199 protein-coding genes, 9 tRNA genes, 2 other RNA genes and 3 pseudogenes are annotated in these 230,686 nt (G+C 25.9%); 127 read left to right on the forward strand and 86 right to left on the reverse strand.

Going from position 1 to position 230,686, the window contains the following annotated elements; genetic code table 11:
* From mnmG to IX46_RS00045, 9 genes are all read left to right on the forward strand, one after another.
* Complete coding sequence (mnmG, locus tag IX46_RS00005; RefSeq protein WP_053939998.1) at positions 1–1,896, forward strand: tRNA uridine-5-carboxymethylaminomethyl(34) synthesis enzyme MnmG; 1,896 nt, start codon at positions 1–3, stop codon at positions 1,894–1,896.
* Between the two features lie 130 nt (positions 1,897–2,026).
* Positions 2,027–2,845: a F0F1 ATP synthase subunit A gene (gene atpB / locus IX46_RS00010; protein WP_053939999.1), complete on the forward strand. Its 819-nt coding sequence runs from the start codon at positions 2,027–2,029 to the stop codon at positions 2,843–2,845.
* A gap of 42 nt (positions 2,846–2,887) precedes the next feature.
* Positions 2,888–3,127, forward strand: a complete 240-nt coding sequence (gene atpE, locus IX46_RS00015) for a F0F1 ATP synthase subunit C (RefSeq protein ID WP_053940000.1) — start codon at positions 2,888–2,890, stop codon at positions 3,125–3,127.
* A gap of 94 nt (positions 3,128–3,221) precedes the next feature.
* Positions 3,222–3,713 (forward strand): F0F1 ATP synthase subunit B, encoded by a 492-nt coding sequence (locus IX46_RS00020; RefSeq protein ID WP_053940001.1) that lies wholly within the window; start codon positions 3,222–3,224, stop codon positions 3,711–3,713.
* 11 nt (positions 3,714–3,724) lie between these two features.
* Positions 3,725–4,255 carry an ATP synthase F1 subunit delta gene (gene atpH / locus IX46_RS00025; protein ID WP_053940002.1) on the forward strand — a complete coding sequence of 177 codons (531 nt, stop codon included), beginning with the start codon at positions 3,725–3,727 and terminating at the stop codon, positions 4,253–4,255.
* 11 nt (positions 4,256–4,266) lie between these two features.
* Entirely contained in the window at positions 4,267–5,799 is a 1,533-nt protein-coding gene (atpA, locus tag IX46_RS00030; RefSeq protein ID WP_053940003.1) for a F0F1 ATP synthase subunit alpha, read from the forward strand.
* Between the two features lie 43 nt (positions 5,800–5,842).
* Positions 5,843–6,715 (forward strand): F0F1 ATP synthase subunit gamma, encoded by an 873-nt coding sequence (gene atpG, locus IX46_RS00035; protein ID WP_053940004.1) that lies wholly within the window; start codon positions 5,843–5,845, stop codon positions 6,713–6,715.
* Between the two features lie 27 nt (positions 6,716–6,742).
* A complete protein-coding gene (gene atpD, locus IX46_RS00040) occupies positions 6,743–8,140 on the forward strand; it encodes a F0F1 ATP synthase subunit beta (RefSeq protein ID WP_053940514.1) in 1,398 nt (465 codons plus the stop codon).
* A gap of 24 nt (positions 8,141–8,164) precedes the next feature.
* Entirely contained in the window at positions 8,165–8,584 is a 420-nt protein-coding gene (locus IX46_RS00045; protein ID WP_053940515.1) for a F0F1 ATP synthase subunit epsilon, read from the forward strand.
* Between the two features lie 82 nt (positions 8,585–8,666).
* Here IX46_RS00045 and gyrB read toward each other — a convergent pair whose 3' ends face one another.
* The 3 genes from gyrB to dnaA form a co-directional block, all read right to left on the reverse strand.
* Positions 8,667–11,078 carry a DNA topoisomerase (ATP-hydrolyzing) subunit B gene (gene gyrB / locus IX46_RS00050; RefSeq protein WP_053940005.1) on the reverse strand — a complete coding sequence of 804 codons (2,412 nt, stop codon included), beginning with the start codon at positions 11,076–11,078 and terminating at the stop codon, positions 8,667–8,669.
* 79 nt (positions 11,079–11,157) lie between these two features.
* Positions 11,158–12,258 (reverse strand): DNA polymerase III subunit beta, encoded by a 1,101-nt coding sequence (dnaN, locus tag IX46_RS00055; protein WP_053940006.1) that lies wholly within the window; start codon positions 12,256–12,258, stop codon positions 11,158–11,160.
* Positions 12,259–12,262: 4 nt separating this feature from the next.
* On the reverse strand, positions 12,263–13,627 hold the full coding sequence (dnaA, locus tag IX46_RS00060) for a chromosomal replication initiator protein DnaA (protein WP_053940007.1): 1,365 nt from the start codon (positions 13,625–13,627) through the stop codon (positions 12,263–12,265).
* 380 nt (positions 13,628–14,007) lie between these two features.
* On the opposite strand from dnaA, the gene rpmH reads away from it, so the two are divergent.
* Genes rpmH through mnmE form a run of 5 tightly spaced genes read left to right on the forward strand, consistent with a single transcriptional unit; the run spans position 14,008 to position 17,770 of the window.
* A complete protein-coding gene (gene rpmH / locus IX46_RS00065) occupies positions 14,008–14,151 on the forward strand; it encodes a 50S ribosomal protein L34 (RefSeq protein WP_053940008.1) in 144 nt (47 codons plus the stop codon).
* 13 nt (positions 14,152–14,164) lie between these two features.
* The gene (gene rnpA, locus IX46_RS00070) at positions 14,165–14,506 is read left to right on the forward strand and encodes a ribonuclease P protein component (RefSeq protein ID WP_053940009.1); all 342 of its coding nucleotides are present in this window, start codon (positions 14,165–14,167) and stop codon (positions 14,504–14,506) included.
* Positions 14,488–14,745: a membrane protein insertion efficiency factor YidD gene (gene yidD, locus IX46_RS00075; protein ID WP_071880103.1), complete on the forward strand. Its 258-nt coding sequence runs from the start codon at positions 14,488–14,490 to the stop codon at positions 14,743–14,745. Before rnpA ends, yidD begins: the two co-directional genes overlap by 19 nt.
* Positions 14,746–14,747: 2 nt before the next feature.
* On the forward strand, positions 14,748–16,346 hold the full coding sequence (gene yidC, locus IX46_RS00080) for a membrane protein insertase YidC (protein WP_053940010.1): 1,599 nt from the start codon (positions 14,748–14,750) through the stop codon (positions 16,344–16,346).
* Between the two features lie 56 nt (positions 16,347–16,402).
* Complete coding sequence (gene mnmE, locus IX46_RS00085; protein WP_053940011.1) at positions 16,403–17,770, forward strand: tRNA uridine-5-carboxymethylaminomethyl(34) synthesis GTPase MnmE; 1,368 nt, start codon at positions 16,403–16,405, stop codon at positions 17,768–17,770.
* An 18-nt stretch (positions 17,771–17,788) separates the two neighbouring features.
* Here mnmE and IX46_RS00090 read toward each other — a convergent pair.
* Positions 17,789–17,861 (reverse strand) — tRNA-Phe (locus tag IX46_RS00090).
* A gap of 244 nt (positions 17,862–18,105) precedes the next feature.
* Between IX46_RS00090 and IX46_RS00095 the strand changes: the two genes are divergently transcribed.
* The 3 genes from IX46_RS00095 to efp all read left to right on the forward strand — a co-directional run bounded on the left by IX46_RS00095 (position 18,106) and on the right by efp (position 20,925).
* Entirely contained in the window at positions 18,106–18,396 is a 291-nt protein-coding gene (locus IX46_RS00095) for a co-chaperone GroES (RefSeq protein ID WP_053940012.1), read from the forward strand.
* Positions 18,397–18,454: 58 nt separating this feature from the next.
* Positions 18,455–20,101: a chaperonin GroEL gene (gene groL / locus IX46_RS00100; RefSeq protein ID WP_053940013.1), complete on the forward strand. Its 1,647-nt coding sequence runs from the start codon at positions 18,455–18,457 to the stop codon at positions 20,099–20,101.
* 257 nt (positions 20,102–20,358) lie between these two features.
* Positions 20,359–20,925 (forward strand): elongation factor P, encoded by a 567-nt coding sequence (gene efp, locus IX46_RS00105; RefSeq protein ID WP_053940014.1) that lies wholly within the window; start codon positions 20,359–20,361, stop codon positions 20,923–20,925.
* Between the two features lie 21 nt (positions 20,926–20,946).
* Here efp and dnaC read toward each other — a convergent pair whose 3' ends face one another.
* Genes dnaC through rsmD form a run of 3 tightly spaced genes read right to left on the reverse strand, consistent with a single transcriptional unit; the run spans position 20,947 to position 22,795 of the window.
* Complete coding sequence (gene dnaC / locus IX46_RS00110; RefSeq protein ID WP_053940015.1) at positions 20,947–21,687, reverse strand: DNA replication protein DnaC; 741 nt, start codon at positions 21,685–21,687, stop codon at positions 20,947–20,949.
* Positions 21,687–22,181 carry a DnaT-like ssDNA-binding domain-containing protein gene (locus tag IX46_RS00115; protein WP_053940016.1) on the reverse strand — a complete coding sequence of 165 codons (495 nt, stop codon included), beginning with the start codon at positions 22,179–22,181 and terminating at the stop codon, positions 21,687–21,689. The genes dnaC and IX46_RS00115 overlap by 1 nt, the downstream gene beginning before the upstream one ends.
* 32 nt (positions 22,182–22,213) lie before the next feature.
* Complete coding sequence (rsmD, locus tag IX46_RS00120) at positions 22,214–22,795, reverse strand: 16S rRNA (guanine(966)-N(2))-methyltransferase RsmD (RefSeq protein WP_053940017.1); 582 nt, start codon at positions 22,793–22,795, stop codon at positions 22,214–22,216.
* Between the two features lie 128 nt (positions 22,796–22,923).
* On the opposite strand from rsmD, the gene ftsY reads away from it, so the two are divergent.
* A complete protein-coding gene (gene ftsY, locus IX46_RS00125) occupies positions 22,924–23,988 on the forward strand; it encodes a signal recognition particle-docking protein FtsY (RefSeq protein WP_053940018.1) in 1,065 nt (354 codons plus the stop codon).
* Between the two features lie 161 nt (positions 23,989–24,149).
* Positions 24,150–25,010: an RNA polymerase sigma factor RpoH gene (rpoH, locus tag IX46_RS00130; protein ID WP_053940019.1), complete on the forward strand. Its 861-nt coding sequence runs from the start codon at positions 24,150–24,152 to the stop codon at positions 25,008–25,010.
* Positions 25,011–25,112: 102 nt separating this feature from the next.
* Here rpoH and glmS read toward each other — a convergent pair whose 3' ends face one another.
* Together glmS and glmU are read right to left on the reverse strand one after the other, a co-directional pair.
* On the reverse strand, positions 25,113–26,942 hold the full coding sequence (glmS, locus tag IX46_RS00135) for a glutamine--fructose-6-phosphate transaminase (isomerizing) (protein ID WP_053940020.1): 1,830 nt from the start codon (positions 26,940–26,942) through the stop codon (positions 25,113–25,115).
* 52 nt (positions 26,943–26,994) lie between these two features.
* Positions 26,995–28,362 carry a bifunctional UDP-N-acetylglucosamine diphosphorylase/glucosamine-1-phosphate N-acetyltransferase GlmU gene (gene glmU, locus IX46_RS00140; protein WP_053940021.1) on the reverse strand — a complete coding sequence of 456 codons (1,368 nt, stop codon included), beginning with the start codon at positions 28,360–28,362 and terminating at the stop codon, positions 26,995–26,997.
* Between the two features lie 158 nt (positions 28,363–28,520).
* Between glmU and IX46_RS00145 the strand changes: the two genes are divergently transcribed.
* Positions 28,521–29,321 carry a Cof-type HAD-IIB family hydrolase gene (locus tag IX46_RS00145; protein ID WP_053940022.1) on the forward strand — a complete coding sequence of 267 codons (801 nt, stop codon included), beginning with the start codon at positions 28,521–28,523 and terminating at the stop codon, positions 29,319–29,321.
* On the opposite strand, the gene metR is transcribed toward IX46_RS00145, so the two are convergent.
* Positions 29,314–30,246, reverse strand: coding sequence for an HTH-type transcriptional regulator MetR (gene metR / locus IX46_RS00150; RefSeq protein WP_053940023.1), 933 nt, complete (start codon positions 30,244–30,246; stop codon positions 29,314–29,316). The genes IX46_RS00145 and metR overlap by 8 nt on opposite strands.
* A gap of 136 nt (positions 30,247–30,382) precedes the next feature.
* Here metR and metE point away from each other — a divergent pair, with 136 nt between their 5' ends.
* Positions 30,383–32,644, forward strand: a complete 2,262-nt coding sequence (gene metE, locus IX46_RS00155; protein WP_053940024.1) for a 5-methyltetrahydropteroyltriglutamate--homocysteine S-methyltransferase — start codon at positions 30,383–30,385, stop codon at positions 32,642–32,644.
* Between the two features lie 172 nt (positions 32,645–32,816).
* Here the strand turns inward: metE and purH are convergent, their stop codons facing one another.
* The 15 genes from purH to murB all read right to left on the reverse strand — a co-directional run bounded on the left by purH (position 32,817) and on the right by murB (position 48,707).
* Positions 32,817–34,394 carry a bifunctional phosphoribosylaminoimidazolecarboxamide formyltransferase/IMP cyclohydrolase gene (gene purH, locus IX46_RS00160; RefSeq protein WP_053940025.1) on the reverse strand — a complete coding sequence of 526 codons (1,578 nt, stop codon included), beginning with the start codon at positions 34,392–34,394 and terminating at the stop codon, positions 32,817–32,819.
* 112 nt (positions 34,395–34,506) lie between these two features.
* Positions 34,507–34,779 carry an HU family DNA-binding protein gene (locus IX46_RS00165; protein WP_053940026.1) on the reverse strand — a complete coding sequence of 91 codons (273 nt, stop codon included), beginning with the start codon at positions 34,777–34,779 and terminating at the stop codon, positions 34,507–34,509.
* Positions 34,780–35,184: 405 nt separating this feature from the next.
* A complete protein-coding gene (rpoC, locus tag IX46_RS00170; protein ID WP_053940027.1) occupies positions 35,185–39,414 on the reverse strand; it encodes a DNA-directed RNA polymerase subunit beta' in 4,230 nt (1,409 codons plus the stop codon).
* Between the two features lie 74 nt (positions 39,415–39,488).
* Complete coding sequence (gene rpoB / locus IX46_RS00175) at positions 39,489–43,517, reverse strand: DNA-directed RNA polymerase subunit beta (protein WP_053940028.1); 4,029 nt, start codon at positions 43,515–43,517, stop codon at positions 39,489–39,491.
* A 200-nt stretch (positions 43,518–43,717) separates the two neighbouring features.
* Positions 43,718–44,086 carry a 50S ribosomal protein L7/L12 gene (gene rplL / locus IX46_RS00180; RefSeq protein ID WP_053940029.1) on the reverse strand — a complete coding sequence of 123 codons (369 nt, stop codon included), beginning with the start codon at positions 44,084–44,086 and terminating at the stop codon, positions 43,718–43,720.
* 73 nt (positions 44,087–44,159) lie between these two features.
* A complete protein-coding gene (rplJ, locus tag IX46_RS00185; RefSeq protein ID WP_053940030.1) occupies positions 44,160–44,657 on the reverse strand; it encodes a 50S ribosomal protein L10 in 498 nt (165 codons plus the stop codon).
* A 193-nt stretch (positions 44,658–44,850) separates the two neighbouring features.
* A complete protein-coding gene (gene rplA / locus IX46_RS00190) occupies positions 44,851–45,546 on the reverse strand; it encodes a 50S ribosomal protein L1 (RefSeq protein ID WP_053940031.1) in 696 nt (231 codons plus the stop codon).
* Between the two features lie 2 nt (positions 45,547–45,548).
* Positions 45,549–45,977 carry a 50S ribosomal protein L11 gene (gene rplK / locus IX46_RS00195; protein WP_053940517.1) on the reverse strand — a complete coding sequence of 143 codons (429 nt, stop codon included), beginning with the start codon at positions 45,975–45,977 and terminating at the stop codon, positions 45,549–45,551.
* A gap of 28 nt (positions 45,978–46,005) precedes the next feature.
* Positions 46,006–46,551 carry a transcription termination/antitermination protein NusG gene (nusG, locus tag IX46_RS00200; protein ID WP_053940032.1) on the reverse strand — a complete coding sequence of 182 codons (546 nt, stop codon included), beginning with the start codon at positions 46,549–46,551 and terminating at the stop codon, positions 46,006–46,008.
* Positions 46,552–46,572: 21 nt separating this feature from the next.
* The gene (secE, locus tag IX46_RS00205) at positions 46,573–46,950 is read right to left on the reverse strand and encodes a preprotein translocase subunit SecE (RefSeq protein WP_053940033.1); all 378 of its coding nucleotides are present in this window, start codon (positions 46,948–46,950) and stop codon (positions 46,573–46,575) included.
* A gap of 213 nt (positions 46,951–47,163) precedes the next feature.
* Positions 47,164–47,236 (reverse strand) — tRNA-Thr (locus tag IX46_RS00210).
* Between the two features lie 12 nt (positions 47,237–47,248).
* A tRNA-Gly gene (locus IX46_RS00215) sits at positions 47,249–47,320 on the reverse strand.
* A 14-nt stretch (positions 47,321–47,334) separates the two neighbouring features.
* Positions 47,335–47,416, reverse strand: a tRNA-Tyr gene (locus IX46_RS00220).
* A gap of 11 nt (positions 47,417–47,427) precedes the next feature.
* Positions 47,428–47,500 (reverse strand) — tRNA-Thr (locus tag IX46_RS00225).
* Positions 47,501–47,660: 160 nt separating this feature from the next.
* Positions 47,661–48,707 carry a UDP-N-acetylmuramate dehydrogenase gene (murB, locus tag IX46_RS00230; protein ID WP_053940034.1) on the reverse strand — a complete coding sequence of 349 codons (1,047 nt, stop codon included), beginning with the start codon at positions 48,705–48,707 and terminating at the stop codon, positions 47,661–47,663.
* A gap of 116 nt (positions 48,708–48,823) precedes the next feature.
* Between murB and metF the strand changes: the two genes are divergently transcribed.
* Positions 48,824–49,714, forward strand: coding sequence for a methylenetetrahydrofolate reductase (gene metF / locus IX46_RS00235; RefSeq protein WP_053940518.1), 891 nt, complete (start codon positions 48,824–48,826; stop codon positions 49,712–49,714).
* A gap of 11 nt (positions 49,715–49,725) precedes the next feature.
* Here the strand turns inward: metF and argE are convergent, their stop codons facing one another.
* The gene (gene argE, locus IX46_RS00240; RefSeq protein WP_053940035.1) at positions 49,726–50,871 is read right to left on the reverse strand and encodes an acetylornithine deacetylase; all 1,146 of its coding nucleotides are present in this window, start codon (positions 50,869–50,871) and stop codon (positions 49,726–49,728) included.
* Positions 50,872–51,030: 159 nt separating this feature from the next.
* On the opposite strand from argE, the gene argC reads away from it, so the two are divergent.
* From argC to cysE, 7 genes are all read left to right on the forward strand, one after another.
* Positions 51,031–52,035, forward strand: coding sequence for an N-acetyl-gamma-glutamyl-phosphate reductase (argC, locus tag IX46_RS00245; protein WP_053940036.1), 1,005 nt, complete (start codon positions 51,031–51,033; stop codon positions 52,033–52,035).
* A gap of 14 nt (positions 52,036–52,049) precedes the next feature.
* A complete protein-coding gene (gene argB, locus IX46_RS00250; protein WP_053940519.1) occupies positions 52,050–52,823 on the forward strand; it encodes an acetylglutamate kinase in 774 nt (257 codons plus the stop codon).
* 26 nt (positions 52,824–52,849) lie between these two features.
* Positions 52,850–54,055: an argininosuccinate synthase gene (locus tag IX46_RS00255; protein WP_053940037.1), complete on the forward strand. Its 1,206-nt coding sequence runs from the start codon at positions 52,850–52,852 to the stop codon at positions 54,053–54,055.
* A 49-nt stretch (positions 54,056–54,104) separates the two neighbouring features.
* Entirely contained in the window at positions 54,105–55,484 is a 1,380-nt protein-coding gene (gene argH / locus IX46_RS00260; RefSeq protein WP_053940038.1) for an argininosuccinate lyase, read from the forward strand.
* Positions 55,485–55,577: 93 nt separating this feature from the next.
* Entirely contained in the window at positions 55,578–56,021 is a 444-nt protein-coding gene (locus IX46_RS00265; protein ID WP_053940039.1) for a rhodanese-like domain-containing protein, read from the forward strand.
* A 50-nt stretch (positions 56,022–56,071) separates the two neighbouring features.
* Positions 56,072–56,527: a protein-export chaperone SecB gene (secB, locus tag IX46_RS00270; protein WP_053940040.1), complete on the forward strand. Its 456-nt coding sequence runs from the start codon at positions 56,072–56,074 to the stop codon at positions 56,525–56,527.
* Between the two features lie 57 nt (positions 56,528–56,584).
* On the forward strand, positions 56,585–57,412 hold the full coding sequence (cysE, locus tag IX46_RS00275) for a serine O-acetyltransferase (RefSeq protein ID WP_053940041.1): 828 nt from the start codon (positions 56,585–56,587) through the stop codon (positions 57,410–57,412).
* 102 nt (positions 57,413–57,514) lie between these two features.
* Here the strand turns inward: cysE and rpoD are convergent, their stop codons facing one another.
* From rpoD to rpsU, 3 genes are all read right to left on the reverse strand, one after another.
* Positions 57,515–59,377: an RNA polymerase sigma factor RpoD gene (gene rpoD, locus IX46_RS00280; protein WP_053940042.1), complete on the reverse strand. Its 1,863-nt coding sequence runs from the start codon at positions 59,375–59,377 to the stop codon at positions 57,515–57,517.
* A gap of 124 nt (positions 59,378–59,501) precedes the next feature.
* Positions 59,502–61,241, reverse strand: a complete 1,740-nt coding sequence (dnaG, locus tag IX46_RS00285; protein ID WP_053940043.1) for a DNA primase — start codon at positions 61,239–61,241, stop codon at positions 59,502–59,504.
* Between the two features lie 72 nt (positions 61,242–61,313).
* Positions 61,314–61,529 carry a 30S ribosomal protein S21 gene (gene rpsU, locus IX46_RS00290; RefSeq protein ID WP_053940044.1) on the reverse strand — a complete coding sequence of 72 codons (216 nt, stop codon included), beginning with the start codon at positions 61,527–61,529 and terminating at the stop codon, positions 61,314–61,316.
* A gap of 239 nt (positions 61,530–61,768) precedes the next feature.
* Between rpsU and tsaD the strand changes: the two genes are divergently transcribed.
* Positions 61,769–62,785, forward strand: a complete 1,017-nt coding sequence (gene tsaD, locus IX46_RS00295) for a tRNA (adenosine(37)-N6)-threonylcarbamoyltransferase complex transferase subunit TsaD (protein WP_053940045.1) — start codon at positions 61,769–61,771, stop codon at positions 62,783–62,785.
* On the opposite strand, the gene ribB is transcribed toward tsaD, so the two are convergent.
* Together ribB and rfaE1 are read right to left on the reverse strand one after the other, a co-directional pair.
* Positions 62,780–63,445 (reverse strand): 3,4-dihydroxy-2-butanone-4-phosphate synthase, encoded by a 666-nt coding sequence (ribB, locus tag IX46_RS00300; RefSeq protein WP_053940046.1) that lies wholly within the window; start codon positions 63,443–63,445, stop codon positions 62,780–62,782. The two genes, tsaD and ribB, sit on opposite strands and share 6 nt — an antisense overlap.
* 187 nt (positions 63,446–63,632) lie before the next feature.
* On the reverse strand, positions 63,633–64,577 hold the full coding sequence (rfaE1, locus tag IX46_RS00305; RefSeq protein WP_053940047.1) for a D-glycero-beta-D-manno-heptose-7-phosphate kinase: 945 nt from the start codon (positions 64,575–64,577) through the stop codon (positions 63,633–63,635).
* Between the two features lie 160 nt (positions 64,578–64,737).
* Between rfaE1 and IX46_RS00310 the strand changes: the two genes are divergently transcribed.
* Positions 64,738–65,988 (forward strand): tRNA CCA-pyrophosphorylase, encoded by a 1,251-nt coding sequence (locus IX46_RS00310; RefSeq protein ID WP_053940048.1) that lies wholly within the window; start codon positions 64,738–64,740, stop codon positions 65,986–65,988.
* A gap of 7 nt (positions 65,989–65,995) precedes the next feature.
* On the opposite strand, the gene IX46_RS00315 is transcribed toward IX46_RS00310, so the two are convergent.
* The 5 genes from IX46_RS00315 to cysK form a co-directional block, all read right to left on the reverse strand.
* Positions 65,996–66,787 carry an undecaprenyl-diphosphate phosphatase gene (locus IX46_RS00315; RefSeq protein WP_053940049.1) on the reverse strand — a complete coding sequence of 264 codons (792 nt, stop codon included), beginning with the start codon at positions 66,785–66,787 and terminating at the stop codon, positions 65,996–65,998.
* Positions 66,788–66,849: 62 nt separating this feature from the next.
* A complete protein-coding gene (gene crr / locus IX46_RS00320) occupies positions 66,850–67,353 on the reverse strand; it encodes a PTS glucose transporter subunit IIA (protein ID WP_053940050.1) in 504 nt (167 codons plus the stop codon).
* Between the two features lie 58 nt (positions 67,354–67,411).
* Complete coding sequence (gene ptsI, locus IX46_RS00325) at positions 67,412–69,121, reverse strand: phosphoenolpyruvate-protein phosphotransferase PtsI (RefSeq protein ID WP_053940051.1); 1,710 nt, start codon at positions 69,119–69,121, stop codon at positions 67,412–67,414.
* 148 nt (positions 69,122–69,269) lie between these two features.
* Positions 69,270–69,527 (reverse strand): HPr family phosphocarrier protein, encoded by a 258-nt coding sequence (locus IX46_RS00330; RefSeq protein WP_053940052.1) that lies wholly within the window; start codon positions 69,525–69,527, stop codon positions 69,270–69,272.
* Positions 69,528–69,634: 107 nt separating this feature from the next.
* Entirely contained in the window at positions 69,635–70,603 is a 969-nt protein-coding gene (cysK, locus tag IX46_RS00335; RefSeq protein ID WP_053940053.1) for a cysteine synthase A, read from the reverse strand.
* A gap of 419 nt (positions 70,604–71,022) precedes the next feature.
* Between cysK and ligA the strand changes: the two genes are divergently transcribed.
* Positions 71,023–73,035, forward strand: a complete 2,013-nt coding sequence (gene ligA, locus IX46_RS00340; RefSeq protein WP_053940054.1) for an NAD-dependent DNA ligase LigA — start codon at positions 71,023–71,025, stop codon at positions 73,033–73,035.
* A gap of 9 nt (positions 73,036–73,044) precedes the next feature.
* Here ligA and IX46_RS00345 read toward each other — a convergent pair.
* Both IX46_RS00345 and IX46_RS00350 read right to left on the reverse strand, forming a co-directional pair.
* Positions 73,045–73,117, reverse strand: a tRNA-Lys gene (locus IX46_RS00345).
* A gap of 10 nt (positions 73,118–73,127) precedes the next feature.
* A tRNA-Val gene (locus IX46_RS00350) sits at positions 73,128–73,200 on the reverse strand.
* Between the two features lie 170 nt (positions 73,201–73,370).
* Between IX46_RS00350 and gltX the strand changes: the two genes are divergently transcribed.
* Both gltX and IX46_RS00360 read left to right on the forward strand, forming a co-directional pair.
* Positions 73,371–74,786 (forward strand): glutamate--tRNA ligase, encoded by a 1,416-nt coding sequence (gltX, locus tag IX46_RS00355; RefSeq protein WP_053940055.1) that lies wholly within the window; start codon positions 73,371–73,373, stop codon positions 74,784–74,786.
* 100 nt (positions 74,787–74,886) lie between these two features.
* Positions 74,887–74,959: transfer RNA gene (locus IX46_RS00360), tRNA-Ala, on the forward strand.
* Positions 74,960–75,064: 105 nt separating this feature from the next.
* Here the strand turns inward: IX46_RS00360 and fliE are convergent.
* Entirely contained in the window at positions 75,065–75,382 is a 318-nt protein-coding gene (gene fliE, locus IX46_RS00365) for a flagellar hook-basal body complex protein FliE (protein WP_053940056.1), read from the reverse strand.
* A 165-nt stretch (positions 75,383–75,547) separates the two neighbouring features.
* On the opposite strand from fliE, the gene fliF reads away from it, so the two are divergent.
* The 11 genes from fliF to fliR all read left to right on the forward strand — a co-directional run bounded on the left by fliF (position 75,548) and on the right by fliR (position 85,483).
* Positions 75,548–77,215 carry a flagellar basal-body MS-ring/collar protein FliF gene (fliF, locus tag IX46_RS00370; protein ID WP_053940057.1) on the forward strand — a complete coding sequence of 556 codons (1,668 nt, stop codon included), beginning with the start codon at positions 75,548–75,550 and terminating at the stop codon, positions 77,213–77,215.
* Positions 77,212–78,207: a flagellar motor switch protein FliG gene (locus tag IX46_RS00375; protein WP_053940058.1), complete on the forward strand. Its 996-nt coding sequence runs from the start codon at positions 77,212–77,214 to the stop codon at positions 78,205–78,207. The genes fliF and IX46_RS00375 overlap by 4 nt, the downstream gene beginning before the upstream one ends.
* Entirely contained in the window at positions 78,200–78,871 is a 672-nt protein-coding gene (locus IX46_RS00380) for a FliH/SctL family protein (protein ID WP_053940059.1), read from the forward strand. Before IX46_RS00375 ends, IX46_RS00380 begins: the two co-directional genes overlap by 8 nt.
* Positions 78,871–80,229 (forward strand): FliI/YscN family ATPase, encoded by a 1,359-nt coding sequence (locus IX46_RS00385; RefSeq protein WP_053940060.1) that lies wholly within the window; start codon positions 78,871–78,873, stop codon positions 80,227–80,229. Before IX46_RS00380 ends, IX46_RS00385 begins: the two co-directional genes overlap by 1 nt.
* 51 nt (positions 80,230–80,280) lie before the next feature.
* A complete protein-coding gene (locus IX46_RS00390; protein ID WP_053940061.1) occupies positions 80,281–80,751 on the forward strand; it encodes a flagellar export protein FliJ in 471 nt (156 codons plus the stop codon).
* A complete protein-coding gene (locus tag IX46_RS00395) occupies positions 80,729–81,853 on the forward strand; it encodes a flagellar hook-length control protein FliK (RefSeq protein ID WP_053940062.1) in 1,125 nt (374 codons plus the stop codon). Before IX46_RS00390 ends, IX46_RS00395 begins: the two co-directional genes overlap by 23 nt.
* Before the next feature lie 102 nt (positions 81,854–81,955).
* Positions 81,956–82,858: a hypothetical protein gene (locus IX46_RS00400; protein WP_053940063.1), complete on the forward strand. Its 903-nt coding sequence runs from the start codon at positions 81,956–81,958 to the stop codon at positions 82,856–82,858.
* Positions 82,859–82,886: 28 nt separating this feature from the next.
* Positions 82,887–83,249 (forward strand): flagellar motor switch protein FliN, encoded by a 363-nt coding sequence (fliN, locus tag IX46_RS00405; protein ID WP_053940064.1) that lies wholly within the window; start codon positions 82,887–82,889, stop codon positions 83,247–83,249.
* Between the two features lie 29 nt (positions 83,250–83,278).
* Positions 83,279–84,415, forward strand: a complete 1,137-nt coding sequence (fliP, locus tag IX46_RS03250) for a flagellar type III secretion system pore protein FliP (RefSeq protein WP_071880105.1) — start codon at positions 83,279–83,281, stop codon at positions 84,413–84,415.
* Positions 84,416–84,434: 19 nt separating this feature from the next.
* Positions 84,435–84,704, forward strand: a complete 270-nt coding sequence (gene fliQ / locus IX46_RS00415) for a flagellar biosynthesis protein FliQ (RefSeq protein WP_053940065.1) — start codon at positions 84,435–84,437, stop codon at positions 84,702–84,704.
* The gene (gene fliR, locus IX46_RS00420) at positions 84,704–85,483 is read left to right on the forward strand and encodes a flagellar biosynthetic protein FliR (RefSeq protein WP_053940521.1); all 780 of its coding nucleotides are present in this window, start codon (positions 84,704–84,706) and stop codon (positions 85,481–85,483) included. Before fliQ ends, fliR begins: the two co-directional genes overlap by 1 nt.
* A 101-nt stretch (positions 85,484–85,584) precedes the next feature.
* On the opposite strand, the gene rpmG is transcribed toward fliR, so the two are convergent.
* Positions 85,585–85,752: a 50S ribosomal protein L33 gene (gene rpmG, locus IX46_RS00425; RefSeq protein ID WP_053940066.1), complete on the reverse strand. Its 168-nt coding sequence runs from the start codon at positions 85,750–85,752 to the stop codon at positions 85,585–85,587.
* Between the two features lie 9 nt (positions 85,753–85,761).
* Positions 85,762–85,989, reverse strand: coding sequence for a 50S ribosomal protein L28 (gene rpmB / locus IX46_RS00430; RefSeq protein WP_053940067.1), 228 nt, complete (start codon positions 85,987–85,989; stop codon positions 85,762–85,764).
* Positions 85,990–86,214: 225 nt separating this feature from the next.
* Between rpmB and IX46_RS00435 the strand changes: the two genes are divergently transcribed.
* On the forward strand, positions 86,215–88,899 hold the full coding sequence (locus IX46_RS00435; RefSeq protein WP_053940068.1) for a hypothetical protein: 2,685 nt from the start codon (positions 86,215–86,217) through the stop codon (positions 88,897–88,899).
* Positions 88,900–88,912: 13 nt separating this feature from the next.
* Here IX46_RS00435 and ppa read toward each other — a convergent pair whose 3' ends face one another.
* Positions 88,913–89,452 carry an inorganic diphosphatase gene (gene ppa / locus IX46_RS00440; RefSeq protein ID WP_053940069.1) on the reverse strand — a complete coding sequence of 180 codons (540 nt, stop codon included), beginning with the start codon at positions 89,450–89,452 and terminating at the stop codon, positions 88,913–88,915.
* A 195-nt stretch (positions 89,453–89,647) separates the two neighbouring features.
* Here ppa and pmbA point away from each other — a divergent pair, with 195 nt between their 5' ends.
* Positions 89,648–90,991, forward strand: a complete 1,344-nt coding sequence (gene pmbA, locus IX46_RS00445) for a metalloprotease PmbA (protein ID WP_053940070.1) — start codon at positions 89,648–89,650, stop codon at positions 90,989–90,991.
* Between the two features lie 71 nt (positions 90,992–91,062).
* Here the strand turns inward: pmbA and rnpB are convergent.
* Together rnpB and rsmI are read right to left on the reverse strand one after the other, a co-directional pair.
* Positions 91,063–91,447: RNase P RNA component class A (rnpB, locus tag IX46_RS03040), an RNA gene on the reverse strand.
* A 35-nt stretch (positions 91,448–91,482) separates the two neighbouring features.
* Positions 91,483–92,337, reverse strand: a complete 855-nt coding sequence (gene rsmI, locus IX46_RS00455) for a 16S rRNA (cytidine(1402)-2'-O)-methyltransferase (protein ID WP_082249196.1) — start codon at positions 92,335–92,337, stop codon at positions 91,483–91,485.
* Between the two features lie 127 nt (positions 92,338–92,464).
* Here rsmI and IX46_RS00460 point away from each other — a divergent pair, with 127 nt between their 5' ends.
* From IX46_RS00460 to dapE, 4 genes are all read left to right on the forward strand, one after another.
* Positions 92,465–93,682 carry a beta-ketoacyl synthase N-terminal-like domain-containing protein gene (locus IX46_RS00460; protein ID WP_053940072.1) on the forward strand — a complete coding sequence of 406 codons (1,218 nt, stop codon included), beginning with the start codon at positions 92,465–92,467 and terminating at the stop codon, positions 93,680–93,682.
* 115 nt (positions 93,683–93,797) lie between these two features.
* Positions 93,798–94,748, forward strand: coding sequence for a transaldolase (gene tal / locus IX46_RS00465; RefSeq protein ID WP_053940073.1), 951 nt, complete (start codon positions 93,798–93,800; stop codon positions 94,746–94,748).
* Positions 94,749–94,800: 52 nt separating this feature from the next.
* On the forward strand, positions 94,801–96,798 hold the full coding sequence (gene tkt, locus IX46_RS00470) for a transketolase (protein WP_053940074.1): 1,998 nt from the start codon (positions 94,801–94,803) through the stop codon (positions 96,796–96,798).
* A 97-nt stretch (positions 96,799–96,895) separates the two neighbouring features.
* Complete coding sequence (gene dapE / locus IX46_RS00475; protein ID WP_053940075.1) at positions 96,896–98,023, forward strand: succinyl-diaminopimelate desuccinylase; 1,128 nt, start codon at positions 96,896–96,898, stop codon at positions 98,021–98,023.
* A gap of 124 nt (positions 98,024–98,147) precedes the next feature.
* Here dapE and IX46_RS00480 read toward each other — a convergent pair whose 3' ends face one another.
* The 3 genes from IX46_RS00480 to aroC form a co-directional block, all read right to left on the reverse strand.
* A complete protein-coding gene (locus IX46_RS00480) occupies positions 98,148–98,414 on the reverse strand; it encodes a hypothetical protein (protein WP_053940076.1) in 267 nt (88 codons plus the stop codon).
* A complete protein-coding gene (gene dapA, locus IX46_RS00485; RefSeq protein ID WP_053940077.1) occupies positions 98,401–99,276 on the reverse strand; it encodes a 4-hydroxy-tetrahydrodipicolinate synthase in 876 nt (291 codons plus the stop codon). The genes IX46_RS00480 and dapA overlap by 14 nt, the downstream gene beginning before the upstream one ends.
* 482 nt (positions 99,277–99,758) lie before the next feature.
* Positions 99,759–100,823, reverse strand: coding sequence for a chorismate synthase (gene aroC, locus IX46_RS00490; RefSeq protein WP_053940078.1), 1,065 nt, complete (start codon positions 100,821–100,823; stop codon positions 99,759–99,761).
* Positions 100,824–101,040: 217 nt separating this feature from the next.
* On the opposite strand from aroC, the gene smrB reads away from it, so the two are divergent.
* The 12 genes from smrB to metG all read left to right on the forward strand — a co-directional run bounded on the left by smrB (position 101,041) and on the right by metG (position 113,167).
* A complete protein-coding gene (gene smrB, locus IX46_RS00495) occupies positions 101,041–101,577 on the forward strand; it encodes an endonuclease SmrB (protein ID WP_053940522.1) in 537 nt (178 codons plus the stop codon).
* A gap of 241 nt (positions 101,578–101,818) precedes the next feature.
* On the forward strand, positions 101,819–102,718 hold the full coding sequence (hisG, locus tag IX46_RS00500; protein ID WP_053940079.1) for an ATP phosphoribosyltransferase: 900 nt from the start codon (positions 101,819–101,821) through the stop codon (positions 102,716–102,718).
* 5 nt (positions 102,719–102,723) lie between these two features.
* Positions 102,724–104,037, forward strand: a complete 1,314-nt coding sequence (gene hisD / locus IX46_RS00505) for a histidinol dehydrogenase (RefSeq protein WP_053940080.1) — start codon at positions 102,724–102,726, stop codon at positions 104,035–104,037.
* Complete coding sequence (gene hisC, locus IX46_RS00510) at positions 104,027–105,100, forward strand: histidinol-phosphate transaminase (RefSeq protein WP_053940081.1); 1,074 nt, start codon at positions 104,027–104,029, stop codon at positions 105,098–105,100. The genes hisD and hisC overlap by 11 nt, the downstream gene beginning before the upstream one ends.
* Before the next feature lie 24 nt (positions 105,101–105,124).
* Positions 105,125–106,186, forward strand: coding sequence for a bifunctional histidinol-phosphatase/imidazoleglycerol-phosphate dehydratase HisB (gene hisB, locus IX46_RS00515; protein ID WP_053940082.1), 1,062 nt, complete (start codon positions 105,125–105,127; stop codon positions 106,184–106,186).
* Positions 106,186–106,779, forward strand: a complete 594-nt coding sequence (gene hisH / locus IX46_RS00520) for an imidazole glycerol phosphate synthase subunit HisH (protein WP_053940083.1) — start codon at positions 106,186–106,188, stop codon at positions 106,777–106,779. The genes hisB and hisH overlap by 1 nt, the downstream gene beginning before the upstream one ends.
* A gap of 4 nt (positions 106,780–106,783) precedes the next feature.
* On the forward strand, positions 106,784–107,518 hold the full coding sequence (gene hisA / locus IX46_RS00525) for a 1-(5-phosphoribosyl)-5-[(5-phosphoribosylamino)methylideneamino]imidazole-4-carboxamide isomerase (RefSeq protein ID WP_053940084.1): 735 nt from the start codon (positions 106,784–106,786) through the stop codon (positions 107,516–107,518).
* Positions 107,500–108,276 carry an imidazole glycerol phosphate synthase subunit HisF gene (gene hisF / locus IX46_RS00530; protein ID WP_053940085.1) on the forward strand — a complete coding sequence of 259 codons (777 nt, stop codon included), beginning with the start codon at positions 107,500–107,502 and terminating at the stop codon, positions 108,274–108,276. The genes hisA and hisF overlap by 19 nt, the downstream gene beginning before the upstream one ends.
* Positions 108,270–108,881: a bifunctional phosphoribosyl-AMP cyclohydrolase/phosphoribosyl-ATP diphosphatase HisIE gene (hisIE, locus tag IX46_RS00535; protein ID WP_053940086.1), complete on the forward strand. Its 612-nt coding sequence runs from the start codon at positions 108,270–108,272 to the stop codon at positions 108,879–108,881. The genes hisF and hisIE overlap by 7 nt, the downstream gene beginning before the upstream one ends.
* A 366-nt stretch (positions 108,882–109,247) precedes the next feature.
* Complete coding sequence (gene gndA, locus IX46_RS00540) at positions 109,248–110,663, forward strand: NADP-dependent phosphogluconate dehydrogenase (RefSeq protein WP_053940087.1); 1,416 nt, start codon at positions 109,248–109,250, stop codon at positions 110,661–110,663.
* 163 nt (positions 110,664–110,826) lie between these two features.
* The gene (gene dcd, locus IX46_RS00545) at positions 110,827–111,408 is read left to right on the forward strand and encodes a dCTP deaminase (protein WP_053940088.1); all 582 of its coding nucleotides are present in this window, start codon (positions 110,827–110,829) and stop codon (positions 111,406–111,408) included.
* Between the two features lie 115 nt (positions 111,409–111,523).
* On the forward strand, positions 111,524–113,167 hold the full coding sequence (metG, locus tag IX46_RS00550) for a methionine--tRNA ligase (RefSeq protein ID WP_053940089.1): 1,644 nt from the start codon (positions 111,524–111,526) through the stop codon (positions 113,165–113,167).
* A 20-nt stretch (positions 113,168–113,187) separates the two neighbouring features.
* Here the strand turns inward: metG and tilS are convergent, their stop codons facing one another.
* Positions 113,188–114,528, reverse strand: coding sequence for a tRNA lysidine(34) synthetase TilS (tilS, locus tag IX46_RS00555; RefSeq protein WP_053940090.1), 1,341 nt, complete (start codon positions 114,526–114,528; stop codon positions 113,188–113,190).
* Positions 114,529–114,577: 49 nt separating this feature from the next.
* Positions 114,578–114,651 (reverse strand) — tRNA-Val (locus tag IX46_RS00560).
* 129 nt (positions 114,652–114,780) lie between these two features.
* Here IX46_RS00560 and IX46_RS00565 point away from each other — a divergent pair.
* The 10 genes and pseudogenes from IX46_RS00565 to tyrS all read left to right on the forward strand — a co-directional run bounded on the left by IX46_RS00565 (position 114,781) and on the right by tyrS (position 124,563).
* The gene (locus IX46_RS00565) at positions 114,781–115,407 is read left to right on the forward strand and encodes a riboflavin synthase (RefSeq protein WP_053940091.1); all 627 of its coding nucleotides are present in this window, start codon (positions 114,781–114,783) and stop codon (positions 115,405–115,407) included.
* A gap of 59 nt (positions 115,408–115,466) precedes the next feature.
* Positions 115,467–116,048 carry an electron transport complex subunit RsxA gene (gene rsxA, locus IX46_RS00570; RefSeq protein ID WP_053940092.1) on the forward strand — a complete coding sequence of 194 codons (582 nt, stop codon included), beginning with the start codon at positions 115,467–115,469 and terminating at the stop codon, positions 116,046–116,048.
* Positions 116,049–116,059: 11 nt separating this feature from the next.
* The gene (locus IX46_RS00575; RefSeq protein WP_053940523.1) at positions 116,060–116,551 is read left to right on the forward strand and encodes an RnfABCDGE type electron transport complex subunit B; all 492 of its coding nucleotides are present in this window, start codon (positions 116,060–116,062) and stop codon (positions 116,549–116,551) included.
* A 104-nt stretch (positions 116,552–116,655) separates the two neighbouring features.
* A pseudogene (gene rsxC, locus IX46_RS00580) lies at positions 116,656–118,188 on the forward strand (electron transport complex subunit RsxC); the annotation flags it as partial.
* Between the two features lie 33 nt (positions 118,189–118,221).
* Positions 118,222–119,262, forward strand: a complete 1,041-nt coding sequence (locus tag IX46_RS00585) for an RnfABCDGE type electron transport complex subunit D (protein ID WP_071880107.1) — start codon at positions 118,222–118,224, stop codon at positions 119,260–119,262.
* Positions 119,249–119,863, forward strand: coding sequence for an electron transport complex subunit RsxG (rsxG, locus tag IX46_RS00590; protein ID WP_071880108.1), 615 nt, complete (start codon positions 119,249–119,251; stop codon positions 119,861–119,863). Before IX46_RS00585 ends, rsxG begins: the two co-directional genes overlap by 14 nt.
* A gap of 5 nt (positions 119,864–119,868) precedes the next feature.
* Entirely contained in the window at positions 119,869–120,504 is a 636-nt protein-coding gene (locus tag IX46_RS00595) for an electron transport complex subunit E (protein WP_053940093.1), read from the forward strand.
* A gap of 34 nt (positions 120,505–120,538) precedes the next feature.
* Complete coding sequence (nth, locus tag IX46_RS00600; protein WP_053940094.1) at positions 120,539–121,174, forward strand: endonuclease III; 636 nt, start codon at positions 120,539–120,541, stop codon at positions 121,172–121,174.
* A 19-nt stretch (positions 121,175–121,193) separates the two neighbouring features.
* Positions 121,194–123,188, forward strand: coding sequence for a replication restart helicase PriA (priA, locus tag IX46_RS00605; protein WP_238967841.1), 1,995 nt, complete (start codon positions 121,194–121,196; stop codon positions 123,186–123,188).
* A 100-nt stretch (positions 123,189–123,288) separates the two neighbouring features.
* Entirely contained in the window at positions 123,289–124,563 is a 1,275-nt protein-coding gene (gene tyrS / locus IX46_RS00610; protein ID WP_053940096.1) for a tyrosine--tRNA ligase, read from the forward strand.
* A 40-nt stretch (positions 124,564–124,603) separates the two neighbouring features.
* Here tyrS and IX46_RS00615 read toward each other — a convergent pair whose 3' ends face one another.
* Entirely contained in the window at positions 124,604–124,990 is a 387-nt protein-coding gene (locus tag IX46_RS00615) for an iron-sulfur cluster assembly accessory protein (protein WP_053940097.1), read from the reverse strand.
* A gap of 211 nt (positions 124,991–125,201) precedes the next feature.
* Here IX46_RS00615 and ydiK point away from each other — a divergent pair, with 211 nt between their 5' ends.
* The 12 genes from ydiK to yajC all read left to right on the forward strand — a co-directional run bounded on the left by ydiK (position 125,202) and on the right by yajC (position 137,561).
* A complete protein-coding gene (gene ydiK, locus IX46_RS00620; RefSeq protein WP_053940098.1) occupies positions 125,202–126,296 on the forward strand; it encodes an AI-2E family transporter YdiK in 1,095 nt (364 codons plus the stop codon).
* A gap of 394 nt (positions 126,297–126,690) precedes the next feature.
* Positions 126,691–127,737 (forward strand): 3-deoxy-7-phosphoheptulonate synthase, encoded by a 1,047-nt coding sequence (locus IX46_RS00625; protein WP_053940099.1) that lies wholly within the window; start codon positions 126,691–126,693, stop codon positions 127,735–127,737.
* 115 nt (positions 127,738–127,852) lie between these two features.
* Positions 127,853–129,781 carry a threonine--tRNA ligase gene (thrS, locus tag IX46_RS00630; RefSeq protein WP_053940100.1) on the forward strand — a complete coding sequence of 643 codons (1,929 nt, stop codon included), beginning with the start codon at positions 127,853–127,855 and terminating at the stop codon, positions 129,779–129,781.
* Positions 129,782–129,784: 3 nt separating this feature from the next.
* On the forward strand, positions 129,785–130,327 hold the full coding sequence (gene infC, locus IX46_RS00635; RefSeq protein WP_053940101.1) for a translation initiation factor IF-3: 543 nt from the start codon (positions 129,785–129,787) through the stop codon (positions 130,325–130,327).
* A gap of 66 nt (positions 130,328–130,393) precedes the next feature.
* A complete protein-coding gene (gene rpmI, locus IX46_RS00640) occupies positions 130,394–130,591 on the forward strand; it encodes a 50S ribosomal protein L35 (RefSeq protein ID WP_053940102.1) in 198 nt (65 codons plus the stop codon).
* Positions 130,592–130,634: 43 nt separating this feature from the next.
* Positions 130,635–130,991 carry a 50S ribosomal protein L20 gene (gene rplT / locus IX46_RS00645; protein ID WP_053940103.1) on the forward strand — a complete coding sequence of 119 codons (357 nt, stop codon included), beginning with the start codon at positions 130,635–130,637 and terminating at the stop codon, positions 130,989–130,991.
* 223 nt (positions 130,992–131,214) lie between these two features.
* On the forward strand, positions 131,215–132,204 hold the full coding sequence (gene pheS, locus IX46_RS00650) for a phenylalanine--tRNA ligase subunit alpha (protein WP_053940104.1): 990 nt from the start codon (positions 131,215–131,217) through the stop codon (positions 132,202–132,204).
* Positions 132,205–132,213: 9 nt separating this feature from the next.
* Positions 132,214–134,622: a phenylalanine--tRNA ligase subunit beta gene (pheT, locus tag IX46_RS00655; RefSeq protein ID WP_053940105.1), complete on the forward strand. Its 2,409-nt coding sequence runs from the start codon at positions 132,214–132,216 to the stop codon at positions 134,620–134,622.
* A gap of 4 nt (positions 134,623–134,626) precedes the next feature.
* Complete coding sequence (locus IX46_RS00660) at positions 134,627–134,929, forward strand: integration host factor subunit alpha (RefSeq protein ID WP_053940106.1); 303 nt, start codon at positions 134,627–134,629, stop codon at positions 134,927–134,929.
* A 30-nt stretch (positions 134,930–134,959) separates the two neighbouring features.
* A complete protein-coding gene (gene queA / locus IX46_RS00665) occupies positions 134,960–136,027 on the forward strand; it encodes a tRNA preQ1(34) S-adenosylmethionine ribosyltransferase-isomerase QueA (RefSeq protein WP_053940107.1) in 1,068 nt (355 codons plus the stop codon).
* 46 nt (positions 136,028–136,073) lie between these two features.
* Complete coding sequence (tgt, locus tag IX46_RS00670) at positions 136,074–137,177, forward strand: tRNA guanosine(34) transglycosylase Tgt (protein WP_053940108.1); 1,104 nt, start codon at positions 136,074–136,076, stop codon at positions 137,175–137,177.
* A 36-nt stretch (positions 137,178–137,213) separates the two neighbouring features.
* Positions 137,214–137,561, forward strand: a complete 348-nt coding sequence (gene yajC, locus IX46_RS00675; protein WP_053940109.1) for a preprotein translocase subunit YajC — start codon at positions 137,214–137,216, stop codon at positions 137,559–137,561.
* Positions 137,562–137,579: 18 nt separating this feature from the next.
* Here the strand turns inward: yajC and glyS are convergent, their stop codons facing one another.
* Entirely contained in the window at positions 137,580–139,646 is a 2,067-nt protein-coding gene (gene glyS / locus IX46_RS00680) for a glycine--tRNA ligase subunit beta (RefSeq protein ID WP_053940110.1), read from the reverse strand.
* Between the two features lie 32 nt (positions 139,647–139,678).
* Positions 139,679–140,554 (reverse strand): glycine--tRNA ligase subunit alpha, encoded by an 876-nt coding sequence (gene glyQ / locus IX46_RS00685; RefSeq protein ID WP_053940111.1) that lies wholly within the window; start codon positions 140,552–140,554, stop codon positions 139,679–139,681.
* A gap of 121 nt (positions 140,555–140,675) precedes the next feature.
* Between glyQ and folE the strand changes: the two genes are divergently transcribed.
* The 3 genes from folE to rplY all read left to right on the forward strand — a co-directional run bounded on the left by folE (position 140,676) and on the right by rplY (position 142,658).
* Positions 140,676–141,338 (forward strand): GTP cyclohydrolase I FolE, encoded by a 663-nt coding sequence (gene folE, locus IX46_RS00690; RefSeq protein WP_053940112.1) that lies wholly within the window; start codon positions 140,676–140,678, stop codon positions 141,336–141,338.
* A 147-nt stretch (positions 141,339–141,485) separates the two neighbouring features.
* On the forward strand, positions 141,486–142,328 hold the full coding sequence (gene nfo / locus IX46_RS00695) for a deoxyribonuclease IV (RefSeq protein WP_053940113.1): 843 nt from the start codon (positions 141,486–141,488) through the stop codon (positions 142,326–142,328).
* A gap of 45 nt (positions 142,329–142,373) precedes the next feature.
* Positions 142,374–142,658 (forward strand): 50S ribosomal protein L25, encoded by a 285-nt coding sequence (rplY, locus tag IX46_RS00700; RefSeq protein WP_053940114.1) that lies wholly within the window; start codon positions 142,374–142,376, stop codon positions 142,656–142,658.
* A 19-nt stretch (positions 142,659–142,677) separates the two neighbouring features.
* Here the strand turns inward: rplY and IX46_RS00705 are convergent, their stop codons facing one another.
* Positions 142,678–143,436 (reverse strand): DedA family protein, encoded by a 759-nt coding sequence (locus IX46_RS00705; protein ID WP_053940115.1) that lies wholly within the window; start codon positions 143,434–143,436, stop codon positions 142,678–142,680.
* 178 nt (positions 143,437–143,614) lie between these two features.
* Between IX46_RS00705 and IX46_RS00710 the strand changes: the two genes are divergently transcribed.
* The 3 genes from IX46_RS00710 (at position 143,615) to IX46_RS00720 (ending at position 146,662) form a co-directional block, all read left to right on the forward strand.
* Complete coding sequence (locus IX46_RS00710; RefSeq protein WP_053940116.1) at positions 143,615–144,913, forward strand: peptidylprolyl isomerase; 1,299 nt, start codon at positions 143,615–143,617, stop codon at positions 144,911–144,913.
* Between the two features lie 88 nt (positions 144,914–145,001).
* Entirely contained in the window at positions 145,002–145,817 is an 816-nt protein-coding gene (gene rsmA / locus IX46_RS00715; RefSeq protein WP_053940117.1) for a 16S rRNA (adenine(1518)-N(6)/adenine(1519)-N(6))-dimethyltransferase RsmA, read from the forward strand.
* Positions 145,818–145,849: 32 nt separating this feature from the next.
* Complete coding sequence (locus tag IX46_RS00720) at positions 145,850–146,662, forward strand: symmetrical bis(5'-nucleosyl)-tetraphosphatase (RefSeq protein ID WP_053940118.1); 813 nt, start codon at positions 145,850–145,852, stop codon at positions 146,660–146,662.
* Positions 146,663–146,719: 57 nt separating this feature from the next.
* Here IX46_RS00720 and folA read toward each other — a convergent pair whose 3' ends face one another.
* The 8 genes from folA to ribF all read right to left on the reverse strand — a co-directional run bounded on the left by folA (position 146,720) and on the right by ribF (position 157,947).
* Positions 146,720–147,217 (reverse strand): type 3 dihydrofolate reductase, encoded by a 498-nt coding sequence (gene folA / locus IX46_RS00725; RefSeq protein ID WP_053940119.1) that lies wholly within the window; start codon positions 147,215–147,217, stop codon positions 146,720–146,722.
* Between the two features lie 76 nt (positions 147,218–147,293).
* A complete protein-coding gene (gene carB, locus IX46_RS00730; RefSeq protein ID WP_053940120.1) occupies positions 147,294–150,524 on the reverse strand; it encodes a carbamoyl-phosphate synthase large subunit in 3,231 nt (1,076 codons plus the stop codon).
* A 13-nt stretch (positions 150,525–150,537) separates the two neighbouring features.
* The gene (gene carA / locus IX46_RS00735; protein WP_053940121.1) at positions 150,538–151,677 is read right to left on the reverse strand and encodes a glutamine-hydrolyzing carbamoyl-phosphate synthase small subunit; all 1,140 of its coding nucleotides are present in this window, start codon (positions 151,675–151,677) and stop codon (positions 150,538–150,540) included.
* Positions 151,678–151,855: 178 nt separating this feature from the next.
* Positions 151,856–152,683, reverse strand: coding sequence for a 4-hydroxy-tetrahydrodipicolinate reductase (gene dapB / locus IX46_RS00740; protein WP_053940122.1), 828 nt, complete (start codon positions 152,681–152,683; stop codon positions 151,856–151,858).
* A 7-nt stretch (positions 152,684–152,690) separates the two neighbouring features.
* Positions 152,691–153,635 (reverse strand): 4-hydroxy-3-methylbut-2-enyl diphosphate reductase, encoded by a 945-nt coding sequence (gene ispH, locus IX46_RS00745; protein WP_053940123.1) that lies wholly within the window; start codon positions 153,633–153,635, stop codon positions 152,691–152,693.
* Between the two features lie 82 nt (positions 153,636–153,717).
* Positions 153,718–154,182, reverse strand: coding sequence for a signal peptidase II (gene lspA, locus IX46_RS00750; RefSeq protein ID WP_053940124.1), 465 nt, complete (start codon positions 154,180–154,182; stop codon positions 153,718–153,720).
* Positions 154,179–156,989 (reverse strand): isoleucine--tRNA ligase, encoded by a 2,811-nt coding sequence (gene ileS / locus IX46_RS00755; RefSeq protein WP_053940125.1) that lies wholly within the window; start codon positions 156,987–156,989, stop codon positions 154,179–154,181. Before ileS ends, lspA begins: the two co-directional genes overlap by 4 nt.
* Before the next feature lie 22 nt (positions 156,990–157,011).
* Entirely contained in the window at positions 157,012–157,947 is a 936-nt protein-coding gene (gene ribF, locus IX46_RS00760) for a bifunctional riboflavin kinase/FAD synthetase (protein WP_053940126.1), read from the reverse strand.
* A gap of 188 nt (positions 157,948–158,135) precedes the next feature.
* Between ribF and rpsT the strand changes: the two genes are divergently transcribed.
* Entirely contained in the window at positions 158,136–158,399 is a 264-nt protein-coding gene (gene rpsT, locus IX46_RS00765; protein WP_053940127.1) for a 30S ribosomal protein S20, read from the forward strand.
* A gap of 62 nt (positions 158,400–158,461) precedes the next feature.
* Here the strand turns inward: rpsT and dnaJ are convergent, their stop codons facing one another.
* The gene (gene dnaJ, locus IX46_RS00770; protein ID WP_053940128.1) at positions 158,462–159,598 is read right to left on the reverse strand and encodes a molecular chaperone DnaJ; all 1,137 of its coding nucleotides are present in this window, start codon (positions 159,596–159,598) and stop codon (positions 158,462–158,464) included.
* 80 nt (positions 159,599–159,678) lie between these two features.
* Positions 159,679–161,595 (reverse strand): molecular chaperone DnaK, encoded by a 1,917-nt coding sequence (gene dnaK / locus IX46_RS00775; RefSeq protein WP_053940129.1) that lies wholly within the window; start codon positions 161,593–161,595, stop codon positions 159,679–159,681.
* Between the two features lie 296 nt (positions 161,596–161,891).
* Here dnaK and ndhC point away from each other — a divergent pair, with 296 nt between their 5' ends.
* The 15 genes from ndhC (at position 161,892) to folC (ending at position 179,113) form a co-directional block, all read left to right on the forward strand.
* Positions 161,892–162,251: an NADH-quinone oxidoreductase subunit A gene (gene ndhC / locus IX46_RS00780; RefSeq protein WP_428991870.1), complete on the forward strand. Its 360-nt coding sequence runs from the start codon at positions 161,892–161,894 to the stop codon at positions 162,249–162,251.
* Positions 162,252–162,287: 36 nt separating this feature from the next.
* Positions 162,288–162,974 carry a NuoB/complex I 20 kDa subunit family protein gene (locus IX46_RS00785; RefSeq protein ID WP_053940131.1) on the forward strand — a complete coding sequence of 229 codons (687 nt, stop codon included), beginning with the start codon at positions 162,288–162,290 and terminating at the stop codon, positions 162,972–162,974.
* Positions 162,975–163,064: 90 nt separating this feature from the next.
* Complete coding sequence (nuoC, locus tag IX46_RS00790) at positions 163,065–164,867, forward strand: NADH-quinone oxidoreductase subunit C/D (protein ID WP_144417486.1); 1,803 nt, start codon at positions 163,065–163,067, stop codon at positions 164,865–164,867.
* A gap of 31 nt (positions 164,868–164,898) precedes the next feature.
* Positions 164,899–165,378 (forward strand): NADH-quinone oxidoreductase subunit NuoE, encoded by a 480-nt coding sequence (nuoE, locus tag IX46_RS00795; RefSeq protein WP_053940132.1) that lies wholly within the window; start codon positions 164,899–164,901, stop codon positions 165,376–165,378.
* Positions 165,375–166,673, forward strand: coding sequence for an NADH-quinone oxidoreductase subunit NuoF (nuoF, locus tag IX46_RS00800; RefSeq protein ID WP_053940133.1), 1,299 nt, complete (start codon positions 165,375–165,377; stop codon positions 166,671–166,673). Before nuoE ends, nuoF begins: the two co-directional genes overlap by 4 nt.
* Positions 166,674–166,772: 99 nt before the next feature.
* Positions 166,773–169,496, forward strand: coding sequence for an NADH-quinone oxidoreductase subunit NuoG (nuoG, locus tag IX46_RS00805; RefSeq protein WP_053940134.1), 2,724 nt, complete (start codon positions 166,773–166,775; stop codon positions 169,494–169,496).
* On the forward strand, positions 169,493–170,461 hold the full coding sequence (nuoH, locus tag IX46_RS00810) for an NADH-quinone oxidoreductase subunit NuoH (protein WP_053940135.1): 969 nt from the start codon (positions 169,493–169,495) through the stop codon (positions 170,459–170,461). The genes nuoG and nuoH overlap by 4 nt, the downstream gene beginning before the upstream one ends.
* A 25-nt stretch (positions 170,462–170,486) precedes the next feature.
* Positions 170,487–171,029 carry an NADH-quinone oxidoreductase subunit NuoI gene (gene nuoI, locus IX46_RS00815; RefSeq protein WP_053940136.1) on the forward strand — a complete coding sequence of 181 codons (543 nt, stop codon included), beginning with the start codon at positions 170,487–170,489 and terminating at the stop codon, positions 171,027–171,029.
* A gap of 15 nt (positions 171,030–171,044) precedes the next feature.
* Positions 171,045–171,548, forward strand: coding sequence for an NADH-quinone oxidoreductase subunit J (gene nuoJ, locus IX46_RS00820; protein WP_053940137.1), 504 nt, complete (start codon positions 171,045–171,047; stop codon positions 171,546–171,548).
* A 34-nt stretch (positions 171,549–171,582) separates the two neighbouring features.
* A complete protein-coding gene (gene nuoK, locus IX46_RS00825; protein ID WP_053940138.1) occupies positions 171,583–171,885 on the forward strand; it encodes an NADH-quinone oxidoreductase subunit NuoK in 303 nt (100 codons plus the stop codon).
* Positions 171,882–173,714, forward strand: a complete 1,833-nt coding sequence (gene nuoL / locus IX46_RS00830; protein ID WP_053940139.1) for an NADH-quinone oxidoreductase subunit L — start codon at positions 171,882–171,884, stop codon at positions 173,712–173,714. Before nuoK ends, nuoL begins: the two co-directional genes overlap by 4 nt.
* Before the next feature lie 56 nt (positions 173,715–173,770).
* Positions 173,771–175,309 carry a complex I subunit 4 family protein gene (locus IX46_RS00835; RefSeq protein ID WP_053940140.1) on the forward strand — a complete coding sequence of 513 codons (1,539 nt, stop codon included), beginning with the start codon at positions 173,771–173,773 and terminating at the stop codon, positions 175,307–175,309.
* Complete coding sequence (locus tag IX46_RS00840) at positions 175,306–176,775, forward strand: NADH-quinone oxidoreductase subunit N (RefSeq protein WP_053940141.1); 1,470 nt, start codon at positions 175,306–175,308, stop codon at positions 176,773–176,775. Before IX46_RS00835 ends, IX46_RS00840 begins: the two co-directional genes overlap by 4 nt.
* 84 nt (positions 176,776–176,859) lie before the next feature.
* A complete protein-coding gene (locus tag IX46_RS00845) occupies positions 176,860–177,795 on the forward strand; it encodes a TerC family protein (protein WP_053940142.1) in 936 nt (311 codons plus the stop codon).
* 70 nt (positions 177,796–177,865) lie between these two features.
* Entirely contained in the window at positions 177,866–179,113 is a 1,248-nt protein-coding gene (gene folC / locus IX46_RS00850) for a bifunctional tetrahydrofolate synthase/dihydrofolate synthase (protein ID WP_053940143.1), read from the forward strand.
* A 544-nt stretch (positions 179,114–179,657) separates the two neighbouring features.
* On the opposite strand, the gene IX46_RS00860 is transcribed toward folC, so the two are convergent.
* Positions 179,658–180,605 (reverse strand): ribose-phosphate pyrophosphokinase, encoded by a 948-nt coding sequence (locus tag IX46_RS00860; protein ID WP_144417487.1) that lies wholly within the window; start codon positions 180,603–180,605, stop codon positions 179,658–179,660.
* A 38-nt stretch (positions 180,606–180,643) separates the two neighbouring features.
* Positions 180,644–181,522: a 4-(cytidine 5'-diphospho)-2-C-methyl-D-erythritol kinase gene (gene ispE, locus IX46_RS00865; RefSeq protein ID WP_053940145.1), complete on the reverse strand. Its 879-nt coding sequence runs from the start codon at positions 181,520–181,522 to the stop codon at positions 180,644–180,646.
* A gap of 193 nt (positions 181,523–181,715) precedes the next feature.
* On the opposite strand from ispE, the gene prfA reads away from it, so the two are divergent.
* From prfA to sirB1, 3 genes are all read left to right on the forward strand, one after another.
* Positions 181,716–182,801, forward strand: coding sequence for a peptide chain release factor 1 (prfA, locus tag IX46_RS00870; protein WP_053940146.1), 1,086 nt, complete (start codon positions 181,716–181,718; stop codon positions 182,799–182,801).
* The gene (gene prmC / locus IX46_RS00875) at positions 182,798–183,625 is read left to right on the forward strand and encodes a peptide chain release factor N(5)-glutamine methyltransferase (protein WP_053940147.1); all 828 of its coding nucleotides are present in this window, start codon (positions 182,798–182,800) and stop codon (positions 183,623–183,625) included. Before prfA ends, prmC begins: the two co-directional genes overlap by 4 nt.
* Before the next feature lie 124 nt (positions 183,626–183,749).
* Positions 183,750–184,559 (forward strand): invasion regulator SirB1, encoded by an 810-nt coding sequence (gene sirB1, locus IX46_RS00880; RefSeq protein WP_053940148.1) that lies wholly within the window; start codon positions 183,750–183,752, stop codon positions 184,557–184,559.
* A gap of 10 nt (positions 184,560–184,569) precedes the next feature.
* On the opposite strand, the gene nadE is transcribed toward sirB1, so the two are convergent.
* The gene (gene nadE, locus IX46_RS00885; protein WP_053940149.1) at positions 184,570–185,376 is read right to left on the reverse strand and encodes an ammonia-dependent NAD(+) synthetase; all 807 of its coding nucleotides are present in this window, start codon (positions 185,374–185,376) and stop codon (positions 184,570–184,572) included.
* A gap of 165 nt (positions 185,377–185,541) precedes the next feature.
* Here nadE and IX46_RS00890 point away from each other — a divergent pair, with 165 nt between their 5' ends.
* Together IX46_RS00890 and pta are read left to right on the forward strand one after the other, a co-directional pair.
* The gene (locus IX46_RS00890) at positions 185,542–186,750 is read left to right on the forward strand and encodes an acetate kinase (protein ID WP_053940150.1); all 1,209 of its coding nucleotides are present in this window, start codon (positions 185,542–185,544) and stop codon (positions 186,748–186,750) included.
* Positions 186,751–186,789: 39 nt separating this feature from the next.
* Positions 186,790–188,919 carry a phosphate acetyltransferase gene (pta, locus tag IX46_RS00895; protein ID WP_053940151.1) on the forward strand — a complete coding sequence of 710 codons (2,130 nt, stop codon included), beginning with the start codon at positions 186,790–186,792 and terminating at the stop codon, positions 188,917–188,919.
* A gap of 11 nt (positions 188,920–188,930) precedes the next feature.
* Here pta and yfaE read toward each other — a convergent pair whose 3' ends face one another.
* The 4 genes from yfaE to gyrA all read right to left on the reverse strand — a co-directional run bounded on the left by yfaE (position 188,931) and on the right by gyrA (position 195,287).
* The gene (gene yfaE, locus IX46_RS00900) at positions 188,931–189,191 is read right to left on the reverse strand and encodes a class I ribonucleotide reductase maintenance protein YfaE (protein ID WP_053940529.1); all 261 of its coding nucleotides are present in this window, start codon (positions 189,189–189,191) and stop codon (positions 188,931–188,933) included.
* A 1-nt stretch (position 189,192) separates the two neighbouring features.
* Positions 189,193–190,323, reverse strand: a complete 1,131-nt coding sequence (nrdB, locus tag IX46_RS00905) for a class Ia ribonucleoside-diphosphate reductase subunit beta (protein ID WP_053940152.1) — start codon at positions 190,321–190,323, stop codon at positions 189,193–189,195.
* A 42-nt stretch (positions 190,324–190,365) separates the two neighbouring features.
* On the reverse strand, positions 190,366–192,654 hold the full coding sequence (gene nrdA / locus IX46_RS00910; RefSeq protein ID WP_053940153.1) for a class 1a ribonucleoside-diphosphate reductase subunit alpha: 2,289 nt from the start codon (positions 192,652–192,654) through the stop codon (positions 190,366–190,368).
* A gap of 122 nt (positions 192,655–192,776) precedes the next feature.
* Positions 192,777–195,287 (reverse strand): DNA topoisomerase (ATP-hydrolyzing) subunit A, encoded by a 2,511-nt coding sequence (gene gyrA, locus IX46_RS00915; protein WP_053940154.1) that lies wholly within the window; start codon positions 195,285–195,287, stop codon positions 192,777–192,779.
* A gap of 253 nt (positions 195,288–195,540) precedes the next feature.
* Here gyrA and IX46_RS00920 point away from each other — a divergent pair, with 253 nt between their 5' ends.
* The gene (locus IX46_RS00920; protein ID WP_053940155.1) at positions 195,541–196,275 is read left to right on the forward strand and encodes a DUF2076 domain-containing protein; all 735 of its coding nucleotides are present in this window, start codon (positions 195,541–195,543) and stop codon (positions 196,273–196,275) included.
* Between the two features lie 92 nt (positions 196,276–196,367).
* Here IX46_RS00920 and IX46_RS00925 read toward each other — a convergent pair whose 3' ends face one another.
* Positions 196,368–196,964: a peroxiredoxin gene (locus IX46_RS00925; protein ID WP_053940156.1), complete on the reverse strand. Its 597-nt coding sequence runs from the start codon at positions 196,962–196,964 to the stop codon at positions 196,368–196,370.
* An 87-nt stretch (positions 196,965–197,051) separates the two neighbouring features.
* On the opposite strand from IX46_RS00925, the pseudogene ung reads away from it, so the two are divergent.
* Positions 197,052–197,716 (forward strand): annotated as a pseudogene (gene ung, locus IX46_RS00930) (uracil-DNA glycosylase).
* Between the two features lie 91 nt (positions 197,717–197,807).
* On the opposite strand, the gene grpE reads toward ung, so the two are convergent.
* Complete coding sequence (gene grpE / locus IX46_RS00935; protein WP_053940157.1) at positions 197,808–198,383, reverse strand: nucleotide exchange factor GrpE; 576 nt, start codon at positions 198,381–198,383, stop codon at positions 197,808–197,810.
* A 108-nt stretch (positions 198,384–198,491) separates the two neighbouring features.
* Between grpE and nadK the strand changes: the two genes are divergently transcribed.
* Positions 198,492–199,370, forward strand: coding sequence for an NAD(+) kinase (gene nadK / locus IX46_RS00940; RefSeq protein ID WP_053940158.1), 879 nt, complete (start codon positions 198,492–198,494; stop codon positions 199,368–199,370).
* A gap of 157 nt (positions 199,371–199,527) precedes the next feature.
* Complete coding sequence (locus IX46_RS00945) at positions 199,528–199,854, forward strand: outer membrane protein assembly factor BamE (RefSeq protein ID WP_053940159.1); 327 nt, start codon at positions 199,528–199,530, stop codon at positions 199,852–199,854.
* Between the two features lie 17 nt (positions 199,855–199,871).
* On the opposite strand, the gene ssrA is transcribed toward IX46_RS00945, so the two are convergent.
* Positions 199,872–200,246, reverse strand: a transfer-messenger RNA (tmRNA) gene (ssrA, locus tag IX46_RS03095).
* 164 nt (positions 200,247–200,410) lie between these two features.
* On the opposite strand from ssrA, the gene grxD reads away from it, so the two are divergent.
* Positions 200,411–200,743 (forward strand): Grx4 family monothiol glutaredoxin, encoded by a 333-nt coding sequence (grxD, locus tag IX46_RS00950; RefSeq protein WP_053940160.1) that lies wholly within the window; start codon positions 200,411–200,413, stop codon positions 200,741–200,743.
* Positions 200,744–200,837: 94 nt separating this feature from the next.
* Here grxD and rnt read toward each other — a convergent pair whose 3' ends face one another.
* Positions 200,838–201,488 (reverse strand): ribonuclease T, encoded by a 651-nt coding sequence (gene rnt / locus IX46_RS00955; protein ID WP_053940161.1) that lies wholly within the window; start codon positions 201,486–201,488, stop codon positions 200,838–200,840.
* A gap of 198 nt (positions 201,489–201,686) precedes the next feature.
* Between rnt and IX46_RS00960 the strand changes: the two genes are divergently transcribed.
* From IX46_RS00960 to ychF, 3 genes are all read left to right on the forward strand, one after another.
* A complete protein-coding gene (locus tag IX46_RS00960) occupies positions 201,687–202,298 on the forward strand; it encodes a Fe-Mn family superoxide dismutase (protein WP_053940162.1) in 612 nt (203 codons plus the stop codon).
* Between the two features lie 120 nt (positions 202,299–202,418).
* The gene (gene pth, locus IX46_RS00965; protein ID WP_082249203.1) at positions 202,419–202,955 is read left to right on the forward strand and encodes an aminoacyl-tRNA hydrolase; all 537 of its coding nucleotides are present in this window, start codon (positions 202,419–202,421) and stop codon (positions 202,953–202,955) included.
* A 54-nt stretch (positions 202,956–203,009) separates the two neighbouring features.
* Complete coding sequence (gene ychF / locus IX46_RS00970) at positions 203,010–204,098, forward strand: redox-regulated ATPase YchF (RefSeq protein WP_053940164.1); 1,089 nt, start codon at positions 203,010–203,012, stop codon at positions 204,096–204,098.
* An 83-nt stretch (positions 204,099–204,181) separates the two neighbouring features.
* Here ychF and thrC read toward each other — a convergent pair whose 3' ends face one another.
* Genes thrC through thrA form a run of 3 tightly spaced genes read right to left on the reverse strand, consistent with a single transcriptional unit; the run spans position 204,182 to position 208,870 of the window.
* Positions 204,182–205,471: a threonine synthase gene (gene thrC / locus IX46_RS00975; RefSeq protein WP_053940165.1), complete on the reverse strand. Its 1,290-nt coding sequence runs from the start codon at positions 205,469–205,471 to the stop codon at positions 204,182–204,184.
* Positions 205,472–205,474: 3 nt separating this feature from the next.
* Positions 205,475–206,404, reverse strand: a complete 930-nt coding sequence (gene thrB / locus IX46_RS00980) for a homoserine kinase (RefSeq protein ID WP_053940166.1) — start codon at positions 206,402–206,404, stop codon at positions 205,475–205,477.
* A gap of 21 nt (positions 206,405–206,425) precedes the next feature.
* Positions 206,426–208,870: a bifunctional aspartate kinase/homoserine dehydrogenase I gene (gene thrA / locus IX46_RS00985; protein ID WP_053940167.1), complete on the reverse strand. Its 2,445-nt coding sequence runs from the start codon at positions 208,868–208,870 to the stop codon at positions 206,426–206,428.
* A gap of 594 nt (positions 208,871–209,464) precedes the next feature.
* Between thrA and hpt the strand changes: the two genes are divergently transcribed.
* A complete protein-coding gene (gene hpt / locus IX46_RS00990; RefSeq protein WP_053940168.1) occupies positions 209,465–209,998 on the forward strand; it encodes a hypoxanthine phosphoribosyltransferase in 534 nt (177 codons plus the stop codon).
* 9 nt (positions 209,999–210,007) lie between these two features.
* Here hpt and panC read toward each other — a convergent pair whose 3' ends face one another.
* The 3 genes from panC to dksA all read right to left on the reverse strand — a co-directional run bounded on the left by panC (position 210,008) and on the right by dksA (position 212,241).
* Positions 210,008–210,865: a pantoate--beta-alanine ligase gene (panC, locus tag IX46_RS00995; protein WP_053940169.1), complete on the reverse strand. Its 858-nt coding sequence runs from the start codon at positions 210,863–210,865 to the stop codon at positions 210,008–210,010.
* Positions 210,866–210,896: 31 nt separating this feature from the next.
* On the reverse strand, positions 210,897–211,688 hold the full coding sequence (gene panB / locus IX46_RS01000; protein WP_053940170.1) for a 3-methyl-2-oxobutanoate hydroxymethyltransferase: 792 nt from the start codon (positions 211,686–211,688) through the stop codon (positions 210,897–210,899).
* Between the two features lie 97 nt (positions 211,689–211,785).
* A complete protein-coding gene (gene dksA / locus IX46_RS01005) occupies positions 211,786–212,241 on the reverse strand; it encodes an RNA polymerase-binding protein DksA (protein ID WP_053940171.1) in 456 nt (151 codons plus the stop codon).
* Positions 212,242–212,508: 267 nt separating this feature from the next.
* Between dksA and truA the strand changes: the two are divergent.
* Both truA and secA read left to right on the forward strand, forming a co-directional pair.
* Positions 212,509–213,320: pseudogene (gene truA / locus IX46_RS01010) on the forward strand (tRNA pseudouridine(38-40) synthase TruA).
* 2,451 nt (positions 213,321–215,771) lie between these two features.
* A complete protein-coding gene (gene secA / locus IX46_RS01015; RefSeq protein WP_053940172.1) occupies positions 215,772–218,390 on the forward strand; it encodes a preprotein translocase subunit SecA in 2,619 nt (872 codons plus the stop codon).
* Positions 218,391–218,819: 429 nt separating this feature from the next.
* Here secA and coaE read toward each other — a convergent pair whose 3' ends face one another.
* On the reverse strand, positions 218,820–219,482 hold the full coding sequence (gene coaE, locus IX46_RS01020) for a dephospho-CoA kinase (RefSeq protein ID WP_053940173.1): 663 nt from the start codon (positions 219,480–219,482) through the stop codon (positions 218,820–218,822).
* A gap of 142 nt (positions 219,483–219,624) precedes the next feature.
* Here coaE and IX46_RS01025 point away from each other — a divergent pair, with 142 nt between their 5' ends.
* From IX46_RS01025 to lpdA, 4 genes are all read left to right on the forward strand, one after another.
* Entirely contained in the window at positions 219,625–220,674 is a 1,050-nt protein-coding gene (locus IX46_RS01025; RefSeq protein ID WP_053940174.1) for a GMP reductase, read from the forward strand.
* A 217-nt stretch (positions 220,675–220,891) separates the two neighbouring features.
* On the forward strand, positions 220,892–223,555 hold the full coding sequence (gene aceE / locus IX46_RS01030; RefSeq protein ID WP_053940175.1) for a pyruvate dehydrogenase (acetyl-transferring), homodimeric type: 2,664 nt from the start codon (positions 220,892–220,894) through the stop codon (positions 223,553–223,555).
* A gap of 31 nt (positions 223,556–223,586) precedes the next feature.
* A complete protein-coding gene (locus tag IX46_RS01035) occupies positions 223,587–224,726 on the forward strand; it encodes a 2-oxo acid dehydrogenase subunit E2 (protein WP_053940531.1) in 1,140 nt (379 codons plus the stop codon).
* Between the two features lie 53 nt (positions 224,727–224,779).
* Positions 224,780–226,204, forward strand: a complete 1,425-nt coding sequence (lpdA, locus tag IX46_RS01040; RefSeq protein WP_053940176.1) for a dihydrolipoyl dehydrogenase — start codon at positions 224,780–224,782, stop codon at positions 226,202–226,204.
* 123 nt (positions 226,205–226,327) lie between these two features.
* Here the strand turns inward: lpdA and speD are convergent, their stop codons facing one another.
* The 5 genes from speD to ftsZ form a co-directional block, all read right to left on the reverse strand.
* Entirely contained in the window at positions 226,328–227,134 is an 807-nt protein-coding gene (gene speD, locus IX46_RS01045; protein ID WP_053940177.1) for an adenosylmethionine decarboxylase, read from the reverse strand.
* 27 nt (positions 227,135–227,161) lie between these two features.
* Complete coding sequence (speE, locus tag IX46_RS01050) at positions 227,162–228,022, reverse strand: polyamine aminopropyltransferase (RefSeq protein ID WP_053940178.1); 861 nt, start codon at positions 228,020–228,022, stop codon at positions 227,162–227,164.
* A gap of 189 nt (positions 228,023–228,211) precedes the next feature.
* A complete protein-coding gene (locus tag IX46_RS01055; protein ID WP_053940532.1) occupies positions 228,212–228,922 on the reverse strand; it encodes a 5'-methylthioadenosine/adenosylhomocysteine nucleosidase in 711 nt (236 codons plus the stop codon).
* 30 nt (positions 228,923–228,952) lie between these two features.
* A complete protein-coding gene (gene erpA, locus IX46_RS01060; RefSeq protein WP_053940179.1) occupies positions 228,953–229,297 on the reverse strand; it encodes an iron-sulfur cluster insertion protein ErpA in 345 nt (114 codons plus the stop codon).
* Between the two features lie 230 nt (positions 229,298–229,527).
* Positions 229,528–230,682 carry a cell division protein FtsZ gene (gene ftsZ / locus IX46_RS01065; RefSeq protein WP_053940180.1) on the reverse strand — a complete coding sequence of 385 codons (1,155 nt, stop codon included), beginning with the start codon at positions 230,680–230,682 and terminating at the stop codon, positions 229,528–229,530.
* Between the last annotated feature and the right edge of the window lie 4 nt (positions 230,683–230,686).

Below are 230,686 nucleotides of genomic sequence, written 5' to 3' on the forward strand. Positions count from 1 at the left end.
ATGTTGCAGTCAAGTTTAAAAATTTTTGATGTCATTATTATTGGCGGAGGCCATGCAGGAACTGAAGCTGCATCAGTTTCTGCAAGATTAGGATGTAAAACATTATTGTTAACTAAGAGTATAAAAGATATTGGTGTTTTATCTTGTAATCCAGCAATTGGTGGAATTGGAAAAAGTCATTTAGTCAAAGAAGTAGATGCTTTGGGTGGTGTTATGGCTCGAGCAATTGATCGTTCAGGTATTCAATTCAGAACTTTAAATAGTAAAAAAGGTCCTGCTGTACGATCTACTCGAGCGCAAGCTGATAGATCGCTTTATGCTCAAAATGTAAAAAAATTATTATATCAAGAAAATCATTTGTTAATTTTAGAAGAAGAAATAAAAGATTTAATTATCGAAAATTATCAAGTTATTGGTGTATTAACAACAAATGAAATAAGTTTTTATGCTAAATCAGTTGTTTTGTCTACAGGAACTTTTTTAGGAGGGAAAATATATGTCGGTGAAAACAGTTATTTTGCGGGAAGAAAAGATGCAAAAGCTTCGTTAGATTTAGCGCGTCGTTTAAGAGAATTGCCTTTACGAGTTAATCGATTAAAAACAGGCACTCCACCTAGGATTGATATAAACACTATTGATTTTAATAATTTATTTATACAGCATGGAGATATTCCTGTTCCAGTTTTTTCTTTTATAGGAAAAGCTTCGGATCATCCTGAGCAAGTGCCATGTTATCTTACACACACGAATGAAAAAACTCATCAAATAATACGCGATAATTTAGATAAAAGCCCAATGTACCAGGGTTTAATAAAAGGTGTAGGACCTCGATATTGCCCTTCTATTGAAGATAAAATTGTGCGCTTTCCTAATAAAGTATCACATCAAATTTTTTTAGAACCAGAGGGTTTATCCAGTTATAAGATATATCCTAACGGAATTTCGACTAGTTTGCCATTGAATATTCAAGAAAAAATAGTTCAATCCATAAAAGGTTTAGAGACAGCTAAAATTATTGACCCAGGATATGCAATAGAATATGATTTTTTTGATCCTAAAGATTTAAATTTAACTTTGGAAAGTAAATGGATTAAAAGACTTTTTTTAGCAGGTCAAATTAACGGTACCACTGGATATGAAGAAGCTGCTGCTCAGGGTATTTTAGCAGGTTTAAATGCTGGATTATATGCGCTAGATCGAAAACCATGGTTTCCTAGACGTGATCAAGCTTACTTAGGTGTTCTTATTGATGATCTTACTACACAAGGTGCTAATGAACCATACCGAATGTTTACTTCGCGTGCTGAATATCGATTAATTTTGAGAGAGGATAATGCTGATATACGTCTTACTGAAATTGGTCGTAAATTTGGACTGATTGATGATGCAAGATGGTCTTTTTATAATAGTAAATTATTAAATATTAATTCTGAAATAAAATATTTAAAAGAAACAAAAATATATCCTGAGTCTTCTCATGCTAAAATTTTAAATAATTGTTTTAATATTTTACTAACTAAAAAAACAAATATCTTTAATTTATTCAAACGCCCAGAAATAACCTACAAAAGTTTATCTGATTTGAATATTTTTTGTTCAAAAATTTCTGATTTATCAGTTATTAATCACATAGAAAATGAAATAAAATATACAGGTTATATTAAACGACAATTAGAAGAGATTAATAAACATTTAAAAAATGAAAATACTTTTTTACCAGTTCCATATGATTATAAGAAAGTAAAAGGTTTATCACATGAAGCAATTGTTAAATTAAATGATTATAAACCAGTTTCTATTGGTCAGGCATCTCGTATTTCTGGTATTACACCTGCCTCTATATCTGTTTTATTAATTCATTTAAAAAAAGAAGCTTGTAAAAAACTTATTTCGTAAAAGATTCACTGTCTCATTTAAAATATAATATAATTATTTTAACATATAGATATGCAATAACGTTTAAGTAAAATTTTTAAATATTTGTGTTTTTATATTAAATTTAATATAAAATAGATGAGAAAAAATTATGTTTTTAGAGCAAATATCGAATCCTAAAAAATATATCAGTCATCATTTACATCATTTACAATTAGATCTATCTAATTTAAAAATCGTCAGATCTGAAATTATTTCTTCCCGTTTTTGGATATTAAATATTGATTCAATAATATTTTCTTTTATATTAGGATGTATTTTTATTAGTATTTTTTATATAGCCGCAAAAAAAGTTACGACTAGTGTACCAAACAAATTACAAGCTGGTATTGAAATAATTTTTGAATTTATATTATTAAATGTAAAAGGTATGTTTCAAGGAAAAAATTTACTTATAGCGCCTTTATCGTTAACGATTTTTATGTGGGTTTTTTTAATGAATTTAATGGATTTGATACCAATTGATTTTTTGCCATGTTTTTTTGAAACTGTATTTCAATTACCAGCTATGCGCATTGTTCCATCTGCTGATGTAAATATTACTTTATCCATGTCGTTAGCAGTGTTTGCTTTGATCATATTTTATAGTATAAAGATTAAAGGATATATTGGTTTTTTTAAAGAACTAACTTTGCAACCCTTTACACATCCTGTATTTTTTATTTTTAATTTTTTATTAGAATTTATCTCTTTATTATCTAAACCTATTTCTTTGGGGTTAAGACTCTTTGGTAATATGTATTCTGGTGAGATGATTTTTATCTTAATTGCAAGTTTACTTCCATGGTGGTCGCAGTGTTTTTTAAATGTTCCATGGGCTATTTTTCATATTTTAATCATTTTTTTGCAAGCTTTTATTTTTATGGTATTGACAATTGTTTATTTATCAATAGCTTCGCAATCTCATTAAGATAAAATTTGACTATAATCCTATTAAAAACCGGGGTTTATAATGAATCATTTAAATGTTGATATGTTATATATAGCAGTAGCTATTATGATTGGATTAGCTGCAATTGGCGCTGCAATTGGTATTGGTATTTTAGGTGGTAAATTCTTAGAAGGAGCAGCAAGACAGCCTGATTTAATTCCTTTATTAAGAACACAGTTTTTTGTTGTTATGGGATTAGTCGATGCGATCCCTATGATTGCTGTAGGTTTAGGTTTATATATGCTTTTTGCTATTTCTTAAGTTTTTAAAAGAATAGTTTTTGTTTTAAAATAATTGACAAAATCTTTACGTTTTTGAATGGCGTAAAGATTCATTTAACATAAGGCGTTCAATTGTGAATCTTAATGCAACAATTTTTGGACAAGCAATTTCATTTGTTTTATTTGTTTGGTTTTGTATGAGATATATATGGCCTCCTATTATTTTAGCTATAGAAACAAGACAAAAAAAAATTGAAGATACTTTGCTTTCTTCAAAAAAAATTGAACAAGAATACCTTGTTACACAAAACAAAATAAACCAAATGATTAAAGATAGTGAAAACAAAGCTTCTTTTATTTTAAATAAAGCAAATCAACAAAAATTGTTAATTATAGAAGAAGCAAGAAATATAGCTATTCAAGAAACTAAAAAAATTTTTTTAGATAGTAAGTTGGAAATTGACATGCAAGTGGAACATGCTCGTCAAAAATTAAAAAACGAAATCATAGATTTGTCTATTTTAATGGCTGAAAAAATAATTAAAACCAACGTCCAAGAAGATAAAAATCAACTTTTTATTAACAATGTAGTGACTTCTTTGTCAGAAATAAAAAAATCAATGTAAGGTAATATTTCATGTCATTTGATACTATTGCTAGACCTTATGCTGAAGCTATTTTTTCAATAGCAATACAGAATAATTCAATAATGAAATGGAAAAAAATATTAACTTTAATCAAGCAAATTGTTGCATGTAAAAACATTCAAAAATTTTTATCTGGATCTGTATCTTCAAATTATTTATCATTCTTCTTTATATCTGTTCTTGATGAACATCTGGATAAATATTCAAAAAATTTAATAAAATTATTAGCTTATAATCAACGATTTAAAGTGATTGGTGATATATTAAAACAATTTCTTAAGTTCGAAGCTTCTTATCAAAAAATTATCATTGTTCAATTAACATCAGCATATATTTTGAAAACAGAACAAGTTATTAAAATACGCATCCTTTTAGAAGAAATATTATCTTCTAAAATTAAATTTATATATAAAATCAATAGTCGCATACTTGATGGTATAATTATAAAAATAGATGATCAAATTTTTGATTTTTCTATAGGGAATCATTTAAAACAATTATCTTTAGCGTTAAATTTTTAAGAGAATAATATATGCAATTAAATTCCACAGAAATCAGTCAATTGATTAGAGAAAGAATTGCTCAATTTGAGGTATTTAATCAGTCTTATAATGAAGGAACTATTATTTCTGTTAGCGATGGTATTATAAAAATATGTGGGCTTTCTGAAGTGATGTTAGGCGAAATGATTTCACTACCTAATAATGAATATGCTATCGCGCTTAATATAGAAAGAGATACTGTGTCAGCTGTAATTATGGGATCTTATGTTCATATTAGTGAAGGTATGAAAGTAAGATGTACAGGGAAAATTTTAGAGGTGCCTGTAGGAATAAATTTTTTAGGTCGCGTCGTCAATGCATTAGGTTATCCTATTGATGGAAAAGGTGTTATAAAATATGATAGTTTTTTGCCAGTAGAACGTCATGCTCCAGGGGTTATTGATCGTCAATCCATTAATCAGCCAATACAAACGGGTTATAAAGCAATTGATGCTATGATTCCCATTGGTCGTGGACAACGGGAATTGATTATTGGAGATCGTCAAACAGGTAAAACTGCTCTTGCAATAGATACTATTATAAATCAAAAAAAATTTGACATTCCATGTATTTATGTTGCTATAGGGCAAAAACTTTCTACTATTATTAATGTTGTAAAAAAATTAGAAGAATATGATGCTTTATTGAATACTGTTATTGTTTCTGCTTCTGCTTCTGAATCCGCTTCTTTGCAATATCTAGCGCCGTATGCAGGATGTGCTATGGGAGAATTTTTCCGTGATCAAGGAAAAGATGCTTTAATTGTTTATGATGACCTTTCCAAACATGCAGTTGCTTACCGTCAGATTTCTTTATTATTACGTCGACCTCCTGGTAGAGAAGCTTTTCCTGGAGATATATTTTATCTGCATTCTCGTTTATTAGAAAGAGCATCGCGTGTTTCTGAAGAATATATAAAAAATGTTACTCGAGGGAAAATTCTTGGAAAAACGGGATCACTGACGGCTTTTCCAATTATTGAAACACAATCTGGTGATGTTTCTGCGTTTGTTCCAACTAATGTTATTTCTATTACCGATGGTCAAATATTTTTAGAATCTAATTTATTTAATTCAGGTATTCGACCCGCTGTAAATGCTGGTATTTCTGTTTCTCGCGTTGGAAGTGCTGCCCAAACGAAGATTATTAAAAAACTATCTTCTGGTATTCGAACAGCATTGGCTCAATATCATGAACTTGCAGCATTTTCACAATTCGCATCGGACTTAGATCCGGCAACTCAAAAACAACTTATTTATGGTCAAAAAATCACAGAAATGCTTAAACAAAAACAATACAATCCATTAAGTATAGCTGAACAAGCATTAATGTTTTTTATTTCTGAAAATCATTTTTTTGATGATATTTCTATTGAAACAATTTCGAAATTTGAACGAGATATTTTAGTATATGCACACAATAATTATTTAAATTTAATGGAAGAAATAAATCAAAATGGCGATTATAATAACACAATAAAAAAACAATTTATCCAGTTGATAGAAAACTTTAAAAAATCTTAGTTTCATTTTTATTTTCATATAAAATTATTATAAAAAAGAGACAATACTAGTGGGTAAGAAAGAAATACAAAATCAAATAACTAGTGTGACAAATACAAAAAAAATTACTAAAGCTATGGAAATGGTTGCGATTTCTAAAATGAGAAAAACAGAAGAACGAATGCGTTTAGGGCGACCTTATTGTGAAATTATTACAAAAGTCATTCGTCATATTCTCAAAGGTAGCGTAGAATATAAACATAGTTATTTAGAAAATAGAGACGCTAAGAAAATTGGAATGATTATTATTTCAACTGATCGCGGTTTGTGTGGAAGTTTAAATACCAATCTTTTTAAACAAGTATTATTAAAAATAAGAGAATTTATGTATATCAATGTTCCTTGTGATTTAATATTATTTGGTTTAAAAAGTTTATCTGTTTTTAAGTTGTATGGAAGTTCTATTCTTGCTCAAATAACCAATATTGGAGAAAATCCAGATTTATCAAAATTTATTGGGTCTATACAAATTATTTTGGAAAAATATCAAAATTATGAAATTGATAAAATATTTATTGCATATAATAAGTTCCATAATAAAATGTTGCAATACCCAATAGTTACACAACTTTTACCTTTATCTCCTGAAAAAAATATATTAAATAAAGAGAAATGGGATTATTTATATGAGCCAGAATCTAAACTAATTTTAGATATATTATTTAATCGATATATTGAATCTCAAATTTATCAAAGTATTTTAGAAAATATTGCGAGCGAACAAGCAGCTCGTATGGTAGCTATGAAAACTGCAACAGATAATAGTAGCAGTCGTATCAAAGAACTACAATTGATTTATAATAAAGTTCGTCAAGCTAACATTACTCAAGAATTAAATGAGATTATTGCTGGAGCATCAGCAGTATCAGTAGATTAAAATTAGTTAGAGGTAATTTATTCAATGATAGCTACTGGGAAAATTATTCAAATTATTGGTGCTGTAGTTGACGTAGAATTTAATCAAAGTGTAGTACCAAAAATATATCATGCATTAGAAGTAAAAAATCAACAAGAACAACTCATTTTAGAAGTTCAGCAACAATTAGGATCAGGTATTGTTAGAACAATCGCGATGGGATCTACAAATGGTTTAAAAAGAGGTTTGGTTGTTTCTAATCTTGGTTGCTATATTAAAGTACCAGTAGGAGAAGCTACGTTAGGTCGTATAGTCAATGTTTTGGGTCAAACGATAGATAATAAAGGACCATTAAAAAATAAAGATAATACTGAACTAGAATACTGGGAAATTCACAGATCTCCTCCTAGCTATGAAGAACAATCTAGCTCAAAAGAGATTTTAGAAACAGGCATAAAAGTGATTGATTTAATTTGCCCATTTGCAAAAGGTGGAAAAGTTGGTTTGTTTGGAGGAGCTGGTGTAGGAAAAACAGTAAATATGATGGAATTAATTAGAAATATTGCAATTGAACATTCTGGTTATTCAGTGTTTACTGGAGTAGGTGAGCGAACTCGAGAAGGAAATGATTTTTACTATGAAATGAAAGATTCAAAGGTCTTGGATAAAGTTTCTTTAGTATATGGACAAATGAATGAACCCCCAGGAAATCGATTACGCGTTGCTTTTACAGGATTAACTATTGCGGAAAAATTTCGTGATGAAGGGAAAGATGTCTTATTGTTTATTGATAATATATATCGCTATACTTTGGCAGGAACAGAAGTATCAGCATTACTCGGAAGAATGCCTTCCGCTGTAGGATATCAACCAACTTTATCTGAAGAAATGGGTCTATTACAAGAACGAATTACTTCAACCAAGAAAGGTTCAATCACTTCTGTACAAGCTGTTTATGTACCTGCGGATGATTTAACAGACCCATCACCTGCTACAACCTTTGCTCATTTAGATTCTACAGTCACATTAAGTCGACAAATTGCATCTTTAGGTATTTATCCAGCTATTGATCCGTTAAACTCTACAAGTCGTCAATTAGATCCTTATATTGTGGGAGAAGAACATTATAATACAGCACGAGGGGTACAATCGATATTACAAAGATATCAAGAACTTAAAGATATTATTGCAATATTAGGTATGGATGAACTTTCAGAAGAAGATAAAAAGTTAGTTTCGAGAGCACGTAAAATACAGAGATTTTTATCGCAACCGTTTTTTGTTGCAGAAGTATTCACTGGTTTTCCAGGTAAATATGTTTCTTTAAAAGATAACATTCGCGCATTTAAAGGAATCATAGAAGGTGAATTTGATGAGATACCAGAACAAGCGTTTTATATGGTAGGTTCAATTGAAGAAGTGCAAAAAAAATTAACAACATTATAAATGATAACAAATATTTTTTCGGATATCTCCATGCATTTTTATTTAGATATTGTTAGTGTTGAAAAACGTATATTTTCCGGATTAGTTAATAAAATACAGGTTTCCGGAAGTGAAGGAGAAATGGGTATTTATCCAGGTCATACTCAATTATTAAGTATAATCAAGCCAGGAAGAATATATATATCACATAAAAATACAACAGAAGAATTCCTTTATATATCAGGAGGAATTTTAGAAATTCAACCTTCTGTTGTTTCTATTCTAGCGGATATTGCAATTCGTGGTGTAGATTTAGATCGAGCGCGTATTTTAGAGGCGAAAAAGCAAGCAGAAGAGCGCTTTAAAAATCAAGATAAAAAAATTAAAAAAAACGATCTTTTGAGGCAGATATCTCAAGAAATTGCAAAACTTCGTGTTCTTGAGATAATGAATAAACTTAAGTAAATAAAAATATGTTCGCGGCTGGTTTTTCCTGCCGCAATTAATTTTAAAAATATATTAATATATAAAATTATATTAAAATTTTTTAAATATCTATGTTTTCAGCGTTTAAAGCATTATTTTCTATAAATTTTCGTCTTGGCTCAACTGTATCTCCCATTAAAATATTAAATAAATTATTTGCTGAAATTGCATCATGAATAGTGACTTGTAACATATTTCTTGTTTCAGGATTCATGGTAGTTTTCCATAATTGATCTGGATTCATTTCTCCCAGTCCTTTATAACGTTGCACAAAAAAATTGCTTTTAGATTCTCTTACTAACCATTCTATAGTATTTTTAATATCATCCATTACATATTTTTTATCTCCTTTTTCTATAAAGTTATTATTTTTTTGAAATTTTTTGAATTTTTCTCCTAATTTAACAATCGATACATATTCTTTGCTTTTTAAAAACTTTTGTGTCAATTCATATTGATTATAATATTCATATCTAGATGAAATTATAATCGGTATAAATATATTTAAACTTTCTTTTTTCTGAATTTTAAATTGATAAAACGTATTATTTTGATCTTTTTTATTTAATTGTTTTATTAAGTTTTCCATCCATATAATGACTCTTTCTTTGCAGCTTAAATCGTTTAAATATGGTTGGTAAATGAGTTCGTTTAATATTATTTCAGAAAAATAGTTTTTATTTTTCTTTATATTAATTTGAATTTTATTAAATTCAGAGATTATTTGTTTGAATAATTTTGTTTGATTTTCAATATTTTTATATGTTTTATTTTTTATGATAAGATCTTTTACAGCTATTTTTATTTGATACTTTTTCATTTCTTCGTCATTTTTAATATATTTTTCTTTTTTTCCTACTTTAATTTTATATAAAGGAGGTTGGGCAATATAAATATATCCTTTTTCAATTAGTTCAGGTAATTGACGATAAAAAAATGTTAGTAATAATGTACGAATATGTGCTCCATCAACATCTGCATCGGTCATTATAATAATATGATTATATCTTAATTTTTCTAAATTATATTCGTTGTCTCCAATTCCACATCCTAAAGCTGTAATGAGAGCTGCTAATTCTTGAGATAAAATAATTTTATTAAATTTTGATTTTTGCACGTTTAATATTTTACCTTTAAGTGGTAAAATTGCTTGATTTTTTCTATTTCTACCTTGTTTGGCCGATCCTCCTGCTGAATCTCCTTCTACTAAATAAATTTCTGATATTGTAGGATCATTTTCTTGGCAATCAGATAATTTTCCAGGCAATCCTCCTAAATCTAATATGGCTTTTTTTTTATTTATTTCTCTAGCGCGTCTTGCAGCTTCTCTTGTTTTTGCTGTATTTATAATTTTTTGAATTATAGATTTTGCATCAACGGGATTTTCTAAAAGATATTCAATAAGATGCTCGTTAATTAACGATTCTATTACTGATTTTGCTTCAGATGAAACTAATTTATCTTTTGTTTGTGAAGAAAATTTTGGATCAGGTAATTTAATTGATATAATTGCTGTTAGTCCTTCTCGTGTATCTTCTCCTGTAATAATAGTTTTATTTTTTTTATTGTATCCTTCGCGTTCAATGTGTAGATTTAATGTTCGTGTAACCCCAGAACGAAAACCAGCTAAATGCGTTCCACCGTCTTTTTGAGGTATATTATTTGTAAAGCAATATATATTTTCTTTATGTGTTTCATTCCATTGAATAGCTACTTCTAATTCAATATTGTTTTTAATAGATTTGAAATAAAATATATTTGAATTAATTATTAATTTATTTTTATTTAAAAACTTAATAAAAGCTTTAATACCACCTTTATAATGATAATGGTTTTCTGTGGCATTTCTATTGTCTTTTAAACTGATAGAAATGTTAGAATTAAGAAAAGATAATTCACGTAAACGTTTAGATAAAATTTCATATTGAAATGTTCTTTTGTTTGTAAAAGTTTTATAACTAGGCCAAAATCTAATATATGTTCCTGTTTTGTTTGTTTTTCCGATTTTTAATAGAGGTGATTCTGGGATGCCATTTTTATATATTTGTCTATATTGTTTCTGGTTTTTATATATTATTAATTCTAGTTTTTCTGATAAAGCATTTACAACTGAAACACCTACGCCATGTAATCCACCAGATATTTTATATGAAGAATTATCAAACTTTCCTCCTGAATGTAATACAGTCATAATGACTTCTGCTGCTGACACTTTCTCTTCGTGATGTATATCTGTTGGAATGCCCCTTCCATCATCTTGTATTGATATAGAATTATCTTTATGCACAATAACTATTATTTCTTTACAAAATCCTGCTAATGCTTCATCAATAGAATTATCTACAATTTCAAAAACCATATGATGTAATCCACTTCCGTCATCAGTGTCGCCAATATACATCCCAGGTCTTTTTCGTACTGCATCTAATCCTCTTAGAATTTGAATATTTGAAGAATTATAGTTGTCTTTCATAAGTGTTCCTACTGAATTTATTTAATTTTGTATTAATTTTTTTTTATTTTTTAATTTCTATTATATTTTAAGTTATATGTTAACGTTTCAATAACATTATAACGTAAACAGTTGAAGAACGATTTTCTGGTTCAATTTGTATGGAGGTTTGAGATTCATTTAAAAAAAATAAAATATTTTTAGTATTGATATTGTTAAGCACATCTAATATATAATATACATTAATTGATATTTCTATTGTATTATCGAAATATTCAACATTAAACTTATCTTGTGCAGTTTCTTCTTCTTGATTATCAGATACTGTTTTAAGCTCTCCATTTTTAATAATAATTTCAATTCCAGAAAATTTTTCATGTGATAAAATAGCAGTTCGTAACAATGATTGTTTTAATAAATGATTATTGATAACAATAGGTTTTTTTGGTCGTTCTAATAAAACGCTATTATAATCAGGATATTTTCCTTCGATTAATTGAGTAGTAAAAATTAAATTATTGATATATATTCTCAAATGGTTAGTTCCTATTAAAATATGTAATAACGTTTCTTTTATATTTAGTAATCTTAATATTTCCATTACTCCTTTGTTTGGAACAATAATAGAAAAAGAATTTATGCTTTCTTGTAAAGATGTGTATGATGTTGCTAACCGATATCCATCTGTTGCGACGCTACGAAAGTGATTTTCTTTATTTTCGAATAACATGCCATTGAGATAATAACGCACATCTTGTTTACCCATTGCAAATTCAGTTTGTACAATCATGTGTTTTAAGGTATCTGATGATATATAAAAACTAGAAGTATGATCAAAATCTTGATGATTAGGAAAGGTTTCAGCTGGTAAGGTTGATAATATATAACTGCTATTTTCAGAATAAATATACATTTTATTGTTTTTTAATTGCATTTGAATATCTGATTTTGCTGGTAAATTTTTACAAATGTTTAATATTTTTTTTCCTGAAATAGTTGTTTTACCTGGTATATGTTCTTTAAAAATTTGAATATTTGCAATTATTTCATTTTCTAAATTTGTCGTTGTTAAAAATAATATATTTTTTTTAATTTCTATAAGAATATTTTCTAAGATAGGAAGTGATGTATTTTTAACTAACAATCGAATAATTTTTTTTAAATTTTCAACTAAAATATTATTTTTAATAATGAATTTCATAAAATCACACGGATAAAGTTCTAATTAAGTTGGAAAAATCTTCTTTAATATCATGACACTCTTTTCGTAATTGTTCAATTTTACGACACGCGTGCAGTACTGTAGTATGATCTCGACCACTAAATGCATTACCAATTTCTGGTAAGCTATGATTAGTTAATTTTTTTACCATAGCCATAGCCATTTGCCTTGGTCTAGCGATCGAACGAGAACGCCTTCTAGACAGCAAATCTGACATTTTAATTTTATAGTACTCTGCGACTGTTTTTTGGATGTTGTCAATTGTTATAAGTTTTGTTTGCAAAGCTAATATATCTTTTAGCGCTTCTCGTGCAAATTCAATGGTAATAGATCTATGGGTAAAATTAGCGTTAGCAATGATTCTATTTAAAGCACCTTCTAACTCACGAACATTAGAGCATAAACGTTGAGCAATAAAAAAAGCAACTTCGTCAGGCAATACGATTTGTTTTTCATCTGCTTTTTTAATTAGTATAGCCACTCTTGTTTCTAATTCTGGCGGATCTATAGAAATAGTTAAACCCCATCCGAATCTTGATTTTAGTCGATCTTCAACACCTTTTATTTCTTTTGGATAACGATCTGAAGTTAATATAATTTGATGGTTTTCTTCTAAAAGAGTGTTAAAAGTATGGAAAAATTCTTCTTGAGAACGCTCTTTGTGTGCAAAAAATTGAATATCATCAATTAATAATGCGTCAACTGAACGATAATATAATTTAAATTTTTCAATTTCATTATTTTTTAAAGCTCGGACCATGTCTTGGACAAAACGTTCAGAATGCATATAAGTTATTTTCATATTATATTTATATGTTAATATTTCATTTCCAATCGCATGTAGCAAATGTGTTTTACCTAACCCTGTTCCTCCATATAAAAAAAGTGGATTATAAGAATTACCTGGATTATGAGCTACTTGAGAGGCTGCTGCACGTGCTAATTGATTAGATTTTCCTTCTATAAAATTCTCAAATTTATTTTTTGTATTAATGTTAGAACTACACGATAAATTATTTGAAATAGGTATTTTATCCCATTTTCGTTTGATTTTTGTTTTTTTCAAATAATTTAAACTGTTTTTTTTAAATTTTTTTTCTTTAGAATTTTGGTATACTTTAAATGTTAATAATGGTTCATTTAATCCACAAATGCTCTTTAGTATTTTTTTAAAAGTAATTAAATATTTATCTTTTACCCACTCTAGTATAAATTGATTTGGAGCATATATTTCTAAAATATTATTATTTAGTTTAGCTTTCAGAGAGCGTATCCACATGCTAAATTCTGTAGACGGTAGCTCATCTTGTAACTGGTCAAGACATTGTTTCCAAAGACAAAGCGACACGGTATAGACTCCAAACAAACGAATTAAATGAAATTAAAATTTTAAAACAGTTTTTATTTTTATGTAAAAAAATTATATAGCGCCGTATTTTTTAAATTCAAAGTTATATAGTTTACAATAGGTTAATATAACAAAATTATCTGATTTATTTTTTAGATATTCATTTAATAAAATTATTGTAGCTACATTTTATCTGTATAGATCATAACTTAATCGTGTATTTAAAATGAAATACCAAAATATTTATAAATATATTTTATATTTTTAAAAAAATTGTAAAAAATCGTTTTTTTTAAATAAATTTTTTCAAATATGTTTTCTTATATTTCATATTTAACTAATTATATAATCTTATAAAATTTTTCTAGGTAAATATTAAAATGAAAAGAACTTTTCAACCATCAATATTAAAACGTAATCGTTCACATGGATTTAGAATTCGAATGGCAACTAAAAATGGTCGTTATATTTTATCGCGAAGACGTGCTAAATTAAGATCGCGCCTGAGCGTGTCTAATAAATAATAGGTGTAATATAATGTTAAATTATTTTTTTAAAAAAAAATCTAGATTGTTGAAACCTATAAATTTTGAATATGTTTTTAAAAAACATTTTCTACAAAAAACTTTTGAAATAATTATTTTAGGACGACCAAATTTATTAGGATACCCTAGATTAGGTGTTAATATACCTAGGAAAAACATAAAATATGCATATAAACGCAATATAATTAAGAGATTAATTCGAGAAACTTTTCGTTTATTGCAACATAAATTAGATTCCATGGATTTTGTAGTGATAGCTAAAAAAAATATTATTTTTTTAAAAAATAAGAATATTATTAATATGTTGGAGAATTTATGGTTAAATTGTCGTTAATAATTATACGATTTTTAAGTTTTTTTATTTTAGTTTATCAGTATTGTGTTAGCCCTTTTTTACAATCACGTTGTCGTTTTTACCCGACTTGCTCGACGTATATGTTATTATCGTTACGTAAATTTGGTGTTATTAAAGGTGTGATATTAACAATTTTTCGTTTATTTAAGTGTCATCCATTGCATTCGAATGAATGCAATTCCATACCTCTAAATATCCCAGATAAAAGCGAATATTAATTATGGAAGTACAGCGTAATGTTTTTATTTTTGTTTTTTTGTTTGTTTCTTTTTTATTGTGGCAAAAATGGCAAAATCAATCGTTTTCGAATCATTATAAAAATGAAAAAAGCAGTATAAATATTAATTTTGCAAGAAAAGACTGTCGCAATCAAATCATAATTAAGAATGATGTTATCCGTTTAGTCATAAATATGTATGGAGGTGATATAGAAGAAGCTAGTTTATTAACTTATAAAGATAAATTAAATTCCTCTAAACCACTTAAATTATTAGAAACAGGATCAGATTTTATTTACCAAGCACAAAGTGGATTAATCGGAAGAGATGGTCCAGATAATGCCAAGAATCATAGTAGACCACTCTATCATGCAAAAAATAATTTTTTTGAATTAAAAAAAAATCAAAAAGAACTACGTGTTCCGATCAGTTTTATTAATAAAAATAATATTGTTTACACTAAAACTTTTGTTCTTAAACCAGATAAATATGATATAAAGATAGAGTATAAAATACATAATCTTAGTAAAAATAATTTACAACTTCGTATGTTTGGTCAATTAAAACAAACTATTAAACTTCCTAAAGAACGTGATGTTGATAGTGGAAATTTTGCTTTACAGACATTTCGCGGCGCTGCATATTCAAGTGCCGATACAAAATACGAAAAATATAAGTTTGATAATATTGCTAATAATCAACAATTACATGTTCTCACTAAAAGTGGTTGGATTGCAATGTTGCAACAATATTTTTCTGTAGCTTGGATACTTGAAGAAGATACAAATTTAAATACTATCTACACGTCTTGTATAAATCATAACATTGCTACTATTGGATATAAATCTTCTTTTTTTAATATTTTTCCTGGTTCTCAGGCTATTATAACATCAAAAATTTGGATAGGACCGGCAGTTCAGAAAGATATGGCATTAGTAGCTCCAAATTTAGATTTAACAGTAGATTATGGATGGCTTTGGTTTCTTTCACAACCATTATTTAAGTTATTAAGTATATTACATAATATTGTAGGAAATTGGGGTTTTTCCATTGTTTTAATTACATTTATTATGAAGGCTTTAACTTATCCTCTAACAAAAGCTCAATATGTTTCTATGGCTAAAATGCGAAAATTACAACCTAAAATTAATGAAATAAAAAATAATTTTGGCGAAAATAAACAACGTATGAGTCAAGAAATAATGAATTTATACAAAGAAGAGAAAATTAATCCATTAGGCGGTTGTTTACCTGTTTTTATACAAATGCCTATTTTTTTATCTCTTTATTATATGTTAATTGGGTCTGTTGAATTGCGTCATGCTCCTTTTATACTATGGATTAAAGATTTGTCTGATCAAGATCCGTATTATGTTTTACCTATTATTATGGGTATTACCATGTTTTTTATTCAAAAAACATCATCTAGTCATGCTGCGGATCCGTTACAACAAAAAATAGTGCATTTTATGCCTGTTGTTTTTACCCTATTTTTTTTATGGTTTCCTGCTGGATTAGTTTTATACTATATAGTTAGTAATTTAGTTACTATTATACAACAAAAAATTATTTTGTTTAATTTGGAAAAAAGAAATAATTAAAATAAAAATTTTTATTTTAATTTAAAAAAATTTATTTTAAATAAGAAAGTATTTTTATGATACGAAACGATACTATTGTTGCTCCAGTTACTTACCCAGGTAAAAGTTCTGTTGGAATATTGCGCATTTCTGGGATAAATGCAAAACAAGTTGCTATAAAAATTTTAGGAAAAGTACCTAAACCAAGGTTTGCAACGTACACAAAATTTTTTAATAAAAATCATAAAGTGTTAGATCAGGGAATATCTTTATGGTTTCCCGCTCCTTTTTCATTTACAGGTGAAGACGTATTAGAATTGCAAGGGCATGGTAATCCGATGATAATGGACTTATTGATAAAAAGAATTTTATCTATCCAGCATATAAGATTAGCTAAACCAGGTGAATTTTGTGAGCGGGCTTTTTTAAATGGTAAAATTGATTTAGTTCAAGCAGAAGCTATAGATGATTTAATTAATGCTGAAACTGAATCTATGGTAAAAGGTGCATTAAATTCTTTGGAAGGAAGTTTTTCATATTATGTAACTAATCTAGTTGAAAGACTAAATACATTTCGTATTCATATTGAGTCTAGTATAGACTTTGCAGAAGAAGAAATTGATTTTAATTTTGATGATGTTATTAGTCTAAATTTTCATAAATTAAACAATCAATTTTTAAAAATAAAAAAAATAATTATCAATAAAAGCGTGATAAGAGAAGCTAAAAAAATTATAATTGTTGGGCCTCCTAATGCTGGAAAATCTAGTTTATTAAACGTTTTGTCTTCGCGTAATCGAGCGATAGTCACGAACATTCCTGGTACAACACGTGATCTTCTTTATGAATATATAAATATTGATGGTTTTTTGTATGAAATAATTGATACAGCAGGTTTACATAATACTGAAAACGAAGTTGAAAAAATTGGTATTAATCGAGCCTGGGAAATACTTAAAACGTGTGATCATGTTTTATTTGTAATAGATAAAACCATGGATATTAAAATACAAAATCAAATCTTACATGATTTTATCAAAAAAATTAATTCCTATAACTATTGTGTACAAATAACTTTTATTTTAAACAAAAATGATTTATTAAAAGATGACTTTGATATAAAAAAAATAGGAAATCATTATTTTATTAGTATTTCTGCTCTTACAGGTCAAGGGTTAGATGTATTAAGACAACATCTCACAAAAGCAGAAAAAAATAAAGAAAAAGAAGGTTTGTTTGTTGCTAGACGACGTCATGTACATCAAATTGAATTATCTTATAATGAGTTTTTAAAAGCGAAAAAAATATGGTCAAATTATAAAAATATTGAGTTGTTAGCTGAATCATTAAGATTAATAAATCAATTTTTAGGAGAAATAACAGGTTCTTTTAGTTCAAATGACTTGTTAAATCGTATTTTTTCTACTTTTTGTATAGGGAAATGAATTTTTTAATATTATTCATGCCCGGAGGCGGAATTGAACCGCCGACACGGGGATTTTCAGTCCCCTGCTCTACCGACTGAGCTATCCGGGCATTTTTTACATTAAATCATCAAAGATAAAACTTTGTCAATACTTTTTTTGTTTAAATTAAATTACCTACTATATTAGGAATTTATTTAAATAATATTTAAAAAAAAATCATTAAAAATAATTTTTACCCTTGAAACTTTTCATAAGCATCCCTATATTTAATATTAAAGATCCAATATTAAAAATATCAATCTAAAAATGTATTTTAAACTAAATAAAAGGATTATTCACAGGAGTATTGTTATATGAAAATTCGTCCGTTGCATGATCGTGTACTTGTAAAACGTCAAGAAGCAGAATCAAAATCTGCCGGGGGTATTGTTCTTACAGGGTCTGCTGCTAGCAAATCCAATCGCGGTACAGTTACAGCAGTTGGTAATGGTCGTATTCTAGACAATGGAAATATTAAACCATTAGATGTTAAAGTTGGAGATATTGTAATTTTTAACGAAGGCTATGGTGCAAAAACAGAAAAAATTGATAATGAAGAATTATTAATTTTAACTGAAAGTGACATTTTAGCGATTGTTGAATAGCAAAACATGCTAACTATGCTTATATATCTATAAAAAATATATTTAAGGAAATGTCAAAATGGGTGCTAAAGACGTAAAATTTGGTAACGAAGCTCGAATTAAAATGCTTCGCGGAGTTAATGTATTAGCTGATGCAGTTAAAGTTACTTTAGGTCCAAAAGGTAGAAATGTAGTTTTAGATAAATCTTTTGGCGCACCTAGTATCACTAAAGATGGTGTTTCAGTAGCTCGCGAGATCGAATTAGAAGATAAATTCGAAAATATGGGAGCTCAAATGGTGAAAGAAGTTGCATCTAAAGCCAATGATGCAGCAGGAGATGGAACTACAACAGCTACATTACTAGCGCAATCAATAGTGAATGAAGGTTTAAAAGCTGTTGCTGCTGGAATGAATCCTATGGATTTAAAACGAGGTATCGATAAAGCGGTCATTAGTGCTGTTGAAGAGCTTAAAAGTTTATCTGTACCTTGTTCTGATTCTAAAGCAATTACACAAGTAGGTACTATTTCTGCTAATGCTGATGAAAAAGTTGGAGCTTTAATTGCGGAGGCTATGGAAAAAGTAGGTAATGATGGAGTGATTACGGTAGAAGAAGGAACAGGTTTACAAAACGAACTTGAAGTTGTTAAAGGTATGCAGTTTGATCGAGGTTATTTATCTCCTTACTTTATTAATAAACCAGAAACTGGGATTGTTGAATTAGAAAATCCATATATTTTAATGGCTGATAAAAAAATTTCTAATGTTCGTGAAATGCTTCCAATATTAGAATCCGTTGCAAAATCTGGAAAACCATTATTAATTATTTCAGAGGATTTAGAAGGAGAAGCGTTAGCTACCTTAGTAGTCAATTCTATGCGTGGAATTGTGAAAGTAGCCGCTGTTAAAGCTCCTGGATTTGGTGATAGAAGAAAAGCAATGTTACAAGATATTTCGATTCTAAGTGGAGGTTCTGTGATTTCAGAAGAACTAGCAATGGAATTAGAAAAATCTACCTTAGAAGATTTAGGACAAGCAAAACGTGTTGTAATCAATAAAGATACGACAACTATAATTGGTGGTGCTGGAGAAAAACATGCCATCCAAAGCCGTATTAGTCAAATTCGTCAAGAAATTCAAGAAGCTACTTCTGATTATGATAAAGAAAAGTTAAATGAGCGATTAGCTAAGTTATCTGGTGGTGTTGCGGTACTGAAAGTTGGAGCTGCAACAGAAGTGGAAATGAAAGAGAAAAAAGCTCGTGTCGAAGATGCTTTACATGCAACTCGAGCTGCTGTAGAAGAAGGTGTTGTTGCTGGTGGTGGTGTTGCATTAGTACGTGTAGCTAGAAAAATATCCAGTTTACGTGGACAAAATGAAGATCAAAATGTTGGCATTAGAGTGGCTTTACGCGCAATGGAAGCTCCTTTACGTCAAATCGTTTCAAATTCAGGTGAAGAACCTTCTGTAGTAACTAATAATGTAAAAGATGGAAAAGGTAACTACGGTTATAATGCCGCTACTGATGAATATGGAGATATGATTAATTTCGGAATATTAGATCCTACTAAAGTTACAAGATCCGCTTTACAATACGCTGCATCTGTTGCTGGTTTAATGATTACAACAGAATGTATGGTAACAGATTTACCAAAAGATGAAAAGTCTTCTGATACAAGCGCTTCTCCTGCCGGTGGAATGGGTGGAATGGGCGGAATGATGTAAAAATTTTTTAGTTAATCATTGTTTAAATTAATTTAAAGATTTCTTTCCTCAGATATTTTTTCTGAGGAAAGAATTTATGTTGAATAAAAATATAAGCTTCACTATTAAAATAATATAATCCTATCTTCAGATATAAATAAATTTTTAAAATAATTTCAATTCTGTTTCAAAAATGAAACAAAGATTGAAATGATATATATAAAAGTTAAAATTTTATTTTTATAAAACACATTGATATCTTGTTGTATGGAACTGCTATGAAAGTATATCAAAGCAATAATTTTCGTATTGGTTACAAAATTATTTTTGAAAAACAACCTTGTTTAATAGAGTTTAGCGAATTTGTCAAACCTGGAAAAGGTCAAGCTTTTGTTCGTGTTAAATTAAGAAAATTGTTAACAAACCAACTAATAGAAAAAACATTTAAATCAACAGATTCATTAGAAGTAGCTGATATTTCAGAACATAAGTTATCTTATTTATATAATGATGGTAATTTTTGGTATTTTATTAATCATAATACTTTTGAAGATTTATCAGTAGAAAAAAAAATTGTCGGTTCAAATGCAAAATGGTTATTAGAGCAAGATACATGTATTATTACTTTTTGGAATAACAAACCAATTTCTATTACACCTAATATTTTTGTAGAATTAAAAGTAATTGATACAGCAGTAACTGTAAAAAGCGATACGATAGGTACAAATACTAAATTAGCTAAATTAAATACGGGAGCGATTGTAAAAGTTCCATTATTTGTGCAAGTTGGATCTTTAATTAAAGTTGATACACGTTCAGGTGAGTATATAGCTAGAGTTAAATAAAAATTTTAAATGCAAAATTTATTAATATTCATCACCTTTTATATATTGTCTGTAGCTTTCCCATTCAAACGTTAACCACAAACTATTCCCCAATCTCATTCTATCAATTACTCTTTCTCCTAATAAGTTTTTCATTCCTTTATGATCTAAGTTAGATAACATACCAGTAGATCTTTTTGAAGACGATCTCCTATCAACTATTTGATTAATAATTACTTTTTCATATCTCGACTCAGTTTGCATTCCAATTTCATCGATCATTAATAAATCAACACTACTTAGATTATGTAATAAGTTTTCTTCAGTGATATTGCTAGATCCGCTGAATGTGCCTTTCATATTAGACATTAAATCCGCTACTGTTACTATTAAAATGCTTTTTCCATGTAAAATTAAATAATTTCCTATAGCTGATGCTAAATGATTTTTACCAGTTCCAGGTCGTCCTGAAAAAATAAAACTTGCGATATTTTCATTAAACTCTTCAGCATAACGTTTCGCTGCTTTAAGTACTTTTCTTTGCCCTTCATGTTCAATTTTATAATTTTCAAATGAACAATTCATATATAATTCTCGAATTCCAGATCTTCCTAAAACTCTTTGCATTTTCATTGCTTTATTTTGACGTAATATTGATTCAGAAGATATTCTTCCTTGTTCTTGATTCCAAGCTAATAAATCTTGATCATTTTCAAATTTAGGTTTTATGTTATTAGGCATAATACGTTGAAGACGTTTAAAAAATTCAGTATAAAATGTCATTAGTTCCCTCTAAATCCATCAGGTGTTTTTTTATCAGGAACTGGTATATAAGTAATATCTTTTTGTTTCTTAAGTAAATTAAAAGCGCGTACTTTTTGTAAACTTCTTGCTAATTTTTGCTCCCATTGTACATGATAAAAAAAACAACTTTCAGCTTCCCAATAAGAAATAAAAGCATTAAGTTCGTGACTAGATACTTCTTCATCTAAGATTATACCCCATAACGCTGCTTTTCGAAGAAAGTCTTTATCAGGAGTCCATTTTGGATGCATAGAAAATTTTTGTTTTATTTTTTCTTCTTTTGATATATCTTCTGTCTCAAAACTGTATTCAAGATCAAACATTTTCTTTAATACTGTTGGCGTTATAACATAAAAAAGAATTTTTTTATTTTTTGATATAGATAACACTCCATTTGTAGATTCATTTATTATATGAATAGGATTTTTACAAAATATATCTAGATGTATATTTTTAGATGTTAAAATTTTCATAAATTTTTATCTCATTGAGTGTATTAATATTTTTAAATTTTAATCTTTTCGTAAATATAAAGATAAAATGCAATATGATTAGTTATTTTTTTTTTATATAAAGTAAAGTTATATGGTAAAATCAAAGGTTGATTTTTTTTGGTTTCTATATAAATTATTGATTTATTTTTTATCCATTTTTTTTTCTCTAGTAAAATAATAGTATTTTCTACTAATTTTTCGTTATATGGTGGATCTATAAATATTATATCATATGGTTTTTTTGTTTTTTTTAACCAATCTAATGTGTTTGTATGTATAATTTCTACGTTAGATACATTTAATTTTTTTGCGTTTTGTATCAATGACAATATAATTTTTTTTTTTATTTCTAGTAAAGTAACAAATTTAGCATGTCGAGATATAGATTCTAATCCTAATGCTCCACTTCCCGCAAAACAATCTAGACAACGAGAATTTTTAATATCTTTAGCAATCCAATTGAATAATGTTTCCCTGATTCGATTAGTTGTTGGGCGTATATTTAAATTATTTTTGAAAGCTATTTTTTGTCCTTTAAGTTTTCCTGAAATAATATAAACTCTTCCCTTTTTTCTTAAAAAAGAATTATACATTTTATTAGATGTCTATGTTAGTGATATAATTTATTTTATGATTAAATATAATTTAAATAAATATTTAATTTTGCATTTTTATAATACAAAGTAAATAATTTTTATTCTTTTAATTAATAGGTATTTGAATGAATGATAATAAAAAAAATAATTTATTTTCTTGGATTAATTCAAAAATTATTCAAAGAAATAAAACTGATGTAAATAAAAATAACACAAATAAAGAAATTAATACTGTAGATATTGTACAAAAAGATTCTAAAAATAATATAAAAATTGATTTTTTTTTAAAATTGAAAGAAAGTTTAAAAAAAACTAAAACTTTTTTTAATAATCGTATTTTTCAGATTTTTAATTCACAAAATATAGATCAATCTTTATTTGATGAATTAGAAGATACTATGATCTTGTCTGATATTGGTATTAATACTACTGAAAAAATTATTAAAGAATTAATTAATGATACTAATCGTCGTAAATTACAAAATCCAAAATCAGTGTATTGTATTTTAAAAGAAAGAATGCACTTAATATTAAAGAAAGTAGAAATACCTATTGTAATTTCAAATAAAACACCATTTGTTATATTGTTAGTTGGTGTAAATGGTACTGGAAAAACTACAACTGCTTTAAAATTAGCAAAAAAATATAAATTAGATGGAAAATCCGTGATGTTAGCAGCAGCAGATACATTTCGTGCCGCTGCGATAGATCAATTAAAAGCACTAGGAAAAATACATGATATTCCAGTTATAGCTCAATTTCCAGGAGCAGATCCAGCTGCAGTAGCATTTGACGCATTAAAATCTGCTATTTCTAAAAAAATTGATGTTTTAATAGTTGATACAGCGGGAAGACTACATAACAAGCAATATTTATTAGAAGAGCTAAAGAAGATAGTTAGAGTAGTTAAGAAGTTAAGTTTATCTGCTCCACATGAGATAGTATTAGTAATTGATGCTTGTAATGGTCAAAACACAATTAGACAGACTGAAATGTTTCATAAATCACTTAATTTAACTGGATTAATTATCACTAAACTAGATGGTACAGCGAAAGGAGGAGTAATTTTTTCTTTATCAGATCAATTTTCTATTCCTATTCGTTATATTGGGATTGGTGAAAAATCAACTGATTTAATTACTTTTAATAGTAATGACTTTATTAATTCTATTTTTGATAATATAAAATAATTTTGTAAAATTTTAAACATAAATAGTTTGCATAATTTATTTTAATATCAATGTATTTAATATTCGTACAAATTTTTGATTTTAAATTTTAATTACAGTATGATAAAAAATCCCACATATTTGTAATTGATTTAATGTATTTCGTTCATGCGGGAGTTAACATGTCCAATAAAGTACAGATTTTGTCTGTTACATCGTTAGGTAACTTAGATGCTTATATTAGAATAGCTAATTTGTGGCCTATGTTATCTATTGAAGAAGAAAAATTATTAACTCAACGCTTACGTTATCATGGTGATTTAGATGCTGCTAAAACTTTAATTCTTTCTCATCTTCGGTTTGTCATTCATATTTCACGTAATTACTCAGGTTATGGTTTACTTCAAGCTGATTTGATACAAGAAGGTAATATAGGTTTAATGAAAGCAGTGCGAAGATTTAATCCGGAAATCGGGGTTCGATTAGTTTCTTTTGCAGTGCATTGGATTAAATCTGAAATACATGAATATGTTCTTAGAAATTGGCGAATTGTAAAAGTAGCAACCACAAAATCTCAAAGAAAATTATTTTTTAACTTAAGAAAAAGTAAAAATAGATTAGGCTGGTTTAATGAGGAAGAAATTGAAATAGTCGCTCGGGAATTAGGTGTGAGTACAGCTGATGTTAGAGAAATGGAGTCTCGTATGTCGGCTCAAGATATTGCATTTAATCCATTTCCAGATGATGATTTAAAAGATAGCAAGAATAGTTTAAATATGCATTATTTACAGGATAAAAAATCTGATTTTGCTCATGGATTAGAACAAGATAATTGGGATAAACATGCTACACATAAATTAAGTAATGCTTTATTAGGTTTAGATAAACGTAGTCGTGATATTATTCAATCTAGATGGCTTAATAAAAATAAAAAAAATAATACTCTACAAGCATTAGCAAATAATTATGGTATTTCTGCAGAGCGTGTACGACAATTAGAAAAAAATGCTATGAAAAAATTAAAAATAGCTATAGAAAACTAGATTATAAATAGGAATTATCAATTATAATACGCTCTATATAGAGTATGAGACTGTATTAAGTAATTTAAAACTCATACTCTTTTATAAAATAAATATAAATTTTTACTCTACTGTGACAGATTTCGCAAGATTTCTTGGTTGATCTATATTAGTTCCTTTAATCAAAGCAATATAATATGCAAGTAATTGTAATGGAATTGTATAAAAAATAGGTGCAATTATTTCTTCTACATATGGAACTTTTAAAGATGTTATATTTGTTTCTAAATTTATTTCTTCATTAGAAAAAACATAAATTAAACCACCTCTTGCGCAGATTTCTTGAATGGTTTTTTTTGTTTTTTCGAGTAATGAGTTTTTTGGAGCTGTGATAATAATAGGAATATCTTTATCAATTAATGCAAGAGGTCCGTGTTTTAATTCTCCGCTTAGATAAGCTTCAGCATGAATATAAGCAATTTCTTTTAATTTTAACGCTCCTTCCATAGCTATAGGATATTGATCGCTTCTTCCAAGAAACAGCATATGTTTTTTATTGTGTAATTTCTTTGCTATATCTTGAATTTGTTTGTTTTTTTTTAAAATTTCTTCAATTCTACGTGGTAAAATAGTTAAAATTTTTACAATTTTTTTTTCAATATTGTTTTCTTTTTTTTTAATGCTTACTATTTTTGCAACTAACATCAATAAAACAGTTAGTTGTGTAGTAAAAGATTTTGTAGAAGCCACTCCTATTTCAACTCCCGCTTTAGTTAACAAGTAATTGTCAGATTCTTGTACTAAAGATGAACCTTTCATATTACATATAGTTAAATTTCCTAAATATCCTAATTTTTTAGATATTCTTAAAGCTGTTAAAGTATCTGCTGTTTCACCTGATTGGGATAAAGTTACAAAAAAACTTTTTTTTCTTACTGCTAATTTTCGAGAGGAAAATTCAGAAGCTACTTCTACATCACATGGAATATTTGCTAATGATTCAAACCAATGCTTAGCAACCATCGCAGCATGATAAGAAGTTCCACATGCAACCATGTGAATATGTTCTAAATGTGAAAAAATATTTTTTTCTTTTATTCCTAATTCTGAAAAATAAATAGTTTCATTGTTTTTTAAGCGGTTTTTCAGAGTATTTCGGATAGATTTTGGTTGTTCGTATATTTCTTTTTCCATGTAATATTTATATTTTCCCTTTTTTATATATTCATATTGAACATCAGATGTAATTATTTTTCTTTGTGCTATAGAACGATTTTTATTAAAAATTTTAATTTTTTCTGATTGTACAATAGCAATATCTCCTTCTTTTAAATATATAAAATTTTTTGTAACACTGAGCAATGCAATTTGATCTGAAGCTATAAAATTTTCTCCTATACCTAATCCAATAATTAATGGACTACCAGAACATACAGCTATTAATTTTGATGAGTTGTTACTATCCATAACTACCATGCTATAATTTCCTTTTAATTGTGTTAAACTATGATTCATAATTTCTAAAAGAGATTTACCTGTTTTTTTTTGCTCCCAATGTAATAAATGTACAATAACCTCAGTGTCTGTATCAGAATAAAATATATAACCTTGTTCTTTTAGAAAAGATTTAATTTTAAAACTATTTTCAATAACACCATTGTGAACAATGGAAATATGTGAAGAAACATGTGGATGTGCATTCTCTTCTGAAACTTTTCCATGAGTTGCCCATCGTGTATGAGCAAGACCAATTTTTCCAAATAATTTTTTATTTTTTGTTTTTTTTATTAATTGATTCACTTTTCCTATAGATCTCACTCGAACAAATTTATTGTTTTGATCTATTAGAGCTAATCCAGAAGAATCATATCCTCTGTATTCTAATCGTTGAATACTGTGAAGAAGAAAATTAATTATATTACGTTGTGTTACTGCAGCAACAATACCACACATATAAATCTGCCTTTTTTATTATAAAATAATTTTTATTAATGAGTAATTTTTATCATTTTTTTTTAGTAAGAATCCAGTTTTCTTTATGTTTTTGTTCTTTTTTATTATAAACTAAACATGATTTTTCTACATTTTTTATTACGGTAGTACCTGCTGCAATAGTTGTGTCTTTAGAGATTTTAATTGGTGCAATTAATTCACTATTAGATCCTATAAAAGCATTGTTTCCAATAATTGTTTTTGATTTTTTTAAACCATCATAATTACATGTAATTGTTCCTGCTCCAATGTTAACGTTAGAACCAATTTCAGCATCTCCAATATAACTAAGATGTTTGATTTTAGTTTTTTTTTCTATAGTGCTTGTTTTGATTTCTACAAAATTACCTACGTGTATTTCATTGTTTAATATAGTGTTATTTCTTAGATGGCAAAAAGGTCCTATTATACAGTTTTCCCCTATTTTAACATTTTCTATAATACTATATGCTTTAATTTTAGATTGGTTTTGAATAATACTATTTTTAATTATACATCCAACTCCAATTGTTATATTATTTCCTAAAGTTACATTACCTTCTAGTATCACACCAGTATCTATTTCTATATTTTTTCCGTGTTTTAATGTTCCTCGTAACTGAAAATGACTTGGATCTTTCAACATAATTCCAGAAATCATAAGATTTTTAGTTATTTTTTTTTGAATAATTTTTTCTAAAATAGATAATTGCAGTTGATTGTTTATACCTAATATTTCATTATAATTTTCAGGTTTTACTGTCAAAATAGTGCACCCTTCTAAATAAGCTAAGTAAACAATATCTGTGGCATATAATTCTTGATTAATTTTATTTTGTTTAATTTTTAAAATCCATCTTTTTAAATCTTTTCCATTTGCTATAAATGTTCCAGAATATACTTCTTTAATTAATTTTTCTTTATGTTTAGCACATTTGTCTTCTACAATGCCTATTACTTTTCCATTCTTTCTTAAAACTCTACCATATCCTTCTGGATTTTTTATATTACTAGTTAATAAACTTAGATGTGATTTTTTTTTAGATTCTTGTAATTTTTTTATGGATTCTTTTGAAATGAATGGCATATCTCCATAAAGAACAAGAACGTTTTCATTGTCTGAAAAATTTTTTGATGCTATAGTAATAGCATCACCTGTTCCTTTTGGATGTATTTGAATTACCCATTCTACAGAAAAATTTTGAGTTTTAGATAATATTTTTTTTATATTTTTAGTACAGACTAATATAACTTTTTTAGGGTTAATAGATTTCGCTGTTTTTAAAACATACTCTAATATTGTTTTTCCGCCTAATTTATGCAATACTTTTGGGTAATTAGAGTTCATTCTTCTACCTTTTCCTGCTGCTAGTATCAAAATAGTTGTTTTATTTTGTAACATATGTATCCTTTTGATATTTATTAAAATATATGATTTTTTTAATTAATTTATTTAAAATTATTAAATTTACTGTATTACGATTATTGTTTAATGAATATAAATTGATTATCAAAAATATTTAGTCAAATAAAATACTCTACTTTATATTAAGGTTTTTTATGTATCGAATTATCACGGTAGATTTAGATGGTACTTTATTATCTCCACAAAATAAAATAACAAAATATACAAAAAAAATCATAAAATTATTACTAAGAAAAGGTTTTTATATAATTTTTGCTTCGGGTCGTCATCATATAGATATGATGCATATTCGAGATAGTTTAAATATTAGAGTTTTTATGATTACTTCAAACGGAGCTAAAATTTATGATTTAGATAATCAGTTAATTTTTGAAAACGATTTAAATACAGATGTTGCTTCGCATCTTATTCATCTAGCATATTTAGATTCAGATATTATTACACAAGTTTATCAAAATAATCACTGGTATATAAACAATAGTAAAATTAAAAATAATTTTTGCCCAAGTTTATCTTTACTTAAATATCAATATTTTCATTTAGATACATTCAATTTTAGTAAAATTAGTAAAATTTTTTTTACAAGTAATAATTTAAAAAAACTATTTAAACTCGAAAAAAATATTATTTCTTTATTAGATAAACAAGTACATGCGAGATTTTCTTCTCCAGGATGTTTAGAGGTGGTATCTGGAAAAACTTCTAAAGGATATGGATTGAAAGTTATATCTAATAATTTAGGTATTTCTTTACAGGAATGTATTACATTTGGTAACGGTATGAATGATTATGATATGTTAAAGATTTCTGGAAAAGCATGTATTATGGAAAATTCTGATTCACATTTAAAAAATATTTTACCATACGCTGAAGTTATTGGAAACAATAAAGATGATGGTGTAGCAGTGTTTTTAAACAAAATGTTTATTATTTAAAATTTTTAAAAAAACTAGGATTTAGTATATGTCGAATAAGTTTCCAATGATTATTAACATGTGAGGATATTGAAAAGATAAAGTTTTGTATAGTTAATTCTTTTTCTTCACCATTTCTTACGGCAGCATATAATCTTTTCCATATTCCTTTTCCTATTTTTCTTGTTACAATCAATTGTTGTTTTTCAAAATTATCTACTACCCAATGCGGTAAAGCAGTGATGCCCATTTTTGCTGATACCATTTGTACAAGCAGTGAAGTATTATTTACATTTTTAAATATTGGTATTATTCCCGCTGGTTGTAAAAAAAACTTCCATATATCCAATCTATGACGTTCTACTGGGTATGTCATTAATATCTCAGATGATAAATCCTCTGGAAGAATATTTTTTTCTTTTCTTGCTAAAGGATGACTAGGAGATAAAATCAATCGAACTTCAAAATCAAACATAGGTATATAAATTAAATCACTTTTAGGTAAAACTTCCGAAGTTAATACAATATCTAGCTTACCTTGTTGAAGAGATGGTTGAGGACTAAAGATCATATCTGAATAAAAATCTATTTCTACTTTTGGCCAGTTTTTATGAAAAATTTTTAATGCAGGTATGAGCCAATGAATACAGCTATGACACTCAATCGCAATTTTAATAACTTTATGGTGAGTATATTTGCAATTTTTTATTGCTTTATCTACTTTAGGTAATATTTCTTTAGATAATTTTAGTAAAATTTTTCCCTGAATTGTAAATTTAACAGGATTAGTTTTTCTAATAAATAATTTGAAACCTAATCGCTTTTCTAGTTCATTGCATTGATGAGAAATTGCTGATTGTGTCTGATGCAATTGAATTGCAGCGGAGCTTAAGGAACCGCTATTTTTTAAGATTTGTAGCGTTCGAAGATGTTTTATTTCGATCATGAGATTCCTTCATATCGATAATTAAATATTTTCACTTGCGTATTTTATTTAATACTAGAATTATAAGATATCTATTTTAAATAAATCAATTATTAAATTATGAACAAATGTTTATTAAATAGTTTTAGGAGACAACATGACTATTTCGAATCATATACTTGGATTTCCAAGAATAGGAATAAATCGAGAACTTAAAAAAGCTCAAGAATCTTATTGGTCCGGGTCAATTAAACAATCAGATTTATATTTTATAGGAAAAAATTTAAGACAAGATAATTGGAAAAAACAAAAAGATAATGGAATTGAATATATATCAGTTGGAGATTTTTCTTGGTATGATCATGTTTTAACTACTAGTATGATGCTTGGAAATATACCAGAAAGACATCATGATATTAATAATTCTGTTGATTTAGATTGTTTATTTCGTATTGCTAGAGGATCTTATCCAGATATTTCAGCATCAGAAATGACTAAATGGTTTAATACTAATTATCATTATATAGTTCCAGAGTTTAATAAAGATAGAATATTAAAATTTTCTTGGAATCAACTGTTAGAAGAAACAGATGAAGCTCTATCATTAGGCTACAAAGTTAAACCTATTATTTTAGGACCTATAACGTATTTATGGTTAGGAAAAGTAAAAGGTCAATATTTTGATCGTTTAGATTTGCTTGATAGTATATTGCCTATATACAAGTATATTTTGAATGAATTAAATAAAAGAAATATTAGTTTTATTCAAATAGATGAACCTGTTTTAGTTTTAGAGCTGTCTGAAAAATGGAAAAAAGCTTATTCATATGCTTATGAGTATTTGCATAGCAAAAATAAAATATTGTTAACAACATATTTTGATAGTATTGATCACAATATAGAATTTATTCGTAATTTACCTGTACATGGTATTCATATTGATTTAATTGCTGGAAAATATAATTTATTTGATTTTAACACTAAAATTCCTCAAGAATGGATTTTATCTTTAGGAATTATTAATGGAAGAAATATTTGGAAATCAGATCTTTTAAAATGGTTTGAAACTATTTCTAAAATTTCTAAATTTCGTCAAAATTTATTGATTAGTTCATCTTGTTCATTGTTACATGCCCCAATTGATTTAAACATGGAAAAAAATTTAGATGAAGAAACTAAAAAATGGTTTTCTTTTGCTATACAAAAATGTCACGAATTAAAATTATTATTAGAAGCGTTAAAAGACTATAATACTACTTCAATTAAACAATGGTGTAATCCTATTTATCAACGTAGTCTTTCTAAAAAAGTTCAAAAATTTGAAGTTCAAAAACGTGTTGCTACAATTTTAAATAATACTTTTCATCGGATCAGTGATTATTCTATACGTTCTGAACAGCAAAAAATTAAATTTAATTTACCTGTTTTACCTACTACTACTATTGGTTCTTTTCCTCAAACAGTAGAAATTAGAAAGTTAAGACGAGATTATAAAAATAACTTAATAAACTTTAAAGAATATGAAAAAGGTATCAAAAAACATATTTTACAAGTAATAAAAATACAAGAAGAATTAGATATCGATGTTCTTGTTCATGGAGAAGCTGAACGAAATGATATGGTAGAGTATTTTGGTGAACATTTAGATGGTTTTGTATTTACAGAGAATGGATGGGTTCAAAGTTATGGTTCACGTTGTGTAAAACCACCTATTATTATAGGTGATATTAGCCGTCCGAAATCTATTACTATAGAATGGTCAAAATACGCTCAATCTTTAACGAAAAAACCAGTAAAAGGTATGTTAACAGGTCCAGTGACTATTTTATTTTGGTCTTTTCCTAGGGAAGATATTTCATTAGAAATTATTTCTAAACAAATTGCGCTAGCATTGCATGATGAAGTGTTAGATTTAGAAAAAAATGGAATTGAAATTATTCAAATTGATGAACCTGCATTACGAGAAGGACTTCCTTTGAAAAAAAGTTTATGGAATGAGTATTTAACTTGGGCTGTAGATGCTTTTCGTTTAACTTGCTTCGACGTAAAAAATACTACACAAATTCACACACATATGTGTTATTGTGAATTTAATGATATCATGAATGCTATTGCTTTATTAGATGCCGATGTTATTACAATCGAAACAGCGCGTTCTGATATGGAATTATTAGAAGCTTTTAAAAAATTTAAATATCCAAATGAAGTTGGACCAGGTGTGTATGACATTCATTCCTCAAATATACCTAATATCAAATCAATTGATATTTTATTAAAAAAAGCAATGAAGTATTTACCATTGCGACGTATTTGGGTTAACCCAGATTGTGGTCTAAAAACAAGAAATTGGAATGAAACAGTGTCTGCATTAAAGAGCATGATACAAGCTACAAAAAAAATACGAAATCAAATTAAATAATATATCATATAAATTAACATTCTTTAAAATATATAATTGCTTTAATATTAAATCATCTTTTAGATTGTTTTATACCAATAAAAATCTAAATGATGATTTAAAAATATAATAGTATTTTAATCAATCTTTAAAAAATTAAAGTGATATATTTTATTTTTCAGTATAATCAAGATTAATGTTTAAAATGACGTTTCTGAGTAAAAATCATTGCAATATTATATTCGTTAGCACATTCGATAACTTCTTTATCACGAATTGAACCTCCCGGTTGGATAATACAGCTTATACCAATAGATGCTGCTTTGTCGATCCCATCCCTAAAAGGAAAAAACGCATCAGATGCCATAGTTGCACCTATAGTATCAAATCCTCTGTTTTTTGCTTTAATATTTGCTAATTGAGTTGCATCTACTCTACTTGTTTGTCCTGAACCGATACTAATAGTAGTCTTATTAAAACCGTATAAAATTGCATTTGATTTAACATATTTGACTATATTCCAGCAAAATATAGCATCTTTTAATTCTTTTTTAGTAGGTAATCTTGTCGTAACAAAATTAAATTTTTTTATATCTATTGTGCTGTTATCATTTTCTTGTAAAAGTAATCCGTTTGTGATTTTTTTAAAATCTATTTGCTCATTATTTTTTTGAAATTGACCAGTAATCAATATTCTTATATTTTTTTTCTTTTTTAATATATTTAAAGATAAATGATTTATTTCAGGTGCTATAATTACTTCAACAAATTGTCTTTGAATAATTTCTTCAGCTGTTTCTGTATCTATTATATAATTAAATGCAATTACCCCTCCAAAAGCAGAAATAGGATCTGATTTATAAGCGGATATATATGCTTTTAATAAAGATCTTTTTTCAGATGCACCACAAGGGTTTCCATGTTTTACAATTACACAAGCTGGTTGAGAAAACTGCTTCACGCATTCCAACGCAATATCTGCATCAGATATATTATTGTAAGATAATTTTTTTCCATGTATTTGATATGCTGAACTAATTGTGCCGGGATTTAAATTATTTTCTTCTATATATAAAGCAGATTTTTGGTGATAATTTTCACCATATCTTAAATTTTGTTTTTTAACAAACTGTAATTGGAATTGATTTGGAAATAAGTTTTTTTTATGCTTTGTATCAAATTTATCTTCGTTTGTAAAATATTGTGCGATACTTTTTTCATAACTAGATGTATATAAGAAAGCTTGCTTTGCTAAATATAATCTTTTTTCTATACTTATATAATGATTTGTCATTGAATCAAAAATTAGCTTAAAATCAAAAAAATTTACTATAACAATGACGTCTCTATAATTTTTAGCTGCAGATCGAACTAAAGTTGGTCCTCCAATATCAATTTTTTCGATTATTTCTTGTATTGGATATGTTTTCTGAGTATTAATTTTATCAAATGGATAAAAATTAACAATTACAATATCTATTGGTAATATATTATATAATTGCATAGTTTTTTGATCTTGATCTCTTCTAGATAAAATACCTGCTATTATTTTAGGGTGAATAGTTTTTACACGACCGTTTAATATTTCTGGAAAATTTGTGTATTCTGAAATTTCAATTACAGGTATATTATAATTTTTTAGATATTTTGCCGTTCCTCCTGTGGCAAGTAAATTAATTTTTTTTTTCAATAAAACTTTTGATATCTCTAATAAATGTTCTTTATCAGATAAACTAATTAAGGCATTTTTTAATCTATTATTTGATGACATAATTTTTTTTCTTATATAAAAAGATATTTATAATAAATTTTATTTACAATTTTAAATATTAAATTATGCAGGGGCATTTTGCCCCCTCGAACCTTTTTAATGTAATAATTTTTTATTTAATCGCATTTTTTAATGTTTTACCAGATATAAAACTAGGAACTTTTGTTGCAGGAATAATAATTTCTTTCCCTGTTTGTGGATTTCGTCCTGCGCGAGATGCTCTCAAGTTAACTTTAAATGTACCAAAACCTACTATTTGTACAGGTTCACCTTTTTTTAAGGAGTCAATAATAGTAGATAATGTTGATTCTAACGTGGATTTAACTTGTATTTTAGATAAATTAGATTTTTTAGAGATAATATTAATTAATTGAGTTTTATTCATTATCTTTCCTTTTGTTTAAACATGATAATTAATTTAAATTAGATTGATATACATTTGAGTAAAAGAATTTATTTTCCAATGATTAAAATAAATTAATTTTCAGATAAATTTGATATTTTTAAAAACAATTAAAAGCATATTTAACTTCATATTTTATATAATTTAGATCATAATTTACTTGATATTTTTTTGGAAACTTGATTTAAAATTAACAAGATTCATTTAATCTATTAAATAAAATTAAAATATATAATATATCTAAAAAAAAATAAAAAGATAGTGGAAATAAAGTATATGTTATTCTTAAAAGAAAAATTTATTTTTTATGTTTTATAAATTATTTAGGCTGCTTTACAAAAGCAGCCGTATTGCGTTGTATTTTAAAAAATTATATAGATATAGTTTTTATGTTAGAGTAGAATTTAATAATTCAGATAAACTGGCAGATGCTTCTTCAGCGCTTACTTGTGAAGGTGAATTATTATTATGTGATATATAATTATTATTTATATTTTTTCGACGATTTAATCTTTCTTTATGATATGCATATCCAGTACCTGCTGGAATTAAGCGCCCAACAATAACGTTTTCTTTTAATCCTCTTAGTTCATCTTTTTTTCCTGCCACTGCAGATTCTGTTAATACTCTAGTTGTTTCTTGAAACGATGCAGCTGATATAAATGATTCAGTTGCTAATGATGCTTTAGTAATTCCTAGTAAATCTCTTGAAAAGCTCGCTAAAATTTTATTTTTTTTACCTAATATGCGATTTGAAATTTTGATTCTTGAAAATTCAACTTGTTCTCCGTCTAAAAACTCTGACTGTCCTGATTTAATAATCGTGGCTTTTCTAAGCATTTGTCTGACTATAACTTCAATATGTTTATCATTAATTTTTACACCTTGTAAACGATATACTTCTTGTACTTCATTAACAATATATTTAGTTACAGCTTGAACGCCTCTTAATCGAAGAATATCATGTGGTGATTCTGGACCGTCAGATATAACATCTCCTCGTTCTACTCGCTCACCTTCAAATACATTCAACTGCCTCCATTTCGGAATCATTTCTTCATATGAATTATTTCCATCTACCGGAGTAATAATTAATCTTCTTTTTCCTTTGGTTTCTTTTCCGAATGAAATAATACCACTAATTTCAGCTAAAATAGCTAATTCTTTTGGGCGTCTTGCTTCAAATAAATCTGCTACTCTTGGTAATCCTCCAGTTATATCTTTAGTGCCTCCTGATTCCTGAGGTACTCTTGCTAAAGTATCACCTGAACTAATTTTTACGCCATCATTTAATTGTACAATTGCTTTTCCAGGTAGAAAATATTGAGCTGGCATTTCTGTTCCTGAGATAAGTACATCGTTTCCTTTTTCATCGATAATTTTTAATGAGGGTCTTAAATCTTTGCTAGTAGCTACTCTTTCGGCGGTATCTAATACCACTATTGAAGATAATCCAGTTAGTTCGTCAGCTTGCCTTATAATACTTTGACCATCAATCATATCTACAAATCGGACATATCCATTTACTTCTGTAATAACTGGTATAGTATGTGGATCCCATTTTGCTATAGTTTCACCAGAGCTTACTGTTTCTCCATTTTTTTTTGCCATTATAGATCCGTAAGGTATTTTATAGCTTTCTTTGGTTCTTCCAAATTTATCAATAATATTTAATTCTACATTTCTTGATGTTATAACTATCTTACCTGAAGAATTAGTGACAGATTTTGCATTATTAAGATTGATAATGCCTTTGTTTTTAATTTGAATGCTAGATTCAGTTGCAGCTCTTGAAGCAGCCCCACCAATATGAAACGTTCTCATGGTTAATTGAGTACCAGGTTCTCCTATAGATTGAGCTGCAATTACTCCTATAGCTTCTCCTTTGTTAACTAGATTTCCTCTAGCTAAATCCCGACCGTAACAATACGCACAAACACCAAAGTCAGTATCACAATTAACTACTGATCTCACTTTAATGGTATCTATAGAATTTTGTTCTAATACATCACACCATTGTTCATTTAATAAAGTGTTTCTTTCAATTAATATTTTTTCACTATTAGGATATGTGATGTTGTCTACAGTAACTCGACCTAAGACTCGTTCACGTAAAGGCTCTTTGACATCTCCTCCTTCGATTAATGGAGTCATTAAAATACCCTCATGTGTTCCGCAGTCTTTTTTAGTAACAACTAAATCTTGTGCGACATCTACAAGTCTACGAGTTAAATAACCAGAATTAGCAGTTTTTAATGCCGTATCGGCTAATCCTTTTCGAGCTCCATGAGTCGAAATAAAATATTGTAATACATTTAAACCTTCTCTAAAATTAGCTGTAATTGGAGTTTCGATAATCGAACCATCAGGCTTGGCCATTAATCCCCGCATCCCAGCTAATTGACGAATTTGCGCTGCAGATCCTCGTGCTCCTGAATCTGCCATCATAAATATGCTATTAAAAGAAGTTTGTTTTTTTAATGTTCCTATTTTATTTAAAACTAATTCTACAGATAAATTTTCCATCATTGCTGTTGCTACTCTTTCATTTGCCGCAGCCCAAATATCGATAACTTTATTATATCTCTCACCTGCTGTTACTAAACCTGATTGAAATTGTTCTTGTATTTCAGCCACTTCAATTTCTGCTTCTTGAATGATACTTGATTTTTTTTCTGGTATCACCATATCATTAATACCAACAGAAGCTCCTGATCTTGCTGCATAAGCAAAACCTGTATACATAATTTGATCGGCAAAAGTAACAGTAGGTTTTAAACCCAAAATACGGTAACATGTATTTAACATTTGTGAAATATCTTTTTTCCCTAGAGTTTGATTGACTATTTTAAATGGTAAACCTTTAGGAACAATCATCCATAAAATTGCTCTTCCTACAGTAGTATTGACTATTTTCTTAATAGGAATTAATTGATTATCTTCATTTTTCTGATATTCTACTATTCTAATTTTAATTAAAGAATGTAGCTCGGCGATTCCCAAATGATATACTTTTTCCGCTTCATGAGAACTATTTAAAAGCATACCTTCTCCTTTTCCATTGATTTTTTCTCGAGTCATATAATACAATCCTAAAACTACATCCTGAGAAGGTACAATAATTGGTTCTCCATTTGCTGGGGATAAAATATTATTTGTAGACATCATTAATGCTCTAGCTTCTAATTGTGCTTCTAGAGTTAATGGAACATGAACAGCCATTTGATCGCCATCAAAGTCTGCGTTATAAGCAGCACAAACTAATGGATGTAATTGTATAGCCTTGCCTTCTATTAAAACAGGTTCAAATGCTTGAATACCTAATCTATGTAAAGTGGGAGCTCGATTTAATAATACTGGATGTTCTCGAATAACTTCATCTAAAATATCCCACACAACAGATTCTTCTCTTTCTACCATTTTTTTTGCAGCTTTAATAGTAGTTGCCAGACTTCGTACTTCTAATTTTCCGTATATAAATGGTTTAAAAAGTTCTAAAGCCATTTTTTTAGGCAATCCGCATTGATGTAATCTTAAATAAGGACCGACAGTAATCACAGATCGACCTGAATAGTCTACACGTTTTCCAAGTAAATTTTGACGAAATCTTCCTTGTTTACCTTTGATCATATCAGCTAAAGATTTGAGAGGTCTTTTGTTAGATCCCGTAATTGCTCTACCTCTTCTTCCATTATCTAAAAGAGCATCTACAGCTTCTTGCAACATTCTTTTTTCATTTCGTACGATAATATCAGGAGCAGCTAAATCTAATAATCTTTTTAATCGATTGTTTCTATTGATAACTCTGCGATATAAATCATTCAAATCAGATGTTGCAAATCTACCACCATCTAATGGTACTAATGGTCTTAAATCAGGAGGGAGTACTGGTAGTACAGTAAGAATCATCCACTCTGGTTTATTATTGGATTGTATAAATGATTCGATTAATTTAATTCGTTTAGTTAATTTTTTTCGTTTTGTTTCAGAATTTGTTTCATTTAATTCTATTCTTAAATTTTCACATTCTTTTATTAGATTTATGTTTTTTAACAATAATTGAATCGCTTCTGCGCCCATTTGTGCATGAAATTCATCTCCGAATTCTTCTAATGCATCTAAATATTGTTCTTCTGTCAATATTTGATTTTTTTCAAGATTAGTCATACCTGCATTAATAACAACATAAGATTCAAAGTATAGTACTCTTTCAATATCTCTTAATGGCATATCTAATAATAAACCTATGCGTGATGGTAATGACTTTAAAAACCAAATATGAGCTGTAGGAGAAGAAAGTTCTATATGCCCCATTCGTTCGCGTCTTACTTTACTCTGTGTAACTTCAACGCCGCATTTCTCACAGATTACACCTCTATGTTTTAATCTTTTATATTTTCCACATAAACATTCATAATCTTTCACTGGACCAAAAATACGAGCGCAAAATAATCCGTCTCTTTCTGGTTTAAATGTTCGGTAGTTAATAGTTTCTGGTTTTTTAACTTCGCCAAACGACCAAGATCTAATAACATCTGGTGATGCTAATGAAATTTTAATAGCATCAAAATCTTCAGTTTTAGTTTGGGCTTTTAAAAATTTTAGTAAATCTTTCACACATGAGCTCTCGTTGGAGTGAAACTTTCGAAGGTTTTAAAACTATAGGGTAATTTAATATATTAAATATTTTTTTATTCATTTTCTAATTCAATATTAATTCCTAACGAACGAATTTCTTTTAATAAAACGTTAAATGACTCGGGCATTCCAGGTTCCATTTGATGATTACCGTCTACAATATTTTTGTACATTTTAGTTCTTCCATTGACATCATCAGATTTAACAGTTAACATTTCTTGTAACGTATAAGAAGCTCCATACGCTTCTAATGCCCAAACTTCCATTTCACCAAATCGTTGACCACCAAATTGAGCTTTTCCTCCTAGCGGTTGCTGGGTTACAAGGCTGTAAGAACCAGTGGATCGAGCGTGCATTTTATCGTCTACTAAATGATTTAATTTTAACATATACATATAACCAACTGTAACTGGTCTTTCAAATTTTTCACCTGTTCTACCGTCAAATAAAAAAATTTGACCGGATATAGGTAAATTTGCAAATTTTAACATTTGTTTTATTTCGTTTTCTTTTGCCCCATCAAATACTGGTGTGGCAATAGGCATACCTTTTCTTAAATTTTTTGCTAAACTTAAGACTTCTTCATTTGAAAATTCTTCTAAATTTACTTTTTGTCTTAAATTGTCTCCTAAGTTGAAAGTTTTTTGAATAAATTTTCTTAATTCAGAAATGTTTTCTTGTGTTTTAAGCATTTTGTTAATTTGGTCTCCGATGCCTTTTGCAGCCATTCCTAAATGTGTTTCTAATATTTGCCCAATATTCATACGTGATGGTACTCCTAAAGGATTTAATACAATATCTACTGGTATACCATTTTCATCATATGGCATGTCTTCAACAGGGTTAATTTTAGAAATAACTCCTTTATTTCCATGTCGTCCAGCCATTTTATCACCAGGTTGTATTTGACGTTTTACTGCTAAGTATACTTTTACTATTTTTAGCACTCCTGGTGCAAGATCATCACCTTGTATTATTTTTCGCCGTTTTATTTCTGTTTTTTTTTCAAATTCTTTTTTTAATTCATTATATTGTTGTGCAATTTGTTCTATTTCTTGTTGTTTATTTACTTCTCTTATATTAATTTTAAGGCATTTTTCAAAAGACAATTTATTTAAATGTTCTATTTTTATCCCGCAAGATAAGAGAGTTTTTTTGATTTTTAAAAATAAGCTTAATTGAAATATTTTAAATTCTTCTGTAAGATCTTTTTTTACTTTTTTAAGCTGCATATCTTCAATTTCTAAAGTTCTTTTATCTTTTTTTACACCATCTCGTGTAAAAATTTGAACATCAATTACAGTTCCAGATACCCCATTTGGAACTCTTAATGATGAATCTTTTACATCAGATGCTTTTTCACCGAAAATAGCGCGTAGTAATTTTTCTTCTGGTGTTAATTGTGTTTCTCCTTTAGGAGTTACTTTTCCTACTAAAATATCTCCTCCAGTTACTTCTGCTCCAATATATACAATACCTGATTCATCTAATTTGCATAAAGCAGCTTCTCCTACATTAGGTATATCTGAACTAATTTCTTCAGATCCTAATTTAGTATCTCTAGATATACAGGATAGTTCTTGAATATGAATGGTAGTAAATCGATCTTCTTGTACAACTTTTTCTGAAACTAAGATAGAGTCTTCAAAGTTATATCCATTCCACGGCATAAAAGCCACTCGCATATTTTGTCCTAATGCAAGTTCGCCTAAATCAGTAGATGGTCCATCTGCCAATACATCGCCTTTATTTATTTTTTCATTGAGTTGAACACATGGTATTTGATTAATACAAGTATTTTGATTGGAACGAGTATATTTTGTTAAATTGTAAATATCTATACCTGCTTCTCCAATATATGTTTCCTCTTCATTTACTTTAATTATAATTCGAGAAGCATCTACGTACTGTACTATACCGCTTCTTTTTGCAACAATTGTCACGCCTGAATCTACAGCTACTGCTCTTTCCATCCCTGTTCCGACTAAAGGTTTATCAGTTTTTAAAGTAGGAACTGCTTGACGTTGCATATTAGCTCCCATTAAAGCTCTATTTGCATCATCATGCTCAAGAAAAGGAATTAAAGATGCTCCAACAGATACTATTTGCTGAGTAGATACATCCATATAATCAACTTGATTACAATTGAATAAGCTTGATTCACCTTTGTGTCTACAAGTGACCAAATCATCAACAAAAAAATTATTTTTATCTATGTTTGTATTAGCTTGCGCAATAATATAATTCCCTTCTTCTATCGCGGATAAGTAGTGTATCTCTTTTGTAACTAATCTATTTTTTACTTTTCTATAAGGTGTTTCCAAAAAACCATATGAATTAGTTCTTGCATATACTGATAATGAATTAATTAATCCAATATTAGGACCTTCTGGAGTTTCTATTGGACACACTCGACCGTAATGTGTTGGATGCACATCTCTTACTTCAAAACCAGCTCTTTCTCTAGTTAAACCACCTAATCCTAAAGCTGAAATTCTTCTTTTATGTGTAATTTCTGATAAAGGATTATTTTGATCCATAAATTGAGATAATTGACTAGAACCAAAAAATTCTTTTACAGCTGCGGATATTGGTTTCGCATTAATCATATCTTGCGGCATTAAAGCTTCTAAATCTCCTACTGATAACCTTTCTTTTACAGCTCTTTCTACTCTTACTAAACCAAGTCTAAATTGATTTTCTGCCATTTCTCCTACTGATCTGATTCTTCTGTTTCCCAAGTGATCAATATCATCTACTTCTCCCTTACCGTTTCGGATATCAATTAATTTTTTTATTACATCAATAATATCTTCTTTGTTTAACGTTCCTGAGCCTTTAATTTTTTTGCGTGATAAAGATCTATTGAATTTCATGCGTCCAACAGATGAAAGATCATATCGATCTTCAGAAAAAAATAAATTTTCAAATAAATTTTCTGTAGCTTCTTTTGTAAGAGGCTCACCTGGCCGCATGACGCGATAAATTTCCATTAATGCACTTGTTCTATCGCTTGATGAATCAATGCGAAGTGTTTCTGAAATATATGGACCATGATCTAAATCATTCGTGAAAAGCGTCTCAATATATGAAAAATGTAATTCACGTAATTTATTTAGTATTTCTAAAGATAATTCTGTATTAGCTAAAATAATAATTTCTTTTGTTATTGGGTGGAAATAATTTTTTGATACTATTCTTCCTAGAACGTATTCTACTGGAACCACAATGGATTTAATGGCGAATTGTTTTAGCTCCTGTATGTGTCTTGCGGTAATTCTTCGTCCCTTTTTTATATATATTTTTCCATCTTTTTCAATATCAAAAGAAGCAGTTTCACCTCTTAGTCTTTCTGAAACTAATTCTAGTTCAATTTTTTTATTATCTATTTTAAAAATGTTTTTTTCAAAAAATAAATTTAATATTTCTTCTGTGCTATAGTTTAAAGCGCGTAAAATAATAGTTACAGGTAACTTTCTTCGCCTGTCAATTCTAACAAATAAAATATCTTTTGGATCAAATTCAAAATCTAACCAAGATCCTCTATAAGGAATAATACGAGCATTGTATAAAACTTTTCCAGAAGAATGTGTTTTTCCTTTATCGCTATCAAAAAATACACCAGGACTTCTATGTAATTGAGAAACAACAACTCTTTCTGTTCCATTAATTATAAAAGTTCCATTATTTGTCATTAATGGTATTTCGCCCATATACACTTCTTGCTCTTTGATATCTTTCACTGTAGGTTCTAGTATATCTCGTTCATAAATAACTAATCTTAATTTTACCCTTAAGGGCGCAGAATAAGTAGCTCCTCGTATTTGACATTCTTTAACGTCAAATGTTGTTTCGTCTAGTCGATAACTTACATATTGTAATTCAGAATTACCATTGTAACCGCGTATAGGAAATACTGACTGGAAAGCAGCTTCTAATCCATATTTGCCTTCTGGATCTATTTGAATAAATTTTTTATAAGAGTTCAGTTGAATTGAAAGAAGATATGGTATATCTAAAATTTTAGGACGTTTTCCAAAATCTTTACGAATACGTTTTTTTTCGGTATAAGAGTAAACCATAGGATTCCTATGCTTGTTGGTAGAAAAATAAAAATTTATATTATTATCTTGTAATCTGAAAAAAGAGATATTTTTATTTGAATTATTTGTTTTAAAAATATTTTTTAAAATTTTTTGAATATTCTTTTGTTATACAAAAGGGCTGGTGAATTAAAAACACCAGCCTATATGGAAAGTTAATTAAATAAAAATATATCATTTTATTTAATTTCGATTTCAGCACCAACATCTTCTAAATTTTTCTTAAGTGATTCTGCGTCTTTTTTGTTAATGTTTTCTTTTATAACAGTGGGTGCAGATTCGACTAAATCTTTAGCTTCTTTAAGACCTAAACCAGTTATGCTACGCACACTTTTAATAACCGAGACTTTATTGGGACCAATTGCTTTTAAAAAAACATCAAATTCTGTTTTTTCTTCAGCGTCTTTTTTTTCATTTCCGTTATTAGTCTGCATAGACATATTTGCAGAAACTTCAAATTTTTTTTCCATTTCTGAGATCAGCTCTACAACATTCATTACAGACATTTTTGATATAGCTTCTAAAATTTGCTCTTTAGTGATAGACATAAAAATAATTCCTAATAACGGTTATAATTATTTTAGATGTTGATAAAAACACATCAAAAATAATAACCTCTTTTTAAGAGGTTTCTTTTTTCTGTTTTATAGCAGATAATGTATAAATAAGTTTTCCAGCAGATGATATTTTTAAGACTAGTAAAAGCTTTTCTATTGCTTCTTTATAAGTCGGCATATCTGCAAGTTGATTGATTTCTAAATTAGATAGTAGTTTACCTTCAAATACTGCTCCTGTAATTTTAAATTTTTTATTTTTTTTTTCAAATTTTTTGAATAATCGAGCGCCACTACCTGGATGATTTGTAGAATAAGCTATGAAAGTAGAACCTTTTATAATTTTTTTTAGACATTCAAAATCTGTATTCTTAATCGCTAAAGATAGTAAAGTATTTCGAACAATACTCATTTTTACGCCTAATTTACGTCCTGATTTTCTTAATTTATTTATTTGATTTACAGAAATCCCTTGAGATTGAGCGATTACAGCAGATAAAGCTGAATTAGAAATTTGATTTATTTTAGAAACAATTGTTTTTTTTTTGTTAAGATTTAACGCCATTTTATCGTATTCTCCTCTATTTTAATGTAGAGAAAAGATGTTTTATTAAGTATACTAATTAAAAGAAATAATTGGGATTAGTATTATTGTTTCTTTGTGATTATAAAAAATTTATTAAAATAAATTTTGAATGATTTTAAAAGGGGATATCATTATAAATAATTTTTTTTCTATCGTAAAGCAAAACATATTATTATAAAGATAGATTCGATTGGTCTAAAGTTAAGCCAACTCCCATAGTGCTAGATAAAACAATTTTTTTAATATATATTCCTTTTGAATGTGGTGGTTTTGCTTTTTTTATTGATTCTAAAAAGGTATTTAAGTTATCTTTAATCTGATGTTTTTCGAAATTAATTCTTCCGATAGTAGCATGAATAATACCATTTTTATCATTTCGATAACAAATCTGACCTGTTTTAGCGTTTTGAATTGCTTCAGAAAGATTTGTTGTAACTGTTCCTAATTTAGGATTAGGCATTAATCCGCGAGGTCCTAAGATATGACCTATTTGAGTGACAATTTTCATTGCATCAGGTGATGCAATAACAGTATTGAACGTAATACCTTCTTTTTGTATCTTGCTAGATAAATCTTCCATTCCAATATATTCCGCACCAGCTTTTTTAGCTATTTCAATATTTTCACCTTGAGTGAATACAGCTACTTTGACCGATCGACCTATACCATGTGGTAATATAGTAGTTCCTCGTATATTTTGATCTGATTTTTTTGCATTTATTCCTAAATTAATAGCAATATCAATACTTTCAATAAAACTGACTTTTGATGAATTTTTTAGTAAATCAATTAACTCATCAATATTATATGTTTGTTTAATGTCGATATTTTTTTTTATTATATTCATGCGTTTACTAATTTTGATCATAATTAATCCTCAATAATTAAACCCATAGATTTAGCCGTTCCTTGAATAGATCGAATCATGTTTTGAATATTTGAACCAGTCATGTCTTTTTCTTTGATCTTAGCTATCTCTTCGATTTGTAAATTTGTAATTTTTCCTTTTATTTCTACTTTTGGTTTGCTAGATCCTGATTTAATTCCGGCAGCTTTTTTTAACAAGATAGAAGCTGGAGGTGTTTTTGTAATAAAAGTAAATGAACGATCTGAATATACTGTGATAACGACTGGTATTGGCAAGCCTTTTTCTAAATTTTCTGTTTTTAAATTAAATAATTTGCAAAATTCCATGATATTTACTCCTTTTTGACCTAATGCAGGACCTATTGGAGGGCTTGGATTAGCCATTCCAGCAGATACTTGCAGTTTTATATAAGATTGTATTTTTTTTGCCATTTTTATATTCTCTTTGGTAAAAATATTGTTAATTTTTTTCAACTTGTCGAAAATCTAATTCCACAGGAGTAGATCTTCCAAAAATAGATACAGATACTTTCAATCTACTTTTTTCATAATCTACCTCTTCAACAACTCCGTTAAAATCCGCAAAAGGACCATCATTAACTCGAATCATTTCTCCAGGTTCGAACAAAGTTTTAGGTCTTGGTTTATCGCCAATTTGACGCAGTCTATTAATAATAGTTTCTACTTCTTTATTACTGATTGGTGATGGTTTATCTGATTTACCCCCGATAAAACCTAAAACTCTAGGAATGTTTTTAATTAAATGCCATGTTGTATCTGTCATAATCATTTGAATTAATACATATCCTGGAAAAAATTTATATTCACTTTTTCTGCGTTGACCGCCTCTGATTTCAACAACTTCTTCAGAAGGAACCATTACCTCTCCAAAACAATCTTGCATTTTGTTGATTTTTACATATTCTCGTATTGATTGAGCGACGCGCCCTTCAAAACCAGAATAAGCTTGTAAAACATACCATTTTTTATTTGAACTTTCGTACATTTGTTATAACCTTGAACTATTTTATAACTTTAAACTAATAAAAAATGCAATTAAACGGAATATAATATTATCTATACCCCATAAAATTAGTGACATAAATATTGTCACAAAAATAATGATCAATGTAGTATATAAAGTTTCTTTATATTTAGGCCATATTATTTTTTGCATTTCACTTTTTGATGCTTTGATATATAATAGAATAGATTTTCCTCTTTCTGTATAAATCACAGTATAAATTATGCAAATAACTAAAAAAATTATTAATAAACTTTTAATGAAAAAGTTTATTTTAATTAAATAATTTTTAATTAAAATACACAAAATAAAATTTATACATATAAAAATCCACTTTATTTTCTCTGTATTTTTAAAATTTTTTTTACTAGAAATGAGCATATTAATAGTTTCTCCTGCGAACTATAAAAAATAAAATACTCAAAAAAATGTATTAGAATTCTGAATATTAAATTTTTTATAGTACACATTCTAAAAAAATACTTTAAAAAATTAAAATTTTTTTAAAGATATATTGATTTTAGGATTTATAAAATTTTAAATTAGGTGAGATTTTTGGATTGAATATTATTTTTTTAATTTTTATTTTTATAATGCTGATACCCAGACTTGAACTGGGGACCTCACCCTTACCAAGGGCGCGCTCTTCCTGCTGAGCTATATCAGCAGTAAATTTTTTAGCGGTCAGCGGGAATCGAACCCGCATCATCAGCTTGGAAGGCTGAGGTAATATCCATTATACGATGTCCGCGTTTTTTTATTTTTTGGTGGGAGAAGGATTCGAACCTTCGAAGTCTTAGACGGCAGATTTACAGTCTGCTCCCTTTGGCCGCTCGGGAACCCCACCTTTATAATTTTTGCCGGCTACCGGAATCGAACTGGTGACCTACTGATTACAAGTCAGTTGCTCTGCCTGCTGAGCTAAGCCGGCTTTTTAATATTTTTTAGGATTAATAAAAAATACATTTTTCTTTTTAACATTATATGTTGTTTCTTTTTTATTGCAAGGTTTTTTAAAAAATAATTTCTATATTAAATTATTAACTAATTAAATATAATACGTTAAAAATATGTAATTGCATTTATAATATTTACGAAATCTTTGTTAGTAATTTTACTTTTCCTAAAGAATTAATAAAATCTATTTCAGGTTCTAGTAAGATATTAAATTTTTTTAAAATAGATTTTTGTATTATTTTAGCTAGCATTAGAATTTCTTTTGGATTAGCTGTTTTTTGATTAACTAATACAAGTTTTTGTTTTTTGTAAATCGCTGCATCTCCGATTTGAATTTTATCTACATTAGATTTTTCAATTAACCAAGCAGCTGAAATTTTTATAGATCCATTAATTTGAAAATAATGTGGTATATTTATGTATAAAGATAAAATTTTTTTTATATTGTTTTTAGAAATAATTGGGTTTTTAAAAAAACTTCCTGCATTTCCTAATTTATTAAGATTAGGTAATTTTTTTTTTCTTATTTGGCATATTTCATTGTATATTGTATATGGGTTTATTTGATTGATATTAATATTTTTTAAAAGTCTATTAAATATAATAGGATTCCATTTTTTTAATATTTTTATACCAACAGCAATCACTGCATATCCTTTTTGATATTTATGTTTAAAAATGCTATCACGATAAGAAAATTTACATAGATTTTTTTCGATTCTTATTATTTTTTTATTTTTTAAAGAAATAATATCAACGTATTGGCATATGTTTTTTAATTCCAAACCATATGCACCAATATTTTGAATAGCAGCCGAACCTAAACAACCCGGAATCAACGCTAAGTTTTCTAATCCAAAAAAACCCATTCTTAAAGTATATTTAACTAAATCATTCCATTTTTCTCCTGAAAAAACATGTAATAACCAGTAATATGTTTTTTCTTGAATTTTAATTCCTTTGATTCTATTGATAATAACTATTCCTTTATAGTTTTCTACAAATAATACATTACTACCTTCTCCTAAAATAATATAAGGAATATTAGATGAATAACATTTTTGACAAATATCAATTAATGATTTAATGCTTCTAACAAAAACAATTTTTTTTGCTGTTACATCGATGGAAAATGTGTTTAAATCTTTTAAAGATTTTTGATAAATTTGATTTTTATACATATACATTTTGAAATATTATTGATAGTGTTTTAAAAAAACATTTTTTTTCAATATAAAAATCATATATTTATTTGTGATATTATATGAAATTAAAATATTTTAATGGAGTTTTAAAAATGAGTTTTTTAAAAAGTACATATTATCAAGATATAATGAATCAAAAATTAAATAATTTAAATAAAAAAATACAATGTTCTTTTGAATTTTTTCCTGTTAAAAGTATAGATTTAGAAAATAAATTATTTTCTTCGGTTGTTAAATTAAGTCAATTAAAACCATTTTTTTTTTCTGTTACTTATGGAGCAAATAGTGGTGAGCGAAAAAAAACATATGAAATTGTAAAAAAAATACATGAAAAAACAGGTGTTATAACAGCTCCTCACTTAACTTGTGTTGATTCCACATCAAATGAGATAGAAAAAATAGCAAAATTTTATTGGAGCAATGGTATTCGAAGCATATTTGCATTAAGAGGAGATTCTCATAATACAAATTATCTACATACTATGTATGCTTATGATTTAGTTGTTTTATTAAAAAAAATAGCTGATTTTGATATTTCTGTTGCAGCCTACCCGGAAAAACACCCAGAATCAAAAAGTACTAGATCTGATATTTTAAATTTAAAAAAGAAAGTACATGCAGGAGCTAATCGAGCTATTACTCAATTTTTCTTTGATACTGAAACTTATTTACGATTCCGAGATAATTGTCTTAAAAATAATATAAATGTTGAAATTATACCCGGAATATTACCTATTTATAATTTTGAACAATTAAAACGATTTGCTAAAATGACTAATGTTAGTATTCCATCGTGGATGTTTGAAATTTTTCATGGATTAACTAATGACTTAATTACTCAAAGATTAATAGGTGCAAGTATAGTTATAGACATGATAAAAAATTTATCTATTGAAGGCGTAAAAAATTTTCATTTTTACACCTTAAATCAATCAGATATAGTGTATTCTATATGTCATTTATTTGGTTTTGGAAGTGATTAAATTCTTTTATTTTAACAACAAAATTTTGTTATCAAATTGGTTAAAATATTTTTTGTAGGTTTAATAAAAGAACAATGTAAATATTCGTTTGGATGATGTGCTTGATCAATTGAACCAGGTCCTAAAATTAATGTAGGTGCAATTTTTTTTAAAAATGGTGCTTCTGTGCAATAATTAACAGTCGAAGAATTCATGTTGCAAAGATTTTCTATTGTTTTAACTATGTTATGTTTTTTAGAAATTTCATACGCAGGGATAGAAAAAAAAAGATTTTTTAAAAAAATTCGATTTTCAAACTTTTCTTTAATTTGTTTTAGGGTTTTTTTTAATAAAATTTCAATTGTATTTAAATTCAGTTGAGGTATTGGTCGTATTTCAAAAGTTATACTGCATAATGAACAAACTCGATTAATTGCACTGCCACCTTGTATAGATCCAAAATTCATAGTCGGATGTGCAATAGAAAAATCCTTATGCGAATATTTTTTTTGTATATATTTTTTTAGATTAATTAATTGCTTTATTATTTCATATGCAATTTCAATACTATTCATTTTATTAGAAGAGTCACTTGAATGTCCAGCATCTCCAAAAATATCAATTTTATATGAAACATGACCTTTATGAGCATTGATTAATTTTAAAGATGTTGGTTCACCAACAATAATACAATCTGGTTTGATCTTTGTATTTTCAGAAAAATATCTTGCTCCAGACATATCTGTTTCTTCATTAGCAGTAGCAAGTATATAAACAGGTTTTTTTATTTTTTTGATATTTATAGAAGATATTGTATCTAATAAGAATGCAAAAAAACCTTTCATATCTATTACGCCTAATCCATATATTTTATCGTTTTTTTGAGTTAGCTTAAAAGGATCTGTTTTCCATGTATTTTCATCAAAATCAACAGTATCTGTATGCCCGGAAAATAATAAACCGCCTTGCCCTGATCCAAATGAAGATAACATGTTAAATTTATTGGTATTGGGTATATTTTGTATTTCTATTTCGAAATTTAATTCTGAAAAATAATTGGATAGCAGATCAATGAAAGTTTTATTGCTGAGATCTATGGTCTTATTTTCACTGCTAATTGTAGGTATTTTAATTAATGATTTATATATGTCAATAAAAGAAGGTATTTTTTTTTTCATTTGATAAAATTTATTAAAAATTTTTATCTATTAGAACACATCTGTTTCATAAAGTAAAAATACTAATAAAATTAATAATAAGTATAAATTTTTTGAAATGAATAATGTATTCATCTAATTTTTTATAACGATTTTTTATTTTCTAAGGTTTGAAAGTTTATGTTAAATGTTGTAATTGTCGGTGGGAGTGGGTACTCTGGAGCAGAGTTAGTTAATTATATTTATCGTCATACATTTGCTAGAATAAAAAAGATTTTTGTTTCAAAAAGCAGTATAAATATAGGAAAATTGTTTTCTGATGTACACCCAGAATATACGAACATTATAAGTTTACGATTTGAATCGATTGAAAATGTTTCTTTAATGAAAGAACATATAGATGTTGTATTTTTAGCCACAGATCATCATATTAGTCACAATTTAGTGCCTTTTTTCATCAAACGTAATTATCTTGTATTAGATTTGTCTGGTGCGTATAGGGTAAAAAACACTAAAGTATATTCAAAATATTATGGTTTTTCTCATCTTTATGAAAATGTTTTAAAAAAATCTGTTTATGGATTAGCTGAATGGAATTATAAAAAAATTCAAAAAGCTCAATTAATTTCCATTCCTGGTTGTTATGCTACTTGTATACAATTAGCGTTAAAACCGTTAATAGAAATGAATATTTTATCTAATTCATATATTCCTGTTATTAATGCTATTAGTGGAGTAAGTGGTGCTGGCAGAACTCCAAGTATAAATAATAGTTTTTGTGAAGTTAGTTTAGCTCCATATAATATTTTTAAGCATCGACATACCCCAGAAGTGATAGAGCATTTAGGAATTCCAGTGATTTTCATTCCACATTTAGGTTCATTTAAAAGAGGTATTATTGCTACTATAACATGTAAATTAATAAAAAATTTTAAATTAAATCAAATTCATAATATATATGATAATTTTTATCAAAATAAACCATTGATTAGAATATATCAAAGTACTTTTCCCAGTATTAAAGGAATAGTAAAATTACCATTTTGTGATATTGGATTTACTATTAAAGATAAATATCTTGTGATCGTAACAGCTGAGGATAATTTATTAAAAGGAGCAGCTGCTCAAGCAATACAATGTTTTAACATTCGTTTTGGTTTTTCTGAGACAGAATCGATTATTTGATGAGGTATTTAATGATTGCTCCTTTAGTTATTAAATTAGGCGGTGTTCTTTTAGAAAGCGATGATGCAATGACAGGTTTATTTAAAGTTATTTATGACTATCAAAAATCTAATAAACGAGATATTTTGATAATCCATGGAGGTGGTCGATTAATAGATAATTTGATGAATAAGCTGTCTTTACCAGTGAAGAAAAAAAATGGATTACGTATTACTCCTTATGAACATATTAATATTATTACAGGCGTTTTAGCCGGAACAGCTAATAAAATTCTTTTAGCATGGGCGTTAAGAAACAAAATTAATGCTGTAGGATTATGTTTGTCTGATGGAAAAAGTGCAAATATAGAAATGTTAGATAAAGATTTAGGTCATGTTGGAAAGATTACACCAGGATCTCCTATTTTTTTATTGAATTTATTTAAACAAAAAATGTTACCAGTTATGAGTTCTATAGGCATAACTAATGATGGTCAGCTAATGAATGTAAATGCAGACTTAGCTGCAACAGCATTAGCAATGACTTTAGAAGCGAATTTAATTTTGTTATCAGACATCAGCTCAATATTAGATGGTAAAGGTCAAAGAATTAAAGAAATAAATAATATAGCAGCGAAAAAATTAATTTCTCAAGGAATTATTACTGATGGTATGATTGTTAAAGTAAACGCGGCTTTAGAAGCATCTATGGCTTTAAAAAAATCAGTAGATATTGCAAGTTGGCAGAATATAGCAGATTTACCATTGTTATTTAACGGAAAAAATATTGGAACAAGAGTTTTTGCATAGTTTCATTATATTGTAGGTATTTTAAAATGAAAAATAATGACAAAGTTGTATTAGCATATTCAGGTGGTTTAGATACTTCTGCAATTATTCCTTGGTTAAAAGAAACTTATAAAGTGGATGTTATTGCTTTTGTAGCAGATATTGGTCAATCTAAATATGATTTAAATGGTATTAACGAAAAAGCATTGCAATCTGGCGCTTCAAGCTGTCATATTTTTGATTTAAAAAATGAATTTATAGAAAATTATGTTTTTCCTATATTAAAAACAGGCGCCTTATATGAAGGAAATTATCTTTTAGGAACAGCTCTAGCAAGACCTATTATAGCACAAAAACAAGTAGAATTTGCTCTCAGTATTGGAGCTAAGTTTTTATGCCATGGAGCAACCGGAAAAGGTAATGATCAAGTACGTTTTGAGATGGCTTATGCAGCTTTAGCTCCTCATCTTACTGTGATTGCGCCTTGGCGAAATTGGAATCTAAATTCAAGAGAATCATTATTAGATTATTTAAGTAAGAAAAATATTTCGACCACGGCGACATTAGAAAAAATTTATAGTAAAGATGAAAATGCTTTGCATATTTCTACAGAAGGTGGTTTGCTTGAAAACCCTTGGAATGAAGCAAATTCTGATTGTTGGAGTTGGACTGTAGATCCAGAAAATGCTCCAGAAAAACCAGAATATGTTTTAATCCATATAGATAAAGGAATTGTGATATCTATTAATAATCAAACATTAACGCCTTTAGAATGTATTAATAAATTAAACAAAGTTGGATCTAATCATGCTATAGGACGACTAGATATTGTTGAAAATAGAATTATTGGAATCAAATCTAGAGGTTGCTATGAAACGCCAGGTGGAACTATTATTCATACCGCTTTAAGAGCTATTGAACAGTTAGTTTTTGATAGAGAAAGTTTTAATTGGAGAGAAAAAATTGCGCTGGAAATGTCATCTGTAGTTTATGACGGTCGTTGGTTCACTCCAATACGTGCATCTTTACAATCTGCTTCAGATTCATTAGCAACTGCATTAAATGGAGAAGTAGTTTTAAAATTATATAAAGGAAGTGTAGTTGCTGTTCAGAAAAAATCCTTGCATGCGTTATATTCTCAAGAATACGCAACTTTTAGTAAAGATCAAGTTTATAAACATTCAGATGCAGAAGGTTTTATTCATTTATTTTCTCTTTCTTCTAGAATACGTGCTTTAAATAAGTTAAAATAATTTTATAAAAATTTATCGCTCAATTCATTACTTTGATGAGAGAAAATATATGTCGCTTTGGGGTGGAAGATTCCTCGACGAATCTAATAAATTATTTAAAAAGTTTAATACCTCTTTATCATTTGATTACATTTTAGCTCAAGAAGATATATTTTCTTCAATTGCTTGGTCTAAAACTCTTGTTGAAACCGGTGTATTAAATGAAAAAGAACAAAAAACAATAGAATATGCATTAATTTCTTTGAAACAAGAGATTGATATAAATCCAAAACAAATTCTTACAAGTGATTGCGAGGACATACACAGTTGGATAGAGATGAATCTTATTGAAAAAATAGGAGAACTAGGTAAAAAACTACATACAGGAAGAAGTCGTAATGATCAAATTACAACAGATTTAAAATTATGGTGTAAAAATAAAATTCAGATTTTATTAGAAAACACTTTAAATCTACAGAAATCATTTATTTTCATTGCTGAACGAAATCATGATGTAATAATGCCTGGATATACCCATCTTCAACGTGCCCAACCTATTACCTTTTCATATTGGTGTTTAGCTTATGTAGAAATGTTTAAGCGTGATTTTGCTCGTTTGAAAGATACGCTGAAAAGATTAGATGTCAGCCCTTTAGGATCTGGCGCTTTATCTGGTACAGCATGGGATATTGATCGTGAAAAATTAGCATTATGTATGGGTTTCAATTCTTCAACTAATAATGCGTTAGATAGTGTGTCAGATAGAGATTATGTTATAGAGTTGTTAGCTTCTGCTTCAATTAGTATGATGCATTTATCTAGATTTTCTGAAGATTTAATTTTTTTTAATTCTAGTGAATCAAATTTTATTGAATTATCTGATTCTATCACATCAGGTTCATCATTAATGCCTCAAAAAAAAAATCCAGACGCTTTAGAGCTAATACGAGGAAAATGTAGTCGTGTCTATGGGTCTTTATTTTCTACCTTAGTTTTATTAAAAGCCTTGCCACTGTCTTATAACAAAGATATGCAAGAAGATAAAGAAAGTCTTTTTGATGCGATTCAAACTTGGAACGATTCTTTATTAATATCTAGTTTAGTTTTAAATAATATAAAATTAAATAAAATATCATGTTATAAAGCCGCAGAAAAAGGTTATTCTAATGCTACAGAAGTAGCAGATTATTTAGTTAAAAAAGGAATTACTTTTCGAGAAGCACATCATATATCTGGGAAAATAGTACTATATGCTATACATAATAATAAAGCTTTAAAAGATTTAGATTTGTCTAAATTTCAAGAATATAGTCATCTTATAGAAAATGATATATATAAACATATTACCTTAGAAGCTTGCATTGAAAAACGTGTTTCAAAAGGTGGAGTATCATTAAAACAAGTAAAAAAAGCAATCAAAAAAGAAAAAATTCGATTAAACATTATATAGTTTATTATGGCATTTAAATTTTTTAAATGCCAAAATTAATACTATCTAAATATCTAATTATTTTATATACGCGAAAAACAGGATTGTTATTTGGTGAATAATATATTATCTTTTATATCTAATAATTTCATACTTACTACTATATGGTTGTTGTTGCTGAATATAATTATTTTTTTAATTTTTAAACCTTTTTATTTAAAGGCAAGATTAATTAATAATTTTGATGCTATAAAATTAATTAACGAAAGAAATGCTAAAATAGTTGATACACGATCTTTAGAATTGTATAATTCAGGTCATATTGTAAATTCTATTCATATTCCGTTAAAAAATTTGTCTTTTAAAAAAATTCAAGAATTAAATTTATCTACTCTTAATCCTATAGTTCTTATAATACATTCATCACAAAGAAATAATAAGCATATTAATAACTTTATTGATAATGGGATAAAAAATGTTTATATTTTAAAAAATGGTATAGATTCTTGGAGCGCAGACAATCTCCCTTTAATTATAAAAAAACCAAAAAGTTTTTAAATATTATAAAATAAAAATTTTTAGTTAAATATTAAGAATGGGAATATTCTATGTTAGAACAAAAACTGAAGAAAAAAGTTTTCATAATTCAGCGAATTTATGTAAAAGATATTTCTTTTGAGGCACCAAATACACCAGGAATTTTTGAGAAACAATTTGTTCCAACTATACAATTTAATTTAAATACAGATATTAAGAAAATAAAATTAAATGTTTTTGAAATTATTTTACAAGTAAGAGTAATAGTAGAAAATAAAAAAGATTTAGTTTTTTTATGTGATGTATATCAAGCAGGTATTTTTTTTATTTCTAATCTAGATGGAAAAGAATTAGAACATTGTATAAATTCATATTGTCCGAATATTTTATTTCCATATGCTAGAGCATGTATTTCTAGTTTAGTATCTTTTGGAAGTTTTCCACAATTAAATCTTGTTCCCATTAATTTTGATGATATTTTAAATACCAATTCAGAATTTAAAAAAAACAATATTAATACAAAATAATATTTTAAATATTGCATAATGAATTAATTTATTTAAACATTATTTTAAGGAGAAAACATGTGTTTTACAGAGATTTTAGAATTGTGGAATACAATATTATACGAATCTAAAAATGCATTAAAAAAAGAACCGATTCTATCTAATTTATATCAAGAAAGTATATTGAAACATAAAACATTCAGTAGCTCCTTAAGTTATATATTATCAACGAAACTATCTACTTCAATTATTCCCGAAAAGAATATAAAAGATATTTTAGATAGAATATATTTAAAAAATTTTTTTATGTTGCATTTAGCAATTAAAGATTTGAAAGCGATTTTTGAAAAAGATCCCGTTGTAAATAACTATTTAACTCCTTTTTTATATTTTAAAGGTTTTCATGCATTAGAATCGTACAGAATAAGTCATTATCTTTGGAACGAAAAACAACATGAATTATCAACATATTTTCAAAGTAGAATTTCTACTGTTTTTGCAGTTGATATTCATCCAGCAGCATGTATTGGTTCTGGAATCATGCTTGATCACGCCACTGGCATTGTTATTGGAGAAGGAGTCATTATAGAAGATGATGTTTCGATTTTACATTCTGTTACTCTAGGCGGAACAGGAAAAAATAATAGCAAAAATAGACATCCAGTAATTAGAAAAAAAGTTAGTATCGGTGCAGGAGCAAAAGTATTAGGCAATATTGAAATTGGTTCTCAAACTAAAATAGGAGCTGGATCAGTAGTTTTACAAGATATTCCTCCATGTGTTACAGTTGCTGGTATTCCTGCAAAAATTGTCAAAAAATTAACTAATTCCACTGCTTTTCTTAAAGAAGATCAAAATAATTTTTTAGATTATATAGAAAAAATACAATATGGAGATGGTATTTAGTATGTTTTAAAAATTAAAACTCCTGTCTTTTATTAAAAATATCATCGATATATTATGATGATTTATTACAGAAGTTTCATTTTTAACTGATACGATATAATATCAATCATCTAAAAAACTACGCAATACCTCTGACCTACTTGGATGACGTAGTTTTCTTAATGCTTTTGCTTCTATTTGTCTTATTCTTTCTCGGGTCACGTCAAATTGCTTTCCTACTTCCTCTAAAGTATGATCTGTATTCATATCAATCCCAAAACGCATACGAAGAACTTTAGCTTCACGAGCTGTAAGTCCTGATAAAACGTCATGTGTAGCTGATCTTAAACTTTCAGATGTAGCTGAATCCAATGGAAGTTCTAATGTTGTATCTTCTATAAAATCACCTAAATGAGAATCATCATCATCTCCTATAGGTGTTTCCATAGATATAGGTTCTTTTGCTATTTTTAAAACTTTCCTAATTTTATCTTCAGGAATTAACATTTTTTCAGACAACTCTTCAGGAGTTGGTTCACGTCCTGTTTCTTGTAGTATTTGCCTAGAAATACGATTGAGTTTATTGATAGTTTCTATCATATGAACAGGGATTCGAATAGTGCGAGCTTGATCTGCAATTGAACGAGTAATTGCTTGTCTGATCCACCAAGTGGCATAAGTGGAAAATTTATACCCTCTACGATATTCAAATTTATCTACTGCTTTCATTAAACCAATGTTTCCTTCTTGAATTAAATCTAGAAACTGTAGTCCTCTATTGGTATATTTTTTAGCAATGGAAATAACTAATCTTAAATTGGCTTCTACCATTTCTTTTTTTGCTCTTTTTGCTTTTGCTTCCCCAATAGACATTCTTTTATTGATATCTTTTACTTCTTCGATTTTTAAGCCTGTTTCTTGTTCTATATTACTTAATTTTTTTATACTTATAAAAATTTTTTCTTCAATTTTTTGTATTTTTTTAGACCAAGGTTGATTTAAACTTTTTTCTTTTATCAACCAATTGATATTCGTTTCGTTACCTGAAAAAATTTTTATAAAATTTTTTCTTGGCATTCGGCATTCCTCAACACATAATCGCATAATTATTCTTTCTTGTTTTCTCACTCTTTCCATCATATCGCGCATATTGTTTACTAAATGATCGAATTGCCTTGGAACTAATCTAAATTGTTTAAAAATTTCTGAAAGATTATAAATTTCTAGTAATGCATCTTTATGTTTTCTATTTTTGTTTTTGATCGTATTACTTGTATTAGTATATTGCTTACGTAATGCAGAAAACTTTTCGTTTGCTAATTCTGGATCAATGCTATTATCTTCATCTTCTTCATTGTCTTCATCTTCTTCGTCCTCTTCATTGTCATCATGCACTTTATCGCTAGAAAGTTCATCTAACAGTTCAGATCCTAAGTGTATGCTATTATTAGTAATAGGTGATAATTCTTCTACATTAGGATCAACAAAACCTGTGACTATATCAGATAATTTTATCTGACCAGTTTTGATTCTGTCATATTGCTCTAAAAGATAAGTAATAGCTTCGGGATACTCGGATACTGAAGATTGCACTTGATTAATTCCCTCCTCAATACGTTTTGCTATATCAATTTCACCTTCTCGTGTAAGTAATTCAACAGTACCCATTTCTCTCATATACATTCGAACAGGGTCAGTTGTCCTCCCTAACTCAGATTCAACACTTGATAAAACTTGAGCAGCTGCTTCTACCGCATCTTCATCTGTATCTGTATTTATTTCATTTAAAATTAAATCATCTGCATCAGGTGCTTCTTCGACGACTTGAATCCCCATATCATTAATCATCTGAATAATGTCATCGATTTGTTCAGAATCAATAATATCTTCTGGAAGATGATCATTCACTTCGGCGTAGGTTAAATACCCTTGCTCCTTGCCATGCGTAACCAGCAGCTTAAGTTGTGACTTTGGGTTTTGCTCCATAGCGAATATCCAAATTTTGTTAATGTGATGAATATTAATTGACTGCTTAGTCAACAATTAATATATGGAATTATTTTAATTTTAAGGTATGTTATCAGACAATTTTAATAGAAAAAATAAAAAATTATTCACTATTTTTTAATTTTTTATTAATAGACCAAATTTCTTTTTTTTCGTTTTTTGTCAGTCCATGTATTCTTTCTTTTGAAATTAGATACTCTTGTCTTTTTTCGAGATCTTTTTTATATATGTTGTTTAATAGATCTAAAAAAACATTTTGAATTTTTTCTTCAACTATCATATGATCTAAAGTTGAGAGAATTTTTAAAATATGAATTATTTTACTATTTCTATAAAATTCTAGTAATTGACCTGTATTAAAACTTGGGTTTTCTAAACATGTTTTTAAAATTTCTAAAAAAATCGGAATTCCTTTTATTTTTGAATTTTTAAATTTCTTTGTTGAATTTACTAACTTAGATAAATTAGGGTTCTGAACCAGCAATCCGATAAGAGTGCGCATTAAAGTCGGTTTATTTGTACATTTTAAAATTTTATGTTTTTGCATTTTTTGCTGCAAAAATTTTTCAAATTGATAGTCATCTAAAATTCCTATTATTCGTGCTAATATTTGTCTTAAATAAATTTGTATTGTATCACTAGGTATAGAATTTATTAACGGTAAGGCATTTACACTTAAATGAAATTTATCATCACTAGAAGATAAATCAATACCTTTGAGAATATTTTTAAAAAAAAATTTAGACATTGTTATAGCATTCTTAATACGCAAATGAAACTTTTGTTCTCCTTCTTTTTTAATAATAGTATCTGGGTCTTCGTTTTCGGGTAATACTATAAATTTAACAGTTTTTTTATCAGAGATATATGGCAACGTGATTTTTAAAGTTCTCCAAGCAGCATTTCTTCCTGCATTATCACCATCATAGCAGTATATAACTGTATCTGTATTGCGAAAAAGTATTTTTATCTGTTCTTTTGTAATTGATGTCCCTAAAGTAGACACGACATAATCAATATTATTTTGTGTTAGCATAATAACATCGATATATCCTTCTACAACTAATAGATATTTTGGCTTCAAGTGTTTCTTTTTTACTTGATATAATCCGTAAATTTGATTACCTTTATAAAAAATGCTTGTTTCAGTTGAATTTATATATTTTGGAAGAATTTGTTTTATTGTTCTGCCTCCAAAACCTATAGTTCTTCCATATTTGTCATGTATAGGAAATGTTATTCGTCCTTGGAAAGGATCGTATATTTTTTTTTTATTATTAATAGAAATAATTTTATTATTTAATAATTCTGTTTCTAATTTTTTGTTAATATGTAATTTTTTAACAAATAAGTCCCAAGTAAAGTTGGAAAATCCAATACAAAAATATTCCATGATACTTTTACTAATACCTCTATGAACAAGATAATTATAAGCGGCACTAGTCAACATTAAGTTTTTTTCATACAATTGAGATATTTGATTAGTTAATAAGTATAGTTTTTGTTTTTTAAAATAATCATTGTTATTAGGTATTATATTGTTTTCAAATGGTATTGAAAGCCCATGCATTAAAGAGAGTTCTTCAATACTTTCTATAAAATTTAAATTTTCATAATTGATTAAAAAGTCAATTACATTTCCGTGTATATTGCACCCAAAACAATAGTAAAATTGTTTTTCGTAACTAACTGTAAATGATGGTGTTTTATCATTATGAAAAGGGCAGTGAGTTTGATAATTTTTACCTTTTTTTTTTAATTTTATTCTTGAATCAATAACTTCAACGATGTTTGTTCGATACAACAGATCATTAATAAAATGTTTAGGTATTTTTCCAGACATAGATTTTTTATAATAGAATTCCGTTCTTTTCAAAGAACGGTTGTTTTATTTTTTATATCGTTTTAAAGTATTTTAATACATTCGAATTCTTTTTGCGTTTTCTCGTGTAAGTTTTTTTGCTAAACGTTTTATAGCAGAAGCTTTGGCTCGTTTTCTTTCAGTAGTAGGTTTTTCGTAAAATTCTCTTCTACGTATTTCTGCTAAAATGCCCGCTTTTTCACAGGATCTTTTAAAACGACGTAATGCAACGTCAAATGGTTCATTTTCACGTACTTTTATTATTGGCATTTAATATTTACCTCAATTATATAATTTGTATTAGATTTACACTTATAATATGTAAATTTTTGCAAATGAGTGTTATTTTATTATATGAAATAAATCCTATCTTAATTAACATTGTATTGTAAAGTATCATCTTTGAAAATTTAATTCTTTTTTATTAAAAGAAAAGTTAATTTTTTATTTGAACGTTGTTTTTGTTATTTAATTTTAAATGATTTGAAAAAAAATAAATAGGCGTAGAAATGCAAATATTAGGTATTGAAACATCGTGTGATGATACTGGTATAGCTGTTTATGATAACCTTAAAGGTTTAGTAATAAATGAATTATATAATCAAAAAGAAATACATGCTAATTATGGAGGAATTATTCCAGAGCTAGCATCACGTGCACATTCAAAAAAAGTAATTGTTTTACTAGATAAAATTTTTAAAAAAATAAATTGTAAAAAAGATATTGATCTTATTACGTATACTGCGGGACCTGGATTAGTTGGATCTTTGTTAGTTGGTGCTACTTTTGCTCGTACTTTGGGATTGGCTTTAAATATCCCTGTATTACCAGTAAATCATATGGAGGCACATTTATTATCGCCAATGTTAGACTCTCGTGCAATTACTTTTCCATTTATTGGGTTACTAGTTTCCGGTAAACATACTCAAATTATCGCAGCTTATCAATTAGGAAAATATGAAATTCTTGGCAATTCTTTAGACGATGCGGCAGGTGAAGCTTTTGATAAAATATCAAAATTACTAGGTTTAAAGTATTTTAATGGTTATGAATTATCTAATTTGGCTAAAAAGGGTGTAAAAATTAATTTAAAGTTTCCTCGTCCTATGAAAAATCATTCTAATTTAAATTTTAGTTTTTCAGGTTTGAAAACTTTTACGGCGAACGTTATTAAAAATAAAACTTTAAATATTCAACAAAAAGCAAATGTTGCAAAAGCTTTTGAAGAAGCAGTTATTGATATATTATTGATTAAAACTAAAAAAGCCTTACATCAAAAAAAATGGAATAATTTAGTTATTGCAGGAGGTGTCAGTGCAAATAAAATATTACGTGACAAGTCAAAAATTATGATGCAAGAAGTTTTCAATGGAAAAGTATTTTATGCTCGTCCCGAATTTTGTACAGATAATGGTGCAATGATTGCTTATTTAGGGTCGCTATATTATAATAAAATAAGCATTTCTTCTTCATTAGAAATCACAGTAAAACCGAAGTGGTCTTTAGATAATTTATCTGTATTATAATAAAGAAGAACTTTTTAAAAATCTGTTGTTTTGAATATATAGAATTAAATCTTTTATAGTGAGTATTGTCATTTGATTTTTTTTTGAGAATTTGATAATTTCAGGTGTTCGAGACATAGATCCATCTTTGTTAGTTAGCTCGCAGATTACTCCGGCTGGTTTAAAGCCAGCAAGGGATACTATTTCAACAGCTGCTTCTGTATGACCAGATCTTGCTAAAACTCCTCCTATGTTAGCTCTTAAAGGAAATACATGACCTGGTCTGTTTAAATCACTAGGTTTAGCATTATCTGCGATAGCTGCTTGTATAGTTGTTAATCTATCTCGAGCTGATACACCAGTAGAAATACCTTTAGCCGCTTCTATTGTAACTGTAAATGGTGTTTGATAAGTGCTTGTGTTGTTTTTAACCATCATAGGTAAATTTAATTTTTTTCGCTGAGATTCTGTAATACATAGACATACAATACCACTACCATATCTAATTGTTAAAGCCATTTGCTCTACTGTCATTTTTTCACAGGAAAAAACAAGATCTCCTTCATTTTCTCTATTTTCATCATCTAGTATGATAATTCCTTGTCCAGATTTAAGAGCTAATATTGCTCTTTCTACACGTTCTATAGGTTTTCCAAATTCATAAAGTAGTTTTTGATTCATTTTGAAAACCTTGGTTGAATTAAGCTATTAAAAATAATTTAAAAAATTTTATATGTAAAAATTATTTTAAAAATCAGTCATATTATATCTTGAATAAAAGTTAAGAGCAATCTTAAAAAGATCATATATTTTATATCTAAGTATTATGTATAATATTTAGATATAAAATTTATTTTTAAATATATTTTTATATATTTAAAACTGTATTTAATTCGTTAATATTTAGCGTTTCAGTTCCTATCTTTTGTATAACTATACTTGCGCCAATATTGGCATAAAAACATGACTCTTCCAAAGAGTAACCTGTGGCTAAAGCAGAGGCAATGATTGAAATTACTGTGTCCCCTGCACCTGTTACATCTGATGCTATTTTAGATATTGCTGGAAAATGTATTGGTTTTTTTTTAGGCTGAAATAATGTCATACCATCTTTGGATCGAGTAACTAATAATGCTGATAAATTTAGTTCAGATACTAATTCCATTCCTCTTTTAAATATTTGTTTTTCTTCGTGACATTTTCCTACTATTTTCTCAAATTCAGAAAGATTCGGTGTTAACAAACTAGCACCAGAATATTTCTTGAAATCTATTCCTTTAGGATCTATCAGTATATGAATAGACATTTTTTTTGCTAAACTAATAATTTTTTTAATCTGAAATAACGTTCCTTTTGCATAATCTGATAATATTAAAACTTTATAATATTTTAATGAATTGATAATTTTTTCATATAACAAATGAAAATTATCAAAAACATATTTTTCTTCAAAGTCTAATCGCATTAGCTGTTTTTTTTCCGATAAAATTCTGATTTTTTTAATTGTTTTACTATTTTTTATACTGATAAAATCAGAGCAAATATTTATATGATTAAGAAGTTTTTTTAATATTGAACCTTCAACATCTTCACCAATTAAACCAACTATTTTACATTTTCCACCTATTTCTGCAATATTTTTAGCTACGTTTCCTGCTCCTCCTGGTTGTTCTATAATTGTTTCAATTAATGCCACAGGCATTGATTGTTCTGGTATCATATAGTAATTTTTACTATACCAATAACAATCTAATATCAAATCGCCAACTACAAGAACAAGTGCATTATTAAAATCAATGATTTCTTTTTTCATTAAGAATCCTTTAAGATGTTATTAAAATGTATTATGTTTTTATATATTAATATTATCTATAAAATTATTACAGTCTTTAATTATTACAAATAATCTTTAAACATTTAAGTATTTTATTTTTTTTATTTAAAATAATATTTTTTAATGTGAGAAAATTTTTATGAAAATATATTTAGTTGGCGGCGCTGTTCGTGATCAATTATTAAATTTACCAATTAAAGATAGAGATTGGGTCGTAGTTGGAGCTACTAAAGAAATTTTATTGAAAAAAAAATTTCAACAAGTAGGTAAAGATTTTCCAGTTTTTTTACATCCTAAAACACGGGAAGAATATGCTTTAGCAAGAAAAGATAGAAAATTAGGAAAAGGTCATACTAATTTTCATACTGATTTTAGTTCGTATATAACTTTAGAAGAAGATTTAATTAGACGCGATTTAACAATTAATGCTATTGCTCAAGATAAGAATGGAAACTATATCGATCCATACCAAGGTAAAAAAGATTTAGAACATCGTTTGTTACGTCATATTTCGACATCTTTTACTGAAGATCCATTACGTGTTTTACGAACAGCAAGATTTGCAGCTCAATTAATGCATTTAGGATTTCGCGTTGCTACAGAAACTATGTTTTTAATGCGCGAAATAGTTAAAAAAAAAGAACTATTGTATTTAACTATAAATAGAGTTTGGAGTGAAACTGAAAAAGCGTTTAAAACTAAAAATCCGCATGTTTATTTTCAGGTTTTATATTCTTGTGGAGCTCTTAACTTAATATTTCCAGAAATATATTTTTTATATCAACAAGAATTATTTTTTACAAATTATTTGAATTATTTAAATAACTTTTTTTTGTCAAAAGGTTTATCTAAAATATCTACTTTAACTGAAGATATTTCCATACGCTTTTCTTATATATTTCAATTCTTTTCTTTAAATACAAACAATATTTTTAAGAAAAAATTTTACGATCAAATTTCTGCATCTATTGTTCAAAATTTTTGCAATCGTCTGAACATTCCTACAAATATTAAAGAAATAGCTATATTAAGCGCTGGTTTTTATAATTTTTTAAATTCAATAAAGTATCAATCTTCTAAAAATATTGTGCATTTTTTTTGTAAAATAGATGCCTGGAGAAAACCAGATCGCATTAAAAAATTTTTATTTTTAAGCAATTTTAATTTTTTACATAATACATCTCAGAATTATATATTAAATGATTATTCTGATATTAATTTATCACCTGGTTTATTCTTACAAAAATCTTTTTATATTGTACGAGATATATCTATTAAATCAATTTTGAAGAAAGGATTTACAGGAAATCAAATCAAAAATGAATTAAACAGAATAAGAATTAAAAAATTAGATTTATGGAGAATAAAAAATGTTAAAAAATTGTTTTAATCATATTTTAGTTTATGAAATAAATTACACTAGCTAATATAACACGATAAAATCCAAAAATTTTTAATGAAAATTTGTTAAGTATTTTAATGAGTTTATTAATTGAAATCAAAGAAATTATTAAAGATATAAAAAATGCACTTAAATAATATGGTATATGATTAGTACTCATATTATTTATATTTTTTATTAAGTCTAAAATTGATGCACCTATTGTCAAAGGAATTGAAATAATAAAAGAAAAATTTATTGCAACAGAACGTTTTATACCTAATAGTATTGCGCTTCCTATAGTAGCACCTGATCTTGAAAATCCTGGATACAAGCATAGCGTTTCAAAACATCCAATAATAAAGGATTGCAACACACTGATGTCATTAATAGAATTAATTTTATTTTTTTTAGGTTTAAAAATTTCAGAAATAATAAGAAAAAAACCTCCAAAAATTAATGCATACATAATATTTTTAATATTAAATAACAATTTAATATCGTTATAAAATATCATACCTAAAGATGCTGTAGGTATAAGAGATATTAAAATATGAATATTTTTTGTTCTTTTTTTTCGTCTTTTAAATGTTACTATATTTATTATTTTTTTAAAAAAAAATATTAGTATTGCTATCGCTGATCCTAATTGAACAAATATTTTTAACACGTCTGTATTTTTATGTGAAATTCCTAGCCAATGGCTAATAATAATTATATGACCTGTTGATGAAATAGGTAAAAATTCTGTTATTCCTTCGATTGCACCAGTAATTATAGAAATAATGAATTTATAAATATATACCATTGTTTTCTCTTTTCTAGATAAAACGGCACTAAAATAATAGCACCGTTTTTATTTTTTAAGAATTAATTATATAAAGACATAATTATTGTTTTACCGGCTATGATAGAGCCTGATGATTTCTCTATTTTTTTAAACTTTTCAATATTAGATACTACTATTGGAGTTAAAATAGAACGTGCTTTTTTTTCTAATATATTTAGATCTAATAATATAATAGTATCTCCTATTTTTACGTTTTGATTATCTTTTGCTATTTGTTTAAAACCCTCTCCTTTTAGTTTGACTGTATCAATTCCAAAATGTACAAATAATTCAACTCCATCCTCTGAAAGAATTGAAAAAGCATGTTTACTGGTAAGTATTTTACTAATAGTTCCATTAATTGGAGAGAGTATTTTATTTCCGGATGGTTTGATTGCAATACCATCACCTACAATTTTCTTTGAAAACACTATATCTGGTACGTCTTCAATATTTATTATTTCACCTGATATAGGTGCAAAAATTTCTATTTTTTTTAAAAAATTAGATTTTTTTCTATTAAAAAAATCTGATAATAAACCCATTTTATTCTCCTAAGTACTTCTATTATTAATTTTTGTATTTTAAAAATTAAATAACTCCTTAATTAAATTGATTTAATAAATTAAATATTTCTTCTGTTGTAGATAAAGTTAATATTTTTTTAGCTAAATTTTGAGCTTTAGAAAAAGATATTTGTCGAATAGTTTCTTTAATTTTAGGAATGCTTGTTGAACTCATACTAAATTCATCTAAACCCATGCCTAATAAAAGAGCAGTAACACGTTCATCTCCTGCTAATTCTCCACACATACCAGTCCATTTTTTATGTTGATGTGCAACATCGATAACGTTTTTAATTAATTTTAATACAGACGGGCTTATAGGATTATATAAATGTGAAATTAAATCGTTACCTCGATCAACAGCTAAAGTATACTGTGTTAAATCATTTGTACCAATGCTGAAAAAATCTACCTCTTTTATTAAATATTCCGCTATTATAGCTGATGCAGGAGTTTCTATCATGACTCCAATTTTAATGTGTTTATCAAATAATACGTTATTATTATCTAGTTGATTTTTTAATTTTGTAATCTCTTTTTTTAATATTCTAATTTCCTCTACAGATATAATCATAGGAAATAAAATACATATTTTACCAAAAGCAGAAGCTCTAAGTATTGCTTTTAACTGAGTATGTAAAATTTCTTTTCTATCCATTAAAATACGTATAGCTCTCCATCCAAGAAATGGATTGTCTTCTTTTGGGAGATTCATATATGGCAAATCTTTATCTCCACCAATATCCATAGTCCTTATAATGACTGATTTATTCTCCATAGTTTCCGCAATTTCTTTGTATGCTTGAAATTGTTCTTGTTCTGTAGGTAGAGTATTACGACCCATAAATAAAAATTCTGTTCGGTAAAGACCAATACATTCAGCTCCATTTTTCTTTGCTGATTCAGCGTCTTGAATATTTCCAATATTTGAACCAATTGTAATATTATGTCCATCAATTGTAGTTGCTGGTAAGTTTTTTAATTTTTTAAAACTGTTTTTTTGAAAAAAATATTTTTTTTCTACTTCTTTTTTATTGTTTATCAATTCACTAGAAGGATTGATAAGAATTTGATTATTAATTGAATCTAAAATAATATAATCATTGTTTTTTACTTGATTCGTAATATTTCCAGTACCTACAATTGCAGGGATTTCAAGTGATCTTGCCATAATTGAAGTATGTGATGTTGGACCGCCTAAATCTGTAATAAATCCTAATATATATTTCAAATTAATTTGTGCAGTTTCTGAAGGAGTAAGATCTTTTGAAATTAAAATCACTTTATTTTTTATATTATTTAAATCAATAATATTGATATTCAGTATGTTTTTTAACAAACGAAGACCAATATCTCTTACATCAACCGCTCTATTTTTTAAATATTCATCTTTTATTTTTTCCAATGTTTGCGCTTGTATATTAATTACATATTCGGTGGCTTCTGCTGCTGACATTTTTTTTTCTTTGATTAAGTCTATTATTTCTTTTTCTAACTCCTCATCTTCGAGAAGCATGATATGACCTTCAAAAATACCTTCTTGTTTTTTACCGAATTTTTTCCCTGTAGTTAATTTGATTTCTGTTAATTGATTTACTGATTTTTGTCGTCCATTAAAAAATTTATTTATTTCTGTTTCGATATTCTCGATAGAAATTGTTTTCCGGTTGATGACAATATTTTCATTGTGCAATAAAAGAGCATTGCCAAAAGCTATACCCGGTGATGCTAAAATGCCCGAAATCATAACATTACCTTTAACTATAAATTTTATATTTGTTTCAGAGAGGAAAAGATTAAATGTCAGGCGAATATATTTTTATATGAGTAATCCGGAAGCAGTATTAAACCTCCGGTATCTTTATAAAAATTCATAAATTGTTTTGAATTATGATTTATTCTAATTCTGTCATTATTTTAGATAAATGTTCAATAGCTTTTTTTTCATCTTTTCCTTCTGCAGATAACGTAATTACACTTCCATAAACTAAACCAAGTGTTTGAATTTTAAATAAACTTTTCGCATTAACAGATTTTCCATTATAGATAATAGAGATATCAGAAAGAAATTTTTTTGCTTCTTTTACAAATTCAGCTGCAGGTCGAGTATGCAATCCATGTGATGCAGTAATTTTTATTTCGTTTTGAAACATTTGTTTTCCTTAGTATATTTAATTATAGAGATATTTTATTTTAAATGTTAAAATACAACTTCTATAATAAAATTTTTATTATTTTTTCATTAAAGAAGTTGTATTTTTTAATTGTTATTTCTATTTTGAAATTCTGTAGTAAATAATTCTGTACTTAAATAGCGTTCTCCAGAAGAAGGTAGTATTACTACTATTTTTTTATTTGAAAATTTTTTTTGATTTTGTATTTTTATGGCTGCTGCAATAGCAGCACCAGACGAAATACCAGCTAATATTCCTTCTTGTTGCATTATTTTTTGAGCATATAATATTGCTTCTTCACTTGATATTGTAATTACTTTATCAATCAAACTTAAATCTAAGTTTTTTGGAATAAAACCAGCTCCGATACCTTGAATTTTATGTAATCCAGGATTTATTTTTTTGCATGATAAAAATTGAGTAATTACAGGTGATTCTGAAGGCTCTACAGCAATGCTAATAAAATCTTTTTTCTTTTTAATATTTTTTATATATCTTGTTATTCCTGTGATTGTTCCACCAGTTCCTACTCCCGCAACTAATATATCTACATTACCGTTTGTGTCGTTCCAAATTTCTGGGCCTGTAGTATTTTCATGTATCTCTGGGTTAGCAGGATTTTCAAATTGTTTTAATAACAAATATTTATTTTTATTTAAAGATGCGATTTCATTTGCTTTACGAATTGCTCCTTTCATTCCATCTTTTCTATCTGTTAAAATTAATTTTGCCCCCAAAGATGTTAGAAGTTTTTTTCTTTCGATAGACATTGATTCTGGCATGGTAAGGACTAAATTATAATTTCGAGCCGCTGCAACATATGCTAAAGCTATACCTGTATTTCCACTTGTCGATTCAAGCAAAGTAATATTTTTATTCAAATTTCCTTTTTTTTCTGCGTCCCATATCATATTAGCACCAATTCTACATTTCACGCTAAAACTTGGATTTCTAGATTCTATTTTTACTAAAATGTTTCCATTACCTATGTTATTTAAACGGACAATCGGTGTATTTCCAATAGTGAATGAATTATCTTGATATATTTTACTCATTTTTTTCCATTTTTTAAAATTGATAGTATGTGATGTAAAGATTTGTTTTATTATTTGCTTATTTTCGAAATTTATTAAATGTATATTTTTTATTATACTTTTTAATAATTATTAGAAAAATTTATTTTCATAAATTAATAAAATTAATTTTAAAGTATTTTATTTCTGTAATTAATAAATAGCATGTTGTTGTTTGTATATTAAATTTCATGTTATTTTATTTCTTATGTATATCTAGTGTATAAAATAATATTCTTTTAACTTATTAATAGAATAAAAATTTTATTTTTTATAATTTCTTTATATTTAAGATAAAATATTTTTATATTGTAAAATTATATTATAAAAATATTAATATTTTTGATTAAAATTTTTAATATAATTTCTATTATCATGCTAATTTAGTATCTAGTATATTTATGAAAAAAATTAAACATAAAATTAATAAATTACGTAAAGCAATTTTGAAATATGATTATTTTTATCATACTTTAGATCAACCGATTGTTTCTGATGCAGAGTATGATTACTTATTAAATCAACTATATAATTTAGAATTAAAACATAAACAGTTTATTACGTTTGATTCACCGACTCAGAAAGTAGGTGCAAATGTGCTGAACAAGTTTAAAAAGGTAGCGCATTTTTTTCCTATGTTATCTTTAGAAAACACATTTGATTTAAATGGATATTTAAAATTTGAAAATAGAATTCAGAAAAAATGCATAATTAATTCTACAATAAATTTTTGTTGCGAGTTAAAAATTGATGGAGTAGCAGTGAGTTTAATTTATGAAGAAGGGAATTTAATTCGAGCTGCAACTCGAGGTGATGGTTTTTTTGGGGAAAATATTACAGAAAATGTAAAAACAATTAAATCTATTCCATTAAAATTAAATGGATTTAATATACCAAAAAGATTGGAAATACGTGGTGAAGTTTTTATGTTAAAATCTGATTTTTTTGAGTTAAATACTCAATCTGATACAGGTAAAAAAAAGTTTTTTTCTAATCCTAGAAACGCAGCTTCTGGATCTTTAAGGCAAATTGATTCTAAAATTACAGCTCAAAGAAAATTGATGTTTTTTTGTCATGGATTTAATTTTTTTAAGGAAATAGATATTTTTAAAACTCATTATGATGTGTTGATGCAATTAAAAAGTTGGGGCATACCAGTTAATAAAGAGACATTAATTTGTTCTAATCATTTAGAAATATTAAATTATTATAGAAAGTGTGAAAAAAATCGTGCATCATTTGATTTTGATATAGATGGTATTGTTATAAAATTAAATTCGCTTGATTTGCAAAAAAAAATAGGATGTAATAGTAAATCGCCAAGATGGGCTATTGCTTTTAAATTCTTTTCTAAAGAAGCAATTACTAAATTATATGATGTAAAATTTGAAGTAGGAAGAACTGGAATTATCACACCAGTAGCTTATTTTAATCCCGTTTATATTTCGGGAGTATTAATTAAAAAAGCATCTTTATATAATCACAGCGAAATTAATAGATTAAATCTACATTTTAACGATTATATTGTTATCAAGCGTTCCGGAGATGTCATTCCTAAAGTTATAAGTGTAATTATAAAAAAGCGTTCTGAAAATGCAAAAAAAGTATTTTTTCCAATTTATTGCCCAGTATGTAATTCAGAACTATTTTCAAACAAAGAAGAAAAAATAATCCGTTGCCTATCTGGATTAATATGTGATGCACAGAAAAAAAAATTATTTTATCATTTCTTTTCTAAAAATGCATTAGATGCTAACGGATTAGGCCCTAAAGTTATTGATAAATTAATTCAAAAAAAATTTGTTTTAAATTTAATAGATTTTTTTTATCTTAAAAAAGAACAAATCAAAAATTTATCTAATATAGGTGAAAAAAAAAGCGTTAAAATAATTGAAACCATAGTTAAATCTAAGAAAACTACTATGAATCGTTTTATTTATTCTTTAGGAATTTTTTCTGTAGGTGAAATGATATCTCAAAAATTATCTAATTATTTTATTTGTTTGGATAATTTCATTAATGCTTCTCGGAAAGAATTACAATCAATAGATGGAATTGGAAAAGTAGTTGCTAATAATATATTTAATTATTTTTCTATTTCTGAAAATCGAAAATTAGTAGATAAACTGATAGAAATATTAGACATTATTCCATATCATGATACATCTTGTAAAAAAAATAATATATTCAATAAAAATATTGTTATAACAGGTAAATTTAAAGAATTTTCCAGAATCAAACTAAAACAAATTCTAACTACATTAGGTGCTCGCATTAGTAATAAAATTTCTAAAAAAACAGATTTATTGATATTTGGTAAAAAATTTGGTAGTAAGTTTTTTGAGGCAAATAAATTAAATATTAAGATGATTAGTGAAGAAGAGTTAAATTCTTTAATTAAAAAAGAACGCTAATTGTATTTTTGGGTCGTGCAGGATTTGAACCTGCGACCAATTGATTAAAAGTCAACTGCTCTACCAACTGAGCTAACGACCCAAATTTTTTCTGGGTGATGACGGACTCGAACCGCCGACTTCCTCCGTGTAAAGGAGGAGCTCTACCAACTGAGCTAATCACCCTTCAATAACCTATATTGTAAAGATAAGAAAAATAGAGTCAATCTTTTTTTTTAAAAGATTATTTGTTTGTTGTAATTTTAATCGTTATGATGAAATAATTATCTATATTTATTACTATAAAATTTATTTTCAAAGTTTATATAGATATTTTAAAATATTTCAAGGAACATATGAAAGTTAAAACTCGTTTCGCACCTAGTCCTACTGGGGATTTACATATCGGAAGTATACGTACAGCTTTATATTCTTGGTTATTTGCGCGTCGTTATAATGGAAAGTTTATACTTCGTATAGAAGACACTGATTGTGAAAGATCTAAATCATTATCAGTTCAGTCTATTTTAAAAGGATTGAAATGGTTAGGGTTGAATTGGGATGAAGGTCCTTACTTTCAAACTCAACGATTAGATCGTTATAAAGAACTAATAGAAATTATGTTAAATACAGGTAATGCTTATAAATGCTATTGCTCTCAAAAGGAAATAGAAAAACAGCGTTTTAAACAAATTTCTGAAGGAAAAAAACCACGTTATACTAGAGTTTGTAGAAACTTAAAAATTAAACATGTTAGTAAAAAATATGTAGTTCGGTTTAAAAATCCTACTTCTGGAAAAGTTACTTTTGAAGATAAAATTAGAGGAAAAATTATCTTTGATAATATAGAGTTAGATGATCTTATAATTCAACGTTCTAATGGAATACCAACTTATAATTTTTGCGTTGTCGTCGATGATTTAGATATGAATATTACACATGTCATTCGCGGAGAAGACCATATTAATAATACACCTCGTCAAATAAATATTTTAAAATCTTTAAATGCACAGATACCTATTTATGCTCATGTCTCTATGATACTCAATGAAAATGGAAAAAAATTTTCTAAAAGAGATAACTCAGAAAATATTATTGCATACTATAAAAAAGGTTTTTTACCAGAAGCATTAATCAACTATATAATAAGATTAGGTTGGTCTCATGGCGATCAAGAAATCTTTAGTTTTTCCGAATTAAAAAAGTTATTTAATTTAGATTCTATTAATAAATCTTCTAGTTCTTTTAGCATTAAAAAACTTTTATGGTTAAATAAGTATTACATCAATAATTTACCAGTAAATCATATTGCTAATGTCTTAAAAGATTACATGAAAAATGAAAATATCAATATAGAAAAAGGACCTAATTTAAAATTTTTATTAAATTTATATAAACATCGTTTTCATACTCTGCAAGATATGGTATCTAGTTTTAGATTGTTTTATGAAGAATTTGAATCTTTTGATCTACAATCTGCTGATGAATATTTAATTTCGAACAATATTTATATATTAAAAAAAATTTTTAATAGAATAAAAAATTTATCTTTTTGGAAAATTGAAATGTTAACTGAAGTGATCAATAATCAAGCTACAACATTAAATATAGATTTAAAAAAAATAAATATGTTGTTACGAGTTGTATTAACAGGAAAAAAGTATTCCCCTAATATAAGTTCGGTTATGTTTTTACTTGGTAAAGAAAAAACTTTATTAAGATTAAAAAAAGCGATAATTTTTATAAAAAATAAAATTTATATACAATCTTAAATAAGATATTTATTTTCAAATCAAATGTTAATTAAGATAACAATGTTTTATTGAAAAATCAATTGACAGAGTTCATGTGTTTTTATATTGTAATAATTTTGGGGTTATAGCTCAGTAGGTAGAGCATTTGCATGGCATGCAAAATGTCAGCGGTTCGATTCCGCTTAGCTCCAAAAAGTTTAAATAATCTTCAAAATTTCCGTTTTTATACAGTTTTAATATAATTTATAGATACTTTATAGCGCTGTGCGAAATATAATTAGGCACAGCATTTTAAGTTAAATCTGTTGATTCATTATTTCTTTATAAGCTGATATAAATTTATTTCTAATTTGAATAGCTAATTGTATAGAAATAGAAGATTTTTGTAAATTTATCATTACATCATTTAAAGAGATAGAAGATGGATTTAATTCAAACTTTTCAATATTTTTTTGTGCACGATTTTGAATATTATTCACTTCACCTAATGCTTTTTGAAAAAATTGAGCAAAATTGTTAGATTCTTGAATATTGTTTTGATTGTTTTTTTCGTCTTTATTTAAAAAATTAATTTTGGTATAAATATTTTCGTTATGCATGTTATCAATAAACATATCTTCCTCTAAAATTATTATTATAACTTTTAAAATAATATCATATTTTTTACAAGATAAATATTTTATGCTATAGATAATTTATCAGCAAATGTTTTTATTTCAAGTAAAATTTAGTTGTTGTTTAATTACAATTCAGATTGTCTACTAGATTAGGAAGATGTTATGAATTTTAGTGCTATAGAAGAATCAATTTCAGAAGAGAAAAAAAAATTTATTAATTTTTTATCTTATTTTTTTAAAAATGCACGTGTTTTAATAATTTTATTAGTAATAGCAGTTATTGCTACTATTTCTATTTCAGTATGGAGGAAATCTTCTGATTATCAAGTTTTGTACAGTAATTTATCTTCTGAAGATGGAGCATCTGTTATTAGTTATTTAAATCAAATGAAAATTCCTTATCAGTTTTCTGAAAGTTCTGGGAAATTATTAGTTCCAAAAAATCAAATTTATGATATACGTTTACATTTATCGGAAAAAAATTTTCTTCATAAAGAAGTAGGTTTTGAAATTTTAGATAAAGAAAAATTTGGAATTAGTCAGTTTAACCAGCAAATTAATTACCAACGTGCTTTAGAAGGTGAATTAGCTCGAACTATCGAAAGAATTAATATCGTAAAAAGTGCTCGAATACATATAGCTATGCAAAAAAATTCTTTATTTTTACAAGATAAAAAAAAACCATCAGCTTCAGTGATTTTAAGTTTAAAACCCGGAACACAATTAAATATAAGCCAAACCAATGCTATATTGCATTTAATGTCTAATAGTATATCTGATTTGCCTATAGATAATATTGCGATCGTGGATGAATTTGGTAATTTATTAAATAAATCTACATTAGAATCAGATGAAATAAATGATGCAAAATTAAAATATTCTGAAAAAATTGAATCAAGATATATTAATAAAATTCAAAGTATTTTAGAACCACTATTTGGTATGGGAAACATACACGCCCAAGTAACTGCTCAAATTGATTTTAATTCTCAAGAAAAAACACAAGAGCGATATGAACCTAATGGGAATAATCAAAATCAATCCATTCGTTCACATCAAATGATTATTAACGATAATATAAAAAATCAGAACACAGACGATCATAGCAATTATTTTGACAAAAATAATTTATTTAATAGTAACTCTAATAATATATCTAAAAAATCTGATGCTATAAAAAATTCTCAATTATCCAAAGATAGGATTACAAGATCTCATTCTAATATTAATCATGATGATATAATTAATTATGAATTAAATCATAGTTTGTCACATATGAAGATGAATATCGGGGAGATTAAAAGATTATCTGCTGCAGTAGTGATTAATCTTATCAAAGATAAAAATGGAAAATTGATTTTTTTGAGCCCAAAACAAATAAAAAATATAAAACATTTAATCTGTGAATCTATAGGTTATTCTAAAAGTAGAGGTGACAGTGTACATATAATAAATGAATCGTTTAATCAAAATAATAAACATGTTTTAACTAAGTTCAACAATTTTAATCAATCTAATATTTTTAATACTGCGTCTATTTTAATTCCATGGTGTATTTCAGCGTTATTTGTTTTATATTTTTTGAAGAAATATATTTTTTATTTCTCAAAAAGTATTCGTAAAAATAAAAAATTAAATAACAAGAGCACGCCAGAGGAAATTGTTAGTTCTAATAAAAATGAATTTGTGAATAATATCGAAGAAAAAAATTTAACACATTTAAATACAGAAAAAACAGATAATTTAATTCATCAAATTTGTAATATATCTAATCAAAATCCACGTTTTATAGCGTCGATTATTCGTCAATGGATGAGTGATAAAAAATGATTGTAAATGGTACTGAAAAGAGCGCGCTTTTATTAATGTCAATAGGATCAGATCAAGCATCAGAAGTATTAAAATATTTAACTCCTTTTGAAGTGCAAAAATTGGTTAATCATATGGTGAATATTAATCATTTTTCTAATATAGAATTAAATAAAGTATTAGCTGAGTGTTATGATCTTTTTATGAAAAATAATGATTTAGTTTATAACAATAATGATGAATATATATCTGATATGTTAATTAAATCGATAGGCGAAAAAAAAGGAACTATTTTATTAAGTGATGCTTTAGAAATAAGAAACATTAAAATGTCTATTAAATCTCTTAATTCGATGGAACCATCTAAATTAGCTTCTCTGTTGGAAGAGCAGCATGCTCAAATTATCACAACGATACTTGTTTACTTAGACCCAGATCAATCAGCTCGAGTTTTATCTTTTTTTAAAGAAGAAAAACGTATTGAAATTGTAATTAAAATTTCTGAATTTAATGGTCTTGAAGAAAAAAAATTTGTTGAATTAAAAGATATTATCAACGATTTAATTAACAAAAAAAAATCTACCTTTTCAAATAAAGGAGGTATTAAAACTGTTGCTAATATTTTAAGCTCTATGGAAAGAGAAAATGAAAAAAATTTACTAAAGAAAATTGCATGTTCTAATAAAGAGTTATCTAGTAAAATTATTCAAGAACTATATTCATTTGAAAATATAATAAATATTGATGATAATGTGATGAAATGCTTAATAAAGAATTTAGAAGAAGAGAAGCTATATATTGCATTGCAAGGTAGTAATGAAATTATAAAAAATAAATTTTTAAATAATATGGATGAAGAAAAATCAAAAAAATTATCACTTTATTTAAAGGAAAAATCTTATGTTTCTAATGCAGCTATAGAAAATGAGCAAAAATTAATTGTGATGATGATTAGAAATATTTTGGATTACGGTACGTTTTCAATAGAAAATTTAGGAAAGTATTATGTCTGATTCAGATTTAAAAAAAGAATGGAAAAAATGGCATCCAAAAAAAATTTTTTTAAATAATTCAGAGAAAAAACATAATGTTTTTTGGAATACAAGTGCTTTAAAAGAAACGGATTTTTCTACTGAAAAAAAAGATGAGTTGAATCATAAATTTAAAAACTCAAATAGATTACAAAAAGAATCTTGTCATGATAATAAGCTGTCTTTTTTAAACATTCAGAGACAACTGGAAGAAAAAGAAAAAAAATATGCTTTATTGAATAATAAGTTACGAAATTTATGCTCAAGTTTTGAATCTACAATGTCTTTTTTTGAAAAAACGTTATCTTCACGGTTACTAAAAACAATATTAATGGTTGCTTCTTATATTGTCGGAGAAAAATTTTCAATTAATGAATCAGTTTTATTAGAAAGGGTAAAAAAAATCGTAGACAACGATAATTTTTTTTTGAAACAACCAAAATTAGTTGTGCACCCTGGAAATAAACAAATATTAGAAAAAATTTTAAAACAACCGATACATAGCAAATGGGAATTAGTTTTTGACAAAAGTATTGATATTAATAGTTTTAAAATTCTCTCTGAACAGAGTAATATAGACGGTACTATTCATGCGAGATGGAAAGAAATATATCGTATTATTCTTGAAAAAGAGAAGGAGAATTAATGCAATTAAAATACTCTGAATTATTTGACAAAATTACTTCTTTTGAAAATAGAATCAATAGTCTTTCTGATTGTATTATGTATGGTTATGTAATCAGTATACATGGTTCAGTAATAGAAGTGATAGGTTTAAAGGCTTCCATTGGGTCTGAGTGTATTATCGAAAAAATAATAGATGAAAAAGTTTTAAATATTTCAGCTGAAGTGATTAGATTTAATAAAGACAAAACATTATTATTTTCTTTTGAAGAAACTTATGGTATTTTACCTGGTGCTAAAGTGTTCTTAAAGATATCCAGAAAAATGACTCCTTTCGTTAAAAGAGTTCCGTTAGGAATGAAGTTATTGGGTAGAGTTTTAAACGCTAAAGGAAGAGCATTAGATAAACAATCGGAATTAGATCCAAAATGTTTTAAAATTATTGAAAATAAGCGCATTAATCCATTAAATAGAAAACCAATTAATGAAATACTCGATACAGGAATACGAGCAATAAATGGATTACTAACTATTGGAAAAGGTCAAAGAATAGGAATTTTTTCGAGTTCAGGAATTGGAAAAAGTGTTTTACTCGGTATGATGGCAAAATATACACAAGCAGATGTAGTAGTTATTGGATTAATTGGGGAAAGAGGAAGAGAAGTTAAAGATTTTATAGAAAATATATTAGGATTAAATGGTTTATCAAAATCTGTGGTAATAGCAGCTCCAGCTGACGCTTCTCCTTTATTACAAATAGAAGCGGCATCATATGCTACAACTGTAGCTGAATATTTTCGAGATCAAGATAAACATGTTTTGTTAATTATGGATTCATTAACTCGTTATGCGATGGCTCAAAGAGACGTATCTCTATCTTTAGGTGAACTACCAGTTTCTCGCGGATATCCATCTTCTGTTTTTTTTAAAATTCCTGCTTTAGTAGAGCGTTCAGGAACTACAGAGAATCAAGGATCTATTACTTCATTTTATACAGTTTTAACTGAAAATAATGAAGATCAAGATCCTATTTCACATATTTGTCGTTCTATACTTGATGGACATATTGTATTATCTCGTTATTATGCAGATTTAGGGCACTATCCTGCTATTGATATAGAATCTTCTATAAGTCGTGTTATGCCGGAAATTATCACTCCAGAACAATATTCAAAAGCTTGCTATTTTAAAAAATTAGTAGCTTCTTATCAAAGAAACAAAGATTTAATCAATATTGGAGCTTATGTTAAAGGAAATGATTTAATTTTAGATGATGCTATAAAAAAATGGACGAATTTAGAAAAATTTTTACAACAAAAACCGTCGGAAAAAAGTAATTATTTAGTTTCTTGTGAAGAATTAAATAGAATATTTAGTTAAATTATTTTGTTTTACATGTATTAATTTTTTTCTTGTTCAATAGGATATATTATGAAATATAAAAAAATTTTATTTTGTGTTTTGAAAAATATAGAAGAGAAAAAAATAAAACAAAAAGCAATTTATATTCAAAATTTACATATTCAAAAAAAAAAATATATTGAACAATTGAAATTATTAATTAATTTTCGAAATGAATATATTACAAAATTAAATATCAATGTAAACTTAGGAATGCCTATTTATTATTGGAGAGTATACAAAAATTTTATTTCTATGTTATATAATGCAGTTGAAGAGAATAATGATATTATTAAAACATATGAAAAAAAAATTAAAAAAAATATAGATCAATGGCTTAAAAATCATATTAAATTAAAAACTTGGAATTATTTAAATCAAAAAAGTATAATATCTTTTCAAAATCGTTATATTTTAGAAGAACATATTATTAACGATGAATTTTCTCAATTAAAATTTTTTAAAAAAGGTAGTTATTATGATCTTAAGTCGTATCAATAATATAGAATTAAAAAGTAATATTTTATTAAATTCAGATCATAATTGTGGTTTTAATGTTGCTAGCTTTGATTTTTACCAAGCTATTTTTAATGCATGTAAAAAAAAATTGTTAAATCAAGAAATTAATTTTGATAATATTTCTACAAAAAAAAAGAAAAAAGATACTGAAGATATTACATCTATTAATTTTTTAGTCAATAATCTGTTGAATATTTTCAATAAAAAAAACATAAAAAGTAACTTTTATGTTCAAAAAAATACTAATATAAAAAAACAAAAAAAAAAGATAGATCAAAATTTTAAGTTAAAATTGCATTTTTCTTCAAAAAATAAAAACACAATTAATATAGAAGATAATAGAAAAATCATGCAAACATTTAAAAAAAATGAAATATTAAATAATTTAACAAATGTTAAAAATAAGTATTTTTCAATGCATGATTATAACGTTATTAATTATTTTAAAAAACCTTGCAGTAAAAATAATTTTAGCAAAATTAATCATTTAACATTGATCAAAAATAAAAAAAATTCTGTTAAAGCAAGTAAAAATTCTATATTGTTTAAAAATCATATAAATAGTGCATCACACGCATGTGTTATCAAAAATTTATATAAGAATCATAATTTTATATATGAGATAAATTCCTTAAAAAAAACAGATAAAAGTAATTTCTTTGAACTAAATAAAAAATCAACATTTTTTTTAAATAATAAAAAAAGTCTTCAGTGGAAAAAAGCGATTAGCCAACAAGTGTTATTATCTATTTCTAATAAAGATAACAGAGCTGAAATTCGTTTAACACCAATGTTGCTTGGAACAATATATGTAAAAATTAAAATAAAAAATAATCAAGCGCAACTAAAATTAATTTCAGATCATATAGAAATTAAAAATTTTTTAAATAGTTGCATTCCATTTTTACATGATTCTTTAATTAAAAATGGTATTTTTTTAAAAAAAGTTAATATTTCTAATGCTTTTGACACGCAAAAAAATCGAAATTTATCTCGTTTAAAAAATATGCCTAGAATGTCTAGTGAAATGCAAATGTTTTATAAAAATTTTAAAAATAATGCATGTGTAGATACGTATGTTTAATATTATATGAATATATAATTAAAATTTTTTATTAAGTTTAAAACTTAAAAAATAAATTTCAATATAACTTTTAATGACTTTTACCTATAAGGTACATAATACATGGGAAAAAGTAACGGTGTAAATAGTATCAAGCAAACAACTAATAAAGAAAAAGAAATACATAACGTTTTAAGTATAAAAGAAATTCAAGCATTAGAGAAAATTAATAGAAAATTTATAGAAAAAATAACGACATATTTTTCAAATCTTATTAAAAATGATGTAAAATTAAATGTTTTTTCTATTAAACTTAATACGTATATAAATAACGAAAAAGATGTTAAATATTTACTTGTTAGTACAACGGAAATATTAAATTTCAATAAAAAACTTTTTATATTTTTTTCAGATAATTTATTATCTATTTTTATAGATCTATTATTTGGAGGTAATGGTACTTGTCGAGAAAAAATTAATCAAAATAGAAATCTCACATATATAGAAAAAATTACTATTAAAAAGATTCTCAAACTTATTTTTAGTACCTATTGTAAATTTTTTAAAAATATCTTTTCTATTGATATACATAATTGTTATACAAAAATTATTAACATTGAAAAAGATGCTATTTTAAAAGAAAATTACATCACTAATTATTTTAACTTAAGTTTAAATAGTATAAATGTTTTTTTTACTATCTTTTTGCCTGTTTCCGTCATTAAAAAATATTTTCAGAAGTTAAATTCTTCGAAAAGTAATGTAAAATGTTTAACAAAAAATATAGATTTTAAAAAAAATTTTCCTGTTATTCATTTACATGATATTGAATTGCAAGTTGTTATAAAATTAATAATGTCATCTAAAACAAAATATAATAGTTTATCTATAGGAGATATTTTAACGGTAGAGAATCCTGATCAAGTTATTGCTTATATAGAAAAAATACCTGTATTTTTAGGTTGTTATAAAAATTTTAATAAAAAATCCGTTGTTTTTTTAAAAAAATTTATATATAAAATATAAATTTTTTATTGATATAAGGAGTTTTTTAATGAATGAATTAAAAAACAAATATAATTCTGAAAAAATTGATCATTCTATAAATAATGTAAATGATATAGACATTAAAAACAAAAGTAATTTTGAAGAACCGATATCTTTTAGTGCTGATGAAAAAAAAAATAAAAAAGAAATAATATTTGATATACCAGTTGATATAACTATAGAATTGGGTCAATCTAGATTGAAAATAAAAGAATTATTAAATTTGTCAAAAGGTAGTATGCTTTTCTTAAATCAAAAACAAGAAGATCCTCTAAAAATCTTTGCAAATGGTAAATTAGTTGCTTTTGGTGAAATTGTTACGTCGGAAAACACATATGGTGTAAGAATTATCAATACAAAAAATTCTTAAAATACTATGAATTAAAAAATTTAAATATTATGACAAACAATATTGAATCACAGTTAAAATTAAATAGTTATCAATCAGTATTTAATAGTATAAATTTTTTTCAAATAGCTACTTCATTAGCTCAAATAATATTATTAATATTATTTTTAAGTTGGATTGTAAAAAAAATTTCTTTTAAGAAAAATAAAAGAAATTTTTATATGAATATGATAGAAAAAATATCAATAGGACCTAATGAATCAATTATTATGATAGAAGTGCAACAGGTTAAATTAATATTAGGTGTTACGAAAAATAATGTTACTCATCTGCATACATTAACATCTCAATTAAAAAAAGAGTTGCCTGGTAAAGAAGAAAAAATTATGTTTCCAAAAAAAAATTTTTACGATTCTTTCAAAAATTTTATTAAAAATTTTTTGAAAAAAGGAATATTATTTCGAACTATTTCATTTCTATTTTTATTATTATTTTGTCCTTTAGTATATGCAGGTATACCTGGACCAGTAATTCACCATTTAAATGATGGTACACAGACTTGGTCTTTGCCGATACAAACTTTAGTTTTTTTAACTGCTCTTACTTTTCTTCCAGCTTGTCTTTTAATGATGACTAGCTTTACACGTATTATTATTGTTTTTGGGTTATTAAGAAATGCTTTAGGAACTCCATATGCTCCACCTAATCAAATATTGTTAGGTTTAGCGCTTTTTTTGACTTTTTTCATTATGTCTCCAACTTTCGAAAAAATTTACCAAGAAGCTTATATTCCTTTTAGTAAAGAAGAAATTAATATGGATGAAGCTATTTTAAAAGGTGCAGCTCCACTAAAAAAATTTATGTTAAATCAAACAAGAACATCTGATTTAGAATTATTTTCGAAAATAGCGCATATTTCTTACTACAAAGATAAAAGTTCAATACCTATGCGAATTTTATTACCTTCATTTATTACTAGCGAGTTAAAAACAGCTTTTCAAATTGGTTTTACTATTTTTATACCTTTTTTAATTATCGACTTAGTTATCGCTAGTGTTTTAATGGCTCTTGGTATGATGATGGTTCCACCTTCAACTATTTCTTTACCTTTTAAATTAATGTTATTTGTATTAGTAGATGGGTGGCAATTGTTAGTGAATTCACTATCTCAAAGTTTTAATGTGTAACTTTTGATGGAACTCTTTTATGACTCCGGAATATGTAATGATTTTATTTAGTCAAGCTATGAAAGTTGCATTGATGATTTCATCTCCATTGTTGTTATCTGCTTTAATTAGCGGTTTAATTATTAGCATATTACAAGCAGCTACACAAGTCAACGAACAAACTCTTTCATTTATTCCTAAAATAATTTCTATTTTATCTGTAATTGCTATACTTGGTCCTTGGATGTTGGGTGTTATGTTAGATTACATGCATAACTTATTTGATAATATACCAGCAATTATAAAATGATGTTAACATTTAATAATTTACAATTAATAACGATTATTAGTAACTTTTTTTGTCCATTAGTGCGTATTTTAGCATTTTTTTCAATTGCTCCAATTTTTAATGATTATCATATAAATAGAAGTACTAAAATAGTTTTATCTATATTAATTAGTTGGGTTATATTTCCATTTTTGCCTCAAATAAAAACAGAACTATTCTCTTTGTCTGGCTTATTACTTCTATTAGAGCAGATTTTAATTGGAATCACTTTGGGTTTTACTTGTCAATTTTTATTTGCGACAATTAATTTTTCAGGAGAATTAATTGGTCTTCAGATGGGTTTGTCTTTTGCAACATTTTTCAATGCAAACAATAATATTGGTATTTCTGTGATATCTAGATTATTAAATATTTTAATGTTATCTTTCTTTTTATCGATTGATGCACATCTTTATTTAATATCCATATTAATTGATAGTTTTTATAGTATACCGATTAACATTATTTTTTTTGATAATAGCATTTTTTTAAATGTGTTAATATTTGCTAGTAATATTTTCTTAAACAGTATAATGCTTATTTTTCCAATTATGATTTTTTTATTATTATCTAGTTTAATAATGAGCATTTTAAATCGTTTATCACCTCAAATATCTATTTTTTCTATTGGTTTTCCATTAAATTTGCTAATAGGGATATCGATGTTATATTATTTAGTGTTTATTTCTTTTCCTATTTTTAACCACTTATTTAATCAATTAACATTATTTTTATCAAATACTTTTTTGAAATTGCAGTAACATATTGGTGTACTTATAAAGTATAATTTATATTAAATTATACTTTAGTTTAAAATAACATTTTTTTAAAAATTTTTTTTAAATTTTATTTAAAATTTTTATTATTTAATTTTTCCCTCATGGTATAATACATGTTTTCGGACAGTTGGATCGTATTTTTTCAAAACTAACTTATCAGGTGTATTTCTTTTATTTTTAGTAGTGGTATAATAGTGTCCTGTTCCTGACGAAGAAATCATTTTGATTTTTTCTCTGTTCTTTTTAGCCATGTTATATCCTTATTTTTTATTTTTTATTTTTTTTATAATTGATTCTATCCCATTTTTATCAATACACCGCATTCCATGAGTTGAAACACGTAGCTTAATAAATCTTTTTTTTTCTGGAATCCAAAATCGATGATTTTGAATATTTGGTAAAAATTTTCTTTTTGTTGCATTTAAAGCGTGTGATCGATTATTACCAATCATACGTTTTTTTCCTGTAACTTGACATATACGAGACATATAAAATTTTTCCTAGAATAAATTTTTACTATTTTTTTTGAGAATGCTAAATAACATACTAATATAGTATATATTAACTTAATTATTTATATTTTAAATTATTTTATTTTGAAAACAAATAAATTTAAATAATTTATTTAAAATTATATTTTTTTAAAAAAATTAACATAATATAAAATTTCATATTTTTAAGTTCTAATTAATGTTTAATTTAGGATTATTTTTATGAATGTGTATCAGAGATATTTATCTAAATCTTTGATTTTGTTTGCTAGTTTATTGTTTTTAATAATACTATTATTAGAAAGTAATTTTGGATTTAAATTATTTTTTAATATTACTAATTATTGTTTTTTAGGATTTAAAACGGAAAAAGTATCAGGAAATTGGCGTGATTTTACATTAAAAAATATTACTTTTAATTTCTTTCACGCATCTATTAAAGCTTCTAGAATTCATATATTAATCGATCCGAAATCTTTATTAAGTGCGCACAAAATTCTTAAAAATATTGAAATAAAAAACTTAATTTTTTCGTTCAATGAAAACCATTTATTTTCTTCAAAGAAAAATTATTTTAAGAAAAATCCATTAGAAAAAAATATTTTTTTTAATAACTATGTTATTGTAAAAAATATACATTTTGATAAAATTTTGTTAAAATCAAAAAATACACATATAATTTTATTAAATGTATATAGTGGATTAAAATTCATTAATAATAATTTTACTATACTTGATACTTATGTTGATTATGCTGCTTTTAATTATAAAAAATACAATCAAAAAATTTTTTTAAACACAAAAAAAATTATCAATAAGAAAAAAATAAACAATTTTTTATCTTTTTTTTTAGATCATAAACAATTTGCATTTCCAATGAACTTAAATTTTATATCTATAAAATGTAAAAAAATTCAGGTTTTTCAGAACCAATTTAAAAACGTTTTTTTTCAAGGTATTATTAATAAAAAATTTATATTTAAACTAAAATTTAATGATTTTTTTAAATTTAATATATTTGGAAAAGTATTATTAAATAATTTATATCATCCTATATATATTCATCTATATACCCATCGTTTTTTATTTCCAGTTAAAAAAAATATAACATTTATTTCTAAAAATTTTAATGTCATTTTAAAAGGAACAGTTGATAATTATTACTTATCATTTAAAAATATTATTAATATATCAGGTATGCCATCAGTTTTTTTAAATGTTTTTTGTAATGGTAATTTAACAAACATCTCTGTGAATAAAATTTATTTTATTCCAATTTCTAATGATAAAAAATTAGTTGATTTAAAAAAACAAACCTATATTCAATATATTTCTAAATTAACAGGTAATGTGAATATATCAAAAAATGTTAATAGTAGAGTAAATAGTATAAATATTTCTCATTTTAATTTAAAATCCAACATAATAAATAAAAAATTTCTAGTTTCAGGATCTTTAAACTATAATCAAATTAGTAATGTAAAAATACCTAAAATAAGTTTTTTTTTAGGAAAAAATAAAGGATTTGTACAAGGATCAGTATCTAAATTGATTAATCTTGATTCATCTATTAATGCTAATAATTTAAATGATTTTATCCCAGATTTAAAAGGCGCAATTATAAGTACATTAAATATATACGGTTATTATTTTTCACCCGTTATTTCTGGTGTTATTTCAGGAGAAAAATTGAATTGGAATAATATAATTTATTTAAAAAAAATGAAAATTTTGTTTAATGTAAATACTCAACAAAATACTACAAAAAATGTTTTTCTTTCTATAAAAAATATTAATTTATCTAAATTTTGTTTAGATTATTTAAATATTAAGTTATATTGGAACGATATTAAGCAAAAATTTTGTTTTTTTATGAAAAATAAAAATTTTAATATAAATTTTGTTATCAATGGAAAATTAAATCATCACAAAAAAATTTGGAAAGGTATTTTTAAAAAAATTAATATTTCAACTTTTAATCAGAAATGGAATTTTAATAAACGTCCAATTATATTTGCTTTTAACAAAAATACAAAAAAAAATAAATACAATACAGTTAAATATAAACGCTATATTTTCTCTCTGATAAAAAAAGTTAAAAAGTTTTTGTTTCTTTCTATTTTTAATTCATCTATTAATTTTAAAACTAATTTATTTTTTCAAACAACATGCATATCAAATAAAATAAATAAATTTTCTAATATAAAAATATTTTTATATAGTAAAAATACGACATTATATAAAAAAATAAAAAATAAAATTTTTTCTAAAAAAATATCATTTTTAAAATTTCTAATTAATTTAAAAAAAAATAATCTTACAACTCGTTTAGTAATATATCCTTCAAAAAATAAAAATAATAAATTATTTGGATTTTTAAATATTTACGACATTTTTCATAAACAACATATACAAGGTAAATATTTTTTATTGCATTTTCCTTGTTCTATTTTGAATTTTTTTATTGCACACCCCACAGCAATTAACGGTAAATGTAGTGGGAAAATACATGTTTTACACACTTTATATCAGCCTCATATATTGGCTGATATGCATTTGAAAAATTTTTATATTAAAAGTAATAAAATATTAAAATATATTATGTTATTTTTTTATCCTTCTTTAAATTTGGTAAAACATATAAAAATTAATCAATCAATTTTTATAAAGCAAGGTAATGTGTTATTTCAACTATACTTAAATTCAAAAAATAAAATTGTTAATTCTACAGAATGGAACATTTTTTTTAGTAGTAATCAAGTATTTTTTTTTATTCTTCCAAAAATCAAATTAAATCTTTCTTCTCAATTAAATTTACATTATTTTTTATTAAAATATGATTTAATTGGATATTTAAAATCTTTTTTGTTTAATTTTCACATTAATGAAAAGAATTTTATTTTTTAGAAAAAAATAGTTTTTATATTTTTTTTTTGTTTTTGAATCGATTATATGACAAACTAATTTCTAATTGCGCAGATTTTTTATTGTCCCATCCTATAATTTTTGTCCACTTACCTGTTTCTATTTTTTTATAATATTTAAAAAAATGTTCTATTTGTTTTTTTAGTAACTCGGATATGTCTTCAATGCTTTTAACGTTTTGATATTCTTTACAAATTTTACTTTTTGGTACAGCTATAATCTTACAGTCATCTCCTGATTCATCTTGCATTTTTAGTATGCCAATCGGTCTACAGTGAATAACAGATCCAGATTGTATAGGATATGGAGATGGGACTAAAACATCTAAAGGATCTCCGTCCATGGATAATGTTTGATTGATGTATCCATAGTTACAAGGATAAAACATTGGTGTAGATATAAAACGATCTACGAAAAGTAAACCTGAATTTTTATCTATTTCATATTTAATAGGAGATGAATTAGATGGTATCTCAATGATAGCGTATATATCATTTGGTATATTCTCTCCTGCGATAACTGTATTATAATTCATTAATTTTTACTCTTTTATATCTTAAAGATACTGTTTTTATATGTTAAATGTTTTTAGTTTTTTCACAATTATAACTGTATAACAATTAATAAATATTGTTTATTTTAAAAATAATTATTTTTTTATATAGTTATTTATAAATTAATATTAATATATTCTATTTATATATTATATATATTTATTAAGGAGTTACAAATGAAATCAATTCATCAAATTAGACAAGAAGAAAACCTACTCATAAATACAGTGAATACTACTCTTAAACTAGCGAAACAAATAATGAACTGTTCTATTGAAGTATCTGCTAAAAAAACAATAGGATTTAATATTAATGTTAGAAACAGTATTGTAGAAAATATAGAATTTAATAGTGATAGAGTTTTATTTATTACTGTATATAACAAATTTTCTAAAGGTAGTGTTTCATCTAAAGATTTTAGTATAGATAGCATTAAAAAAATGTTAAATGTTGCTATAGATATTTCTAAAAATTCTTCTTCTGATTTTTTTATAGGTTTACCTGATATAAAATTACTTTGTTTTAATTCTGACGATCTTGATTTATTTCATCTTTCTGATATGAGTATAGAAAACGGAATTAATTACGCCTCTATAGCAGAAAAAGAAGCATTTAAATTAGATAAAAGAATTGTTAATAGTGAAGGAAGTTTTTTTAGCAGCCACACTACTATAAATGTTTTAGGAAATAGCTTAGGAATGTTAGAGAAATATAAATCTACTCTTTATTCAGCTTATAATTGTATGATTGCAAAAGAAAAAAATTCAATGCAAAGAGATTTTTATTATTCCACATCTAGAAAAATAGAAAATTTAGAACAACCCATTATTTTAGGGAAAAAAACTGCACAACGTGCTATCGATCGATTAGGTGCTAGAAAAATTAATACTATGAAAGCTTCAATTATATTTTCAAGAGAAATATCTTCTAACTTTTTTTCCCATCTTATTCCAGCTATTACTGGTGATAATGTATATCGTAAATCTACTTTTTTACTGCACGATTTTCGAAAAAAAATTTTTCCTAGTTGGTTAAGTATTATAGAAAATCCACATATTCCACAAGGATTAGGAAGTAAGCCTTTCGATAATGAAGGTGTAAAAACGATTGTAAAATATATCATTCAAAATGGAATACTATCTACTTGGTTACTTGATAGTTATAATGGTCGCAGATTAGGACTGATTAGTACAGGAAATTCTGGAGGTATTCATAATTGGTTAGTTTCCAATCAAAATATATCATTTCAAGACTTGTTAAAAAATATGAACACTGGATTGTTAGTTACTGAGTTAATGGGTCAAGGAATAGATATTGTTAGTGGAAATTATTCACAAGGAGCTATGGGTTTTTGGGTTGAAAATGGGAAAATTCAATATCCGGTAAATGAAATTACAATATCCGGAAATTTAAAAAATATGTGGCTAAACATTCTTAGCATCAGCAATGATATTGATATTCGAAATAATATTAAATGTGGTTCTATATTAATATCCGAAATGCAGATTTCAGGAAATTAGTTTGGATTTGTAAAGTGATTTAAATAAAAGGTAATAAATTTATTACCTTTTTAAAAATTTTATTTTTTATATCAAGAAGTTGACTGATAAGCCGGGTTCTGTTTTAAAACAGTCATTCATCTAGATTAGCAATTACTTGCTAATTCAAGCAGTCTACCCAGGTTTGTAGTACGAGCAATACTATTATTATAAAAATAATATAACCTATATTTGACTTTGCTCCAGGTGGAGTTTACCATGCCATAAATTGTCTCCAATTATGCGGTGTGCTCTTACCACACCTTTTCACCCTTTCCATTTTTAATAATATATAAAATATTAAATTTGGTGGTTTTTTTTCTGTTGCACTAGTCATAAGTTCGCACTTTCCAGGTGTTACCTGGCACCTTGCTCTATGGAGCCCGGACTTTCCTCTCTTTAGCATATAACTAAACAGCGACTGTTTTAGTCAACTTCTTTGTATAGAATTATATATTATTTAAATTAAAATGTCACTTTTCTTCGTGTTGTATTGCATATTGATATAAATCATTTTTATTGGTTTTGTGAATTTTTGAAGTAATAAGAACTGATTGTTTTAATGACAAAACCTTTCTTAATAGAGTAAAAGTATTTATTATCTTATCTGAAAGATTTATATTTTTCGATTCCTTATAACCATCTATAATAATAACATTTTCTCCTTTATTATAGCGATTTTGGTCTTCTTTAATCCAATTAAATATTATATGAGCTTTATTTCCATAAATAATTTCCCATTTTTTTGTAATTTCTCTAGCAATTACTATATGTCTGTTTGCTCCAATTTCGTTTATTATATCTTGAACAGTTTCAATTACTCTATATTTTGATTCGTATAAAATAATTGTGCGTTTTTCTTTTTTTAAAGAATTTAATAAACTACGTCTTAACTTTTTTTTAGAAGGAAGAAATCCTTCATAACAAAAACTACTAGTAGATACTCCAGAGGCACTTAATGCAGTAATAGCAGCACAAGCACCAGGAAGTGGAATGATTTGAATTTTAAAAAGATGACATTTTTTAATTAATATATATCCTGGATCATTGATTAACGGGGTTCCTGCGCTCGATACTAAAGCAATTTTTTTTCCTTTTTCTAATTCTTGGATTAAACGATCACTTTTTTGAAATTCATTAAATTTATTAAAAGATATTAAGATATTTTTTATATTAAAATGTTTTAGTAAAATATTAGTATGTTTAATATTTTCACATGCTATTAGATCGACTTCTTGTAATATTTTTAAAGCGCGATAAGTAATGTCAGACAAATTACCAATAGGTGTTGGCACAATGTAAAGAATGCCAGTATTTTTAAAATTCACTTTTTTATCCAAATATGTTTTGTATTGATTTTAATCAAAGAAAGTTAATTATTTATTATATAAACAATGTTAAATTTAATCTTTTTATATTTAATTAAAAAAAAATTTATTTTTAGAAGGAAAGTTAGTGAAAAGAGTGGTCATTACAGGGTTTGGTATCATTTCTAGTATCGGTAATAATAAAGAAGAAGTTTTAAATTCTTTATATCATGGTCGTTCTGGAATAACATTTTCAGAACAAATGAAAGAACTAGGTATGCGTAGTCATGTGTGGGGAAATATTAAATTAGAACATAAAAATTTCATAAGTAAAAAAATGTCTCGTTTTATGACTGATGCTTCTATTTATGCTTTTCTATCTATGGAGCAAGCAATTAAAGATGCTCATTTAAAAAATAAACATTACCAAAAAAATGCTCGCGTTGGATTGATTGTTGGTTCAGGAGGAGGTTCTCGTGCAGATTATGTTAAAAGTATAAATATAAAAAAAAATCGTTTTAGTTTTCGTTATTTAAATCCATATACTGCAATTAAATCTATGACATCTGGAATTTCTGCTTGTTTATCAACTATATTTAAAATTTATGGTGTCAATTATTCCATTAATTCTGCTTGCGCTACTTCTGCACATTGCATCGGAAATGCTTTTGAGTTGATCAGATACGGAAAGCAAGATCTTATCTTTGCGGGTGGTGGTGAAGAAGTAAGCTGCGAATTAGCTGCTGAGTTCGATTCAATGAGAGTTCTTTCTTCAAGTTTTAACAAAAATCCTACAAGAGCATCTCGTGTATATGATTGTAAACGAGATGGTTTTGTAATATCAGGAGGAGCAGGTATTGTGGTCATCGAAAATTTAAATTCAGCGCTTGCTCGCTCTGCTCCTATTTATGCTGAAATTATTGGATATGCGGCAACATCTGATGGTGTTAATATGGTTATACCTTCCGGGGAAGGTGCTTTAAGATGTATGAATTTAGCAAAAAATAAAAAAAATTTATCTATTGATTATTTAAATGTTCACGGAACATCAACGAAAATTGGTGATCTAATTGAATTAAGAGCAATTAAACAATCTTTTGTTGATGAAAAAAAACCAATGATTTCGGCAACGAAGTCTATAACTGGTCATTCTTTAGGTGCATCTGGAGTACATGAAATTATTTATACTTTATTAATGTTACAATATAATTTTATATCTCCTTCAATTAATATTGAAATATTAGATCCTTATGCAAAAAATATGAATATTGTGCAAAAAACTATTTCACAAAAAATTACAACAGCAATGTGTAATAGTTTTGGATTTGGAGGAACTAATGTTTCTTTAATATTAAAAAAATACTAATTTTGTAAAGTTAATATAATTTAAATTAAATATTTAATATATATTATTAAAAAAGTAAGAGATTTTTTTATCTTTTATTATATTTTTTGAACTTTAATAATAAGAGTAATACACAATGAATCAGTTAGAATTATTAAGACAATTTACAACAATTGTAGCAGATACAAGTGATATAGATTCTATTTGCAAATATAAACCGGAAGATGCAACTACAAATCCTTCTTTAATATTAAACGCAGTAAATTTACATAAAAATCAAAAATTTCTTAATCAAGCGGTGGAATATGCTAAAAAAAAAGGAGGATCACAACAAGAACAATTACTAAATGCCAGCGATAAAATTTTAGTTGATCTCGGTGTGGAAATTTTAAAATATATACCAGGTTATATTTCTAGTGAAGTAGATGCTCGTTTGTCTTTTAATCAAGATAAGTGTATTTTAAAAGCAAAAAAAATAGTTCAAATGTACGAAAATCAAGGTGTTTCTAGACAACGAGTATTAATTAAACTAGCAGCTACATGGGAATGCATAAAGGCAGCAGAAGAGTTAAAAAAAGATAATATTTTTTGTAATTTAACTCTTTTATTTTCCTTTGCTCAAGCACGCGCTTGCGCAGAATCAAAAATATTTTTAATATCTCCTTTTGTTGGTCGTATTTATGATTGGTATGTAGATCAAAATTTAATATCAAATTTTTCTAGCAACGAAGATCCAGGAGTGATTTCTGTTCGAAAAATATATAATTTTTATAAAAAACATAATTATAAAACTATTATTATGGGGGCTAGTTTTCGCAATGTTAAACAAATCTTATTATTATCTGGATGTGATCGATTAACTATTTCTCCTATATTATTGAAAGAGCTGGAATTAAGTAATGAAGTATTTGATAGAAAATTAATTCCACCTACTACTTTTACGAAACCACCTACAGCTCTTTCTGAAGAAGAATTTAGATGGGAACATAATCAAGATAAAATGGCTGTTCAAAAATTATCAGAAGGTATAAGAAACTTTGGGAAAGATCAAGTTCTTTTAGAGAAAATTATCTCAAAACTAATATAAACATTAAATTAAAATATTAATTTTTTATAAAATTATAGCTTAGGAAAAATCTATGTCTTTAGAAAGAGAGTTATCGAATGCAATTCGTATACTAAGTGTTGATGCAGTTCAAAATGCAAAATCGGGTCATCCAGGTATGCCCATGGGCATGGCTGATATCGCAGAAGTATTATGGAGGAATTTTTTAAAACATAACCCAAAAAATCCAAAATGGGATAATAGAGATCGATTTATTTTATCTAATGGCCATGGTTCAATGTTGCTCTATAGCTTATTACATCTTACTGGGTATGATGTATCAATAGAAGAAATTAAAAAATTTAGACAGTTTAATTCTAAAACTCCAGGTCACCCTGAAATCAATGAAACTCCTGGTGTTGAAACTACTACTGGTCCATTAGGTCAAGGTTTAGCAAATGCTGTAGGTATGGCTATTGCAGAAAAAACATTAAGCGCTTATTTTAATCGTTTACACTTTGATATAGTAAATCACTATACTTGGGTGTTTGCGGGAGATGGGTGTTTAATGGAGGGAATTTCACATGAAGTTTGTTCTTTAGCAGGAACATTAAAATTAGGAAAATTAATTGTTTTTTATGATAGTAACGGTATTTCAATAGATGGAAAAGTATCAAATTGGTTTACAGATGATACAGTAATGCGTTTTAAGTCTTATAACTGGCATGTAATAGATAAAGTAAACGGGCATCATTCAAGTTCTATCAAAAAAAGTATTCAAGAAGCAATGTCTATAAAAGACAAGCCTTCTATAATTATTTGTAATACTATTATTGGTTTTGGATCACCCAATAAATCAGGAACATCGGAATCTCATGGCGCTCCTCTTGGAGAATCTGAAATTAATTTAACAAGAAAAAATTTAAAATGGAAATATCTACCTTTTGAAATTCCCCAAGAAATTTATAAAAAATGGGATTTTGTTAAACAAGGATTCAAATTAGAACAAGAATGGAATAAAAAATTTTCTTTATATCAAGTAAAATATCCTGAGTTAGCTAAAGAATATTTGAGACGTTTTAGAAAAGATCTTCCTGAAAAATGGCATCAAAAAACTACTGATTATATTATCAAATTACAAAATAACCCTGAAAACATAGCAAGCCGAAGTGCTTCTCAAAACACTTTAGAAAAATTTGTAAAATTACTACCTGAGTTGATAGGTGGTTCAGCGGATCTATCACCTAGTAATTTAACCATCTGTTCATCTTCTAGTTCAATAGCAGAGAATTCATCTGGTAATTATATTCATTACGGTGTTCGTGAATTTGGAATGACAGCCATTGCTAATGGTATTTCACATCATGGCGGATTTATTCCATATACTTCAACATTTTTAATGTTTGTTGAATATGCAAGAAATGCTGTTCGTATGGCTGCTTTAATGAATACTAAACATATTTTTATATATACTCATGATTCTATTGGACTAGGTGAAGATGGTCCTACTCACCAACCAATAGAACAGTTAGCTAATTTAAGAATGACTCCTAATATAGACGTATGGCGACCTTGTGATCAGGTAGAAACTGCTACAGCATGGAAATTTGCAATTGAAAAAAAACAAGGTCCAACAGCGTTAATTTTATCGCGTCAGAATTTATCTCAAATTGACAGAAATAATGAGCAATTAAATAGCATTTCGCGCGGAGCATATATATTATATGAATCTAAAAAAACTATTGATATTATTTTTATATCAACTGGTTCAGAAGTTTACATTACTTTACTTGCTGCAAAAAAAATTATGTCTTTAGGTTATTCTGTTCGTGTCATTTCTATGCCTTCTAATAACGTTTTTGACAGACAAGAAAATGAGTATAAAGAATATATACTTCCTTCTTATGTGACTAAAAGAATCGCAATAGAGGCAAGTATAAAAGATTTTTGGTATAAATATGTAGGAATAAACGGTTTAATTATTGGCATGAAAACCTTTGGAAAATCAGCTCCAGCCGATATTTTATTTAAAAATTTTGGTTTTACTATAGAAAACATAGTCAACAAATCAAAAAATTTTTTACAATATTAATTTTAATTTATCATAATTAGCTATTAGGGGCTTTGGCCCCATTTTAGTAATTTGTTTAATACTTAAAAAATTATAAAAAACATTTAACGAGAAAAATATGATTTGCTCAGTCACTGAATTGTCAAAAAAATTAATTCAAATTCCATCTATTAGTCCAAAAGATTTAGGTTGCCAAGATATCATAATGAATTTCTTATCTAAACTTGGATTTAGCATAAAAGAAATCAATGTTAATGACACAAAAAATTTTTGGGCTACTAGAGGATTAGGTAAAACTTTGACATTTGCAGGTCATACAGATGTAGTTTCACCTGGAGAATATAACCATTGGAATAATAATCCATTTGATCCTATAGTGAAAAATGGTATTTTATTTGGAAGAGGCGCATCAGATATGAAGGGTGCTTTAGCTGCTATGCTAATAGCATCGAAAAGATTTATAAAAAAACACTCGAATCATAAAGGAAGATTATCTTTTTTAATTACTTCAGATGAAGAATCTTCTGCTATTGATGGAACAAAAAAAATAGTAGATTATTTAATTTCTCAAAAAGAGGTAATTGACTATTGTATAATCGGCGAACCAACTAGCATCAATAAAATTGGTGATTGTATAAAGAATGGACGACGTGGTTCTTTAACAGCTAAGTTAAAAATTTTAGGTATCCAAGGTCATATTGCATATCCTCATTTAGCAGACAATCCAATTCACAGGGGATTACCTATTATTTTAAGATTATTATCTATGCCATTAGATCAAGGTAATACTTTTTTTTCACCAACTAGCATAAATGTTTCGAATATTCGTGCAGGTAATGGAAATAGTAACATAATTCCGGATTCTTTATTGACACAATTTAATTTTCGTTTTAGCAATGAAATATCTGAAGATCAAATTAAATTAAAATTTATAAAAATATTAGAAACAAATAATGTGAATTATTCCATAAAATGGTATTTATCTGGACTGCCTTTTATTACAAAAAAAAGATTTTTAACTAATATCGTCATGAAATCTATTTTAAGCATTACTAAGCATAAACCAGTTTTATCTACAGATGGTGGAACTTCAGATGGACGTTTTATAACAAAACTTAATCCTGAAATAATAGAATTAGGGTTAACTAATAATACTATTCATAAAGTTAATGAATGCGTCAAAATATCTGATTTACAAACATTAGCTTTAATTTATGAAGATATTATGAAAAAGTTGTTTATATAACAAAGCATAAAAATTAAAAAACTTATTTAATTATAAACGATGCAGAATATCTATTGAGATAATCTGCACGTATACTCTAAATGTACAAATAAAATTTGTTATATGTTTATTGTTTTTAATTAATTTATACAGGGGGCAAAATATCAATTTTTTTTCTTGTTAAATCTTGTTCTGTATAAGGTATTGTATATTCTTCATCTTCATGAGGAAAATTTATTTCTTTAGGAATAATTAACTTATTAATTTTATTTTGATTATTGTCGTTAGTACAATGTCTAGGATGGTTTTGCAAAATGTTTAAGTTGCAAGAAGTCAATGAAAGCGAAATAAAAATTTCTAAAATAATAATTTTTTTTTTAAAAAAAAGTTTATTTTTATTAAAAGTTAGCATATTGAAGAGCTTTTTCCAGTTGAACTTTTCCGACAGATGAAATTGGAGTCATTGGTAATCGAAGTGTATCATTTTTTATTAAACCCATTTTTTTAGCAAGCCATTTAATTGGAATTGGATTTGGCTCTATAAATAATGCTTCATGTAATAAAGATAAGCGTTCATTTATAGATCGAGCATTTTTAAAATCACCCTTTAATGCATATGAACACATTTTTGTCATTTCTTTTGCAGCAATATTTGCTGTAACTGATATGACGCCTTGACCACCTAATTGTATGAAATCTAATGCTGTTGCATCATCACCGCTAATTAGTAAAAAATTATTTTTTACTATTTTTTTTATTTGATTAATTCTTGATAAATCTCCACTTGCTTCTTTTATTCCAATGATGTTTTTAAATTGAGACAAACGAGAAATTGTTACAGGCAATAAGTCACATCCTGTACGACTAGGAACATTATATAAAATTTGCGGTAATTCTGTATTTTCTGAAATTGCTTTGAAATGCTGATATAATCCTTCTTGAGTAGGTTTATTATAATATGGAGTTACAGTAAGACAAGCTGCAATTCCAGATGTTTCAAATCTTTTAGTTAAGGATATTGCTTCGGTTGTAGCATTTGCACCTGTACCTGCAATAATAGGAATCCTTTTATTTGCAATTTCTAATGTTGACATGACAACTTTAATATGTTCTTCTTGACTTAAAGTAGCTGATTCTCCAGTTGTTCCAATAGAAACAATTGCTTTAGTTTTATTTAAAACATGGTAATCAATTAAATTTTTTAAACTAGAATGACAAATTCCGCCTGATTTATTCATTGGTGTAATTAGAGCTACGATACTTCCTGTGAACATTATTTTTTTCCTTCGTAAAAAATATTTCATTGTATATTTATTTAATATTGAATACGAATTAGATAAAATTATACATATGCGTTTATTATGATTTTAATTAATTTAATTGTTTGATTAGTATAACTTTAAATATAAATTGTATTTTTAATAGATGTTAAACATGACTTTTACACATTTAATTGGTATTTAAATATTTCAGTTAGTGTTGAAAATTTCTATAAATAATGTTTTAATAAAAATAAATTTTACTTTCAAAGATAACTTGATTTTATCAATATAAAATATAAATATAAAAATTATAAAAAATTATCATAATATTTAAAATTATTGCTTTTATTTTTAATTATTAATTAGATAGTGCTAAATCTGACTGTCTAATTTGTTTAAAGAATAAGAAAAAATATATTTTTCAATAATAACGTTGTTATTTTACTAAATATATAATGTTATTATCAAAAATTATTGTTCATTAAATATGCCAATTATTTTTTATCACACTGCGCTCTAAATCTTAATATATGATCCATAACCACAATTGCAACCATAGCTTCTGTGATTGGAACAGCTCGGATACCAACACATGGATCATGCCGACCTTTTACTACTATTTCTGTTTTTTCATTATGTATATTAATTGTTTGTGCGGGTATTCGTATACTTGAAGTAGGTTTGAACGCTGCTTTTAATATAATTTTTTCACCATTGCTAATCCCTCCTAATATTCCTCCTGAATGATTACTTCTAAAACCATCTTGAGTAATTTCATCTCGATTTTGGCTGCCTCTTTGTTTGACAACTAAAAAACCATCTCCAATCTCTACTCCTTTAACTGCATTAATACTCATCAATGCATGCGCTAAGTCTGCATCTATTCGGTCAAAGACTGGTTCTCCAATGCCTATGGGAACATTTTCAGCGATAATTGTTATTTCAGCTCCAATTGAATCGCCTGCTTTTTTTAATTCCTTAACTAATTTTTTTATATTTTCTATTTTTTTCGAATTAGAACAAAAAAACGGATTATTATTTATTTCTTCCCATGATTCGAATGGACATTGAATATCACCTATTGCTGATAAATATCCTCGAATTATTATTCCATGTTGACTTTTAAGATATTTTTTTGCAATAGCTCCTGCTGCGACTCTCATAACAGTTTCTCGTGCTGATGCTCTTCCTCCTCCTCGATAATCTCTAATACCATATTTTTTTTCATAAGTATAATCAGCATGTCCTGGTCTGAATAAATTTTTTATATCCTGGTAATCTTGAGATCTTTGGTCAGTGTTATAAACAAGTAGACCAATACTTGTTCCTGTGGTTATACCATTAAACACTCCAGAAAGTATTTGAACTTGATCTGATTCAGATCTTTGGGTAGTGTATCTAGAAGAACCAGGTTTTCTTCGATTTAAATCATGTTGTAAGTCATGAAGAGATAATTCTAAACCTGGTGGTACACCATCAACTACACACCCTAATGCTTTACCATGTGATTCACCAAAAGTTGTGACACAGAATATTTTTCCAATTGTATTTCCAGCCATATTTTTCTTCTTTTAATTGTTTATACACAAATTTTTACACTATAAATAATTGAGATTTAAATGATATCATTGTAGAAAACATTTTTATTGGGTAATGCAATGATAAAATTTTTATTTGTTGTTTTTATAAAAACTAAATTATATAATTAAAAAAATATTTCTTAAAACAATAATTTTAAATAATGTAAATTTATTTTAGCTTTGGTAATAAATGATTATGAACAAAAATCGAGACTATACTAATAATAGAAATATTTTATTTCGTCAACATACAAATGATATACAAGAAATCATACAAGATACGATATTTCATTCAAGAGTTAATAAAGTAGTTCATCAAAACATAACATTAAAAAGAAAATTTTACGAAGAAGAAGCTAATAGCCATTATTTTTCTTGCCTTCAAAATGAAAAAAATTTTTTTGAAGAAAATCCAGTTTCTTATATACGTAATAAAAATTCAAATAATATCTTAAAAAAATTAAAAAAAGGAAAATATTTTCCAGATATCTCTCTTGATTTGCATGGGTTAACACAATATCAAGCGCAAAAAAAACTAGGTCAACTAATTACAATTTGTCAAAAAGAAAAAATTTTTTGCGCACATATTATACACGGATATGGAAAAAATATTTTAAAAAAGCAGATACCTTTTTGGTTGTCTCAGCATCCTGATATAGTTGCATTTCACCAAGCTCCTAGAATTTTTGGAAGTGATGCTGCTATTATAGCGATTATTGAAGTTTCCAATTAAAAATCAAATAAATACAGAATACTTTTTAGAATATATTTATATTTTAAAATAGCATAAAAATTGAGTTAATTGTATTTTAAAATTTTAAAGGATTCTATTTTTTAACAATTTAATAATACAACGATATTTATTTAAACAAAATAATTTTTTTAAAACCCTTATTTATTTGGGTTTTTTTGTTTTATAGTAAGTGTAATTTTGTAAAGTTACTTGTAAAAACAAAATATTGCAGGATTAAAAAATGTTGAATAATAATCGCATACGTATAGCTATGCAAAAAACTGGTCGTTTAAGTAGTGAGTCTATAAATTTATTAACTTTATGTGGAATTAAAATTAATTTAAAACAGAAAAAATTAATCGCGTTTGCGCAAAATATGCCCATTGATGTGATGTTGGTACGTGATGATGATATTCCAGGTTTAGTAATAGATGGAGTGGTAGATTTAGGAATAGTCGGAGAAAACGTTTTAGAAGAAGAGTTGTTAAATCGCAAATCGCAAAATTTAGATAGCTCCTATATTACTTTAAGACGTCTCGATTTTGGTATTTGTAGGCTATCTCTTGCTATTCCTATCAATACTGATTACATTGGAATTAAATCTATAAACAATTTTAGAATAGCTACTTCATATCCTCATTTGTTAAAAAAATACCTAGATCAAAAAAATATCAATTTTAAATCTTGTATGTTAAATGGTTCCGTAGAAGTGGCACCAAGAGCGGGATTAGCTGATGCTATTTGTGACGTAGTTTCAACAGGAGCTACTTTAGACGAAAATGGACTACGTGAAGTGCAAGTAATCTTTCGATCATATGCATGTCTGATTTGTAAAACAGGAAGCATTAGTGCTATTAAAAAAGAAGTTATTAATAAATTAATGACTCGTATTAAAGGTGTAATTCAAGCACGAGAATCTAAATATATTATGTTGCATGCTCCTATTAATAAACTTGATAAAGTAATATCGTTATTACGTGGCGCAGAAAAACCAACAATTTTAAAATTAGCTGGCGATAAGCATCGAGTAGCTATGCATATGGTGAGTAGTGAAACATTATTTTGGGAAACAATGGAAAAATTAAAAGATTTAGGAGCTAGTTCAATTTTAGTTTTACCTATTGAAAAAATGATGGAGTAAATCTTATGAATTATTTTAATACAATTTTTAATTGGAATGAGTTAAATTCTAATGCTCAAAAAAAAATTTTATCAAGACCTATTCATCTGGAAAATAAAATTATTAAAAAAAAAGTAAAAGAAATCATTAAAAACGTTCAACTTTTAGGAGATCAATCTGTAAGAGATTATACTAATATATTTGATAAGCATTTATTAAATACATTTCAATTGTCTCAACAACATATATCATCTGCTTTAAAAAAAATTAATTCTATATTAAAACAAGCAATTTCTGTTGCAAAAAAAAACATTAAATTATTTCATGAAGCACAAATTATACCTGAAATAGATATTGAAACGCAATCTGGAATACGCTGTCAGCAAATATTTCTACCTTTGAATTCTATCGGAATTTATATTCCTAATGGAATAGCTCCTTTGTTATCTACTGTTTTAATGTTAGGTATACCTGCTAAAATTGCGGGTTGTAAAAAGGTTATATTATGTTCACCTCCTCCAATTAGTAATGAGATCATTTATAGTGCACATATTTGTGGTATTAATCAAATATTCCAAATAGGTGGTGCTCAAGCTATTGCGGCTATGGCTTTTGGAACTGATAGTGTCCCTAAAGTAGATAAAATTTTTGGACCAGGAAATTCTTATGTTACAGAAGCAAAACTACAAGTTAGTTCTATGTTAAATGGCCCAGAAATAGATATGTTAGCTGGACCTTCTGAATTGTTAATCATCGCTGATCAAACTTCTAATCCAGATTTTATTGCTGCTGATTTATTATCTCAAGCAGAACATGGGGTATCTTCACAAGTAATTTTATTGACTTCTTGTATCACACTAGCAAAAAATGTTGTCTTATCTATTAATAAACAATTAAAAAATTTTTCTAGGTCATCAGAAATATATATTTCTTTAAAAAATAGTGCAATAATTTTAACGAAAAATTTGCTTGAATCCATTAGTATATGTAATACATATGCACCAGAACATTTAATTATTCATACAAAAAACCCAAGATCATTACTTCGGAATATATCTAATGCTAGTTCGATTTTTTTAGGTCCTTGGTCTCCTGAATCTGCAGGCGATTATGCTTCTGGAACTAATCACGTTTTGCCAACGTATGGGAAATCTATTTCAAAATCTGCTTTAGGATTATCTGATTTCCAAAAACGTATATTAGTACAAGAATTAACATCTCAAGGATTTTTAAATTTATCTAATACTCTTACAACTTTATCTAAAGTAGAGAGATTAGAAGCTCATGATAATGCTGTAAAAATTCGCGTTAATTTCCTTAAGGATAAATATGAAAGATAATGTAATTCATTTAGTTAGAAAAAACATAGCAAATTTGCAACCTTATCAATCAGCTAGACGTATTGGAGGAAATGGTAGTATATGGTTAAATGCAAACGAATGTCCTATATCTAGTTTATTTACAACTAATATTACATCATTTAATCGTTATCCAGAGTCTCAACCTAAAAATTTAATTTCATCTTATGCTAATTATGTTCATTTGCCTAGCGATCAAGTTTTAGCCACTAGAGGAGCTGATGAAGGCATAGAATTATTAATTAAGGCTTTTTGCAATCCTGGAAACGACGCAATTGTTTGTTGTCCTCCCACTTATGATATGTATGCGTTAAATGCAAGTATTTTAAATGTGCAAGTGAAAGAAATTCCTATATTTAAAAATACTTGGAAAATAGATTTAAAAAATATTCAATATAACCTTAATAAAGTTAAGTTAATATATATATGTAACCCTAATAATCCTACTGGAAATATTATTTCAAAAGAAAATATTATAAGTTTATTAAACATGACTTTTGGATCTGCTATTGTAGTGATAGATGAAGCGTATATAGAATTTTCTTATAAAGATAGTATGGTAAATTATTTAAAATGTTATCCACATTTAATTATTTTAAGAACTTTGTCTAAGGCGTTTGCATTAGCTGGTCTAAGATGTGGATTTACTTTAGCAAATAAAGAAATTATTGATATTTTAAATAGAATAATTAGTCCCTATCCAATTTCTACAATTGTCGCTGATATTGCCGTTCAGTCTTTATCTAAAGACGGAATAAAAAAGATGCAAAGTAGAGTATTGACGCTAAATTTAAACCGTGATTGGTTAATTCGTGAATTAGAAAAAATATCTGTAGTAAAAAAAATATTTAATAGTCACGCTAATTACGTTTTAGTAAGCTTTCATATGCACAAAAAAATATTTCAGAAATTATGGGAAAAGGGTATAATTTTAAGAAATCAAGATCATAAGATTCATCTAAAAAAATGTTTAAGAATATCAATTGGTTCTTATTCAGAATGCGTTCGTTTAATTCAAGAAATTAAAATTTTATCTGATATATAATATTCTAATTGTAAGGTTTAATAAATGAAAGAAAAAATATTATTTATTGATCGAGATGGAACTTTAATTGATGAACCTCAAGATAATTTTCAAGTTGATAAAATTAATAAAATTGCATTAAAAAAAAATGTTATTTCTTCATTATGTGAATTAATGAAATTGAATTATAAATTTATTATGATTACCAACCAAGATGGTTTAGGTACAGAATCATTTCCATTGGAAAAATTTCATACACCTCATTTTTTTCTTTTAAATATTTTTCAATCAGAGGGAATAATATTTGAAGATATTTTGGTTTGTCCACATTTTGAAACAGACAATTGTAACTGTAGAAAACCTAAAATTAAATTATTAAAAAAATGGCTAAATAAAATAGATAAAAACCGAAGTTACGTTATTGGTGATCGAAAAACAGATATGGATTTAGCAAAAAATATTCAATTACAAGGTATACAATATAAAGAACATGATTGCAATTGGAAAAAAATTGTACAAAAAATTAAAAAAACAAATAGATTTGGAGAAGTTGTTAGGAAAACAAACGAAACTTCTATACATGTGAAAATATGGCTAGATTTAGAACATGCTAGTCATATCCATACGGGAATACATTTTTTTGATCATATGTTAGAACAATTATCAATACATAGCGGTATTTCTATTTATATCAAGGCTGAAGGAGATTTAAAAGTTGATGATCATCACACTATAGAAGATACAGGTATTGCTTTAGGGAGTGCATTATTACAATCGTTAGAAAACAAAAAGGGCATATCTAGATTTGGTTTTTTTGTACCTATGGATGAGAGTATAGCAAAATGCATTATTGATTTGTCTAATCGTTCATATTTAGATTTTAAAGGTAGTTTTCGACATCAATTTGTTGGAGACTTAAGCACTGATATGGTGGAACATTTTTTTTATTCTCTTTGCCAATCCATGAAAATTACTTTGCATTTGTCATGTAAAGGAACTAACGATCATCATTGTGTTGAAAGTTTATTTAAAGCATTTGGAAAAGCTTTGCGTCAAGCGATAAAAATAGAAGGGGAAACATTACCAACATCAAAAGGAATATTATAGTGGAAATAGTTATATTAAATACTGGTTGTGCTAATTTAACGTCAATTAAGATAGCTGTCAAAAAATTAGGTTATACCTTTCAAATTACGTCTAACCCTGATTCACTATTAAAATCTAAAAAATTAATAATACCAGGAGTAGGAACTGCTTCGGCAGTCATGAAAATATTATATAAAAAAAATTTAGTTAATATTATTAAAAATATGAAACAACCTGTATTAGGTATTTGTCTTGGAATGCAAATTTTTTGTCAGCTTAGTGAGGAATGTAATGGAACGAAAACAATTGGAATTTTAAACAATTGTTCGACTGTACTCTTGAAAAGCTCACATTTATCTTTACCTCATATTGGTTGGAATTGTATTGATATTAAAAAAAAACATCTATTATTTAAAAATATTCAAAATAAATCTAGATTTTATTTCGTTCATAGTTATATTATTCCTGTTGGGAAATATACTTTAGCAACAAGCAATTATGACGTATTTTTTAGTGCTGTTATTCAAAAAAACAATTTTTTTGGAGTGCAATTTCATCCAGAGAAATCAGGTGATATAGGTGCTCAATTACTGAAAAATTTCTTAGAGATATAATTTTATGATAATTCCAGCATTTGATTTTTTAGAAGGTAAAGTAGTTCGTTTATATCAAGGTAATTATTTAAACAAAACATTTTATAATATAAATTTATATCAATATTTAAAAAATCTAAAAAAGAAAGGAGTAAAAATTATTCATTTAGTAGATTTAAATGGCGCAAAAAAAAGAGAAGACAGACAGTCTCGACTTTTTCAAAATATAATTTCATCTACTAATATGTTAATTCAAATAGGGGGGGGAATACGAACTGAAAATGATATAGATGCATTATTTCATTTGGGTTGTGAAAGAGTCGTGATTGGTTCTTCTGCAATAAAAAATAAATTTGCAGTAAGAAGATGGTTAAAAGTTTATGGTCCTGATAAAATTGTTTTAGCGTTAGATATTAATATTGTAAATAATAGAAAAAAGATATCTATTAATGGTTGGGCAAAAGAAACTAATCATACTTTAGAGGATACAATTGATTTTTTTTCGACTGAAAGTTTAACTCATGTGCTTTGTACCGATATATCTAAAGATGGAACTTTATCCGGTCCTAATATTAGTTTATATCAAGAAATTGTTCAAAAATTTAAACATATTAAATTTCAAGCATCAGGAGGGGTATCGAATTTATCTGATATTATTGCTTTAGAAGAATCTGGTGTAAATAGCATTATTATCGGACGTAGTTTATTAGAGAAAAAGTTTACAATTGAAGAGGCTTTAAAATGCTGTCAAAACGTATAATAGCCTGTCTTGATGTTAATAATGGAGTAGTAGTAAAAGGTATTCAATTTAAAAATCATCAAATTGTAGGTGATATCATTCCATTAGCTCAACGTTATGCAAAAGAAGGTATTGATGAATTAGTCTTTTATGATATAACTGCAGCCACCAAAAACACTTTAGTAGATAGAAGTTGGATTGAAAAAGTAGCAGAAGTGATTAATATTCCTTTTTGCGTCGCTGGTGGGATTAAAAGTGTTGAAGATGCAAGACAGATATTATCTTTTGGCGCCGATAAAATATCAATTAATTCTGCTGCATTAATTGATCCTACTTTAATTACAAGAATTTCTGATTGTTTTGGTATACAATGCATGGTGATAGGTGTTGATTCGTGGTTTGATAAATCAAGTCAATGTTATATGGTGCATCAGTATACAGGAGATGTTGATCGTACGTATCAAACTAACTGGAAAACATCTGATTGGATCAAGCAAATTCAAAAATATGGTGCTGGTGAAGTTGTTTTAAATATGATGAATCAAGACGGAGTACAAAACGGATATGATTTGTTACAATTAAAAAAGATGAAAAAGATATGCAAAGTACCTTTAATTGCATCAGGTGGCGCAGGAAATTTAGAACATTTTTATGAAGCTTTCTTTTATTCTAATGTTGATGGTGTATTAGCTGCTTCTGTTTTTCATAAAAATGTAGTTAGCATAAAAGTTTTAAAAGATTTTTTAATAAAAAAAGGCTTAGAGATTCGGAAATGTTAATAAAACAAAAAACAAGATTCCAATTAGATTGGAATAAAACTAATGGTATGATTCCGGTAATCATACAAGATTGTTTATCTAATGAAGTTTTAATGCACGGTTATATGAATCAAGAAGCTCTTTTAAAAACACAAAAAGAACGTTGTGTTACTTTTTACTCTCGTAGTAAACAACGTTTATGGACGAAAGGTGAAAATTCAGGGAACTTTTTAAGAGTTATAAAAATTATTCCAGATTGTGACAACGACTCATTGTTAGTTTTAGTTGAGCCTATTGGAAATACATGTCATTTAAATCAAAAAAGTTGTTTTTTTTTAAAAAAAAATTATCTTTATTTTCTTTTTGAGTTAGAAAGAATAATAGAAAATAGAAAAAATAATAATTTAACTAATTCTTACACATCTAGTTTATATAAATCAGGAACTAAACGAATAGCTCAAAAAGTAGGTGAAGAAGCAGTAGAAACGATATTAGCTGCCATGAACAAAAATACAACAGAATTAATCAACGAAGCTTCAGATTTAATTTACCATTTACTTGTATTGCTACATGATCAAAATTTAAATTTTAATTTAATTATTGAAAATTTAAAAAAAAGAAAATAATAAGATTTTAAAATTTTTTTTAAATTAATATTTTTGTAAAGCAATTAATAAAAACAATGTTTAATTTATAATGTTTAAATTTGTTTTACTTTCAAAAAATTTCAATAAAATTAATATATATTAATAATAATATATATACACTTGTCTTATTGTACAAATCACATAAAAAACATAAAAATTTATATAATCATAAGATATACAATTAATTTCAAAAATTGTAATAATCTTAAATTTTATATACTTATAAAAATATTTATATTTCTAAATAGAAAATTGAAAACAATTGTAATATCATTTTTTGTATAAAAAATAATTTAATAAAATAATTTTAAAAAAATAATATATTTTTAGTATTGGAGAAAAAAAATGTTAAAGCAACAAATTGGTATTGTAGGTATGGCTGTTATGGGAAGAAATTTAGCATTAAATATCGCAAGTAAAAACTATCGTGTATCTATTTTTAATAGAACTAAATCAATAACAGAGGAAATAATTAAAAAAAGTAAGAAAATCAATATTTTTCCATATTTTTCTATTGAACATTTTATCAAATCTTTAGAAAAACCAAGGTGTGTTTTATTAATGATAAAATCAGGTTCTCCTACAGATAAAACTATTGCATCTATTATTCCGTATTTAGAAGCAGGAGATATATTAATTGATGGAGGTAATACGTTTTATAAAGATACTATCAGAAGAAGTAATGATCTTTTTAAAAAAGGCATACATTTTATCGGAATGGGTGTATCAGGTGGTGAATTTGGAGCATTAAATGGACCCTCTATCATGCCTGGCGGATCAAAAGAAGCATACAAACTTATTTTTCCTATTTTAAAAGATATATCTGCTAAATTTAATGGAGAACCTTGTGTTACTTATATCGGTCCTAATGGTTCTGGTCATTATGTAAAGATGATTCATAATGGAATAGAATATGGTGATATGCAATTAATTTCAGAATCATATTTTGTCTTAAAATATTTATTAGGCTTAAATAATCAAGAACTTTCAAATATATTTTCCAATTGGAACAAAGGAGAATTGAATAGTTATTTAATTGAGATCACAAAAAATATTTTTTTAAAAAAAGATGAAAATAATCATTATATATTAGATTTAATTTTAGACAAAGCAGAAGATAAAGGTACTGGAAAATGGATTGCTAAAAATGCTTTAGATTTTCGAGAGCCACTGACATTAATTACAGAATCTGTTTTTTCAAGATATTTATCTTCGCTTAAAGAACAACGTATTATTGCTTCGAAAATTTTAAAAGGACCTAGTTCGCAATGTATATCGTATGAAAATAAAAAAGAATTTATTGAAGAAGTGCGAAGAGCTTTATATTTAGGAAAAATTATTTCTTATGCTCAAGGCTTTTCTCAGTTAAAAAAAGCATCAGAACAATATTCTTGGGATTTAAAATATAGTGAAATTGCTAAAATTTTTAGATCTGGATGTATTATTCGGGCTGAATTTTTAGAAAAAATAAAAGATGCATTTAATATGGATAACAATATCAATAATTTGTTATTAACGCCTTACTTTTCAAAAATATCCAACGAATATGAAAAATCTTTAAGACACGTTGTAAGATGTGGAATAAAACACGGTATCTCTATTCCTGCTTTTTCTTCTGCTATATCATATTATGATAGTTATCGATCCTCATTATCATCAGCTAACTTGATTCAAGCTCAAAGAGATTATTTTGGTGCACATACTTATCAAAGAAATGATAAAATAGGATATTTTCATACAAATTGGTTAATAAAAAAATAGTTTCAACATAAATATTTTAGTTTTTTACAAGAAAATTAACTATATAATTTATTATGAGTTTAACGTTTTGAAAATAGCAGAAGATGTTAAATATGTATCTTTCTGCTATTGATAAATATATCAGTTACGAATATATAGATATATTAAAATTATAGGATAAATCATGCGTTTATGTGATCAAGATATTGAAGAATGGTTAGCTCAAAAAAAGTTAATAATTACACCGTATCCTAAGAAAAAACTTATTAATGGAATTACTGTTGATATACATCTTGGAAATAAATTTCGTATTTTTTATGATCATACTATATCGTGTATCGATTTAAGCAGTTCGAAAGATAAAATATCTAAAAATTTAAAAAAAATAATGAGTGATGAAAAATCATTTTCTAAAAAAAATCCATTTTTTTTAAAACCAAAATCTTTAGTATTATTTTCAACTTTAGAAATTATTACGATGCCTGATAATTTAGTCGGTTGGTTAGATGGTCGTTCTTCTTTAGCAAGGCTAGGACTAATGATTCATGTAACATCGCATAGAATTGATCCTGGTTGGAATGGTAATATAGTTTTAGAAGTTTTTAATGCCGGAAATTTAACGTTAGTTTTAACTCCAAAAATTAAAATTGCTGCATTGAGTTTTGAATTACTTTCTAAACCAGTTTCTAGATCTTACAATGCTCGTTTTGAATCAAAATATAAAATTCAAACTGGTGTAGTTCCCAGTCGAATTTATGAAGAATAAGTGTTTACGTATTTAAAAATATTTAACAAATTATTTAGATATTTTTTCAATAATTACTTTACGATTATTTTTTTGTGTACTATATTGTTAATTTTTATACATGAAATATTATTTTATGCCTATCAAAGTTAGAAAAATATTAGTTACTTGCGCTTTACCATATGCTAACGGTCCAATTCATATTGGTCATATGCTCGAACATATTCAAGCGGATATCTGGGTTCGTTATCAAAGAATGAGAGGACATGAAGTTTGGTTTATTTCTTCGGATGATGTGCATGGTACTGCTATTATGTTGCATGCAAAAAATCTAAAAATATCAGAACAAGATTTAATAAAAAATATTCACAAAGAGCATAAAATAGATTTTATAAATTTTAATATTTCCTATGATAATTATCACACTACACATAGTATAGAAAATCTATTTTTAGTTAGAAAAATATTTACTTATTTAAATGAAAAAAAACTTTTTAATAAGAAAAAAATTGTTCAATTTTATGATAATCAAGAAAAAATATTTCTTCCAGATAGATTTATTAAAGGTACATGCCCAATTTGTTATGCAGATAATCAATATGGAGATGCTTGCGAAAAATGTAGTTCAATTTATAAACCTACAGATTTAATTAATTCTATTTCAGTAATTTCAGGTACATCTCCAATTTTGAAAGAAACTGAACACTTATATTTTGATTTACCAATTTTTTCAGATATGTTAAAAAAATGGATATACTCTGGTGTATTGGACAGTTCAGTAATTCGCAAAACAGAAGAATGGTTAAAATCTGGTTTAGAAGAGTGGTGTATTTCTCGTGATGCGCCATATTTTGGATTTAAAATTCCACATTTTTTAAACAAATATTTTTATGTTTGGTTAGATGCTCCGATAGGATATATTAGTGCATTTAAAAATCTTTGCTCAAATAACAAAAATATAAATTTTAATGATTTTTGGAGCAAGAATACCAATTCTGAACTATATCATTTTATTGGAAAAGATATTATCTATTTTCACACATTATTTTGGCCTTCGATATTAGAAGCATCTGGTTTTCGAAAACCTAGTGGTATTTTTGTACACGGTCATGTTACAATTAATGGGTTAAAATTGTCAAAATCTCGAGGTTTTTTAATCAAAGCATCAGATTGGGTTAAGTATTTTGACTCTGATAGTTTACGTTATTATTATGCAAGTAAATTAACAAATAATATTAATGATATTGAAATGAATTTAGATGATTTTATGTATAAAATAAATAATGATATTGTGAATAAATTAGTCAACTTGGCATCAAGAAATGCTAGTTTTATTAATAGGTATTTTAATGGATATTTATCTGATAAATTAGATGATTATAACTTATATAATTTGTTTGTAGATTCAAATAAAAAAATGGAGAATTTTTTTGAAAATAGAGAATTTAATTTAATTATTAAAAATTCTATGCAATTACTAGATATTGCAAATCAATATATAAATGAAAAAAAACCTTGGGCTATTCGCGAAAAAATAGAAAAAAATAATCGTTTACATATAATCTGTACTATGGGCATTAATTTATTTAGAATAATCATGACTTTTTTAAAGCCTATTTTACCTATTTTATCTAAAAAAACAGAACTATTTTTAATATCAGATCTTATTTGGAACGATGTTCACACGCCTTTATTGTCTAAAAAAATAACAGATTTTCCAAGATTATATGAGAGAATCAGTTCTGATAAGATATTTCAATTAATTCAATTATTTAAATAACTAACAATATAGAAATATATTTATTTACATAACAAATGATTACCATTATTGATTGGAATATCATTTATCCAGGATAGATACCATTGATTTGGTTTCGTATTGTCTTGATAATTAATTGTTCGATTAATAACAAATACGCCTAAAGCACTGATTAATTGATCATTATAAAACAGAAGAGGAATTTGATTTCGTAACCAAGGAGGAATATTATGTTCTTGCCAAATTTTTTTAATATTTCTTCGTTTTTGTCTTCCCATAATTAATATTTTTCCTGCATATTGAAAACGAATGTTAATTAATTCACTATTTTTTGGTTTTGGAAGATTGATTCCTTTTTGATTATTTTTTTTGATATAACCTAAATTATTAGGTAATTGTAACGTATTTTCAGTATTATGCCAAAATATTATTAAGTTTTTAATATCTTTTCTAATTGTAACAAAGTAAAGAAATTTTTTATAACATCTAATTTCATTTTTTTGAACAATTACTTTTAGATTCGAATCTTTTCGACTATATATGATTTCGTTATATACACGCTGAATGTTGTTATATGAAGGTTTTTTAACATTTTTTAAACAAATCCAATATCTAATTAATGCTTTACATAATACTTCTTTCAAGTGTTTAAAACTTGAAATATTTAAACATTCATTAAAATTAAGATATTGTTGAATTTTTTCTTTTAAGAGAATATTTTTTAATATAGTTTCTTCATTACATATATGAGTAGTACGAAAGCAATTTTTTAAAAAGAAAGGCCATTTTTTTTCTAACACTGGTAATATTTTGTGTCGTATAAAATTACGTTCATAATGCGTATTAAAGTTAGTAAAATCTTCTATCCATTTTAATTTATTTAAATTAGCCCAATTTTTAATTTCTTCTTTTGTTTTTGTTAAAAATGGACGAACGATTTTAGTTTGTCCAAAAATTGTTTCAGAAGACATTGCAGATAAACCAGTGGGTCCACTTCCTCGTTTAAGCGATAAAAAAAATGTTTCGCATTGGTCATTTAAATGGTGACCAGTTAAAATTATTTCTTTATGTAATAAATTTTTATAAATTAAGTTATATCTCTCTATTCTTAGTTGCTCTTCAATGTTTTTCGTGATATTGATATCTATTTTTTCAATAATTAATGGTATATTATATTCCTTGCAAACACTAACACAATGTGTTTGCCATTTCTTTGAATCAATTTGAATGTTATGATTGATATGAATAGCACGGATACTAATTTGAGGGTGATTTTTTTTAATTTTACATAAATAATCTAACAGCACCGTAGAATCCATACCTCCACTGTATGCTATTAAAAATAGTTTATATTGATTTTTTTTAATAATATTTTCAATCAAATAAGAAGTACCTAAAATATTGAATCTATTTTGAATTTTGTAATTTTTTTACGTCCGAGTGGAATTGAACCACTAGCCTCCACCATGTCATAGTGGTGCTCTAACCAATTGAGCTACGAACGTAAAATTTAAACATTTTATTTTATCATAAAAATATTTTTTTTCTATTAAAATATATATTATTTTTGTAAAATAAATTTTTTAAATATAAATAAAAACATTTTTTAGATAAAATTAAATTAAGGATATTTTATGTTCACTGGTATTGTGCATGGAATAGGGCAAATTGTTTCGATAGATAAAAAAAAAAAATTACATACTTATACTATTGCTTTTTCATCTGTTTTATTAAAAGATTTAAAACTCGGTGCTTCAGTGTCAAATAATGGATGTTGTTTAACAGTAACAACAATTGATAACTATTATGTAACTTTTGATGTCATGCAAATAACACTTAATTATACTAATTTAGGTCTTACGGATACAGGAAATTATGTTAACCTTGAAAGGTCTGCGAAATATGGCGATGAAATTGGAGGACATATAGTATCTGGTCATATTATAAACACCGCTAAAATTTCTAAAATATTAAAATCAAATAATAACTATATTATATGGTTGAAACTAAACGATTTATCTTTAATGAAATATATTTTTTGTAAAGGTTTTATTTGTATCGATGGAATAAGTTTAACAATTGTTAGTATTATTAATGATGAATTCTCTGTCAGCATAATACCAGAAACGTTATCTTTGACAACGATAGGTTTTAAAAAAATTGGGGAATTGGTTAATATTGAAGTTGATTTACAAACCCAAATAATTGTAGATACAACAGAGCGTTTAATTAATAAAAATTTTATTTTTTCACATACATAATTTAAAGTTTGTATCATGTGTTCCTTAATTATATTGTATTTTATAAATGGAAATTATAAGTGAAAAATTATTTTCTGTTTTTTTTATCAAATATATTAATTGATAATTTTATTTTAGTAAAATTTCTTGGTTTATGTCCTTTTATAGGTGCTTCAAATAAATTAGATATTGCTTTAGGTATTAGTTGTGCTACAACTTTTGTTGTGTTTTTATCTACTATTGTTTTATGGTGTGTTAATTTTTTAATTTTATATCCATTAGATTTACTTTATTTAAGAGTTATTATATATATGTTAATAATTTCATTCTTTGTGCAGTTTACAGAAATAATTTTACACAATTCCAGTCCTTTTTTGTATCGTGTTCTTGGTATTTTTTTACCATTAATTACAACTAATTGTGTAGTTTTAGCAATTCCTTTATTTTGTTTATATGAAAATTACACATTTTTAGAAGCAATATTTTATGCGATTAGTTCTTCATTAGGTTTTTCTTTAATAATGATCATATTCGCAAGTATCAGAGAGCGTATATTACTATCAGATATTCCTATTTTATTTAAAGGATCTCCTATTGTTCTTATAACTATTAGTTTAATTTCTATTTCTTTTATGGGTTTCAAAGGTTTAATAAAAATTTAATTATGTCAACAATAATAGTTATTTTAATTTTTTCTTTATTATCTTTTTTATTAGGTTTAATATTATCATATATAAATTATATTGTTCCAGTAAAAAAAGATCCTATCATAGATAAAATTAATAATGTATTACCTCAAAGTCAATGTGCAAAATGCGGATATGCAGGATGCTATCCTTATGCAAAATCAATAATAAACAATCATGAAAAAATTAATAAATGCACTCCTGGTGGAGGTGAATTAATATTAAAAATTAATAAATTATTAAATTTAAAAAAAAATTTAGAAAATAAAGATATTACAAATAAGTCAATTTTATATACAACAGTGCAAATTAATGAGAAAAACTGTGTTGGATGTTCTAAATGCGCTATATTTTGTCCAGTGGATGCAATTATTGGGGCTCCTAATTTTGTGCATACAGTAGTTAAAAAATTTTGTACCGGTTGTAATATTTGTTTGTCACACTGCCCAACTAATTGTATAGAAATAATAAAAGAATAATATATGTTGATAAAAATAAAATATGTTTTAAAAAAATGTTTATTGCATAAATTTTTTCAAAATTTTATATTTGTTTTTTTTAATAAAAAAAAAAATATGATTTTTCAGGTGGATTAAAATGTTTTCCAATGAAAGAAGGACTAAATAAGTATATTATTAATTATATTCCAAATCCTAAAGAATTTATCATTTATATCAAATATAACACTTTAAAAAAAAATATGTTAAGAGTCAAAACTAATCAAAAAGTATTATGTGGACAACCTTTAACTTTTGGTGATGATTCAAGTGTTCCTATTCATTCACCTACTTCAGGGATAATTAAAAATATAGAATATAACTCTCGTGATATGAATGTTATTCAAGAAAACATAAAAATTACAATTTTGCCTGATTATTTAGATCAATGGATTAGATTAAAAAAAGTTAATAATTACAAGTTATATTCTGCTCAAAATTTGATAAAAATTATTTATCAATTAGGTGTAGTAGGAATGGGTGGAGCTCATTTTCCTTCGTTTAAAAAATTAATGTTAAGTGTTAATAACACACATACATTAGTAGTAAATGCTGTAGAAAGCGATCCTTTAATAACTGCTGATTATTGTTTAATTAGAAACTATTTTAATGAAATATTAATAGGATGCGAAATCATTTCTTGGATATCTAAAGTAAAAAATATTTTAATTGCTGTTCAAGAAGATAAAATTGAACTAATTTCAAAAATTCAATTATCAATTAAAAACAAAGAATTATTTAAAATTTGTATATTAAAAAAAAAATATCCTGGAGGAAGTAGTAAGATTCTTATTAAATCTTTAACTGGAAAAGAAATTCCTTTTGGAAAACATGCTATAGATATAGGATATCTTATTTTTAATATTGCTACTGTTTATGCTATTAAAAGAGCTATTGTGAATGGAGAACCATTAATCCAGAGAATTGTTAGCTTATATAATTATGCAACTAATTTATCTAAAAATTTTTTAATTAAAATAGGTACGCCAATAAATTTTTTTTTAAATTATCTGAAAATTGAAAATCATGTAAATAATATTATTGATATAGGTGGTATATTTATGAATAATATGCTTACTGATTTAAATTATTCGATATCAAAAGATATTAACTGTATTACGATTAAAAAATATACAAAAAAAACAAAAAAAATTGTTAGTTATCCATGTATTAATTGCGGTTATTGCGTTCAAGTATGTCCAGTGAATTTACTTCCTCAAAAATTATATTTATATTCTAAAAATAATAACCATAAAAAAACAAAACAGTCTTATATTATGGATTGCATTGAATGCAAAGCTTGTGAAAAGATATGCCCTAGTAATATACCATTAGTTAAATATTTTAAAAATGAAAAAATAATTCAAAACAAAAGAAATTCAGAAGTTCAGAAAAAAAAATTTTTTTTTAGTCGTTTTCAATTACGAGAAAAAAGATTATTAAGTCAAAAAAAAATATTTTATAAAAATATTCAATATTTAGACAGAATTAAATTCACAGAATCTAATATTGCACAACAAACGTTAAAAAAAGAGTTGATTAGAAAAAAACTAATAGAACAGGATATCAGAAAAGAAATTTTACGATCCGCAATAAAACGTGCAAAATATAAAAAATAATACTTTATGATCTTAATTGTAGAATAATATAAAATGAACTTTCCTTATATATATAATACTTATAATGTAAAAAATATTATGTTTTTTGTTCTTATAGCATCTATTCCGGCGATTTTAACAGAATGTTACTTTTTTGGAATGGTGATATTAATACAAATATTTTTATTTATTGTATGTTCTTTACTATTTGAAATAATTATATTAAAAATATGTTGTAAAAATATTAAAAATAATATATTAGATAATTCAACACTGGTTACAGCAGTGTTATTAGGTTTAAGCATTCCTTCTACATTAACTTGGTGGATGATAATATTTAGTTCTTTTTTTGCTATTGTTATTTCTAAATTTTTATATGGAGGATTAGGGCAAAATATATTTAATCCAGCTATGGTTGGTTATGCTGTATTACTAATATCTTTTCCGCTAGATATGAGTTCTTATCATACAGAAAGTACTAAATTATTTTCTTTAGATGATTTAAAAACTTCAATAAATAAGATTTTTTTTCAAACAAAAAAAAATGTTATTTTAGATCAAAATCCTGATATTTTCACGCAAGCAACACCTTTAAATGACTTTAAGAATAAATCTCGTATTTTTTATCATACTACTTCAGAGAATAAAATTTTCAATAACGAAAAAATAACTGTTTTTTCATCTTGGAATTATGTGAATATAAGTTTTTTATTAGGTGGTATTTTTTTATTATATAAGAAAATTATTTGTTGGCGTATTCCATTTAGTTTTTTATTTTCTTTATTTTGTTTTTGTACCTGCAGTTTTTTATTTTCTAAAAATTTTATTTTTTCTCCGTTTTTTCATCTTTTCTCTGGTGGGACAATGATATGTGCTTTTTTTATTGCAACTGATCCAGTTACTACTTCTCACAGCAACATAGGTAAAACTATTTTTGGTTTAATCATTGGATTTTTAGTTTTTATAATTCGGACATATAGTGATTATCCAGATGGAGTGGCTTTTTCAGTTTTGCTGGGAAATATGTTAGTTCCATTAATAGATGATTTTTTAAATACATCTGGGTATGGACATAAAAAATATGAAAAATTTTAAAAAAATATTAAAAAATTCATTTACAATGAGTTGTTTTGCTGTTGCATTTTTAGGTATTGTTATATATGTAAATCATATGACAAAAAATTCAATAAAAAAACAAAAAGAAAAAGAAAAAAAAAATTTTATCCAGCAAGTAGTTCCATATAATATTTATAGTTTATATCAAGAAAAAAAATATTTAGTAGACAGTGAATTGTTAGGAGATTCTAATAAACATAATCTATGGTTATTATTTCATAATAAAATGCCAAAAATCGCTATTATTGAAAGTACAGCTCCAGATGGTTATTCTGGCTCAATTTATATATTAGTAGCTGCATATTTAAATGGAAAAATTATTGGTGTTCGAGTTTTGTCTCATAAAGAAACTCCTGGCATTGGTGATAAAATTGATATATCTATTTCTGATTGGATTACTAAATTTACAAATTTAATAGTAAAAGATGATAAAGATAATCGCGTGTTATTAAAAAAGTATGGTGGTCAAATTGATCAGTTCACAGGAGCAACTGTTACGCCACAAGCTGTAACTAATGCGATAAAAAGAACAGTAATTTTCATTAAAAGAATACCATTAATTCTTTCTCTAAATAGGTAAAATATATGAAATATAGTAATTTTTTAAAGATAAGATTATGGTCAAATAATTCTTCTTTTGTTCAACTTTTAGGTTTGTGTCCGGTCTTAGCTATGACTACAAGCGCGATAAATGCTCTAGGTTTAGGAATTTGTACAACATTTATATTAACTATTACAAATAGTATTATTTCTGTATTTAAAAATATAATACCTAAAAATGTTAGAATCCCTATTTTTATGTTAATAGTTTCTTCAACAGTGACATGTGTAGAAATGATATTACATGCGTATCGATTTAATTTATATAAAGCATTGGGTGTGTTTATTCCCTTAATAGTCACGAATTGCATCGTCATTGGTAGAGCGGAATCTATAGCTTATAAAAATTCTATTTTGGTTTCTTTTTTTGATGGATTATTAACAGGTTTAGGCGCAACGCTAGCCATGTTTTCTATAGGTTCAATACGAGAGATCCTAGGTCATGGCACATTATTTTTTGAAAGTAATAAAATTTTTCATTTCTTAAGTATTAATGATTTCTTTACCGTGTTCGATAAAAATAAAATACTAATTTTAGTAGTATCTCCTCCAGGGGGATTTTTAATATTAGGTTTTTTGATTGCTTTTAAAAATTATTTAGATAAAATAAAAAAAAAATAAATATATTTATTTAAGTGTATAGATAATATAAGCTATGAATAGCAAAGAACGTTATAAAATTTTATCGTTATTTCATGTAAATCAACCATATCCTATGACAGAATTGATTTTTTCATCAAATTTTGAATTATTAGTATCTTTAATATTATCTGCTCAATCTACTGATAATATAGTAAATAAAACAACTTTTATTTTATTTCAAGTTGCTAATACTCCAGAAAGTATTGTACAGTTAGGTATGAAAAAACTAAAAAATTACATTAGAAGTGTTGGTTTGTATAATACTAAAGCTCAATATATTATTAAAACATCTTTTTTATTATTAAAAAAATATGATAATCAAATTCCTAATACTCGAGCAGAATTAGAGTCTTTACCTGGTATCGGTAGAAAAATAGCGAATATTATTTTAAATCTACTATTTGATAAACAAACTATTGCAGTAGATACACATGTTTTCCGAGTTTCTAATCGAACTGGTTTTGCTATAGGGAAAAATGTAATGCAAGTGGAAAAAAAATTAATGAAAGTTGTACCATCTATTTTTAAAAAAAACATTCATTTTTGGTTTGTTTATCATGGGCGTTATATTTGTAAAGCACGACAACCAAGATGTGATGTTTGTTTGATCAAAAATTTTTGTGAATTTATTAATAACAAATCCATATAACACATTGAATATATAAGTGATGATTGTAGACGTTGTTTTACCTTTTCCAATTAAAACATATTTTAGTTATATACTCCCCTATTCCATTGCTCCTGTAGTTGGAGTTCGCGTTATTGTTCCTTTTCGCTCGAAAGATGTAGTAGGTATTATTATTGCATATAATCAAAAAAAAAATTTAAATAATGTGAATTTTAAATTTGTTAAATATGTTATTGATTATGAACCAATTTTGAACATGTCTTTATTAAATCTTTTAATATGGTTAAGCAAGTATTATTACTATCCTATAGGAAGTATATTTCTTATTGTTTTTCCTAATATTTTCAAATCTAAAAATATAGTTAAAAATAATCATAAGATATATCCTATAGATAATATAAATTCATTTAATTTATTTAAAATTAATAAAACATTTGTGTTAAATAAAAATATTTTATTTAAAATAAATTTGATTTTAACTAATAAATCTTTTTCATCTTGGCTGATATCAGAAATTAATTTATTTATCAAAATTAAATTTTATTTAGGCTTGTTCAAAAAAATTTTGGAAAAAAATTTACAAATTTTAATTATTGTTCCATATATAAAGGATGCATATAAAATATTATTTTTTTTAAAAAAATATTTAAATGTTTCTATGAGTATTGCATATACTCATATAAATAATAAAATATGCTTTGATATATGGATGAAAACTAAAAATGGGCAAAATTTTATTTTAATTGGAACAAAAAAAAGTGTTTTTTTTCCTTTTTTAAAACTAGGTTTAATTGTTCTGTTCGAAGAACATAATTTAATATATAAAAATATAAATCAATTTAAATGCAATATTAGAGATATAGCAATATTTAGAGCATTCAAAGAAAATATACCCATCATTTTGGATTCGAGTACACCTTCTTTGAAAACTTTGTATAATATAATTCATAAAAAAATTTTTTGGATAAATTTTAATCAAATCTACACTTCTGTACTTTTAAAAAATAAAATTATTAATTTGAAAAAAGAAAAAATAAGAACTCATTTATCAGATAGTTTGATTAATGAAATTTTTAAAAATATAAAAAAAAATTTTTCAGTTTTATTGATTTTCAATCCATCTAATTTTGTTTTTTTAGGTTTAATGTGCAATTATTGCCATTGGATTCCTAGATGTCATATTTGTCATGATTACTATGAAGTTAACACATATAATGATATTATGTTTTGTAGAAGTTGTTTAATTTATCATAAAAAATTATTATTATGCAACATATGTAATATGCCTTCATTGACTACATTTAATTTTGGTGTGAAAAAAATTAAAAAAAATATAAAAAAAATTTTTCCTAATATACCATTATTATTTTTAATATCTTTAAAAAATATTAAAATTAAAAAATTAAATTTAAATATTGATAATTTTTCTATTTCACATTCCGGTATTATTGTTACCACAGATAAAATAGTTCAAAATTATTTTTTTCCCAATGTGAGATTAATTGGTTTAGTAAATATTGATCATTATTTTTGTTCTTTTAATTTTAATAATACTGAAAATTTTTCTCAATTTTATTTTAATCTTGTTAATCTAATACAAAAAAAATCAAAATTTTTCAATATATTAATTCAGACATCGATTCCTAATAATGAACATTTAATAAATATATGTAGTAAAAAATATTTTTTTTATGCCCGTAATATATTGATTACAAGAAAAAAGTTTTTATTACCTCCCTGGAATATTCAAGTTATTTTATACTGTCAAAGTACTAGTGTTCAAAAAAGTTTTACATTTTTGAAATTTATATATATTTTTTTGAAAAAAAAATCTAAAAAAGATAATATTTTATTATGGTTTGTAGGACCTGATCCTGTTTTTGTAAGATCTAAAAAAAAATTTTTTTATAAATTATTAATACAATGTTCTTCGCGTATTTATTTGCAAAAGATATTAAGAATTGCACTAGATCTTTCAAAATATTTTTCTATTTTTAATAATGTTAAATGGTTTTTAAACTTTGATGTAAATTAATTTTAAGAAAATAAAGAGTTTCATATATCTTATTATTGAACTTCAAAAGAAATTAGAATAAAATAATAAAATAATTTAAGTTTGATTTAAAAGGTTTTTAATGAACTATGTTAATTTAATTGATGAATTAAAACAACGAAATTTAATATCTCATATTACAAATGAAGAAATGTTAAAAAAAAACATTGAAAATAATTTTATTGCATTATATTGTGGATTTGACCCTACTGAAGAAAGTTTACATATAGGTCATCTTCTACCTTTAATTACATTAAAAAGATTTCAATTAAAAGGACATACACCTATTGTTTTAATTGGCGGAGCTACAAGCTTGATTGGAGATCCGAGTTTTAAGGAAAAAGAACGTTTATTAAATTTTGATAATAAAGTTGATCTATGGACCGCTAATATAACTAAACAAATATCTTATTTTTTAAGCTCTAACGGTGCTACGAATAATGTAGTTATATTAAATAATAAAAAGTGGTTTGAAAAAATTAATATTTTATCATTTCTACGTAATATTGGAAAACACTTTTCAATTAACACCATGATTAATAGAGAAGCAGTAAAACAGCGTATTAAAAGATTAGACCAAGGAATTTCTTTTACAGAATTTTCATACAACTTATTACAGGCGTATGACTTTTTCATATTAAATAAAAAAAAACAAGTGTCTCTTCAAATTGGAGGATCTGATCAGTGGGGAAACATTTCTGCTGGTATGCACTTAATCAAACGTATTTCTAAAAAAAAAGCTTATGGTTTAACTCTACCTTTGCTTATGAAGTCTAATGGGGTTAAATTTGGAAAAACAGAGTCTGGAACTATTTGGTTAGATCCTAAAAAAACAACTCCTTATAAATTTTATCAATTTTGGAAAAACATAGAAGATTCTGATGTTTATAAGTTTTTCAAATTATTTACTTTTTTAGACTGTGATGAAATCAATGTAAGAGAAATAAACAAATATAAAAATAATCAGATTATTCATGATAAATCTTACTTATCGCGATACATGACTCGTTTAGTACATGGCGAAGAAAATTTACTATCTGCAGAAAGAATTACTAATATTCTTTTTTTAAAAAATATAAATGAGATCAAGGAATTTGATTTACAACAGTTAAAAAAAGATGGTATACCTTCCATTGAAGTTAATCAAATTAAAGATTTACAAGAAGCATTAATATTATGCTCATTAGCACAATCTCGCACACAAGCAAAAAATATGATCATATCTAATGCTATATCTATTAATACCAATAAAGTTTCAAAACAAAGTTATACTTTCAATGACGATGATAAATTATTCAATCGATTTACTTTGATTTCTAGAGGAAAAAAAAATCATTGTCTTATATATTGGAAATAAATTATTTTGATTTTTTAACCAATAATAATTCAAAAAATAATTAATTAATTGCAAAACTTTCTCCACAACCGCAAAATTTTTCTAACTTAGAGTTATAAAATTTAAATACTTTGTTGACATTATTTTTTATAAAATCAATTTTTACACCATCTAAAAATGGAATGTCTTTTTTAGAAATTTGTATTGAAATATTTTTACAAGAAAAAATTATATCATTTTCTACGATTAACTGTTTTTCATTGTTAGTTAATTCCATAGTATATCGAAAGCCTGCGCATCCAGATTTTTTTATACTTAATTTTATTCCTGTGTTTTTTTTATCACGATTAATTAATAATAATATTTGTTGCGCAGCACTTTGCGTAATTTCAATTCCTTTCCATGTATTTTCATTAAATAAATAAGTATTTACTTGTTTTTTTTTCATTTTTTTCTCTTGATTACTTTTGATAAAGGAATATTCTATAAATAATTATTTCATTTGTTTTTATGTATTTTTTGTTTTATTTGAAGAGTTTTTCTTTCATGATTTTTAAAAATTTAATGTTATAATTTTGATTAGCAAAATTTTTTAATTCTTTCCACTCATCATCTATAATATAAAAATATTTATAAAAATATTGAGGTGAAACAATTATATGCAAAATCCAAAAGAAAAAATGGATTTATCGCAGTTTATTTTATCATTAATATTTATTATTGCTATAAGTATTGCAAGTTTTTTAATAATAAAACCATTTATATTAGGATTTTTATGGGCTAGTACTATTGTAATTTCAACTTGGCCTTTGATGTTAAAAATACAAAAATTTTTAGGAGGTCGACGTTTCATTGCTCTTGTGAGTATGATTATTATTTTATTGTTATTATTTATTATTCCAATAGTACTTTTAGTAAATAGTTTAATTGCGACAAGTATCCCAATTATTCATTGGTTTGGTTCTAACACTTTAGAATTTCCAGAATTAATTTGGCTGCAGGATATACCAATAATCGGAAAAAAAATTTTTATTGGCTATAAAGAGTTATTAGATAGTGATGGAGCTGAATTAATTAAAGAAGTTAGACCTTATATGGGTCGAACAACTGAATTTTTTATAATTCAAGCTAAAAATTTCGGATTATTTGTCATGCATTTAACTTTAATGTTAATATTTAGTATTTTACTCTATTGGAACGGTGAAAAAATTAGTAATGCAATTCGTCGATTTGCATTACGCATTAATTCTAAAAATGGAAATGCTATTATTTTACTGACTGTTCGTGCTATTAGGTCTGTTGCATTAGGAGTTGTAGTAACAGCTTTAATTCAAGCTTTTTTATCTGGTTTAGGTTTGTTAATTTCAGGTGTTCCATATTGGACTTTGTTAATGATTTTGATTGTTTTTTCTTGTTTAATACAATTAGGTCCATTACCAATTTTATTCCCATCTATTATCTGGCTCTATTGGAATAATCATACTACATGGGGAACGTTATTATTAATTTGGAGTTGTTTTGTATTTATATTAGATAATATATTACGCACTTTGTTTATAAGAATCGGTTCTGATTTACCAACTTTTTTAATTTTATCAGGAGTGATAGGTGGTTTACTAACTTTTGGTATGATTGGTTTATTTATTGGACCGGTAGTATTAGTAATATTATATAGATTAACAATATCTTGGATATACGGGATTTCTATTAATTCTTTTATTAACAATATAGATGCAAAACCAAAGATTAATTAATAATTATAAAAAATTTAAAATATTATAATTTTTAAATTTTAAGTTGTAAAAATAAACGGCTTAATTTAATCTAAAGATATAATAAGTACTTTTAAAAACAAATAAAAAATTATGATATTATAAAAAAATAATTTAACTATTTTGAATATTTACTGAACAGAATATTAATAATCTTGTATAATTGTATGATTTTTAGGATTTTATCTTCATTTTATTTCCTATTTTAAGCTTTTTATTATGTTTAAATACTATTATACTTCTTTTCTCGAAAATTATGATTTTTTTATATATTAAAAATTTTTCTTTAGAGAGAAGTTTATGATTAATTAGTTTATCGTGATTTTATCACATTTTGATATTCTTTTTAGGATAGAAAATTCGTTTAGAGAATAAAATGAAAAAAACAGATGAACTACGTACAATACGAATCGATCCATTAATAACGCCTTCTGAATTAGCAAAAAAATATGCTATTACCTCAGATATTATGGATAATGTTATTATAACTAGACAGAATATTGCACGAATTATGACTGGTCGAGATTTGCGTTTACTCGTTGTAATAGGTCCATGTTCTGTTCATGATCCTATAGCTGCCGTCGAATACGCTCATCGATTATTTGAATTACGCAAAAAATATCAAGATCGTCTTGAGATTATAATGCGTACATATTTTGAAAAACCAAGAACAGTAGTTGGCTGGAAAGGATTAATTTCAGATCCAGATTTAAACGGTAGTTTTAGAGTTAATCATGGACTTTCTGTAGCTCGTAAATTACTATTGGATATAAATGCATTAGGAATGCCAGCCGCAACAGAATTTTTAGATATTGTAGTGGGTCAATTCATTGCAGATTTAATTAGTTGGGGAGCTATTGGAGCTAGAACTACTGAAAGCCAAATTCATAGAGAAATGGCTTCTGCACTTTCATGTCCAGTAGGATTTAAAAATGGAACTGATGGTAATATACGTATCGCAATCGATGCTATTAGAGCAGCTCAAGCTCGTCATTTATTTTTTGCCCCAAATAAAGATGGGCAAATGACTATTAATCATACTAGTGGTAATCCATACGGACATATTATTATGAGAGGTGGTCGGTCTCCTAATTATCATGCTAAAGATGTTGAATCAGCAATCAAAGAATTACGTAAATTTAATTTAATAGAGCATTTAATGATTGATTTTAGTCATGGAAATTGCTTAAAAGAACATATTCGCCAAAAGAATGTTTCTATGTCTGTTGCAAAACAAATTTCTTCAGGATCTAAAAATATATTTGGGGTTATGATTGAAAGTTTCTTAGAAGAAGGTTTTCAAAAAGTATCAAATAAAAAACCATTAATATATGGAAAATCAATTACTGATGCTTGTTTAAACTGGAATGATAGTGTTTTAATAATTAAACAATTAGCAGATGCTGTAGATACTCGTTTTTAGTTTGTATGCTAGTCAAAATTTTGACTAGCATATTTTTATTAGTTAAATAAATTTAATTTTATAGAATTAATTTTTATAATTATTAAAAATATTTTTTAAATAAAGGTATATCAGAATGCCTGTAATAAAATTTTGTGATGGAAGTCAAGAAATTTACGAGCATTCTATCTCATTAAAAAATCTTATAAAAAATAAGAATCCTAACATATTTACATCTTTAATTGCTATTTCTACAAATGAAAATTTTTCTAATTTAGACACTCTTATTACAAAAGATTCTTTTATAAAATTTATTAGAAAAAAAGATGTTGATGCATTAAAGATTATTAGGTATTCATGTATACAGCTCTTAAATTATTCGATTAAAACAATATGGCCATTATGTAAAATTGCGGAAAGTAAAATTACAAGTGATGGTTTTTATTCTGATATAGACACAGAAAATAAAATTTTAGAAAAAGATCTGATTTTAATAGAGCAGAAAATGAAAGATCTTTTAAGTAAAAAGTATGATATTGTTAATAAAAAGTTATCTTTTAATAAAGTTTTAAAAGAGTTTACACAAAGATCAGAGATATATAAAATTAATTTAGTACAAAGTAATTTTCTAGAAAATGATATAGTTTCTTTATATTATCATGAAGATTACGTAGATCTTGATATTGGAATGCAAGTATTTAACATAAAATTTTGTAAATATTTTAAATTGCAAAAAATTAGCGGAGTTTATTGGCAAGGCAACAAAAAAAATACAATGTTGCAACGTATTTATTGTACTGCTTGGCGAAATCAAGAAGAATTAGATAAGCATTTAAGTTACATTAAGGAATTAAAAAAAAGAGATCATAGAAAAATTAATCAATCTTTAAAATTATATCATATGCAAAATGAATCTCCTGGTATGATTTTTTGGCATAATAACGGTTTTATTATTTTTAATGAATTAGAAAATTTTGTTCGAGAAAAACTAAAAGAATATAAATATAAAGAAGTAAAAACGCCTTTATTAATAGATAAATCAATATGGAGACACAGTGGTCATTGGGATAACTATAAAGATGCTATTTTTACTACTTCATCAGAAAATAGAAAGTACTGTATTAAACCTATGAATTGTCCTGGACATGTTCAAATTTTTAACGTTGGATTAAAATCTTATCGAGATTTACCTATTCGTATGGCAGAGTTTGGAAGTTGTCATAGAAATGAATTTTCTGGATCTTTACATGGTCTTATGAGAGTACGTAATTTTACTCAAGATGATGCTCATATATTTTGTACTCCAGAACAAATACATTCTGAAATTAATAACTGCATTAACATGATATATGATTTATATAGCACATTTAATTTTAAAAATATTATAGTAAAATTTTCTACTCGACCTAAAAAACGTATTGGTGATGATATAATTTGGGATCAAGCAGAACAAGATTTATCTGATGTTTTAATAAAAAATAATTTAGCATTCGAATATCAATTAGGAGAAGGTGCTTTTTATGGACCTAAAATTGAATTTGTTTTGCAAGATTCATTAGATCGAAATTGGCAATGTGGAACAATACAGTTAGATTTTTATCTACCAGCTCGTTTAAATGCATTTTATATTAATTCAAAAAATGAAAAAAGTATCCCTATAATAATTCATCGCGCTATCTTGGGATCAATCGAACGTTTTATTGGAATACTGATAGAAGAGTGCGCTGGAAAATTGCCAACTTGGATATCTCCTATACAAGTTATTGTGATCGGCGTTAAAAGCGCTCATTCTGTTTATGTAAACAAAATAGTTGAAAGACTTAATATTTTAAAGATTCGTGTTGAATCAGATTTAAGAAATGAAAAAATGAATCTTAAAATTCGTGAGCATACTTTACGTCACATTCCATATATATTAATTTGTGGTGAAAAAGAAATTCAATCTAATACAGTTTCTGTTAGAAATAGAAATGGAAATAATTTTAAAGTATTGGATGTTAATTTATTTATTAAAAAACTGCAAAACGAAATATTCACTCGTAGTTTTTTTCAAATGGAGGAATAAGGTATTAAAGTCGGAAAAAGAACTCATCAATTAACAAAGCCAAATCGTATTAATAACGAAATTCGTGCAATTAAAGTTCGCCTGACAGGCATTGAAGGCGATCAACTAGGAATCGTTAGTTTACGTGAAGCTTTAGACAAATCTGAAGAATTAGGATTAGATTTAGTAGAAATAAGTCCTAACGCAGAGCCTCCAGTTTGTCGAATTATGGATTATGGAAAATTTCTTTATGAAAAAAGCAAATCTTCTAAAGAACAGAAAAAGAAACAAAAAGTTGTTCAAGTAAAAGAAATTAAATTTCGTCCCGGAACTGATGAAGGAGATTATCAAGTTAAACTACGTAATTTAATTCGTTTTTTAGAAGATGGTGATAAAGTAAAAATTACCTTGCGTTTCAGAGGGCGAGAAATGGCCCATCAAAAAATAGGTGTAAATGTTTTAAATAGAGTAAAAAATGATCTAATTGAATTAGCCACTATTGAATCATTCCCATCTAAAATTGAAGGTCGTCAAATGATAATGATTTTAGCTCCAAGGAAAAAATAGTAACTTAAATTAACAGTATTTAAAGTAAATATATAATTATTTTTTCTAATTACAAAGAAACATTATATGCAAAAAATTAAAACTTTAAAGAGTGCAGCAAAACGATTTAAAAAAACTGCATCTGGTAAATTCAAGCGTAAACAGGCGAATTTGCGTCATATTTTAACAAAAAAGACAACAAGTAAAAAACGCCATTTACGTCCTAAAGTACTGGTTTTAAAAGGAGATATCAATAAAGTAAGATCATTTTTACCGTATGTATAAATTTATTTTTACTAAAGTTGTGTAAACAGGGGAGAGCATATCAATGGCTCGTGTAAAACGTGGCGTAACTGCTCATGCTCGTCATAAAAAAGTTTTAAAACAAGCAAAAGGTTATTATGGAGCTCGTTCTCGTGTTTATAGAGTTGCATATCAAGCTGTGATTAAAGCAGGTCAGTATGCTTACCGTGATAGACGTCAAAGAAAAAGACAATTCCGTCAATTATGGATTACGAGAATAAATGCCGCAGTTCGTCAAAGTAAAATCTCTTATAGCAAGTTTATATATGGATTAAAACAAGCTTCTATTAATATCGACCGAAAAGTATTATCTGATATTGCGATATTTGATATATGTGCGTTTAATATTTTAGTTGAAAAAGCAAAAAATGCTTTACTTTGATATAATAAATCATTTTTTAATAAATAAAATAAGAGGAAATTAATTTTTTCTTCGTTTACATTATAATTAAGTTTTTATTTATGAATAATATTTTTTAAACAATTAATTAACATATTTATATTGTTTATATTTTAAAAATTTAATCAAATAAGCTTCCTTTATGGAAGCTTTTTAATATCTAAATAATATTCGATAATACAAATACCATGAAAAGAGTTGAAAAATGTTAATGTTAGAAAATTTATGGAATGTTATTGAGAATGAAATTCAAAATTCTCATAACATCAATATGTTGAATCAAATAAAAATTAAATATTTAGGAAAAAATGGTGTTTTTAATAATTATATGAAAAACTTAAAAAGTTTTTCTTTTGAAGAAAAAAAAAAATTCAGCACTATAATTAATAAAGTTAAAAAAAAGACTATATTTTCAATTAATATCAAAACAACTGAATTAAGTAAGATTATTCTTAAAAAACGTGTTGAAAAAGAAAAAATTGATATATCTTTACCAGGTCGTTATGTAAAAAATGGTTCTATTCATCCTATAAATCATAGTATTAAATTTATAAAAAATTTTTTTTATACATTAGGATTTCAATCTATTAATGGTTTAGAAATAGAAGATGAATATCATAATTTTAACGCTTTAAATATACCTAAAAATCATCCTGCACGTGATAATCATGATACTTTTTGGTTTGATGAAAACCGATTATTAAGAACTCAAACTTCTAATATGCAAATTCGTATTATGAAATCGAATAAACCGCCAATGAGATTCATTTTTCCTGGAAAAGTTTATCGAAACGATTACGATTCTACACATACACCGATGTTTCATCAAGTTGAAGGTTTAATAGTTGAAAAAAACATTAATTTTTCTCATCTAAAATGGATAATATACAATTTTATATTTAATTTTTTTAATAAAAAAATTTCTCTTAGATTTCGTCCCTCTTATTTTCCATTTACTACTCCTTCATCTGAGGTTGATATTATGATAGATTCTAAAAAATGGTTAGAAATTTTAGGTTGTGGCATGGTGCATCCGTTGGTATTAAAAAACGTTAATATTGATGCTAAAATATATTCTGCTTGTGCATTTGGACTCGGAGTGGAACGTATTACTATGCTACGTTATGGCATCTCTGATATTCGATCTTTTTTCGAGAATGATTTAAGATTTATAGAACAATTTAAACATATTTAGTGAGATGAAATGAAAATTAGTGAGAAATGGTTGCGTGAATGGGTGAATCCTAAAATAAATAGTCTTGTTTTAAGCGAGCAAATTGTTAATTCTGGTATAGAAATTGAATCTGTTCAAAAAGTTTTTCCTTTATTTAAAGGTATATTAGTTGGGAAAATAGTTTCTTGTGTTACACATGCTAAATATAATTTGCTTAAAATAGTTAAAGTGGATATAGGAAAAAAAAATTTATTAAATATTTTATGTAAAGCTGTAAATTGCAGAAAAGAAATAAAAGTTGCAGTAGCTGTTGTTGGGAGCGTATTACCTAATAATATAAAAATAAATGTAAAAAAAATTCACGAGTATACGTCGGAAGGAATGTTATGTTCTTTTTCTGAATTAGGTTTATTTTGTTCTAATGATCATAAGATAATTGAATTCCCGAAGAATATTCCTATAGGTATTGATGTTAATGATTATTTTGTATTAGAAGACAATATTATAAAAGTTAATACTACTGCTAATCGACCAGATGGATTAAGCATAATAGGTATCGCTCGTAATATAGCAGTGATAAATAATATGAACATCGCTTTATTAAAAGAAAAAAATAATCCTGTTAGCAAAAATCAGTTTCCAATTTATTCTGATTCCAAAAAAAAGGATATTAATTTTTTTGGCAGAGTGATTGAAAAAATAAATATAAATGTTCAAACTCCATTTTGGATGAAAAAAAAATTATTCATGTGTGAAATGTTGTCAGAAAATATCATAATGAATATTATTAACTATGTTTTAATTGAAATTGGACAGCCTTTAAATGTATTGAACTCAGATGCAATAGATTCTTTTATTCAAATTAAAACAAAAAATAAAAAAAAAGTGTTTAATTTAAAAAAAGATTTTAAAATAACATTAGATAACAGTATATTAGCATTTTTTGATAAATCAAAAATATTATTTATTCCTGGAAATATAAATTCTGATTTATTAGAAATTAATCGCAATACTAAAAATATATTTTTAGTTTCATATTCAGCGGATCAAGAATCTATTTTTAATATTATTAAGTTAGTTGGTTCTAATAAAATTCTTAACTACCATAATCATGGTATTGATTATTCTCTTCAAAAATATGCTTTGGAATACGCAACGGAATTGATTGTAAAGATATGTGGTGGAAATGCGGGTATTATTAGCTGTTATACAAATAGATCTAAATTAATTTGTTCAAATAAAATTAAATTATATTACAAAAATATTAATAAAGTAGCTGGTTTTTCTATTGATTCTAAAATTTTTTTAAATATTTTATTACGTCTTGACTATACAATAGAAAACAAAAAAGATTATTGGAATGTTTCGCCTCCAACTTGGAGATTTGATATATTAATAGAAGAAGATGTGATAGGTGATATACTTCGAATATATGGTTATAATAAAATTTCATTAGTTCCGTTGGAATCGAGTTTTAGTCAAGATTTTTATCAACAAACAAATGATTTTAAAAAAGATTATATGTTAGATAAATTATCTAACTCACTTGTTCATCGAGGTTACCACGAAGTAATTACCTATCCATTTGTTGATCCAATTTTACAAAAAAACATTTTATTAAATGATCAAAACGAATTGTTTATCTCAAATCCTATTTCTCAAGATTTTTCTTGTATGCGTAAATCATTATGGCCGGGCCTTATTAAGACATTATCTTACAATAAAAATCGTAAACAAGATAGTTTGCGTTTTTTTGAAAAAGGATTATGTTTTTTAACAGACGATCAAAAAACTCTTGGAGTACATCAACAAATTTTTTTAGGAGGAGTAATTAGTGGTTTTAACGAAAAAGAGAATTGGTACTCTAAAAGAAGAAAAATAGATTTTTATGATTTAAAAGGTGATTTAGAATCTATATTGGAATTAATATGTGGTTCGAATAATTATAAAATTAAACAATGTAAAGTGTTAGGATTACATTCAAATCAAAGTGCAAAAATTTTATTGAATAATAATGTAATTGGTAATTTTGGGAAAATAGACCCGATTTTAGAAGAAAAATTAGATGTAAATAGCGATACTTTTTTATTTGAGTTATTCATTGATAAAATTTTTAATTTAAAAATTTCTGAAGATTTTATAGTTAAAGAGTATTCTAAATTTCCAACTAGTCGTCGTGATATTTCAATATTAATCTCAGATAATATTTTATATTCAGAGGTTATTAAAGTATGTAAAAATTGTTTTTTAGATAAAGAAGTAAAAATTAATTTATTTGATATCTATTCATGTAAAAATTCTCCTAATAAAAAAAGTTTAGGAATTAGTTTTGTTTTTCAGCATCAAAGAAAAACTTTAAAAGAAAATGAAATTAATTTAATGCTTGACTATTGTATAAAAACATTAATAAATAAATTTCAAATTATTTTAAGGAAATAAATCTATGGTATTAACAAAAGCTAAACTTTCAGAAAATTTGTTTGAAAAATTAAAATTAACTAAACGTGATGCAAAATTATTTGTAGAGTTTTTTTTTGAAGAAATTAGAAAATCTTTAGAAAAAGGAGAGCACGTCAAATTATCTGGGTTTGGAAATTTTCAATTGAAAAATAAAAAAGAACGTCCAGGTCGAAATCCAAAAACAGGAGAAAAAGTCGTTATTTCAAAAAGACGAGTTGTGACTTTTAAAGCAGGTCAAAAATTAAAAAATCGTATTGAACATTGTTTTATGAAATCTAAATATTAATATTTAGTTCATTTTTAAAAGTAATAAAATATGAATATTAGTAATTTTTCTTTAGATATACCAAAGTCATTAATAGCTTTTTATCCTTCTTCGATACGAAGTCAATGTCGCTTAATGATCGTCAATGGTAATACAGGCGAAATAGCTCATACATTTTTTTTAAATGTTATTAATGAGATTAATTCTGGTGATTTAGTCATTTTTAACAATACAGAAGTGATTCCTGCGCGTTTATATGGCTTTAAGGAGACTGGAGGAAAAGTTGAGCTATTACTTGAAACAATATTAAGTAATAACAATATACTTGCATATCTTAAGTCATCTAATGTAGTTAATATTAATTCAAAACTGTTTTTTGGAACATATAATGATATTGAAGGATATGTAATTAGTTATAAAAAACCATTCTATGAAATTAAATTTAATAATAATCGTATTTCATCGCTTGATGTTTTTTATAAATATGGACATATACCCTTACCTCCTTATATTAAAAGAAAAAATTTAAAATTAGATGAAAATTTATATCAAACTATATATAAAAAAAATTTAGGTTCTGTTGCGGCACCGACCGCAGGTCTGCATTTTGATGCAGTTTTATTAGAAGAGCTATTTAAAAAAGGAATAAATATAGGATTTATAACTTTACATATAGGAAGTGGGACATTCCAACCAATTAAAACTGATCAAGTAGAAAAACATATTATGCATTCTGAAAAAGTTTACGTTTCTTCTGATGTAATTAATAAAATTAAAATATGCAAAAAAAATGGAGGTCGTATAATAGCTGTTGGAACTACTACATTACGTGCCTTAGAAAGCGCATATAATTCTATTTCTTGGAATAGTTCAAAAAATTATTCAAAGAGTACTAATATTTTTATATATCCCGGTTATAAACATCATGTTGTGGATGCGTTAATTACTAATTTTCATTTTCCTGAGTCAACATTAATTATGTTAGTATCATCTTTTTTAGGACATCAAAATACTCTCCACGCTTATCGTGAAGCAATTAAAGAAAAATATCGTTTTTTTAGTTATGGAGATGCTATGTATATTACACATAATAAATTGGCTCCTTATGAAAAAATATAAAATTAAAAAATTTTAATTTAATATGTTATTTAACCGAGGAAAACACGTGAAATTTCAAGTTATAAGTCAAGAAAAAAACGCAAGATATGGGGTTTTTCATTTTAATAAAAAACGTATAGAAACTCCTATTTTTATGCCTGTGGGAACATATGGAACAGTAAAAGGCTTGAGTACTGAAGAAATTCAAAATACTGGCAGTGAAATAATTTTAGCTAATGCATTGCATTTATATTTAAGACCAGGTCAGGATATAATTAAACTACATGGAAATTTAAGAAATTTTATGAATTGGAATGGACCTATTCTTACAGATTCCGGTGGATTTCAAATTTTTAGTCTTTCAAAATTCTGCAAGGTGAATCAAGAAGGAGTAATTTTTAAAAATCATATTAATGGTCAAAGTTTATTTTTGACGCCTGAACTTTTAATGGAAATTCAATTAAATTTAGGCTCAAATATCATTATGGTTTTAGACGAATGCATTTCATACACTAAAGACTGGACAAAAACAAAAAATGCTATGGAAAAATCGTTACATTGGTCTAAGAAATCTCGTGAATATTTTGATTTAAATAAAAAAAATGATAATCTTTTATTTGGAATTATTCACGGAGGTATATATGAAAAATTACGAATAATTTCTTTACAAGAATTAATTAAAATGAATTTTGATGGATACGCTTTAGGTGGTTTAGCCGTTGGTGAATCTAAAACTGAAATGTATAAAATTTTAAATTATATTGTCCCAAAAATGCCAAAAAATAAACCAAGATATTTAATGGGCGTAGGTAAACCGGAAGATTTAATAGAGAGTGTATATCGTGGTATCGATATGTTTGATTGTGTACTTCCAACTCGCAATGCTAGGAATGGACATTTATTTGTAACTAATGGTATAATAAAAATTCGAAATAAAAAATATAAGAAAGATTTATCTGTATTAGATCAAACATGCGCTTGTTATACTTGTAAAAATTATAGTCGATCATATTTACATCATTTAGATTCTTGTAACGAAATTTTAGGAGCGCGTTTAAATACTATACATAATTTACATTATTATCAAACATTAATGTGCAATATAAGAAATGCAATTAAAGAAAAGAGATTCGATGATTTTATAAAAAATTTTTATGATCAAAAAAAATAAATTTATATTTATAAACGTACTAAGGAATTTGATAAAATGAGTATTTTCATTGATAATGCTATCGCTGCAGCGAATTCACCAATAGAAGGAAGTTCTTATTCTTTAATTTTTATGTTATTAATTTTTTTATTAATTTTTTACTTTATGCTTTTTCGTCCTCAACAAAAAAAAGAAAAAGAACGAAAAAATCTTATGAAATTAATTGCTTTAGGTGATGAAGTCATGACGACTAGTGGTTTCTTAGGTCGTGTAAAACATATCACAGAAGATGGGTATATTTTATTAGAACTAAGTGATACGAACGAAGTTTTTATTAAAAAAGATTTTATAACTTCATTACTTCCTAAAAATACTTTAGAATCTTTAAAAAAGATAAAAAATTAAAAATTTTTAAATTCACTTTTAATATAAATAGGAAAATTTTGCTATTTTAAAAAAAATGTTTTTTATTTTTTTTAATAAAATTAATCTATTATTTTTAATTTCAATATTGCAATGATTTATTTTTACTTGATCGAAAAAATTATTTACAGGTTTTTCAAAATTTTTTAATTTTGATAAAATTATTTTATAATTTTTTTCCATAAATAATTTTTTTGTATCATTATTAAAACTATTTATTTCTTTGAATAAATTTTTTTCTTCTTCTATTTGTATTAAATTAGTATTAATTTTAATATTACTTATATCTTTTTTATAAACAGTTAATATATTAGATATTCTTTTTATTATTAACAAAATTGATTTTAATTTTTTTTCTTTTTTTAAATTTGATATTGCTTTGATTCTTTTATCAATGTCTACAATATCTGTTATTTGGAAAGATAAAACTGATTGAATTACCTTAATATTATATCCTTGTTTTTGATAAAAAGATAATAATCGTAATTTAAAAAAATTTATGATTTTTTTAGTTGTTAAGATATAATCTAATTCTTTTTTATTGTAAATTTTAATACTGTTGTAAACTAAAGATTCCAAATCTAAAGACATATTTGTATCGATAATAATGCGTATTATTCCTACAGCTGCTCTTCTTAAGGCAAATGGATCTTTATTTGATAATGGTATTTGATTAATTAAAAACATACCACATAAAGTATCTATTTTATCAGAGATAGATAATATTGATCCCATTAAGCTGGATGGAAGTATATCTTCAGAAAAAGCTGGTAAATATTGTTCTTTGATAGCAAGAGCAATTTCATATTTTTCTTGATCCTGAATAGCATAATGCATTCCGATAACTCCTTGTAATTCTGGAAATTCACACACCATTTCTGTAATAAGATCGCATTTAGATAAAACTGCTGATTTTATTAAATCAATTTTGTTATTACTATTTGATATAAAATTTACTAGTGATTGTAATCGTATAGTTTTATCATATAACGTACCTAAATCTTTATAGAATAAAACTTTTTTTAACAATGGAAGATAATCTAATAATTTTATTTTTCTATCTTTTTTTAAAAAAAACATTACGTCAGATAACCTAGCTTCCATTACTGTTTCATTTCCAAATATAATTTGGTTTTCTTTTTTTGAATGTATATTAGTAATCACAATAAAATATGGTAAAAGCTTTGTTTTATTATATATTGGAAAACATTTTTGTTGTTGTTCTATTATATAAACAAGAATTTCATTTGGTATACATGTAATATATTTTTTTTTGAAATTCGCTAACATACCTTTAGGCGATTCTACTATTGAATTTATTTCTTCTAAAAGGTTCAAGTTGATTTGTGTGTATCCATTGACTTGTTTTGCAATTTCTTTAATGTTTTTTTTAATTTGTTCTTTTCTAATATTATAATCAGCTATTATATTACTATGTTTTAATAAAACAGACGGATACTCCTGAGCATGGTTAAGATATATTTTTTTTTCTTTAAAAGAAATATGATGGTGAACTTTATTCTTAGAGTCAATATTAAAGATTTTTTTATTAATTATTTCATCATCTAACATCATTACAATATTTCGAATAGGACGGAAAAATTTTATATTGTTTTCTTCCCATCGCATTAAGTTTTTAATATTAATTGTTGTTAACGACATTTCTGTTATTTGAGGAAGTAATATTTCAATTTTTTCTTGTTTTTGTTCCACATGATATGCTAACCATGCACCTTTTTTGTTTGTGAACTGATGCGCTTCATGTATTTTAATTCCCATATGATTAGCCCAAGAACATGCGGATTTTGTTGGCATTCCATCTTTATCAAAAGAATTTTTTAAAGAAGGTCCTTTTTTTAAAATTTTTTTTATTTTTTGAGAACTATCAATATCTAAAATTTTTAATGCCAATCTTCTAGGGGTAGCAAAATAATAAATTTTTTTATATTCAATATTATTTAAATGTAATGCATGAATAAAATTTTCGTAAAATATAGTTATTACATTGTATAATATTCTAGCAGGAAGTTCTTCTGTTCCTATTTCAACTAAAAATGTTTTTTTCATTTTTTTCTCTTTTTATTTTGATATTAAAAGTTTTATTTTTTTATTTTGAGGTGTTTTTTTGCAATTTGTTTAGTGATACTTCTGATTTTTAAAATATAATTTTGACGTTCGCTAGAAGATATTGCTTTTCTCGCATCTAATAAATTAAATATATGATTTGCTTGCAATACTTTTTCATATGCTACTAAGATTAATGGTTTTTGTAAATTTATTAAATTATTTGATTCCAACATATATTGTTCAAAATATTTAAATAATAAATCAATATTTGAATATTCAAAGTTATATTGTGATTGTTCTATTTCATTTTTTTTAAAAATATCACCATAGGTAATCGTTTGAAATTGATTCGAGTCCCAAATTAAATCATATACATTTGATTGACTTTGAATATGCATTGCTATTCTTTCTAAACCATATGTAATTTCTACAGTTACAGGATTACATTCTATTCCACCTACTTGTTGAAAATAGGTGAATTGAGTGATTTCCATTCCATTAAGCCATACTTCCCATCCAATGCCCCAAGCTCCTAAAGTAGGATTCTCCCAATTATCTTCTATAAAACGTATATCATTATTTTTTTGATCTATTTTAAGTAAGTTTAATGATTCTAAATACATATTTTGAATATTTTTCACTGGAGGTTTAATGATTACTTGAAATTGATAGTAGTTTTGTAATCGATTTGGGTTCTTTCCATATCTTCCGTCAGTTGGTCGTCTGCAACATTGTATATAAGCGGCTTTAATAGGTTTAGAACCGATAGCTCCTAGAAATGTTATATTATGAAACGTACCTGCACCCATTGGTAAATCTAATGGTTGAAAAATAGTGCATTCTTGTTTTATCCAGTATTGTTTTAAAATTTGAATTAATTCATAAAAAGTATTTTTACGATTTTTCATTGTATACCTTAAAGAAGATCAGTATTTATTTTGTATATTATATATAATGATGTTTATAATCTATATATTTTATGTAGAAAATTATATAAAAAATAGCTGAATAATTAGGAGAAATTTCAATATGATCACAATTAGTAAAGAAGCTCAATTAGCACATAATGCTTTATTATCAAAAGGTTTGGAAAATCCTATTTTAAAAGAATACAATGGTATAGAAGAAAAAGAAAGAGAATTATTAATCACTAAATATATATATAAAATTATGCATATTTTAAATTTAGATATAAAAAATGATAGTTTAAAAAATACACCTAACCGTATATCAAAAATGTATAATAAAGAAATTTTTTTAGGTTTAGATTATAAAAATTTTCCTAAGATTACGTTTATAGAAAATCTAATCAAGTCAAATGATATGATTATTGTTCGTGATATTACATTAATGAGTACTTGTGAGCACCATTTTATCACTATTTATGGAAAAGCTAGCATTGCATATATTCCTAAAAAAAAAATTATTGGATTATCTAAAATAAATAGAATTGCGCAATTTTATTCAAAAAGACCTCAAATTCAAGAGCGTTTAACTAAACAGATACTAGTAGTATTACAAACTTTACTTGATACTAAAGATATTGCAATTATTCTCAATATGCATCATTTTTGTGTTAAAGCGCGCGGTGTTTGCGATATCAATAGCACTGCTATTACTTCTTCTTTACAAGGGTTATTTAAAACTAGAAAAAGCATTCGTGATCAATTTTTTTTAAAAAATAATATATAAAATAAATATATTTACTTTATTTAATTGATTAAAATATTGTTTCTCAGTATGATATTACTTTGAATTTATGAACATTTTTATATTTTAATTAATTTAAATATAATAAATTAATTTTATGAATATTTACCAAGTTCTTGGAAAGTTAAAATGAAATATATTGGTGCGCATGTTAGTACTTCAGGTGGTTTAGAAAAAGCAGTATTTCGAGCATTTCAATTAAATGCTACAGCTTTTTCATTTTTTACTAAAAATCAATTACAATGGTCTGCGTCACCTTTAAGTTTAATAAATATAAATATTTTTAAAAAATCCTGCGTTAAATATAATTTCTTTTTTAAAAAAATTTTACCACATAGTAGTTACTTGATTAATTTAGGTCATCCTGATAATGATTTGTTACAAAAATCTCGTGTAGCATTTATTCAAGAAATGCAGCGTTGTAATGATTTAGGCCTGTATTATTTGAATTTTCATCCTGGTAGCCATCTAAATAGAATTTCAGAAACAGATTGTTTATCAAGAGTTTCTGAATCAATTAATATAGCCTTAGAAAAAACTAATAACATAACAGCTGTAATTGAAAATACTGCTGGGCAAGGAACTAATGTCGGATATTGCTTTGAACATTTATATGAAATTATAAAACAAGTAGATGATAAATCTCGCGTAGGTGTTTGTCTAGATACTTGTCATTTATTTGCTTCAGGATATGATTTGCGAACTAAAGAAAATTGTCAAAATACATTTAATAAATTTTTTAATTTAATAGGATTAAAATATTTAAAAGGTTTACATTTAAATGATTCAAAAAAAGATTTTAATAGTCGTGTTGATCGACATGAAAATTTAGGATTAGGTTGTATTGGAACGTTAGTTTTTGAGTGGATCATTAAAAACAAGTGTTTTTCTAATATACCAATGATACTAGAAACGAGCAATTCATCAATATGGTCAGAAGAAATAGCTTGGTTAAAATCATTAAAAAAATAATATTACATGTTAATATATATTTTTCATTATAAGAGAGAGTTTATTATGCTGATTATCAATGCAAAGGTAAGAGAAAAAAAAGGAAAAAGTTTTAGTAGAAAATTACGTATGCAAAATAAATTTCCAGCCATTTTATATGGGTTAAATAAAATTCCTATACCTCTAATTTTAGATCATAATTCTGTTTTTAATTTACAAAAAAAAATAGATTTTTATCAAAAAACGTTATCTTTATTAATTGCAGGAAAAGAGTATGCAGTAAAAGTTAAATCTATACAAAGACATCCATTTAAACTAAAATTATTACATATTGATTTTTTATATATTTGATTATATTAGTTTGAAAAAATTATAATATGCTTGATAATACTTGTCTAAAAATTATCATAGTGGGATGGAATTGTATCAATATCAATCCAAAAAATCCAAATAGTAAAAATATCAGTGCAATAAATCCAATATTTTTTTGTATAATATTCATATTATCTTTGTTCTTTATTTTTTTTATTTTCCACCATTTTGATATCAACCATATGCCTATCCAAATGAAAATAGCAATAATTAATAAAAACCATTTGAAATAATTATTACTGGAATCTGTGGGTATATTAATAGTTATACCTGCAATAATTCCTGGAAAAAAATAAACTGGAGGCCATAATATGCACCCTATAAAACTAGGAAAAATAAATTTTTTTAATGGTAATTTTAACATACCTGAAACCATAGGTATTAATGGTCTAGTTGGACCTATAAAACGACCTATTAATATTGTTAACATACTGTGTTTATGCAATAATGTTTCAGTTTTTTTTAATATTTTTTGATGTTTTTTTAAAAAAGATAAATTGTGTAACCACTTTTTAAAGTATAGTCCAATATAATATGACAACCAATCTCCTAATAAACATCCGATAATTCCTGCAATCCAAGCAGGATAAAAAAACAATTTTTTATTACCTATAAATGTACCTAATGTTGCCATTAATACTATTCCTGGTAGTAATAAACCAATCAATGCAAGAGATTCTAAAAAAGAAATAATGCCTACTATGCACAGTGAATATATTAAAGAATGTGTTATTAAAGATGTTAACCAATATTCCATAGATATCCATTATATAATTGTATTAATTTTAATATATTATGTGAAATTAAATATATTTTATACTTTATATTTTTTTTGAAAAAATCTCAAGTAAATATTTGATATTAGAATATCATTATAATATAAAAATCGTTATAATAAAAAATTTAAAATAAAGAGAATGTAAAGAAGAATAAAAATGAGAGTTTATTTTATTGTAATTTTATATATATTTTCAAGTTTATTTTCGAGTTGTTTTGCTCAGATTTTTGAAATTGATAAAATTGTTGCTATTGTAAATAATCAAGTTATATTAGATAGTGATATAAATCAAGTACTGTTTTATTTAAAACAAGAAAAAAATTCAGTTACAGTTCCTTTAAAAATTAATTTTTTTAGAGATAAAATATTAGAAAAATTAATTATAGATTCTTTAATTTTAGAAGAATCAAAAAAATTTAACATTGTAGTTTCTGATACCCAAGTAGATACAGTACTCAGAAATATTGCTTTCGAAAAGCATATTACTTTGAATGAATTAAAAAGTAATATTATATTAAATAATACTAATGATTTTTTTAATTATAATGATTATATAGAAAATATAAAGAATTCATTAAAAATCAAAATGTTACAGGATTATTTTTTAAAGCAAAATGTTCATGTATCTGAAAAAGAAATATATCATTTATTAGCTCAAAAAATACAAAAACAGAATGAATTAAAAAGAATTAATTTAAAATTTATTATTTTACCGTTTTCACCAAGAGAAAATGATAAAATCATTAAAAATAAAAAATTTTTAATTAATCATCTTTTTGAAATGATTAATAACAATTCTAATTTCGATTATTTTTATAAAATTTTTAAAAAAAATAAAAATATTTTTTTATCAAAACATGTATCATTAAAACACTTAAAAAACTTAAAAAAAATTTTTCCTAGCACGCTGAATATTTTTAAAAACAATCAAGTATTAGGCCCTGTTTTAGGAGAAAAAGGTTTTTATATTATCAAAGTAAACAATATTGAAAATAATAGCATCAAAAAAATAATTACTGAATTTCATATTCAACATTGTTTCATATGTCCTTCTATTATTTTAGATGACATACAAGCTAAAAAAGATATTTTTAAAATATATAACAATATAAAAATAAATAATTATAGTTTTGAGCATGCTGTAGAAAATTTCTCATGTGATTTTTATTCATCCCATAAAAAAGGCGATTTAGGTTGGATATCAAATAAATCCTTTGATGGTGCTTTTAAAAATATTTTAAAAAATTTACATAACAATGAAATTAGTAAACCAATCAGATCTAAATATGGATGGCATATAATCAGATTATTAGAAACACGTCAAATAGATGAAAGATGGAAAATTGAAAAAGAAAAAATTTATCAAATGTTGTTACAACATAACATCACAAAAGAAAAAAATAATTGGATTGAAAAAATGAAAAATTCATCTTATATTAATATTTTTCAATATTAATATGATACTGGAACAATGTGAATAAGATAAAAAAATAATATTTTTTAAAATTAAAATTATGTAATATGATGAGTTGAAAAAAATTTAAATGAAAAAGCATATTCCTATAAAAAAATTTAGTCAAAATTTTCTTGTAGATTTGAGTGTGATTAAAAAAATAATTAAATTTATTAATCCGCAGTTAAATGAAATATTGGTTGAAATTGGACCGGGATTAGCTGCTATCACTCGACCTATTTGTGATTTGATAGATCATTTAATTGTGATTGAAATTGATAAAATTTTATTAGATAGATTAAAACAGTTCTCATTTTATTCAAAATTAACAGTATATCATCAAGATGCTTTAGCATTTGATTACATAAAGTTATTTAATAAAAAAAATAAATTAGTTCGAATTTTTGGTAATTTACCATATCATGTTTCTACGTCTTTAATATTGCATTTATTTAAAAGAATTAATATTATTAAAGATATGAATTTTATGCTACAAAAAGAAGTTGCTGAACGTTTAATTGCAACTCCAGGTAGTAAATTATATGGTCGTTTAAGTATTATTTCTCAATATTATTGTAATATAAAAGTTTTATTGCATGTGTCTTCAAAATGTTTTAAACCAGTTCCTAAAGTAGAATCAATTTTTCTTAATTTGACACCTTATACTGATTATTTCCCTTATTTTACTTATAATGTAAACGTTCTTAGTTATATTACAAATTTAGCTTTTCAAAAAAGAAGAAAAATATTACGTCATAGTTTAGGTAAAATATTTTCTGAAAAAGTTTTTATAAAATTAAATATTAATCCCAAATTAAGACCTGAGAATATTTCTATATTACAATATTGTCAGTTATCTAATTATATGATAGAAAATAATATTCATCAGGAACATGTTTGTATTTAAACATATATTTTATATTTTAAAGTAGAAAAAAAATGAGTACTTATTTTATTAGTGATATTCATGGTTGTTATAGAGAATTCAAAATACTTTTAAAAAAATCAAATTTCAATATCAAAACAGATTATTTATGGATTGCAGGTGATTTAGTTTCTAGAGGTCCTAATTCATTACAAGTAATTAGATATTTATATTCTATACAAGACAGAATAAATATAGTACTTGGAAATCATGATTTAAATTTAATTGCAGTTTATTCTGGAATAAAGGCCAATAAAAAGGAAAACTATTTTGAAGATTTTTTATCTGCCAAAGACAGTGATCAATTGATCAATTGGTTGCGTTCTCAATCTATTTTAAAAATTCATGAAACACAAAAAATTATTATGGTACATGCGGGGATTAGTTCAAAATGGAATTTAGAGACTATGAAAGCATGTGCTTTAGAAATTGAAAAATCTCTATTAAGTAATGATTATGCTTTATTTTTAAAGTCTGTTTTTAATAATAAAATAAATTATTGGAGTTCTAATTTAAGCAAAATTGATCGATTAAGATATAGTATGAATGTTTTTACACGTATGAGATATTGTTACCCTAATGGAAAGTTAAATCTTATATGTAAAAAATCTCCTAGTGTTGTTAAGTATCCATTATTACCATGGTTTTTGATATCAAATCAATTTCAAGAAAAATATTCTATTATTTTCGGACATTGGTCGAGTTTAAAAGATACGCCTGTTCCTAGTATATTTTTTCCATTAGATAAAGGTTGTTGTTGGGGTGGAAAATTACTATTGCTACGATGGGAAGACAAAAAATGTTTTTATCAATCTTATTTAGGATAAAATATATCATTTAAAATAAGTATATAAATCTATTTATTTGAAAATTAAAATATAATTTTATCTTGTTAATATTTCGAAACAAAAATCATAATTGTGTTTTCTATCTTTAAAAAATTTTTTTTTGAATATTGTGTTCCAACTTTTAAATAATTTATACTTCGGAAAATAAGTATCTCCAGAAATATTACAATTTACATGGGTAAGATATAGTTTGGTAGCATAAAATAACATTTGTTGATATATTGTAGATCCTCCAATAACCATTATTTCTTCATTTTTTCTATTTTTCGAGCATACAGAAGAGATTATGGCGCTATTAATTGAATCTGCCCATATGATATTTTTTTTAACGATTTTTTTTCTACTAATTACTATATTAGTACGCATAGGTAAAAAATTTTTTATAGATTCCCAGGTTAAACGTCCCATAATAATGTTTTTATTTATCGTATTTTTTTTAAACCATTTTAAATCTTCTGGGAGATACCAGGGTATTTTGTTTTTATCTCCAATAACCAGATTATTGGAAATAGCTGCGATAAGACTAATTTTCATATATAAATTTTTTTAAGAGTTATAAATATGTTTTTCAACATATTTATAAAAATAAGTTGAGTTATCAAAATAGAATTTAATTTTTTAAATTTATTTTCTTATGTATTTCTTGTAATGATATAATATTTTTTGTTGGATCTTCGTTTAACGCCATAACTGTGGCAAATGCACCATTAATAGTTGTATCATAATGTACTTTATATTGTAAAGCGCTCCGACAAATTAATTTTGAATCCTTTAATCCTTGATGACAAGAGGTTGTATTTACAATATATACATATTCTCTATTTTTTAAACGATCTTGTACATGAGGTCTTCCTTCATATACTTTGTTTACCAATCTAGAAAGAATGCCAGATTTTTTTAAAGCTGTATATGTTCCTTTAGTAGCATCAATTTCAAAACCAAATTTTTTTAATTTTACAGCTAAATTTATAATATTTTTTTTGTCATTATCTCTTACAGAAAGTAATACACGTCCTAGTTTTTTCATATTTGTATGGGAACCAAGCATTGCTTTAGAAAATGCTTCTGAAAAATTTTTTCCAATACCCATGACTTCTCCTGTAGATCGCATTTCTGGTCCTAATATAGGATCTACACCTTGAAATTTATCAAAAGGTAATACAGCTTCTTTTACTGAAAAAAATGCTGGAATAATTTCTTTTATAAATCCTTGTTGTTTTAATGATTGGCCATACATAACACGTACGGAGATTTTTGCTAGAGCTAATCCTGTTGCTTTAGAAACAAATGGAACTGTTCGAGCTGCTCTTGGATTAACTTCGATAATATATATTTCATTATTTTTAATTGCAAATTGTACATTCATTAACCCTTTGACAGATAATTCCAAGGCTAGTTTTTTTACTTGTTGTCTAATTCTATCTTGAATTGTTTGATTTAAAGTATATGCTGGTAAAGAACATGCCGAGTCTCCAGAATGTACCCCTGCTTGTTCAATATGTTCCATAATACCCCCAATTAGAACTTTTTTCCCATCACAGATTGCATCCACATCTACTTCTGTTGCATAATTTAAATATTGATCTAATAAAATTGGATTTGTGTTGTTTGACTTTAATGTTTTTTTAAAATAGTTCTCTAACTCAGATGGTTTATAAACAATCTCCATTGCTCTTCCACCTAAAACATAAGAAGGTCTGACCATGATTGGGTAACCAATTTTTTTTGCATACTGATGTGCTTCTTCTAAAGTGAAAACTGTAGCGTTTAACGGTTGTTTTAAATTTAATTTTTTTACAATTTTTTGAAAACGATTTCTATCTTCTGCTTTATCAATAGCATCTGGTTTTGTACCTATAATAGGTATTCCTTCTTTTTCAAACTCTTGTGCTAATTTTAGTGGTGTTTGACCACCATACTGAATAATAACTCCTTTAGGTTGTTCAATTTTAACTATTTCTAAAACGTTTTCCAATGTAATTGGCTCAAAGTAAAGTCGATCAGATATATCGTAATCTGTAGATACTGTTTCTGGATTACAATTAATCATAATTGCTTCAAAACCATCTTCTCTTAATGCTTGTACAGCATGTACACAGCAATAATCGAATTCTATTCCCTGCCCTATTCTATTAGGACCGCTTCCTATAATAATAATTTTTTTATTATTTTTATTCGGATTAGATTCGCATTCATCTTCCCAAGTGGAATACATATATGCGGTTTCAGTGGAGAACTCAGCTGAGCATGTATCAATTCTTTTATAAACGGGATGTAAATTTAACTTGTTTCGTAAATGACGTATATCACGTTCTTTTTTATCCAATAACATAGCTATACGTAAATCTGAAAATCCTTTTCTTTTAATAAAATATAAAAATTTATAATTTAACCCAATAAATCCATTTTTTTTAATTTTTTCTTCTAACAAAATGATTTCTTGAATTTGCATAAGAAACCAAGGATCAATAGATGTTAATTCAAATATATCATTTATAGACATTCCTAATCTAAATGCATCGCCAATATACCAAAGTCTATCTGCACCCGCTTCTTTTAACTCATATCGAATTTTGATTAAAAATTGAGTGTCTAATTGAGATATTTTAGAATTAAAACCGGACGCTCCTATTTCCAAGCCTCGAATTGCTTTTTGTATTGATTCTTGAAATGTTCTTCCTATAGCCATAACTTCACCAACAGATTTCATTTGAGTAGTTAATCTGTCGTTACATCCTGGAAATTTTTCAAAATTGAATCTTGGGATTTTAGTTACTATATAATCTATTGATGGTTCAAAAGATGCTGTTGTATTAGTTCCTGTCATATCATTTGCTAATTCATCTAATGTGTATCCTACTGCTAATTTTGCAGCTATTTTTGCAATTGGAAATCCTGTTGCTTTAGAAGCTAACGCAGAAGAACGAGAAACTCTTGGATTCATTTCAATCACTATCATTCGACCATTTTTTGGGTTAATAGCAAATTGTACATTAGAGCCTCCAGTTTCCACTCCAATTTCTTGTAAAATTGCTATAGATGCATTTCTCATAATCTGGTATTCTTTATCAGTTAATGTTTGTGCTGGAGCCACAGTAATAGAATCACCTGTATGTATTCCCATGGGGTCGAAATTTTCAATTGAACAAACAATAATGCAATTGTTATTTTTATCTCGTACAACTTCCATTTCATATTCTTTCCAACCGATTAATGACTCGTCGATTAATAACTCAGTAGTTGGAGATAATTTTAGTCCTCTATCACAAATATCTTCGAATTCTTCTTGATTATAAGCAATCCCACCACCACTCCCTCCCATAGTAAAAGAAGGTCTAATAATACATGGAAAACCTACATTTTTTAATACTGATAGTGCTTCTTTAATATTATGTGCAATACCGCATTTCGCAGTTTTTAAATTCAATTTTTTCATTGAAAATTCAAATAATTTTCTATCCTCTGCTTTTTTTATCGCATCGATAGTTGCGCCGATAATTTTAACATTAAATTTTTTTAATATTCCCCTTTTATTGAGTTCTAATGCACAATTTAACGCTGTTTGACCACCCATAGTTGGTAGTAACGCATCTGGACGTTCTTTAATTATAATTTTTTTTACTATTTTCCAATGAATAGGCTCAATATATGTAGCATCTGCCATACATGGATCAGTCATGATGGTAGCGGGGTTGGAATTAACAAGAATAATCTTGTAACCTTCTTCATGCAATGCTTTACATGCTTGTGCACCTGAATAATCAAATTCACATGCTTGTCCAATTACAATAGGACCTGCTCCAAGAATTAAAATAGATTGTATATCAGTAGATTTAGGCATTTTTTTTTCCTAATTAATTACTGAATTTTGCTTGATTAAGTAATTTTATAAAATGATCGAATAAATAAGCACCATCATGTGGTCCTGGACTAGCTTCTGGGTGACCTTGAAAGCTAAAAGCTAATTTGTCGGTTAAACATAAACCTTGTACTGTACCATCAAAAAGCGAAGTATGTGTTATAAAAATATTTTTTGGCATATGTTTTGTATCGACAGTAAAACTATGATTTTGAGATGTGATAATTACACGATTAGTTTTTATTTCTCTGACTGGATGATTTGCGCCGTGATGACCAAATTTCATTTTTACGATATTAGCTCCACTAGCTAATGCAAGTAATTGATGCCCTAAGCATATTCCAAATATTGGAATATTAATTTTCAAAAAATCTTGAATTGATTTAATAGCATAGTGACATGGTCTCGGATCACCTGGTCCATTAGATAAGAAAATTCCATCAGGAGCTAAATCTAATGCTGTTTTTGAATCTGTTGTAGCAGGTACTATAGTTAAGTAACATCCTCGATCGACTAACATGCGTAAGATGTTTTGCTTAACACCAAAGTCATATACAACAATATGAAACAAAAATTTTTTTTCAGAGTAAGACTGGTTTTTATCGGTAAAATAACTTTTTTTATTCCAATTGTAAACTACTTGAGTAGTTACTTTTTTAGCTAAATCTAATCCTTGTAAACTTAAGCAATTTTGCGCTTTTTGATGTGCTATAATATAGTTTTCTTTTGTATCTTCTATAATACATCCATTTTGTGATCCTTTTATTCGTAAAATACGTGTTAATTTTCTTGTATCAATATCAGATATTGCAATAATATTATGTTTTTTTAAATAAGAAGAAAAACTTTTTGTACTGCGATAGTTACTAGATATTGGTGACATATCACGAATAATTAAGCCTCTTGCGTGAATTTTAGATGATTCTTTATCATTTTGATTAGTTCCAACATTGCCAATATGCGGATGTGTGAGTGTTACGATTTGGTGTGAATAAGAAGGATCGGTGATTATTTCTTGATAACCGGTGATTGATGTATTAAAAACCACTTCTCCTACAGTTTCTCCTATTGCTCCAACAGAACGTCCATGAAATTTAGTGCCATCTTCTAAAACTAATACTGCTGATTGGCCCAAAGCATCCTCCAAAAAAATTTTTTAATATTGATTAGATTTTAAAGATAATAAGTAAAATATTTTGAAAAATTAAATCTTTATTTTAACTAAAATTAATATTTTTGTCTATTATCATAATAAGTATCTTATTTATCGCAAGTTTTTAAAATACTCAATATATAATATATACATTTATTTATTATAAATTTTGAAATATTTTTTTTAAAAAATCTTTCATGTCAAATAAACCTTTTTTTTCTGAAATAATACAAGAAACTGATTGTACAGCACCTTTAGCAAAAGATTCTCTATTAAAAGCTGTGTGAGTAATATTAATTTCTTCTTCAGCGCTTGTAAAAACAACTGAGTGTTTTCCAATGATATTTCCTGATCTTATACTAGAAAATCCGATTTTTTTTGACTCTCTGACCTTTCTAAATCCTTTTTTATAATATAATGACTTGTCATTTAAATTCCATTTCATAACGTTTGATATACTTTCCCCAATAGTTAATGCTGTTCCTGAAGGTATGTCCATTTTATTGCGATGATGAAATTCTATAATATCAATATCAGAATTATTTCCTAAAACTTGAGCAGTTTTTTCTACTAGATAATATAGTAAATTTATTCCAATGCTAAAATTTGATGCTATTAATATAGCAATGTTTTTTGAATAAGATTTGATAATTTGTATTTCTGACTCTGAAAATCCAGTTGTACCAATGATTATATTTTTTTGAAATTGTTTACAATATTTTAAATATTGTAATGTACTGAGAGGATTTGTAAAATCAATCAAAATATCAAAATCATTTTTGTTAACATCTAAAGTATCTTGAATCAGAACCCCTATTTTACCTATACCAATTTCTTTTCCGATATCATGATTAATTAAAGGATGATTTTGTTTTACTATTGCCGCAGTTAAACAAGTTTTTTTGTTTTTTTCTACTTCCCGTACTAACATCTGACCCATTCTACCTAGAGCTCCGGTAATAGCAATGCGAGTTATTTTGTTATTCATAATTTTTTTAATCTTGTGGAATTGTTAAATGTTTAGGTACATTGAAACTTATTTGTTCTTTATTTCCTTCAATTTCTTTTATATTTTGAGCGCCTATTTTTTTTAAATATTCAATAACTTGTTTCACTAAAAATTCCGGTGCAGATGCACCTGCCGTAACTCCAATGCATTTTTTATTTTTTATCCATTTCTTTTGAATATCTAAAAATGATTCAATTTGTTTAGTGAAAACTCCAATTTCTTTCCCTAATTCAGCAAGACGCTTGGAATTGGAAGAGTTTTTAGAACCTATTACAAGTATCATATCAGTTATTTTTGACAACTTAATAATTGCATTTTGTCGATTTGTTGTTGCATAACATATATCTTCTTTTTTAGGACCAGAAATATATGGAAATGTTTTTTTTAAAAGTTTAATAATAGATCGAGTATTATTTATAGATAATGTTGTTTGTGTAAAAAAATTTAATTTTTTATGGTTTGGATTGATTGATAGTTTGTTTATATCTTCTATCGATTCAATTAGATGAATTTTACTATGCTTACTATTATATTGACCTATCGTACCAACTACTTCAGGATGTCCTTTATGACCAATGAAAATAGTTTCTATATTCCTTTTGCTTGCTTTTGATACTTCTTTGTGTACTTTTGTCACTAATGGACAAGTTGCATTTAAAATAATTAATTTTTTTTTTAAAGCTTGTTCTTTGGTTTTTTTTGAAACTCCATGAGCAGAAAAGACAATAATTGAATTATTTGGAATATCTGATATCTTTTCAACAAAGATAACCCCTTTGTTACGTAATTTTTTTATAACATGTTTATTATGAACTAATTCATGTTTAACATATATAGTTGTTTTATAAATTTTTAAAGCGTTTTCAACGATTAAAATGGCTCTTTTAACACCTGCGCAAAAACCTCTTGGATTAGCCAAAAAAACATCCATTTTTAAAAATCTCCAGATATGTATTTTATATAAAAACAAGATATTGTACTATGAAAATTAAGAAGCAATACATTTATTCCATTTAAAACTTATTTTTTATGTGTTTTTTTATATACATAATCATTCCAAAAAAAATACTACAATCAGATATGTTAAATGTTGCAAAATGCCAGTTATTAATATGTATATCAATAAAATCTATAACAAATCCATAATTTATACGATCTATTACATTTCCTATAGCGCCTGATAGAATAAAGCAAAGATCTGTTTTTTTTTCGTTTGTTTTTGTTTTTACAATTTCTTTAAATATAAATACTATAATTATTATACTTAATATTGATAGAAAAAATCTATTCCATGATGTTTTATTGGAAAACATGCTAAAAGCTATGCCATAATTATGTACATGAAATAAATTTAGTATTGAAAAAATTTCTTTTTTTTCATATAAATCAAAATATTTTAAAATCCAGAATTTAGATAAAATATCTATTATTAAAATAATTATTATAATTAGAAAATATTTTTTGTTTATTTTTTTCATATGAAAATTCGTCTTTCACCATTCCCTTGAGTATTAGAAATACATCTCATACAAATTTCATCATTATTATTGATAGGTATATTATAATGCCAGCATCTTTGACATTTTTTTGCATTGCTTTTTTCTAATGCAATTTTAAGTTTTGAAAATAAAACACTTTTTTTTGTCTTAGTTGGTGCTGCTTTATAATCTTTCACTGATACCTGAGATGTTAAAAATAAAAATTTTAACTCATCTCCTAAAATGTTTAATTTTTTTCTTGTTTCAGATGTCACATATAATGTGATAGAAGCTTCTAATGAATTATTTATTTTTTTATTTTTTATTGCTTTTTCTATAAATTTATTTATTTCATTTTTAATTTCGATTAATTCATTCCAAAATTGATGATGAAATATCATTTGAATGTTTAGTTCAAATAATTTATTAAACCATTCTTCTGTAAATACATATGCTGATTTTTTTCCTGGTAAATAGCTCCATATTTCATTAGCAGTGAACGATAATATAGGTGATATCCATCTAACTAACGCGTGAATTATATAATATATCGCTGTTTGGCAGCTTCTTCTTTCCAAGCTATTTTTTTTTAAAGTATATTGCCTATCTTTAATAATATCAAGATAAAAAGAGCCCATGTCAATTGAACAAAAATGCATTAATTTTTGTATTACCCCATGAAAATTATACTTATTGTAAAGTTGAATAATATCTTCTTGTACTATTTTGGTTCGAGCAATAGCCCATTGATCTAAGTAGATCATTTTTTCTTTAGGAATAATATCTGTATTTGGATTAAAATCATTTATGTTAGCTAACATAAAACGTGCTGTATTTCTTATTCTTCGATAAATATCTGATGTCCGTTTTAAAATTTCATTAGAAATAGAAATATCATTAGAATAGTTGGAAGAAGCAACCCACAGTCTTAAAACATCTGCTCCTAATGTTTTAATTACATCGTTAGGACTAATAGTATTGCCTATAGATTTAGACATTTTTTGCCCATTTCCATCAACTACAAATCCATGTGTTAAAACTTCTGAGTAAGGTGCTTTTTTATTAATTAACATTGATATCATCAATGATGACATAAACCAACCTCGATGTTGATCCGAACCTTCTAAGAACATATCTGCATAATTTTTTTTGTTTTTTTTGTTCTTATATTGTATACTTGTATGAGTGTTTCCCGATTCAAACCAGACATCTAATATATCAAAAATTTGATCATATAAATAATGTTCTTCTCCTAGTATTTCTTTTAAATCCATATTCCACCATGCTTGAATTCCTGATATTTCTACTTGTTTAACTATTTTTTTCATTATAATAGAGTTCTGAGGATGTATTTTTCCTGTTTCTTTATTTATAAAAATAGACATTGGAACACCCCATTTTCTTTGCCTTGAAATACACCAATCAGGTCTTTTTTTAATCATTTCTTTAATTCTAGATTTCCCCCATTGAGGAATCCATGCAACTTTTTTAATTTCTTCAATAGTATTGAAGCGTAAATTGTTTTTGTTAATATCAATAAACCATTGTGGAGTCGCTCGAAATATGATAGGAGTTTTGTGTCTCCAGCAGTGCGGGTAGCTATGATGTAAAGATTCGCGATGTAACAAGCAATTGTATTCAATTAACAATTTTATAATAATTTTATTAGATTGAAAAATATTAATACCATCTAATTTTGGATGTATATTTTTTTTAAAATCACCTTTATAGTTAATTAAATCGATTGTATTTATATTGTATTTTTGACAGATAGAATAATCATCTTGTCCATGGTCCGGTGATGTGTGTACTGCTCCTGTTCCTACTTCAAGAGTAACATGTTTTCCTAATATTACAGGTAATGAAACATTATTTAAAAACGGATGTAAAAACTTTATACCTTCTAGTTGCTTCCCTTTAATCGAAATTAAATAATTCCAATGTTTTATGTTTAAACTATTAAGCGTGCTTTTTACCAATCCTGTGGCTAAAATTAAATTATACTTTTCTGTTTCAATTACATCGTATTTAAAATCCGGGTGCACTGTGATGGCTTGACTAGATGGAAGTGTCCATGGAGTAGTAGTCCAAATAGGTAAGTATATTTCTTTTTCTTTTAAGATATCAGTATTTAATATTTTTTTTAACTTTTTATCATTACTTTTCATTGCAACAAAAATTGCATCTGATTTTTTATCAAAATATTCAATTTCTGCATCAGATAAAGACGATTGACATTCTAAACACCAATGTACAGGTTTGAAATCTCTATATAAATATTGTTTTTCAATGATTTTAGAGAGTGTATTAATTATATTTGCTTCATTTTTGTAATCCATTGTAAGATAAGGATTTTCCCAATCTCCAATTACTCCTAATTTAATAAAATCTTTTTTTTGTTTATCTACTTGATTGTTTGCATATTTTCTACATTTTGCTTGAAATATTGCAGTACTTATTTTTTTTTTATGTGTTCCTATTTTTTCTTCAACTTTCTGTTCAATAGGTAATCCATGACAATCCCATGATGGTATATATGGTGCATCAAAACCAGATAAATTTTTTGATTTAATTATTATATCTTTCAAGATTTTATTAACTGCATGTCCAATGTGAATATTCCCATTGGCATATGGAGGTCCGTCATGTAAAAGAAAAATTTCTTTGTTTTCTTTACTTTTTCTAATTATTTGATAAAGATTATTTTCATACCAATTTTTTAAGATTATAGGTTCTTTTTGAGTTAAATTAGCTCGCATAGAAAATTTTGTTTTAGGTAAGTTTAAAGTTTTTTTATAGTCATACATAAGTTTTGTCTTTACTTTTTAGTTAATGATTAGAAATATTGAAATATTTTTTAGTAATTTGAACATCTTGAGCAATCTGATTTTTAAGTTTGTGCATAGATATAAAAAAATGCTCGTTTCTTATTTTTTTATGTATTAAAATTTCTATTTTTTTGTTATATAAATTAATTTTTGTATTAAATAAATGAACTTCAACAGTTTTATTTTTTTGTTTATTAAGAGAACTAGGTTTAAATCCTATATTACATATTCCAAAATATGTTTGTTTATAGTGTACTTTAGCCGCATATACTCCATTATTTAAGGCAATATTTTGATATAATTTTATATTAGCTGTAGGATAACCTAATGTTCTTCCTATTTGATCACCATAAATAACACGACCAATAATATTAAATGGTCTACCAAGTAATGATTCAGCTGATTTAATGTTATCTTGTAATAAATATTTTCTAATATTAGTACTGCTAATTTTAATGTTACTTTTGTATAACGGTTCTATTTCTATAACAATGAACTTATATTTTTTACTCATATTCTTTAAGAGAAAAATATCTCCATTTCTTTCAGATCCAAATTTAAAATCTTGACCAATTATAATAAATTTTATGTTTAGTTTGTTAATTAATATTTTCGTAATAAATGTTTGAGCGTTCATTTTTGCAAAAATACTATTAAATTTAATACATAAAATAATATCAATTTTATATAATTGAATATATTTTATTTTTTCTTGAAATGTTGTAATCCTTTTAGGAGACGCACGATTATTAAAAAACTCTAATGGTTGCGGTTCGAACAAAATGATTATTGTGGGTAAATTATTTTCTTTTCCTATATTACATACTGTGGAAAGTAGTTTTTGATGTCCTAAATGCACTCCATCAAAGTTTCCAATACTTATAACTGAGTGAGAATTTATTTTTTTAAGATTATGAATGCCTCGTATAATCTTCATTATTAAATTAATCCAATATAATAAGGTTATATATGCTAGAATTTATCATAAAATTTATATTTAATAATAACTATTTAACAATTTTTTAATAAAAATTTATTATATTTATTATTAATTTTTATTATCTCTTGTATCATATTTTATATATAGTATAATTTTTAATAAAATTTTTTATTTAGGAGTTTAAATTGGCTAATATTAAATCATCTAAGAAAGATGCTGTAGCATCGGAATATCGTCGTAAAAATAATATGAGTCAACGCTCGAAAATTCGTACTTTTATAAAGAAAGTTCGATTATCTATTTTGTCTGGAGATAAAAAAAGAGCAGAAGATGCTTTCAAAAATATGCAACCTGTAATTGATAAATATTCAACCAAGGGTTTGATCCATAAAAATAAAGCAGCAAGATATAAATCTGTTTTATCACTTCAAATTAAAAAATTAAATTAAAAATAAATTTTTTATAACAGTATTGCCTCTCATTCTATTAAGAAGCAATACTTTATAATATTTTATTTTGTTAAATCATCAAAAAATCTTTTTACTCCATCAAAAAATCTTTTTGATCGAGGAGTATTTTTTTCACCTTTAAATCCATTAAAACTTTGTCCTAGTTCATTTAAAAGATATTTTTGTTGTTCGTTAAGATTTACTGGTGTTTCTACTACTACTCGGCATAACAAGTCACCTTGATTTCTATTTTGTATTGATTTTACACCTCTACCTCGGACACGAAAAAGTTTTCCTGATTGTGTTTCAGATGGTATTTTTAATTTCACTCTTCCATCCAGTGTAGGCACTTCAATTTCTCCGCCTAATGCAGCCATAGTAAAATTTATTGGTACTTCGCAATAAAGATTATTTTCTTCACGTTCAAAAATAGGATGTTTATTTACTTTTATTTGAACATATAGATCTCCTGATGGCGCGCCATTTGTACCGGCTTCTCCTTCATTGTTTATTCTAATTCGATTATTAGTATCTACACCAGGTGGAATTTTGACTGATAATGTTTTATTTTTTCTGACTCTTCCTTGGCCTTTACATATACGACATGGATCTTGTATTACTGTTCCTTTTTCGTGGCATGTAGGACAGGATTGTTGAACTGTAAAAAATCCTTTTCTTATATGTATTTGACCTCTGCCTTGGCAAGTGGAACAGTTACGAGGTTTAGTTCCTTTTTTAGCTCCAGTTCCATAACAAATTTGGCATTTTTGAAATGTTGGAATTTTTATTTCTTTTATTACACCTTTTACCGCATCTTCTAAAGAAATATCCATATTATAACATAAATCAGATCCTTTTTTTACTCTTTGATTTCTATTTCCGCCGAAAATATCACCAAAAACATCTCCGAAAATATCACCAAAATCTGTAGAACTAGTAAAAGTACTATAAGTAGTATTTTGATTGTGACCATTTTCAAAAGCTGAATGTCCATATTGATCGTATGCATTTCTTTTTTCTTCGTTTACTAAGATTTCGTAAGCTTCTTTTATTTCTTTAAATTTATTTTCAGCATTTTTATCACCTTGATTTCTATCAGGATGATATTTCATTGCTAATCGTTTATAAGCTTTTTTAATCTCGCGTTCTTCAGCTGATTTTGAGACTCCTAAGATTTGATAGTAATCTTTTTTTCCCATTATTACTCTTCCTGCTTTTAAAATAATTACACGGGCGTAGATTTTTTTCTACGCCCGTGTTAGTGTTTAGATAGTTATAATTATTTTTTAGGATCTTTTATTTCTTCAAATTCTGCATCTACGATATTTTCATCTTTTTTTGATGTAGATGATTGATTTTCATTTTTTGGATTGTCTTCTTTTGTTTTTTGATAAGTTTCTGTTAGTTTAGATGAAATTTTTAAAAGATTTTGTATGTTTTTTTCAATTTCAGACTTATCATCTCCTTTTAATGATTTTTCTAGATCATTTAAAGATGATTTTATGTTTTCTTCATCTTGAATTTCAATTTTTGTTTTATTTTCATCTAATTGTTTTTTTACACTATGAATTAACTGATCGCCTTGATTACGTATTTGAATTAATTCTTCAAATTTACGATCTGATTCAGAATTTGCTTCTGCATCATCTATCATTTTTTTAATTTCTGATTCATTTAACCCAGAAGAAGCTTGGATAGTAATTTTTTGCTCTTTACCAGTTTTTTTATCTTTTGCTGAAACATGTAAAATTCCATCAGAATCAATATCAAATGTTACTTCGATTTGTGCTGTCCCCCTAGGTGCAGGTTCAATACCATCTAAATTAAATTGTCCTAAAGATTTGTTATCTGAAGCTCTTTTTCTTTCGCCTTGTAATACATGTATTGTGACTGCTGATTGGTTATCTTCTGCTGTTGAAAACACTTGACTATGTTTAGTAGGAATTGTTGTATTTTTACTGATAAGTGAAGTCATTACACCACCCATAGTTTCAATTCCTAATGATAATGGGGTTACGTCTAGTAGTAAAACATCTTTAACATCTCCTGAAAGTACTCCTCCCTGAACTGCAGCTCCAACTGCAACTGCTTCATCTGGATTCACATCTTTTCTTGGTTCTTTTCCGAAAAAATCTGCAACTTTGGATTGCACCATAGGCATTCTTGTTTGACCACCTACTAATATTACATCGTTAATATCTGATATAGATAATCCTGCATCTTTTAACGCCACTTTAAGCGGTTCAATAGATTTTGATACTAAATCTTCAACTAAAGATTCAAGTTTAGAACGAGTTACTTTGATATTTAAATGTTTTGGACCATTAGAATCTGCTGTAATATAGGGTAAATTTACGTCTGTTTGCTGCGCTGATGAAAGCTCGATTTTAGCTTTTTCTGCTGATTCTTTTAATCTTTGCATAGCTAATGAATCGTTTCTCAAATCAATACCTTGTTCTTTTTTAAATTCTTTTACTAAATAGTTGATTAATCTACTATCAAAATCTTCCCCCCCAAGATGGGTATCTCCATTGGTAGATAGCACTTCGAATGTTTTTTCTTTGTCTACATCATCTATTTCAATAATTGATATATCAAAAGTCCCTCCGCCTAGATCATATACAGCGATGGTGCGATTTCCCTGGCCTTTATCTAGACCGTATGCGAGAGCAGCTGCTGTAGGTTCATTTATGATTCTTTTTACTTCTAAACCAGCTATTCTACCTGCATCTTTGGTTGCTTGCCGTTGAGCATCATTAAAATAAGCAGGTACTGTGATAACAGCTGCTTTTATTGGTTCCCCTAAATAATCTTCTGCAGTTTTTTTCATTTTTTTTAAAACTTCAGCAGAAATTTGAGGCGGAGCCATTTTTTTTCTTTCTACATCAATCCAAGCATCTCCATTCTCGGAGTTAATTATGCTGTATGGCATTATTTTTATATCGCGTTGCACTTCTTCATCTTTAAATTTTCTACCAATCAAACGTTTTATAGCAAATAAAGTGTTTTTCGGATTGGTAATAGCTTGACGTTTAGCCGGTTGACCTACTAAAACCTCGCCTTCTTTAGTGTATGCAATAATTGAAGGTGTAGTGCGATCTCCTTCTGAATTTTCTAAAACACGAGGTTTATTGCCATCCATAATGGCAACACAAGAGTTGGTTGTTCCCAAGTCGATACCAATAATTTTACCCATTGTATTTCTCCTATTTTGATAATTGGGTTTTCAACCCTTATGTAGCCATTTTTTTGGCTTTTATTAGCGACATAGGATTGTATTTTATAATTATCTATCAGTGTTGTGATTATTAGATGGGGTCTTTTTTTTAGTCATCAAGGTCTAACTTCAAAAAAAATGAGTTTTTCAATCAGTCTAAACAGGATGGAACTGTATTTTATGAAACATAATTTATTATTTTATATTTTTCATGTATATTAAATTTTTTGCTTATTAAAAAATTTTGAGGTTTTCCTATGTTGATATCATTTGATATGAGAGAATGTTTATACTTTTTTTGTTTTATTTTTTTTTCTTTTACGTTTTGTTGTTTTATGTTATTTGCAAGTTCTATTTTAGGGGGAAAATCGTCATCAAGACATAAACATACACCATTTGAATCAGGTATTATTTCTGTAGGAAATACATGTTTGCATTTTTCTGTCAAGTTTTATTTGGTTGCAATGTTTTTTGTAATATTTGATGTTGAAGCTCTTTATCTTTATATATGGTCTGTTAGTATAACTGAAACTGGTTGGGTAGGTTTTTTTGAAGCTTTTATTTTTATAATGTTTCTTTTGTTATCATTATTTTACTTAATTCGAATTAAAGCATTAGATTGGGCATATAAATAAAACGTTTAAATTCATCGTATTTAAGGATATAATTTTATGAAATATACAGCGAATTACACTTTGACTCGAGTAGAAGAAAATAATTCTCATAAAAAATATCCAAAGCAATCGAGTTATCTGGTTGAAGATCCTGTAGAGAATTATTTAAAAAAAAATATTTTTGTAGGTAAATTGCATCAATTACTTCATAAGTTAGTTAATTGGGGTCGAAAAAACTCTCTTTGGCCTTATAATTTCGGATTATCTTGCTGTTATGTAGAAATGGTTACTGCTTTTACCTCTGTACATGATGTGGCTCGTTTTGGATCTGAAGTGTTAAGAGCTTCTCCCAGACAAGCTGACGTTATGGTGATTGCTGGAACTCCATTTATTAAAATGGCTCCTATTATTCAAAGATTATACGATCAAATGTTAGAGCCAAAATGGGTTATTTCTATGGGAGCATGTGCTAATTCTGGCGGAATGTATGATATTTATTCTGTGGTGCAAGGTGTAGATAAATTTTTACCAGTAGATGTTTATATTCCTGGTTGCCCACCTAGGCCAGAAGCGTATATACATGCTTTGAAATTACTTCAAAATTCTATTAATGAAGAAAGAAGACCATTGTCTTGGGTAGTGGGAGAACAAGGAATATATCAAAAAAAAATGTTGTCAGAAAAAGAAAAAAAAACAAATAAAAGAATTTCAATTGTCAATCTTCCAACGTCAGATAAAATTTAATTTTTTTAATCATATAAATATATTAGTTTAAAAATAATAATAATTTTAAAAATTTTATAAATTTTTAAAATTAATTATAATGAGAAATCCATGATGGATGAAATTTTAATTAAAAATAACATTTTAAAAAAAAATATTGATGAAACTGATATAACTAGCTTAGTTTTTAATAAACTATTCCATGTTTTTGGAAAAGATTTTTGTGTTATACAGGAATCTAAGATGGGTTTTCCAATAATTTGGTTAAATAAAAATTGTTTATTACAAGTTATTAGACTTTTATTTGATGCACCGTACTCTTATAATATGCTTTTTGATTTGCATGGTGTAGATGAGCGTTGTCGATTACACCGAGAAAATCTTCCTAAAGCTGATTTTTCAGTTTTTTATCATTTAATATCTGTTAAACATAATATTGATTTTATGATCAAAGTCCCTTTAATTAAAAACAATTTAATTTTATCTACATGTACTAATATATTTCCTAACGCCAATTGGTATGAGCGAGAAACATGGGAAATGTTCGGTATTGTTTTTAAAAATCATTCTAATTTAACACGTATTATTATGCCTAATACATGGACAGGTCATCCATTAAGAAAAGATTTTCCAGCTAGAGCTACTGAGTTCAAAAATTTCTTCTTAAATGAAGAAAGAGAAGATTTAGAAATGGAAAGTTTACGATTTAAACCTGAATCATGGGGCATGAAAAGAAAAAATAATGATGTAGATTTTATGTTTTTAAATTTAGGCCCGAATCACCCTTCCGCACATGGTGCTTTTAGAATTGTTTTACAATTAGATGGTGAAAATATTGTCGATTGCGTTCCTGATATAGGCTATCATCATCGAGGAGCAGAAAAAATGGCTGAACGTCAATCATGGCATAGTTATATTCCATATACAGATCGTATTGAATATTTAGGCGGATGTATCAACGAGATGCCTTATATATTAGCAGTAGAAAAATTAGCTAATATTTCTGTTCCAGAAAAAGTAGAAGTAATTCGAGTAATGTTATCAGAATTATTTAGAATTAATAGTCATTTATTATTTATTTCTACTTTTATTCAAGATGTAGGATGTATGACTCCTGTTTTTTTTGCCTTTACTGATCGTCAAAAAATTTATGATTTAATTGAAGCGATAACTGGAGCAAGAATGCACCCTGCTTGGTTTCGTATTGGCGGGGTAGCTCATGATCTTCCAAAAGGATGGGATATTTTATTAAATAATTTTCTAAAATGGATGCCCAAAAGACTTAAATATTATATAGATGTCGCTTTAAAAAACACTATTTTAATTAATCGTTCAAAAGGTATTGCTCAATATTCGCAAAAAGAAGCTTTGACTTGGGGTGTAACAGGCGCTGGTTTGCGTGCTACCGGATTAGATTTTGATGTACGAAAATGGAGACCTTACTCTGGATATCAAAATTATAGTTTTGAAATACCTATTGGCAGTGGGATCAGTGATTGTTATTCTAGAGTCATGATAAAAGTAGAAGAAATTTATCAAAGTTTATCAATTTTAAAGCAATGTTTAAATAATATGCCAGAAGGTCCTTATAAAGCAGATCATCCACTAACTACTCCGCCTCCTAAAGAGGATACGTTAAGATATATTGATAGTTTAATTAATCATTTTTTACAAGTATCTTGGGGTCCTGTGATTCCAGCAAATGAAAGTTTTCAGATGATTGAAGCAACTAAAGGTATTAATAGTTATTATTTAATTAGTGATGGTGGTACTATGAGTTACAGAACGAGAATACGTACACCTAGTTTTGCACATTTACAACAAATACCTTCAGTTATTCGTGGAAGTTTAATATCGGATTTAATTGTATATTTAGGAAGTATTGATTTTGTTATGTCAGATGTGGATAGATAACTATGAATAAAAAAAAAGAAAATTAAGAGAAATTTCTACACAATTTGTATTAAGTACCTTCGAAATTAATGAAATAGAAAATCAAAAAAAATATTATGAAAATTATAAAGCAATTGCTATAGAAGCTTTAAAAATTGTTCAGAAACAACGTGGTTGGGTGTCTGATCTAGCTATTATTGAAATTGCTAAAATACTTAATATCAATTCAAGTGATATAGAAAGTATAGCTACTTTTTATAGTCAAATTTATCGTCAACCTGTAGGGCGAAATATAATTCGTTATTGTGATAGCGTAGTTTGTTATTTAACAGGTTATCAAAAAATTAAAAAAGCATTAGAAAATCATTTATCTATTAAAACAGGTCATACTACTTTAGATCAAAGATTTACTTTATTGCCTATTTGTTGTTTGGGGAATTGCGATAAAAGTCCAACTATCATGATTAATGAAGATCTTCATTCTAAATTAACTCCAGAATCTGCACTAAATTTACTGGAATCATATAAATGAATAATAAAATCAATCGATTAGAAGAAACACATCCATTGACATGGAGAATGCGAGATGACAAAAAAACTGTCTGGATAAAAGAATATTGTAATAAAAATGGTTATATTGCTTTTAAAAAAACATTGCATCAAAAAACATCGAAAGATGTAATTAATTTAGTAAAAGAATCCGATTTAAAAGGAAGAGGAGGAGCTGGTTTTCCTACAGGTTTAAAGTGGAGTTTAATGCCAGATAATATACATGATAAAAAAGAACATCGCTATTTATTATGTAATGCTGATGAAATGGAACCAGGTACTTATAAAGATAGGTTCTTGATAGAACAGTTACCGCATCAGTTGATTGAAGGGATGTTATTATCAGCTTTTGCTATTCAAGCTACCCGTGGTTATATTTTTTTGAGAGGAGAATATATTAAAGGAGAACATGTTTTAAAAAAAGCAATACAGGAAGCAAGTAATTTTGGTTATATTGGTAAAAATATTTTAAATAGTGGCTTTAATTTTAATTTGTTTTTACATACTGGGGCTGGTCGTTATATTTGTGGTGAAGAAACCGCTTTGATTAACTCATTAGAAGGTCGAAGAGCCAATCCTAGATTTAAACCACCATTCCCAGCAATGTTTGGATTATGGGGGAAGCCCACTTGTGTTAATAATGTCGAAACTTTATCTAATGTTCCAGCTATTGTATTGCATGGCCCTCATTGGTACAAAACATTGTCTCATAGTTCTGATACTGGGACAAAGTTAATGGGTTTCTCAGGGAATGTTAATAACCCTGGTGTTTGGGAATTACCTTTTGGCATAACTGCACGTGAAATTTTAGAAGATTATGCGTTAGGAATGAAATCAGGTTTATCTTTAAAAGCATGGCAGCCTGGAGGAGCAGGTACAGATTTTCTTGTCTCAAAACATTTAGATTTATCTATGGATTTTAATACTATTACAAAAGCGGGTAGTCGATTAGGAACAGCTCTTTCTATGGCTGTAGATAATAAAACTAATATGGTTTCACTTGTATATAATATAGAAAAATTTTTTGCTCGTGAATCATGCGGTTTGTGCACACCCTGTAGAGATGGATTGCCATGGATTGTAAAAATATTATATAGCTTAAAAAATAAAGAAGGACAAACTAATGATATAAAAAATTTAGAAAAATTATGCTTTTCTCTTGGTCCAGGAAAAACATTTTGCGCTCATGCTCCTGGAGCGATTGAACCATTACAAAGTGCTATGAAATATTTTCGTTCAGAATTTGAAGCTGGAATTAATATAAAAAATCAAATTTAAATAAAAATATTACGAGGATGCAACCTAATAAATCTAAGTTAACCATTTAATATTTAAATATAAAATTTGTTTTTTTAAAGAGTTTTGGAATTGTCTATTATGTCTAAAATTTATATAAATAAAAAAGAATACTATGCAAATAAATCTCACAACTTATTACAGGCATGTCTATCAATTGGATTAGATATTCCTTATTTTTGTTGGCACCCTCAATTAGGTAGTGTAGGATCTTGTCGGCAATGCGCTGTGACACAGTATGATAGTTTGTCAGATTCGAAAGGGCGATTAATTATGTCCTGCATGACTCCTATAGTAGATGGATCTATTATTTCGACTAATGACAAGGTATCAAAAACATTTAGACAAAATATAGTAGAACTTTTGTTAACAAATCATCCACATGATTGTCCTGTATGTGAGGAAGGCGGTAATTGCCATTTGCAGGATGTAACAGTTATGAATAAACATCATATTCGAAATTATCGGTTCCCAAAAAGAACACATAAAAATCAATATTTAGGTTCTTTTATTAAACATGAAATGAATCGTTGTATTGGATGTTATCGTTGCGTCCGATATTACAAAGATTACGCAGATGGTAGAGATTTAAACGTTTATGGTTCTAATAGTAATATTTATTTTGGTCGTGTAGAAGATGGAATTTTAGAGAATGAGCATTCAGGAAACTTAGTGGAAATATGTCCTACTGGTGTTTTTACTGATAAAACACATTCTAAAAAATATAATCGAAAATGGGATATGCAATATGCTCCTAGTATATGTCAGAGTTGTAGTGTGGGATGCAATATTAGTATAGGTGAACGATATGGCGAAATACGTCGTGTAGAAAATAGGTATCATTACAATATAAACCATTATTTCATTTGTGATTTAGGACGTTTTGGTTATTCACATAGTGATTTAAAAAACCGTCCTAGAAATCCTTCTTGTTTAATCGATGAAAAATTAAAAATATTGAATTTAAACGAGGCAATAAAAGAAGGAGTAAATTTTTTTCGACGTCATAAAAACATTATTGGTGTTGGTTCGTCACGGACAAGCGTAGAAAACAATTTTGCATTAAAAGAATTAGTTGGAGAAAATAATTTTTCTCATGGAATGTCTTCTAAAGAAGAATCTTGTTTGAAATTAATTTTAAATGTTTTTAAAAATAATAATTTATATATTCCATCTTTGAGAGAAATTGAAAGTTATGATTCTATTTTAATTCTTGGGGAAGATTTGACTCAAACTTCGCCTCGTGTTGCGTTGGCAGTGCGTCAAGCCATTAAAAAGAAAGCTAAAGATATAGCTGAATTCAATGGAATACCTAGATGGAATGCAACTGTTATATCTAACATTTCGGAGAATCATAAAAATTCATTGTACATCACTCATACGCACGAAACTAAATTAGATGATATTTCTGAGTGGTCTTATTTTGCATCAATCAATGATCAATCAAAATTTGGTTCCGCAATTGCACATAATTTAGATAATGATTTACCAGTTGTTGAAAATTTAAATTCTTTTTTACTTGAGAAAGCTATTTGTATTTCAAAAAAATTACTTAATGCAAAAAAAACATTAATTATTTCTGGTACGAATTCATTTAGTACATCGATTATAAAGACAGCTATTAATATAGCTATATCAATAAAAAAACATAAAAAAAATCATGTTGCCATGACTTTTTTAACATCTTCTTCAAATGCATTAGGATTAGGATTAATCGGTGGAATTTCTATAGATCAAGTATATCGCAGATTAAATCAAAAACAAGCAGACGCTATTATATTTATGGAGTATGATTTATACCGTTATTTTTCTCAATATGATTGCGATAATATTTTAAAAAAGAAAACTAATGTTTTAGTAATAGATCATATATATACTGAAACTTATAAAAATTCTATGCTTAGTTTGCCATGTTTAAATTTTTCAGAAAGTTCTGGTACTGTAATTAACTTTGAAGGTAGAGCACAGCGTTTTTTTCAAGTTTACGATCCAATGTTTATTGATCAAAAAAATTGTCTTTATGAGAGTTGGAAATGGTTACATTTTATTCAGTGTAAACTTTTAAACAAAAAAATATCTTGGTTAAACTTAGATGATGTAATTACTTCTTATAGTAATAAGTACCCTATTTTTAAAACAATAAAAACCTCTCTACCTAATGCTGATTTTCGAATCAAAAATCAAAAAATTGCTCGTTCTCCTAATCGTTACAGTGGACGAACTGCTTTAAAATCTCATATTGATATTCATGAAAGTTCTCAACCTCAGGATATTAACACCATGTTTTCTTTTTCTATGGAAGGTTTTAGCCAGCCTAATAAATCTTTTGAATATATTCCGTTTGCTTGGTTTCCTAGTTGGAATTCTCCACAAGCATGGAATAAATTTCAAAAAGAGGTGGGCAAAGAATTAATATCTGGGGATTCAGGTGTTCATTTATTTAAAGAAAATCCGAAAATTAGCGATATTTATTTAAATTGTAAAATTAATATTGAAAAAAAATATTGGTATATAATTCCATATTATCGTATTTTCGGGCATGAAGAATTAACACAATATTCATCTATTATTAAAGAAAATATCGCGCGCCCATATGCATTAATAAGTAAATCAGACGCGCTAGAAATAGGATTAAAAAAAGATTCTATAATAAAATTTAATTGTTTAAATAAAAATTTTTGTTTAAATATAAGAATATCTGAGAATTTACATTCACAACAGATCGGACTACCCATAGGAAGAAAAGGTTTTCCTAGTGCTTTAGTTGGAAAGAAAATTAAATATATAAGAGAATTTATTCAATGAAATATTTTGGAGCAGAGATATTAGAAATATTTTTAGGATTTTTTAAAATAATGTCATTCGTTGTTTTATTTATATTTTTTTCAGCAATGTTAAGTATTTTTGAACGTAGATTACTGGCGTTTTTTCAAAATAGACACGGTCCTAATCGCGTTGGTTATTTTGGTAGCTTACAACTATGCGCAGATATGATTAAAATTCTATTTAAAGAAGATTGGGTTCCAAAATTTAGTAAAAAATTTATTTTTGTCTTATCTCCAATTATATCTTTTATTTCTTTGTTGTGCGTTATTCCCATCATTCCTTTTATTCCCAATCATCCTATAATTAACTTAAATATAGGAATTTTATTTTTTTTAATGATGGCCGGTTTATCTGTTTATGCAATATTATTTGCGGGATGGTCTAGTAATAACAAATATTCTTTATTAGGAGCTATTCGAGCTTCTGCACAAACCTTAAGTTATGAAGTATTTTTAGGCTTATCCTTAATGGGTGTTGTTGCTAAATCAGGATCATTTAGAATTTTAGATATTATAAATAATCAGAAGTACATGTGGAATATTATACCTCAATTTTTAGGGTTTTTGTGTTTTTTTATAGCTGGATTAGCTATTTGTCATAGACACCCTTTTGATCAGCCTGAGTCTGAACAAGAATTAGCTGATGGTTATCATATTGAATATTCTGGAATGAAATTTGGTTTATTTTTCATTGGAGAATATATTTCAATTGTTACAATTTCATCATTAATTACAGTGATGTTTTTAGGCGGATGTTCTGGTTTTGGAGAGCCTAGATTTTTTTGGTTTTTTTTAAAAATGATGTTTTTCGTTATTTTATTTATTTTAATTCGAGCTTCTTTACCTAGACCTAGGTATGATCAAATCTTATCTTTTGGATGGAAAGTATGTTTGCCTATGACATTATTAAATTTGCTTGTAACAGCTTTTTTTATATTAATTTAAACTTTTCTAAAAAGAGATTTTATTTATGAACTTAAAAAAAATTATTATCGGTTTTTTTACTCAAATAAGAAGTATTTGTATGATTTTCGTAAATATATTTTCTAAATCTGAAACTAAATTATACCCAGAAGAAAAAGTTTACTTATCTCCTAGATACCGTGGACGTATTATATTAACAAGAAATTCAAATAAAGATGAGCGCTGTGTTGCGTGTAATTTATGCGCAGTAGTTTGTCCAGTGGATTGTATTTCTCTTCAAAAATCTGAAAAGATAGGTGGTCGTTGGTATCCTAAATTTTTTCGAATTAATTTTTCTCGTTGTATTTTTTGTGGTTTATGTGAAGAAGCCTGCCCTACAGCTGCTATTCAATTAACTTCTGATTTTGAATTATCAGATTTTAAAAGGTATAATTTAGTTTATGAAAAACAAGATTTATTAATTTCTGGCCCTGGAAAATATCCTGACTATAATTTTTACCGTTTTTCCGGAACGCTGATTAGCGGGAAAAAAACAGGTGAATTAGATATAGAATCATCACCTATAAACGTTAAAACTTTATTGCCGTAAAAGAGAGGTTGATAAATGAATTTCGCTTTTTATATATGTTCTTTCGTAGCTATCATATCTACATTGTTAGTTATTATTCAAAAAAATGCAGTTTATGCTTTACTATATTTAATAATTTCAATTCTATCGATATCAGGTATTTTTTTTACAATTGGAGCATTTTTTGCCGGTGCTCTTGAAGTTATTATATACGCAGGTGCAATTATAGTATTGTTTATTTTTGTGATTATGATGTTAAATCTTGGAAAAAGAGATGATATAAAAGAAAAAAAAAATTTACATCTTGTTTTTTGGATAACACCAAGCATTTTGACATTAATTTTATTTTTATCAATGACATATGTTATTTTTTTTCTTAAAGAAAAAAAAATTGAATTTTTTTTGATGAATACTAAAATGATCGGTGTTAATTTATTTGGTCCATATTTATTGCTAGTTGAGCTTTCTTCTTTGCTTTTGTTATCCGCTTTAATTGTAGTTTTTCATATTGGTAATAAAAAAAATAAATTAAAAAAATAATCATACCCTATTAATTTTGTAAGGATAAAGATTTATGATTTCTTTATTTCATGGTTTATGTTTGTCATTAACGCTGTTTATGTTAGGTTTAACATCTCTAATAGTCCGTCGAAATATATTGTTTATATTAATTAGTTTAGAAATCATGATAAATGCAGCTGCACTAGCATTAGTAATAGCAAGTACATATTGGAAACAAGCAGATGGTCAAATAGTTTATATTCTTGCTATTACATTAGCTGCATCTGAAGCTAGTATAGCATTGGCGTTATTACTTCAATTATATAGAAACAAAAAAACATTAAATATTAATTTATTAAGTGAGATGAGTGGATGAATATTATTTCTTTGATAATTTTATTTCCATTATTTAGTTTTTTTATTCTCTCTTTTACACAAGGAACCATTTCTAATTGGAGTACAGCTTTCATAGGAGTTTGTTCAGTATTTGTTTCATTTCTTATTACTTTTTTTTATAGCATAATTTTTATTAATCATTCTTATCAATTTTGGATTCAAAGATTATGGTGTTGGATAGATATCAATGCATTAAGAATAAATTGTAATTTAATTTTGGATGGTTTGTCTTTAAGTATGTTATTGGTGATTACAGGGATAGGTTTATTAATACATATTTTTTCTATTTGGTATATGAAAAATAAAGAAGGTTGTTCTCGTTTTTTTGCTTATACTAATTTATTTATAGCAAGTATGTCTTTATTGGTGTTAGCAGATAATTTTATACTTATGTATATTGGATGGGAAGGTATAAGCATTTGTTCTTATTTATTAATCGGATTTTATTATAAAGATATTAACAATAACAAACACGCTTTAAAAGCTTTTGTTTTAACGCGTATTTCAGATATATTTTTAATTGTTTCATTTTTTTTAATATATCAACAATATGGAACTTTTGATTTTCAAAAAATAAAATTTTTATCAAATTTTGTGCATATAAATAGTTCGATTACAAATGTGATAACATTTTTTTTGTTGGTAGGTGTCCTTGGTAAATCAGCGCAATTACCGTTACAAACTTGGCTTTCAGATGCAATGGTTGGTCCAACTCCTGTTTCAGCTTTAATTCATGCGGCAACTATGGTAACAGCAGGTGTTTATTTAATAGGAAGAACATATTTTTTATTTTTATTAACACCAAATGTATTGTTTATTGTAAGCGTCATTGGTATTTTGACGATATTACTTTCTAGTTTTTCTGCATTGGTTCAAACAGATATAAAACGTATCTTGGCATATTCAACTATGAGTCAAATAGGATATATGTTTTTATCATTAGGCGTGCAAGCATGGTCTGCTGCAATTACTCACTTAATTATACATGCTGTTTTTAAAGCATTATTATTTTTGTCTTCTGGTTCTTTAATCATTTTGTGTAAAAATGAAAAAAATATATTTAAAATGTCTAAAACAATTATAAAATGCCCTCTTTTATTTATTAGCTTTGTTTTCGGGGGAGCGTCTTTGATTTCATTTCCGTTAATTACATCAGGTTTTTATAGCAAAGGTAACATTTTATTTAGTGTATTGAAAAGTGGTCATATTAATTTATTTGCATTGGGTTTATTTGGTTCATTATTAACATCAATTTATACTTGTAGAATGATTTTTATTTTATTTAAAAAATATAGTTTTTCTCATTTTTTATATAAAAAAGAATTAGTTCATAATTGTCCTTTGTTTATTTTATTAATTTTTTCTAGTGCTCTTAGTATTTACATCGTACCTTCTCTATCTTTTGTATTTCCTATGTTAAAATATTCTATGGATAACAAATTTTTCTTTGAACTAATAACTAGTTCTATATCTTTTTTAGGTATTTGGATCGCATATTATTTATGGGTTAAAAATACAGGTTTTATTGAGAAATTTTTGAAATTAAAAATCTTTCGATCTATACATTATTTTTTATTAAATGGATGGTGTTTTGACTCATTATATAATTTATTTTTTGTTAATTCATATTTATCTATTTCTAATATTTTGTTTTCTGATCCATTTAATAAAATAAATATTTTTTTGATTAATATAATAAAAAATTTTAATGTAATTTTATTAAAAACTGTTAACGGAAATATAAAATGGTATATAGAATCTATGATATTAGGTGTAAATTTAATTTTTATATTGATTTTGTTTTTTTAAAAAATTTAATTAATTAACCATTTTAAATTTTTATAAATTATAGGAATATATCTCTGATGTTGCTTTCTTTGTTAGTTATCATTCCATTTTTTGGTAGTATTATTTCATTCTTCTCTTTTCAACTAAAACAATGTATTCCTCGTTATGTTGCGATATTCAGTATAGTATTAACGCTTTTAATTTCTATTAAATTATGGTTTTTTGACAGTTCACATGTTTATCAAATAAAAAATTATCCTCATTGGAATCATGAATTAATACTTAGTTGGATTCCAAGATTTGGAGTTGAATTTCATTTAGCTGTTGATAGCTTCTCAATGATTATGTTATTTTTAACTTTTTTTTTAGGAATTATTTCCATTTTTTCTGCATGGAACGAAGTAAAAGAAAACGAGGGTTTTTTTTATTTTAATATAATGTTGGCTTTAACTGGTGTTATAGGTATTTTTATTGCTTGCGATTTATTTTTATTTTTCTTTTTTTGGGAAATTGTATCAATTCCAATGTATTTTTTAATTGCACTATGGGGAAATAACAAAAAAAACAAAACGCATGCTATAAATGCTGCAAATAAATTTTTCATATATTCTCAAATATCTGGTTTACTAATATTAATATCAACTTTTTTGTTAGTTTTTAATTATTATCAAAACACCCATGTTTTTACATTTAATTATAACTTATTATTATTCAATTCGATCAATCCGAATATAGAATATATGATTATGCTAGCTTTTTTTATTGCTTTTGTTATTAAGATGCCTATTGTTCCATTTCATAGTTGGTTATCGGACTTTCACGTTGAGTCTTCATATTGCGGCTCTATAGATATAATTGGAGCTTTATTAAAAACCGCTCCTTATGCACTTTTTCGTTATAATATAACACTTTTTCCTAATTCCATGCACAAATTTGCTCCTATTGCAATGTTTTTAGGTTTATTTAGTATTTTTTATGGTTCTTTACTTGCTTTTTCTCAAACTAATATCAAACGTTTAATTGCATATGCTTCTATATCTCATATGGGATTAATTTTAATTGCTATTTATAGTAACAATGAAATTTCTTTTCAGGGAATAGTTGTGCAAATAATATCTAGTAGTTTATCTACTGCTGCTTTATGTATTTTATCAGGTCAAATTTATAAATATTTTAAAACTCAAAATATTCTTGAAATGGGTGGATTTTGGTCTAATTTTTATTGGATTCCTGCTTTTTCTTTGTTTTTTTCTTTAGCAAATTTAGGACTGCCAGGAACAGGAAATTTTATTGGTGAATTTTTAATTTTGTTTGGAATGTTTAAAACATATTCAATTGTATCTGTTATTGCTGTAATAAGTATTGTTTTTTCTTCTATTTATTCCTTACATATGATGCAGAGAATTTATTATGGATCGTCGAAACAAAAACATGCCATAATATTTCCCAACATGAAAGAATTTGGAATTTCAATAATATTAATTTTTACATTACTTTTTGTAGGTTTAATACCTCAAAAAATATTAAATATTTCAACAGACACTATATCTTCTATATATTATTTTCAAAAGAAAATTGTGAATTCTATTTCAAAACAAGGTTTTAATAAACAATGATAATCAATCTACGAGAATTAACTGCTTTACTGCCTGTGTTAATTTTAATAACAGGCTTAGTAGTACTTATCTTTTCTATTTCTTGTAATCGAAATCATTTTTTGGTTGCTGTATTGAGTACATTTTTTTTAATTATAACTTTATTTTCATTATATTTTTTAATTTCAATTGTTCCTATAAATATTACTATTTTATTTTATCTTGATAGATATTCTCTTTTTTATATTGCTATTATTTTATTATCTAGTATTTCTACTTGTGTATTTTCATACTCATGGTTGTTAAATTATCCTTTTAATAAAGAAGAATTTTATTTACTTCTTCTTCTTTCAACACTGGGATCAATTTGTTTAACTATTTCTAATAATATGTCATCAATATTTATTAGTATTGAATTAATGTCATTACCAATTTTTGGTTTAATTGCATATTCAAATTATGTAAATTATTCTTTAGAAGCATCTTTTAAATACTTGATTTTGTCGGCAATATCTTCTTCATTTTTATTACTCGGAATTTCTTGGATATATGCTATTTCTGGGGATTTAAGTATTTTTTTAATTAATCATGCTTTATTAGTAGCACCTCATTATGAAAAGTTAGTTTTATTATTTGGTATAGTAATGGTATTGTTTTCTTTTCTATTTAAGTTATCCTTAGTTCCATTTCATTTATGGACATCTGATGTTTATCAGGGTACACCATCTTCAATTTTGTCTTTTTTTTCTGTTTCTGGAAAAGTAGCACTTTTTAGTGTTTTATTGAATATGTTTTCATATAGTTTTATAGAACACAATGCAATATTATATGAAATATTATTATTAATAAGTATTTTTTCTATATTTTTTGGGAATTTAATGGCTATTTTTCAAAAAAATATTAAAAGATTTTTTGGATATTCATCAATTTCTCAACTAGGTTATTTATTAATTATCTTGCTTGTTTTAAAAAATAATTATATTTTTTCTTTGGAAACAGTTTTAATTTATTTGCTTAATTATTTGTTTATTAATATAGCATATTTTGGTATTATTCATTTGTTTTCCTGTTCTCATAATGATATAGATTTAATTAATTTTTATAGAGGTTTATTTTGGTCCGAACCTACTTTAAGTTTTATTATGACAATTGTGTTACTTTCTTTAGCTGGTATTCCTATAACTTTAGGTTTTATTGGAAAATTTTATATTTTATCTATTATAATAAAAAATCATTTATGGTTAGTTGGAATAAGTTTTTTATTTGGAACTATATTAGGCATATACGGTTATTTTAGATTAATTATTAATCTTTATTTAAAGCCATCAAATCAATTATTAATCGATAATAAAGTTTCATATAATATTGGAATTAATATCCCCTCTAAAATTTTAATATTATGTTCTGGAATAATGCTATTAATATTTGGATTGTTTCCAAATTTATTAATATATTTTTTAGGATCAACTAAAATAGTTTGTATTTAATGAACAATAGCTATAATTTTCGATAAATTTATGAATATTAAATGATTTTTTTAAATAAATTTTAATTAAATAAAGAGAGATTTAATGATTATTTTTTTTTTCGTTTTATTATTATTTTTCGGATTTTTTTTAATTTTAATTAATTTTTTTTTAAAAGAATATAGTTATTTAAATAAAATAAAACAGTTTTTTCATCTATATCGTGGAATTTTTATTTATTTTTTTTCTTTTTTTTTGTTTATTTTTATACTGTGGATTGTAACATATCAAATTAGCAGTAGTGATATTGCAGATAAAAACATTATTTGTTTTTTAGCAAGTTATCTGTTGGAAATTATACTTTCTTTAGATAATGTTTTTATTTGGTTTATAGTTTTCAAATCATTTAAAATACCAGTTTCTTGTCAAAAAAAAATTTTATTATATGGTTTATTAGTAGGTTTAGTATTGCGTGTTATATTTTCTTTTTTAGGGGTTTTTTTACTTGTTAGATATCATTGGATTTTATATTTTTTCGGTATTTTATTTATATGGATCAGTTTACAAATATTTTTCCCGTCAAATAAAAAAGAGAAGAAAAAAAATATAAGTTTTCCTTGGATTTATAAAGTATTTCCAATGACTAATAACACTGAATGTAGAAAATTTTTTTTGAAAATAAATAATAAAATATTTTTTACGCCTTTATTTATATCTTTAATTCTTATAGAATTGAGTGACATTATATTTTCAATAGATAGCATACCGGCTATTTTTTCTATAACTCAAAATTTATTTATTATTTTATCATCTAATATTTTTTCAGTTTTAGCTTTAAGATTTATGTATTTATTTATCGCTCCGATAATCAATAAATTTACTATGATCGAATATGCTTTATCGTCTATTTTAATGTTAATAGGAGTAAAAATAATATTTGAAAAATTTATAACTATTTCAACTTTACTTACATTTAGTATTATATTAATTATTTTAATTACTGCATTCATAGTTAATATTATTTTTGTTAAAAAAAAATAATATCGCAATAATTATTAATATTTTTAAAATTTATATAAAAATATAAAATTTTTTAAAATAAGCTGGAAATATGTGTAAAAAAAATTTTTCTTTTTCTATGTGGATTAAATATTTAGAAAAATTAGAAAAAAAAGGTCAAACTAATTTAATAGAAATTAAAAATATTGCAAAAAAATTAAATTTATTAAGTTTACAATCTTTTTTTTTTACTGTAGGTGGAACAAATGGTAAAGGAACAACTTGTGCTATATTAGAACAACTATTATTAGATTCAGGCTATCAAGTTGGTTTATACACTTCTCCACATCTTTTAAATTTTACAGAACGTGTGAAAATTAATGGATCATATATTAGTGAGATACAATATATTAATGCATTTTTTGAAATATATTCTGTTAAATTAAATTATTCTTTAAGTTACTTCGAATTTGTTACACTTACAGCTTTATTTTTATTTAAAAAATACTCACCGCTAGATGTTATTATCTTAGAAGTTGGTTTAGGAGGAAGATTAGATGCAACTAATATTATAGACTCCGATATATCTATTATTACCAATATCAGCATAGATCACACTTCTATTTTGGGCCCCAATCGATTTAGTATAGCTCGTGAAAAAGCGGGAATTTTTAGAAAAAATAAAATTTCTGTAATCGGAGAAAAAAATCTTCCAAGTTCTATATATCAAGTAGCTAAAGCGAGTCAGACAATATTAAAAATAATTAACAAAGATTGGCGTTGGAGAAAGCATAATAATAATTGGGATTTAATTCATGAAAATATAAAATTATATAACTTACCAACACCACAAATACCATTGTCAAATGTTGCGCTTGCTTTATCAGCATTATTTTATTCTGACCTTATAATTAATAAAAAAATGTTAAGAAGCTCAATATCTAAAGTACGATTACAGGGTAGGTTTCAAATCATCTCTTATTATCCAATAATTATTCTTGATGTTGCTCATAATTTTCATGCCACTGTATATCTTGCTAAAAAAATTAATCAAATAGATATACAAGGGAAATTATATGTAATATTTGGCGTATTAAAAGACAAAGATATTTTATCAATTATTTCTCCTCTACAAGATCAAGTTTATTATTGGTATGCCTCTCTTTTACCTATAAATCGAAGCGCTACTATGGATCAGTTAAAAAAAAATTTACCTACTCAGAATACGTTGTTTTTTTGTAGTATTGAGCATGCTTGGAAGAATTTAAAAAGCAAACTAAAAAAAAAAGATGTAGTATTAGTTTTTGGCTCTTTTATAACTGTTTCAGAATTTATTTCTATCACAAACAAAGAAATATGATGATGAAATAAAAATATTATTTTTTTGGAAAACTATGATTTTAATAGATTTTATTATTTTTGTTGTTATTTTTTTTTCTTTTTTTTTCGGAATTGTTAAAGGTTTTTTAAGAAATGTAATATCTACTGTATTTTGGATTTTTTTTATTTATTTTTTTTCTAATTATATGTATTTTAGTAAATTTTATTCTGATGCTCTTTTAAAAAGTACGAACTATTTAGTAATTTTAACTATTATTGTTTTTTTTTTACTGTCAAAATATTATTAAATTTAGTTTCTAATAAAATAATTAAAACATATAAGTTATTATATATTAATATGATTTTGGGGGGTATATTTGGCTTTCTGCGTGGTGTAATATTGATCTTGTTTATATTATTTTTTATTTATCAATGTAATAGTGCTATTTATTTAAATTTATCAAACAAATCTTTTTTTATTCATTTATTTTTAATAGTGTTTTTAAATCATAAATTTTAATATTGTTATTTTGAAAATACTAAGCACAATATTTTATTAAAACATAGTGTGCTTAGGAGTATTTTTAATGTTCAAACATTGCAGAAATAGATTCTTCATTACTAATTCGTCTTATAGCTTCTGCTAACATTCCAGCTAATGTCAGGGTTCGTACATTTGGCAATAATTTAATTTTTTCTTGTAATGGAATGGTATCACAAACAACTACTTCATCAATAACAGAATATTTTAAGTTTTCTGATGCCTGACCTGAAAAAATAGGATGTGTAGCGTATGCAAAAACTCTTTTTGCTCCTCTTTCTTTAAGAGCTTCTGCAGCTTTACACAGTGTTCCTCCAGTATCAATCATATCATCAACTAGGATACAATCTCGATTTGCGACATCTCCAATAATATTCATAACTTGAGAAATATTAGGACGAGGCCTTCTTTTATCTATAATTGCCATATCGGTATCATAAAGAAGTTTTGCAATTGCTCTAGCTCTGACAACTCCGCCAATATCAGGTGATACAACAATAGGATTTTTTAATTCTCTCTGTAACATGTCCTCTAAAAGAATTAAACTACCGAATACATTATCGACAGGTACATCGAAAAAACCTTGAATTTGTTCAGCATGTAAATCTACTGTTAATACGCGATCTACTCCAATGCTAGATAAAAAATCAGCTACAACTTTAGCTGTAATTGGAACTCTGGCAGATCGTACGCGTCTGTCTTGACGTGAATATCCGAAATATGGAATTACTGCAGTAATTCTACCGGCTGAAGCTCTTCTTAGAGCATCTATCATTACAACAAGCTCCATAATATTATCATTTGTTGGAGAACAAGTTGATTGAATGATAAAGACATCACTTCCTCTAACATTTTCATTGATTTGAACACTAATTTCGCCATCGCTGAATCGTCCTACAGATGCATTTCCTAAATTTATATAAAGTCGATGAGCAATAAATTTTGCTAGTTTTGGAATAGAGTTTCCAGCAAATAATTTCATATCTGGCATAAAAAACCTTGTTTTTTATTTTTATTTTAATATTAATTTTAATTAAAAATATGATTATTTCTTTTATAAAAAACATGATGTAATGAAGAAGTATTCATACCCTTAGCAATAAATCCCTTAACATTTTGAGGCAGTAAAGAAAATGTTTTTTGAGCAGATATTTTATTGTCAAATTCTGCAAAAACACAGGACCCTGTTCCGGTCATTCGAGCAGGTGCATAAAGAGATAGCATAGAAATTAATTTTTTTATTTTTTTAAATTTATTACTTACTATATTTTCAAAATCATTACTAAATGGAGATTGTAAAAGCAATTGTATTGGTTTTTTTTGAGCTTTACTTTTAAGTGAAAAACTAGAAAATATATTTTTTGTTAAAATATGAATTTCAGGATAAACAACTAAATACCATTTTTCTTTTCTTTGAATAGGGTATAATATTTCACCTATTCCTTCAGTAATAGATGTTTTTCCCATGATAAACGCTGGAACATCTGATCCTATTTCAGTACTAAATCTGGCTAATTCTTCTAATGTAAATTTTGTTTTCCATAGCTGATTTAATACAATTAATACTGTTGCGGCATTAGACGAGCCTCCTCCTAAACCACTGCCCATAGGTATTTTTTTATTTAAGAATATTTTTGCTCCAAGAGCATGACAATTATTTTTTGCATAATATAATGCTTTTGATTTTAACAATTTTGCTGCTCTAATAATAGTATTTTCTGTTTTTAAAATTAGTTTCTTCTCAGTAAATAATTCGATATGTCCAGTGTTATTTTCAATGATTTTCAACGTGTCGCCATAATTAAGAAATTGAAATAAACTTTGGATATAATGATAACCATCTGATCTTATACCTGTAACGTATAAAAATAAGTTAATTTTTGCAGGAGCAGGCCATATATATTTCATTTTGTTTGTATTTTTAAAAAATTATTTTTATGTTAATATTTATTAAAATTATACTGAAAATTATCAAAAATGATATAATCATTTTAATTAGAAGCTGTGAATTTTTTATTGTAAAAGATATTATTTATTTTATATAAAGTATATAAATATTGTGTTAAGTGGTTTTATTGTATTTTAAAAAGGATAATATTATATGAATTCGTCTATTATTAATAAATTAAAATCTTTAAAATCTCGCTTTCAAGAAATCGAAGTACTACTTACTCAAAAAGATATTATATGTGATCAAAATCAATTAAAAACTTTATCTAAAGAATATTTAAAACTTTCTGAAGTCGTTCAATATTTTATTAAATGGGAAAAAATAGAACATGATATAAAAAATGTTCGTTCTTTGTTTGATGATAAAGAAGTGTATAATGCGGCAAAAGAAGAGTATTATATACTTAAAAAACAAAAAAAAAAACTAGGAAAAAAAATTCAAATATTATTATTACCTGAAGATCCTCATGATCAGCATAGTTGTTTAATAGAAATTCGGGCAGCTACAGGCGGAGATGAATCTTCCATTTTTGCAGGTCAACTATGTAGAATGTATGTAAGATATGCTGAAAGTTATATGTGGAAAACAAAAACAATGAGTTGTAGTGAAAATGAAAAAGGAGGATTTAAAGAAATAATTATTAAAATTACAGGGAAAGGTGCTTCAGGTCGATTAAAATTTGAATCAGGGGGGCATCGTGTACAACGAGTTCCGGAAACTGAGTCACAAGGAAGAGTTCATACTTCTACTTGTACTATTGCAGTAATGCCTGTTCTACCTAAAGCAGAGAAAGAAGAAATTGTTTCATCTGATTTAAAAATTGATACGTTTCGTTCTTCTGGGGCTGGTGGTCAACACGTTAATACTACTGATTCAGCTATTAGAATTACGCATATCCCTACTGGACATGTAGTAGAATGTCAAGACGAACGATCACAACATAAAAATAAAGCAAAAGCTTTATCTATTTTATCTACTCGTTTATACGCTGAAAAATTAAAAAAAAGTAAACAAGAAAATTCTTCTGTACGGCGCATTTTATTGGGTAGTGGTTCAAGATCAGATAGAAATAGAACATATAATTTTCCTCAAAATAGAATTACAGATCATAGAATTAATTTAACTATATATAAATTAGACGAAGTTTTAGAAGGAAAATTAGATTTTCTTATTAAACCAATAATTCAAGAATATCAAGCAGATATGCTATCTACTTTATCTAAGTTTAAATTATGAAAATATATCAATGGTTAACACGAACAATTAAAATTTTTTCTCATTTTGAATATCCTCGATTTGAAGCGGAAATATTATTAAGTCATGTACTAAAGCGTTCACGTTCTTGGATTATGGCTTTTGATCAAGAAGAATTAAATCAATTAAATCAAAAAATATTAAAGAATTTAGTTAATCGAAGGTGGATGGGAGAACCTATGGCTTATATATTAGGAAAAAAAGATTTTTGGTCTTTATCTTTGAGAGTTTCTCCAGATACTTTAATTCCTAGGCCTGATACAGAAATTTTGATCGAAAAAGTGTTATCTAAAATTGATAGCAATCAAATACGCATTCTTGATTTAGGAACTGGTTGTGGAAATATTGCATTATCTCTAGCGAGTGTTTGCTCTAATTTTCAAATTACTGCTGTTGACAATTCAAATAAAGCCATTAAAATAGCTAAAACAAATGCATTGGAATTAAGTTTAAAGAATGTTATTTTTTTTTATAGTGATTGGTTTTCGCATATAAATAAAAAATTTAATATTATTGTAAGTAATCCTCCATACATTAGTTTAAAAGAAATGAAAATTTTTCAAAAAAATCTTGTGTTTGAACCAGTTAATGCATTGTTATCAAAAAATAATGGATTGCAAGATATTGAATTAATTATAAAAAAATCAATGAATTATTTATTTTATAAAGGTTGGCTTTTTATCGAGCATGGATGGACACAAAAGTTGCAAGTACAGTATTTATTTAAAAAATATAATTTTTTTAACATACAATCTTATAAAGATTACGGAGGTAATGATCGTGTTACTATTGGTCAAAAAAAATAGTAATTTTTTTTAAAAAATTACCTAATAATTTTAAATCTAACAAGTAGTAATTAAATATCTTTTATTAAAATATTATAAAAATGTATTTTAATTTTTTATTACTTATCAATATTAGTATAATAACATGAAATATTTTTCAAAAAATAATTTATCTAAGTTATCATTATTTGACTCGATTATATCTGCATCTCATTTTATTCGAGAAGATTTTCCCATAGATTTTGTAGTTTTAGATATGAATAATAAAATTAAGGAAGCAAAATTTTACATTTCATCCGAAATTGAGCCATATAAAAAATTAAAAAAATTATTAAATTTATTTTATAAAAAGTGGAATTTTGGTGGAGCAAGCGGTATTTATAAAATTTCAGATGTATTATGGATTGATAATGTATTAAAAACTAAACATGGTACTGCTGTTTCTTTAGGCGTTCTTTTATTGCATCTTGCAAAAGAATTGCAGTTGCCATTAAATCCGGTAGCATTTCCTACACAACTCATATTAAGAGCTGATTGGTCAGATAAAAAAAAGTGGTTCATTAATCCATTTGACGGGGAAATATTAGATCAGCATACACTAGAAGTATGGTTAAAAGGAAACATTAGTCCAACAGCCGAGTTATATGAAAATGATTTATATCAAGCTGAATCTATTACTATTTTTAGAAAAATGCTAAACACTTTAAAATCCGCTTTAATGGAGGAAAAAAATATGGAATTAGCATTAAATGTTAGTAGTGTTCTTTTACAAATAGATCCTAATGATCCATATGAAATTCGTGATAGAGGATTAATTTATGCTAATTTAGACTGTAATCACGTTGCTTTAAAAGATTTGCTTTATTTTGTTGAAAACTGCCCAGAAGACCCTATCAGTGAGATAATAAAAGTTCAAATACATGCAATTGAGCAAAAAAAAATGATATTACATTAATTATTGAAATTTATCCGGCATTAAATATATTTCTTTTATGCTGCGTATTAGAATAAAGTTTTTCAATTATATCCTGATCTAATATATTTATTTTTTTTCCTTCTAGATAGGCATCTATTGAACTGTATTTAACACCTAAAGAAAGTTCGTCTGGTTTTTGTGGATTGTTATCTTCAAGATCTGCTGTCGGTGTTTTCATATATAAAGATTTAGGACAATTTAATTCTTTTAATAATAATTGGACTTGCCGTTTATTAAGTTGAGATATAAGATTAATATCTACTCCATGATCTCCATGTTTGGTAAAAAAACCTGTAATTGTTTCTGCCGCATTTCCTGTGCCTACAACTATTCCATCTTCCATTGCAGCGACACTATATTGTACTTTCATTCTTTCTCTCGCTTTTTCATTTCCTTTAACATGGTCTGAGATTTTTATGCCTGCTCTATTTAATGATAATTCGCTACTTAAAACAGCTTTTTTTATGTTAATTGTAAAAGTTTTATCTGGATTAATAAAATTTATAACTTTTTTACAATCTTCTTCGTCTTTTTGAACACCGTATGGTAATCTTAATGCAATAAATTGATACATTTTATTGTTTGTTTCTTTACGGAGTTGATCTATAGTGATTTGACATAATTTACCTGTTAATGTTGAATCTTGCCCTCCACTGATAGCTACAATGAAAGTTTTTAAATGAATATTTTGAAGTAAATATTTTTTTAAGTTTATAATACGATTTTCAATTTCTATTTTTGGTATAATATTTGGTTTAACATGTGTTAGTTTAATGATTTTTTTTTGTAATTTCATATTTTATTTATTTTTAAATTAATTAAAATATTATAAAAATATTTATTTTGTATTAGATTATTTTGTTTGAAATTAACTATTATATATTAAAATTAATAATTTTTAAAATATGATATAAAAAAAATTATTTTTACTTTTTAAAATTTAATAAAAAATTGGTAAAAAATCTTGAATAATTTAATTTTTGTACTAAATTGTGGAAGTTCTTCTATAAAATTTTCTATACTCAATCCACAAAACAAAACCAAGTATTTATCAGGCTTAGTAGAATGTTTGTTTTTGAAAAACACATATATTAAATGGAAATGTTTAGAGACGACATATAAAAAACATATCGGTTCGTATATTTCTCATAAAGAAGCGTTAAATTTCATTTTTGATCAAGTTCTATTAAAAGAAAAGGATGTATATAAAAATATTGTCGGAATAGGGCACAGAGTTGTTCATGGTGGAAATAAAATCAACCAATCTGCTTTGATTGACGATACAATTATTAGTTTCATTGAAGAAGCCGCTCCTTTTGCACCATTACATAATCCTTTAAATTTAACAGGAATTAAAATAGCTATAGAAAAATTTCCTGCTTTATCAAAAAAAAATGTAGCAGTTTTTGATACTTCTTTTTATCATAACATGCCTAAAACTTCATTTTTATATGCTATTCCTTATATTTTTTATCAGAAATATCACATAAGACGTTATGGTGCTCATGGAATTAGTCATGATTATGTTGCTCATGAAACATCAGTTATATTAAAAAAAAGTTTTACTTCACTTAACATTATAACATGTCATTTAGGTAATGGCTGTTCTATTTCGGCAATTCGAAATGGAGTTTGTGTAGATACCTCTATGGGTTTGACGCCTTTAGAAGGTTTGGTGATGGGTACTCGAAGTGGTGATATAGATCCTTCTATTATTTTTTTTATGTATCAAAAACTTGGTATAAGTATTGATAAAATTAATACAATACTAAATAAAGAATCTGGTTTATTAGGAATAAGTAAAAAAAGTAGTGATTTTCGTTATCTTGAAAAAAATTATTCTACTGATAAGTCAGTAAAGCTTTCTATAGATATTTTTTGCCATCGATTATCTAAATATATTGCTTCTTATATTTGTTTAATGGATAACCGTTTAGATGCAGTTGTCTTTACTGGTGGTATTGGAGAAAATGTATCATTAATTAGACAAATTACTTTATCAAAATTATATTTAATGGGTTTAAAAATCGATATAAAAAAAAATTTTTTAATTAAAAATGGAAAAAGTGGTTTAATTAATACAAGTAATTCTATCCCTGTTTTAGTTATTCCTACAGATGAAGAGTTATTAATAGCAAAAAAAACAATGAAAATAATTAGTTCAATATAATTATTGTAATTTTAACATCTCAAAATAATAAGAAATATTATGCTACGTATTGTAATGTTAGTACCTTTAAGTGAACATATTAGTTTAACAACTATGACTTTAAGTGTAATTAATCTGATTAGAAAAAAAACAAAAAATAATTTTTTTAGATCTTTTTTTTACTTTTCTCTCACAGATCACTCGATAAATAAAACTAATTTTATTAAGAAGTATTTTTCAGACAACATAATTACATTAAAAAATATAGATTTTTCAAATCAATATTTGAACTCTAATCAATATCATATACTCGTTAATCAAGTTATTGATCAATGTTATAAAAAAAAAGATATTAATGGATTTATTTTAATTCAAGGTATCAATAGAAAACAAAATCCTGACGCCGATAAGATAAATTATGAAGTTTCTCAAAATGTTAACGCTGAAGTAATATTTTTAGAGAATTTAAAAAATTGCTCTCTGGAATGTATTGATCAAAAAAAGAATAAAATAACGACATTTTTAAAATTTAATCAATATAGATACATTTTGGGTATGATTATTAACAATATCAATTCTCCTTTTATAAAAAAACAATATAATTTTATAGAAAAGCTAAATATTATATATAATTCAAAAAAAAATAAAGTTTCTTGTGATATTAAAAATGATACCTTTTTCAAAGATAATTTTTTTTCTGTATTAGTTTCTATTCCTTGGAATAACAACTTATTAAAACCATCTATAATAGACATTTGTAATTTTTTAGATGCGAAAATTATTAGTGTAAAAAATAAAACAAATTCTATTGTAAAAAAAATAATAATATTTGATGAAAATTATGCCAAAATAAGAGTAAAAGATTATAAAAATGCTTTATTTTTTATTGGTTTAAGTCGTTTAGAAAAATTTATTCAAGATGTATTGTTGAAATTAAAAATCAACAAAATTAGTGGTCTTATTTTAACAGGTGTATCTAAACTTACGAAAAATGTTTTATATTTAACAAATATTTTAAAAGATATTAATATTCCTATTTTTTTTGTTAGTACAAATACAATAATCACACTTTCTAAACTACAAAAATTTAATTTTAATATTAATTTTTATAATACAGCATATATCGATAAAATATTGCACTATACTTTTAGTTACCTAAAAAATATCAACTTAAATGTTTGTTCATATAATTTAGTCAACAGTTATAAAAAATATTCACCTAAAGAATTTTGTTATCATTTAAAAATGTTAGCTAAAAAAAATGTCAAAAGAATTATACTTCCTGAATCATACGAACCTCGAATATTAAAAGCCGCTTTAATCTCTAATAATTTAGGAATCGCAGAGTGTGTATTATTAGGGAAAGAAAAAAAAATTTTTAAAATAGCTAATGATAACGGAATTTATTTAAGTAAAAATATTCAAATAATAGATCCTGATATGATACGACAAAACTATGTTTCAAGATTATTAGAGTTAAGAAAGAATAAAGGTATAACTGAATTTTCTGCAATAAATCAATTAAAAGATAATGTTGTTTTAGCTACATTATTATTAGAATGCGACAAAGTAGATGGATTAGTTTCAGGATCTATAAATACTACGGCTAACACTATACGTCCAGCGTTACAAATCATTAAAACTAATCCTATTTATTCTTTAGTCTCTTCGATATTTTTTATGTTATTCCCTGAAGAAGTACGTATTTATGGTGATTGTGCAATTAATATAAACCCAACAGCAGAAGAATTAGCAGAAATTGCAATTCAATCTGCTAATTCAGCTAAAAACTTTGGTATAGATCCACGTGTAGCAATGTTGTCCTATTCTAGTGGGTATTCTGGACATGGCGAACAAGTAGAAAAAGTTAGAAATGCAACTTCTATTGTTAAATTAAAACAACCTCATTTCATTATTGACGGACCTATTCAATATGATGCAGCTATTTCAAAAAAAGTCGCTCAATTAAAAATTCCAAACTCATCGATTCTAGGATCTGCAAATGTTTTTATATTTCCAGATTTAAATTCTGGTAATATCACTTATAAAGCAGTACAGCGCTCCTCAGGATTAATTTGTATTGGACCTATGTTGCAAGGATTAAGAAAACCAGTAAATGATTTATCAAGAGGTGCATTAATTGAAGATATTGTTTATACTATTGCTTTAACGGCAATTCAATCATCATAATTTTATTTTAATTATATTTTAATTATAATATCTCCGTTCGGTTGACAACAACACGGAAAAATTTCATTTGTTTTAAATAAAGCAGCTATAGGCTGTTTTATAGAGTAAATAATTTTTCCTTTTATTATTTCTACACGACATGTTCCGCAATATCCAGATTTACATTGATATGCTATATTTATATTATTTTGTTGTAGAATAGATAATAGAGAAGTATTTTTTTTATAAAAAATAATTTTTTTATTTAATATTTCAATAGTAGAATAATACATTTTATAATTTAAATTTTTTAAATTCTTGATTAGATATTTGAGAATCAATTTGACCTACTAAATAAGAGCTAATTTCGGTTTCTTGAGGAGCATTTTGTATATAATCTGAGTTTAACCAGGAGTCAATCCAAGGAATAGGATTTGATTTTTTTGCAAATGGCATTTTTAAACCTATTGCATCCATTCGAATATTGGTAATATATTCTATATACTGGCAAAGTATATCTTTGTTTAAACCCAACATTGAACCGTCTTGAAATAAATATTCTGCCCATTTTTTTTCTTGTTCTGAAGCTGATATAAAAATTTGAGTTGCCATATCTGTGCATTCTTTAGCAATATTTTTCATATTTTCGTTATTATTTTTGTTACGTAATAAGTATAAAATATGTTGAGTTCCTGTTAAATGTAATGCTTCATCTCTTGCAATCAATCTAATAATTTTTGCATTCCCCTCCATAATTTCTCTTTCTGCAAATGCAAATGAGCAAGCGAAACTCACATAAAATCTAATAGCTTCTAAAACATTGACACTAATTAAACAAAGGTATAATTTTTTTTTTAATATATCTAAATTAATACAAATTTTTTTTTCGTTTACAGTATGATTTCCTTCTCCTAATAAATGCCAATAACTTGTCATATTAATAAGATCGTCATAATAAGTAGAAATATCTTTTGCTCTTGCATTAATGTTTTTATTGGTTATGATATCATCAAAAATAATTGATGGATTATTTATTATATTTCTAATTATATGAGTGTAAGAGCGAGAATGAATTGTTTCTGAAAACGACCATGTTTCAATCCATGTTTCTAATTCAGGAATAGATATAATAGGTAAAAAAGCAATATTCGGACTTCTCCCTTGGATTGAATCAAGTAATGTTTGATATTTTAAATTGCTAATAAAAATATGTTTTTCATGTGAAAGAAGATTTTGAAAATCTATTCGATCTTGTGATAAATCTATTTCTTCTGGTCTCCAAAAAAATGAAAGTTGTTTTTCAATTAACTTTTCAAAAACATTATATTTTTGTTGATCATATCGAGCTATATTAACAGGTTGTCCAAAAAACATAGGTTCTATTAATTGATTGTTTTTTTGTTTTGAGAATGTTGTATAAGACACTTTTTTACGCCTAAAATAAGTTTGTATAATTTATATAATTAATTATATAATACAAGAACCGCTTGAACAATCGTCTTCTTTATTTTTCATAGGTTGATATAATTTATAATTATCCTCAGCTCCATCTCTGGTATTTTGATAATATAAAGTTTTAATTCCTAATTTGTATGCTATAAGCAAGTCATATAATAGTTGTTTCATAGGTATTTTTTCATTTATAAAACGTTTTGGATCGTAATTAGTATTAACAGAAATAGATTGATCAACAAATTTTTGCATAATAGCTGCTAATTCTAAATAACCAGTATTGTTTGGTATGTCCCAGAGTAATTCGTATTGACATTTTAATTTTTTATATTCTGGCACTACTTGCTTTAACATTCCGTCTTTCGAGACCTTTATACTTACAAATCCTCTTGGAGGCTCAATACCATTGGTAGCATTAGAGATTTGAGAAGATGTTTCCGAGGGCATTAAAGCGGATAAAGTAGAATTTCTTAAACCATACTTTTTAATTTTTTTTCGTAGTAAATCCCAGTTTAAATGTAATGGTTCATTACATATGATATCTATATCTTTTTTATATGTGTCTATTGGTAACTTTCCTAAGTAATAATTGGTTTGATGAAATAATATGCACGGTCCTTTTTCTTTAGCTAGCTCACAAGAAGCTTGTAATAAGTAATATTGTATTGCTTCAAAAGTTTTATGTGTTAAATTTTTTGCGCTACCATCGGAATAACGCACTTTATTTTTAGCTAAATAATATGCAAAATTAATTACACCGATACCTAAAGAACGTCGTGAAAGAGAAGAATTTTGTGCTGATATTATTGGATAATTTTGATATTCTAATATTTCATCTAATGCTCGTACAGATAAAACAGATAGCTCTTCCAGTTCTTTTAAATCTTTAATTGAGCCTAGATTTAAAGCTGATAATGTACACAGCGCTATTTCTCCATGTTTATCATGAATATCATTTAATGGTTTTGTAGGAAGTGTAATTTCTAGGCATAAATTCGACTGTTTTATTGGAGCTAATTTAGGATTAAATGAACTATGTGAATTACAGTGATCTACATTTTGTATATAAATACGCCCAGTAGACGTTCTCTCTTGCATAATTAAAGAAAATAAATCAATCGCTTTAATGTTTTTTTTTCTTATAGTTTGATTTTGTTCATATTGAATATATATTGCTTGAAATTTTTTTTGATCAGAAAAAAAAGTTTCATATAATTCTGGTACATCAGAAGGGCTAAATAATGTAATATTTTGCCCTAACAACATTCTTTGATACATGAATTTATTAATTTGTACAGCGTAATCGAGATGACGAACTCTATTTTCTTCAATACCTCGATTGTTTTTTAAAACTAATAAATTTTCAATTTCAAGATGCCATATTGGGTAAAATACTGTTGCTGCACCGCCTCTAACACCTCCTTGTGAACAAGATTTTACAGCACTTTGAAAATATTTATAAAAAGGAATACATCCTGTATGAAATGCTTCTCCATTTCTAATAGGACTTCCCAATGCTCTAATTTGACCAGCATTAATTCCAATACCTGCTCTTTGTGAAACATATTTTACAATACAACTTGTTGTTGCATTAATAGAATTTAAATTATCTGCACATTCAATTAACACACAAGAACTAAATTGGCGAGTAGGTGTTCTTACACCTGACATTATCGGTGTAGGTAATGAAATTTTAAAAGTAGAAATAGCATTATAAAAACGTTGAATATAGTTCATTCGAATATTTTTAGGATATTTAGAAAACAAACATGCAGATATTAAAATATATAAAAATTGTGCACTTTCATAAATTTTTCCAGTAATACGATTTTGTAATAAGTATTTTCCTTCTAATTGTTTGACAGCAGCGTAAGAAAAATTCATATCACGACGATGATCAATAAAAGAATTCATTGTTTCGTATTCTGCGCAAGAATAATCTATTAATAATTTTTTATCGTATTTCCCTAAATTTACTAATTTTGTCACATGATTATATAGCATTGGCGGTTCAAATTGACCATAAGCTTTTTTTCTAAGATGAAAAATAGCAAGTCTTGCAGCCATATATTGATAGTCAGGTGTTTCTTGAGATATTAAATCTGCTGCTGCTTTAATGATGGTTTCATGTATATTAACAGTTGTTATATTATTATAAAATTGGATACGTGAGCATAACTCCACTTGAGAAACAGATATATCTTCTAATCCCTTAGCAGCCCAATTTAAAACTTTATGAATTTTATCTAAATTTATTTTTTCTTTTTTTCCATTGCGTTTAGTCACAAATAGACTATTTTTCATATTTACTTAACCTGTTCTTACAAATATAATTTTATATAAAAAGCTTTAAATTTTAACATAAAATATTACTTTTTTATAATTTTAATTATCAATATATTATATTGTACAAGTTATTATATAAATTATATAATAGGTTCTACAATTCTTTGCAAAGCAACAACTTTTTCATTTTTTGATGTTCGTATTAAAATGACACCTTGTGTATTTCTTTTTAAAACTCCTATTTCTGAAACTCTAATTCTTACTAATGTTCCTGCATCAGTAATCATCATAATTTGATCGGTTTCCACTACTTGTATCGCTCCAATAATTTTTCCTTTTTTTTTCGTTATTTTTATTGAAATAACACCTTGTGTTGCGCGTGATTTAATTGGAAAATCAGAAATTTTTGTACGTTTTCCATACCCATTATTAGTTGCTATTAAAATACTTTCTTTTTCACTGGGAATAATTAATGAAACTACTTTATCGCTTTTTAAAATTTTTATCCCCCTTACTCCGGAAGCTGTTCTTCCCATGGTTCTTACACTATTTTCTGAAAATTGAACTACTTTTCCATTTTGGGTAAATAACATAACATTATTCTTACCGTTAGTGAGTGCAACTCCAATTAATTCATCATTAGCTCTTAAATTAATAGCTATAATTCCAGCGGATCTAGGTTTTTGAAAATTTTTTAAAGCACTTTTTTTGACTACGCCTTGAGCTGTAGCCATGAAAATATTGAGGTTATCTTTATATTCATGAACAGGTAAAATAGCTGTAATTCTTTCTTTTTTAGTTAGTGGTAACAAATTGACTATAGGTCTACCTTTTGCATGTCTGCTAGATTCTGGTAAATGATATACTTTCATCCAATATAAAATACCTCTACTAGAAAAGCATAAGATAGTATCATGTGTATTTGCAATAACTAAGCTTTGTATAAAATCTTCTTCTTTAGTTTTGGCGGCTAATTTTCCTTTTCCCCCTCTTTTTTGTGCATTATAATCAGAAATAGGTTGATATTTAACATATCCTGAGTGAGATAATGTAACTACTACATCTTCCTGATTAATTAAATCTTCAATATTAATGTCAGTATGACGTTCAATGATTTCTGTTTTTCTTTTATCATAAAAATTATGTTGTATTAATAACAATTCCGATTTAATCACTGAAAGCATACGATTTGGGTTGTTTAATATTTCTTCGAGTTCTATAGTTTTTTTTATTAAGTTATTATATTCTAAAATAATTTTATCTTTTTCTAAATTAGTTAATCTTTGTAATTTTAAATCTAAGATTGATTGTACTTGTTTTTCACTAAAATAGTAATAATGCTTTGTTTGGTTTTTTTCTTGTATTGGTATAGTTTTTTGGTTGTTATTTTCTATACTTTTATTTATCCATTTTTTTTCTATAATAAGTTTTTTAGCTTCTATTGAATTCTTAGAATTTTTTATTAAGTTGATAATTAGATGAATATTCGTTAAAGCAACATTTAATCCTTCAAGAATATGAATGCGTTTTAGTGTTTTTTTTAATTCAAAAATACTACGACGTGTCACAATTTCTTTTCTATGTAATATGAAATGTTTAATTATTTCTTTTAAAGATAAAGTTTTTGGTTGTCCTCGATACAATGCAACCATGTTTATTCCAAAGGATATTTGCAATTGAGTAAGAGCATATAATTGATTCAAAATTATTTCTGATAAAGTTTCTTTTTTAATTTCAATTACAATTCGCATTCCATCCTTATCAGATTCATCACGTAAAGCAGTGATACCATCAATTTTTTTATCTTTTACTAGTTCTGCTATTTTTTCTATTAAACGTGATTTATTAACTTGATAAGGAATTTCATAGAAAATAATGCTTTCTTTGTTATTTTTTGTGTTTCTTTCAATTTTATTACGTGCCCGAATATAAATTTTTCCTTTTCCAGTACGATATGCTTCTTCAATTCCTTTTTTTCCATTAATAATTCCGGCAGTTGGAAAATCTGGGCCCGGAATATGTTTTATTAATTCTTTTAAAGTAATATCTTTATTTTCTATATATGCTAAACATCCATTAATTACTTCATATAAATTATGAGGAGGAATATTTGTTGCCATGCCTACAGCTATTCCGGATGATCCATTGATTAAAAGATTCGGTATTTTAGATGGTAATATTTCAGGTATATATTCAGTGCCATCGTAATTAGGTATAAATTCAACAGTATTTTTTTCAAGATCTGATAATAACTCATGAGCAATTTTAGACATACGAATTTCTGTATATCGCATTGCTGCTGCTGCATCTCCGTCTACTGATCCAAAATTTCCTTGACCATCTATTAACATATACCTTAATGAAAAATTTTGAGCCATTCGAACTATTGAATCATAAACCGCCGAGTCTCCATGCGGATGGTATTTTCCAATTACATCACCTACGATTCTAGCAGATTTTTTGTATGATTTGTTCCAGTCATTATTTAATATATACATTGCAAAAAGTATTCTTCGATGTACTGGTTTTAAACCATCTCGAACATCAGGTAAAGCTCTTCCGACTATAACAGACATTGCATAATCTAAATAAGAGCTTTTTAATTCTTCTTCAATATTAACTTGTATGATTTCTCGTGCAAGTTCTTTCATAGTAACTATTTTCTCTTTTAAATTTAATGAAATTAAGTAAAAATTATAACATAATTAAAATATTAGATGCATTGAAAGAAATAAATTCTAAATTTAAAATATTTTTATTTAATTATAGATATGTTAAAAATATTTTTATATTGTTTATTTCAGATGAAAGTATTAAAATAATATCTTATTAAAATTATTTTATTGATATTTATCAATATTAAAAATAATGTTTTTTAAGTATAATTAAATATGAGATGTTTTTATGAAAGATGCAGAAAAAAAATTAATAGAAAATTTATTTTGTCGTTTAAAAAAAACTGAATTGAATTCTTTTGAAAGAGATACGGAAGCAAATAGTTTAATTCAAGATTTAGTAAAACAGCAACCATATTCTTCTTATTACATGACGCAAACAATTTTAATTCAAGAAACGGCAATAAAAAAATTAAGCTTAAAAGTTGAAGAATTAAATAAAAAAATATCAAATTTAAACTCAAATACAACAAGCAAAAAATCAAGTTTTTTATCTAGTTTATTTAAAAAAGAACCAATTCCTTCAGACGTATCTAATAATGTTTGGAAAAGTAATCAAAATATTTCAGGATCCTATAATCCTTTACCAGTACCTCCTTCAAACGCAAGCAATAGTATAAGTCATAGTAGTAGTGGTTTTCTCAAAAATGCTTTACAAACAGCAACTGGTGTAGCAGGAGGAATGATTTTAGGTAATATGTTAATGAATATTTTTAACCATAGCAAACCTGAAGAAGAGGTATTCGATACCATTAATGAATATCCTATATCTAATATAGAAGAATATGGATTTCATGGCGATAATGAATATAATTTAGCTGATTATAATAGCGATCAAAATCATATTGACATTTCTGAAAATGAATCTCATTTTAACGATGAGTATATTAATGAAACAAGTAATTTAGAAGAAAATAATAACGTAAATGATATAAGCGATATTAATGATGATAGTTTTATTTAATTATTAAAATATTTTACATAGCAATTATTTGATATTAAATTATTTAAATAAAGCCAGCATATTTTTGCTGACTTTAAAATAAAAAATATTTTTTAAGAAAAATGTTTATTTAAATATGAAGAAACTCCTTGTAGAGAAGCAGTAATTCCATCTTTTCCTGGTTCCCAATTTGCAGGGCATACTTCTCCATATTTATTATGAAATTCTATAGCATCTACCATTCGTATTATTTCATTTATATTACGTCCAAATGGAAGATCATTAACAACTTGATGACGTATTATCCAGTTTTCATCAATTAAAAATGAAGCTCTTAATGCTATATTAAATGTTGGATGTTCAATCCCATAAGATTGTTGAATTTCATGCTTGATATCAGATATCATTGGAAATTTAATTTTTCCAATTCCTCCATTTTTAGGAGCGGTGTTTTGCCATGCTTGATGAACAAAAACACTATCAATAGATACACCTACAACTTTTACGTTTCGTTTATGAAATTGTTCATAAGATTTATTAAATTCCATAATCTCAGAGGGACATACAAAAGTAAAATCCATAGGCCAAAAAAACAATATTACTCGTTGACCATTAGAATATTTTTGAAAATCAAAAGTATTTGTAATTTGACCATTACTTAAAATTGCTGGAGCTATAAAATTTGGTGCTTTTTTTGTGACTAAAACCATCTTTTTTCTCCTTTTATTTTCAAATATAATTAAATGTATATTTTTTTAAACAATATTTTATTTAATCAATCGATAAAAGAGTTGCTTATGAATACTAGTTTAACTTGGAAAGATATTTTATCTCAAGAAAAAAAAAATATTTTTTTAATATGATGCATTATATTAAAAAAGAACGTTTAAAAAAAATAATATATCCTTCTTCAAAAAACATGTTTAATGCTTTTTTATTAACGTCTTTCAATGAAATTAAAGTAGTTATTATTGGTCAGGATCCTTATTTTTCAAAAGATCAAGCTAATGGTTTAGCATTTTCAGTGTTTAAAAATAAAAATATACCACCTTCTTTGAAAAATATATATAAAGAATTAAATAATGATTTTAGAAAAAAATATACATTTCATCATGGTTGTCTTGAAAATTGGGCAAAACAAGGAGTATTTTTATTAAATACTATTTTAACGGTTGAATCAGGAAAACCAAAATCTCATAACAATATAGGATGGGAAATATTTACTGATAAAGTAATTTCTTATATTAGTCAATATAAAAAATCTATTGTTTTTTTGCTTTGGGGAAGTCACGCTCAGAAAAAATATAATTTAATTGATATTAATAAACACTATATATTGAAATCATCTCATCCATCTCCATTATCAGCTCATCGAGGTTTTTTCGGATGCAAACATTTTTCTAAAACTAATAAAATATTAATTAAATGTAAAAAAAAAGAAATTAATTGGTTTAATATCTAACTTAATATAAGAAAATAGAAAAAATTTAAAAAATTTTTTCTATTTTTTGTGTTAAATATTATAATTATTTTTAATTAGAAATATAAATATTTTAAATTTTAGAAATCGTTACTAATGCTTTTCGAATAACAACATTATTAAAGCTTAAGCCTATTCTTTTGATTGAAACGACATGATCGGGTTGTATTTCTGTTGAATTTTCGGTTAATATAACATTGTGAATTTTTGGATTAAAAACTTCATTTTCTTTACCCTCGGTTTTTACTCCAAATTTATATATTATTTGAAATAAAGACTCTAATATTAATTTTATGCCTTGTACTAATGGTTTTTTATCTAAATTTAATTTTTTAGATAAAGACAAAGTATCTTCTAAAGAATTAATAATAGGAACTATTTTTTTAAAGAATTCTTCTTTTTTTGTATTTTTTATATTTTTTATTTTTATTTTAGCATCTTTTTCAATATTTTCTATATTAGCTAAGTGTCTTAATTGTATATCATGTATTTTTTTTTGATTATTAGATAGTTGTTCTTTTAATTTAATTAATTGGTTGATGTGGTTTTTTTTAATATCAGAATTATTATTTATGTTTTTTTCAACGTCTTTTTTTACATCTTTTATTTCGATATTTTTATTTGTGCGTTGTTTTTCTTCAGTATCCATAATATCACCGTTTTAAACACTACTGATTAGTTAAATATAGATTTATTGATATGTCTTTTAAGTTGATTCATATATGAATTATATATATTCATTAGGGATTTTAATATAATGAAGCAATATTTTAATTGTATCGGTATTGTTGGGCGCCCTCGTTATACTAATGCGTTGAAAACACATGAGATACTTTATAGATGGCTAATTAAAAGAGGTTATAAGGTTTTTATTGAATGTAATATTTCCAAAAAATTAAAGTTAAAAAATCCAAAAACTGCTACATTAATAGAAATTGGTCAACTTTGCGACTTAGCTATAGTAATTGGTGGAGATGGAAACTTATTGTGCACTGCTCGAATTTTATCATATTTCAATATTAAAATCATTGGTATTAATCGAGGTAATTTAGGTTTTTTAACAGATTTAAACCCTGATAATCGATTTAAAAAACTATCAGAAGTTTTATCTGGAAACTATTTTATAGAACATCGTTTTTTATTAGATGTAAAAATTTATAATAAAAAAAAGCTTTACAAATCTAGCATAGCTGTTAATGAGGTTGTTTTACATCCTAAACATGTAGCTCATATGATAGAATTTGAAGTTTATATTGATAAAAAGTTTGCTTTTTCACAACGTTCAGATGGATTAATTGTTTCAACTCCTACTGGTTCTACGGGTTATTCACTTTCTGCGGGAGGTCCAATTATAGTAACTTCTTTAGAGGCGATATTGTTAATACCTATGTTTCCTCATACTTTATCAGCTCGGCCGTTAGTTATTAGTAGTGACAGTATCATTTGTTTAAAATTTTCTAATTTAGAGAAAGGTTTAAAAATTAGTTGTGATAGCCAAATAGTTTTTCCTATTAATAAAAACGAATATATTTTGCTTCAAAAAAGTAATTATTTTTTAAGTTTTGTACATCCTAAAAGTTATAACTATTTTGACACTTTAACTTCGAAACTAAATTGGTCTAAAAAATTTTTTTAAGAATTATATAATATTTTTTTAATATATGAAATATAAATATATATAATGTATAAATATAATTTAACAAAAAATTTTTAGTTATATTGTGTATGAAAACATTACTAAACAATTGGTAGTGTGAAATATTTGATATAAAATATTAGGAAATAATTTATTAATGAATATTCAGGTTTCTATAATTAAAATATTATCAATAATTTTTTTGTTGACTAGTTGTTCATTTTTAAGTAATAAAAATTATAACTCTTATAATATAGATGAACTATACTTAAATTTGAGTGATTTTAAAAAAAATTATAAAGGCATGACGAGAGCGCAAATAATTTATATTTTTGGCAATCCGATAATTTCTGATGCTTTTAATGATGTTTATCATTATATTTTTTGTAAAAGATTGAAAAACAATATATGTGAAAAAATTACATTAAATATTTTTTTTGAAGAAGATAAAGTTTGTTCTTTTAGTCTTGAAAAACTTAAATAAATTTTAATATTTAAAAATTTTGGAGCTGGCGGGATTTGAACCCGCGTCCAAAATTTCTATAAACAAAGATACTACATGCTTAGTTTTTCTTAGTTTTTAGTTCTTTTCCTAATTTAGAAAAACACAATTTTAGGAGTATATCTTAAAAATATTTTTTCGTGTTATTATTAAGATTTATTTCACGTTTTCTCTTTAATCGATTAACCTTTAATAATTTCTCGTTATAAAAGAGATAATATTGAGAATAAAGGGCATTAAAACAGTTTTTTAAGCTGCTAATGCGTAGTTTTGTTTATTATTTGCAGCTATTTTTTACGGCTTTTTACGAGGCAAACCGTTCCTCGGCATGCACTTTATTTTTTTGATAATTTTGTCGAATCCAAAACAGCCCCATATAAATGATAATATAAACTATTAAAATAAATATTAATACAGTATCAAATATCTTAGTATTGCAAAAAAAAATAAAGTTGTCTATAAAATATTTTAGAAAATATTTAAACTTTAAAATTATTTAAATATTTTTAGATTCATAAACTTTAAAGTGGAGTAATGTATGGATATAATTAAAAAAATAGAAAATCAAATTAAAAAAAATATTATTTTACTTTATATGAAAGGAACGCCAGATGCTCCTAGCTGTGGATTCTCTGCTCAAGCTGTTCAAGCTTTGTCAGCATGTGGAGAAAAATTTGCATACGTAAACGTTTTGGAGAATGAAGATATTAGAAGGGAATTACCTAAGTATGCAAATTGGCCTACATTTCCCCAGTTATGGGTAGATGGAGAGCTTATAGGAGGTTGTAGTATTATAATAGAAATGTTACAAAATGGAGAGTTAAATAAGATAATATCTACAACAATTAGTAAATATAAAAATAACGTTTAATTTATAAAATTATTTTAAAAAAGATATGATATTTTAATAATAAATTTATTATTGATATCATATCTTGTTACAATTTTTAAATATTATTGTGATGTTAAGAGGATTTTTTTTTTGTATTTATTGGCCATCCGCCTAGGTATTTCCAACGATTAACTAGTTCGCAAAAAAGATTTGCAGTTTGCAGCGTGTCGTAGAGAGCGGAATGAGCTTGATTATTATCAAATTTTAATCCAACGGCTTTACATGCTTTTGCTAAAACTGTTTCTCCAACTACTAATGCACTTAGTGCTGCAGTATCAAATGTAACGAATGGATGAAAAGGATTGTTTTTAATTTGAACTCTTTGTATTGCAGACATTAAAAAATTATGATCGAAGCTAGCATTGTGAGCAACTACAATACCTTTTTTACAGCCTTCTATTTTTATCCCCTTATTTACTGTGTCTAATATTGATTGAATAGCTAATTTTTCACTAATAGCACCGCGCAATGGATTAAATGGATCAATTTTATTAAATGCAATTGCATCGGAATTAATCATGGAGCCTTTAAAAGGTTTGATATGAAAGTGAAGTGTATTTTTTGTATGTAACCATCCTAATTTATCCATTTTTAATGTTATTAATGCAATTTCTAATAATGCATCAGTTTTTGAATTGAAGCCAGCTGTTTCAATATCAATAACAACAGGATAAAAATTACGAAATCGATTACTTAATAAATTAAACTCTTGCGTTATAGACATTTACATCTCATTTAAAAAACTGTTATTTTTATTGAATAAAATTAATTTTTCACTCTGGTGTATTTAAATACTATTTTATATATTTATTATGATTCTTGTTTATTATGCGATAATTGTACTATAATTTAACACGAAATTTAAAATGAAATTTTTTAATTTAATTTTTGTTTAAACTATATTTTTTAATAGGAAAATAAAATGACTTATGTTTTGCCTGCTATACCTTATTCATATGATGCTTTAGAGCCTTATTTTGATGAAAAAACAATGAAAATACATCACACGAAACATCATCAAAATTATATTAATAACACCAATGCTATTTTAGAAAATACAGCTTTCTCTTCTCTTTCAATTGAAGAACTGATGTCTATATTTAATGAAATCAGTTTAGAAAATAAAAATATATTACGTAATAATGCTGGTGGACATATAAATCATTGTTTTTTCTGGGAATGTTTAAAAATTAATACTGTATTAAATAGAAATATCAAATCAGAATTAGAAAAAAATTTCGGAACTTTTGAATCTTTCCAGAATCAATTTGAAGAAGTTGCTATGAAACATTTTGGTTCAGGTTGGGTTTGGTTAGTCAATCAAAATGGTCACTTAAATATAGTATCGACTTCTAATCAAGATAATCCGTTAATGGGAAAGCTTATATCTAATACTTACGGTGATCCTATTTTAGGTTTAGATATTTGGGAGCATGCATATTATTTAAAATATCAAAATAAAAAACTAGATTATATTAAAGCATTTTGGAATGTGGTGAATTGGAATCAAGTAGACAGTCGTTTACAAAAATAATATTTTTATTAATTACGTTTTTAATAAATACAATATTTAAATTTATATCTTAAAACATATAATATTTGATATTATATGTTTTAATAAAATATTAAAGGATTATTTTTGAGTATTATTAAAATGATTACAGGATTATCTAATCCTAAAAATACATATCACAATACACGTCACAACCTAGGCTCTTGGTATATTTATGCTTTAGCAAAAAATTTTAATATATTATTAAAAGAAGAAAAAAAATTTTTTGGTTTCATCACTTCTATTAGAATATATTCTAATAATATTCGTTTATTTATACCTAATATTTTTATGAATATTAATGGTAACGCGATACATAAAGTAGCATCATTTTATAATATTAATTTAGATGAAATATTAGTCGCGCATGATGATTTAGATTTAGAGTGCGGAACAGCAAAAATAAAGTATAGTTATGGACATGGCGGCCATAACGGCTTAAGAAGTATTATTAATCATTTTAACAAAAAAATTAATTTTTATAGATTTAGAATTGGTATTAGTCGACCAAAAAACAAAAAAGAAATATCATCTTTTGTACTTTCAAATCCTACCACCGAAGAAACCAATTTAATTGATATATCTATTCAGTACGCTATAAGAGAAACACTGGTATTGTTAAACAAGATGTCTAATTAGATAAAAATTTTTTATGATTTTAGAATAAAATTATTCATTGTAAGGTGTATAAGTATGGGTTTTAAATGTGGTATTATAGGACTTCCAAATGTAGGTAAATCTACTTTGTTTAATGCCTTAACTAAAGGAAATTCCACTGTTGCAAATTTTCCATTTTGCACTATTAAACCAAATATTGGAATAGTTTCAGTGCCTGATACTCGTATCGATGAGCTTTCTAAAATTGTTACCCCTAAAAAGACAGTACATGCATATATAGAATTTGTAGATATTGCTGGTTTAGTTAAAGGCGCTTCTAAAGGTGAAGGTTTAGGAAATCAATTTTTAAGTAATATTCGAGATACTCAAGCTATTATACATGTTGTACGTTGTTTTCAAGATGCAAATATTAGTCATGTGTATAATGATGTTCAACCTAAAAATGATGTAGATATAATCAATTCTGAATTAATATTATCTGATTTTAATACTTGTGAAAAATCTATATTAAGATTGCAAAAAAATTTGAAATACAATATTAAAGAGCAAGAAAAAATATTGATTGTTTTAAAAAAATGTATGAATCATTTAAAAAATTTTTTAATGCTGAAAACTTTAAAGTTAAATAACGTAGAAAAAAATATAGTCAATGATTTTCGATTTTTAACTTTAAAACCAACAATGTATATTGCAAATATTAATGAAGATAAAAAATCTTTAACTTTTTTAAATGAATTAAATAAAATAGCAGAACAAGATAATTCTTTGGTTATTCCCATTTCTTCTAAGTTAGAATTAGATTTAATTAATATGAATAAAACAGATCAAAAAGATTTTATGAAGGCTTTTGATATACCACATCTAGGTTTAAATAAAATTATTCAATGTGGTTATAAAATGCTTGATTTAATCACTTTTTTTACAGTTGGAGTCAAGGAAATTCATGCTTGGCCTATATCTAATGGTAGTACCAGTATTCAAGCTGCTCATAAAATTCATAGTGATTTTAGTAAAGGTTTTATTCGTGCTCAAATTATTCAGTATCTAGATTTTATTCAATATAAAAGCGAATCAAAAGTGAAAGAAGTAGGTAAATGCAGGATTGAAGGAAAAGATTATAAAATGAAAGATGGAGATATTGTAAACTTTTTATTTAATATTTAAAATAATTTAATTATTTTTAAAATTGATTATATTTTTAATTGATGCTTTTTTCGTTAGAGAGGAAGATTCTCCTCTCTAATTCTTTATTTTTCTAATAAAAATTTTTTTAGTGTATTAAAATCTGGATTTATATTATGAGATAATAATGGTAAATTAACTCTACATTTAATTTCATTTGGTAAAGCAATATTATTTTTTAAAATTTTTTCAACAGTATCTTTAAATTTAGACGGATGAGCTGTCCCTAAAAATAAACCGTATTCATCTTTTTTTAGTTGATTGCTTAATAATCGATATGCAATGGCAGCATGTGGTTCAGAAGTATATCCTAATTTGAAAAGTTCTTTGATTGCTTCTTTAGTGCTTTGATCTGAAACGCTTCCAAATCTTAAATTATTTAAATTCCAATTATTTCTACGAAATAATTCTTCTATTCTAGGCCAATTATTTGGCTGACTGATATCCATAGCATTAGAAATTGTAGATATAGTTTTTTTAGGTTTCCATTGTTTACTTTTTAAAAACCTTGGAACAGTATCATTTTCATTAGTACATGCTATAAAAGATTTAATTGGCAAACCAAGAGATTTTGCTAACAATCCTGCTGTTAAATTTCCAAAATTTCCGCATGGAACAGCGATGACTAAATTTTTTCTTTGTGATTCTGAAATTAATGAAAAAGCTTCAAAATAATAACATATTTGTGCTAATAATCGACTTATATTAATAGAATTAGCAGAATTTAAACCTATTGATTCTTTTAATTTTTTGTCATCAAAAGCTGTTTTTACTAAATCTTGGCAATCGTCAAAGCTTCCATTAATCGATATAGTTATTATATTTTTACCTAATGTGCAAAATAGTTGTTCTTGTAATAGACTAATTTTTCCCTTTGGGTATAAAATAATTACTCGAATATTTTTCATTTTATAAAATGCGTGCGCAACTGCGGCACCAGTATCTCCTGATGTCGCAGTTAAAATAGTAAAAGATTCGTTTTCTTTTTTTAAAGAAAATATCATTTGAGCCATAAAACGAGCTCCAAAATCTTTAAATGCTAATGTTGGACCATGGAATAATTCGAAGCAACTTATGTTTTTTGTAATGTCAACTTTTAATGGTTTTTGAAATGAAAATGCTTTTTTTATATTTTTATATAATTTTTTTTTAGATATTTCATCACCAATGAATTTAGAAAGTATTTCAGTGCTTCTTGTAGTAAAATCCATTTTTAGTATTTCTGATAATTCAAAAGGTGTAAAGTTTGGAATTTTTACTGGAAAAAATAATCCTTGCTGCTGTCCTAGACCAAGTTTTATAGCAGTTTCAAAACTAACTTGTTCGTTGTGATTTTTTAAATTATAAAGTTTCATTTGTTATCCTATTTTTCGAACACCTTTTGTATCTATATAACAAATATAAACAAATCCCGTTTTATTTTGTAGGTAGTTTTGCTCAAGCCATAAAGATATTTTTTTAGCAATTTTAATATTATCTGAGATAGCGAAAATAGTTGGACCTGAACCAGATATACCGCAACTAATAGCGCCTAGTTTTTTAACTTGTTTTTTATTTTCAAAAAAATTCGGTAGTAGTTTACTACGATATGGTTCAGCGATGAAATCTTTCATAGATCTTGCTGCTAAATCAGATTGTTGAGTATATGATGCATGAATAAAACCAGCTAAATAACGGCTATTTTTAACACAAACGTCTTTTGTATATTTTTTCGGTAAAATTTTTCTTGCTTCTGCAGTGGATAATTTTATTCCTGGCCAAGCTACTATCCATAACCAATTTTTAAAATTTGGTATTGTTTGACTAATTATATGAGTATCCTCTAGGATTAGTTGAAGACCTCCAAAATAAGATGGTGCTACGTTATCATAATGAATACTTCCTGATATTTCTCCTTCTACTTCACCCATTAATAATAGTAATTCTTTTGAATTTAATGGACTATTAAAAATTTCATTAATTGCAACTAGAGTAGCAACAACAGAACAAGCACTAGATCCTAGTCCTGATCCAATTGGTAAATTTTTTTCTAGGAGTATAGAAACTGGAATATTTTTTTTTACTACATTACAAAATTTAGACCAACATTTCCAAGCAATATTTTGTTTGTGATTTTCTGGTAATTGGTTAGAAAAAGCTCCTTTATTAAACAATTGAAATTTTTCTGATCTTTTTATTGTTATGCAATCACCTAATAAATCACCATTTATCGGTGTAATAGCTGCACCTAAAATATCAAATCCAACTCCAACATTACCAATAGAAGCTGGTGCGTAAATTTTAATCATTACTGTGCTCCACACTGACGTTTATAATATTGTACGTAGTAGGTCGGAAAATACTCCAGAAGCAGTAACATTGTTACCAGCACCATATCCTCTTAATACAAGAGGAATCGGTTGATAATAATTTGTATAAAATGTCAGTGCATTTTCGCCATTTTTAACTTTATATAATGGATGATTACTATTTATTTCTTCAATTTTTACTGAACATTTCCCTCCTTGTTCTATCGTTCCAACAAAACGTAATACTTTTCCTAGGTTTTTTGCATTTTGTGCTTTTTCTTTAAAAGTAGAATCTATTTCTTTTAGTTTATATAAAAATTCTTCAGTATTTTTATATTTTTTAAAATGATTAGGTAATATAGCTTGTATTTCGATGTCTTCTAGTTCTATTTTATATCCAACTTCACGCGCTAAAATTAATAATTTTCTAGCAACATCGACACCTGATAAATCATCACATGGATTTGGTTCTGTAAAACCTAAATCTTTAGCTTGCTTAGTAGCATCTGATAATAAAATGTTTTCTTCTAATTTTCCAAATATAAAAGATAAAGACCCAGATAATATGCCTTTAAAACAAATTAAATTATCACCTGTATAAAATAAATTTTTTAATGTTTGTATGACAGGTAATCCTGCTCCAACGTTAGTTTCATATAAAAATTTTTTATTTTCTTTCAATGCGGTAGTTCTAATTTCATTATAATATTTTAATGAACTAGTATTAGCTTTTTTATTAGATGTAACAACATGAAATCCTTGCAAAAGAAAGCTAGTATATTTTTTAGATAAAATTTCATCGGAAGTACAATCAACTATAACAGAATTTACAAAATAATTATTTTTTAATAATTTGCTTAATACCTCAAGATTAAATTTTTCTTTTGACTCTTTAAAATATTTTTTCCAATTTTTTAATTCAATTGAATCATTTAAAAATAATATTTTTTTAGAATTTGCAATAGCATGAATTTTAATTGTTATATTTTTATTTTCTAGAAAATGTTTTTGTTGTAATATCTGTTGAATTAATGCACTACCTACTCCACCGATTCCAATTAAAAAAACATTTATAATTTTGTTATTATGAAATAATTTATCATGAATAATTTGCATACTTTGTAAAATATTCTTTTTTTTGATTACTATTGATATAGAATAGTTCGAAGATCTTTGTGCAATGCTAAGAATATTAATTTTAGATTTTCCTAAAGACGAAAAAATTTTTGAGGTAATATTGTGTTGTTGAAAGATATTAAAACCAATGATAGATAATACAGACAAATTTTTAATTACTTTGATATCACTAAATGATTTGTCTTTTGATTCTAATTTACATAATTGTTGTAGCAATAAAAGTCCTTTTTGTGTATCTTTTTCTAAAATACAAAAACTAAAATTGTTTTGTGATAATTGAGTAATTAGTATAATGTTAATATGTTTCTTTTTAAATAAACTTAATATCATTGAGATTAAATTGTGGTTTTGTTGTATCAATTTATTAGGTATAACATACATTACAATGCCATCTAGATTAGTTATACCCTTAACAATATTTTCGCTATAATTGTGTTTTTTACAAATTAATGTACCTTGCGATCGAATATTAAAAGTATTTTTAATAATACATGGTATATTAAAATCTTTAAGTGGCTTAATAGTACGTGGATGTAATACTTTGGCTCCAAGATACGATAATTCCATCGCTTCTTCATATGATATTGATTTTAATAAACAAGTATTAAATATTTTTTTCGGATCTGAAGTAAAAACACCGTCAACATCAGTCCATATTTCACATAACTGTGCATTTAAACAACAAGCTAATATTGCCGCAGAATAATCTGATCCATTTCGACCTAATATTACTAATTCGCCTTTTTCATTTCCTCCAATAAAACCTGCCATTAAAATAATATGATTATTTTTTATATTTATTTTACTAATACGTGTTTTAGATTCATGTATATTTACTGTAGAATTTAAATAATTTCCTTGAGAGACGATATTTTCAATAGGATCTATAATAGTAACGAGATGAGATCGTGATGCTAATATATTTTTCATAATCCAAATTGAAAGTATTTCTCCACGAGATATTATAATCGCTTGTATATGTTCAGGATAATTCTTGAATAAGGTAAAATTATTTATAATTTTTTTTAATTGATTAAATTCTTTTTTAACTATTTTTTTTGTTTCTTCGTATAAAAAACAAGATTGTATTTTTTTAATATTTTTTATAATGTTGATAAATATATTTTCTGCAAGTTCAATTTGTTCTAATGCTTGATTGATGTTAATATCATTTTCTACAATATTCGCTAGATAGTTAGTTATTTTAGCTGGAGCAGACAGAACTATTGCGACTTGTTCATGATTTTTATTTTTTTCTATAATGTTAGATACACATAAAAATTTTTCTGCATTAGCTAATGAAGTTCCACCGAATTTTAATAGTTTCATATTTTATGAATCCTTAAATTTATTTCATAAAAAATTTATATTACTTATAATTAACTTTTTATTAAAATATATTACTCCTAAATTATATATGAGTTCATTTATAGAAAGTAGAATAGTGATTCTATTGAGATAAGATTATAAATAGATATTAATATTCTCGTGTAATACCTTGAAAGGTAAAATTAATAAATGTTCAAATTAATTTAATTGTTTTGATTACGTAGTTTTAATAAGAATTAGATTTGTAATTGAAATATATTTAAATGTTTTATTGTTAGTATAACTTATATGTTATTAATTTTATCATAAATTTAATTTATTTTTGTTAAATAATATTTTTATTAAGGGTTTATATTGGTACTTTAAATGTTTTAATTTTCAAGGTATAGAATAATCATATGTCGTATCGAATTAGTATTAGAATAATTTTTATAACATAATGATTATTATTATTGCAATAGTTAAAAAATAAATATTTAATTTTTAATTTTGTACTGAAATATTCTATTATAAATACTTTTTTTTAAATACAGATCAATTATATGATTTTTAGTATAATAAAATACAATTTAAATTAAAAACTTAGTTAATGTTATGAAACATACTATTAAAGTGATTTTTTCTGAAAAAGAATTAGGTGCTCGCGTACGTGAATTAGGAGAAGAAATTACTAAAAAATACAGAAATAGTAACAATAAAATGATATTAATTGCTTTATTGCGTGGTTCATTTGTATTTGTGGCAGATTTATGCCGAAATATTCAAATTGAGCATGAAGTTGATTTTATGACTACTTCTAGTTATGGACGTGGAATTGTATCCAGTGGGGATGTGAAAATTATAAAAGATTTAGATGAAGATATTTACAACAAAAATGTGTTAATTGTCGAAGATATTATTGATTCTGGTAAAACTTTAAGTAAAGTCTTAGGTATTTTAAAATTAAGAAATCCGAAATCTTTATCAATTTGCACGCTTTTAGATAAGCCTGAATGCCGTGAGGTAAATATTCATATTGATTTTGTAGGTTTTTCTATACCTGATGAATTTATGGTTGGATACGGAATAGATTATGCTCAATGTTATCGTTATTTACCATATATTGGCAAAGTTATATTTCAGAAATAAAAACATTTTTTAATTAGGCAATATAAATTTTTTATTATCGATGAGACGAGTTTTACCTAACCATACAGATGCAAGAATTATGTTCTTTTTATTCTTTTTAGAAAAAACATCTAATGTTTGAGAATTGTATACATTAAATATGTCAATTAGAAATCCTTTTTTTATTAGAGACATTTTTGACAAATGAATTGTTTCATGTAATTTTTTACCATGGTTTTTTACAACAATATTAATTGTTTTTTTTATAATTTTATATAAAAAAGATGCTTTCTGAAACTCTAAATTATTTAAGTATTTATTTCTCGAACTAAAAGCTAATCCGTTTTTTAAGCGAATTGTAGGTATACTAATTATCTTTATTGGATAGTTCAACTCTTTAACAAGAGTTTTTATAATCAATAATTGTTGATAATCTTTTTCTCCAAAAAATGAAAAGTTTGGTTGTATTAAGTTAAATAGTTTTCCAATTATTGTTGTTACCCCTAAAAAATGTCCAGGTCGCGACTTTCCTTCAATGATTTTAGATAACTTAGGAACATCTATATATGTATGCATTTTTGTACTATTTGGATATATTTCAGATCTATCAGGTGCAAATAAAATGTCTATTTTTTCTTTTTTCAATATTAAGCAATCTTCTAAAAAAGTTTGAGGATATTTTGTTAAATCTAATGCATTATCAAATTGCATGGGATTAACAAAAATACTTACAATAACAATATCCGAATGTTTTTTAGCTAGTAAAATTAATTTTATATGACCTTCATGTAAATTCCCCATAGTAGGTACTAATCCTATTTTTTTTTGTTCTTTTTTAAAAGATTGAATTCGTTTATATAAAGATTCTATTGTTTTTATTATTTGCATGATCGTTCTATTCCGAAAATATTTAAACTTTTTAAAAACTATATTTTTTATTAGGGAAAATACCTTTTTGAACCGAATTAATATATGCTTTAATTGCGTTTTGAATACTACCGTTGTTTATAAGGAAATTTTTTGTGAATCTTAATTTTTTTCCTTCGGTAATTCCTAATAAATCTTGCATGACTAATATTTGTCCATCGGTATGATGACCGGCTCCTATTCCAACTACGGGGATAGACAATTTTTCTGTGATTTTTTTTGATAATTGTGCAGGAATGCACTCTAATACTAGCATTTTAATTCCAGCATCTTCAAGTAACAAAGCTTCTTCCATAATTTTTTTTTCATCTTTTTCAGTTTTTCCTTGAATTTTATACCCACTTAAAAAATCTATATGTTGCGGTGTAAGCCCTATATGTCCGCATACTAATATTGAATGGTTCGACAATTCTTTAATGATATGAATTAAATGTTTGCCGCCTTCTATTTTAACCATATTAGCACCAGATTGAATAATTTTAGAAGTATTTTTTAATGCTTGATTAATTTCATAATAAGACATAAATGGTAAGTCAGATATTAAAAAAACATTTGGCGCACCTTTTCTGACTGCTCTTGTATGATATTCAATATTTTTAACTGTTACAGGTATTGTTGAATTATGACCTTGAATTGTCATGCCAAGAGAATCTCCGATAAGTATAACTGGGATTCCTGCATTTTCAAATAATCTAGCAAAGCTGAAGTCATAAGCTGTTATCGCGGCGAATTTATTTTTTTTCTTCTTCCAGTGTTGTAATGTAGAAATATTAATATATTCCATATCAGACCTAAGTTTTAAAAAGTAAATGTAAATATAAACAAATTGAAAGGATACTCGAGATAATTTTATATATCAATCGAATATCCTCATCTATATACTAACCAGCCATTTGTTTTTCTCTAATTTCTGCCAATGTTTTGCAATCAATGCATAAACTTGCAGTTGGTCTGGCTTCTAGTCGACGTATTCCGATCTCAATTCCACAAGAATTACAATAACCAAAATCATTATTTTTTATTTTTTTCAAAGTAATTTCAATTTTTTTAATTAATTTTCGACTTCTATCTCGGTTTCGCAATTCCAAACTAAATTCTTCTTCTTGAGCAGCCCTATCAATTGGATCTGGAAAATTAGTCGATTTATCTTGTATATAAAGTAAAGTGTGGTTAATTTCAAATTTTAATTGATTTTTCCATGTTTCAAGGATTTTTTTGAAATGCAACATTTGACTTTGATTCATATATTGTTCATCTGTTTTTTTTTGATAAGGTTTTAATCCAGCGATAGAAAGAACATTCAAAGAAGATTTTTTTTTTTGTTTTTCTTTTTCCATAGTTTTTTCCTATTAAAATTTTAATTGAAAATTTAAAAGATATTATTTTTTTTTAGTCAGTATGTATTATAAATAATTTATAAATATTTTATATGTAATATGTTTTATTTTTTTTGTAAATAATTTTTTTAATAAGTACAATATTTTTTTAGAAAGTATTTAACACTAATTTTAACATAAACTTTAATTAAACGTTGTTTTATAAAATTATAGATTTATAAATGTACATTTAATTTAACTATTAATATACGACAAGGATCATTTTAAATGATGAAAAAAGAAGTAAAAAAAATTGCTTTAGGAATAGAATATGATGGAGCATATTACCATGGTTGGCAACGCCAAAAAAATTGCTCTTCTATTCAAGAAGAAATAGAGCTATGTTTATCTAAAATTGCAAATCATAAAGTGCATGTTATTTGCGCCGGTAGAACTGACACTGGAGTTCACAGCATAGGACAGGTGATTCATTTTGAAACTATTTCTACGAGAAGCCAATATGCCTGGACAGTTGGGGTAAATACTTACTTATCTAAAAATATTTCAATACAATGGGCTAGAGAAGTTCCTATTTATTTTCATGCTTGTCGAAGTGCTATTAGACGTACTTATCGATATTTAATCTATAATTCTGTTTGTCGTTCTAGTATTGTATATAAAAAATCTAATCATGTTTATCAAAAATTAAATGTTTTAAAAATGCACTCTGAAGCACAGCATTTACTAGGTAATCATAATTTTTCTTCTTTTCGAGCATCAGGCTGTCAATCTTATTCACCTCAAAAAGAAATTACGAAAATTAATGTTTATTCTATTAACGATTTTGTCATTGTTGATATTACAGCAAATTCTTTTCTATATCATATGGTTCGTAATATTGTTGGTTCTTTAATACAAATTAACTTTATAAAAAAGGACAATGTAATGAAAAATTTATTAAAAAAAAAAATCGAAATTATGCAGGTCCTACTGCTCCAGCTAAAGGTTTGTATTTATTATCTGTGGAGTATCCAGACTGTTTTAACTTACCAAAATTTAAAGATATTTTATTAAAATATAATAATTATTTTTTCAAGTAAAATATACTTGAAAATTTATATTAATTTTTCAACAAAATATATTTTTTAATCTAAGATATTTGAATTAATCAAATTTTATCATATGTGGATAAAAAATTATTAAAAAATTTTTATTCTAACGTTGATTGTAATAATTTTTTATGTTGTTCTATACATGAAATCAGCTATGCAATAAATATCAAGTATAGCAGTGTCCTAATTCAATGTATATTTGAATAATCGATTTAGAACTAAACAATTTATTTTTTCAAAAAAAATTTGAATATTTTTAAAAATTACAATGTATAAAAAATTTAATAAAATTACGATACTTGAAAATATCGTCTAAAAAATAAAATATAGAATTTATACGTCCTATTTTAATTTTCCAAATACTAACGAAAAAGTAATTTATGTCAGATTAGTTTTTAACAAAAATTTTTTATGAAAAATTAAAAACATTGAAAATTATTGTAATTTTAATTTTTTTTCGATTAAAACATAAATTAATTAGTATATTAAAATTTTTTAAAAAGAGAAAACGCATTTTTACCTGATCTAAATATCTTGTTATTTTAATTAAAATATTATTAGGAAGAGAAGATAAAAAATTTTATAACTATGATAGTATTAATATATCATTTATGACGCCAGCGTTATTAGTTAATATTGTAGTAGAACAAATACAAGGAAGTAGAACATTTTCCTAACAGTTAATTAAAAATCTTTTTCTAAAAAATACTTGTTCGATATTAAAAAAGTCAATGAAATACAATGGTGTTGATTTTTAATGGATTTTATAAGTAAAATTGCATTTTACAATTATATTCAAATAAAGTTTATTTATGACAAGATGGTAATCAGAAGATGTAAAGCGTCTCCCTGGCTGGTTGTGTTTATTTGACTGATTAATTAATAAATTAAACTTAGATCAACGTACTTTACTAGTTAGTATAGTTAGAGGTTCTTCTTTATATCATTTTTTAAGATATTGAGAATTAGCTCGAGATAGAAGAAATTTAGTTTTTTGACTTCTTCATTAAAGTTGAATTAAAAAACTTACTTATAACTGTATAAAAAACATTTAAAGATTTATATAAAAAGCATTTATTATTTCAGAATATGCAAATTTTCCAAAACTTGTTCGAATGGAATGCAAATAACAATTAAAAAATTAAGATAAAAACTGGGAAGGTTTAAAAATATTTACTACTTTAGACTTTTTATCTTACAATACTGTTAAAAAGTTGTTACAGTAAGTGCGCTTGAATTAAAAAAATTAAAAGATTTAGAAATTGAAATGATTTTAGTATATAAATTTAGCGGTGATATCAATGCTCTAGTTTAGTAGTTCTCATTCAACGTCATATATTTATAATTGGGTTTTACAAGCTCATCGTTCAATTCGTTATTTATCTAAATCTGTTATTTGCTTATAAGTTTTATCTAATCCTAAAAATATCATTTTAAACATTGGGTATATAATGATCCTTTTTCAATCAAACTAGAAAATGGTATATATAGGATTTCTCAAAATAATAATTATCAATTTAATAAAAACGAGTAATTTTTTTAGAGGGATGAACTCATTCTATCAATACACTCATAGTTAATTGAAGTATCGATATAAGTTTAAGTTCATTAATAAAAAATTGGATTCATTTTTGTGTTTATGGGAAATATTTAAATTGTTTTCCTTCGATTTCACTGGATTCGATTAATTTAATACCTATTGAAATTATGCGAATTTTTTAATTAATTCTGAATAAAGGATGTAATGCATTCATATCTTCAGTAAAATTTATTATTTCTGATAATAGAAAGATATTATATCAAATTTTATTGCAATTTAAAAAAATAGCTTTTTCTGAATCGGAATATATAACAGTATATGATACGTACAAAGTTACCATTTTTAGAGTAGCTAAATTTTTAGGCCAGTTATTTTCAAATTCATCTTTAACTAGAAACACTAGTACTACAAATAATTTAGTAAATATTTAACTTATAGGTATAGGTTGAGAGCATGTTGTATTTATTTGGATAAGTCGAGATAGTAATAAGTCGGATAAATTATATAGATTTTATAGAGTAATGCAAGTTTACTAAAAATATCTTGAATATCTATGTCTGATTCTATTAATATTAAATCCTTCGAAAAATATCTGTATATTTTGATATAAATAATAATAAAAAATTATTTTAAAAAAATAGTAAGTATACAGAATCAATAACGATATAATTCGTAAATATTAAAATTTATACAATAAAATATGTTCAATAGTACTAAGAACATAGTCAGTATAAAAATTCTTTGTTTTAAGTGGAAATTTTTATATACATTTAATTTTGATTTTTTTAATTAATAAATATCAAGTTTGATAGATGTTTCAAAATACATGAATGTATTTATTATAAATTATATAAAAAATTATTAAATTACAATAAAAAATATAATTTGAGAGTTGTAATATGTTAATGAAATTTTTAAAGAAAATGTTTGGAAGTTATAATGACCGTATTTTAAACAAATATAATAAAATTGTTTCTAAAATTAATTACTTAGAAAAAACTTTCGAAAAATTTTCTGATATTCAGCTTCAAGACAATACAAAATTATTTCAATTACGATTAAAAAAAGGAGAATCTTTAAATGATTTGTTAGTAGAATCTTTTGCTACTGTTCGAGAAGCAAGTAAACGTGTTTTTAATATGCGTCATTTTGATGTTCAAATTCTCGGTGGAATAGTTTTAAATAAACAGTGTGTTGCGGAAATGCGTACAGGAGAAGGAAAGACTTTAACATCAACTCTTCCAGCTTATTTAAATGCTTTATCGAAGCAAGGTGTTCATATAGTTACGATGAATGATTATTTAGCGAAGCGAGATGCTAAAAAAAACACTTCATTATTTGAATTTCTTGGGCTATCAGTAGGATTAAATTTACCTGATATGTCTTTCCCCCAAAAAAAACATGCTTATTCTTGTGATATTACTTATGGTACAAATAATGAATATGGGTTTGATTATTTACGAGATAATATGGTTTTCTCTAATGAAGAAAGAGTTCAACGTCAATTAAATTATGCATTAATAGATGAAGTAGATTCTATTTTAATAGATGAAGCTAGAACGCCTTTAATTATTTCAGGTCCTTCAGAAGATAGTTCGTTTTTATATCAAGAAATTAATACAATAGTGCCATTATTAAGTGCGCAAAAAAAAGAAGATTCTGAGGATTTTCAAGGACAAGGTCACTTTACAGTAGATGAAAAAGAAAAACAAATTTATTTAACTGAGAGAGGGTTAATTAAACTTGAAAAGTTATTAATTCATAAGAAATTAATGAACAGTAATGAATCATTATATTCTTCTAATAATATTATATTAATGCATCATGTTATATCAGCTTTGCGTGCTCATACATTATTTGTTAGAGATGTAGATTATCTTGTAAAAAATAACAGTGTAATAATCGTAGATGAGCATACAGGAAGAACTATGCCAGGAAGAAGATGGTCAGATGGATTGCATCAAGCAATAGAAGCTAAAGAAAAAGTTAGTATAAAAAATGAAAACCAAACTTTAGCATCTATTACATTTCAAAATTATTTTCGTTTATACAAAAAAATCTCAGGCATGACAGGAACAGCAGAAACCGAAGCATTTGAATTTAAATCTATTTATAATTTAGATACAATTGTTATACCAACTAATAAACCGATGATTAGGAAAGATATGCCTGATTTAGTTTATATGACTGAAAAAGAAAAAATGCACGCTATTTTAAAAGATATTCAGAGTTGTGTTAAAAATAATCAACCTGTTTTGGTTGGAACAGTATCTATTGAAAAATCGGAATTTATCTCAAAACAATTAAAAGATTTAAAAATTAAACATAATGTATTAAATGCAAAATTTCACGAAAAAGAAGCTGAAATTATAGCGCAAGCGGGAAAATCTCAGTCAGTTACCATTGCTACTAATATGGCTGGGAGGGGTACTGATATAGTTTTAGGTGGTAGTATAGATTTACAATTGAATAAACAAGTGTCTTTTCAAGAGATCGAAAAAATACAAAAAAAATGGAAAAAAGAACATGATTTAGTTGTGTTATCTGGTGGTTTGCATATTATTGGTACCGAACGTCATGAATCACGTCGTATTGATAACCAATTAAGAGGACGCTCAGGTCGTCAAGGAGATAGTGGCTCTTCTCGTTTTTATTTATCTATGGAAGACTCGTTAATGAGAATTTTTATATCTGAAAAAATTATTAATATGATGCGTAAATTAGGGTTGTCTGAAAATGAAGCTATTGAACATCCTTGGGTTACTAAAGCAATTGAAAACGCCCAAAAAAAAGTAGAAAATAGAAATTTTGATGTTAGAAAACAATTATTAGAATATGATGATGTGTACAATGAACAACGTCGTGTAATTTACGCTCAACGTAATAAATTAATTAATTCAGAAAATGTAAAAAAAATCATTGATGACATCTTAATAGATGTATTAAATTCTACTATAAAAAAATATATTAACAAAAAAATTAAGAAAAATAATTGGAAAATTTTAGATTTAGAAAATAAATTAAATATTGAATTTAATATACATGTATCTATTTTAGATTGGATGAAAAAATCTTCTAATTTCACTGTAGATAATATTATAGAGAAAATTGTTAATATTGCGAAAAAAAATTATAAAAATAAAGAATCTTTAATAGGTGATTCTAATATTAGAATTATAGAAAAAACTATTATGTTACAAACATTAGATGATCTTTGGAAAGATCATTTATCAGCCATGAATTATTTAAGACAAGGAATTCATCTTCGCGGTTATGCACAAAAAGATCCCAAACAAGAATATAAAAGAGAATCTTTTAATATGTTTGCTAGCATGTTAGAATTACTTAAGTATGAAGTGATATCTTTTCTTAGTAAATTAGATATATCTTATGTGAAAAAATATTTTAATTTTAAAAAAAATTTATCTAAATCATTAGATGATGTTAAAATTGGAAGAAATACATTGTGTTTTTGCGGTTCTAATAAAAAATATAAATATTGTCATGGTGTTATATAATTGTATAATGCAATATATTATTTGAATTTATATTCAATTTTATGACTTAAACACAGTTGAAATTGGAATAATTTTCAAAAAAAAATTTTATATTATCAAATCTAATCACATTAAATATAAGACAAAAATTTGGGAATGTCTCGCTGGGAAAACAAAAAACAATGCAAATATTATATGTAGATGAAAACGTAAAATATTAGAAGAGTTCAGCATAATAATATTAAAATTTCACTTTTTTCATATTAAGATGTTTCTTTTAAAAAATTAAATTATATTTTTTATAATTCAAAAATGGGAAGGTAGAGCATTTAACCAAGAATGTTATAATTATATTTAGATTGATTTTAAAAAACTAAAATTTAACATGTTTATAAGTGCTAATTTTATCGAAATTAAAAATTAAAAACATTAAGTAAATATTGACATTAACTAGTATAATTTAGTTAGATAATTTTTTTTGAAAATTGATTTTTTATAATTCTTGCGTTTATATTTATTAAATAAATATGTATAAAAATAGTTTAAATAATGAACATATATATCCAGCATTCTCATATTTTTGTTGTTATTTAAAATAATATCATCTGCAATCAAAATTCTTTTCTTTCTATCAGTTTGTTGGTAAATTATTTTTTGCGCTTGATATAAACTAATTTCATCTCTTATCATTATACGTTTTATTTGAGTTTTTACAGGTGTATCAACTACAAGAATTCGATCTGCTATTTTATCGAGTTTTTTTTCAATTAGCAATGGTACAACCCATAAACACCAAATTGAATTTGATGATCGTATTTGTTTTTTACTTTCTTTATAAATTTCTGGAATTAACATATTTTCTAACCATAATTTATTTTGTTTATCATTGAAAATATATTTTCTAAGTAATTTTCGATTTATTGATTGATTTGAATTTAATATGTTATTTCCAAATTTTTTTTTAATAGAGTGAAATATTTTTATGTTTTTTTCTATTATTTTTTTTCCGATAATGTCGGTATCAATAATGTTTATACCTATTTTTTTAAAACTATTAGAAATAGTAGTTTTTCCGCTACCAATACCTCCAGTAAGTGCTACAATATAAGTCATAATTATTTTTTATTTAAATGTTCTTGAGCATATGAAATATTCGTTATTTTAATTAAAATATATAATATTTCAATCATAATATTCAATATTTTAAAAATATTATTTTATATGTTTTATGTATGGATTGTAGGAAACTAATTAAATGCGCATAGAAGAAGACATTAAACTAGGTTTTAAAGATGTTTTAATTAGACCTAAGCGGTCTATTTTAAAAAGTCGTTCTGAAGTTAATCTTATCCGATCTTTTACTTTTAAGTATTCGTGTCATCAATGGTCTGGTATTCCAATCATTGCTGCAAATATGGATACAATTGGAACATTTGAAATGGCTTTGTCTTTATCAAGTTTTAATATTTTAACTGCGATACATAAATATTATTCTTTTGATGAATGGAAAGTGTTTATTAACAAATCGACAGAGAAAACATTGGAACATGTTATTGTATCAATCGGAACATCTGATTTAGATTTTTTAAAAATTCAAAAAATTTTATCATTATCTTCTAAATTAAAATATATTTGTATTGATGTTGCTAATGGTTATTCCGAATGTTTTGTTTCTTTTTTAAAAAAAGTAAGAGATTCATATCCTAATGCAATTATTTGCGCTGGAAATGTGGTTACTGGCGAAATGGTTGAAGAATTAATTTTATCTGGAGCTGATATAGTTAAAGTTGGTATTGGACCAGGCTCAGTTTGTACTACAAGAGTTAAAACAGGTGTAGGTTATCCTCAACTTTCGGCTATTATAGAGTGTGCAGATGCTGCGCATGGACTAAATGGTCAAATTATTAGTGATGGTGGATGTATTGTTTCTGGTGATATTGCAAAAGCTTTTGGGGGCGGATCAGATTTTGTAATGTTGGGGGGTATGTTATCAGGGCATTATGAGTGTTCAGGAAAAATTATTAAAGAACATTCAAAAAAATTCATGTTATTTTATGGTATGAGTTCTTCTTCAGCAATGCAACGTTATTCAGGTCAGATCAAAGGCTATCGTGCCTCAGAAGGTAAAATAGTGAAAATACCATTTCGGGGTAACGTCGATATAACCATGCAAGATATTTTAGGAGGTCTTCGATCCGCGTGTACTTATGTAGGTGCGCAAAAGTTAAAAGAGTTAACTAAAAGGACTACTTTTATAAGAGTGAATGAGCAAGAAAACCGTGTTTTTAATGATTTTACATATTGACATCTGTACGTCGTTTAAAGCATTTAAAGATAATAAAATCAATAAAATTAATTATTTTGTAGTTGATTTTATTGATTTTTTTTATAAATTAATAATTTATGATTCATAAAAAATTTTTTTAAAAATATTTCATTATATCTGAAAGTAATAATTTATTTAATATTTCAAATTTAATTTAAATTTTATTATTTAAAATAATATATAAGGAACTTATACCATGTCAGAAAATTTATATGATGACGTGGATCCAATTGAAACTAACGATTGGGTGCAATCAATTGAATCTGTTATTCAAAAAGAAGGTATTAGAAGAGCCCGTTTTTTAATTGAAAAAATTTTAGAACAGTCTCAAATAAATAAATTAGATTTTTTTAAATGTTTTTTTACTAGTAATTATATTAACACTATAAATAAGCAAGATGAAATTGAATATCCCGGGGATTTGATTCTGGAAAAAAAAATTCGTTCTGCTATTCGATGGAACGCTATTATGATGGTGCTACGCGCATCAAAAAAAAATTTAGAATTAGGTGGTCATTTATCTTCTTTTCAATCATCTGCTACTATATATGAAGTTTGTTTCAATCATTTCTTTCGCGCTAAAAATAATTATGACGGAGGTGATTTAGTGTATTTCCAAGGTCATATTTCTCCCGGAATTTATGCGCGATCATTTTTAGAAGGACGTTTATCTGTAAAACAAATTGATAATTTCAGGCAAGAAGTTGATGGCAATGGATTATCTTCTTATCCTCATCCTAAATTAATGCCTAATTTTTGGCAATTTCCTACCGTTTCGATGGGTCTTGGTCCGTTATGTGCTATTTATCAAGCTAAATTTTTAAAATATCTTCATAATCGAGGTTTAAAAAATACTTCACAACAAACAGTTTATGCTTTTTTAGGTGATGGTGAAATGGATGAGCCAGAATCTAAAGGAGCTATATCTATTGCGGTTCGTGAAAAATTAGACAATTTAATTTTTATAATAAATTGCAATTTGCAAAGATTAGATGGACCAGTGATAGGAAACGGTAAAATTGTAAATGAATTAGAAAGTTTTTTTTATGGAGCGGGATGGAAAGTAATTAAGGTAATTTGGGGTGGAAAATGGGATGTTTTATTAACAAAAGATAAAACTGGAAAGTTAATTCAATTAATGAACGAAACAATAGATGGTGATTATCAAACATTTAAATCTAAAGATGGCGCCTATGTTAGAAAACATTTTTTTGGAAAGTATAAAGAAACATTAGAATTAGTTAAAAATATGACAGATGAAGAGATATGGAATTTGAATCGAGGAGGTCATGATCCTAAAAAAATATTTAATGCAATAGTCAAGGCGAAAGAAACAAAAGGAAAACCTACAGTTATTTTAGCGCATACTATAAAAGGTTATGGTATGGGTATAATTGCTGAAGGTAAAAATATTGCACATCAAATAAAGAAAATAAATATAAATGGAATTATACATATTAGAAATCGCTTTCATATTCCTATATCTGATAAAGAAGTAGAAAAATTACCTTATATAATTTTTAAAAAAAATTCTAAAGAATATTCCTATATGCAGAATCAAAGAAAAAAATTAGGTGGTTATCTTCCTTTTCGGTTATCTAAATTCACTAAAGAATTAAATCTTCCAGATTTAATAGAATTTCAATCATTATTAGAAGAACAAAATAAACATATTTCTACTACAATAGCTTTTATTCGACTCTTGAATTTAATTTTAAAAAATGATTCTATTAAACATTTAATTGTACCTATTATTGCTGATGAAGCACGCACATTTGGAATGGAAGGTCTATTTAGAAAAATTGGAATTTATAGTCCTAATGGACAGAAATATACTCCTCAAGATCGTGAACAAGTAGCATATTATAAAGAAGAAAGACAAGGGCAAATATTACAAGAGGGAATTAATGAATTAGGAGCTTCTGCATCCTGGCTTGCCGCCGCTACTTCTTATAGTACTAATGATTTTCCTATGATTCCTTTTTATATTTATTATTCAATATTCGGTTTTCAACGCATTGGTGATCTTTTTTGGGCTGCAGGTGATCAACAAGCAAGAGGTTTTCTAATTGGAGCTACATCTGGAAGAACAACTTTAAATGGTGAAGGTTTACAACATGAAGATGGTCATAGTCATATACAATCTTTAACAATACCGAATTGTATTTCTTATGATCCTGCTTTTGCTTATGAAGTTGCAGTTATTATACAAGATGGATTACGGAGAATGTATGGACCTCTTCAAGAAAATATATATTATTATATTACCACAATAAATGAAAATTATTATATGCCAGCCATGCCTAAAGGAGTAGAGAAAGGAATTTGCAAAGGCATTTATAAATTAAAAACATTATATGCTACACAATTAAAAATACAATTAATGGGTTCTGGAGCTATTTTACGTTGTATATGTGAAGCTGCTGAAATTTTATCTCATGATTATTCTATCACTGTTGATATTTATAGTGTGACGTCTTTTACCGAATTAGCTAGAGATGGAGAAGAATGTTTAAGATGGAATATGCTGCATCCAAAAAAAGAAAAGAAAATTGCTTATATAAAAAAGATTATGAATTCTTCTCCTGTTGTTGCAGCTACTGATTATATGAAATTATTTGCAGAGCAAATACGTAATTATATTCCTTCAAAAGAGTATTATGTTTTAGGAACAGATGGTTTCGGTCGATCAGATAGCCGTCAAAAACTACGTAATCACTTTGAAGTCAGCGCTCATTATATAGTATTAGCTGCTTTAAGTTTATTGGTTAAATCAAATCAGATAGATCAACAGCTTGTAGAAGATGCAATTATTAAATTTAATATCAATGCAGATAAAATTAATCCACGTTTAGCTTAAGAGGTGAGATAAAGTGCATATTGAAGTTAAAATGCCTGATGTTGGTTTAGATCCAGTAGAAGTAATAGAAATCTTAGTTAAATTAGATGAACAGATACAAATAGAGCAAGGATTAATTACTGTTGAAGGTGATAAATCTTCTATAGAAATACCTTCTCCAATATCTGGAGTAGTGAAAAAAATAAATGTAAAAGTTGGAGATCAGGTTTCTACTGATTCAGTAATAATGATTTTTATGACACATCAAAAAAATTCTCATAGTCAAGAACAAGCAAGTGTCGATGTTAGTGAAATTAAAAAATCAACTATTAAAAAAAATGTAATACATGCAACACCTTCTGTAAGAAGATTAGCACGTGAATTAAATATTAATTTAAGTGATGTTTTAGGTTCAGGCAGAAAAAATAGAATTTTAAAAGACGATCTGAAATTATATACAAAAAATATTTCTCATAATAAATCTAAATTAAAAGTAGAACAACTTGAAATAAATTATTTACAAAAGAATATTGGAAATAATTTATCTAATAATTGGATAAATATACCTCATGTTACTCAATTTGATGAGGTAAATATTACCGCATTAGAAGAATTTCGTCAAAATTATAATAACGAAGAATGCAAAAAAAATATTAATTATAAAAATGTTACTATATTAATTTTTGTTATGAAAGCAGTGGCACATGCATTATTACGATTTCCAATTTTTAATAGTTCCTTATCTGTAGATAAAAAAACAATTATTTTTAAAAAATACATTAATATTGGCATCGTTGTAGATGTTAAAAATGGATTGCTTATTCCAGTGTTAAAAAATGTTGATAAAAAAAGTATTATTCATTTATCATCTGAATTAACATTACTTTCGGATAAAGCTCGTCAAAATAAATTAGATCGATTAGATATGAAAGATAGTTGTTTCACAATTTCAAATTTAGGAAGTATCGGAGGTTATTGGTTTACACCTATTATTAATTTTCCTGAAGTTGCAATTCTTGGAGTTTCAAGAGCAATAATTAAACCACTTTGGAATGGTAAAAGCTTTATTCCATCTTTAACTTTACCTTTATCTCTATCTTATGATCATCGTATTATTAATGGAGCAGAAGCAGCTCATTTTATTTGTTTTTTGAAAAAATTATTATCCGATATACGATATTTAATTATGTAATTATATATACATGAAGTATATTTTTATCAAATTCATTATCACAAGAGGTTTATATGCATCAAAAAATTCAAACAGAAGTAGTAGTAATCGGATCAGGACCTGCTGGATACTCTGCAGCTTTTAGATGTTCTGATTTGGGTTTAGATACAGTTTTGATAGAACGTCATGAAAAATTAGGTGGTGTTTGTTTAAACGTGGGATGTATTCCTTCAAAATCTCTTTTACATATAGCTAAAATTATTCAAGGTGCAAAAGATTTATCTAGATCAGGAGTTTTTTTTAATAAACCTTCTATTGATATTAATAAAATCCAAGATTGGAAGACAAATATCATTAATACACTTACAACTAGTTTGTATAATATAAGTAAAAAAAGAAATATAAGATTCATTCAAGGTTTGGCTCATTTTGACAATGATCATAATATTATTGTAGAAAACAATGAGAATCAATTTGATATTTCTTTTAAACATTCTATCATTGCTACTGGTTCACACCCAATTAAAATACCTTCGTTACCAATGCAAGATCATAGAATCTGGAATTCTACAGATGCTTTATCATTGAAAAATATTCCAGATCGTTTTTTGATTATAGGAGGAGGAATTATTGGCTTAGAAATGGCTACAATATATAGTGCATTAGGATCAAATGTAGACATTGTAGATCGTTTTGATACTTTCTTACCTTCAGTTGATAAAGATATTTCTGAAGTATATATCAAATCGATTCATAAGAGATTTAATTTATTTTTAAATACTCATATTACAAACGTCGAACCTAAAGAAAATGGTTTAATTACTTCTATGTTAATAAACAATATAAGTCGTGATATTCGATATGATAATATCCTAGTGGCCATAGGACGAAATCCTAATATTAAAAATTTAGCATTAAACAAAATTGGTGTAAAATTAAATGATTCTGGATTTATTGAAGTAAATAACCAATTAAAAACTAATATATCTAGCGTTTATGCTATTGGTGATGTTATAGGTTTTCCGATGTTAGCTCACAAAGCTATTCATCAGTCGCATATTGTTGCTGAAGTTATTGCTGGTAAAAATCATTATTATGAACCTAAAGTTATACCATCTGTAGCCTATACTGATCCTGAAATTGCATGGGTTGGTTTAAATGAAAAAGATGCCATAAAATCTGAAATAGATTATGAAGCTTCTATTTTTCCTTGGAATTTTTCTGGAAGAGCAAATGCTTCGAATTGTACGACAGGTGTGACAAAGTTAATTTTTAATAAAACAAATAAACAACTCATTGGAGGTGCTATAATAGGTGAAAATGCTGGCGAGTTAATTAATGAAATTACATTAGCAATTGAGATGGGATGTGATGCAGCAGATCTTTCCCTTACTATTCATGCTCATCCGACTTTAAGTGAATCAATTTGTTTAGCATCAGAAATGTTTCAAGGTACAATAACAGATTTATTAAATTTCAAAAAAAATACTTTTATATAATATTTAATATAATTCTTTTAGAACAAGAAAAGATTATAGAAATCACATTTCTATAATCTTTTCTTGTTCTAAAAGAATTATATTAAACATTAATTTTTTAGGGGTATATAAATGATATGAATTTTATATTAACCCTGTTACTGGAATATTTCTTCCGTAGTATATTTCTCTCATTTCCTTCCATAACAAATTTGCAATATATGAATACTCTTTTTTAGATAAATCTTGAATACTAGTATTAAATAAATAATTTTGTAAATGAAATTCTCTTAATAACATTCGAGTATGAAAAATATTTTCTTGATATACATTTACATCAACCATTTCATACATAGATTTAATATGATTAGACATGAAATTTTGAATAGAATTGATTTTATGATCAATAAAATGTTTGACTCCATCGATATCTCTAGTAAATCCTCTAACACGATATTCAATTGTTACTATATCTGATTCTAATTGATTGATAAGATAATTTAATGCATTCAGTGGAGATATGATACCACAAGTTGAAACTTCAATATCCGCTCGGAAAGTACAAATTCCACTTTGAGGATGACTTTCTGGATATGTATGAACACAAATATGACTTTTGTCTAAATGAGCTAAAACAGAAGATGAAATAATATTATTATTTTTTTTTGCAACATTGACTGTATCTAAATTTATCGGTTCCTCACATACTAATATAGTTACACTAGCGCCTTGTGGATCATAATCTTGATGAAATATATTTAGTACATTAGCACCAATAATTGAACATGTTTTTTTTAATATTTTTGTCAATCGGATAGCATTATATTGTTCATCAATATATGCAATATAGCTATTTCTTGAATTATTAGTATTTGCATAACAAATATCATAGATACAAAAACTTAGGCTTTTTGTTAAATTATTAAAGCCATATAATTTTAGTTTTTGCAATTTAATTACTCTCCTATGAAAGTATTTCTAACTTTCATCTAATGTATTGATTATATATTGAGGTAAAACAAAACTGCTTATATGTATATTAGGATTGTAATAATTAAAAATTAATTTTGTTTTTTTTACACGAAATTTTAATATTTCAAGGTCCATTGAACGTAGTTCTGTGTTGTCGGATCCCCATGCAAAAATCATTACTCCCCCATAATAACTAGGAATTGCTGCTTGATAAAAATAAACATCGTAAAAACATTTTTTTAAATTTTTATAAGTTGAGATAATTTCATTTTTTTGAAAAAAAGGAATACCGTTTTGTGATACAAAAATTCCATTATTTTTAAGAATTTTTTTACAATATAAATAGAACTCTGGAATAAACAAGTTTTTTCCAGATCCAATTGGGTCAGTTGAATCGGATATAATTACATCAAACTTATTATTAGTTTTTTTTACGAAAGACAGTCCATCATCAATAATTAGTTTCAAACGAGGGTCTTCGTACGCATTATTACTGTGTTTTGGAAAATATTTTTTACATAAATTAATAATGTTAATGTCAATTTCTACCATAGTGATGTTTTTAATGTTTTTATGCTTGCATATTTCTCTTAATATACCTCCATCACCTCCTCCTATTATTAATATGTCTTTTATATTTCCATGAGAAAATATAGGAACATGACTTAACATTTCATGATATATAAATTCATCTTTTTCTGTTGTTTGGACAATATCATCTATAGTCATTATGTTGCCCATGACTGCATTATTAAATATTTTAATATCATGGTATTTGTTTTTTTTTTGATATAAAATTGTATCAATTAAAAAATATTGCCCAAGATGACGATGAAGTTTTTCATGCCATATTTTTTTATTAATCATGGTATTTTTACCTTTAAACATATTAATAAGAAATTTTTTAGTAATTGATTTTAAGTGTATTGAAATAATAGAATTTATTTTTAGATTTTTAAAAGAAGGATAATGATTTTTTAAATATTTGCATAATTAATATTTAAAAATATTTTAATTTAGTAAAGATTATCAAAAATATTAAAATAATGCTATTATTTATTCAACAGATTTATATAATTGTATATTTTTTAATATTAATTGCACTAAATTAAAAGATCGCAATGATGCAAGAGATATATTTTGTTTAAAATTTACTGTAGCTTTTGTATCAGATAAGTCAGATATTGATTTTATAACAATTAATGGAATGTTAAATTGATAACATACTTGAGCTATTGCTGTAGATTCCATTTCCACTGCGATGGCATGAGAAAATTGAGATTTCAATTTCTCAATGGAATCTTTTCCTCTGATAAATGAATCTCCAGTAATCATTAGTCCTGTAAAAAATTGTATTTCATATTTTTTAGCAGTCTCTATAAGTATTTGATATAAATATTTGTTTATTTTAAAGTCTTTTGGATATTGAGGTATTTGACCTCGAGAATATCCAAAGCTTATTAAATTTACATCATAATAACATAATTTTTTAGGAATAATAATATCTCCTATTTTTATGTTAGGATCTAAACTACCCGCTGAACCACTGTTAATAATAATGTTGATTTGAAACGTGTTTATAAGTATCGTTGCTGCAATACTAGCTGAAACTTTGCCAATACCTGATTTTATTAAAAAAATATTATTTTTTTTAAATTTTCCTATGTAAATTTTAAATTGTCCAATTTGTTTTATTTCTTGATGATGTATAATCCTTTTAAATATTTTTATTTCTTTATTTATAGCGCCAATAATTCCAATATTTATATTCATGTTTATTAATTTTTATTATTTTTTTTAGATATTAAATGATGCTCCGCATCCACATGTGTTTTTCGCATTTGGATTATATACTATAAATTTTGATCCTTCTAAATTTTCTATATAATCTATTTTTCCACCATCTAAATACTGAAGGCTAATAGGATCTATAATCAAATAAACATCTTCTTTTTGAATTACTATGTCATCTTTATTTATTTTTTCTTCAAAAATAAATTGATATGTAAAACCACTGCATCCACCACCAAGAATGTATATTCTTAGTTTTAAATTTTTATTTTTTTTTATCAAAGTAAAATTTTTAATTTTTTTAACAGCATTGTTTGTTAATTGAATATGATGATTAATAATACTTTTCACTGTAAATATATTCTCAAAATATTTAGACTTTGTTTAAAATAAAATACTATTTTTTATCATAAAACAAATGATTTAAAAAGAAGTTAAAAACATTAATTATAAAAAATATATTTTATTCCTTGCGCCGATAGGATATTTTTTTATTGGCGCAGGTTAATTATATAATAAAAAATATAAAAAGTAACATAATTAAGTTATATTTTTTAATGAAATTTTTTATCATTAAATAATTAATCAGATCTTTTTCTAAGAAATGCAGGAATATCTAAATATTCTGGTTCTTTACGTTTGACATGTTCTGTTTCTTTGATTTCATTTTTTACATGCTTTTTATCTAATGTAGAAGATGAATTATTTAAATATTGATAACGATAATCCATTAATGTTTCTTTAGAAGATTTTTTTTTAATTTGATTAATATCTGAGTATTTTTCCATTCCAATTCCAGTTGCTACTACTGTCACGCGAAGTGTATCATTCATATCAGGATCTAAAGATGTGCCTATTACAACTGTTGCATTATCTGAAGCAAAAGATCTAATGGTGTTTCCTACAGTTTCAAATTCATCTAATTTTAAATCAAAACCAGCAGTAATATTAACTAAAACACCTCTAGCTCCCGATAAATCTATATCTTCTAACAAAGGGCTAGATATTGCTATTTCTGCAGCTTCCTCAGCACGATTTTCTCCTGAGGATATTCCTGTTCCCATCATTGCATATCCCATTTCTACCATAACAGTTCGAACGTCAGCGAAATCTACATTCATAAGACCAGGTCGTGTAATAAGCTCAGCAATACCTTGTACAGCACCTTTTAATACATTGTTTGCAGCGCCAAAAGCATCTAACAAAGAAATACCCCGACTGAGTACTTTTAGTAACTTATCGTTTGGTATTGTGATTAAAGAGTCAACATATTTAGATAATTCAATAACTCCTTGATCAGCTACAATCATTCTTTTTTTACCTTCAAAATTAAAAGGTTTTGTTACCACAGCGACAGTTAAAATACCTAATTCTTTTGCAATCTCTGCTACTACTGGTGCAGCTCCAGTTCCAGTCCCACCTCCCATTCCGGCAGCTATAAAAACCATATCAGAACCATCTAGTGCTGATTTTAATAATTCTTTGTCTTCTTCTGCTGAATTTCGTCCAATTTCCGGATTTGCTCCAGCTCCGAGTCCTTTAGTAATATTATTTCCTATTTGAATAGTTTGTCCTACTTCTATTTTTCTTAAAGCTTGGGCATCAGTGTTAACGGCAAAAAATTCTACACCTTCAATACGCTCTCTAACCATATATTCAACTGCATTTCCACCGCCTCCACCTACACCAACTACTTTAATTATTGCATTATTACTTAATTCTACAGGTTCAAACATAATT

This window comes from Buchnera aphidicola (Aphis glycines) (genome assembly GCF_001280225.1).
Classification (GTDB): domain Bacteria; phylum Pseudomonadota; class Gammaproteobacteria; order Enterobacterales; family Enterobacteriaceae; genus Buchnera; species Buchnera aphidicola_E.

Excerpts from the sequence above, each read along its gene's own strand:
- mnmG (WP_053939998.1), top strand. The coding sequence starts at position 1 with ATGTTGCAGTCAAGTTTAAAAATTTTTGATGTCATTATTATTGGCGGA.
- atpB (WP_053939999.1), top strand. The coding sequence starts at position 2,027 with ATGTTTTTAGAGCAAATATCGAATCCTAAAAAATATATCAGTCATCAT.
- atpE (WP_053940000.1), top strand. The coding sequence starts at position 2,888 with ATGAATCATTTAAATGTTGATATGTTATATATAGCAGTAGCTATTATG.
- atpH (WP_053940002.1), top strand. The coding sequence starts at position 3,725 with ATGTCATTTGATACTATTGCTAGACCTTATGCTGAAGCTATTTTTTCA.
- atpA (WP_053940003.1), top strand. The coding sequence starts at position 4,267 with ATGCAATTAAATTCCACAGAAATCAGTCAATTGATTAGAGAAAGAATT.
- gyrB (WP_053940005.1), bottom strand. The coding sequence starts at position 11,078 with ATGAAAGACAACTATAATTCTTCAAATATTCAAATTCTAAGAGGATTA.
- dnaN (WP_053940006.1), bottom strand. The coding sequence starts at position 12,258 with ATGAAATTCATTATTAAAAATAATATTTTAGTTGAAAATTTAAAAAAA.
- rpmH (WP_053940008.1), top strand. The coding sequence starts at position 14,008 with ATGAAAAGAACTTTTCAACCATCAATATTAAAACGTAATCGTTCACAT.
- rnpA (WP_053940009.1), top strand. The coding sequence starts at position 14,165 with ATGTTAAATTATTTTTTTAAAAAAAAATCTAGATTGTTGAAACCTATA.
- yidD (WP_071880103.1), top strand. The coding sequence starts at position 14,488 with ATGGTTAAATTGTCGTTAATAATTATACGATTTTTAAGTTTTTTTATT.
- yidC (WP_053940010.1), top strand. The coding sequence starts at position 14,748 with ATGGAAGTACAGCGTAATGTTTTTATTTTTGTTTTTTTGTTTGTTTCT.
- mnmE (WP_053940011.1), top strand. The coding sequence starts at position 16,403 with ATGATACGAAACGATACTATTGTTGCTCCAGTTACTTACCCAGGTAAA.
- IX46_RS00095 (WP_053940012.1), top strand. The coding sequence starts at position 18,106 with ATGAAAATTCGTCCGTTGCATGATCGTGTACTTGTAAAACGTCAAGAA.
- groL (WP_053940013.1), top strand. The coding sequence starts at position 18,455 with ATGGGTGCTAAAGACGTAAAATTTGGTAACGAAGCTCGAATTAAAATG.
- efp (WP_053940014.1), top strand. The coding sequence starts at position 20,359 with ATGAAAGTATATCAAAGCAATAATTTTCGTATTGGTTACAAAATTATT.
- dnaC (WP_053940015.1), bottom strand. The coding sequence starts at position 21,687 with ATGACATTTTATACTGAATTTTTTAAACGTCTTCAACGTATTATGCCT.
- IX46_RS00115 (WP_053940016.1), bottom strand. The coding sequence starts at position 22,181 with ATGAAAATTTTAACATCTAAAAATATACATCTAGATATATTTTGTAAA.
- rsmD (WP_053940017.1), bottom strand. The coding sequence starts at position 22,795 with ATGTATAATTCTTTTTTAAGAAAAAAGGGAAGAGTTTATATTATTTCA.
- ftsY (WP_053940018.1), top strand. The coding sequence starts at position 22,924 with ATGAATGATAATAAAAAAAATAATTTATTTTCTTGGATTAATTCAAAA.
- rpoH (WP_053940019.1), top strand. The coding sequence starts at position 24,150 with ATGTCCAATAAAGTACAGATTTTGTCTGTTACATCGTTAGGTAACTTA.
- glmS (WP_053940020.1), bottom strand. The coding sequence starts at position 26,942 with ATGTGTGGTATTGTTGCTGCAGTAACACAACGTAATATAATTAATTTT.
- glmU (WP_053940021.1), bottom strand. The coding sequence starts at position 28,362 with ATGTTACAAAATAAAACAACTATTTTGATACTAGCAGCAGGAAAAGGT.
- IX46_RS00145 (WP_053940022.1), top strand. The coding sequence starts at position 28,521 with ATGTATCGAATTATCACGGTAGATTTAGATGGTACTTTATTATCTCCA.
- metR (WP_053940023.1), bottom strand. The coding sequence starts at position 30,246 with ATGATCGAAATAAAACATCTTCGAACGCTACAAATCTTAAAAAATAGC.
- metE (WP_053940024.1), top strand. The coding sequence starts at position 30,383 with ATGACTATTTCGAATCATATACTTGGATTTCCAAGAATAGGAATAAAT.
- purH (WP_053940025.1), bottom strand. The coding sequence starts at position 34,394 with ATGTCATCAAATAATAGATTAAAAAATGCCTTAATTAGTTTATCTGAT.
- IX46_RS00165 (WP_053940026.1), bottom strand. The coding sequence starts at position 34,779 with ATGAATAAAACTCAATTAATTAATATTATCTCTAAAAAATCTAATTTA.
- rpoB (WP_053940028.1), bottom strand. The coding sequence starts at position 43,517 with ATGGTTTACTCTTATACCGAAAAAAAACGTATTCGTAAAGATTTTGGA.
- rplL (WP_053940029.1), bottom strand. The coding sequence starts at position 44,086 with ATGTCTATCACTAAAGAGCAAATTTTAGAAGCTATATCAAAAATGTCT.
- rplJ (WP_053940030.1), bottom strand. The coding sequence starts at position 44,657 with ATGGCGTTAAATCTTAACAAAAAAAAAACAATTGTTTCTAAAATAAAT.
- rplA (WP_053940031.1), bottom strand. The coding sequence starts at position 45,546 with ATGATCAAAATTAGTAAACGCATGAATATAATAAAAAAAAATATCGAC.
- rplK (WP_053940517.1), bottom strand. The coding sequence starts at position 45,977 with ATGGCAAAAAAAATACAATCTTATATAAAACTGCAAGTATCTGCTGGA.
- nusG (WP_053940032.1), bottom strand. The coding sequence starts at position 46,551 with ATGTACGAAAGTTCAAATAAAAAATGGTATGTTTTACAAGCTTATTCT.
- secE (WP_053940033.1), bottom strand. The coding sequence starts at position 46,950 with ATGCTCATTTCTAGTAAAAAAAATTTTAAAAATACAGAGAAAATAAAG.
- murB (WP_053940034.1), bottom strand. The coding sequence starts at position 48,707 with ATGTATAAAAATCAAATTTATCAAAAATCTTTAAAAGATTTAAACACA.
- metF (WP_053940518.1), top strand. The coding sequence starts at position 48,824 with ATGAGTTTTTTAAAAAGTACATATTATCAAGATATAATGAATCAAAAA.
- argE (WP_053940035.1), bottom strand. The coding sequence starts at position 50,871 with ATGAAAAAAAAAATACCTTCTTTTATTGACATATATAAATCATTAATT.
- argC (WP_053940036.1), top strand. The coding sequence starts at position 51,031 with ATGTTAAATGTTGTAATTGTCGGTGGGAGTGGGTACTCTGGAGCAGAG.
- IX46_RS00255 (WP_053940037.1), top strand. The coding sequence starts at position 52,850 with ATGAAAAATAATGACAAAGTTGTATTAGCATATTCAGGTGGTTTAGAT.
- argH (WP_053940038.1), top strand. The coding sequence starts at position 54,105 with ATGTCGCTTTGGGGTGGAAGATTCCTCGACGAATCTAATAAATTATTT.
- secB (WP_053940040.1), top strand. The coding sequence starts at position 56,072 with ATGTTAGAACAAAAACTGAAGAAAAAAGTTTTCATAATTCAGCGAATT.
- cysE (WP_053940041.1), top strand. The coding sequence starts at position 56,585 with ATGTGTTTTACAGAGATTTTAGAATTGTGGAATACAATATTATACGAA.
- rpoD (WP_053940042.1), bottom strand. The coding sequence starts at position 59,377 with ATGGAGCAAAACCCAAAGTCACAACTTAAGCTGCTGGTTACGCATGGC.
- dnaG (WP_053940043.1), bottom strand. The coding sequence starts at position 61,241 with ATGTCTGGAAAAATACCTAAACATTTTATTAATGATCTGTTGTATCGA.
- rpsU (WP_053940044.1), bottom strand. The coding sequence starts at position 61,529 with ATGCCAATAATAAAAGTACGTGAAAATGAACCATTTGACGTTGCATTA.
- tsaD (WP_053940045.1), top strand. The coding sequence starts at position 61,769 with ATGCAAATATTAGGTATTGAAACATCGTGTGATGATACTGGTATAGCT.
- ribB (WP_053940046.1), bottom strand. The coding sequence starts at position 63,445 with ATGAATCAAAAACTACTTTATGAATTTGGAAAACCTATAGAACGTGTA.
- rfaE1 (WP_053940047.1), bottom strand. The coding sequence starts at position 64,577 with ATGAAAAAAGAAATCATTGATTTTAATAATGCACTTGTTCTTGTAGTT.
- IX46_RS00310 (WP_053940048.1), top strand. The coding sequence starts at position 64,738 with ATGAAAATATATTTAGTTGGCGGCGCTGTTCGTGATCAATTATTAAAT.
- IX46_RS00315 (WP_053940049.1), bottom strand. The coding sequence starts at position 66,787 with ATGGTATATATTTATAAATTCATTATTTCTATAATTACTGGTGCAATC.
- crr (WP_053940050.1), bottom strand. The coding sequence starts at position 67,353 with ATGGGTTTATTATCAGATTTTTTTAATAGAAAAAAATCTAATTTTTTA.
- ptsI (WP_053940051.1), bottom strand. The coding sequence starts at position 69,121 with ATGATTTCGGGCATTTTAGCATCACCGGGTATAGCTTTTGGCAATGCT.
- IX46_RS00330 (WP_053940052.1), bottom strand. The coding sequence starts at position 69,527 with ATGTTTCAAAACGAAATAAAAATTACTGCATCACATGGATTGCATACT.
- cysK (WP_053940053.1), bottom strand. The coding sequence starts at position 70,603 with ATGAGTAAAATATATCAAGATAATTCATTCACTATTGGAAATACACCG.
- ligA (WP_053940054.1), top strand. The coding sequence starts at position 71,023 with ATGAAAAAAATTAAACATAAAATTAATAAATTACGTAAAGCAATTTTG.
- gltX (WP_053940055.1), top strand. The coding sequence starts at position 73,371 with ATGAAAGTTAAAACTCGTTTCGCACCTAGTCCTACTGGGGATTTACAT.
- fliE (WP_053940056.1), bottom strand. The coding sequence starts at position 75,382 with ATGTTTATTGATAACATGCATAACGAAAATATTTATACCAAAATTAAT.
- fliF (WP_053940057.1), top strand. The coding sequence starts at position 75,548 with ATGAATTTTAGTGCTATAGAAGAATCAATTTCAGAAGAGAAAAAAAAA.
- IX46_RS00375 (WP_053940058.1), top strand. The coding sequence starts at position 77,212 with ATGATTGTAAATGGTACTGAAAAGAGCGCGCTTTTATTAATGTCAATA.
- IX46_RS00380 (WP_053940059.1), top strand. The coding sequence starts at position 78,200 with ATGTCTGATTCAGATTTAAAAAAAGAATGGAAAAAATGGCATCCAAAA.
- IX46_RS00385 (WP_053940060.1), top strand. The coding sequence starts at position 78,871 with ATGCAATTAAAATACTCTGAATTATTTGACAAAATTACTTCTTTTGAA.
- IX46_RS00390 (WP_053940061.1), top strand. The coding sequence starts at position 80,281 with ATGAAATATAAAAAAATTTTATTTTGTGTTTTGAAAAATATAGAAGAG.
- IX46_RS00395 (WP_053940062.1), top strand. The coding sequence starts at position 80,729 with ATGATCTTAAGTCGTATCAATAATATAGAATTAAAAAGTAATATTTTA.
- IX46_RS00400 (WP_053940063.1), top strand. The coding sequence starts at position 81,956 with ATGGGAAAAAGTAACGGTGTAAATAGTATCAAGCAAACAACTAATAAA.
- fliN (WP_053940064.1), top strand. The coding sequence starts at position 82,887 with ATGAATGAATTAAAAAACAAATATAATTCTGAAAAAATTGATCATTCT.
- fliP (WP_071880105.1), top strand. The coding sequence starts at position 83,279 with ATGACAAACAATATTGAATCACAGTTAAAATTAAATAGTTATCAATCA.
- fliQ (WP_053940065.1), top strand. The coding sequence starts at position 84,435 with ATGACTCCGGAATATGTAATGATTTTATTTAGTCAAGCTATGAAAGTT.
- fliR (WP_053940521.1), top strand. The coding sequence starts at position 84,704 with ATGTTAACATTTAATAATTTACAATTAATAACGATTATTAGTAACTTT.
- rpmG (WP_053940066.1), bottom strand. The coding sequence starts at position 85,752 with ATGGCTAAAAAGAACAGAGAAAAAATCAAAATGATTTCTTCGTCAGGA.
- rpmB (WP_053940067.1), bottom strand. The coding sequence starts at position 85,989 with ATGTCTCGTATATGTCAAGTTACAGGAAAAAAACGTATGATTGGTAAT.
- IX46_RS00435 (WP_053940068.1), top strand. The coding sequence starts at position 86,215 with ATGAATGTGTATCAGAGATATTTATCTAAATCTTTGATTTTGTTTGCT.
- ppa (WP_053940069.1), bottom strand. The coding sequence starts at position 89,452 with ATGAATTATAATACAGTTATCGCAGGAGAGAATATACCAAATGATATA.
- pmbA (WP_053940070.1), top strand. The coding sequence starts at position 89,648 with ATGAAATCAATTCATCAAATTAGACAAGAAGAAAACCTACTCATAAAT.
- tal (WP_053940073.1), top strand. The coding sequence starts at position 93,798 with ATGAATCAGTTAGAATTATTAAGACAATTTACAACAATTGTAGCAGAT.
- tkt (WP_053940074.1), top strand. The coding sequence starts at position 94,801 with ATGTCTTTAGAAAGAGAGTTATCGAATGCAATTCGTATACTAAGTGTT.
- dapE (WP_053940075.1), top strand. The coding sequence starts at position 96,896 with ATGATTTGCTCAGTCACTGAATTGTCAAAAAAATTAATTCAAATTCCA.
- IX46_RS00480 (WP_053940076.1), bottom strand. The coding sequence starts at position 98,414 with ATGCTAACTTTTAATAAAAATAAACTTTTTTTTAAAAAAAAAATTATT.
- dapA (WP_053940077.1), bottom strand. The coding sequence starts at position 99,276 with ATGTTCACAGGAAGTATCGTAGCTCTAATTACACCAATGAATAAATCA.
- aroC (WP_053940078.1), bottom strand. The coding sequence starts at position 100,823 with ATGGCTGGAAATACAATTGGAAAAATATTCTGTGTCACAACTTTTGGT.
- smrB (WP_053940522.1), top strand. The coding sequence starts at position 101,041 with ATGAACAAAAATCGAGACTATACTAATAATAGAAATATTTTATTTCGT.
- hisG (WP_053940079.1), top strand. The coding sequence starts at position 101,819 with ATGTTGAATAATAATCGCATACGTATAGCTATGCAAAAAACTGGTCGT.
- hisD (WP_053940080.1), top strand. The coding sequence starts at position 102,724 with ATGAATTATTTTAATACAATTTTTAATTGGAATGAGTTAAATTCTAAT.
- hisC (WP_053940081.1), top strand. The coding sequence starts at position 104,027 with ATGAAAGATAATGTAATTCATTTAGTTAGAAAAAACATAGCAAATTTG.
- hisB (WP_053940082.1), top strand. The coding sequence starts at position 105,125 with ATGAAAGAAAAAATATTATTTATTGATCGAGATGGAACTTTAATTGAT.
- hisA (WP_053940084.1), top strand. The coding sequence starts at position 106,784 with ATGATAATTCCAGCATTTGATTTTTTAGAAGGTAAAGTAGTTCGTTTA.
- hisF (WP_053940085.1), top strand. The coding sequence starts at position 107,500 with ATGCTGTCAAAACGTATAATAGCCTGTCTTGATGTTAATAATGGAGTA.
- hisIE (WP_053940086.1), top strand. The coding sequence starts at position 108,270 with ATGTTAATAAAACAAAAAACAAGATTCCAATTAGATTGGAATAAAACT.
- gndA (WP_053940087.1), top strand. The coding sequence starts at position 109,248 with ATGTTAAAGCAACAAATTGGTATTGTAGGTATGGCTGTTATGGGAAGA.
- dcd (WP_053940088.1), top strand. The coding sequence starts at position 110,827 with ATGCGTTTATGTGATCAAGATATTGAAGAATGGTTAGCTCAAAAAAAG.
- metG (WP_053940089.1), top strand. The coding sequence starts at position 111,524 with ATGCCTATCAAAGTTAGAAAAATATTAGTTACTTGCGCTTTACCATAT.
- IX46_RS00565 (WP_053940091.1), top strand. The coding sequence starts at position 114,781 with ATGTTCACTGGTATTGTGCATGGAATAGGGCAAATTGTTTCGATAGAT.
- IX46_RS00585 (WP_071880107.1), top strand. The coding sequence starts at position 118,222 with ATGAACTTTCCTTATATATATAATACTTATAATGTAAAAAATATTATG.
- rsxG (WP_071880108.1), top strand. The coding sequence starts at position 119,249 with ATGAAAAATTTTAAAAAAATATTAAAAAATTCATTTACAATGAGTTGT.
- IX46_RS00595 (WP_053940093.1), top strand. The coding sequence starts at position 119,869 with ATGAAATATAGTAATTTTTTAAAGATAAGATTATGGTCAAATAATTCT.
- nth (WP_053940094.1), top strand. The coding sequence starts at position 120,539 with ATGAATAGCAAAGAACGTTATAAAATTTTATCGTTATTTCATGTAAAT.
- priA (WP_238967841.1), top strand. The coding sequence starts at position 121,194 with ATGATTGTAGACGTTGTTTTACCTTTTCCAATTAAAACATATTTTAGT.
- tyrS (WP_053940096.1), top strand. The coding sequence starts at position 123,289 with ATGAACTATGTTAATTTAATTGATGAATTAAAACAACGAAATTTAATA.
- IX46_RS00615 (WP_053940097.1), bottom strand. The coding sequence starts at position 124,990 with ATGAAAAAAAAACAAGTAAATACTTATTTATTTAATGAAAATACATGG.
- ydiK (WP_053940098.1), top strand. The coding sequence starts at position 125,202 with ATGCAAAATCCAAAAGAAAAAATGGATTTATCGCAGTTTATTTTATCA.
- IX46_RS00625 (WP_053940099.1), top strand. The coding sequence starts at position 126,691 with ATGAAAAAAACAGATGAACTACGTACAATACGAATCGATCCATTAATA.
- thrS (WP_053940100.1), top strand. The coding sequence starts at position 127,853 with ATGCCTGTAATAAAATTTTGTGATGGAAGTCAAGAAATTTACGAGCAT.
- rpmI (WP_053940102.1), top strand. The coding sequence starts at position 130,394 with ATGCAAAAAATTAAAACTTTAAAGAGTGCAGCAAAACGATTTAAAAAA.
- rplT (WP_053940103.1), top strand. The coding sequence starts at position 130,635 with ATGGCTCGTGTAAAACGTGGCGTAACTGCTCATGCTCGTCATAAAAAA.
- pheS (WP_053940104.1), top strand. The coding sequence starts at position 131,215 with ATGTTAATGTTAGAAAATTTATGGAATGTTATTGAGAATGAAATTCAA.
- pheT (WP_053940105.1), top strand. The coding sequence starts at position 132,214 with ATGAAAATTAGTGAGAAATGGTTGCGTGAATGGGTGAATCCTAAAATA.
- IX46_RS00660 (WP_053940106.1), top strand. The coding sequence starts at position 134,627 with ATGGTATTAACAAAAGCTAAACTTTCAGAAAATTTGTTTGAAAAATTA.
- queA (WP_053940107.1), top strand. The coding sequence starts at position 134,960 with ATGAATATTAGTAATTTTTCTTTAGATATACCAAAGTCATTAATAGCT.
- yajC (WP_053940109.1), top strand. The coding sequence starts at position 137,214 with ATGAGTATTTTCATTGATAATGCTATCGCTGCAGCGAATTCACCAATA.
- glyS (WP_053940110.1), bottom strand. The coding sequence starts at position 139,646 with ATGAAAAAAACATTTTTAGTTGAAATAGGAACAGAAGAACTTCCTGCT.
- glyQ (WP_053940111.1), bottom strand. The coding sequence starts at position 140,554 with ATGAAAAATCGTAAAAATACTTTTTATGAATTAATTCAAATTTTAAAA.
- folE (WP_053940112.1), top strand. The coding sequence starts at position 140,676 with ATGATCACAATTAGTAAAGAAGCTCAATTAGCACATAATGCTTTATTA.
- nfo (WP_053940113.1), top strand. The coding sequence starts at position 141,486 with ATGAAATATATTGGTGCGCATGTTAGTACTTCAGGTGGTTTAGAAAAA.
- rplY (WP_053940114.1), top strand. The coding sequence starts at position 142,374 with ATGCTGATTATCAATGCAAAGGTAAGAGAAAAAAAAGGAAAAAGTTTT.
- IX46_RS00705 (WP_053940115.1), bottom strand. The coding sequence starts at position 143,436 with ATGGAATATTGGTTAACATCTTTAATAACACATTCTTTAATATATTCA.
- IX46_RS00710 (WP_053940116.1), top strand. The coding sequence starts at position 143,615 with ATGAGAGTTTATTTTATTGTAATTTTATATATATTTTCAAGTTTATTT.
- rsmA (WP_053940117.1), top strand. The coding sequence starts at position 145,002 with ATGAAAAAGCATATTCCTATAAAAAAATTTAGTCAAAATTTTCTTGTA.
- IX46_RS00720 (WP_053940118.1), top strand. The coding sequence starts at position 145,850 with ATGAGTACTTATTTTATTAGTGATATTCATGGTTGTTATAGAGAATTC.
- folA (WP_053940119.1), bottom strand. The coding sequence starts at position 147,217 with ATGAAAATTAGTCTTATCGCAGCTATTTCCAATAATCTGGTTATTGGA.
- carB (WP_053940120.1), bottom strand. The coding sequence starts at position 150,524 with ATGCCTAAATCTACTGATATACAATCTATTTTAATTCTTGGAGCAGGT.
- dapB (WP_053940122.1), bottom strand. The coding sequence starts at position 152,683 with ATGAATAACAAAATAACTCGCATTGCTATTACCGGAGCTCTAGGTAGA.
- ispH (WP_053940123.1), bottom strand. The coding sequence starts at position 153,635 with ATGGATGTTTTTTTGGCTAATCCAAGAGGTTTTTGCGCAGGTGTTAAA.
- lspA (WP_053940124.1), bottom strand. The coding sequence starts at position 154,182 with ATGAAAAAAATAAACAAAAAATATTTTCTAATTATAATAATTATTTTA.
- ileS (WP_053940125.1), bottom strand. The coding sequence starts at position 156,989 with ATGTATGACTATAAAAAAACTTTAAACTTACCTAAAACAAAATTTTCT.
- ribF (WP_053940126.1), bottom strand. The coding sequence starts at position 157,947 with ATGAAGATTATACGAGGCATTCATAATCTTAAAAAAATAAATTCTCAC.
- dnaJ (WP_053940128.1), bottom strand. The coding sequence starts at position 159,598 with ATGGGAAAAAAAGATTACTATCAAATCTTAGGAGTCTCAAAATCAGCT.
- dnaK (WP_053940129.1), bottom strand. The coding sequence starts at position 161,595 with ATGGGTAAAATTATTGGTATCGACTTGGGAACAACCAACTCTTGTGTT.
- ndhC (WP_428991870.1), top strand. The coding sequence starts at position 161,892 with ATGAGAGAATGTTTATACTTTTTTTGTTTTATTTTTTTTTCTTTTACG.
- IX46_RS00785 (WP_053940131.1), top strand. The coding sequence starts at position 162,288 with ATGAAATATACAGCGAATTACACTTTGACTCGAGTAGAAGAAAATAAT.
- nuoC (WP_144417486.1), top strand. The coding sequence starts at position 163,065 with ATGATGGATGAAATTTTAATTAAAAATAACATTTTAAAAAAAAATATT.
- nuoF (WP_053940133.1), top strand. The coding sequence starts at position 165,375 with ATGAATAATAAAATCAATCGATTAGAAGAAACACATCCATTGACATGG.
- nuoG (WP_053940134.1), top strand. The coding sequence starts at position 166,773 with ATGTCTAAAATTTATATAAATAAAAAAGAATACTATGCAAATAAATCT.
- nuoH (WP_053940135.1), top strand. The coding sequence starts at position 169,493 with ATGAAATATTTTGGAGCAGAGATATTAGAAATATTTTTAGGATTTTTT.
- nuoI (WP_053940136.1), top strand. The coding sequence starts at position 170,487 with ATGAACTTAAAAAAAATTATTATCGGTTTTTTTACTCAAATAAGAAGT.
- nuoJ (WP_053940137.1), top strand. The coding sequence starts at position 171,045 with ATGAATTTCGCTTTTTATATATGTTCTTTCGTAGCTATCATATCTACA.
- nuoK (WP_053940138.1), top strand. The coding sequence starts at position 171,583 with ATGATTTCTTTATTTCATGGTTTATGTTTGTCATTAACGCTGTTTATG.
- nuoL (WP_053940139.1), top strand. The coding sequence starts at position 171,882 with ATGAATATTATTTCTTTGATAATTTTATTTCCATTATTTAGTTTTTTT.
- IX46_RS00835 (WP_053940140.1), top strand. The coding sequence starts at position 173,771 with ATGTTGCTTTCTTTGTTAGTTATCATTCCATTTTTTGGTAGTATTATT.
- IX46_RS00840 (WP_053940141.1), top strand. The coding sequence starts at position 175,306 with ATGATAATCAATCTACGAGAATTAACTGCTTTACTGCCTGTGTTAATT.
- IX46_RS00845 (WP_053940142.1), top strand. The coding sequence starts at position 176,860 with ATGATTATTTTTTTTTTCGTTTTATTATTATTTTTCGGATTTTTTTTA.
- folC (WP_053940143.1), top strand. The coding sequence starts at position 177,866 with ATGTGTAAAAAAAATTTTTCTTTTTCTATGTGGATTAAATATTTAGAA.
- IX46_RS00860 (WP_144417487.1), bottom strand. The coding sequence starts at position 180,605 with ATGCCAGATATGAAATTATTTGCTGGAAACTCTATTCCAAAACTAGCA.
- ispE (WP_053940145.1), bottom strand. The coding sequence starts at position 181,522 with ATGAAATATATATGGCCTGCTCCTGCAAAAATTAACTTATTTTTATAC.
- prfA (WP_053940146.1), top strand. The coding sequence starts at position 181,716 with ATGAATTCGTCTATTATTAATAAATTAAAATCTTTAAAATCTCGCTTT.
- prmC (WP_053940147.1), top strand. The coding sequence starts at position 182,798 with ATGAAAATATATCAATGGTTAACACGAACAATTAAAATTTTTTCTCAT.
- sirB1 (WP_053940148.1), top strand. The coding sequence starts at position 183,750 with ATGAAATATTTTTCAAAAAATAATTTATCTAAGTTATCATTATTTGAC.
- nadE (WP_053940149.1), bottom strand. The coding sequence starts at position 185,376 with ATGAAATTACAAAAAAAAATCATTAAACTAACACATGTTAAACCAAAT.
- pta (WP_053940151.1), top strand. The coding sequence starts at position 186,790 with ATGCTACGTATTGTAATGTTAGTACCTTTAAGTGAACATATTAGTTTA.
- yfaE (WP_053940529.1), bottom strand. The coding sequence starts at position 189,191 with ATGTATTATTCTACTATTGAAATATTAAATAAAAAAATTATTTTTTAT.
- nrdA (WP_053940153.1), bottom strand. The coding sequence starts at position 192,654 with ATGAAAAATAGTCTATTTGTGACTAAACGCAATGGAAAAAAAGAAAAA.
- gyrA (WP_053940154.1), bottom strand. The coding sequence starts at position 195,287 with ATGAAAGAACTTGCACGAGAAATCATACAAGTTAATATTGAAGAAGAA.
- IX46_RS00920 (WP_053940155.1), top strand. The coding sequence starts at position 195,541 with ATGAAAGATGCAGAAAAAAAATTAATAGAAAATTTATTTTGTCGTTTA.
- IX46_RS00925 (WP_053940156.1), bottom strand. The coding sequence starts at position 196,964 with ATGGTTTTAGTCACAAAAAAAGCACCAAATTTTATAGCTCCAGCAATT.
- grpE (WP_053940157.1), bottom strand. The coding sequence starts at position 198,383 with ATGGATACTGAAGAAAAACAACGCACAAATAAAAATATCGAAATAAAA.
- nadK (WP_053940158.1), top strand. The coding sequence starts at position 198,492 with ATGAAGCAATATTTTAATTGTATCGGTATTGTTGGGCGCCCTCGTTAT.
- IX46_RS00945 (WP_053940159.1), top strand. The coding sequence starts at position 199,528 with ATGAATATTCAGGTTTCTATAATTAAAATATTATCAATAATTTTTTTG.
- grxD (WP_053940160.1), top strand. The coding sequence starts at position 200,411 with ATGGATATAATTAAAAAAATAGAAAATCAAATTAAAAAAAATATTATT.
- rnt (WP_053940161.1), bottom strand. The coding sequence starts at position 201,488 with ATGTCTATAACGCAAGAGTTTAATTTATTAAGTAATCGATTTCGTAAT.
- IX46_RS00960 (WP_053940162.1), top strand. The coding sequence starts at position 201,687 with ATGACTTATGTTTTGCCTGCTATACCTTATTCATATGATGCTTTAGAG.
- pth (WP_082249203.1), top strand. The coding sequence starts at position 202,419 with ATGATTACAGGATTATCTAATCCTAAAAATACATATCACAATACACGT.
- ychF (WP_053940164.1), top strand. The coding sequence starts at position 203,010 with ATGGGTTTTAAATGTGGTATTATAGGACTTCCAAATGTAGGTAAATCT.
- thrC (WP_053940165.1), bottom strand. The coding sequence starts at position 205,471 with ATGAAACTTTATAATTTAAAAAATCACAACGAACAAGTTAGTTTTGAA.
- thrB (WP_053940166.1), bottom strand. The coding sequence starts at position 206,404 with ATGATTAAAATTTACGCACCAGCTTCTATTGGTAATGTTGGAGTTGGA.
- thrA (WP_053940167.1), bottom strand. The coding sequence starts at position 208,870 with ATGAAACTATTAAAATTCGGTGGAACTTCATTAGCTAATGCAGAAAAA.
- hpt (WP_053940168.1), top strand. The coding sequence starts at position 209,465 with ATGAAACATACTATTAAAGTGATTTTTTCTGAAAAAGAATTAGGTGCT.
- panC (WP_053940169.1), bottom strand. The coding sequence starts at position 210,865 with ATGCAAATAATAAAAACAATAGAATCTTTATATAAACGAATTCAATCT.
- panB (WP_053940170.1), bottom strand. The coding sequence starts at position 211,688 with ATGGAATATATTAATATTTCTACATTACAACACTGGAAGAAGAAAAAA.
- dksA (WP_053940171.1), bottom strand. The coding sequence starts at position 212,241 with ATGGAAAAAGAAAAACAAAAAAAAAAATCTTCTTTGAATGTTCTTTCT.
- secA (WP_053940172.1), top strand. The coding sequence starts at position 215,772 with ATGTTAATGAAATTTTTAAAGAAAATGTTTGGAAGTTATAATGACCGT.
- coaE (WP_053940173.1), bottom strand. The coding sequence starts at position 219,482 with ATGACTTATATTGTAGCACTTACTGGAGGTATTGGTAGCGGAAAAACT.
- IX46_RS01025 (WP_053940174.1), top strand. The coding sequence starts at position 219,625 with ATGCGCATAGAAGAAGACATTAAACTAGGTTTTAAAGATGTTTTAATT.
- aceE (WP_053940175.1), top strand. The coding sequence starts at position 220,892 with ATGTCAGAAAATTTATATGATGACGTGGATCCAATTGAAACTAACGAT.
- IX46_RS01035 (WP_053940531.1), top strand. The coding sequence starts at position 223,587 with ATGCCTGATGTTGGTTTAGATCCAGTAGAAGTAATAGAAATCTTAGTT.
- lpdA (WP_053940176.1), top strand. The coding sequence starts at position 224,780 with ATGCATCAAAAAATTCAAACAGAAGTAGTAGTAATCGGATCAGGACCT.
- speE (WP_053940178.1), bottom strand. The coding sequence starts at position 228,022 with ATGATTAATAAAAAAATATGGCATGAAAAACTTCATCGTCATCTTGGG.
- ftsZ (WP_053940180.1), bottom strand. The coding sequence starts at position 230,682 with ATGTTTGAACCTGTAGAATTAAGTAATAATGCAATAATTAAAGTAGTT.